Annotated in this window: 219 protein-coding genes, 4 tRNA genes, 15 pseudogenes and 1 riboswitch (2 of these 239 only partly in view); of the genes and pseudogenes, 77 read left to right on the top strand and 161 right to left on the bottom strand. The window is 70.0% G+C overall.

The genetic code is table 11. The annotated features are described in order from the left end of the window. On the top strand, positions 1-21 hold the final stretch of the coding sequence (locus WBG99_RS13120) for an SDR family oxidoreductase (protein ID WP_338896504.1). 753 nt of this gene lie to the left of the window's left edge; only the last 21 of its 774 coding nucleotides appear in the window; the start codon falls outside the window, past its left edge; it ends in the stop codon at positions 19-21. 100 nt (positions 22-121) lie between these two features. Further along, positions 122-829 (top strand): ester cyclase, encoded by a 708-nt coding sequence (locus WBG99_RS13125; protein ID WP_338896505.1) that lies wholly within the window; start codon positions 122-124, stop codon positions 827-829. A gap of 76 nt (positions 830-905) precedes the next feature. Here WBG99_RS13125 and groL read toward each other — a convergent pair whose 3' ends face one another. The 4 genes from groL to WBG99_RS13145 form a co-directional block, all read right to left on the bottom strand. Next, on the bottom strand, positions 906-2,528 hold the full coding sequence (groL, locus tag WBG99_RS13130; RefSeq protein WP_338896506.1) for a chaperonin GroEL: 1,623 nt from the start codon (positions 2,526-2,528) through the stop codon (positions 906-908). 142 nt (positions 2,529-2,670) lie between these two features. Next, the gene (gene groES / locus WBG99_RS13135) at positions 2,671-2,979 is read right to left on the bottom strand and encodes a co-chaperone GroES (protein WP_003998759.1); all 309 of its coding nucleotides are present in this window, start codon (positions 2,977-2,979) and stop codon (positions 2,671-2,673) included. Between the two features lie 217 nt (positions 2,980-3,196). Then, positions 3,197-4,198, bottom strand: coding sequence for a polysaccharide deacetylase family protein (locus tag WBG99_RS13140; protein WP_338896507.1), 1,002 nt, complete (start codon positions 4,196-4,198; stop codon positions 3,197-3,199). A gap of 191 nt (positions 4,199-4,389) precedes the next feature. Next, positions 4,390-5,442: a polysaccharide deacetylase family protein gene (locus tag WBG99_RS13145; RefSeq protein WP_338896508.1), complete on the bottom strand. Its 1,053-nt coding sequence runs from the start codon at positions 5,440-5,442 to the stop codon at positions 4,390-4,392. A gap of 180 nt (positions 5,443-5,622) precedes the next feature. Between WBG99_RS13145 and WBG99_RS13150 the strand changes: the two genes are divergently transcribed. Beyond that, entirely contained in the window at positions 5,623-6,825 is a 1,203-nt protein-coding gene (locus WBG99_RS13150; RefSeq protein WP_338900326.1) for a class I SAM-dependent methyltransferase, read from the top strand. Positions 6,826-6,901: 76 nt separating this feature from the next. Here the strand turns inward: WBG99_RS13150 and WBG99_RS13155 are convergent, their stop codons facing one another. From WBG99_RS13155 to WBG99_RS13175, 5 genes and pseudogenes are all read right to left on the bottom strand, one after another. Then, entirely contained in the window at positions 6,902-8,107 is a 1,206-nt protein-coding gene (locus WBG99_RS13155; protein WP_338900327.1) for a DUF6596 domain-containing protein, read from the bottom strand. Between the two features lie 127 nt (positions 8,108-8,234). Further along, positions 8,235-8,590, bottom strand: a pseudogene (locus tag WBG99_RS13160) (YciI family protein). Positions 8,591-8,820: 230 nt separating this feature from the next. Beyond that, the gene (locus WBG99_RS13165; RefSeq protein WP_338896509.1) at positions 8,821-9,882 is read right to left on the bottom strand and encodes an LCP family protein; all 1,062 of its coding nucleotides are present in this window, start codon (positions 9,880-9,882) and stop codon (positions 8,821-8,823) included. A gap of 96 nt (positions 9,883-9,978) precedes the next feature. Continuing rightward, entirely contained in the window at positions 9,979-11,349 is a 1,371-nt protein-coding gene (locus WBG99_RS13170; RefSeq protein ID WP_338896510.1) for an endo-1,4-beta-xylanase, read from the bottom strand. 82 nt (positions 11,350-11,431) lie between these two features. Continuing rightward, the gene (locus WBG99_RS13175; RefSeq protein WP_338896511.1) at positions 11,432-12,508 is read right to left on the bottom strand and encodes a LacI family DNA-binding transcriptional regulator; all 1,077 of its coding nucleotides are present in this window, start codon (positions 12,506-12,508) and stop codon (positions 11,432-11,434) included. Positions 12,509-12,666: 158 nt separating this feature from the next. Between WBG99_RS13175 and WBG99_RS13180 the strand changes: the two genes are divergently transcribed. The 4 genes from WBG99_RS13180 (at position 12,667) to WBG99_RS13195 (ending at position 18,228) form a co-directional block, all read left to right on the top strand. Beyond that, on the top strand, positions 12,667-14,001 hold the full coding sequence (locus tag WBG99_RS13180; RefSeq protein ID WP_338896512.1) for an extracellular solute-binding protein: 1,335 nt from the start codon (positions 12,667-12,669) through the stop codon (positions 13,999-14,001). Next, positions 13,998-14,903: a sugar ABC transporter permease gene (locus WBG99_RS13185; RefSeq protein WP_338896513.1), complete on the top strand. Its 906-nt coding sequence runs from the start codon at positions 13,998-14,000 to the stop codon at positions 14,901-14,903. Before WBG99_RS13180 ends, WBG99_RS13185 begins: the two co-directional genes overlap by 4 nt. 19 nt (positions 14,904-14,922) lie before the next feature. After that, positions 14,923-15,813, top strand: a complete 891-nt coding sequence (locus WBG99_RS13190) for a carbohydrate ABC transporter permease (RefSeq protein ID WP_338900328.1) — start codon at positions 14,923-14,925, stop codon at positions 15,811-15,813. An 84-nt stretch (positions 15,814-15,897) separates the two neighbouring features. Continuing rightward, complete coding sequence (locus WBG99_RS13195; protein WP_338896514.1) at positions 15,898-18,228, top strand: glycoside hydrolase family 3 N-terminal domain-containing protein; 2,331 nt, start codon at positions 15,898-15,900, stop codon at positions 18,226-18,228. 16 nt (positions 18,229-18,244) lie between these two features. On the opposite strand, the gene WBG99_RS13200 is transcribed toward WBG99_RS13195, so the two are convergent. Genes WBG99_RS13200 through tsaB form a run of 4 tightly spaced genes read right to left on the bottom strand, consistent with a single transcriptional unit; the run spans position 18,245 to position 20,757 of the window. Further along, positions 18,245-18,514, bottom strand: coding sequence for a hypothetical protein (locus WBG99_RS13200; protein WP_338896515.1), 270 nt, complete (start codon positions 18,512-18,514; stop codon positions 18,245-18,247). Then, on the bottom strand, positions 18,511-19,608 hold the full coding sequence (tsaD, locus tag WBG99_RS13205; RefSeq protein ID WP_338896516.1) for a tRNA (adenosine(37)-N6)-threonylcarbamoyltransferase complex transferase subunit TsaD: 1,098 nt from the start codon (positions 19,606-19,608) through the stop codon (positions 18,511-18,513). Before tsaD ends, WBG99_RS13200 begins: the two co-directional genes overlap by 4 nt. Then, positions 19,601-20,107, bottom strand: a complete 507-nt coding sequence (gene rimI / locus WBG99_RS13210) for a ribosomal protein S18-alanine N-acetyltransferase (RefSeq protein ID WP_338896517.1) — start codon at positions 20,105-20,107, stop codon at positions 19,601-19,603. Before rimI ends, tsaD begins: the two co-directional genes overlap by 8 nt. Beyond that, on the bottom strand, positions 20,104-20,757 hold the full coding sequence (gene tsaB, locus WBG99_RS13215; RefSeq protein ID WP_338896518.1) for a tRNA (adenosine(37)-N6)-threonylcarbamoyltransferase complex dimerization subunit type 1 TsaB: 654 nt from the start codon (positions 20,755-20,757) through the stop codon (positions 20,104-20,106). The genes rimI and tsaB overlap by 4 nt, the downstream gene beginning before the upstream one ends. A 124-nt stretch (positions 20,758-20,881) precedes the next feature. Between tsaB and WBG99_RS13220 the strand changes: the two genes are divergently transcribed. After that, positions 20,882-21,442 carry a hypothetical protein gene (locus tag WBG99_RS13220; protein ID WP_338896519.1) on the top strand — a complete coding sequence of 187 codons (561 nt, stop codon included), beginning with the start codon at positions 20,882-20,884 and terminating at the stop codon, positions 21,440-21,442. 413 nt (positions 21,443-21,855) lie between these two features. Here WBG99_RS13220 and tsaE read toward each other — a convergent pair whose 3' ends face one another. From tsaE to alr, 3 genes are all read right to left on the bottom strand, one after another. Beyond that, complete coding sequence (gene tsaE / locus WBG99_RS13225; RefSeq protein ID WP_338896520.1) at positions 21,856-22,380, bottom strand: tRNA (adenosine(37)-N6)-threonylcarbamoyltransferase complex ATPase subunit type 1 TsaE; 525 nt, start codon at positions 22,378-22,380, stop codon at positions 21,856-21,858. Further along, entirely contained in the window at positions 22,346-23,593 is a 1,248-nt protein-coding gene (locus tag WBG99_RS13230; RefSeq protein WP_338896521.1) for an alpha/beta hydrolase, read from the bottom strand. Before WBG99_RS13230 ends, tsaE begins: the two co-directional genes overlap by 35 nt. A gap of 164 nt (positions 23,594-23,757) precedes the next feature. Beyond that, positions 23,758-24,918: an alanine racemase gene (gene alr / locus WBG99_RS13235; protein ID WP_338896522.1), complete on the bottom strand. Its 1,161-nt coding sequence runs from the start codon at positions 24,916-24,918 to the stop codon at positions 23,758-23,760. Positions 24,919-25,421: 503 nt separating this feature from the next. Here alr and glmS point away from each other — a divergent pair. The 3 genes and pseudogenes from glmS (at position 25,422) to WBG99_RS13250 (ending at position 29,380) form a co-directional block, all read left to right on the top strand. Continuing rightward, positions 25,422-27,268, top strand: a pseudogene (glmS, locus tag WBG99_RS13240) (glutamine--fructose-6-phosphate transaminase (isomerizing)). Between the two features lie 67 nt (positions 27,269-27,335). Beyond that, positions 27,336-27,707 (top strand): holo-ACP synthase, encoded by a 372-nt coding sequence (locus WBG99_RS13245; protein WP_338896523.1) that lies wholly within the window; start codon positions 27,336-27,338, stop codon positions 27,705-27,707. Positions 27,708-27,940: 233 nt separating this feature from the next. Beyond that, a complete protein-coding gene (locus WBG99_RS13250; protein ID WP_338896524.1) occupies positions 27,941-29,380 on the top strand; it encodes an NAD(P)H-hydrate dehydratase in 1,440 nt (479 codons plus the stop codon). A 33-nt stretch (positions 29,381-29,413) separates the two neighbouring features. Here the strand turns inward: WBG99_RS13250 and WBG99_RS13255 are convergent, their stop codons facing one another. After that, positions 29,414-29,677, bottom strand: a complete 264-nt coding sequence (locus WBG99_RS13255) for a hypothetical protein (RefSeq protein WP_338896525.1) — start codon at positions 29,675-29,677, stop codon at positions 29,414-29,416. A gap of 198 nt (positions 29,678-29,875) precedes the next feature. On the opposite strand from WBG99_RS13255, the gene coaA reads away from it, so the two are divergent. Continuing rightward, complete coding sequence (gene coaA, locus WBG99_RS13260) at positions 29,876-30,865, top strand: type I pantothenate kinase (RefSeq protein WP_338896526.1); 990 nt, start codon at positions 29,876-29,878, stop codon at positions 30,863-30,865. A gap of 159 nt (positions 30,866-31,024) precedes the next feature. Here coaA and glmM read toward each other — a convergent pair whose 3' ends face one another. The 3 genes from glmM to rplM all read right to left on the bottom strand — a co-directional run bounded on the left by glmM (position 31,025) and on the right by rplM (position 33,654). Next, positions 31,025-32,383 carry a phosphoglucosamine mutase gene (gene glmM / locus WBG99_RS13265; protein ID WP_338896527.1) on the bottom strand — a complete coding sequence of 453 codons (1,359 nt, stop codon included), beginning with the start codon at positions 32,381-32,383 and terminating at the stop codon, positions 31,025-31,027. Between the two features lie 260 nt (positions 32,384-32,643). Further along, positions 32,644-33,165, bottom strand: coding sequence for a 30S ribosomal protein S9 (rpsI, locus tag WBG99_RS13270; protein WP_338896528.1), 522 nt, complete (start codon positions 33,163-33,165; stop codon positions 32,644-32,646). Between the two features lie 45 nt (positions 33,166-33,210). Beyond that, on the bottom strand, positions 33,211-33,654 hold the full coding sequence (gene rplM / locus WBG99_RS13275) for a 50S ribosomal protein L13 (RefSeq protein ID WP_338896529.1): 444 nt from the start codon (positions 33,652-33,654) through the stop codon (positions 33,211-33,213). Positions 33,655-34,029: 375 nt separating this feature from the next. Between rplM and WBG99_RS13280 the strand changes: the two genes are divergently transcribed. Continuing rightward, positions 34,030-34,911 (top strand): hypothetical protein, encoded by an 882-nt coding sequence (locus tag WBG99_RS13280; protein WP_338896530.1) that lies wholly within the window; start codon positions 34,030-34,032, stop codon positions 34,909-34,911. A gap of 220 nt (positions 34,912-35,131) precedes the next feature. On the opposite strand, the gene truA is transcribed toward WBG99_RS13280, so the two are convergent. The 32 genes from truA to WBG99_RS13440 form a co-directional block, all read right to left on the bottom strand. After that, a complete protein-coding gene (gene truA, locus WBG99_RS13285; protein ID WP_338896531.1) occupies positions 35,132-35,995 on the bottom strand; it encodes a tRNA pseudouridine(38-40) synthase TruA in 864 nt (287 codons plus the stop codon). 145 nt (positions 35,996-36,140) lie between these two features. Continuing rightward, entirely contained in the window at positions 36,141-36,668 is a 528-nt protein-coding gene (gene rplQ, locus WBG99_RS13290) for a 50S ribosomal protein L17 (protein ID WP_338896532.1), read from the bottom strand. Positions 36,669-36,785: 117 nt separating this feature from the next. Then, on the bottom strand, positions 36,786-37,808 hold the full coding sequence (locus tag WBG99_RS13295) for a DNA-directed RNA polymerase subunit alpha (protein ID WP_338896533.1): 1,023 nt from the start codon (positions 37,806-37,808) through the stop codon (positions 36,786-36,788). Between the two features lie 239 nt (positions 37,809-38,047). Next, positions 38,048-38,452 carry a 30S ribosomal protein S11 gene (rpsK, locus tag WBG99_RS13300; RefSeq protein ID WP_003956432.1) on the bottom strand — a complete coding sequence of 135 codons (405 nt, stop codon included), beginning with the start codon at positions 38,450-38,452 and terminating at the stop codon, positions 38,048-38,050. A gap of 64 nt (positions 38,453-38,516) precedes the next feature. Continuing rightward, positions 38,517-38,897, bottom strand: a complete 381-nt coding sequence (rpsM, locus tag WBG99_RS13305) for a 30S ribosomal protein S13 (RefSeq protein WP_338896534.1) — start codon at positions 38,895-38,897, stop codon at positions 38,517-38,519. A 190-nt stretch (positions 38,898-39,087) separates the two neighbouring features. Beyond that, entirely contained in the window at positions 39,088-39,201 is a 114-nt protein-coding gene (rpmJ, locus tag WBG99_RS13310) for a 50S ribosomal protein L36 (protein ID WP_003998809.1), read from the bottom strand. Positions 39,202-39,274: 73 nt separating this feature from the next. After that, positions 39,275-39,496: a translation initiation factor IF-1 gene (gene infA / locus WBG99_RS13315; protein WP_003948620.1), complete on the bottom strand. Its 222-nt coding sequence runs from the start codon at positions 39,494-39,496 to the stop codon at positions 39,275-39,277. A 240-nt stretch (positions 39,497-39,736) separates the two neighbouring features. After that, positions 39,737-40,573 (bottom strand): type I methionyl aminopeptidase, encoded by an 837-nt coding sequence (map, locus tag WBG99_RS13320; RefSeq protein ID WP_338896535.1) that lies wholly within the window; start codon positions 40,571-40,573, stop codon positions 39,737-39,739. Between the two features lie 113 nt (positions 40,574-40,686). After that, on the bottom strand, positions 40,687-41,349 hold the full coding sequence (locus tag WBG99_RS13325) for an adenylate kinase (protein ID WP_338896536.1): 663 nt from the start codon (positions 41,347-41,349) through the stop codon (positions 40,687-40,689). Further along, entirely contained in the window at positions 41,349-42,662 is a 1,314-nt protein-coding gene (secY, locus tag WBG99_RS13330) for a preprotein translocase subunit SecY (RefSeq protein WP_338896537.1), read from the bottom strand. Before secY ends, WBG99_RS13325 begins: the two co-directional genes overlap by 1 nt. 242 nt (positions 42,663-42,904) lie before the next feature. After that, positions 42,905-43,360: a 50S ribosomal protein L15 gene (gene rplO, locus WBG99_RS13335; RefSeq protein WP_016645167.1), complete on the bottom strand. Its 456-nt coding sequence runs from the start codon at positions 43,358-43,360 to the stop codon at positions 42,905-42,907. Positions 43,361-43,362: 2 nt separating this feature from the next. Next, positions 43,363-43,545, bottom strand: a complete 183-nt coding sequence (gene rpmD, locus WBG99_RS13340) for a 50S ribosomal protein L30 (protein ID WP_045559458.1) — start codon at positions 43,543-43,545, stop codon at positions 43,363-43,365. Beyond that, the gene (rpsE, locus tag WBG99_RS13345; RefSeq protein ID WP_007384078.1) at positions 43,545-44,153 is read right to left on the bottom strand and encodes a 30S ribosomal protein S5; all 609 of its coding nucleotides are present in this window, start codon (positions 44,151-44,153) and stop codon (positions 43,545-43,547) included. The genes rpmD and rpsE overlap by 1 nt, the downstream gene beginning before the upstream one ends. Before the next feature lie 39 nt (positions 44,154-44,192). Next, positions 44,193-44,576, bottom strand: coding sequence for a 50S ribosomal protein L18 (rplR, locus tag WBG99_RS13350; RefSeq protein WP_338896538.1), 384 nt, complete (start codon positions 44,574-44,576; stop codon positions 44,193-44,195). 3 nt (positions 44,577-44,579) lie between these two features. Next, positions 44,580-45,119, bottom strand: a complete 540-nt coding sequence (gene rplF, locus WBG99_RS13355) for a 50S ribosomal protein L6 (RefSeq protein ID WP_338896539.1) — start codon at positions 45,117-45,119, stop codon at positions 44,580-44,582. Positions 45,120-45,143: 24 nt separating this feature from the next. Next, a complete protein-coding gene (rpsH, locus tag WBG99_RS13360) occupies positions 45,144-45,542 on the bottom strand; it encodes a 30S ribosomal protein S8 (RefSeq protein WP_013001411.1) in 399 nt (132 codons plus the stop codon). Positions 45,543-45,782: 240 nt separating this feature from the next. Continuing rightward, positions 45,783-45,968, bottom strand: a complete 186-nt coding sequence (locus WBG99_RS13365; RefSeq protein ID WP_004571834.1) for a type Z 30S ribosomal protein S14 — start codon at positions 45,966-45,968, stop codon at positions 45,783-45,785. Between the two features lie 5 nt (positions 45,969-45,973). Then, complete coding sequence (gene rplE / locus WBG99_RS13370; protein WP_338896540.1) at positions 45,974-46,531, bottom strand: 50S ribosomal protein L5; 558 nt, start codon at positions 46,529-46,531, stop codon at positions 45,974-45,976. After that, complete coding sequence (gene rplX, locus WBG99_RS13375; RefSeq protein ID WP_338896541.1) at positions 46,531-46,854, bottom strand: 50S ribosomal protein L24; 324 nt, start codon at positions 46,852-46,854, stop codon at positions 46,531-46,533. Before rplX ends, rplE begins: the two co-directional genes overlap by 1 nt. Positions 46,855-46,856: 2 nt before the next feature. After that, the gene (rplN, locus tag WBG99_RS13380) at positions 46,857-47,225 is read right to left on the bottom strand and encodes a 50S ribosomal protein L14 (RefSeq protein WP_003998823.1); all 369 of its coding nucleotides are present in this window, start codon (positions 47,223-47,225) and stop codon (positions 46,857-46,859) included. Positions 47,226-47,396: 171 nt separating this feature from the next. Beyond that, positions 47,397-47,684, bottom strand: a complete 288-nt coding sequence (gene rpsQ, locus WBG99_RS13385; protein ID WP_338896542.1) for a 30S ribosomal protein S17 — start codon at positions 47,682-47,684, stop codon at positions 47,397-47,399. Then, positions 47,684-47,908, bottom strand: coding sequence for a 50S ribosomal protein L29 (gene rpmC / locus WBG99_RS13390; protein ID WP_030831683.1), 225 nt, complete (start codon positions 47,906-47,908; stop codon positions 47,684-47,686). Before rpmC ends, rpsQ begins: the two co-directional genes overlap by 1 nt. Beyond that, positions 47,908-48,327, bottom strand: a complete 420-nt coding sequence (gene rplP, locus WBG99_RS13395) for a 50S ribosomal protein L16 (protein ID WP_004927269.1) — start codon at positions 48,325-48,327, stop codon at positions 47,908-47,910. The genes rpmC and rplP overlap by 1 nt, the downstream gene beginning before the upstream one ends. A 5-nt stretch (positions 48,328-48,332) precedes the next feature. Then, the gene (gene rpsC, locus WBG99_RS13400; RefSeq protein ID WP_338896543.1) at positions 48,333-49,154 is read right to left on the bottom strand and encodes a 30S ribosomal protein S3; all 822 of its coding nucleotides are present in this window, start codon (positions 49,152-49,154) and stop codon (positions 48,333-48,335) included. Then, the gene (gene rplV / locus WBG99_RS13405; protein ID WP_338896544.1) at positions 49,154-49,501 is read right to left on the bottom strand and encodes a 50S ribosomal protein L22; all 348 of its coding nucleotides are present in this window, start codon (positions 49,499-49,501) and stop codon (positions 49,154-49,156) included. The genes rpsC and rplV overlap by 1 nt, the downstream gene beginning before the upstream one ends. Before the next feature lie 41 nt (positions 49,502-49,542). Further along, positions 49,543-49,824, bottom strand: coding sequence for a 30S ribosomal protein S19 (gene rpsS, locus WBG99_RS13410; protein WP_010986346.1), 282 nt, complete (start codon positions 49,822-49,824; stop codon positions 49,543-49,545). Between the two features lie 12 nt (positions 49,825-49,836). After that, entirely contained in the window at positions 49,837-50,673 is an 837-nt protein-coding gene (gene rplB, locus WBG99_RS13415; RefSeq protein WP_338896545.1) for a 50S ribosomal protein L2, read from the bottom strand. A 50-nt stretch (positions 50,674-50,723) separates the two neighbouring features. Then, positions 50,724-51,143 (bottom strand): 50S ribosomal protein L23, encoded by a 420-nt coding sequence (rplW, locus tag WBG99_RS13420; RefSeq protein ID WP_338896546.1) that lies wholly within the window; start codon positions 51,141-51,143, stop codon positions 50,724-50,726. Beyond that, a complete protein-coding gene (rplD, locus tag WBG99_RS13425) occupies positions 51,143-51,802 on the bottom strand; it encodes a 50S ribosomal protein L4 (protein ID WP_338896547.1) in 660 nt (219 codons plus the stop codon). Before rplD ends, rplW begins: the two co-directional genes overlap by 1 nt. A 7-nt stretch (positions 51,803-51,809) precedes the next feature. Further along, positions 51,810-52,454, bottom strand: a complete 645-nt coding sequence (gene rplC / locus WBG99_RS13430) for a 50S ribosomal protein L3 (protein WP_028805738.1) — start codon at positions 52,452-52,454, stop codon at positions 51,810-51,812. 17 nt (positions 52,455-52,471) lie between these two features. Next, the gene (gene rpsJ / locus WBG99_RS13435; protein WP_003948644.1) at positions 52,472-52,780 is read right to left on the bottom strand and encodes a 30S ribosomal protein S10; all 309 of its coding nucleotides are present in this window, start codon (positions 52,778-52,780) and stop codon (positions 52,472-52,474) included. 405 nt (positions 52,781-53,185) lie between these two features. Beyond that, the gene (locus tag WBG99_RS13440) at positions 53,186-53,356 is read right to left on the bottom strand and encodes a hypothetical protein (RefSeq protein ID WP_338900592.1); all 171 of its coding nucleotides are present in this window, start codon (positions 53,354-53,356) and stop codon (positions 53,186-53,188) included. Here WBG99_RS13440 and WBG99_RS13445 point away from each other — a divergent pair. Continuing rightward, a pseudogene (locus tag WBG99_RS13445) lies at positions 53,300-53,660 on the top strand (polynucleotide adenylyltransferase); the annotation flags it as partial. The gene WBG99_RS13440 and the pseudogene WBG99_RS13445 overlap by 57 nt on opposite strands. 132 nt (positions 53,661-53,792) lie before the next feature. On the opposite strand, the gene WBG99_RS13450 reads toward WBG99_RS13445, so the two are convergent. The 3 genes from WBG99_RS13450 to WBG99_RS13460 all read right to left on the bottom strand — a co-directional run bounded on the left by WBG99_RS13450 (position 53,793) and on the right by WBG99_RS13460 (position 56,173). Beyond that, positions 53,793-54,620, bottom strand: coding sequence for a hypothetical protein (locus tag WBG99_RS13450; RefSeq protein WP_338896548.1), 828 nt, complete (start codon positions 54,618-54,620; stop codon positions 53,793-53,795). Positions 54,621-55,091: 471 nt separating this feature from the next. Then, on the bottom strand, positions 55,092-55,301 hold the full coding sequence (locus WBG99_RS13455; RefSeq protein ID WP_338896549.1) for a DUF397 domain-containing protein: 210 nt from the start codon (positions 55,299-55,301) through the stop codon (positions 55,092-55,094). Next, positions 55,298-56,173, bottom strand: a complete 876-nt coding sequence (locus WBG99_RS13460) for a helix-turn-helix transcriptional regulator (protein WP_338896550.1) — start codon at positions 56,171-56,173, stop codon at positions 55,298-55,300. Before WBG99_RS13460 ends, WBG99_RS13455 begins: the two co-directional genes overlap by 4 nt. A gap of 155 nt (positions 56,174-56,328) precedes the next feature. Here WBG99_RS13460 and WBG99_RS13465 point away from each other — a divergent pair, with 155 nt between their 5' ends. Together WBG99_RS13465 and WBG99_RS13470 are read left to right on the top strand one after the other, a co-directional pair. Further along, complete coding sequence (locus WBG99_RS13465; RefSeq protein ID WP_338896551.1) at positions 56,329-56,895, top strand: ATP-binding protein; 567 nt, start codon at positions 56,329-56,331, stop codon at positions 56,893-56,895. A 3-nt stretch (positions 56,896-56,898) separates the two neighbouring features. Further along, positions 56,899-57,288 (top strand): annotated as a pseudogene (locus WBG99_RS13470) (Uma2 family endonuclease); the annotation flags it as partial. Between the two features lie 53 nt (positions 57,289-57,341). On the opposite strand, the gene WBG99_RS13475 reads toward WBG99_RS13470, so the two are convergent. From WBG99_RS13475 to WBG99_RS13545, 15 genes and pseudogenes are all read right to left on the bottom strand, one after another. Further along, positions 57,342-58,559: a hypothetical protein gene (locus tag WBG99_RS13475; protein WP_338896552.1), complete on the bottom strand. Its 1,218-nt coding sequence runs from the start codon at positions 58,557-58,559 to the stop codon at positions 57,342-57,344. 347 nt (positions 58,560-58,906) lie between these two features. Then, positions 58,907-60,100, bottom strand: coding sequence for an elongation factor Tu (gene tuf / locus WBG99_RS13480; RefSeq protein WP_338896553.1), 1,194 nt, complete (start codon positions 60,098-60,100; stop codon positions 58,907-58,909). 155 nt (positions 60,101-60,255) lie between these two features. After that, positions 60,256-62,382 carry an elongation factor G gene (gene fusA / locus WBG99_RS13485; protein ID WP_338896554.1) on the bottom strand — a complete coding sequence of 709 codons (2,127 nt, stop codon included), beginning with the start codon at positions 62,380-62,382 and terminating at the stop codon, positions 60,256-60,258. A gap of 39 nt (positions 62,383-62,421) precedes the next feature. Beyond that, positions 62,422-62,892: a 30S ribosomal protein S7 gene (gene rpsG / locus WBG99_RS13490; RefSeq protein WP_005481264.1), complete on the bottom strand. Its 471-nt coding sequence runs from the start codon at positions 62,890-62,892 to the stop codon at positions 62,422-62,424. A 2-nt stretch (positions 62,893-62,894) separates the two neighbouring features. Beyond that, on the bottom strand, positions 62,895-63,266 hold the full coding sequence (rpsL, locus tag WBG99_RS13495) for a 30S ribosomal protein S12 (RefSeq protein ID WP_003948652.1): 372 nt from the start codon (positions 63,264-63,266) through the stop codon (positions 62,895-62,897). Between the two features lie 289 nt (positions 63,267-63,555). Further along, positions 63,556-64,080, bottom strand: a complete 525-nt coding sequence (locus tag WBG99_RS13500; protein ID WP_338900329.1) for a DUF1707 and DUF4190 domain-containing protein — start codon at positions 64,078-64,080, stop codon at positions 63,556-63,558. A gap of 208 nt (positions 64,081-64,288) precedes the next feature. Further along, the gene (locus tag WBG99_RS13505) at positions 64,289-68,188 is read right to left on the bottom strand and encodes a DNA-directed RNA polymerase subunit beta' (protein WP_338896555.1); all 3,900 of its coding nucleotides are present in this window, start codon (positions 68,186-68,188) and stop codon (positions 64,289-64,291) included. Between the two features lie 94 nt (positions 68,189-68,282). Next, a pseudogene (gene rpoB, locus WBG99_RS13510) lies at positions 68,283-71,767 on the bottom strand (DNA-directed RNA polymerase subunit beta). Between the two features lie 647 nt (positions 71,768-72,414). Further along, a complete protein-coding gene (gene rplL / locus WBG99_RS13515) occupies positions 72,415-72,801 on the bottom strand; it encodes a 50S ribosomal protein L7/L12 (RefSeq protein WP_338896556.1) in 387 nt (128 codons plus the stop codon). A gap of 137 nt (positions 72,802-72,938) precedes the next feature. Continuing rightward, complete coding sequence (gene rplJ / locus WBG99_RS13520) at positions 72,939-73,469, bottom strand: 50S ribosomal protein L10 (protein WP_338896557.1); 531 nt, start codon at positions 73,467-73,469, stop codon at positions 72,939-72,941. A gap of 671 nt (positions 73,470-74,140) precedes the next feature. Further along, positions 74,141-74,866 carry a 50S ribosomal protein L1 gene (gene rplA, locus WBG99_RS13525; RefSeq protein WP_033528317.1) on the bottom strand — a complete coding sequence of 242 codons (726 nt, stop codon included), beginning with the start codon at positions 74,864-74,866 and terminating at the stop codon, positions 74,141-74,143. A gap of 103 nt (positions 74,867-74,969) precedes the next feature. Next, positions 74,970-75,404, bottom strand: a complete 435-nt coding sequence (rplK, locus tag WBG99_RS13530; RefSeq protein WP_033528316.1) for a 50S ribosomal protein L11 — start codon at positions 75,402-75,404, stop codon at positions 74,970-74,972. A gap of 168 nt (positions 75,405-75,572) precedes the next feature. Continuing rightward, positions 75,573-76,406, bottom strand: coding sequence for a transcription termination/antitermination protein NusG (gene nusG, locus WBG99_RS13535; protein ID WP_338896558.1), 834 nt, complete (start codon positions 76,404-76,406; stop codon positions 75,573-75,575). A 77-nt stretch (positions 76,407-76,483) separates the two neighbouring features. Then, on the bottom strand, positions 76,484-76,771 hold the full coding sequence (secE, locus tag WBG99_RS13540) for a preprotein translocase subunit SecE (protein WP_338896559.1): 288 nt from the start codon (positions 76,769-76,771) through the stop codon (positions 76,484-76,486). 115 nt (positions 76,772-76,886) lie between these two features. Next, positions 76,887-76,959, bottom strand: a tRNA-Trp gene (locus WBG99_RS13545). 251 nt (positions 76,960-77,210) lie between these two features. Between WBG99_RS13545 and WBG99_RS13550 the strand changes: the two genes are divergently transcribed. Both WBG99_RS13550 and WBG99_RS13555 read left to right on the top strand, forming a co-directional pair. Further along, a complete protein-coding gene (locus WBG99_RS13550) occupies positions 77,211-78,437 on the top strand; it encodes a pyridoxal phosphate-dependent aminotransferase (RefSeq protein WP_338896560.1) in 1,227 nt (408 codons plus the stop codon). A 125-nt stretch (positions 78,438-78,562) separates the two neighbouring features. After that, the gene (locus WBG99_RS13555; RefSeq protein ID WP_338896561.1) at positions 78,563-79,615 is read left to right on the top strand and encodes an adenosine deaminase; all 1,053 of its coding nucleotides are present in this window, start codon (positions 78,563-78,565) and stop codon (positions 79,613-79,615) included. On the opposite strand, the gene WBG99_RS13560 is transcribed toward WBG99_RS13555, so the two are convergent. From WBG99_RS13560 to WBG99_RS13585, 6 genes are all read right to left on the bottom strand, one after another. Beyond that, positions 79,612-80,667: a UDP-N-acetylmuramate dehydrogenase gene (locus tag WBG99_RS13560; RefSeq protein ID WP_338896562.1), complete on the bottom strand. Its 1,056-nt coding sequence runs from the start codon at positions 80,665-80,667 to the stop codon at positions 79,612-79,614. The two genes, WBG99_RS13555 and WBG99_RS13560, sit on opposite strands and share 4 nt — an antisense overlap. A 65-nt stretch (positions 80,668-80,732) precedes the next feature. Beyond that, positions 80,733-81,161, bottom strand: a complete 429-nt coding sequence (locus WBG99_RS13565; RefSeq protein ID WP_338896563.1) for a MaoC family dehydratase — start codon at positions 81,159-81,161, stop codon at positions 80,733-80,735. A gap of 7 nt (positions 81,162-81,168) precedes the next feature. Then, positions 81,169-81,621, bottom strand: a complete 453-nt coding sequence (locus WBG99_RS13570; RefSeq protein ID WP_338896564.1) for a MaoC family dehydratase N-terminal domain-containing protein — start codon at positions 81,619-81,621, stop codon at positions 81,169-81,171. 102 nt (positions 81,622-81,723) lie between these two features. After that, on the bottom strand, positions 81,724-81,888 hold the full coding sequence (gene rpmG / locus WBG99_RS13575) for a 50S ribosomal protein L33 (protein WP_003948671.1): 165 nt from the start codon (positions 81,886-81,888) through the stop codon (positions 81,724-81,726). 90 nt (positions 81,889-81,978) lie between these two features. Beyond that, positions 81,979-82,051 (bottom strand) — tRNA-Met (locus tag WBG99_RS13580). Between the two features lie 46 nt (positions 82,052-82,097). Then, positions 82,098-82,170 (bottom strand) — tRNA-Thr (locus WBG99_RS13585). Between the two features lie 424 nt (positions 82,171-82,594). Between WBG99_RS13585 and WBG99_RS13590 the strand changes: the two are divergent. Both WBG99_RS13590 and WBG99_RS13595 read left to right on the top strand, forming a co-directional pair. Further along, positions 82,595-83,851, top strand: a pseudogene (locus WBG99_RS13590) (amidohydrolase family protein); the annotation flags it as partial. A 908-nt stretch (positions 83,852-84,759) separates the two neighbouring features. Then, the gene (locus tag WBG99_RS13595) at positions 84,760-85,416 is read left to right on the top strand and encodes an NAD(P)H-binding protein (RefSeq protein WP_338896565.1); all 657 of its coding nucleotides are present in this window, start codon (positions 84,760-84,762) and stop codon (positions 85,414-85,416) included. Between the two features lie 16 nt (positions 85,417-85,432). Here WBG99_RS13595 and WBG99_RS13600 read toward each other — a convergent pair whose 3' ends face one another. Together WBG99_RS13600 and WBG99_RS13605 are read right to left on the bottom strand one after the other, a co-directional pair. Continuing rightward, positions 85,433-85,639, bottom strand: a complete 207-nt coding sequence (locus WBG99_RS13600) for a hypothetical protein (RefSeq protein WP_338896566.1) — start codon at positions 85,637-85,639, stop codon at positions 85,433-85,435. 122 nt (positions 85,640-85,761) lie between these two features. Then, positions 85,762-85,843, bottom strand: a tRNA-Tyr gene (locus WBG99_RS13605). 246 nt (positions 85,844-86,089) lie between these two features. Here WBG99_RS13605 and WBG99_RS13610 point away from each other — a divergent pair. Then, the gene (locus tag WBG99_RS13610) at positions 86,090-86,578 is read left to right on the top strand and encodes a YajQ family cyclic di-GMP-binding protein (RefSeq protein ID WP_338896567.1); all 489 of its coding nucleotides are present in this window, start codon (positions 86,090-86,092) and stop codon (positions 86,576-86,578) included. Between the two features lie 109 nt (positions 86,579-86,687). Here the strand turns inward: WBG99_RS13610 and WBG99_RS13615 are convergent, their stop codons facing one another. Then, entirely contained in the window at positions 86,688-86,954 is a 267-nt protein-coding gene (locus tag WBG99_RS13615) for a GlsB/YeaQ/YmgE family stress response membrane protein (protein WP_338896568.1), read from the bottom strand. 152 nt (positions 86,955-87,106) lie between these two features. On the opposite strand from WBG99_RS13615, the gene WBG99_RS13620 reads away from it, so the two are divergent. Beyond that, positions 87,107-88,363: an APC family permease gene (locus WBG99_RS13620; protein WP_338896569.1), complete on the top strand. Its 1,257-nt coding sequence runs from the start codon at positions 87,107-87,109 to the stop codon at positions 88,361-88,363. 64 nt (positions 88,364-88,427) lie between these two features. On the opposite strand, the gene WBG99_RS13625 is transcribed toward WBG99_RS13620, so the two are convergent. The 12 genes from WBG99_RS13625 to WBG99_RS13680 form a co-directional block, all read right to left on the bottom strand. After that, positions 88,428-88,826: a YccF domain-containing protein gene (locus tag WBG99_RS13625; RefSeq protein ID WP_338896570.1), complete on the bottom strand. Its 399-nt coding sequence runs from the start codon at positions 88,824-88,826 to the stop codon at positions 88,428-88,430. Next, positions 88,823-89,686 (bottom strand): zinc metalloprotease HtpX, encoded by an 864-nt coding sequence (htpX, locus tag WBG99_RS13630; RefSeq protein ID WP_338896571.1) that lies wholly within the window; start codon positions 89,684-89,686, stop codon positions 88,823-88,825. The genes WBG99_RS13625 and htpX overlap by 4 nt, the downstream gene beginning before the upstream one ends. A 163-nt stretch (positions 89,687-89,849) precedes the next feature. Further along, the gene (locus WBG99_RS13635) at positions 89,850-91,403 is read right to left on the bottom strand and encodes an NADH-quinone oxidoreductase subunit N (RefSeq protein ID WP_338896572.1); all 1,554 of its coding nucleotides are present in this window, start codon (positions 91,401-91,403) and stop codon (positions 89,850-89,852) included. Next, positions 91,400-92,974 (bottom strand): NADH-quinone oxidoreductase subunit M, encoded by a 1,575-nt coding sequence (locus WBG99_RS13640; RefSeq protein ID WP_338896573.1) that lies wholly within the window; start codon positions 92,972-92,974, stop codon positions 91,400-91,402. The genes WBG99_RS13635 and WBG99_RS13640 overlap by 4 nt, the downstream gene beginning before the upstream one ends. A gap of 6 nt (positions 92,975-92,980) precedes the next feature. Next, positions 92,981-94,975, bottom strand: coding sequence for an NADH-quinone oxidoreductase subunit L (locus WBG99_RS13645; RefSeq protein ID WP_338896574.1), 1,995 nt, complete (start codon positions 94,973-94,975; stop codon positions 92,981-92,983). After that, positions 94,972-95,379: an NADH-quinone oxidoreductase subunit NuoK gene (nuoK, locus tag WBG99_RS13650; protein WP_338896576.1), complete on the bottom strand. Its 408-nt coding sequence runs from the start codon at positions 95,377-95,379 to the stop codon at positions 94,972-94,974. The genes WBG99_RS13645 and nuoK (WBG99_RS13650) overlap by 4 nt, the downstream gene beginning before the upstream one ends. After that, the gene (locus WBG99_RS13655; protein WP_338896577.1) at positions 95,379-96,038 is read right to left on the bottom strand and encodes an NADH-quinone oxidoreductase subunit J; all 660 of its coding nucleotides are present in this window, start codon (positions 96,036-96,038) and stop codon (positions 95,379-95,381) included. Before WBG99_RS13655 ends, nuoK (WBG99_RS13650) begins: the two co-directional genes overlap by 1 nt. After that, positions 96,035-96,538 carry an NADH-quinone oxidoreductase subunit I gene (locus WBG99_RS13660; RefSeq protein WP_338900330.1) on the bottom strand — a complete coding sequence of 168 codons (504 nt, stop codon included), beginning with the start codon at positions 96,536-96,538 and terminating at the stop codon, positions 96,035-96,037. The genes WBG99_RS13655 and WBG99_RS13660 overlap by 4 nt, the downstream gene beginning before the upstream one ends. A gap of 113 nt (positions 96,539-96,651) precedes the next feature. After that, positions 96,652-97,620 carry a complex I subunit 1 family protein gene (locus WBG99_RS13665; RefSeq protein WP_338896578.1) on the bottom strand — a complete coding sequence of 323 codons (969 nt, stop codon included), beginning with the start codon at positions 97,618-97,620 and terminating at the stop codon, positions 96,652-96,654. Then, positions 97,617-99,158 carry an NADH-quinone oxidoreductase subunit C gene (locus tag WBG99_RS13670; protein WP_338896579.1) on the bottom strand — a complete coding sequence of 514 codons (1,542 nt, stop codon included), beginning with the start codon at positions 99,156-99,158 and terminating at the stop codon, positions 97,617-97,619. The genes WBG99_RS13665 and WBG99_RS13670 overlap by 4 nt, the downstream gene beginning before the upstream one ends. Next, positions 99,155-99,811, bottom strand: a complete 657-nt coding sequence (locus tag WBG99_RS13675) for an NADH-quinone oxidoreductase subunit B family protein (RefSeq protein ID WP_338896580.1) — start codon at positions 99,809-99,811, stop codon at positions 99,155-99,157. Before WBG99_RS13675 ends, WBG99_RS13670 begins: the two co-directional genes overlap by 4 nt. Beyond that, positions 99,802-100,197 (bottom strand): NADH-quinone oxidoreductase subunit A, encoded by a 396-nt coding sequence (locus WBG99_RS13680; protein WP_338896581.1) that lies wholly within the window; start codon positions 100,195-100,197, stop codon positions 99,802-99,804. Before WBG99_RS13680 ends, WBG99_RS13675 begins: the two co-directional genes overlap by 10 nt. Positions 100,198-100,473: 276 nt before the next feature. On the opposite strand from WBG99_RS13680, the gene WBG99_RS13685 reads away from it, so the two are divergent. The 5 genes from WBG99_RS13685 to WBG99_RS13705 all read left to right on the top strand — a co-directional run bounded on the left by WBG99_RS13685 (position 100,474) and on the right by WBG99_RS13705 (position 108,039). Then, positions 100,474-101,694 (top strand): sensor domain-containing protein, encoded by a 1,221-nt coding sequence (locus tag WBG99_RS13685; RefSeq protein ID WP_338896582.1) that lies wholly within the window; start codon positions 100,474-100,476, stop codon positions 101,692-101,694. Positions 101,695-101,934: 240 nt separating this feature from the next. After that, positions 101,935-103,305 (top strand): sensor domain-containing protein, encoded by a 1,371-nt coding sequence (locus WBG99_RS13690; protein ID WP_338896583.1) that lies wholly within the window; start codon positions 101,935-101,937, stop codon positions 103,303-103,305. A gap of 653 nt (positions 103,306-103,958) precedes the next feature. Then, the gene (locus tag WBG99_RS13695; protein WP_338900331.1) at positions 103,959-104,618 is read left to right on the top strand and encodes a response regulator transcription factor; all 660 of its coding nucleotides are present in this window, start codon (positions 103,959-103,961) and stop codon (positions 104,616-104,618) included. 402 nt (positions 104,619-105,020) lie between these two features. Then, positions 105,021-106,958, top strand: a complete 1,938-nt coding sequence (locus tag WBG99_RS13700) for a 2-oxoacid:acceptor oxidoreductase subunit alpha (protein ID WP_338896584.1) — start codon at positions 105,021-105,023, stop codon at positions 106,956-106,958. Beyond that, positions 106,951-108,039 (top strand): 2-oxoacid:ferredoxin oxidoreductase subunit beta, encoded by a 1,089-nt coding sequence (locus tag WBG99_RS13705; protein WP_338896585.1) that lies wholly within the window; start codon positions 106,951-106,953, stop codon positions 108,037-108,039. Before WBG99_RS13700 ends, WBG99_RS13705 begins: the two co-directional genes overlap by 8 nt. Positions 108,040-108,069: 30 nt before the next feature. Here WBG99_RS13705 and WBG99_RS13710 read toward each other — a convergent pair whose 3' ends face one another. After that, positions 108,070-108,438, bottom strand: coding sequence for a helix-turn-helix domain-containing protein (locus tag WBG99_RS13710; RefSeq protein WP_338896586.1), 369 nt, complete (start codon positions 108,436-108,438; stop codon positions 108,070-108,072). 91 nt (positions 108,439-108,529) lie between these two features. On the opposite strand from WBG99_RS13710, the gene WBG99_RS13715 reads away from it, so the two are divergent. The 3 genes from WBG99_RS13715 (at position 108,530) to WBG99_RS13725 (ending at position 110,830) form a co-directional block, all read left to right on the top strand. Then, positions 108,530-109,384 carry an SDR family oxidoreductase gene (locus tag WBG99_RS13715; RefSeq protein ID WP_338896587.1) on the top strand — a complete coding sequence of 285 codons (855 nt, stop codon included), beginning with the start codon at positions 108,530-108,532 and terminating at the stop codon, positions 109,382-109,384. Positions 109,385-109,624: 240 nt separating this feature from the next. Beyond that, on the top strand, positions 109,625-110,674 hold the full coding sequence (gene rarD / locus WBG99_RS13720) for an EamA family transporter RarD (protein ID WP_338896588.1): 1,050 nt from the start codon (positions 109,625-109,627) through the stop codon (positions 110,672-110,674). A 15-nt stretch (positions 110,675-110,689) separates the two neighbouring features. Then, positions 110,690-110,830, top strand: a complete 141-nt coding sequence (locus tag WBG99_RS13725; RefSeq protein WP_338896589.1) for a hypothetical protein — start codon at positions 110,690-110,692, stop codon at positions 110,828-110,830. Positions 110,831-110,903: 73 nt separating this feature from the next. Here WBG99_RS13725 and WBG99_RS13730 read toward each other — a convergent pair whose 3' ends face one another. Together WBG99_RS13730 and WBG99_RS13735 are read right to left on the bottom strand one after the other, a co-directional pair. Continuing rightward, complete coding sequence (locus tag WBG99_RS13730; RefSeq protein WP_338896590.1) at positions 110,904-112,220, bottom strand: tetratricopeptide repeat protein; 1,317 nt, start codon at positions 112,218-112,220, stop codon at positions 110,904-110,906. 114 nt (positions 112,221-112,334) lie between these two features. Further along, complete coding sequence (locus WBG99_RS13735; RefSeq protein ID WP_338896591.1) at positions 112,335-112,460, bottom strand: hypothetical protein; 126 nt, start codon at positions 112,458-112,460, stop codon at positions 112,335-112,337. Between the two features lie 409 nt (positions 112,461-112,869). Between WBG99_RS13735 and WBG99_RS13740 the strand changes: the two genes are divergently transcribed. Together WBG99_RS13740 and WBG99_RS13745 are read left to right on the top strand one after the other, a co-directional pair. Then, entirely contained in the window at positions 112,870-114,060 is a 1,191-nt protein-coding gene (locus WBG99_RS13740) for an amidase (protein WP_338900332.1), read from the top strand. Next, a pseudogene (locus WBG99_RS13745) lies at positions 114,060-114,207 on the top strand (flavodoxin); the annotation flags it as partial. The gene WBG99_RS13740 and the pseudogene WBG99_RS13745, both read left to right, overlap by 1 nt. A 60-nt stretch (positions 114,208-114,267) precedes the next feature. Here the strand turns inward: WBG99_RS13745 and WBG99_RS13750 are convergent. From WBG99_RS13750 to WBG99_RS13765, 4 genes are all read right to left on the bottom strand, one after another. Next, positions 114,268-115,176: an ABC transporter permease gene (locus WBG99_RS13750; protein ID WP_338896592.1), complete on the bottom strand. Its 909-nt coding sequence runs from the start codon at positions 115,174-115,176 to the stop codon at positions 114,268-114,270. Then, a complete protein-coding gene (locus WBG99_RS13755) occupies positions 115,163-116,170 on the bottom strand; it encodes an ABC transporter ATP-binding protein (RefSeq protein WP_338896593.1) in 1,008 nt (335 codons plus the stop codon). The genes WBG99_RS13750 and WBG99_RS13755 overlap by 14 nt, the downstream gene beginning before the upstream one ends. A gap of 44 nt (positions 116,171-116,214) precedes the next feature. After that, positions 116,215-117,531 (bottom strand): DUF2092 domain-containing protein, encoded by a 1,317-nt coding sequence (locus WBG99_RS13760; protein WP_338896594.1) that lies wholly within the window; start codon positions 117,529-117,531, stop codon positions 116,215-116,217. 306 nt (positions 117,532-117,837) lie between these two features. Next, on the bottom strand, positions 117,838-118,848 hold the full coding sequence (locus tag WBG99_RS13765) for a polyprenyl synthetase family protein (protein ID WP_338896595.1): 1,011 nt from the start codon (positions 118,846-118,848) through the stop codon (positions 117,838-117,840). A 644-nt stretch (positions 118,849-119,492) separates the two neighbouring features. Then, positions 119,493-119,695, top strand: a riboswitch (cyclic di-AMP (ydaO/yuaA leader). Between the two features lies 1 nt (position 119,696). On the opposite strand from WBG99_RS13765, the gene WBG99_RS13770 reads away from it, so the two are divergent. Further along, positions 119,697-120,455, top strand: a complete 759-nt coding sequence (locus tag WBG99_RS13770) for a LysM peptidoglycan-binding domain-containing protein (protein ID WP_338896596.1) — start codon at positions 119,697-119,699, stop codon at positions 120,453-120,455. A 121-nt stretch (positions 120,456-120,576) separates the two neighbouring features. Here the strand turns inward: WBG99_RS13770 and WBG99_RS13775 are convergent, their stop codons facing one another. From WBG99_RS13775 to WBG99_RS13785, 3 genes are all read right to left on the bottom strand, one after another. Continuing rightward, on the bottom strand, positions 120,577-121,383 hold the full coding sequence (locus WBG99_RS13775) for an HAD family hydrolase (RefSeq protein WP_338896597.1): 807 nt from the start codon (positions 121,381-121,383) through the stop codon (positions 120,577-120,579). 186 nt (positions 121,384-121,569) lie between these two features. Beyond that, entirely contained in the window at positions 121,570-122,772 is a 1,203-nt protein-coding gene (locus WBG99_RS13780) for an FAD-dependent oxidoreductase (protein WP_338896598.1), read from the bottom strand. 70 nt (positions 122,773-122,842) lie between these two features. Continuing rightward, complete coding sequence (locus tag WBG99_RS13785) at positions 122,843-124,126, bottom strand: ATP-grasp domain-containing protein (RefSeq protein WP_338896599.1); 1,284 nt, start codon at positions 124,124-124,126, stop codon at positions 122,843-122,845. 204 nt (positions 124,127-124,330) lie between these two features. On the opposite strand from WBG99_RS13785, the gene fahA reads away from it, so the two are divergent. Further along, entirely contained in the window at positions 124,331-125,593 is a 1,263-nt protein-coding gene (gene fahA / locus WBG99_RS13790; RefSeq protein ID WP_338896600.1) for a fumarylacetoacetase, read from the top strand. 22 nt (positions 125,594-125,615) lie between these two features. On the opposite strand, the gene WBG99_RS13795 is transcribed toward fahA, so the two are convergent. Beyond that, positions 125,616-126,044 carry a VOC family protein gene (locus WBG99_RS13795; protein ID WP_338896601.1) on the bottom strand — a complete coding sequence of 143 codons (429 nt, stop codon included), beginning with the start codon at positions 126,042-126,044 and terminating at the stop codon, positions 125,616-125,618. A gap of 451 nt (positions 126,045-126,495) precedes the next feature. Beyond that, entirely contained in the window at positions 126,496-128,583 is a 2,088-nt protein-coding gene (gene recQ, locus WBG99_RS13800; RefSeq protein ID WP_338896602.1) for a DNA helicase RecQ, read from the bottom strand. Between the two features lie 122 nt (positions 128,584-128,705). Between recQ and WBG99_RS13805 the strand changes: the two genes are divergently transcribed. Next, on the top strand, positions 128,706-128,864 hold the full coding sequence (locus WBG99_RS13805) for a hypothetical protein (RefSeq protein ID WP_338896603.1): 159 nt from the start codon (positions 128,706-128,708) through the stop codon (positions 128,862-128,864). A gap of 92 nt (positions 128,865-128,956) precedes the next feature. On the opposite strand, the gene nuoN is transcribed toward WBG99_RS13805, so the two are convergent. From nuoN to WBG99_RS13875, 14 genes and pseudogenes are all read right to left on the bottom strand, one after another. Continuing rightward, entirely contained in the window at positions 128,957-130,606 is a 1,650-nt protein-coding gene (nuoN, locus tag WBG99_RS13810; RefSeq protein WP_338896604.1) for an NADH-quinone oxidoreductase subunit NuoN, read from the bottom strand. Continuing rightward, positions 130,603-132,174: an NADH-quinone oxidoreductase subunit M gene (locus tag WBG99_RS13815; RefSeq protein ID WP_338896605.1), complete on the bottom strand. Its 1,572-nt coding sequence runs from the start codon at positions 132,172-132,174 to the stop codon at positions 130,603-130,605. The genes nuoN and WBG99_RS13815 overlap by 4 nt, the downstream gene beginning before the upstream one ends. 5 nt (positions 132,175-132,179) lie before the next feature. Beyond that, positions 132,180-134,126 (bottom strand): NADH-quinone oxidoreductase subunit L, encoded by a 1,947-nt coding sequence (gene nuoL, locus WBG99_RS13820; protein ID WP_338896606.1) that lies wholly within the window; start codon positions 134,124-134,126, stop codon positions 132,180-132,182. Positions 134,127-134,141: 15 nt separating this feature from the next. After that, on the bottom strand, positions 134,142-134,441 hold the full coding sequence (gene nuoK / locus WBG99_RS13825; RefSeq protein WP_005481399.1) for an NADH-quinone oxidoreductase subunit NuoK: 300 nt from the start codon (positions 134,439-134,441) through the stop codon (positions 134,142-134,144). Further along, positions 134,438-135,265, bottom strand: coding sequence for an NADH-quinone oxidoreductase subunit J (locus tag WBG99_RS13830; RefSeq protein WP_338896607.1), 828 nt, complete (start codon positions 135,263-135,265; stop codon positions 134,438-134,440). Before WBG99_RS13830 ends, nuoK (WBG99_RS13825) begins: the two co-directional genes overlap by 4 nt. Further along, the gene (gene nuoI, locus WBG99_RS13835) at positions 135,262-135,903 is read right to left on the bottom strand and encodes an NADH-quinone oxidoreductase subunit NuoI (protein ID WP_338896608.1); all 642 of its coding nucleotides are present in this window, start codon (positions 135,901-135,903) and stop codon (positions 135,262-135,264) included. The genes WBG99_RS13830 and nuoI overlap by 4 nt, the downstream gene beginning before the upstream one ends. Beyond that, positions 135,896-137,257 (bottom strand): NADH-quinone oxidoreductase subunit NuoH, encoded by a 1,362-nt coding sequence (nuoH, locus tag WBG99_RS13840; protein WP_338896609.1) that lies wholly within the window; start codon positions 137,255-137,257, stop codon positions 135,896-135,898. The genes nuoI and nuoH overlap by 8 nt, the downstream gene beginning before the upstream one ends. Then, entirely contained in the window at positions 137,254-139,782 is a 2,529-nt protein-coding gene (locus WBG99_RS13845) for an NADH-quinone oxidoreductase subunit G (RefSeq protein ID WP_338896610.1), read from the bottom strand. Before WBG99_RS13845 ends, nuoH begins: the two co-directional genes overlap by 4 nt. After that, positions 139,779-141,136 (bottom strand): annotated as a pseudogene (gene nuoF, locus WBG99_RS13850) (NADH-quinone oxidoreductase subunit NuoF). Before nuoF ends, WBG99_RS13845 begins: the two are co-directional and overlap by 4 nt. Further along, positions 141,133-141,996 (bottom strand): NADH-quinone oxidoreductase subunit NuoE, encoded by an 864-nt coding sequence (nuoE, locus tag WBG99_RS13855; RefSeq protein WP_338896611.1) that lies wholly within the window; start codon positions 141,994-141,996, stop codon positions 141,133-141,135. Before nuoE ends, nuoF begins: the two are co-directional and overlap by 4 nt. Continuing rightward, the gene (locus tag WBG99_RS13860; protein ID WP_338896612.1) at positions 141,993-143,309 is read right to left on the bottom strand and encodes an NADH-quinone oxidoreductase subunit D; all 1,317 of its coding nucleotides are present in this window, start codon (positions 143,307-143,309) and stop codon (positions 141,993-141,995) included. The genes nuoE and WBG99_RS13860 overlap by 4 nt, the downstream gene beginning before the upstream one ends. Before the next feature lie 55 nt (positions 143,310-143,364). Further along, on the bottom strand, positions 143,365-144,126 hold the full coding sequence (locus tag WBG99_RS13865) for an NADH-quinone oxidoreductase subunit C (RefSeq protein ID WP_338896613.1): 762 nt from the start codon (positions 144,124-144,126) through the stop codon (positions 143,365-143,367). Then, complete coding sequence (locus tag WBG99_RS13870; protein ID WP_043227783.1) at positions 144,123-144,677, bottom strand: NADH-quinone oxidoreductase subunit B; 555 nt, start codon at positions 144,675-144,677, stop codon at positions 144,123-144,125. Before WBG99_RS13870 ends, WBG99_RS13865 begins: the two co-directional genes overlap by 4 nt. 13 nt (positions 144,678-144,690) lie before the next feature. Continuing rightward, a complete protein-coding gene (locus WBG99_RS13875; RefSeq protein WP_338896614.1) occupies positions 144,691-145,050 on the bottom strand; it encodes an NADH-quinone oxidoreductase subunit A in 360 nt (119 codons plus the stop codon). A gap of 715 nt (positions 145,051-145,765) precedes the next feature. Between WBG99_RS13875 and WBG99_RS13880 the strand changes: the two genes are divergently transcribed. Next, positions 145,766-146,596, top strand: coding sequence for a C40 family peptidase (locus WBG99_RS13880; RefSeq protein WP_338896615.1), 831 nt, complete (start codon positions 145,766-145,768; stop codon positions 146,594-146,596). Positions 146,597-146,816: 220 nt separating this feature from the next. On the opposite strand, the gene WBG99_RS13885 is transcribed toward WBG99_RS13880, so the two are convergent. Beyond that, positions 146,817-148,109 carry a geranylgeranyl reductase family protein gene (locus WBG99_RS13885; RefSeq protein ID WP_338896616.1) on the bottom strand — a complete coding sequence of 431 codons (1,293 nt, stop codon included), beginning with the start codon at positions 148,107-148,109 and terminating at the stop codon, positions 146,817-146,819. A 193-nt stretch (positions 148,110-148,302) separates the two neighbouring features. Between WBG99_RS13885 and WBG99_RS13890 the strand changes: the two genes are divergently transcribed. Then, on the top strand, positions 148,303-148,809 hold the full coding sequence (locus tag WBG99_RS13890) for a GNAT family N-acetyltransferase (protein ID WP_338896617.1): 507 nt from the start codon (positions 148,303-148,305) through the stop codon (positions 148,807-148,809). 54 nt (positions 148,810-148,863) lie between these two features. Here the strand turns inward: WBG99_RS13890 and WBG99_RS13895 are convergent, their stop codons facing one another. Beyond that, positions 148,864-149,562, bottom strand: coding sequence for a demethylmenaquinone methyltransferase (locus tag WBG99_RS13895; protein ID WP_338896618.1), 699 nt, complete (start codon positions 149,560-149,562; stop codon positions 148,864-148,866). 7 nt (positions 149,563-149,569) lie between these two features. On the opposite strand from WBG99_RS13895, the gene WBG99_RS13900 reads away from it, so the two are divergent. After that, positions 149,570-149,734, top strand: coding sequence for a hypothetical protein (locus tag WBG99_RS13900; protein ID WP_338896619.1), 165 nt, complete (start codon positions 149,570-149,572; stop codon positions 149,732-149,734). A 95-nt stretch (positions 149,735-149,829) separates the two neighbouring features. Here the strand turns inward: WBG99_RS13900 and WBG99_RS13905 are convergent, their stop codons facing one another. The 5 genes from WBG99_RS13905 to WBG99_RS13925 all read right to left on the bottom strand — a co-directional run bounded on the left by WBG99_RS13905 (position 149,830) and on the right by WBG99_RS13925 (position 155,518). Then, on the bottom strand, positions 149,830-150,279 hold the full coding sequence (locus WBG99_RS13905; protein WP_338896620.1) for a hypothetical protein: 450 nt from the start codon (positions 150,277-150,279) through the stop codon (positions 149,830-149,832). A 6-nt stretch (positions 150,280-150,285) separates the two neighbouring features. Further along, positions 150,286-151,485 carry a cyclic dehypoxanthinyl futalosine synthase gene (mqnC, locus tag WBG99_RS13910; RefSeq protein WP_338896621.1) on the bottom strand — a complete coding sequence of 400 codons (1,200 nt, stop codon included), beginning with the start codon at positions 151,483-151,485 and terminating at the stop codon, positions 150,286-150,288. Positions 151,486-151,599: 114 nt separating this feature from the next. Then, a complete protein-coding gene (locus tag WBG99_RS13915; RefSeq protein ID WP_338896622.1) occupies positions 151,600-152,370 on the bottom strand; it encodes an A24 family peptidase in 771 nt (256 codons plus the stop codon). A gap of 189 nt (positions 152,371-152,559) precedes the next feature. Beyond that, positions 152,560-154,461: a serine/threonine-protein kinase gene (locus WBG99_RS13920; protein ID WP_338896623.1), complete on the bottom strand. Its 1,902-nt coding sequence runs from the start codon at positions 154,459-154,461 to the stop codon at positions 152,560-152,562. 211 nt (positions 154,462-154,672) lie between these two features. After that, positions 154,673-155,518: a menaquinone biosynthesis protein gene (locus WBG99_RS13925; RefSeq protein WP_338896624.1), complete on the bottom strand. Its 846-nt coding sequence runs from the start codon at positions 155,516-155,518 to the stop codon at positions 154,673-154,675. A gap of 380 nt (positions 155,519-155,898) precedes the next feature. On the opposite strand from WBG99_RS13925, the gene WBG99_RS13930 reads away from it, so the two are divergent. Continuing rightward, positions 155,899-156,102: a cold-shock protein gene (locus tag WBG99_RS13930; protein WP_007490911.1), complete on the top strand. Its 204-nt coding sequence runs from the start codon at positions 155,899-155,901 to the stop codon at positions 156,100-156,102. A gap of 300 nt (positions 156,103-156,402) precedes the next feature. Continuing rightward, positions 156,403-156,927: a GNAT family N-acetyltransferase gene (locus WBG99_RS13935; protein ID WP_338896625.1), complete on the top strand. Its 525-nt coding sequence runs from the start codon at positions 156,403-156,405 to the stop codon at positions 156,925-156,927. Between the two features lie 2 nt (positions 156,928-156,929). Here WBG99_RS13935 and WBG99_RS13940 read toward each other — a convergent pair whose 3' ends face one another. Continuing rightward, positions 156,930-158,840, bottom strand: coding sequence for an AMP-dependent synthetase/ligase (locus WBG99_RS13940; protein ID WP_338896626.1), 1,911 nt, complete (start codon positions 158,838-158,840; stop codon positions 156,930-156,932). Positions 158,841-159,108: 268 nt separating this feature from the next. On the opposite strand from WBG99_RS13940, the gene WBG99_RS13945 reads away from it, so the two are divergent. After that, positions 159,109-160,182 carry a MaoC/PaaZ C-terminal domain-containing protein gene (locus tag WBG99_RS13945; RefSeq protein WP_338896627.1) on the top strand — a complete coding sequence of 358 codons (1,074 nt, stop codon included), beginning with the start codon at positions 159,109-159,111 and terminating at the stop codon, positions 160,180-160,182. Between the two features lie 49 nt (positions 160,183-160,231). Here WBG99_RS13945 and WBG99_RS13950 read toward each other — a convergent pair whose 3' ends face one another. The 6 genes and pseudogenes from WBG99_RS13950 to WBG99_RS13975 form a co-directional block, all read right to left on the bottom strand. Further along, positions 160,232-160,921 carry a TetR/AcrR family transcriptional regulator gene (locus tag WBG99_RS13950; protein ID WP_338896628.1) on the bottom strand — a complete coding sequence of 230 codons (690 nt, stop codon included), beginning with the start codon at positions 160,919-160,921 and terminating at the stop codon, positions 160,232-160,234. A 217-nt stretch (positions 160,922-161,138) separates the two neighbouring features. Beyond that, a pseudogene (locus tag WBG99_RS13955) lies at positions 161,139-161,426 on the bottom strand (DUF4229 domain-containing protein); the annotation flags it as partial. A 126-nt stretch (positions 161,427-161,552) separates the two neighbouring features. Next, the gene (locus WBG99_RS13960) at positions 161,553-162,077 is read right to left on the bottom strand and encodes a GNAT family N-acetyltransferase (RefSeq protein ID WP_338896629.1); all 525 of its coding nucleotides are present in this window, start codon (positions 162,075-162,077) and stop codon (positions 161,553-161,555) included. Positions 162,078-162,159: 82 nt separating this feature from the next. Next, a complete protein-coding gene (gene mqnE / locus WBG99_RS13965) occupies positions 162,160-163,323 on the bottom strand; it encodes an aminofutalosine synthase MqnE (protein ID WP_338896630.1) in 1,164 nt (387 codons plus the stop codon). Positions 163,324-163,369: 46 nt separating this feature from the next. Beyond that, entirely contained in the window at positions 163,370-163,825 is a 456-nt protein-coding gene (locus tag WBG99_RS13970; RefSeq protein WP_338896631.1) for an Lrp/AsnC family transcriptional regulator, read from the bottom strand. 91 nt (positions 163,826-163,916) lie between these two features. Continuing rightward, on the bottom strand, positions 163,917-164,609 hold the full coding sequence (locus tag WBG99_RS13975) for a UbiX family flavin prenyltransferase (protein ID WP_338896632.1): 693 nt from the start codon (positions 164,607-164,609) through the stop codon (positions 163,917-163,919). A gap of 91 nt (positions 164,610-164,700) precedes the next feature. Here WBG99_RS13975 and WBG99_RS13980 point away from each other — a divergent pair, with 91 nt between their 5' ends. Continuing rightward, positions 164,701-165,327: a rhomboid family intramembrane serine protease gene (locus tag WBG99_RS13980; protein ID WP_338896633.1), complete on the top strand. Its 627-nt coding sequence runs from the start codon at positions 164,701-164,703 to the stop codon at positions 165,325-165,327. A 9-nt stretch (positions 165,328-165,336) separates the two neighbouring features. Here WBG99_RS13980 and WBG99_RS13985 read toward each other — a convergent pair whose 3' ends face one another. Genes WBG99_RS13985 through WBG99_RS13995 form a run of 3 tightly spaced genes read right to left on the bottom strand, consistent with a single transcriptional unit; the run spans position 165,337 to position 168,313 of the window. Next, positions 165,337-165,909 (bottom strand): Uma2 family endonuclease, encoded by a 573-nt coding sequence (locus WBG99_RS13985; RefSeq protein ID WP_338896634.1) that lies wholly within the window; start codon positions 165,907-165,909, stop codon positions 165,337-165,339. Positions 165,910-165,956: 47 nt separating this feature from the next. Next, positions 165,957-166,859: a menaquinone biosynthesis prenyltransferase MqnP gene (gene mqnP / locus WBG99_RS13990; protein WP_338896635.1), complete on the bottom strand. Its 903-nt coding sequence runs from the start codon at positions 166,857-166,859 to the stop codon at positions 165,957-165,959. Continuing rightward, positions 166,856-168,313 carry a menaquinone biosynthesis decarboxylase gene (locus WBG99_RS13995; RefSeq protein WP_338896636.1) on the bottom strand — a complete coding sequence of 486 codons (1,458 nt, stop codon included), beginning with the start codon at positions 168,311-168,313 and terminating at the stop codon, positions 166,856-166,858. The genes mqnP and WBG99_RS13995 overlap by 4 nt, the downstream gene beginning before the upstream one ends. A gap of 148 nt (positions 168,314-168,461) precedes the next feature. On the opposite strand from WBG99_RS13995, the gene WBG99_RS14000 reads away from it, so the two are divergent. The 5 genes from WBG99_RS14000 (at position 168,462) to WBG99_RS14020 (ending at position 171,938) form a co-directional block, all read left to right on the top strand. Further along, a complete protein-coding gene (locus WBG99_RS14000; RefSeq protein ID WP_338896637.1) occupies positions 168,462-168,884 on the top strand; it encodes a PLD nuclease N-terminal domain-containing protein in 423 nt (140 codons plus the stop codon). Positions 168,885-169,144: 260 nt separating this feature from the next. Continuing rightward, complete coding sequence (locus WBG99_RS14005) at positions 169,145-169,594, top strand: nucleoside deaminase (protein ID WP_338896638.1); 450 nt, start codon at positions 169,145-169,147, stop codon at positions 169,592-169,594. A 61-nt stretch (positions 169,595-169,655) separates the two neighbouring features. Continuing rightward, complete coding sequence (locus WBG99_RS14010; RefSeq protein ID WP_338900333.1) at positions 169,656-170,606, top strand: 2-oxoglutarate and iron-dependent oxygenase domain-containing protein; 951 nt, start codon at positions 169,656-169,658, stop codon at positions 170,604-170,606. A gap of 101 nt (positions 170,607-170,707) precedes the next feature. Then, entirely contained in the window at positions 170,708-171,502 is a 795-nt protein-coding gene (locus tag WBG99_RS14015; protein ID WP_338896639.1) for a hypothetical protein, read from the top strand. Beyond that, entirely contained in the window at positions 171,495-171,938 is a 444-nt protein-coding gene (locus tag WBG99_RS14020) for a GntR family transcriptional regulator (protein ID WP_338896640.1), read from the top strand. Before WBG99_RS14015 ends, WBG99_RS14020 begins: the two co-directional genes overlap by 8 nt. On the opposite strand, the gene WBG99_RS14025 is transcribed toward WBG99_RS14020, so the two are convergent. Both WBG99_RS14025 and WBG99_RS14030 read right to left on the bottom strand, forming a co-directional pair. After that, the gene (locus tag WBG99_RS14025; protein ID WP_338896641.1) at positions 171,899-172,123 is read right to left on the bottom strand and encodes a hypothetical protein; all 225 of its coding nucleotides are present in this window, start codon (positions 172,121-172,123) and stop codon (positions 171,899-171,901) included. The genes WBG99_RS14020 and WBG99_RS14025 overlap by 40 nt on opposite strands. A 202-nt stretch (positions 172,124-172,325) precedes the next feature. Further along, positions 172,326-172,541 (bottom strand): hypothetical protein, encoded by a 216-nt coding sequence (locus WBG99_RS14030; protein WP_338896642.1) that lies wholly within the window; start codon positions 172,539-172,541, stop codon positions 172,326-172,328. A 114-nt stretch (positions 172,542-172,655) separates the two neighbouring features. On the opposite strand from WBG99_RS14030, the gene WBG99_RS14035 reads away from it, so the two are divergent. The 3 genes from WBG99_RS14035 to WBG99_RS14045 are packed head-to-tail and all read left to right on the top strand — an operon-like array spanning position 172,656 to position 174,002. Next, positions 172,656-173,597 carry a helix-turn-helix transcriptional regulator gene (locus tag WBG99_RS14035; protein ID WP_338896643.1) on the top strand — a complete coding sequence of 314 codons (942 nt, stop codon included), beginning with the start codon at positions 172,656-172,658 and terminating at the stop codon, positions 173,595-173,597. Beyond that, positions 173,560-173,682, top strand: coding sequence for a hypothetical protein (locus WBG99_RS14040; RefSeq protein ID WP_338900334.1), 123 nt, complete (start codon positions 173,560-173,562; stop codon positions 173,680-173,682). Before WBG99_RS14035 ends, WBG99_RS14040 begins: the two co-directional genes overlap by 38 nt. Continuing rightward, positions 173,673-174,002 carry a hypothetical protein gene (locus WBG99_RS14045; protein ID WP_338896644.1) on the top strand — a complete coding sequence of 110 codons (330 nt, stop codon included), beginning with the start codon at positions 173,673-173,675 and terminating at the stop codon, positions 174,000-174,002. The genes WBG99_RS14040 and WBG99_RS14045 overlap by 10 nt, the downstream gene beginning before the upstream one ends. Positions 174,003-174,333: 331 nt before the next feature. On the opposite strand, the gene WBG99_RS14050 is transcribed toward WBG99_RS14045, so the two are convergent. Next, positions 174,334-175,086: a TetR/AcrR family transcriptional regulator gene (locus tag WBG99_RS14050; protein WP_338896645.1), complete on the bottom strand. Its 753-nt coding sequence runs from the start codon at positions 175,084-175,086 to the stop codon at positions 174,334-174,336. A gap of 137 nt (positions 175,087-175,223) precedes the next feature. Here WBG99_RS14050 and WBG99_RS14055 point away from each other — a divergent pair, with 137 nt between their 5' ends. Further along, entirely contained in the window at positions 175,224-176,195 is a 972-nt protein-coding gene (locus tag WBG99_RS14055) for an ATP-binding cassette domain-containing protein (RefSeq protein WP_338896646.1), read from the top strand. Beyond that, a complete protein-coding gene (locus tag WBG99_RS14060) occupies positions 176,188-176,931 on the top strand; it encodes an ABC transporter permease (protein ID WP_338896647.1) in 744 nt (247 codons plus the stop codon). Before WBG99_RS14055 ends, WBG99_RS14060 begins: the two co-directional genes overlap by 8 nt. Before the next feature lie 215 nt (positions 176,932-177,146). Here WBG99_RS14060 and ccsB read toward each other — a convergent pair whose 3' ends face one another. The 7 genes and pseudogenes from ccsB to hemL form a co-directional block, all read right to left on the bottom strand. Continuing rightward, the gene (gene ccsB / locus WBG99_RS14065; RefSeq protein ID WP_338896648.1) at positions 177,147-178,247 is read right to left on the bottom strand and encodes a c-type cytochrome biogenesis protein CcsB; all 1,101 of its coding nucleotides are present in this window, start codon (positions 178,245-178,247) and stop codon (positions 177,147-177,149) included. Next, a complete protein-coding gene (locus tag WBG99_RS14070) occupies positions 178,244-180,016 on the bottom strand; it encodes a cytochrome c biogenesis protein ResB (RefSeq protein WP_338896649.1) in 1,773 nt (590 codons plus the stop codon). Before WBG99_RS14070 ends, ccsB begins: the two co-directional genes overlap by 4 nt. Before the next feature lie 4 nt (positions 180,017-180,020). Beyond that, entirely contained in the window at positions 180,021-180,782 is a 762-nt protein-coding gene (locus WBG99_RS14075) for a cytochrome c biogenesis protein CcdA (RefSeq protein WP_338900335.1), read from the bottom strand. A 34-nt stretch (positions 180,783-180,816) separates the two neighbouring features. Next, the gene (locus WBG99_RS14080) at positions 180,817-181,419 is read right to left on the bottom strand and encodes a TlpA disulfide reductase family protein (RefSeq protein WP_338896650.1); all 603 of its coding nucleotides are present in this window, start codon (positions 181,417-181,419) and stop codon (positions 180,817-180,819) included. A gap of 88 nt (positions 181,420-181,507) precedes the next feature. After that, positions 181,508-182,785, bottom strand: coding sequence for a hypothetical protein (locus tag WBG99_RS14085; protein WP_338896651.1), 1,278 nt, complete (start codon positions 182,783-182,785; stop codon positions 181,508-181,510). A 222-nt stretch (positions 182,786-183,007) separates the two neighbouring features. Next, complete coding sequence (locus tag WBG99_RS14090; RefSeq protein ID WP_338896652.1) at positions 183,008-183,682, bottom strand: histidine phosphatase family protein; 675 nt, start codon at positions 183,680-183,682, stop codon at positions 183,008-183,010. Continuing rightward, positions 183,679-184,997: pseudogene (hemL, locus tag WBG99_RS14095) on the bottom strand (glutamate-1-semialdehyde 2,1-aminomutase). The gene WBG99_RS14090 and the pseudogene hemL overlap by 4 nt, the downstream one beginning before the upstream one ends. An 856-nt stretch (positions 184,998-185,853) precedes the next feature. Between hemL and WBG99_RS14100 the strand changes: the two are divergent. Further along, positions 185,854-186,333 (top strand): hypothetical protein, encoded by a 480-nt coding sequence (locus WBG99_RS14100; protein WP_338900337.1) that lies wholly within the window; start codon positions 185,854-185,856, stop codon positions 186,331-186,333. A gap of 67 nt (positions 186,334-186,400) precedes the next feature. Here WBG99_RS14100 and WBG99_RS14105 read toward each other — a convergent pair whose 3' ends face one another. Both WBG99_RS14105 and WBG99_RS14110 read right to left on the bottom strand, forming a co-directional pair. Next, positions 186,401-187,732 (bottom strand): tyrosine-type recombinase/integrase, encoded by a 1,332-nt coding sequence (locus WBG99_RS14105; RefSeq protein WP_338900338.1) that lies wholly within the window; start codon positions 187,730-187,732, stop codon positions 186,401-186,403. A 174-nt stretch (positions 187,733-187,906) separates the two neighbouring features. Continuing rightward, positions 187,907-189,136 carry an ISAs1 family transposase gene (locus tag WBG99_RS14110; protein ID WP_338895116.1) on the bottom strand — a complete coding sequence of 410 codons (1,230 nt, stop codon included), beginning with the start codon at positions 189,134-189,136 and terminating at the stop codon, positions 187,907-187,909. Positions 189,137-189,771: 635 nt separating this feature from the next. Between WBG99_RS14110 and WBG99_RS14115 the strand changes: the two genes are divergently transcribed. The 4 genes and pseudogenes from WBG99_RS14115 to WBG99_RS14130 all read left to right on the top strand — a co-directional run. After that, entirely contained in the window at positions 189,772-190,005 is a 234-nt protein-coding gene (locus tag WBG99_RS14115; protein ID WP_319134823.1) for a helix-turn-helix domain-containing protein, read from the top strand. A gap of 553 nt (positions 190,006-190,558) precedes the next feature. Continuing rightward, positions 190,559-191,866, top strand: coding sequence for a DUF3631 domain-containing protein (locus WBG99_RS14120; RefSeq protein WP_338896653.1), 1,308 nt, complete (start codon positions 190,559-190,561; stop codon positions 191,864-191,866). A 389-nt stretch (positions 191,867-192,255) separates the two neighbouring features. Further along, positions 192,256-192,657: a MobC family plasmid mobilization relaxosome protein gene (locus tag WBG99_RS14125; protein ID WP_338896654.1), complete on the top strand. Its 402-nt coding sequence runs from the start codon at positions 192,256-192,258 to the stop codon at positions 192,655-192,657. Positions 192,658-192,661: 4 nt separating this feature from the next. Further along, positions 192,662-194,212: pseudogene (locus WBG99_RS14130) on the top strand (mobilization protein); the annotation flags it as partial. Positions 194,213-194,338: 126 nt separating this feature from the next. Here the strand turns inward: WBG99_RS14130 and WBG99_RS14135 are convergent. The 4 genes and pseudogenes from WBG99_RS14135 to WBG99_RS14150 form a co-directional block, all read right to left on the bottom strand. Then, positions 194,339-194,893: a flavoprotein gene (locus WBG99_RS14135; protein WP_338896655.1), complete on the bottom strand. Its 555-nt coding sequence runs from the start codon at positions 194,891-194,893 to the stop codon at positions 194,339-194,341. Positions 194,894-195,101: 208 nt separating this feature from the next. Continuing rightward, positions 195,102-195,671 (bottom strand): annotated as a pseudogene (locus WBG99_RS14140) (WbqC family protein); the annotation flags it as partial. Continuing rightward, a complete protein-coding gene (locus WBG99_RS14145; protein WP_338896656.1) occupies positions 195,644-196,333 on the bottom strand; it encodes a YdcF family protein in 690 nt (229 codons plus the stop codon). The pseudogene WBG99_RS14140 and the gene WBG99_RS14145, both read right to left, overlap by 28 nt. Further along, a complete protein-coding gene (locus tag WBG99_RS14150) occupies positions 196,330-197,373 on the bottom strand; it encodes a hypothetical protein (RefSeq protein ID WP_338896657.1) in 1,044 nt (347 codons plus the stop codon). Before WBG99_RS14150 ends, WBG99_RS14145 begins: the two co-directional genes overlap by 4 nt. 119 nt (positions 197,374-197,492) lie before the next feature. On the opposite strand from WBG99_RS14150, the gene WBG99_RS14155 reads away from it, so the two are divergent. The 9 genes from WBG99_RS14155 to WBG99_RS14195 all read left to right on the top strand — a co-directional run bounded on the left by WBG99_RS14155 (position 197,493) and on the right by WBG99_RS14195 (position 203,778). Further along, a complete protein-coding gene (locus tag WBG99_RS14155) occupies positions 197,493-197,909 on the top strand; it encodes a hypothetical protein (protein WP_338896658.1) in 417 nt (138 codons plus the stop codon). Continuing rightward, the gene (locus WBG99_RS14160) at positions 197,909-198,322 is read left to right on the top strand and encodes a hypothetical protein (protein WP_338896659.1); all 414 of its coding nucleotides are present in this window, start codon (positions 197,909-197,911) and stop codon (positions 198,320-198,322) included. The genes WBG99_RS14155 and WBG99_RS14160 overlap by 1 nt, the downstream gene beginning before the upstream one ends. Then, positions 198,319-198,555, top strand: a complete 237-nt coding sequence (locus WBG99_RS14165) for a hypothetical protein (protein ID WP_338677384.1) — start codon at positions 198,319-198,321, stop codon at positions 198,553-198,555. Before WBG99_RS14160 ends, WBG99_RS14165 begins: the two co-directional genes overlap by 4 nt. After that, the gene (locus tag WBG99_RS14170) at positions 198,543-198,683 is read left to right on the top strand and encodes a hypothetical protein (RefSeq protein WP_338677385.1); all 141 of its coding nucleotides are present in this window, start codon (positions 198,543-198,545) and stop codon (positions 198,681-198,683) included. Before WBG99_RS14165 ends, WBG99_RS14170 begins: the two co-directional genes overlap by 13 nt. A gap of 103 nt (positions 198,684-198,786) precedes the next feature. Further along, positions 198,787-200,142, top strand: coding sequence for a radical SAM protein (locus WBG99_RS14175; protein WP_338896660.1), 1,356 nt, complete (start codon positions 198,787-198,789; stop codon positions 200,140-200,142). Between the two features lie 134 nt (positions 200,143-200,276). Then, positions 200,277-201,077 (top strand): aminoglycoside phosphotransferase, encoded by an 801-nt coding sequence (locus tag WBG99_RS14180; RefSeq protein WP_338900339.1) that lies wholly within the window; start codon positions 200,277-200,279, stop codon positions 201,075-201,077. Between the two features lie 660 nt (positions 201,078-201,737). After that, the gene (locus tag WBG99_RS14185; protein ID WP_338896661.1) at positions 201,738-202,280 is read left to right on the top strand and encodes a sigma-70 family RNA polymerase sigma factor; all 543 of its coding nucleotides are present in this window, start codon (positions 201,738-201,740) and stop codon (positions 202,278-202,280) included. After that, positions 202,277-203,353 (top strand): hypothetical protein, encoded by a 1,077-nt coding sequence (locus WBG99_RS14190; protein ID WP_338896662.1) that lies wholly within the window; start codon positions 202,277-202,279, stop codon positions 203,351-203,353. The genes WBG99_RS14185 and WBG99_RS14190 overlap by 4 nt, the downstream gene beginning before the upstream one ends. A gap of 98 nt (positions 203,354-203,451) precedes the next feature. Next, on the top strand, positions 203,452-203,778 hold the full coding sequence (locus WBG99_RS14195; RefSeq protein WP_338896663.1) for a hypothetical protein: 327 nt from the start codon (positions 203,452-203,454) through the stop codon (positions 203,776-203,778). 103 nt (positions 203,779-203,881) lie between these two features. Here WBG99_RS14195 and WBG99_RS14200 read toward each other — a convergent pair whose 3' ends face one another. The 4 genes and pseudogenes from WBG99_RS14200 to WBG99_RS14215 all read right to left on the bottom strand — a co-directional run bounded on the left by WBG99_RS14200 (position 203,882) and on the right by WBG99_RS14215 (position 206,582). Then, a complete protein-coding gene (locus WBG99_RS14200) occupies positions 203,882-204,589 on the bottom strand; it encodes a hypothetical protein (protein ID WP_338896665.1) in 708 nt (235 codons plus the stop codon). A gap of 256 nt (positions 204,590-204,845) precedes the next feature. Then, on the bottom strand, positions 204,846-205,106 hold the full coding sequence (locus WBG99_RS14205) for a hypothetical protein (RefSeq protein WP_338900594.1): 261 nt from the start codon (positions 205,104-205,106) through the stop codon (positions 204,846-204,848). Next, positions 205,091-205,768, bottom strand: a pseudogene (locus tag WBG99_RS14210) (hypothetical protein); the annotation flags it as partial. The pseudogene WBG99_RS14210 and the gene WBG99_RS14205, both read right to left, overlap by 16 nt. A gap of 241 nt (positions 205,769-206,009) precedes the next feature. Continuing rightward, positions 206,010-206,582, bottom strand: a complete 573-nt coding sequence (locus WBG99_RS14215; RefSeq protein WP_338896666.1) for a hypothetical protein — start codon at positions 206,580-206,582, stop codon at positions 206,010-206,012. Positions 206,583-207,001: 419 nt separating this feature from the next. Here WBG99_RS14215 and WBG99_RS14220 point away from each other — a divergent pair, with 419 nt between their 5' ends. Beyond that, positions 207,002-207,757 carry a phage Gp37/Gp68 family protein gene (locus tag WBG99_RS14220; RefSeq protein WP_338896667.1) on the top strand — a complete coding sequence of 252 codons (756 nt, stop codon included), beginning with the start codon at positions 207,002-207,004 and terminating at the stop codon, positions 207,755-207,757. Between the two features lie 99 nt (positions 207,758-207,856). Then, on the top strand, positions 207,857-208,984 hold the full coding sequence (locus tag WBG99_RS14225) for a three-Cys-motif partner protein TcmP (protein WP_338896668.1): 1,128 nt from the start codon (positions 207,857-207,859) through the stop codon (positions 208,982-208,984). A 304-nt stretch (positions 208,985-209,288) separates the two neighbouring features. Here the strand turns inward: WBG99_RS14225 and WBG99_RS14230 are convergent, their stop codons facing one another. From WBG99_RS14230 to WBG99_RS14240, 3 genes and pseudogenes are all read right to left on the bottom strand, one after another. Next, the gene (locus WBG99_RS14230) at positions 209,289-209,663 is read right to left on the bottom strand and encodes a CrcB family protein (protein WP_338896669.1); all 375 of its coding nucleotides are present in this window, start codon (positions 209,661-209,663) and stop codon (positions 209,289-209,291) included. Continuing rightward, on the bottom strand, positions 209,660-210,217 hold the full coding sequence (gene crcB / locus WBG99_RS14235) for a fluoride efflux transporter CrcB (protein WP_338896670.1): 558 nt from the start codon (positions 210,215-210,217) through the stop codon (positions 209,660-209,662). Before crcB ends, WBG99_RS14230 begins: the two co-directional genes overlap by 4 nt. Before the next feature lie 199 nt (positions 210,218-210,416). Then, positions 210,417-210,629, bottom strand: a pseudogene (locus WBG99_RS14240) (flavoprotein); the annotation flags it as partial. 97 nt (positions 210,630-210,726) lie between these two features. On the opposite strand from WBG99_RS14240, the gene WBG99_RS14245 reads away from it, so the two are divergent. The 6 genes from WBG99_RS14245 (at position 210,727) to WBG99_RS14270 (ending at position 215,762) form a co-directional block, all read left to right on the top strand. Then, positions 210,727-211,929, top strand: a complete 1,203-nt coding sequence (locus tag WBG99_RS14245; RefSeq protein ID WP_338896671.1) for a pyridoxal phosphate-dependent aminotransferase — start codon at positions 210,727-210,729, stop codon at positions 211,927-211,929. A 13-nt stretch (positions 211,930-211,942) separates the two neighbouring features. Continuing rightward, entirely contained in the window at positions 211,943-212,182 is a 240-nt protein-coding gene (locus WBG99_RS14250; RefSeq protein WP_338896672.1) for a hypothetical protein, read from the top strand. Positions 212,183-212,351: 169 nt separating this feature from the next. Then, a complete protein-coding gene (locus WBG99_RS14255; protein WP_338896673.1) occupies positions 212,352-212,747 on the top strand; it encodes a helix-turn-helix transcriptional regulator in 396 nt (131 codons plus the stop codon). A gap of 164 nt (positions 212,748-212,911) precedes the next feature. Next, on the top strand, positions 212,912-213,700 hold the full coding sequence (modA, locus tag WBG99_RS14260; RefSeq protein WP_338896674.1) for a molybdate ABC transporter substrate-binding protein: 789 nt from the start codon (positions 212,912-212,914) through the stop codon (positions 213,698-213,700). 107 nt (positions 213,701-213,807) lie between these two features. Then, entirely contained in the window at positions 213,808-214,590 is a 783-nt protein-coding gene (gene modB / locus WBG99_RS14265; protein WP_338900340.1) for a molybdate ABC transporter permease subunit, read from the top strand. Further along, positions 214,587-215,762: an ABC transporter ATP-binding protein gene (locus WBG99_RS14270; protein WP_338896675.1), complete on the top strand. Its 1,176-nt coding sequence runs from the start codon at positions 214,587-214,589 to the stop codon at positions 215,760-215,762. Before modB ends, WBG99_RS14270 begins: the two co-directional genes overlap by 4 nt. A 154-nt stretch (positions 215,763-215,916) precedes the next feature. On the opposite strand, the gene WBG99_RS14275 is transcribed toward WBG99_RS14270, so the two are convergent. After that, positions 215,917-216,423: an ATP-binding protein gene (locus WBG99_RS14275; RefSeq protein WP_338896676.1), complete on the bottom strand. Its 507-nt coding sequence runs from the start codon at positions 216,421-216,423 to the stop codon at positions 215,917-215,919. Between the two features lie 471 nt (positions 216,424-216,894). Here WBG99_RS14275 and WBG99_RS14280 point away from each other — a divergent pair, with 471 nt between their 5' ends. Beyond that, complete coding sequence (locus WBG99_RS14280) at positions 216,895-217,701, top strand: transglutaminase domain-containing protein (RefSeq protein WP_338896677.1); 807 nt, start codon at positions 216,895-216,897, stop codon at positions 217,699-217,701. Positions 217,702-217,923: 222 nt separating this feature from the next. On the opposite strand, the gene WBG99_RS14285 is transcribed toward WBG99_RS14280, so the two are convergent. Continuing rightward, the gene (locus WBG99_RS14285; protein ID WP_338900341.1) at positions 217,924-219,402 is read right to left on the bottom strand and encodes a HAMP domain-containing sensor histidine kinase; all 1,479 of its coding nucleotides are present in this window, start codon (positions 219,400-219,402) and stop codon (positions 217,924-217,926) included. A 75-nt stretch (positions 219,403-219,477) separates the two neighbouring features. Continuing rightward, the gene (locus tag WBG99_RS14290; protein WP_338896678.1) at positions 219,478-220,230 is read right to left on the bottom strand and encodes a response regulator transcription factor; all 753 of its coding nucleotides are present in this window, start codon (positions 220,228-220,230) and stop codon (positions 219,478-219,480) included. Between the two features lie 304 nt (positions 220,231-220,534). On the opposite strand from WBG99_RS14290, the gene WBG99_RS14295 reads away from it, so the two are divergent. Then, positions 220,535-221,815, top strand: coding sequence for a glycosyltransferase family 4 protein (locus tag WBG99_RS14295; protein ID WP_338896679.1), 1,281 nt, complete (start codon positions 220,535-220,537; stop codon positions 221,813-221,815). Positions 221,816-222,066: 251 nt separating this feature from the next. Here the strand turns inward: WBG99_RS14295 and WBG99_RS14300 are convergent, their stop codons facing one another. Continuing rightward, positions 222,067-223,164: an LLM class flavin-dependent oxidoreductase gene (locus tag WBG99_RS14300; protein WP_338900342.1), complete on the bottom strand. Its 1,098-nt coding sequence runs from the start codon at positions 223,162-223,164 to the stop codon at positions 222,067-222,069. 154 nt (positions 223,165-223,318) lie between these two features. On the opposite strand from WBG99_RS14300, the pseudogene WBG99_RS14305 reads away from it, so the two are divergent. Further along, positions 223,319-223,485: pseudogene (locus tag WBG99_RS14305) on the top strand (DUF6597 domain-containing transcriptional factor); its annotated part runs 120 nt beyond the window's last position; the annotation flags it as partial.

A 223,485-nucleotide genomic window follows, 5' to 3' on the forward strand; every position in this document is an offset into this window, starting at 1 on the left:
CGGAAGTACGGGCCCCAGTAGGCGCCTGGCGTCAGGACAGACATCAGGAGAGGTGACGCCGCATCCCCGGTGGGAAGATGGGCGTGACAACCGGAACCCAGGGGGGCTGGGAGGCGGCGTCATGACATTCGTACAGCTCATCGACTGCAAGACCAGCCGGTTCGACGAGATGAATCAGCTGATGGACACCTGGGTGGAACAGACCAGGGGCAAGCGGACCGCGACGCACAACCTCATCGGCAAGGACCGGTCCGACGCGTCGCACTTCGTCGAGATCGTGGAGTTCCCGTCGTACGAGGAGGCGATGCGGAACTCGAACCTTCCGGAGACCGACCGGATCTTCCGGGAGATGGTGGCGCTCTGCGACGAGACACCGACGTTCACGGACCTGGACATCGTGCGGGACGAGCAGCTGTACGCCGCCAACGCGCGCAAGATCTTCGAAGCGATCGGCGCCAAGGGGGAACTGTCGCCGCTGAACGACCTGATCGCGGAGAACTACCACGACCACGACCCGGCCAACGAACAGGACACCCTCGGGCTGGACAACATCCGGCGCGAGATGGAGATGTGGCGCAAGGGCTTCGACTTCACGTTCACCGTCGAGGACCAGATCGCCGAGGGCGACCGGGTGTGCACGCGGTGGTCCTGGAACGGAACCCACAAGGATGAGTTCCTGGGGATCGCGGCGACCGGGAGGAAGGTCTCCATGACCGGCACGACCATCTTCCGGTTCACTCCGGACGGAAAGATCGTCGAGGGCTGGTGGCAGCTCGACCGGCTGGGGCTGATGTCGCAGCTCGGTGCGCTCGACGCGTTGGAGACCTAGGACGAGCAGCCCGGACAGCACTGAGGTCCGCTACCCCGAGGGGTACCGGACCTCAGTGCTGTCTTACCGGCGTACGTCAGTGGGCGTGGCCGTGGCCGTGGCCCGCGTCGGCCGGCTCCTCTTCCTTCTTCTCGACGACCAGGGTCTCGGTCGTGAGGAGGAGGGAGGCGATGGAGGCGGCGTTCTCCAGGGCGGAACGGGTGACCTTGACCGGGTCGATGACGCCGGCCTTGACCAGGTCGCCGTACTCGCCGGTGGCGGCGTTGAAGCCCTGGCCCTTGTCCAGCTCGGCGACCTTGGAGGTGATGACGTAGCCCTCCAGGCCGGCGTTCTCGGCGATCCAGCGCAGCGGCTCGGCGGCGGCCTTGCGGACGACCGCGACACCGGTGGCCTCGTCGCCGGTCTTGCCGAGGTTGCCCTCCAGGACCTTGACGGCGTGGACGAGCGCGGAGCCACCACCGGAGACGATGCCCTCCTCGACCGCGGCGCGGGTCGCGGAGATGGCGTCCTCCAGACGGTGCTTCTTCTCCTTCAGCTCCACCTCGGTGGCGGCGCCGACCTTGATCACGCACACGCCGCCGGCCAGCTTCGCGAGGCGCTCCTGGAGCTTCTCGCGGTCCCAGTCGGAGTCCGTGTTCTCGATCTCGGACTTGATCTGGGCGATGCGGCCCTGGACGGCCTCGGAGTTGCCGGCGCCGTCGACGACCGTGGTGTCGTCCTTGGTGACGGTGACGCGGCGGGCGGAGCCGAGCACGTCGAGACCGACCTGGTCGAGCTTGAGGCCGACCTCCTCGGAGATGACCTCGGCGCCGGTCAGCGTCGCCATGTCCTGCAGCATCGCCTTGCGACGGTCACCGAAGCCGGGGGCCTTGACGGCGACCGCGTTGAAGGTGCCGCGGATCTTGTTGACGACGAGGGTGGAGAGGGCCTCGCCCTCGACGTCCTCGGCGATGATCAGCAGCGGCTTCGAGGCGTTGGCCTGGATGACCTTCTCCAGCAGCGGCAGCAGGTCGGCGATGGCTCCGATCTTGCCCTGGTGGATGAGGATGTACGGGTCGTCGAGGACGGCCTCCATACGCTCCTGGTCCGTGACGAAGTACGGCGACAGGTAGCCCTTGTCGAAGGCCATACCCTCGGTGAAGTCCAGCTCCAGACCGAAGGTGTTGGACTCCTCGACGGTGATGACACCGTCCTTGCCGACCTTGTCCATCGCCTCGGCGATGAGCTCGCCGACCTGCTGGTCCTGGGCGGACAGACCGGCGACGGCGGCGATGTCGGACTTCTCGTCGATCGGTCGGGCGGTCGCGAGGAGCTCCTCGGACACGGCCTTGACCGCGGCGTCGATGCCCTTCTTCAGGGCGGCCGGGGAGGCACCGGCGGCGACGTTCTTCAGACCCTCGCGCACCAGCGCCTGGGCGAGCACGGTGGCGGTGGTGGTGCCGTCACCCGCGATGTCGTTGGTCTTGGTCGCCACCTCCTTCACCAGCTGGGCGCCGAGGTTCTCGTACGGGTCCTCGACCTCGACCTCGCGGGCGATGGTCACACCGTCGTTGGTGATGGTGGGGGCGCCGAACTTCTTGTCGATGACGACGTTGCGGCCCTTGGGGCCGATCGTCACCTTGACCGTGTCGGCAAGCTTGTTGACGCCGCGCTCAAGGGCGCGACGGGCGTCCTCGTCGAACTTCAGGATCTTCGCCATGGGAGCGTAGCCCTCTCGGAAATCTGGAGATGAACGAACTGCGCCCCGGGCGCCCGGCTGATTAATGGTCGCGGGGGCCAGGGGCGCAGATCAAAAGCAATGTGCTTCGCGAGGCGATGTGCCGCGCGGAGCGTCAGGTGAACTACTTCTCGATGATCGCGAGAACGTCGCGAGCCGAGAGGACGAGGTACTCCTCGCCGTTGTACTTCACTTCGGTGCCGCCGTACTTGCTGTACAGCACGATGTCGCCGGTCTTCACGTCGAGCGGAAGACGCTCGCCGTTCTCGAAGCGGCCCGGGCCCACGGCCAGGACAACGCCCTCCTGGGGCTTCTCCTTGGCAGTGTCCGGGATGACCAGGCCAGAGGCCGTGGTCTGCTCGGCGTCGAGCGGCTGGACCACGATGCGGTCCTCAAGCGGCTTGATGGCAACCTTGGAGCTGGTGGTCGTCACGATCCGACCTCCCCCTTCGGAGATCTCACGGGGTTAACTGTCTGAGGTGGCGACCAGGTCGATCCGTCGTCGCGGGTGCCGGACCTGCCCGTCGCGTAGTTGGCACTCTCCAGTGGGGAGTGCCAGACCTGAGACTATGACCGCGATTAGCACTCGGTCAAGCGGACTGCTAATCGCGTGGCTTGTGGCGGGGCACCGGGTGGGGGTGAGACGGGCGTCAGAGGTAGTCCTCCAGGCGGCCCACCGTCAGTCCCCGCTCCTGGATCCGGCGCAGCAGACTCGTCGTCATCTGGGTGAGCGTCGCGCCCTTCAGCTGGTCCCGGAAGCCGGCGAGGACGATGTCACCGGGACGGAGACGGTCGCCGACGGCGTGGCGGAGGCCTGCGCTCTGCAGGGACGCGCGCCACAGGACGACCGCCGAGATGCCGCAGTCGGCGGCGGCGCGCAGCGTGGTGGTGTCGTAGACGCCGTACGGCGGGCGGAAGAGGGTCGGCCGGATGCCGAAGCGCTGCTTGAGCTTGCCCTGCTGGCCGCAGATCTCCGCGCGCTGTCCGGCGTACGGCAGACCGCGCAGGGCCGTGTGGTCGAGCGTGTGGTTCTGGACGGTCGCGCCGACCGCGCGCAGCCGCGCGAAGTGGCCGTATCCCGGGCCCACGACACTGTCCGTCAGGAACATGCTCACCGGCAGCCGCAGCTCACGCACCATGTCGACGAACCGGGGATCCTTCTCGGCCCCGTCGTCGTACGTCAGGAAGACGACCTTGTCCCGGGTCGGGACGCGGTCGACGACCGGCGGCAGCCCGGGGCCGGCCGCGCGGGGCGGGGGCGGCCGGTCGGGGGTCCTGGGCGCGGGGGCGAGGGGGGCGGCCAGGCCCCAGCGGCGGTACGGGGGTGCGTGGGGGTGACGGGGGGCGGTGGAGCCGGGGGCGGCTGCGCCGGGGCCACGGGGCTGTGCGCCCGGAGGCGTCGCCGAGGTCGGTGCCGGTGTCGAGGGTGCCGAGGCCGGTGTCCGTGGCGCCGGTGTCGGTGACGGCCTCGGTCGTTGCGCCGGGCGCCGGCCCTCCGACGTCGCTCCGTCCCCCGGCCCCTCCGCGCGGCCGACCCGGTCGACGCCGGCGGCCGGATCGGCCGCGCACCCGGCGAGAGACAGGACGGCGAGGGCCGCGAGAGCGGAAAGGGCGGCCAGGGCGCGCGCCGCCGACGTACGGGCCGTCAGCACGCGCGGCCCACGGCGTGCACCACGACGCGCCGCGCGCCCTCCCCGCCACGCAGGCGCCCCGCGCGCCCCACGTCCTCCCCGCGCCGCGGGTCCCGCCCTCACTCCGCGCCTGTCCGCCACCGCACGCCCCGCGTGCGGCCCGTGGCGTTCTCCCCACCCCGGGCGGCCGTCCCCGAGCCCGCCAGGGCCCCTCACAGGTAGTCCTCCAGGCGGGCCACGGCGTACCCCTCGGCGGTGACCCGGTTCAGGAATCGGCGGATCATGTCGGGCATGGTGCCCTTCCAGTCCTCCTCGCCTCGGAAGTGGCTGAGGACGATGTCGCCGGGGCGGAGGTCGCGGTCGGCTTCGCGGTGGTCCCAGCGGTCGACGTGGACCTCCTCGTTCCAGAGGGGAACGGCCTTGATGCCGCAGGCCTTGGCGGCGCGGAGGGTGTCCCGGTCGTAGTTGCCGTACGGCGGCCGGAACAGGGTGGGCCGCTTGCCGTACCGCTTCTCGATCACGTCCTGCATGCCGCAGATCTCGCGCTTCTGGTCGACATAGGAGAGCGCGGGCATGAAGCGGTGGTTGAGGGTGTGGTTGCTGAGGACGACGCCCCGGTCGCGCATCCGCTCGAAGTAGCCGTAGTCCTCCTTGATCAGGTAGTCGCTGAGGAAGGCGGTGTACGGGATCTTCAGGTCGTTCATCATGCGCAGGAACGCGGGGTCCTTCTCGGCGCCGTCGTCGATGGTGAGGAAGACGACCTTGTGGCGGGTCGGGACGGTGGTGAAGACCGGCGGCAGCCGGTCCGCCACCTGCCCGTCGACCTCGAATCCCTTACGGGTCCCGAGCGCCGGCTTCTCCGCCGGGGACGCGGGCGGGACCAGCGGCACCGCGGCCAGCCCCCAGCGCTTCGCCGCGGCGACCCGCAGGGCGTGCGCCCGGCGCAACCTTGCGGCGTAGGCGTCGAGGGCACGCGCGGCGGGCATGACGAGCGCGCCCCGGCCGGACCTCCCGTGGCGTCCCCGACCGCCCGCACGCCCTTGTTCGCCCTGCTGCTCCCGCCGCCCCCGCTCTTCCTGGCGTCCCCGCTGTTCCTGCCGTCCCTCCGGCTCCTGCTGCTTCCGATGCCCTTTCGGCGGCTCTTCGGGCTGCCGGCCGTGGACCGGCCGGGCGGCCTCACCTCTCTCGGAGGAACCCCTCCGCGACGACGCCTCCTCGTCACCGCCCCCAGCGCACGCGGACACGACGAGCGCGGCGGCGAGCACGCCGACACCACCCCGGACACCGCCGCCCCTCCTCCGGGAATCCGATCGCTTCGCACTTTTTACGTCATTTTGTCGTACGAGCCGCATGGCGCCGCATCCTCGCAGCCCGGCCTCTCCTCACCTCCCCCGACACCGCCACCGGGGCCCCACCATCCACCGAGTGGCCCACACCCCCGCCCCCTGACCGACAATGACCCGGTGAACGACCTCGACCCCGCCACCTTCCTCACCCCCCTCCTCACCCCCGAGGGCCGCGCCCTCCTCGACGCGGTGCGCGGCACCGAACCGGCACGGGAGTTGGCCGTGGCGACCCGGCTGCGGCGGGACCACCCGGCTCCACTCGTCTCGGCGGCGATGGCACAGGCACGGCTGCGGCAGCGGGCGGCGGCGAAGTTCGGGGCGGCGGACGCGGAGCGGATGTTCTTCACACCGAACGGGGTCGAGCAGTCGACGAGGACGACGGTGGCGACGTACCGCGCGGAGCGCATGCGCGCGCTGGGCGTGGCCTCCGTCGCCGATCTGTGCTGCGGCATCGGCGGCGACGCGATCGCCCTCGCCCGGGCCGGCATCCGCGTCCTGGCCGTCGACCGCGACCCGCTGACGGCGGCGGTGGCCCGTGCCAACGCCGTCGCGCTCGGCCTCGCGGACCTGGTCGAGGTGCGGGAGGCAGACGTCACGGAGGTGGACGCCTCGCCGTACGACGCGGTCTTCGTGGACCCCGCGAGGCGCGGTGGCCGCGGCCGGATCTTCGACCCGGAGGCCTACTCGCCCCCGCTCTCCTGGGCCGTCGCCACCGCCCTCACCTCCCCCCGGGCCGCCCTGAAGATCGCCCCCGGCATCCCCCACGAGGCGATCCCCGCCGAGGCCGAGGCGGAGTGGATCTCGGACGGCGGCGACGTGAAGGAGGCGGTGCTGTGGTTCGGCACGGGGGCGGCGGGCGCCGTACGGGCGACCCTGCTGCCCGGGCCCCGGACCCTCGTGGGCCGCGACCTGCCCGACCCCGAAGTCCGTACCGTGGGCCGGTACCTGTACGAGCCCGACGGCGCCGTCATCCGGGCCCACCTCGTCGCCGAGGTCGCCGCGGAACTCGACGGCGGCGGCCTCATCGACCCGACCATCGCGTACGTCACCGCCGACGCCCTCCGCCCCCTCCCCTACGCCACCGCGTACGAGATCACCGACCGGCTCCCCTTCAACGTGAAGAAACTGAAGGCTCTGCTGAGGGAGCGCGAGGTCGGCATCCTGACCGTGAAGAAGCGCGGGTCGGCCGTCGAGCCGGAGGAGCTGCGGAAGAAGGTCAAGCCCCAGGGACGCAACTCGGCCACGGTCTTCCTGACCCGGGTCGCGGGAGCGCCGACGATGCTGATCGGCCACCCGGCCTGACCCCCGCCCGGCCTGCCCCACCTTGTCCTCCCCCTCACCCTGTCCGCCCTCACACGGCCCGCCTCGGCCGGCCTCCTCAGTCGTCCCCCTCCGCCCGCGCCAGCAACAACGCCCGCTCCCGCTCGTTCCGCGCCAGCCCCGCCGCCCGTTCGAACTCGGCCCGTGCCGCCTCCGTACGCCCCAGTCGCCGCAGCAGGTCCCCACGCACGCTCGGCAGCAGGTGGTAGTCGCGGAGGGCGGGTTCCCCGGCGAGACGGTCCACGATCTCCAGGGCCGGGCCCGGACCCTCCGCCATCGAGACGGCGACAGCGCGGTTCAGTTCCACCACGGGCGACGGGGACCGGGCGGCCAGCAGGGCGTACAGGGTCGCGATCCGCGTCCAGTCCGTCTCCTCGTACGTGTACGCCTGGGCGTGGCAGGCGGCGATGGCGGCCTGGAGGGCGTACGCGCCCGGGGCACCGCTCGCGGCGGTGGCGCGGCCGAGGGCGGTGAAGCCGCGGGCGACGAGGAGGCGGTTCCAGCGGCGGCGGTCCTGGTCCTTCAGGAGGACGGGTTCGCCGGACGGTCCCGTGCGGGTGGCGGACCGCGACTCCTGGAGCTCCAGCAACGCCACCAAGCCGTGTACTTCGGGCTCCTCGGGCATCAGCTGGGCGAGGACGCGGGCGAGCCGGAGGGCGTCCTCGCACAGGGCGGGGCGCAGCAGGTCGTCGCCGGCGGTGGCCGCGTAGCCCTCGTTGAAAATCAGGTAGATGACCTCCAGCACGGAGTCCAGGCGGGCCTCGCGGTCGGGGCCGTAGGGCACCTCGAAGGCGACGCCCTTGGCGGCGAGGGTCCGTTTGGCGCGGACGATGCGCTGGGCGACCGTCGCCTCGGGTGCCAGGAAGGCGCGGGCGATCTCGGCCGTGGTGAGGCCGCCGAGCAGGCGGAGGGTGAGGGCGATGCGGGCCTCGGCGGAGAGCACGGGGTGGCAGGCCGTGAAGACGAGGCGGAGCAGGTCGTCGTCGATGCCGTCCGGGTCGGACGGCTGATCGAGATAGGGACCCGCCGCCTCCAGGTCCCGGCCCACCTCCGCCAGCTTCCGCGCGTACCGCTCCCGGCGGCGCACGAGGTCGATCGCCCGATGCTTGGCCGTGGCCATCAGCCACGCGCCCGGACTGTCCGGAACCCCGTCCCGCGGCCACCGCTCCAGGGCCGCGACCAGCGCGTCCTGCGCCAGTTCCTCCGCGATACCGACGTCCCGCACGATGCGCGCGACACCGGCGATGAGCCGGGGCGCCTCCATGCGGAAGACGGTTTCGATGGCCCTGTCGGTGTCGGGGTGGGGGTGGGGGTCGGGGCTGGTGTCGGCGGTGGGCTGTGGGTTCACAGCCCACCATCAGACACCCGGCGGGCACCCCGGCCAAACAGGCTCAGCCCTCCTGGATCTCCCGCACCTCGCACGTCACCGTCCAGTGCTCCTCGTGCACCTTCAGGAACCGCTTGGTCCACTCGACCGCCTCGGCCATGTCCTTGCACTGCATCAGCGCGTATCCCCCGACGACCTCCTTGGTCTCGGTGAACGGCCCGTCGGTGACCGACAGTTCGCCGCCCTCCCAACGCACCCTCTTCCCCCTGCGGTCGGCGTCAGCCCGGCGGTGTCGAGCATGACCCCCGCCTTGGTGATCTCCTCCAGCAGATCCCCCATCCGCTGCATCAGCTCGGGGCTCGGCCCCTCGGCGGGCGCGGTCGTCTCGTCGATCCGGACCATCGACAGGTAGCGCGGCATGGTGACTCCCAGTGCATCGGCGGACGGGGCCTCTCCCCGCCTCTCACCCATGCGTCGAACGGGAGGCGCCCGGATCGACACATCCGGCGAAGTTTCCCGAAGATTCTTCGCGGTGCCTGTCCGCGCAGGTCGGCGGGTATGCGTCGGTCGCGGGACGCTCGCAGTCAGTACGGTGGCGGTCGGCCGGCGAAGTGCTCGATCTTCTCGGCCCGCGTGCTGTCAGGGGCGCGTCACTTCAACGACTCCCACAGCTCACCCGCCTCCGGCTCCTCCGCCACCACCCGGTTGCGGTCGTAGGGGGCCGTCGTCACCGGCATCATCACGGTTCTCGTGTCGTCCGGCGACAGGCCCTGCAGGCTCTCGCCGAGGTTCGTCAACTCGCTGAGCGAGTCCAGTCCGGTGTCCGTCGTGAGGCTGCCGGTGATCGCGTCGGCGACCTCGTAGAGGCGGGTGGGGTCGGTCAGGAGGTCCGTGGAGGCGATCTGGTCCAGCAGGGCCTTCACCAGCTTCTGCTGGAGGCCTATGCGGCCGAGGTCGCTGCCGTCGCCTATGCCGTGGCGGGTGCGGGCGAAGGCGAGGGCCTGTTCACCGTCCAGACGGTGGGTGCCGGCCTCCAGGGTCAGGTGGGAATCGTCGTCGTCGATGTCCTCGTCCGTCGTGACCGTGACGCCGCCGAGGGCGTCGACGACCTTCGCGAAGCCGGAGAAGTCGATCTCGATGTAGTGGTCCATGCGGACGTTCGTCATCGACTCGACGGTCTTGACCGCGCAGACCGGGCCGCCGACCGCGTACGCGCTGTTGAACATCGCGTTGTACGCCACCGCCGTCGAACCGCCCGACTCCAGTGGGCAGGGCGGGCGGGTGACCAGGGTGTCGCGGGGGATGCTGACGACCGTCGCCCCGGTGCGGCCCTCGTCGACGTGGACGACCATCGCGGTGTCGGAGCGGGCACCCGCGCCCTCGTCGCCGCCGCCGAGTTCGGCGTTCTCCTCGCCGCTGCGGGAGTCGGAGCCGAGGACGAGGATGTTCAGGGCGCCGCTCGGCGGGGGCGGGGCGGCGGCCGACGCGGAGGGCTCCGAAGAGGACCGGAGCCTCGCGGGACGGTCGTCACCGAGAGCGCCGTCGATGTCGACGCTCCTGATGTTGCCGTTCAGCCGCCAGAACGCCCAGCCCGCTCCGCCCGCACCGAGTACGAGGACACCGACGAGCGTGAGCACGGCGAGCTTCAGCCGGCGCCGCCGTCCGCCCGCACCCCCGGTGCCGTCCCCGCACTCGTTTCCTTCACCAGTCACATACAGGAACGTACGTCCGAATTGTTACGGGCGGGAAGCACCTGCCGCGTTTCCTTCGGAAATTCTCAGACTTCTCATCCGTCACCTCGTCCGTTCTCAGCCCAGCGTCACCGTCGGCACCGGATTGCTCCCACTCCAGGTGCCGTTGAAGCCGAAGGTCACCGAACCGCCGCTCGGCACACCGCCGTTCCAGGAGGCGTTCGCGCAACTGACCGTCGCGGCGGTCTGCGTGCAGATCGCGTTCCAGGCCTGGCCGATGTGCTGGCCCGCCCCGAAGATCCAGTCGACCCGCCAGGAGGACAGAGAGGATCCGGCGGCGCAGCTGATCGTCACGTTGCCGGTGAAGCCGGTGTTCCACTGGTTCGCCACCTTGTACGCCGCCGAGCAGCCCTCCGTGGACGGCGGGGGTGTCGTGCCCGACCCGCCGAGCCCGGTCGCGATGCCGTGGTACGCGGGCTTCGGCGCGTAGTTCTCGTCGTAGGGGGTCGCCGCGCCCTGGCCGGGGAAGGTGTCCGGGATCCAGGAGTCGGAGTCGGTGAAGCCCCAGACCGTGACGCCGGTGCAGCGGGACACGGCCACGCACGCCTTCACCACGGCGTCGTACTCGGTCCGCTGCTGAGCCAGCTTGGCCTCGGTGGCCGGGAGTTGCATCCGGATGTCGAGTTCCGTGATGGCCACGTCGACGCCCAGGTCGGCGAAGCGCTGGATGTTCTGCTGGAGTGTGGACGGCACCTGGCCGAGGATCAGGTGGGCCTGGAGTCCGACGCCGTCGATCGGGACGCCGCGCGCCTTCAGGTCCCGGACCAGGTTGTAGAGGGCCGTGCTCTTGGCGTTGACGCCCTCGACGTTGTAGTCGTTGATGTAGAGCCTGGCGGCCGGGTCGGCGGCGCGGGCGGCGGTCAGGGCCTGGGCGATGTAGTCGGCGCCGAGGCCGTTGTACCAGATGGTCCGGCGGTAGGTGCCGTCCTCGTTGAACGGCTCGTTCACCACGTCCCAGGCTTCCAGGCGGCCCTTGTAGCGGCCGACTTCGAGCGCGATGTGGTCGTTCATCAACTGGCCGAGCTGCGCGGGCGTCCAGGTGCCGTTCGTCAGCCAGCTCGGGTTCTGGCTGTGCCAGACGAGGGTGTGGCCGCGTACGTCCTGGCCGTGGGCCTCGGCGAAGTCGACGATCCGGTCGGCCTCGGTCCAGTCGAAGGTGCCCCGGGTGGGCTCGACGGAACCCCACTTCATGGCGTTGCCGGGGGTGAGCCAGTTGAACTCGCGGCCCGCGATGTCGCCGTACGTACCGGTGAGCTTGGAGCCGGTCACCGCGGTGCCGATGGCCTTGCCCTTGGCCGCCGCGAGGTCACGCAGGGGCGGGTCGGCGGCGTGGGCGGCGGGGGCCGCGACGAGCAGGGCGGCTGCCGCCGCCGCGGCCGTCAGCCCCGCGAGGAAGGTACTCAGGGAGGTGCTGAGAGCGGATCTCATTGCGGGTTCCTCCGAAAGTTTCGGTCGTACAACCGATTGACTTCGGAGCAGTGTGAAGGGCCGCACCACACTCGTCAATACATCAGCACCACCCCCGCTGACCCGTCGGCGGCACCCCCGTACTGCTCCGCACCACCAGGCTCGTCGCCAGCTCCACCCTCGTCGCCGCCGAGGATCCCTCCTGCCGCCCGAGGTCCAGCACCAGGCGGGCCGCCGCCTCGGCCATCTCCATCAGCGGCTGCCGTACGGTCGTCAGCGGCGGCCCCACCCAGCGGGCCACCGGCAGATCGTCGAACCCGACCACGCTCAGGTCCTCCGGGACGCGCAGGCCGAGTTCGCGGGCGGCCTCGTAGCAGCCGAGCGCCTGGAGGTCGTTGCCGGCGAAGACGGCCGTCGGGCGGTCGGGGCGGCGCAGCATCTCCAGGCCCAGCCGGTAGCCGGTCTCGTGGTGGAAGTCGCCGGCCTTGATCAGGTCGGGGTCGACCGGCAGTCCGGCGGTCTCCAGCGCGGCCCGGTAGCCGTCCACCCGGGCGCGGCTGCACATCATCCGCGAGGGTCCGCTGAGGGCGCCGATGCGCCGGTGGCCGAGTTCGACCAGGTGACGGGTGGCGGCGAGGCCGCCCTGCCAGTTGGTGGCGCCGATCGAGGGCACGTCGTCGCCCGGGTCGCCCGCCGGGTCCATCACCACGAACGGGATGGACCTGCTGGTCAGGAGCGCGCGCTGGGACTCGTCGAGCCCGGACAGCACGAGGACGACGCCGTGCGGGCGGCGGGCGGCGACCTGGTCGGCCCAGGTGCGGCCGGGGGTGAGCCGGCCCGCGCTCTCGGAGAGGACCACGCTCAGGCCCTCCTCCCGCGCGATGTTCTCCACGCCGCGGATGACCTCCATCGCCCAGGCGCTCTCCAGCTCGTGGAAGACCAGGTCGATCAGGGGGGACCTGGTCGCCTCGGCACGCCGCCGGCGGTAGCCGTACTCGCGCAGCAGCTCCTCGACCCGCGTGCGGGTCGAGGGCGCGACGTCCGCTCGGCCGTTGAGCACCTTCGAAACAGTCGGAGCCGAGACGCCGGCCTGACGGGCGATCTCGGCGAGCGTCGCGGTCTGCGTGGACGGCGACACACGCGCTCTTGTCTGGGTTTCCTCGGGCTTCGCGGGCTTCATGGGCGGGATCGTATCCCTGCACGCCCTCTTGACGAACCTTTTCGACGGCCTTACGTTCCCGGAACATTCGAAGCTTAACCCGAAACATTCGCACAGCTCGCACCATCGCGCAGCCCGCACGGCCGACACATCCGAAACGTTCGGGAGAGGTGCTGTCCATGGAGTCGAACAGAGGGCGGTCGTTCAACAGGCGCTGGTTCCTCGGCGCCGGTTCCGCCTCGTTGCTCACCGCGGGACTCGGTACCGGACTCACCGCCTGCGGCTCCGGCGGCGGCGCGGGCGGCGACGGCAAGACGATCACCGCGTTCGTGTACGGCGACGACGCGGTGAAGGTCCAGCAGGCGGGCGTCGACCGGTACAACGAGTCGGCCGCCGCGAAGAAGGCCGGCGGCACGGTCAAGCTGCAGAAGGTCCCCGGCTCCGACTACTCCCCCAAGCTCCGCACGGCCATGGGCTCCCCCAGCGCCCCGGACGTCTTCTTCAACTGGGGCGGCGGCTCCATCAAGCCGTACGAGGAGGCCGGCAAACTCGTCGACCTCACCGACATCATCGAGGGCGACCCGGTCCTCAAGGACGGTTTCCTGCCCTCGGTCCTCGCCTCCGGCGACCTGGAGGGCCGCCACTACGGCATCCCGATGCGCGGTATGCAGCCGGTCATCCTCTTCTACAACAAGGCCGTCTTCGCCGAGCACAAGCTCCAGCCGCCCACCACCTGGGACCAGTTGCTCGACAACAACGCCAAGCTGAAGAAGGCGAAGATCACCCCCTTCGCCCTCGGCGGTACCGACGTCTGGCCCGACCTGATGTGGCTGGAGTACCTGGTCGACCGCATCGGCGGCCCCGAGGTCTTCCGGCGCATCCAGGACGGCGACGCCGAGGGCTGGGGCGACCCCGCCGTCCTCAAGGCCGCCGAACTGGCCAAGGAGCTCATCGACGACGGCGCCTTCGGCTCCAAGTTCACCTCCGTGTCGTACGTCAACGGCGGCGCCCCCGCGGTCTTCGCGCGCGGCAAGGCGGCCATGCATCTGATGGGCTCCTGGGAGTACTCCACGCAGCTCGGCAAGTTCCCCGACTTCGCCAGGAAGAACCTGGGCTGGGCCGCCTTCCCGACCGTCGAGGGCGGCACCGGCGACGTCCGCAACGTCGTCGGCAACCCCACCAACTACTGGTCCGTCAACGCCCGTACGCAGAACAGGGACCTGGCGATCGGCCTCCTCAGGGACTGCGCGTCCCAGGCGTACGCGCAGGACCTCATCGACAACGGCGACGTCCCGACCACCTCGAACGCGGCCGAGCTGCTGTCCTCCTCGCCCAACCCCGAGTACGCGAGGTTCCAGTACGACATGGTCCAGCGGGCCCCGGCCTTCACGCTCTCCTGGGACCAGGCGCTCGGCGACGGGCTCGGCACCCGCATGCACACGGAGATAGGCAAGCTGTTCGCGGGGCAGTCCTCGCCGAGCGAGTTCGTCACGGCCTGCAAGGGGCTCAAGTGACCGTCACGGTCGAGAAGGCCACGTCGGCGGAGCGGGGGCCGGCCCGCCGCGCGCACCGCGCCGGCCGCCCGCATGCCGCCTGGGCCCTCCCCGGCGTCCTCTTCTTCGCCTTCTTCGCCGTCGTCCCGATGGCCCTCGCCCTCTACCTGTCCTTCACCAGCTGGGACGGCCTCGGCGACCCGAGACCGGTCGGCCTCGACAACTGGAAGAAGCTTCTCGACGACCCCCGGATGACGCAGTCCCTCTGGCTGACCGTCCTCCTGACGGTCGCCAGCTGGGTCTTCCAGACGGTCGTCGCCCTGCTGCTCGGCGTCTGGGCGGCGGGCCGGCAGCGCAACCGCGCGATCCTCTCCGCGGTCTTCTTCGTCCCGTTCCTGCTCTCCTCCACCGCCATCGCGATCCTCTTCCACGCCCTCCTCGACCCGAACTTCGGCATCATCCAGAAGGACACCCTGGGCTCGCAGAGCGGCGCGTTCCTCGCGATCGTCTTCGTCGGCGGCTGGCAGTTCATCCCCTTCCACACCCTGATCTACCAGGGCGGGGCCCGCCAGATCCCCGACGTCCTCTACCAGGCCGCCGCCATCGACGGCGCGGGCCGCTACCGCCGGTTCTTCTCGATCACGCTGCCGCAGCTGCGCCACACGGTCACCACGTCCACGGTCCTGATGGTCGTCGGCTCCCTGACGTACTTCGAGACGGTCCTGATCCTCACCAAGGGCGGCCCCGGCACGGACACCGCGATCCTGCCGTACCTGATGTACGAGGCGGGCTTCAAGACGTACGACTTCGGCTACGCGAGCGCCATCGCGTCCTTCCTGGTCCTCACCGCTACGGGCCTGTCGCTCGTCCTGGTCCGGCTGACCGGCTTCGGCGCCATGCGCAGCACACGCGAAGGGATGTGACGCGGTGTCACACGACACATTGCCGCGCCCCACGAAGACCCGGCAGCCGGCGGGAAGCCCGCCCACGGCGTCCGCCCGCCGTCGGCGTCACTGGACCAGACGCGGCAACCCGGTCGCGGGGCTCGGCGCCTTCCTCTGGCTGGTCATCGTCCTGATCCCCCTCTACGCGATGCTGTCGGCCTCCCTCACGGGCGCGGACAAGGCCCTCACGGGCAACCCGCTGAAGCCCCCCACGGACCCGACCCTCGACAACTACAACACCGTCCTCACCAGCGGCTTCGGCCATCTGCTGACCAACACGGCGATCGTCGCGGTCACGGTCGTGGGCCTCGTCCTGGTCCTGTCCATCCCCCTGGCGTACGTGACCGTCCGCACCCGCGACCGCTGGTCGAACGCCGCCTTCCGCCTGTTCCTGCTGGGCGTGGCGATCCCGGCACAGGCGGTCGTCGTCCCCCTGTACCTCCTGATCGCGAAACTCGATCTCTACGACACCCTCCTGGCCGTCATCCTCCCGACGGCCGCCTTCGCGATGCCGGTCTCCGTCCTGGTCCTGGTCGGCACCCTGCGGGACGTCTCGGAGGACCTGTACGAGGCGATGGCCCTGGACGGCGCCTCACCCCTGCGGACGCTCTTCCAGCTGACGATCCCGCTGGCCAAGGGAGGTATCAGCACGGTCGTGATCTTCTCGGCGCTCCAGGCCTGGAACGGCTTCCTGTTCCCGCTGATCTTCACCCAGTCCGACGGCCCCCGTGTCCTCACCCTCGGCCTCTTCAACTACGTCAGCCAGTTCGGCGTCAACATCCCCGCCCTGCTCGCCTCGGTCGTCCTCTCCGGCATCCCGGTCTTCGCCGTGTACCTGGTGGCGCGGCGGGCGCTGGTGGGCGGGCTGATGGGCGTGGGCGGCAAGTGAGCCCCTCCGCGGCCCCTTCGCATCGTCGCCGCGGAACCCCACCGACTCGTTGCCACTGAAACTCACCGACCCGACAGGAGTTTCATGACCATCCCCTGGCGTGACCGCGCCCTGCCCGCCGCCGACCGGGTCGCAGACCTGCTCACCCGGATGACCCTGGAGGAGAAGACCGCCCAGTTGTACGGCGTGTGGGTGAAGAACGACAGCAACGGCGAGGACATCGCCCCAAACGAGCAGGACATGACGGAGTCGTTCGACTTCGACGAGCTGATCACCCGAGGCCTCGGCCAGCTCACCCGCGCCTTCGGCACAGCCCCCGTGGACCCGGCGCTGGGCGCGCGGGCACTGGCCCGCGCCCAGCGCCACATCATCGCCGCGAACCGTTTCGGCATTCCGGCCGTCGCCCACGAGGAGTGCCTGGCCGGCTTCACCGCCTGGCGCGCGACCGCCTACCCGGTCCCCCTGGCCTGGGGCGCGACCTTCGATCCACCGCTGGTGGAGGAAATGGCCCGGCACATCGGCCAGGACATGACGTCGGTCGGCATCCACCAGGGGCTGTCCCCCGTCCTGGACGTGGTGCGCGACCCGCGCTGGGGCCGGGTCGAGGAGACGATCGGCGAGGACCCGTACCTGGTGGGCACGGTCGGCGCGGCGTACGTACGGGGCCTGGAGTCGACCGGCATCGTGGCCACGCTGAAGCACTTCGCCGGGTACGCCGCGTCCGTCGGCGCCCGCAACCACGCGCCCGTACGGGCCGGTGTACGCGAGTTCGCGGACGTGACCCTGCCCCCGTTCGAGATGGCGTTGCGGGAGGGCGGCGCGCGTTCGGTCATGGCCGCGTACACGGAGACGGACGGCGTCCCGGTCTCGGCGGACCCCCGCCTGCTCACCGAACTCCTCCGCGACGACTGGGGATTCACCGGCACGGTCGTCTCCGACTACTTCGGCGTCGGCTTCCTGGAGACGACCCACCGCGTGGCGGGAAGCCGCGCGGAGGCCGCCGGAGCGGCCCTCGCGGCCGGCGTGGACGTCGAGCTGCCGACCCCGCGCTGCTACGGCGAGGCGCTGGTGGACGCGGTCCGCGCGGGCGAGGTCCCCGAGTCCCTGGTGGACCGGGCCGCCCGCCGGGTCCTGGTCCAGAAGTGCGAGCTGGGGATGCTGGACGAGGGCTGGACGCCGGAGCCCACCGCCGAGCGAATCGACCTGGACGCGACCGCGAACCGCACCCTGGCCCGCCGCCTGGCCGAGGAGTCGGTGGTGCTGCTGGACAACCCGGACGCCGTACTACCGCTGCCCCCCGACGTCCGTATCGCCGTCGTCGGCCCCCGCGCCGACGATCCCCTGGCCATGCTCGGCTGCTACTCCTTCCCCTCCCACGTCCTCCCGGCCCACCCCGGCACTCCCCTCGGCATCGAGATCCCCACGGTCCTGGGATCCCTGCGCACCGAACTCCCCGACGCGAAGATCACGTACGCGGCCGGCACCGAGGTCGACGGCGACGACCCGGGCGGGTTCCCGGAGGCGGTGGCCCGCGCGGCGGAGGCGGACGTCTGCGTGGTGGCGCTGGGTGACCGGGCGGGCCTCTTCGGTCGCGGCACCTCGGGCGAGGGCTGCGATGCCGAAGACCTCCGCCTCCCGGGGGTCCAGGCAGAGCTGCTGGACGCGTTGGCGGCGACGGGCACCCCTGTGGTGCTGGTGCTGCTCACCGGCCGCCCGTACGCGTTGGGCCGCTGGAAAGGGCGACTGGCAGGCATGATCCAGGCGTTCTTCCCAGGAGAGGAAGGCGGCCCGGCGGTGGCGGGAGTGCTGTCGGGCCGCGTCTCCCCCTCCGGCCGCCTGCCGGTGAGCGTCCCGCACCGGCCCGGGGGCCAGCCGTGGACGTATCTGCAGCCGCCGCTGGGCCTGGCGAGCGCGTCCAGCAACCTGGACCCGACCCCGCTGTACCCCTTCGGGCACGGCCTGTCATACACGACGTTCGCATGGGAGGACATCGAGGGGACCGAGGCCGAGATCGCCACGGACGGCACCTACGACGTGTCCGTCACCCTCCGCAACACGGGCGAGCGCGCGGGCGCGGAGGTCGTCCAGCTGTATCTGCACGACCCGGTCGCCTCGGTGACCCGCCCCGATGCCCGCCTGATCGCCTACCGGCGGGTGGAACTGGCCCCGGGCAGGGCCTCACGTGTCACCTTCCGCTTCCACGCGGACCTCTCCTCCTTCACCGGTCGCGACGGCCGCCGCGTGGTCGAACCGGGCGCCCTGGAACTGCGGTTGGCGGCGTCGAGCGCGGATGTCCGCCACACGGCACGGGTGACGCTGACGGGACCCGAGCGGGTGCTGCGCCGCGACCGCCGACTGCACTGCGAGACGGAAGTGACGGAAGTGACGGAAGCGACGGAGGTCCGGGGTGGCTGACGCCGCCGAAGCACGCTCAGCCCTCGCCCAGGGACTCGAACCGCCACCGGTGGACCGCACGGGTCACCAGGTCCCCGTCCGGCTCAGGCAGTTCGGGCAGCTCGGCGTCGTACGCGGCGTCCCACCACGTGATCACCAGCACCCGGTCCCGAGGCGCCCGGAGGGTCTCCCGCCGCACGAGCCTCCCGGCGGCTCCCGAGGGCAGTTCCCGCGCCCGGGCCCAGGCGAGGAGTGCGTCCGCGCGCCCCTCGACGGCCCGGGCCTCCCACATCAGCGCGACGGTCACGAGTACAGGTTGTCCTTCGCGAACTCGTGCACGTGGTCGTGGTCGTGCGTATGCCCCGGCACGTGCGGTTCCGTCACCGGCAGCGAGGAGTCCGCCGACAGGTCCCAGTCCGAGGCGGCGCGGCCCCGCACGACCATCTCGGCGCCCAGCGCGGCCACCATCGCCCCGTTGTCCGTGCACAGCTTCGGCCGCGGCACCCGGAGCCGGATCCCGGCCGCCTCGCACCGCTCCTGCGCCAGCACCCGCAGCCGGGAGTTGGCGGCGACGCCCCCGCCGATCATCAGGTGGTCCACCCCCTGGTCCTTGCAGGCCCGCACGGCCTTCCGGGTGAGCACGTCGACCACGGCCTCCTGGAAGGACGCGGCGACGTCCCGCACCGGTACCTCCTCCCCGGCGGCCCGCTTGGCCTCGATCCAGCGGGCCACGGCGGTCTTGAGCCCCGAGAAGGAGAAGTCGTACACGGGGTCGCGGGGCCCGGTGAGCCCGCGCGGGAAGGCGATGGCGTTCGGGTCGCCCTCCCTCGCGTACCGGTCGATGACCGGGCCGCCCGGGAACCCGAGGTTCAGTACCCGCGCGATCTTGTCGAAGGCCTCCCCCGCCGCGTCGTCGATCGTCGCGCCCATCGGCCGTACGTCCGACGTGATGTCCGTCGACAGCAGCAACGAGGAGTGCCCGCCCGACACGAGCAACGCCATCGTCGGCTCGGGCAGCGCCCCGTGCTCCAGCTGGTCGACGCAGATGTGGGAGGCGAGGTGATTGACGCCGTACAACGGCTTGCCCAGCGCGTACGCGTACGCCTTCGCGGCCGAGACGCCCACCAGCAGCGCACCCGCCAGCCCCGGCCCGGCCGTGACCGCGATGCCGTCGAGGTCCTTCGCGCTCACCCCCGCTTCCCTCAGCGCACGGTCGATCGTCGGGACCATCGCCTCCAGGTGCGCGCGCGAGGCGACCTCGGGCACCACACCACCGAAACGGGCGTGCTCATCGACGCTCGACGCGATCGCGTCCGCCAGCAACGTCGTACCGCGCACGACGCCGACACCGGTCTCGTCGCAGGAGGTCTCGATCCCCAGGACCAGGGGTTCGTCAGCCATTGATCTCGGTTCCTCGTACGGATGTGGAGGGGTCGTTGAGCCGCATGACGAGCGCGTCCACGTTCCCCGGCTGGTAGTAGCCGCGGCGGAAGCCGATCGCCTCGAAGCCGAAGCGTTCGTAGAGCTTCTGCGCACGGACGTTGTCGACCCGGCATTCGAGCATCACCTGGGCGCACTCGAAGGCGGTGGCGGTCCGCAGCAACTCGGTGAGGATCAGCGCGCCGAGACCGGTCCCCCAGTGGCCCCGGGCGACGGCGATGGTCTGGACGTCGCCGACGTCCCCGGCGGATGCGAGCCCCCCGTAGCCGATGATCCGCCCGTCCTCGTCCGGGGACTCCGCCACGAAGTACCGCCGGGTCGCCCCGGGCCCGCGCGCATGGGCGAGGTCCGACCAGAACATGCCCCGGGACCAGGCGTCCTCGGGGAACAGGTCCTTCTCCAGCTGCAGTACGGGCTCGATGTCCCACCAGCGCATCTCGCGCAGCACCGGGGTCGTCACTTGGGGGTGACCACCTTGTAGTTCCTGGGCACCTGCGCGTCGGGGCGGCGCAGATACAGCGGCCGGGGCGCCGCCGATTCGTCCCCCTCGGCCAGCCGCCGCGCCGCCAGGCCCGCGAGGGCGGCGGCGGAGACGTACTCGGGCGCGCGGGCGTCGGGGAAGGTGTCCGGATAGAGCAGCGCACCGGCCCCCACGGCGGGCAGCCCGGCCACCACGTCGGCGATCTCGGCGGGACGGTCGACGGCCGGCTCCGTCACCCGCGTCAGCGCGTCCTCGTACCGCGCCCAGTACACCTCCTTGCGCCGGGCGTCGGTCGCCACCACGAACGGTCCCTCGACCTCGGCCGCGTACGCGAGCCCGTCGAGGGTGCACAGTCCGTGGACCGGGACCCCGAGGGCGAGGCCGAAGGTGTCGGCGGTCATGAGACCGACGCGCAGCCCGGTGTACGGACCGGGCCCGACGCCCACGACGATCGCGGTGACGGCGTCGAGGCGGACGCCCGCCTCGGCGAGCACCCGGTCGACGGCGGGCAGCAGCAGTTCCCCATGCCGGCGCGCGTCCACCTGACTCGACGCGGCGACGACGTCCGTCCCGTCGTGCAGCGCGACGGTGACGGCTGGGGTGGCGGTATCCAGAGCGAGCAAGAGCACGCGAACAGCCTACGGCGCTTCGGCCCGGGGGACGGCCGCCCCGGCGTACGGCCGCGCTGCTGCTACCGTCACAGCACAGACGTACATCAAGGGCGTACGTGAGTACGAGAGGTGGGCACAGAAGGTGGCCAGTAGCAGCTCGGGATTCGTGGCCGGGCTCACGGCGGCGGCCATCGCCGCAGTCGGTTTCCTCACCTACCAGGCGTCGGCGAACGTGCCCGGCGACCTGGGGAAACCGTCCCCCTCGAAGTCCTCGTCGCTCCCGAAGTCCAAGGCGCCCGCCCAGAGCGGGAAGGACACCGGCGAGGTCGTCCCCGACGGCTCGGGCACCGGGGAACGCGTCGTCTACTCCCTCGACGAGGACCGCGTCTGGCTGGTCGGCGCCAACGAGAAGATCACCCGCACCTTCGAGGTCACCCCCAGCACGGTCGACCCCGCCCCGGCCACCTACACCGTCACCTCCCGCTCCGCCGCCGTCACCGGCTCCGACGGCGCCCCCGTCGAACACGTCGTCCGCTTCGCCACGGTCGACGGCGTGGCCGTCGGCTTCAGCGCCGCCGTCGACGGCTCCACCCCCCTGCCCGACCCCACCGCCAAGACCGGCGGCATCCGCGAGTCCCGCAAGGACGGCAAGGCGATGTGGGAGTTCGCGGGCATCGGCACGAAGGTGGTCGTGGTCGAGTAGGGGGCCGCTTCCAGGTACCGCGCACGAGAAGCGCCGGTCCTTTCAGGGGGCGCGGGCAACCGCGCGAACGCCCCCCACCGGTCCGCGGCCCGCGACACACCCCGGGCACTCCTCCCAGGGCGCTACGCGGCCCGAGGGCGCCGTCGTTCCACAGGGCGCCGTTCCTCGGCTCCGGCCGGCGGGGCCGGCGGTGTCGAGAGCACCTTCGCCGCCGCACACGCCGCCAACAGGTCCCGCATCGACACACCGCCCGCCCCGGAGGGCTGTCGCTCTGATGCCGGCATGGACGCCTCCCGGTGCCAACGGCGAACCAGGTTAGGTAGACCTAACCAAGGACTGGTTACCATGTGACCACGCCGAAGGCGCCCGGCGCAACATCTTGCCGACACCTCGTCGGCACGGACGATAGGGCGTTACGCGGACAGCGCCCCCAGCTCCACCGAGGCCCACCGCTCCCCCAGCCCCGTCACCGCCACCTGCCGCACCTCGTCGGTCGTGTCGCCGACGGCCCGGTGGATGACGACGTTCAGCCGGTCGTCGGTCAACTCCTCGACCTTGCCCTCGCCCCACTCCACCACGATCACCGAATCGGGCAGCGAGACATCGAGATCGAGGTCCTCCATCTCGTCCAGCCCGCCACCCAGGCGGTACGCGTCGACGTGGACGAGCGGCGGCCCGTCCACCAGGGACGGATGCACGCGGGCGATGACGAAGGTCGGCGAGGTGACCGCACCCCGCACCCCCAGCCCCTCCCCGAGCCCTCGCGTCAGGGTCGTCTTCCCGGCCCCCAGCTCCCCGTCGAGCATCACGAGATCGCCGGCCCGCAGCAGCTTGGCCATCCTGCGGCCCAGCTCCAGCATCTGGTCGGGGGAACGGACGGTGATCTGAAGAGAGAACCCCGGCTCACCCGGGACGTGCGGTGCTGCTGGCGCTTCCATAACCACTTACGGTAGACCCCGCCGGGACGGCGCCCGCGCGGGTGAGGAGATCGGCGAGCCGGTCCGTCACGACCTCGGGGTGCTCCAGCATCACCAGATGCCCCGCGTCCGGCACCAGCACCAGCTCCGCGTCCGGCAGCAGACCGGCGATGGCCTCACTGTGCTCGCTCGGTGTGACGAGGTCCTTGACCCCGGCCAGCACGAGCACCGGCAGCTCGGCGAACGCCGTCAGCACCTCGGTCTTGTCGTGTTCGGTGAACGCCGGGTAGAACTCGGCGACCACGTCGATCGGCGTGCCCTCGATCATCCGCTCGGCGAACCGCGCGACCGCCGGGTCGACGTCCCGCGACGCGAACGAGTACCGCTTGATGACCCCGGCGAACAGATCGGCGGTCGCCCGCCTCCCCCGCTCCACCAGCGCGGCCTGCTGCCCCAGCGCCCTCAGCACCCCGGGCAGCACCCGCCGTACGGCGTTGACGCCCGCGACCGGCAGCCCGAAGTTGACCTCGCCGAGCCGCCCCGACGACGTACCGACCAGGGCGACGGCGACGACCCGCTCGCGGATCAGCTCGGGGTAGTGCGCGGCCAGCGCCATGATGGTCATGCCGCCCATGGAGTGCCCGACGAGCACGATCGGCCCCTGGGGCGCTGCCGCGTCGATCACCGCCTTCAGATCACGCCCGAGCTGGTCGATGGTGACCGGCGACCCGTCCCGCGCCTGGGCGGCCGTGCGCCCGGAGCGGCCGTGGCTGCGCTGGTCCCAGTGCACGGTCCGTACGACACCGCGCAGCGCGGCCCTCTGGAAGTGCCAGGAGTCCTGGTTGAGGCAGTAGCCGTGGCTGAAGACGACGGTGACCGGGGCCGGGGCCTTGTGGCCGAAGAGCCGGCGTCTGCGGGGCGAGACGTCGGCCTCGGGCTCGACGTCGTCGACCTCGTAGTACAGCTCGGTGCCGTCGTCGGCGTACGCCTTGCCGGGCGTTCCGCGCAGCGCCCCGTACGGGCCGGTGGAGTCGAGCGCGAGGCGGGCCTTCCGGCGCATGCCTCGCCCGACGGTGAGCCGCTCTATGGCGACACCGGCGGCGGCGCCCGCGGCGACCACGCCTATCGCCGCCCCCGCGACGCCGGCCCTGCGCCACGTCCCGCCGCCGGAGGCGGCCGTGGCGGCGGCCGCGCTCGCGACGGCCTCCACGGCCTCCGCGCTGCTCTCGCTCACGTCCCGCTCCTCTTCGCCGGCGTCCGTTCCCGCTACCGCTCCGCACAACCGTACGGAGTCACCGGTCCCGTCCGTCCTTCACTTACTCGTGTTCAGGCACTGACCACTCATGCACGCGTGCTCACGTATCCCGGATCACACCCGTGCGGGCCGAACCCGCTCATTCACTCACCCGTGTCGACGTAGACGCGTGGAACACGGGTTCCGATGCGCGTCACGATCTCGTACGCGATGGTCCCGGCCGCCTTCGCCCAGTCCTCGGCGGTCGGCTCGCCCCCGTCGCCCGGCCCGAACAGCACCACCTCGTCCCCGGCGGCGGGTTCGTCCCCGCCGAGGTCGACGACGAACTGGTCCATGGCGACCCGGCCCGCGACCGTCCGCCACTTGCCGCCGACCAGCACGGGCCCGGTGCCGGAGGCGTGCCGGGGGATGCCGTCCGCGTAGCCGACGGGCACCAGGCCGAGGGTCGTGGCGCCGGAGGTGACGTAGTGGTGGCCGTAGCTGACGCCGTGGCCGCCGGACACATGCTTGACCAGCGCGAGCGAGGCGCTCAGCCGCATCACCGGCCGCAGCCCGAGGTCGGCGGAACTGCCCAGCTCGGGGCTGGGCGAGATGCCGTAGACCGCGATGCCCGTGCGTACGAGATCGAAGTGCGCGTCCGGTCGGGTGAGCGTGGCGGGCGAGTTGGCGATGTGCCGCACCTCCGGGTGGACGCCCTGTTTCTCGGCGTACGTCACCATGTCGCGGAATCGGGTGAGCTGGGCCTCGACGGAGGGGTGGCCCGGCTCGTCGGCGCACGCGAGGTGCGACCAGAGGCCGGTGACGGTGAGGAGCCCCTCGGACTCCGCCCGCAGCGCCTCGGTGACGAGCTCCGGCCAGTCGTCCGGCTGACAGCCGTTGCGCCCGAGCCCGGTGTCGGCCTTGAGCTGCACGCGCGCACGCAGGCCCACGTCACGGGCGGCGACGGTGACCTCCCGCAGCGCCCACATCCCGCTGACGGAGACGTCCAGTTCGGCCTCGACGGCCTCGCGCCAGGGCCCGCCGGGGGCCCACAGCCAGCACATGAGCCGCCCCGACAGCCCCGCCGCCCGCAACGCCAGCGCCTCCTCCGGTGTGGCCGTCCCCAGCCAGGCGGCCCCCGCCTCGACCGCCGCCTCGGCACACCGCACCGCCCCATGGCCGTACGCGTCCGACTTGACCACGGCCATCAGCTCAGCGCCGGGCGCCAGCGCACGCAACGTCCGCACATTGGCCCGCAGGGCGTCCAGATCGATCTCGGCACGGGCCCGCAGGGGCGCGCTCCGCAGAGGTGCTGTCTCACTCATGTCAGCCCCAGTGTCTCAGAGCCCACGCACACCCCTCCCGCGCCCCTTCGGGCGCGCGGGGCTGTGCCGATGCGCGCGTGGGCGCGGCCGGCCACGACGGACGAGCGGCCCGCATCCGGCAGCACCCCCGCCCCGGACCGGTTTCGCCTGCCCGGCCGCTTCCCCCACACGAAAACCCGGTCCTCCTTCCATCAGAACCCCTGACAGCGCACGCGCGTGCGCCAACCGCACGGGGAGGACCGTCACCAGAGCGAGGACCAGGGCGACAGCCCGGAACGTCATTCGTCCGCTCGTCATGCGACCAGCGATACGCGCCGTCCCCGCGCGCGCGGGTGCGCCGCGCGTACGGTCACCCGATATGCGCGCGGGAAAGTCACCCGATCCGAGGGCCCACCGGTTCCACACCGGACGCCACTCCGTCACGTACAGTCACATCCCGCACCGTCACGTACAGTCACAGACTGCACACGGCAGGTCGCGAACGGGACGACACAGGGGTTGGTATGTGCGGAATCGTGGGATATGTGGGCTCGCAGTCCGCGCTCGACGTGGTCCTGGCCGGGCTGAAGCGGCTGGAGTACCGGGGGTACGACTCCGCGGGCGTCGCGGTGCCTGCCGACGGGGGCCTGGCCGCCGCCAAGAAGGCCGGAAAGCTGGTCAATCTGGAGAAGGAGCTGTTCGGCCGCCCGTTGCCGACCGGCTCGTCCGGCATCGGCCACACCCGCTGGGCCACCCACGGCGGCCCGACGGACACCAACGCCCACCCGCACCTCGACAACGCGGGCCGGGTGGCCGTCGTCCACAACGGCATCATCGAGAACTTCGCCGCCCTGCGCGCCGAACTCGCCGGGCGCGGGCACGACCTGGTCTCCGAGACGGACACCGAGGTGGTCGCGCACCTGCTCGCCGAGGAGTTCTCGTCGTGCGACGACCTCGCGGAGGCGATGCGACTGGTGTGCCGCCGCCTGGCGGGCGCGTTCACACTGGTCGCTGTGCACGCGGACGTGCCGGACGTGGTCGTGGGCGCCCGGCGCGACTCGCCCCTCGTGGTCGGCGTCGGAGAGGGCGAGGCCTTCCTCGCCTCGGACGTCGCCGCGTTCATCGCGCACACCCGGTCGGCGATCGAGCTGGGCCAGGACCAGGTGGTCGAACTGCGCCGCGACGGCGTCGCGGTGACGACCTTCGACGGCCGCCCCGCCGACGTCCGCTCCTACCACGTCGACTGGGACGCGTCGGCCGCGGAGAAGGGCGGCTACGACTACTTCATGCTCAAGGAGATCGCCGAGCAGCCCAAGGCGGTCGCGGACACGCTGCTGGGCCGTATCGACGCGGCGGGCTCGCTGGCCCTGGACGAGGTCCGGATCAGCGCCTCGGAGCTGCGCGGGCTGGACAAGGTGGTCATCGTCGCCTGCGGTACGGCCTTCCACGCGGGCCTCATCGCCAAGTACGCCGTCGAGCACTGGACCCGCATCCCCTGCGAGGTGGAGCTGGCGAGCGAGTTCCGCTACCGGGACCCGATCCTCGACGGGCGCACACTGGTCATCGCCGTCTCCCAGTCCGGCGAGACCATGGACACGCTGATGGCGCTGCGGCACGCCCGCGAGCAGGGGGCGAAAGTGCTGGCGATCTGCAACACCAACGGCTCGACGATCCCCCGCGAGTCGGACGCGGTCCTGTACACCCACGCGGGCCCGGAGGTGGCGGTCGCCTCCACGAAGGCCTTCCTGACCCAGCTGGTCGCCTGCTACCTCGTCGCCCTGTATCTCGGCCAGGTACGCGGCACCCAGCGGGGCGACGAGATCCAGGCGGTGATCCGCGACCTCTCCCGCATCTCCCGCGAGGTCGGGCGGGTCCTCGAAACGATGGAGCCGGTACGGGAGTTGGCGCGCACCCTCGCCGCCAAGAACACGGTGCTGTTCCTGGGCCGCCACGTGGGCTATCCGGTGGCCCTGGAGGGCGCCCTCAAGCTCAAGGAACTCGCCTACATGCACGCGGAGGGCTTCGCGGCGGGCGAGCTGAAGCACGGCCCGATCGCCCTGATCGAGGAGGACCTGCCGGTGGTCGTCGTGGTCCCGTCCCCCGCGGGCCGCTCCCTCCTCCACGACAAGATCGTCTCCAACATCCAGGAGATCCGCGCGCGGGGTGCCCGCACGATCGTCATCGCCGAGGAGGGCGACGAGGCGGTCGTCCCGTACGCCGACCACCTGATCCGTGTCCCCGCCACTCCCCCCTCCTCCAGCCCCTCGTCGCCACGGTCCCCCTCCAGGTCTTCGCCTGCGAACTGGCGACGGCCCGGGGGAACGAGGTGGACCAGCCGCGGAACCTGGCGAAGTCGGTGACGGTGGAGTGAGGGGTGGCCGTCGGGGGTCTACGGCGGTGGGGTGAGCGGCGGTTGTCGGCACCGTAGGGTGCGGAACATGCCCATCATCGGAGTCGGCATCGACGTCGCAGAGATCGACCGCTTCCGCGCCTCACTGGAGCGCACCCCCAGCCTGGCCCAACGCCTCTTCCTCCCGAGCGAACTCCTCCTCCCCAGCGGCGAACGCCGGGGCATCGCCTCCCTGGCGGCCCGCTTCGCCGCGAAGGAGGCCCTCGCCAAGGCCCTCGGCGCCCCCGGCGGCCTCCACTGGACCGACGCCGAGGTCTACGTCGAACCCTCCGGCCGGCCCCGCCTCCGGGTGAGCGGCACGGTCGCCGCCCGCGCCGCCGAACTGGGCGTCAGGTCCTGGCACATCTCCCTGAGCCATGACGCGGGGGTGGCTTCGGCGGTGGTGGTGGCCGAGGGCTGAGGGGTGAGGAGCGCGGCACAGGCGTGGTCTTGCAGAGCGGCGGGCAAGCCGTGCCACTGGGACCGACGGGAGCCTCTCCCGGTCGAGCGAAGTCGAGCGTGGGGGAGGGTGGGCGCGGCGGCACCGGGCGGGCGCCGGTGAGCAGAACCACCCCTCCTCCAGCGGCGGCGGAGGGCACCCGGCACCCCGGGTCCAGGTGCATCCGGCCCCTTCGACAAGGCAGACTCGTCCCCATGCGCTCAGCCCACCGCGTAGAAACCGTCCGCTCAGCCGAACGCACCCTCATGGCCCGGCTCCCCGACGGCGCCCTGATGCAACGCGCCGCCGCGGGCCTCGCCGCAGCCTGCGCGACCACCCTGGGCCGGGTCTACGGCAGCCGCGTCGTCCTGCTCACCGGCAGCGGCGACAACGGCGGCGACACCCTCTACGCCGGCGCCCGCCTGGCCGGACGCGGCGCGGGAGTGACAGCCGTCCTCCTCGCTCCCGACCGCACGCACCCCGAGGCCCTGCAGTCCCTCCTCCGCGCGGGCGGCACCACCGCCACCCCCCGCACCACGGCCGCCGCCCTCTCCCGGGCCGACCTCGTCCTCGACGGCATCGTCGGCATCGGCGGCAAGGGCGGCCTGCGCCCGGAAGCCGCCCACCTCGCCGACCTGGTGGCGGCCTCCCCCGCCACGGTCATCGCCGTGGACCTCCCGAGCGGCATCGAACCGGACACCGGCGAGGTGCACGGCGCGGCCGTCCGCGCCGACCTGACCGTCACCTTCGGCACGCACAAACCGGGCCTGCTCATCGACCCGGCCCGCGCGTACGCCGGCTCGGTCCGCCTGGTCGACATCGGCCTGGCGGCCACCCTCCCGGCCATCCCCGCCCTGGAGTCCCTCCAGCACGCCGACGTGGCCGCCCTCCTCCCCCGCCCGTCCCCGGAGAGCGACAAGTACCGCCGGGGAGTCGTGGGCGTCGCCGCCGGCTCGGTCCGCTACCCGGGCGCGGCGGTCCTCGCGGTCGCGGGCGCCCTACGCGGCGGAGCGGGCGCCGTCCGCTACGTGGGTCCCGCCGCCGACGCGGTCCTCGCACGCTTCCCGGAGACCCTGGTCTCGGACAAGGGCCCGAAGAAGGCGGGCAGGGTCCAGGCCTGGGTCGCGGGCCCCGGAGCGGGCGACGACCCGACCCCCGTCGCCGAGGCCCTCTCCAGCGACGTCCCCGTCCTCCTGGACGCCGACGGCCTCCGCCTGGCCGACCGCGAGACGGTCCGCACCCGAGCGGCCCCCACCCTCCTGACCCCGCACGCGGGCGAGGCGGCGGCCCTCCTGGGCGTCTCCCGCGAGGAGGTGGAGGCATCCCGCCTCAGGGCCGCACACGGCCTGGCCCACGCCTACAACGCGACCGTCCTGCTCAAGGGCTCCACCACCCTCATCGCCACCCCGACCCCCGACACCCCGGTCCGCGTCAACCCCACGGGCACCCCCTGGCTGGCCACCGCGGGCAGCGGCGACGTCCTCTCGGGCCTGGCCGGCTCCCTCCTGGCCGCCGGCCTGTCACCGCTGGACGCGGCAAGCGTGGCGGCGTACGTCCATGGGCTGGCGGGCCGGTACGCGGCGGACGGAGCCCCGGCCGGGGCACATGACGTGGCGGAGGCGATTCCGGCCGCCTGGCGGGACATCAGAAACTGACCCACACACCCACGCACGCGCTCGTTCCCCCTCTCACCACACGCGGTCGGCCTTCCCTCCCCCCTCCTCGATCCGCTCGATCGCCTCCCGCACCATCCCCAGATACTCGACCTCCTCGCACCGCGGCTTACTTCCCATCCTGTACATGTCAAGTGCATCGTGGAGATACTCGCCCAGATCCTCCTCCGGCAGATCGGACGCCAGCTCGCTGCACACCCGTCCGGCGAGGTCCGCGTCAGCGCGCGCAGATCCACGTCGAACGGCGTCCCGTAACCGCACACCCATGGCGAAAGCCATCCGAAGCCCCCCAATGCCCCCTGGTCAGCCGTGAGGCGGCTCCCTCCCGACTGCGGGGACGCTAGTGCCGTTCCCCACCGGAGGTCCATACCTCCACCACAGCTCACGCACAGTGAGAGACGTCTCCCCGGCCGGGCCTTGGCCCCGCGTGACGGACCCCGCCCCGCCACCCCGTTCGGACTCCGTTAACAATGGACTGTGATCTCACCGGTCTCCTCGTTGCCGCGGAGCGCCCACCGGCCCAGGCCGGAGGCGACTCCCTACGTCGACCTCACCCGTGCCGAGTGGAGCGCGCTGCGCGAAAAGACGCCGCTGCCGCTGAACGCCGAGGAGGTCGAGAAGCTGCGCGGTCTGGGCGATGTCATCGACCTCGACGAGGTACGGGACATCTATCTGCCGCTCTCCCGCCTCCTCAACCTCTACGTCGGCGCCACCGACGGCCTGCGCGGCGCCCTGAACACCTTCCTGGGCGAACAGGGCTCCCAGTCCGGCACCCCGTTCGTCATAGGCGTCGCCGGCTCCGTGGCCGTCGGCAAGTCCACCGTCGCCCGCCTCCTCCAGGCCCTCCTCGCCCGCTGGCCCGAGCACCCGCGCGTGGAGCTGGTCACCACCGACGGCTTCCTGCTCCCCATGAAGGACCTCCAGGAGCGCGGCCTGGTCTCACGGAAGGGTTTCCCCGAGTCGTACGACCGCCGGGCCCTGACCCGTTTCGTCGCCGACATCAAGGCCGGCAAGGACGAGGTGACGGCCCCGGTCTACTCCCACCTCATCTACGACATCGTCCCCGACCAGCGGCTCACGGTCCGCCGCCCCCACATCCTCATCGTCGAGGGCCTGAACGTCCTCCAGCCCGCCCTCCCCGGCAAGGACGGCCGCACCCGCGTCGGGCTCGCCGACTACTTCGACTTCAGCGTGTACGTCGACGCGAGCGCGGACGACATCGAGCGGTGGTACCTCAGCCGCTTCCGCAAGCTCCGCGAGACCGCCTTCCAGAACCCGTCCTCCTACTTCCGCAAGTACACCCAGGTCTCCGAGGACGACGCCCTCGCCTACGCCCGCACCCTGTGGCGCACCATCAACAAGCCCAACCTGATCGAGAACATCGCCCCCACCCGGGGCCGCGCCACCCTCATCATCCGCAAGGGCCAGGACCACAAGGTGCAGCGCCTCAGCCTCCGCAAGCTGTGACGCGCCCGGCGCGAGGGGGTCTGCCTCACAGCGGCGCCCCCGCAGGGGCACGGGCGGCACCGGCATGCGGCTCCGCCGCGCGGGCGCGAGCAGCCACGACGAATCCGCGGCCCGCGGAGACACGACTCGCCGCCCCCGCGCCCGGAACGGCCCGATCTGCTAACCGAGCGCGGACTTCACCACGTCCGCCAGCCGCCCGGCCACCGACCGCGCCTGCTCGATGTCCGCCGCCTCGACCATCACCCGGACCAACGGCTCGGTCCCCGAAGGCCGCAACAGCACCCGCCCCGTGGAGCCGAGTTCCCGCTCGGCCTCGGCCACGGCCGTCGCCAGCTCCGCCGACGTCCCCACCCGCGTCCGGTCCACATCGGGCACGTTGACGAGCACCTGCGGCAGCCGCTCCATCACCCCGGCCAGCTCCCTGAGCGTACGACCGGTCCGCGCGACCCGAGCGGCGAGCAGCAGCCCGGTCAGCGTGCCGTCCCCGGTCGTCGCGTGGTCGGAGATGATCACGTGCCCGGACTGCTCGCCCCCGAGCGCGTATCCGTGCTCCTTCATCTCCTCCAGCACATACCGGTCCCCGACCGCGGTCTGCACCAGCCGCAGCCCCTCCCGCTCCAGCGCCAGCTTGAAGCCGAGGTTGGACATCACGGTGGCGACGACGGTGTCCGACCGCAGCACCCCCCGCTCCCGCATGTCCAGCGCGAGCACCGCGAGGATCTGGTCCCCGTCGACCTCGTCGCCCTCGTGGTCCACGGCGAGGCACCGGTCCGCGTCCCCGTCGTGCGCGATGCCGAGGTGCGCCCCGTGCTCGACGACGGCGGCGCGCAGTCTGCCGAGGTGTGTGGACCCGCACCCGTCGTTGATGTTGAGCCCGTCCGGCTCGGCCCCGATGGTGACGATCTCGGCGCCGGCCCGCGTGAACGCCTCCGGCGAGGCCCCGGCGGCGGCGCCGTGCGCCTCGTCCAGGACGACCTTGAGCCCGTCGAGCCGGTACGGAAGGACGGAGAGCAGATGCTCGACGTACCGCTCGCAGCCGTCGTCGTACGACCGGACCCGCCCGACACCCGCACCCGTGGGCCGGTCCCAGGGGGCCCCGGTCCGGTGCTCCTCGTACACGCCCTCGATCCTGTCCTCCAGCTCGTCGGCGAGCTTGTGGCCGCCCCGGGCGAAGAACTTGATGCCGTTGTCGGGCATGGCGTTGTGGCTGGCGGAGAGCATCACGCCGAGGTCGGCGCCCAGCTCGCCGGTGAGGAAAGCCACCGCGGGCGTGGGCAGCACGCCGACGCGCAGCACGTCGACGCCCGCGCTGGCGAGGCCGGCCACGACGGCCGCCTCCAGGAACTCCCCGGACGCTCGCGGATCCCGCCCGACCACCGCCACCGGCTTGTGGCCCTCGAACGTGCCCGCCTCGGCGAGTACGTGTGCCGCGGCGACGGAGAGTCCGAGCGCGAGCTCGGCCGTCAGATCCGCGTTGGCGACACCGCGCACGCCGTCCGTGCCGAAGAGTCGTCCCACTGTGGTGTCCTCCGAATTGCTGAGAATATGCGGCTCGTACCAGGTGGTCCCGTACCGGGCGTCCCTCACCGGATGTCCCCGAGTGTCCCGGCACTGCACGGACCAAGTACATCCCCTGGGACTGTCCTCCCCCTTTCGGGGTTGTACCGACAGTCTGCTGGTAAGCCTGCGATGAACCATCAACCCTGCTACGCAAACCGCCCCGGCGGCACGGGTACGTGCCACCGGGGCGATACGCGCGATACGGCGCGAGCGCGGATTTAGCGCTTGCTGTACTGCGGAGCCTTACGGGCCTTCTTCAGACCGGCCTTCTTGCGCTCGACCGCACGGTCGTCGCGCTTGAGGAAGCCGGCCTTCTTGAGGGCGCCGCGGTTGTTGTCGACGTCGGCCTCGTTCAGCGCGCGGGCGACACCGAGACGGAGCGCACCGGCCTGACCGGAGACACCGCCACCCGCGATGCGGGCGACGACGTCGTAACGGCCTTCCAGCTCGAGCACCTTGAAGGGCTCGTTGACCTCCTGCTGGTGCACCTTGTTGGGGAAGTAGTCCTCAAGGGTGCGACCGTTGATCTTCCACTTGCCGGAGCCCGGGACGATCCGGACGCGGGCGATGGCGTTCTTGCGGCGGCCCAGGCCGGCGGCCGGCTGCGGGTCGCCGAAGCGGGAGGCCGTGGACTCGGAGGTGTACTCGCCCTCGACGGGGACGTCCGACTCCGTGGTGTAGCTGTCGATGTCGACAAGCTCGGTCTCTTCGACCGGCTGCTCAACGGTGGTCTCGGCCACGATTCTCCTCAGATTCTTTCTTCGAGCTTGGGGGTGTGGCCGGACTTACTGCGCGACCTGGGTGATCTCGAACGGCACCGGCTGCTGGGCAGCGTGCGGGTGCTGGTCGCCCGAGTAGACCTTCAGCTTGGAGAGCATCTGACGGCCCAGGGAGTTCTTGGGGAGCATGCCCTTGACGGCCTTCTCGACGGCCTTCTCCGGGTTCTTCTCCAGCAGCTCGTCGTAACGGACGGAGCGCAGACCACCCGGGTAGCCGGAGTGGCGGTAGGCCATCTTCTGGGTCCGCTTGTTGCCGGACAGGTGGACCTTGTCCGCGTTGATGATGATGACGAAGTCACCAGCGTCGACGTGGGGGGCGTAGATCGGCTTGTGCTTGCCGCGCAGAAGGGTGGCAGCGGTGGTCGCCAGACGACCCAGGACGATGTCCTGGGCGTCGATGACGTGCCACTGGCGAGTGATGTCGCCGGGCTTGGGGCTGTACGTACGCACGGTTCGTAGCCTTCGCTTCTTCAGTGAGGTTCCTGACAGGTCACCGAAGACGATCACGACAGCCCTTGCCGCACCGCGGTGACGCATACCGCGTGCTGGCTCGCTGGTCATCGGCCCGGTGGACCGGTGTAAGGGCCCCTCACGTGAGAATGAGCAAGCCAATACACATAACGAACACGCAGCTTAGCCGGGCAGGCCCGGACGGGTCAAAACGGGTCCGCCGCCGCCGGTCTCGGCCCTCGCCGGGCCCGTCCGCGTTTTCGCTCGGCCCGACCCTCGTTGCCGCATTTGCCCGGGGCCCGCAGGTCACGCTAGAGGCTCAAGTCACCGTATGGACTGACCGGTGGGCCCCTCGGCCCGTCTAAAATGCGGAGCATGAGCTTTGGGCAGGGGGGGTCCCAGTGGAGCCCCGGGGGTTCCCGTAATCCTTGGGACGATCAGTGGGGTTCCGGCAACAACCAGACCCCGGACTGGGCGGCACTGGCCGAGCAGTCCGCATCACGTCACAAGCGCCGCCGACTCCTGATGATCGTCGGCGGCGCCCTCGCCACGGTCGGGATAGGCGTCGCCGTGGCCGTCGCCGTCGTGAACACCGACGGCGGCGACACCACGGCGCAGCAGCCCGGCGATCTCCCGGCCACGGCGGACATCCCGAGCGCGAGCCCCAAAACGGACCCGTCGTTCGCGCCGACCACGGCCCCGCCACCGCTGGACCCGAAGGACTTCATCTCCAGCTCGGGCAAGGACAAGGCGCCGATCAGCCCGGACATCCTCTTCCCCGGCTCGCAGCTGACGATGGGTGAGAACGTCTACCGCAAGGGCCCCACCGCCTCCACGACCGACTGCGCCTCGGTCGGCCAGGGCGCCCTGGACAAGCTTCTGACCGGCAACGACTGCACCCGCATGATGCGCGTCACGTACTACCGGGGCAAGATCGCGGTCACGGTCGGCGTCGCCCTCTTCGACACCGAGGCCAAGGCGACCAAGGTCAAGGACGGCTGGGACAAGAAGAGCACCATCACCTCGCTCTCCGGCGACGGGGTCCCCGCCTTCTGCCGTACGACGTTCTGCCGTACGACCGCCAACTCCTACGGCCGCTACACCTACTTCACCCTCGCCGGCTTCACCGACGGCAAGGACGTCACGGAGAAGGACGAGTCCGTCTTCGCCGCCGGCGACGACCTCAGCGAGTTCACCTTCCGCCAGATCCGCCGCCGCGGCGAGGCCCAGGCGTCCGCCGCCGCCAACGAGCAGTAGCGGCGGCCTTAGGGTCCTCGCACTATGAGCGCCTGAGGTCGCGTGGTCTGGAGCCGTGCGTCGCAAGGCGCCGGAGAGCCCTCGATGGAGGCCCTCCCGCGCGAGCGAAGCCGAGCGTGGGGGAGAGCCACCAGGACTCTCCGGCAACGTGGCGAGGTGCGGTGCCAGACCGCTCGACCCGGGCGCTCATAGCGCAAGGACCCCTTAGAGCCTGTCGGGGTCAGCAGCAGCCGCCCCCGGGAACCCCCGGCAGGCTCCGCCGGTTCCGCGCCTCCTTGTTCCGCGCGGCCAGCAGCCCGTCCGCCGGGTATCCGACCTCCTCCAGGGTCAGCCCGTGCGGCCGTACGACATGCACGGCGGAGTCCCGCACGCCGGCGGCCAGCACCTTCCCGGGCCACTCGGCCCCCCGGTGCCCGTCCCCGACGAACAGCAGCGCCCCGATCAGCGACCGCACCATGTTGTGGCAGAACGCGTCGGCCCGCACGGTCGCCGTGATGACCCCGTCGTCCCCCCGCACCAGGCTGAGCTCCTGGAGCGTACGGATGGTCGTCGCCCCCTCCCGCCGCTTGCAGTAGGCCGCGAAGTCGTGCTCGCCCAGCAGCCGCCGCGCCGCCTCGTTCATGGCGTCCACCTCCAGCGGCCAGTCGTGCCAGAGCACATGGCCGCGCAGCAGGGGATCGACGCCCCCGGGGTTGTCGGTGACGCGGTACGCGTACCGCCGCCAGACGGCCGAGAACCGGGCGTTGAAGCCCTCCGGGGCCTCCGCGACGGACCAGACCCGCACGTCCCGCGACAGGCGCCCGGCGAGCCGCTTGAGCAGCTTCTCGCGATGCTCCTCCCACAGCGCCACCGGTAGATCCACATGGGCCACCTGCCCGCGCGCGTGGACACCCGCGTCGGTCCGCCCGGCCACGGTCAGCTCGTACGTCTCCCCGGCCCGCGTCACGGTCCGCAGCGCGTCCTCGATCTCCCCCTGCACGGTCCGCCTGCCACCGGCCTGCTTGGCCCACCCGGAGAAGCCGCTCCCGTCGTACGAGAGATCCAACCGCACCCGCACGAACCCGGGCTGTACTTCGTCACTCACTCCTGGATCCTCTCAGGTACGGAAGAGCGGGCCCGCTCCTCAGAGGAACGGGCCCGCTCAAGCGCGCCCCTTCAGGGGCGCGGGGAACCGCGCGAACAACCACGACGACGCCGCGGCCGTCCACGAACCGTCCGCGGCAGAACGCTTACGCGTCCTTCGACTCCTCGGCGGCCTCGGCCGGAGCCTCGGCGGCGTCGTCAGCCTTGGTGGTGTCGACCTTGGTCTCCTCGGCCTTGGTCTCCACCGCGGCGTCGGCGTCCTTGGCGGCACGCTTGGTGGCGGCCTCGGCCTCACCCGTGGCCTCCTGCGCGACCGTCAGCGCCTCGACCAGCTCGATGACGGCCATGGGCGCGTTGTCGCCACGGCGGTTACCGATCTTGGTGATGCGGGTGTAGCCACCCGGACGGTTCTCGTACCGCGGGCCGATCTCGGTGAAGAGCGTGTGCACGACGCTCTTGTCCGTGATGACCGTGAGCACCTGACGGCGGTTGTGAAGGTCGCCCTTCTTCGCCTTGGTGACCAGACGCTCGGCGTACGGCCGCAGACGGCGGGCCTTCGCCTCGGTGGTGGTGATGCGGCCGTGCTCGAAGAGGCTCTTCGCGAGGTTCGCGAGCAGCAGCTTCTCGTGCGCGGCACTGCCGCCCAGACGGGCACCCTTGGCAGGCTTCGGCATGGTGTTTCTCCTAGGTGTCTGCCCCGGCCGTATCAGGTACCGGGGTCAGTATCCGAGCGGGCGGTCGCCCGTCGGAGATCCGGGGTCCGCTGACGCGAACCCCGGAGGTGGAACCGATCAGTACTGCTCGGTCTCGACGAACCCGGCATCCCCGTCGTCGTCCGCGCCGAAGGCGTCCGCCGCGGCGGTCGGGTCGAATCCGGGCGGGCTGTCCTTCAGGGCCAGGCCCATGCCGGCCAGCTTCGCCTTGACCTCGTCGATGGACTTCGCACCGAAGTTGCGGATGTCCAGGAGGTCGGCCTCGGAGCGGGCCACGAGCTCACCCACGCTGTGGATGCCCTCGCGCTTGAGGCAGTTGTACGACCGGACGGTGAGCTCCAGCTCCTCGATCGGCAGCGCCAGATCGGCGGCGAGCGCGGCGTCCGTCGGGGACGGACCCATGTCGATGCCCTCGGCGTCGATGTTGAGCTCACGGGCCAGACCGAACAGCTCGACCAGGGTCTTGCCGGCCGACGCCATGGCGTCACGCGGACGCATGGCCTGCTTGGTCTCGACGTCGACGATCAGCTTGTCGAAGTCGGTGCGCTGCTCGACACGCGTCGCCTCGACCTTGTACGTGACCTTCAGGACCGGCGAGTAGATGGAGTCGACCGGGATACGGCCGATCTCCTGGCCCACCTGCTTGTTCTGCACGGCGGAGACGTAACCGCGGCCACGCTCGACCGTGAGCTCCATCTCCAGCTTGCCCTTGCCGTTGAGCGTGGCGAGGACGAGGTCGGGGTTGTGCACCTCGACACCGGCCGGGGGCGCGATGTCGGCGGCGGTGACCAGACCCGGGCCCTGCTTGCGCAGGTACATCACGACCGGCTCGTCGTGCTCCGAGGAGACGACCAGCTGCTTGATGTTGAGGATCAGGTCGGTGACGTCCTCCTTGACGCCCGGCACGGTGGTGAACTCGTGCAGGACACCGTCGATACGGAGGGACGTGACCGCCGCACCGGGGATCGAGGAGAGGAGCGTACGACGGAGGGAGTTGCCGAGGGTGTAGCCGAAGCCCGGCTCCAGCGGCTCGATCACGAACCGGGAGCGGAACTCGTCGACGACCTCTTCGGTCAACGAGGGACGCTGAGCGATCAGCATGTTGCGATCCTTCTGTCAGGGGCGCCCGCTATTTGACGCCCTGAGGTGTTACAAGGGTACGGGCGGTATGGCCCCGAAGAGCCATACCGCCCGAAAACCTCAGACCAAGCGGCCTGCGTCAGAGACCCGTCGAAGATCAGACGCGGCGGCGCTTGGGCGGACGGCAGCCGTACTGCGACATCGTGGGGGACGACCCCCACACCCCCAGCCGGAAGCCGAGCCGCCCTGAGCCGGTGCGATCAGACGCGGCGGCGCTTGGGCGGACGGCAGCCGTTGTGCGGGGTGGGCGTGACGTCCTGGATGGAGCCCACCTCAAGACCGGTCGCCTGGAGCGAACGGATGGCGGTCTCACGACCCGAGCCCGGGCCCTTGACGAACACGTCGACCTTGCGCATGCCGTGCTCCTGCGCGCGACGGGCGGCCGACTCGGCGGCCATCTGCGCGGCGAACGGCGTGGACTTCCGGGAGCCCTTGAAGCCGACGTGGCCGGCGGAGGCCCAGGAGATCACGTTGCCCGAGGGGTCCGTGATCGAGACGATGGTGTTGTTGAACGTGCTCTTGATGTGCGCGTGGCCGTGAGCGACGTTCTTCTTTTCCTTGCGGCGCACCTTCTTGGCAGCGCCCTGACGACCCTTGGGGGGCATCTATAACTCCTACGGGAGGTGGTCGGTCCTACAGCGAAGACCGCTGGTGAGCGTCCGCTGAGGACTACTTCTTGCCCGGCTTCTTCTTACCGGCGATGGCGCGACGCGGGCCCTTGCGGGTACGAGCGTTCGTGCTGGTGCGCTGACCGCGGACAGGCAGACCACGACGGTGACGGAGACCCTGGTAGCAGCCGATCTCCACCTTGCGGCGGATGTCGGCCTGGACCTCGCGACGGAGGTCACCCTCGGTCTTGATGTTGTTGTCCACGTACTCGCGGATCGCGACGAGCTGCTCCTCGGAGAGGTCGCGGACGCGGGTGTTCGGGTTGACGCCGGTCGCAACCAGCGTCTCCTGTGAGAGGGTCCGGCCGATGCCGAACACGTAGGTCAGGGCGACCTCCACGCGCTTGTCGCGCGGGATGTCAACACCGGAAACGCGTGCCATTCAATGGCTCCTGGTGATCTTCGGAGGTCTTCCACGGAATCGGCTCCCGGCCGCCGTACGAGGTACGAACCGGGTCCCCGGCCTCCGAGCCGGGGGTGTCAGGCACCGGAGCGCCTGGATTCCGCGTATGAACATATTCAGCTTGCGTCGCGCGAATCTCTGCGAATCCGGCAGAGGGATCGGTCGTGCGTCAGCCCTGGCGCTGCTTGTGGCGCGGGTTCTCGCAGATGACCATGACCCGACCGTGACGGCGGATCACCCTGCACTTGTCGCAGATCTTCTTGACGCTCGGCTTGACCTTCATGGGGTGAGGTTCTCCGGGTCAGTGCCACCGCCCGCGTCCCGGGAGACCGGGGCACGGAGTGCGGGGACAAGATCTACTTGTAGCGGTAGACGATCCGGCCACGCGTCAGGTCGTACGGAGACAGCTCCACCACGACCCGGTCGTCAGGGAGGATACGGATGTAGTGCATACGCATCTTGCCGCTGATGTGTGCCAGGACCTGGTGGCCGTTCTGGAGCTCGACCTTGAACATGGCGTTCGGCAGAGACTCGACGACAGTGCCCTCGATCTCGATGGCACCTTGCTTCTTGGCCACGCTTCGCCCTTCGAATCGACTACCTTGATCGACTCCCTGTGACCGAATGAAGACATACGGAAACACCAGAGCCGACGAGTCAGTCTACGTCAGGGGCTCCAGAAACACGAATTCGGGTAAGGATGCCCAACAAGGGAGATCGTTACGCGCTTCCGAGGACGTGCGGCGGCTGTGCCGGTGTACGGCTCGGCCGCGCGGGCGCGAACGACCACGAACTGACCCGCAGCCGGCAACGGGAACTCAGCCCACCGGATCGGGAGCCGCGGTGATCCCGAACTCGGCCAGCTTCGCCTTGCCCCCGTCGGGCGCGGTCAGCACCAACGGCCCCGCCTCGGTCAGCGCCACCGAGTGCTCCCAGTGCGACGACCACGTGCCGTCCGTCGTCACCACGGTCCAGTCGTCCGCCAGCACCTCGGTCTTCGGCGTTCCCAGGGACACCATGGGCTCGATCGCCAGACAGAACCCCGGCACCAGCTTCGGCCCCTTCCCCCGCCGCCGCTCGACGTAGTTCAGCAGATGCGGGTCCATGTGCATCTCCGTGCCGATCCCGTGCCCGCCGTAGTCTTCGACGATCCCGTACTTCCCGCCGCCCGGCTTCGGCTGCCGGCGGATGTACGTCTCGATGGCCCGCGAGACGTCCACGAGGCGGTTGCCCTGCTTCATCGCGGCGATCCCGGCCCACATGGACTCCTCGGTCACCCGGGACAGCTCGATGAGCTCCGGAGCATGACCGGAGCCCACGAACGCGGTGTAGGCCGCGTCGCCGTGCCAGCCGTCGATGATCGCGCCGCAGTCGACGGAGATGATGTCGCCGTCCTTCAGGACGACCTCGTCGCTGGGGATGCCGTGGACCACGACCTCGTTGACCGAGGTGCAGATGGTCGCCGGGAACCCGCCGTACCCGAGGAAGTTCGACTTGGCCCCGTGCTCCGCGAGCACCTTGCGGGCCACCTCGTCGAGGTCCTTCGTGGAGGCGCCCGGCACGGCGGCCTTCCGGGTGGCCGCGTGGATGGCGGCGACGACCAGCCCCGCCTCGCGCATCGTGGCGATCTGCTCGGGGCTCTTGATCTGCACCATGGGGGCCTGCGCTCTCCGTCTTCCGTGACTGTGAACTCTGGGGGTTGCCTGCACAACAGTACGGCCGCGGTGCCCCTCACGGGCACCGCGGCCGACGTACCACTGACGACCTGCTACTTGTCGTCGTCCTCGCGCTTGAGCGCCTCCATGGCGCGCTGGGTGACTTCCTCCACCGGGCCGAGCGCCGAGATCGTCACCACGAGGCCCTGGGCCTTGTAGTAGTCGATGATCGGCTCGGTCTGGGTGTGGTAGACCTCCAGACGCTTGCGGACGGTCTCCTCGGAGTCGTCGTCACGCTGGTACAGCTCGCCGCCGCAGGCGTCGCAGACGCCCTCCTGCTTCGGCTTCTTGTACGTGACGTGGAAGACGTGGGAGGAGTCGTTCCGGCAGATGCGCCGGCCGGCGATCCGCTTGACGACCTCTTCCTCGGGGACCTCCAGGTCCAGCACCGCGTCCAGGTTCATGGACTCGTCCTGAAGCGTCACGTCCAGCGACTCGGCCTGCGAGACGTTGCGCGGGAAGCCGTCGAGCAGGAAGCCGTGCTCGGCGTCCGGCTGCTCCATGCGGTCCTTGGCCATCGCGATGGTGACCTCGTCCGGCACCAGCTCGCCCCTGTCCATGTAGGACTTCGCGAGTTTGCCGAGCTCCGTCTGCTTGCTGATGTTGGCCCGGAACAGGTCGCCCGTGGAGATGTGCGGGATCGACAGGTTGCTGGCGAGGAACGCGGCCTGTGTTCCCTTACCCGCGCCCGGCGGCCCGACGAGGACGATTCGCATCAGCGGAGGAACCCTTCGTAATTGCGCTGCTGGAGCTGGCTCTCGATCTGCTTCACGGTCTCCAGACCCACACCCACGATGATCAGGATGCTGGTACCGCCGAACGGGAAGTTCGCGTTCGCCCCGAAGCCGGCCAACGCCATCGTTGGAACCAGAGCGATCAGACCCAAGTACAGCGAACCCGGCCAGGTGATCCGGTTGAGTACGTAGCTCAGGTACTCGGCGGTCGGTCGGCCAGCCCGGATGCCCGGGATGAAGCCACCATACTTCTTCATGTTGTCCGCGACTTCCTCGGGGTTGAACGAGATGGCCACGTAGAAGAAGGCGAAGAAGACAATCAGGAAGAAGTAGATCACGACGTGCGCCGGGGCGGCCGTGTCGGCCAGGTTGTCTGTGACCCAACTCGCCCAGCCCGCCGTGGAATTCGAGAACTGCACGATCAGTGCCGGGATGTAGAGCAGCGACGAGGCGAAGATCACAGGGATGATGCCCGCCTGGTTGACCTTCAGCGGGATGTAGGTCGACGTGCCGCCGTAGGACCGGCGGCCGATCATGCGCTTCGCGTACTGGACCGGGATACGGCGCTGGGCCTGCTCGACGAAGACCACCAGGCCGATCATGACGAGGCCGACGGCGCACACGGTGCCGAACTCGATCCAGCCGCCCGCCAGGTCGCCCTGCTCCTTGATGGCCCACAGCGCGGCCGGGAAGGTGGCGGCGATCGAGATGAACATCAGGATCGACATGCCGTTGCCGATGCCGCGGTCGGTGATGAGCTCACCGAGCCACATGACGAGGGCCGTACCGGCGGTCATGGTGATGACCATGACCATGGTGGTGTAGATCGAGCGGTCGGGCACGATCGAGCCGGACAGCTGGCAGCCGCTGAACAGCGTGCCGCTGCGGGCGGTGGCGACGAGGCCGGTGCCCTGCAGGACGGCCAGGGCCACCGTGAGATAACGCGTGTACTGTGTGATCTTCGCTGTTCCGGCCTGCCCCTCCTTCTTCAGGGCTTCCAGACGCGGGATCACCACGGTCAGCAGCTGCAGAATGATGCTCGCCGTGATGTACGGCATGATGCCGAGCGCGAAGATCGTGATCTGCAGCAGCGCGCCACCACTGAACATGTTCACAAGACCGAAGAGACCCTGGTTGGTCTGGGCCTGGTCGATACAGAACTGGACGGCGGTGTAGTCGACTCCGGGGATCGGGACATGGGTACCGATCCGGTAGATCCCGATGATGCCGAGCGTGAAGAGCAGCTTCTTGCGCAGGTCGGGCGTCTTGAACGCCCGGGCGAACGCGGTGAGCACGGTGCCTCCTGCGACCCCCGCGCTACTGCGTCAAGGGTGACGGTTTTGAGATTCTGATGAGGACGACTTACGTAACGTTTAACTGCCGCGCCGAGTGCCCGGGTAGGAGCACCCTGTGAAAACGGGCAGCGCAGGTCACCTTACCGGCGAGACTGCTTCCCTTGGAACGACCAACCGGGGATACCCCATTTGTGGGGTATCCCCGGTCGGGATCGCTCAAGTCATCGAGGCACCTGATGTGTTCAGACGAGCTCGGTGACGGTACCGCCGGCGGCGGTGATCTTCTCCTTGGCGGAGCCGGAGACGGCGTCGACCGTCACCTGCAGCGCCACGGTGATCTCGCCCTGGCCGAGGACCTTGACGAGGCTGTTCTTGCGGACGGCACCCTTGGCGACCAGGTCGGCAACGGTGACCTCCCCACCCTCGGGGTAGAGGGCGGCGAGCTTGTCCAGGTTCACCACCTGGAACTCCGTCTTGAAGGGGTTCTTGAAGCCCTTCAGCTTCGGGAGACGCATGTGGAGGGGCATCTGGCCACCCTCGAAGCGCTCCGGAACCTGGTAGCGGGCCTTCGTGCCCTTGGTACCACGACCAGCCGTCTTACCCTTCGACGCCTCACCACGACCCACACGGGTCTTGGCGGTCTTGGCGCCCGGGGCGGGACGGAGGTTGTGGATCTTGAGCGGGTTGTTCTCCGCCATGATCAGTCGACCTCCTCGACCGACACGAGGTGGCGGACGGTGTGCACCATGCCGCGGAACTCGGGGCGGTCCTCCTTGACGACCTGCGTGTTGATGCCCTTGAGACCAAGGGAGCGCAGGGTGTCACGGTGGTTCTGCTTGCTGCCGATGTACGACTTCGTCTGCGTGATCTTGAGCTGAGCCATTACGCAGCACCAGCCCCGGCACGCGCACGCAGCAGAGCCGCGGGAGCGACGTCCTCGAGGGGCAGACCACGGCGAGCCGCGATCTCCTCGGGACGCTGCAGGCCCTTGAGGGCCGCCACGGTCGCGTGCACGATGTTGATCGCGTTGGACGAGCCGAGCGACTTCGACAGGATGTCGTGCACGCCGGCGCACTCGAGCACGGCACGCACCGGGCCACCGGCGATAACGCCGGTACCGGGGGAAGCAGGCTTGAGCAGGACGACGCCCGCGGCCTTCTCGCCCGTGATCGGGTGCGGGATGGTGCCCTGGATACGGGGGACCTTGAAGAAGTGCTTCTTGGCCTCCTCAACACCCTTGGCGATGGCGGCCGGCACCTCCTTGGCCTTGCCGTAACCGACACCCACGGTGCCGTCACCATCGCCCACCACGACCAGCGCGGTGAAGCTGAAGCGACGACCACCCTTCACAACCTTGGCGACGCGGTTGATCGCGACGACGCGCTCAACGTACGCGGTCTTCTCGGCGGCAGCTGCGCCGCCGTCACGGCCCTTCCGGTCCCGCCGCTCGCCGCCACCGGCACCGCCACCGCGGCGCTGGGGTCCAGCCATTGGATTTACCTCTCTCTTTCCGCTAGCTACGCAGCGAGCTCAGAACTTGAGCCCGGCCTCGCGGGCGGCGTCGGCCAGGGCCGCGATGCGACCCGCGTACCGGTTACCACCACGGTCGAACACGACGGACTCGACACCGGCGGCCTTGGCACGCTCGGCGACCAGGGCGCCGACCTTGCCGGCCTGGGCCGACTTGTCTTCCGACCCACCACGGATCGACGAGTCCAGGGTGGACGCCGACGCAAGGGTGTGCCCCTTGAGGTCGTCGATCACCTGGGCCACGATGTGGCGGTTCGAGCGGGTCACGACCAGGCGGGGACGCTCAGCCGTACCGTTGACCTTCTTACGGATCCGGATGTGGCGCCGCTTGATGGCAGCACGCTTGTAAGCGTCGCCCTTAGCGATCTTCGTGCCGTATGCCATGGCTTACTTACCCGCCTTTCCGACCTTGCGGCGGATGACTTCGCCCTCGTACTTGACGCCCTTGGCCTTGTACGGGTCGGGCTTGCGCAGCTTGCGGATGTTGGCCGCAACCTCGCCGACCTTCTGCTTGTCGATGCCCTCGACCGAGAACCGGGTCGGGGCCTCCACCTTGAAGGTGATGCCCTCGGGCGCCTCGACGGTGATCGGGTGGCTGTAGCCGAGCGCGAACTCGAGGTTCGAACCCTTGGCCTGCACTCGGTAACCGACACCGCTGATCTCGAGCTTCTTCACGTAACCCTGGGTCACGCCGGTGATCATGTTCGCCACCAGCGTGCGGGACAGGCCGTGCAGGGCCTTGTTCTGACGCTCGTCGTTGGGGCGGGTGACGTTGAGAACGCCGTCCTCACCCTTGGCGATGTCGATCGGCGAAGCGACGGTGTGGGTCAGCGTGCCCTTGGGGCCCTTGACCGAGACCGTACGGCCGTCGATGGTGACGTCCACGCCGGCGGGAACCGTGATGGGGAGCTTGCCAATGCGCGACATAGCTGTTTCCTCCGTTCCCTTCCGCTACCAGACGTAGGCGAGGACTTCTCCGCCTACGCCCTTCTTGCCGGCCTGCTTGTCGGTGAGGAGCCCGTGGGACGTGGAGATGATCGCCACGCCGAGGCCGCCCAGCACCTTGGGCAGGGAGGTGGACTTCGCGTACACCCGGAGACCGGGCTTGGAGATCCGCTTGATGCCCGCGATGGAGCGCTCACGGTTGGGGCCGAACTTCAGCTCCAGGACGAGGTTCTTGCCGACCTCGGCGTCCTCGACCTTCCAGCCCGTGATGAAGCCCTCCTGCTGGAGGATCTCCGCGATGTGAGACTTGATCTTCGATGCCGGCATCGTCACGGAGTCGTGGTATGCCGAGTTCGCGTTCCGCAGACGCGTAAGCATGTCTGCGATCGGATCAGTCATGGTCATGAATTGGCCTTCGGCCTCTCTCGCCGGGGTTTCCTGTATGCGCCATCCCTCTCCCCACTCGGTGGCGGGACGGGTGCGGTGCGGGGACCTACGGCGTAGTAAGCAAACATTTGCGGGCACGGCCCGCGGGCGTACGGGCGACCGTCAGGCGCCCAACCCCCCAAGCCTAAGCCATGGACGGGTGGGCGCCTGACACGCCCAGTGCTTACCGAGAGCTTCGGGAATCCCCTAAAGCAGGGACTACCAGGAGCTCTTGGTCACGCCCGGCAGCTCGCCACGGTGAGCCATCTCACGGAGGCACACGCGGCACAGGCCGAACTTGCGGTAAACGGAGTGCGGACGGCCACACCGCTGGCAGCGGGTGTACGCGCGCACGGCGAACTTAGGCTTGCGAGCAGCCTTAGCGATCAGAGCCTTCTTCGCCATCTCGCTCACGCCTCCTTGAAGGGGAAGCCGAGGTGACGAAGGAGCGCACGGCCCTCAGCGTCGTTGGTCGCCGTGGTCACCACGGTGATGTCCATACCCCGGACGCGGTCGATCTTGTCCTGGTCGATCTCGTGGAACATGACCTGCTCGGTGAGACCGAAGGTGTAGTTGCCACGGCCGTCGAACTGCTTGGGGGACAGACCACGGAAGTCGCGGATGCGCGGGAGCGCGAGCGACAGGGTGCGGTCCAGGAACTCCCACATGCGGTCGCCACGGAGCGTGACGTGGGCACCGATCGGCTGGCCCTCACGCAGCTTGAACTGCGCGATGGACTTGCGGGCCTTGGTGACGGCCGGCTTCTGACCGGTGATCGTGGTGAGGTCCTTGATGGCACCTTCGATCAGCTTGGAGTCGCGGGCGGCGTCGCCCACACCCATGTTGACCACGATCTTGACGAGGCCCGGGGTCTGCATGACGTTCTCGTAGGAGAACTCTTCCTGCAGCTTGCCCGCGATCTCCTCGCGGTACTTCGTCTTGAGACGCGGAGTCGTGGTGGTAGCCATCAGATGTCCTCACCCGTCCGCTTGGCAACGCGAACCTTGTTGCCCTCGTCGTCGAAGCGGTAACCGACACGCGTGACGACCTTCTTGCCGTCCTTCTCAACGACCAGCTGGACGTTGGAGACGTGGATCGGCGCCTCGGTCGTGACGATGCCACCGGCCTGCGAACCCTTGGTGGTCGGGCCGGCCTTGGTGTGCTTCTTGACCCGGTTGACACCCTCGACCAGGACACGGTCCTCGCGGGGGAAGGCCGCGATGACCTTGCCCTGCTTGCCCTTGTCCTTACCGGTGATGACCTGGACCAGGTCGCCCTTCTTGATCTTCATGCTTACAGCACCTCCGGCGCGAGCGAGATGATCTTCATGAACTTCTTCTCGCGCAGCTCACGGCCGACCGGGCCGAAGATACGGGTGCCGCGGGGGTCGCCGTCGTTCTTCAGAATGACGGCGGCGTTCTCGTCGAAGCGGATGTACGAGCCGTCCGGACGGCGGCGCTCCTTGACGGTGCGAACGATGACCGCCTTGACGACGTCACCCTTCTTCACGTTGCCACCGGGGATCGCGTCCTTGACGGTGGCGACGATGACGTCACCGATGCCCGCGTAGCGGCGACCGGAGCCACCGAGCACACGGATGCAAAGGATCTCCTTCGCACCAGTGTTGTCGGCGACACGCAGTCGCGACTCCTGCTGGATCACGTCTATCTCCTGATTGTCTGCCGGTTCCCTCCGGCGATCGAGCCGGAGAGCCTGGCGGAACCGTCCTGCGGATGTGCTCCGCAGGAATTGACTTGCGCCTCTTCGGGGCGAAACCCGCGCTGGGGGCTCAGAGCCCCCAGCGGAGGGCAGCGGGGGCGGAACCCCCGCTTGTTACTTCGCCTTCTCGAGGATCTCGACGACGCGCCAGTGCTTCGTCGCGGACAGCGGCCGGGTCTCCATGAGGAGGACACGGTCGCCGATGCCGGCGGCGTTCTGCTCGTCGTGCGCCTTGAGCTTGCTCGTGCTGCGGATGACCTTGCCGTACAGGGCGTGCTTCTTGCGGTCCTCGACGGCGACGACGACGGTCTTGTCCATCTTGTCGCTGACGACGATGCCCTCACGGCTCTTGCGGAATCCGCGCGCCTCGGTGTTCGTCTCAGTCACGTTGTTCTCGCTCATCAGGCGTTCTCCACCGTTTCGATGCCCAGCTCACGCTCGCGCATCAGGGTGTAGATCCGCGCGATGTCCTTGCGGACCGCCTTGAGACGGCCGTGGTTCTCGAGCTGTCCGGTCGCCGCCTGGAAGCGGAGGTTGAACAGCTCTTCCTTGGCTTCGCGGAGCTTCGCCAGAAGCTCCTCGTCACCCAGCTCGCGCAGCTCGGACGCCTTGGTACCGGCCGACATCACGCTTCACCTGCCTCGCGCTTGACGATCCGGCACTTCATCGGCAGCTTGTGGGCTGCGCGAGTCAGGGCCTCACGGGCGATCTTCTCGTTGGGGTAGGACAGCTCGAACATCACCCGACCGGGGTGGACGTTCGCGATCCACCACTCCGGCGAACCCTTACCGGAACCCATGCGGGTCTCGGCGGGCTTCTTCGTGAGCGGGCGGTCCGGGTAGATGTTGATCCAGACCTTGCCGCCACGCTTGATGTGGCGGGTCATCGCGATACGGGCCGCCTCGATCTGGCGGTTGGTCACGTACGCCGGCGTGAGGGCCTGAATGCCGTACTCGCCGAACGCGACCGTCGTACCACCCTTGGCCTGACCACGGCGCTTCGGGTGGTGCTGCTTGCGGTGCTTGACCCTACGGGGGATCAGCATGACGGTCAGGCCTCCGTTCCGGTGCTCTCAGCCGGAGCGGCGACGGGAGCCTCGGCCTTGGGGGCCTCGGCGCCGGCAGCCTGCTGCGGCTTGCGACCGCGCCGCTCGCCACCGCGGCCACCACGGGCCGGGCGGTCGGCACCACCGCGGGCCGGGCGGTTACCCGCGCGGGCAGCGGCGTTCTCGGCGCGGACCTCGGCGATGTTCTTGACGTCGCCCTTGTAGATCCAGACCTTCACGCCGATGCGGCCGAAGGTCGTCTTGGCCTCGAAGAAGCCGTAGTCCACGTTCGCGCGGAGGGTGTGCAGGGGCACGCGGCCCTCGCGGTAGAACTCCGAGCGGGACATCTCGGCGCCACCGAGGCGGCCACCGCACTGGATCTTGATGCCCTTGGCGCCGGCCTTCATCGCCGACTGCATGCTCTTACGCATGGCGCGGCGGAAGGAGACGCGGGAGGAGAGCTGCTCGGCGACGGCCTGGGCCACCAGCTGAGCGTCCGTCTCCGGGTTCTTGACCTCGAGGATGTTCAGCTGGACCTGCTTGCCGGTCAGCTTCTCCAGGTCACCGCGGATGCGGTCGGCCTCGGCGCCGCGGCGGCCGATGACGATGCCCGGACGCGCGGTGTGGATGTCCACCCGGACACGGTCACGGGTGCGCTCGATCTCCACCTTCGAGATGCCGGCGCGCTCCATGCCGGACGTCATCATCCGACGGATGGCGACGTCTTCCTTGACGTAGTCCTTGTACAGCTTGTCGGCGTACCAACGCGACTTGAAGTCGGTCGTGACACCGAGCCGGAACCCATGCGGGTTTACCTTCTGGCCCATTACCGGGTTCCTTCCTTGCTGCTGACGACCACGGTGATGTGGCTGGTCCGCTTGCGGATCCGGTAGGCACGGCCCTGGGCACGCGGACGGAACCGCTTCAGGGTCGGGCCCTCGTCGACGTACGCCTCGCTGATGAACAGCGCGGAGGCGTCCGTGTGGTCGTAGTTGTGCGCGGCGTTGGCGATGGCGCTGTCCAGCACCTTGCCGACCGGCACGCTCGCGGCCTGCGGGGCGAAACGCAGGACCGCCTGAGCCTCCGTGGCGTCGAGGCCACGGATGAGGTCCACCACGCGGCGGGCCTTCATGGGCGTGACGCGGATGTACCGCGCCTGGGCCCTGGCTTCCATGGTTGTCCTTCCAGTGTCTGTCATGGTCATTCCACCCCGCGTTAGCGGCGCTTCGACTTCCGGTCGTCCTTGACGTGACCCCGGAAGGTGCGCGTCGGCGAGAACTCGCCGAGCTTGTGGCCGACCATCGACTCGGTGACGAACACCGGAATGTGGGTCTTGCCGTTGTGCACCGCGATCGTGTGGCCGAGCATGGCCGGGATGATCATCGAGCGACGGGACCAGGTCTTGATGACGTTCTTGGAACCGGCTTCGTTCTGGGCGTCCACCTTCTTGATGAGGTGGTCGTCGACGAAGGGCCCCTTCTTGAGACTGCGCGGCATCTGAACCCGCTCCTAGCGCTTCTTGTTCGTCTTGCGGCGGCGGACGATGTACTTGCTCGAGGCCTTCTTCGGCGAACGAGTACGACCCTCCTTCTGACCCCAGGGGCTGACCGGGTGGCGACCACCGGAGGTCTTGCCCTCACCACCACCGTGGGGGTGGTCAACCGGGTTCATCGCCACACCGCGGACGGTCGGGCGCACGCCCAGCCAGCGCTTGCGGCCGGCCTTGCCCCAGTTGATGTTGCTCTGCTCGGCGTTGCCGACCTCGCCGACGGTGGCGCGGCAGCGCACGTCGACCAGGCGGATCTCACCGGACGGCATGCGGAGGTGGGCGTAGGCGCCCTCCTTCGCGAGCAGCTGCACGGAGGCACCGGCGGAGCGGGCGAACTTGGCACCGCCACCGGGACGGAGCTCGATCGCGTGGATCGTGGTACCGACCGGGATGTTGCGGAGGGCCAGGTTGTTGCCCGGCTTGATGTCGGCCCCGGGACCGTTCTCCACGCGGTCACCCTGCTGCAGGTTGCGCGGGGCGAGGATGTAGCGCTTCTCGCCGTCGGCGTAGTGCAGCAGCGCGATGCGCGCGGTGCGGTTGGGGTCGTACTCGATGTGCGCGACCTTCGCCGGCACGCCGTCCTTGTCGTGACGACGGAAGTCGATCACGCGGTAGGCGCGCTTGTGTCCGCCACCCTGGTGGCGAACGGTCACACGACCGGCGTTGTTACGGCCGCCCTTGCTGTGCAGCGGGCGGACCAGCGACTTCTCCGGCGTGGACCGCGTGACCTCGACGAAGTCGGCGACGCTGGAGCCACGGCGGCCCGGCGTAGTCGGCTTGTACTTGCGGATTCCCATTGTCTCTCAGTCCTCGGAAGTTTCCCGATTATCTGGACGCTCCGACCCGCTTACGCGGTCGGACCGCCGAAGATGTCGATACGGTCGCCCTCGGCAAGGGTCACGATCGCGCGCTTGCTGTCGGCACGCTTGCCGAAGCCCGTGCGGGTCCGCTTGCGCTTGCCCTGGCGGTTGATCGTGTTGACCCCGGTGACCTTGACCGAGAAGACCGCCTGGACGGCCTGCTTGATCTCGGTCTTGTTGGCGCCGGGCGCGACGATGAAGGTGTACTTGCCCTCGTCGAGCAGCGCGTAGCTCTTCTCCGACACGACCGGCTTCAGCAGGACGTCACGGGGGTCCGTGAACGCCTTGCTCGGCGCGGTGACGACGGTGTTCTTGCCCTCGGCGGCGTGGCGACGCGCCTTGGCGACGCGCGCGGCCTTGGCGGCCTTGGCAGCCTTGGCGGCGATGCTCGGGTGACGCGTAGCCATCAGGCCTCGCTCCCTTCGGTGTCGTTGGCCTTGTTCGGGCCGGACACGAAGGACTCAAGGGCGGCCTGGGTGAAGACCACGTCGTCCGAGACGATCACGTCGTACGTGTTCAGCTGGCCCGGCTCCAGGATGTGCACCTGGGGCAGGTTGCGGGCGGAGAGCCACGCGGCCTCGTCGGCGCGCTCGACGACCAGGAGCAGGTTCTTGCGCTCCGAGATCTTGCCGAACAGCGACTTGGCGGCCTTGGTGGACGGGTTCTCGCCCTCGATCACGCCGGAGACGACGTGGATGCGGTTGTGGCGGGCCCGGTCGGTGAGGGCGTGGCGCAGGGCCGCGGCCTTCATCTTCTTCGGGGTCCGCTGCGAGTAGTCACGCGGCTGCGGGCCGTGGACGACGCCACCGCCGGCGAACTGCGGCGCGCGGGTCGAGCCCTGGCGGGCGCGGCCGGTGCCCTTCTGGCGGTACGGCTTCTTGCCGCCACCACGGACTTCACCGCGACGCTTGGTCTTGTGCGTGCCCTGGCGGGCAGCGGCGTTCTGCGCGACGACGACCTGGTGGATCAGCGGGATGCTGACCTTCTCCACGCCGAAGATCTCCGCGGGGAGCTCGACGCTTCCGGTCTTCTCGCCGGCAGGCGAAAGGATGTCAACAGTGCTCATCGGTACCTCAGGCCCCCTTGGCCGCGGTGCGGACCAGGACGAGGCCGCCGTTCGGACCGGGAACCGCGCCCTTGATGAGCAGCAGACCCTTCTCCGCGTCAACGGCGTGGACGGTCAGGTTCTGGGTGGTGACCCGCTCGTTGCCCATGCGACCCGCCATGCGGAGGCCCTTGAACACACGGCCCGGGGTGGCGCAGCCACCGATGGAGCCGGGAGAGCGGTGCTTGCGCTGGGTGCCGTGACCGGCGCCGAGGCCCTTGAAGTTGTGACGCTTCATGACACCGGCGAAGCCCTTGCCCTTGCTCTTGCCGGTCACGTCGACCTTCACGCCGGCCTCGAAGACCTCGGCGGAGATCTCCTGGCCCAGCGTGTACTCGGAGGCGTCCGCGGTGCGGATCTCGACGAGGTGGCGGCGGGGGGTGACGTCGGCCTTGGCGAAGTGACCCTTGAGGGGCTTGTTCACCTTGCGCGGGTCGATCTCGCCGAAGGCGATCTGGACCGACTCGTAGCCGTCGGCATCGTTCGTACGGACCTGGGTCACGACGTTGGGGCCGGCCTTGACGACGGTGACCGGAACAACACGGTTGTTCTCGTCCCACACCTGCGTCATGCCGAGCTTCTCGCCCAGGATGCCCTTGATCTGCTTAGCCATTCTCAGCTCACCGACCCTCAGAGCTTGATCTCGATGTCGACACCGGCCGGGAGGTCGAGTCGCATCAGAGAGTCAACGGTCTTGGGGGTGGGGTCGAGGATGTCGATCAGGCGCTTGTGCGTGCGCATCTCGAAGTGCTCGCGCGAGTCCTTGTACTTGTGCGGCGACTTGATGACGCAGTACACGTTCTTCTCAGTGGGCAGCGGCACCGGGCCCGCGACCGACGCACCAGTGCGCGTCACCGTCTCGACGATCTTCTTCGCCGAGGAGTCGATGACCTCGTGGTCGTAGGCCTTGAGCCGGATGCGGATCTTCTGTCCCGCCATGGCTACTCAGTAGTCCTGTTCTCTCTTACGCTCTGGAACCCGGTGTTCCACTGTCCACTCTCCGACCCACGCGGTCGGGCGTGTCGCGCTTCCGCTGACACGGATGTCCCTTGACCGAACATCCCCTGTCTGGGAAACACGGCCCTTCCGGAACCGCGGACCGGGGGCGGAGGCCCACCGGATGCCTGGCCGGCGCTGCACTGACACTTCCCGAAAGATTCCCGTACGTCCGTCCCAGCGCTGCCTTCAGGCAGTTGGGACGACGAGTACTGTGGGACTCGCTTCCGGTCCTCCCGGCGGGAGGCGCGCAGCATCAACACTCGACCGAGCAACCCCGCTAGTCTGCCATACGGCCCAGCGCCTTAGCCAATCGAGCCGGAGAGATTACCCCGAGAGTGACGTAGGTCAAACCCGGGAGCCGCTGCCGCTGTCCGAGGCGTCGCTCGGGGTGCCGTCCGGGGTATCGGGAAACACGAGCCGGACTCCGCCGCTGATCGCTCCCAGGCACCCCGGTGCCAGGTGGCCGACCGGATCGCCCGTCTCGTCGCGGACGCGCTCCCCGACGGCGTCGTGCATGTCGTCGGCTCCCGGTGCATGGGCTGCGCGCTGCCGGCGCGGACCTGGGCCTGGTGGCGGCGCTGCCGGTACACCCGAACTAGCCGCCGTACAGGCGAAGTTGAGCAAAGCGAGGCGCGTCGCGGTCGGCTATGTGCGCGAGGTGGCCGGGGCACGCGTACCCGGCCTGCGGCTGCGCCTCGGCGGGCTGGACGTGGACCTGGCCGTCGTGGCCACCGGATCGACGGACCCGGCGGAGGCTGTGGACCGGCGGGCCGAGTTGGGTGAGGCGGCGGCGATCGCGCTCAGCGCGGTGAGCGACTCGGCCTGGGCCCGACCCCACCGACCGCCGCCGACCTGACCGCCGTGGCGGAACGCCGGCTGCGCGGCCTGGCGGGGGTCACGCTCACGAGGGTCGAGGGCGGCGGCGTACCGACGCTCCGCTGAGCGCCGGAGGTCAGCGCACGTCGACGTAGTCCGCCGCGCTGGTGGCGACGCCGGTCGTCGTGTTGCCGTAGTACTTCCAACGCCAGGAGCCGTCGGTGGAGGCGGTGACCGTGGTCTTCAGGGCACCGGTGCTGCTGGTGGTGGCCTTCTTGACCGTCTTGAAGGTGTCGGTGCCCTTGGCGCGGAACTGGAGGCTGACCGTGCGGCCGCTGTAGGCGCCGTACTTCTTGGTGCTCCAGTTCGCCCGGGTCAGCTTGCCCGTGACGGTCACCGGCTTGCCCTTGGTGACCGGCTCCGGCGCGGCGTTGACGGTCGCCTTGGCCGCGCGCTTGAGCTGGGCGGTCTGGGACCGCGTCTCGTACTCCTCGGCCTTGAGCCCGCCGCTGTCCTTGAACAGGCGGAGCCCCACGGCGACCTTCCACGTGGTGGCGTCACCGTTGGAGTCGACGTGTTTCTGGGACCAGTGCGGATCGATGTAGAGGTTGCCCTCGCAACGGGCCTTCTTGGAGCTGAGCTCGTAGCAGATGTACACGCCCGGCCCGATGTAGTTCTCCCCCGTGTCGGCCGCCGTCTTCGGGCTGCCGCGATAGAGGAAGGGGTACGCGTCGTAGCTGAACGGCTCGTAGGTGCTGTAGCCGGCAGGCAGGGTGACGTGGAAGCTGAGGGGCGGCTCCGCCTCCTTCGACGTGCCGACCACGATCGGCTTGCCCTTGTTGATGACGACCTCCGACACGGTGATACCGGTGTCCGCCGCCTGAGCCGCAGGCGCGTTCAGCACCGAGAACCCCAGCGCCCCCACGAGCGTGGCCACCGCGACGGTTCGTCTGCCTGTCTTCATTCACACCTCTTCGGAGGATGCCGATATGGAGGCGGCAGAGTATCAAGGGTGATCTCACGGCGATTCCACACGTCGAACACCCCGGAGAGGGCGAACTGTGCTCTCGATCAGGGACGTACGCCAGCAACGGGGAGAAGCCCACGTCATGGTGAAGGTGCGGTTGGAGACCAGCCGGGAGCACGTCGCCGAACTGGCCGATGGCGTCCCGCCGGGTGGTGTAGCCGATCAAGGCGCCGGAATCCGCAGGTCAGGGACGGTGGCTCCGCCGGACCAAGGGTTCAACTCGCCTCAGCGGGAGGCCTCGTGGGCTGCCGCCTCTGCGGAGATCGTCAGGGACCTCGTACCGGAACGCACAACGCTTGATCCCCTACACCACGACGCGGGACGCGACCCGGGAACCAGATCCCGGCCCCCTGGCCCGGCTACGTCGCCCGCGGCATGGTCGCCATCTGTCCGCCGGTCGAAGACGGCTCAGCCCCTGGCCGCGTACGATACGAAGTCCGCCCAGGCGGGCGGCGTGAGCGCGAGCCGAGGAAGCCGTATGTCTTTGGAGTCGCGGATGTGGACGGTGCCGGGGGAGGCGGCGACCTCGACGCAGGAATTGCCGTCGTTGCCACCGCTGTAGCTGCTCTTGAACCACGCCAGCTCGGAGGCGTCCCCGGCAGTGGTCTTGCGGATCATGTTTCTCCCAGCAGTTGCTCGACGAAGGCAAGCGACTCCCCTGGAGAGAGCGCCTGAGCCCGGATGGTGCCATACCGCAGTTCAAGGATGCGCAGGTGCTTGGGCTCGGAGATCGGTCGGCCGTTGAAGGCGCCGTCGGAGCGACCCACAGCCGTACCGTCCGCGAATTTCAGCAGTTCGATTCGACCGTCCAGACCGGAGTGGGTGTCACAACTCATCGGCATCACCTGAAGCACGACGTTGTGCAAACGCCCTACCTCCAGCAGACGTTCAAGCTGCTGACGCCACACCATTGTGCCTCCGATGGGTCGTCGCAGTGCACCCTCTTCCAGGACGAAACTGACCGCTGGAGCCGGCGAGCGCTCGAAGACCGACTGCCGGGCCAGCCGAGCAGCCACCATGCGTTCCACGTTGTCCGGCGAGTACGGCGGTTGAGCGGCCCCGATGACAGCGCGCGCGTGATCGGGCGTCTGCAGCAGCCCGGCGATGATGTTGCACTCGTACACGCCGATCTCGACCGCCTGAGCCTCCAGCTTCCCCAGCTCCCGCACCTTCTTCGGGTACCGGACCTTCTTCACGTCCTCCCAGGTCGCCGAGATGAGGCCGTCCGCCTCCAGCGCCTCGTCGGACTTGTCCAGATACTCCTGCCGGGGAATCCGCTTCCCGGCCTCGATCTTGTAGACCAGGTCCTCGCCGTACCCGATCGCCACCGCGAAGTCGGCCACTCGCATCCCCATGGCCTCGCGCCGCAGTTTCAGCTGCCGCCCCACGGTCTCGACGACCGCGACGCCCCAGTCGTCGTCGGGGTCCACCTCCCAACCCGGCTCGTTCGTCTCGCCCTTGAGCCGACCCGCGCCGCCGTCCCCGTGCATCGCGCACCTCTCCGCCGTACCGATGTGACTCAACGCCCCCTACCCGTAGGCCCGTTCCGGACAGGCCCGACAACGCCGGACAAGCCCTGGACAGTAACCGTACGTACCGGCGTAGTCACTGTTCACACTAGGCGCACGCCGCCACGCTGAGTGACGTGAATCCGGAAACCGTCGCTCCCGACAGCGAACTCGTCAGCCCCATCCGCAACTTCAGCGTGCGGCTGTCACCCACGCCTCGTGGAGCCCGTCTCGCCCGCCTCCTCGCCACCGAGCAACTGCGCGAGTGGGGAATGCCGTTGCACCCGGCGGACCACATCGTCGCCGAGCTGGCGGCCAACGCGGCGACGCACGGACGGGTTCGGGGCCGCGACTTCGACCTGACGATGTACGTCATCGGCGCCACCCTTCGTATCGAGGTGACGGACACGCGCGGTGAACGGCTGCCCCGGGCCCAACACCCCTCCCCCGACGCCGAGTCCGAGTCCGAGTCCGGCCGAGGCCTCCTCCTCGTCGAGGAGCTCGCCGACCGCTGGGGCACCGCGCCGGGGAGGCCGCCGCGCAAGACCGTCTGGGCCGAGGTCGCTCTCCGACCGGCACCGAAACCCAGTTCTGCGGGCTTCGGTGCGACGAGCGGTCTTTCCCCAAAGGACCGGGGAGAGAAAGAACCCCACCAAACCCCACCCCTCCTCCCGCCCAGCATGCCGCCTCACCCTCGCGGGTGAACGGTGGCCCACACGGGCACCCCAGATGTGGAGGACGAGCCCGAGGGGGTCATGCGACACCCCGACGTGATGCTCATCGCCGAGGCGGACATGGAAGGAGACGGCTCCTTCGACGCACGTACGCTGATCGCCGCGATCGAGATCGTGTCCCGTTCCAACCCCGACAACGACTGGATCGGCAAGGTCCGCGACTACCCCCTGCTTGGCATCCCCGTCTACGCCGTCTTCGACCCACGCACCGGCACCGGCGCCGTCCTCACCGACATCCACTCCACCCCGGACGGTCCCCGCTATGCCACCCGCAAGGACTTCGTCTACGGCGAGGACGTCACCATCGCCGACTGGACCATCTCCACGGACAACCTGCCTCGCTACCCGTTCAAGTGCACGTAACAGCGGCGGTTACCGGGCGGCGCTCCGGAACGCGGGACGGGCCGGAGCGCCGTTCAGGTGCGGGTGACCTGGCCGCACCCCTCGTGGTTCTGCTCCCGCAGGGACTCACTGCGGTCGTAGGGATCCTTGGCCGCGCCGGTGGCGGGCCCGCCGGTGGGAGTACCTCCGGGGAAGACCGGGTGGAGGTAGCCGTCGTAGACGTCGCACTCGTTGTTGAAGGTGTCGACGGCGTACTCGCGGATCATCAGCTTGCCCCGCGTGACGTTCCATCGCTCCGGGTCGGACAAGGACAGCGTCAGATCGCGGCGAACGATGGTCCGCGCCACGAGGTCTCCGCTGTCGTCGGGCCGCACCAGGGGGTAGACGAAACTGTAGTCCGCGTGGACGAGCACCTCACCCGGCTCTCCGGCGGCGAACGTCAGATGCCCGCGCACCTTGATCACGTCACCGGCCGGCTCCACCTCGTCCGGGTCGAAGCGGCTGAAGAAACCCACGGGGTCATGGCCTTGCGACGGCCGACGCAGCGACCGTCGCACTTCGGGCAACATGTCCGGCTGCTGGGGGTCGAGCAGGGCCAGGGCCTTGGCGGGGTGCCCGCCCCGCAGCACGGCCGGGTCCAGGTTGGAGGCGACCAGGAAGTCCTTGGTGCGGCGCAGCGCGAGCGCCACGTCGTCCTTGCCCAGCCCGGCGACCGCCCGCGCGGCCGGCAGCTCGATGGCGTCCGCGCCGTCGGCCCAGCGACGGGCGGGCGATCCACGGAACGGATGGCCGACCGTGGGCAGCCCGGCCTGGGTGTCGGCGTCCGCCGCGGCGGAGGGCAGGGCCTGCTCGGCGGGCAGCGGCGACGGGGAGGCCTCGGCGCCGGACGCCGAGTCGTGTCCGGGGAGACGGTCCAGCACCAGCGAGGGGCGGATGGCGACCACGAGGACCGCCAGGGCCAGCACCACGCCGAAGGCCGATCCCAGTCTGCGGCGCCGGTCGCGGCTGCCGTCGATCTCCTGCCAGGCGGGGCCGGTGCGCCAGCCGGGCGGGGCCGGGGGCTGTGGGTTCCGCGCCGCCTTCCGCCGCCCCCACCGCCGGCCGCCGCTCGCCCGCCGCGCCGCCTCGTCCTGCTCCGCCAGCCGCCGCGTGACCATGCGGGCGCGCGCCGACGGCTCCTTCGGCAAGGAACCGCCACCGCCCTCCTCCGCCTTCCGCAGGAACGCCTCCCACTCCTCGTCGGATATGGAGGGCTGCTCGTCGGGCTGCTCACTGGGCGGGACGGTACTCACGGTGTCACTCTCGTAGTCGGGGCGTACGCGGCTGCGACACCCCGGCAGGGCCCTCCAGCAGGTCTGTCGACCGGCTGGACACCCCGGCAGGGACTCCCGCGTCCGATCATGCTCGGACGGGGCGCCCACGACTCACAAGCCCCGCACGAGGCGTACGAGGAGTCGTACGGAACACGTGATCCAACCGGTACGGATCCGAGGCACGGGCCCTGATCAGGCACCCGTCGCCAGGCACTCACGCGCACTCTCACCGGGTCCACGCGGAGAACGAAGAGGCCCGTACGACCGAAGTCGTACGGGCCCCTTCGTGGAACTCGCGGTGGAGCTACCAGGTCAGGTCGACAAGCTCACTTGTTGATCTTGGTGACCTGGCCGGCGCCCACGGTCCGGCCACCCTCACGGATGGCGAACTTCAGGCCCTCTTCCATGGCGATGGGCTGAATGAGCTCAACCTTCATCTCCGTGTTGTCGCCCGGCATGACCATCTCGGTGCCCTCGGGGAGGGTCACGACGCCGGTCACGTCCGTCGTACGGAAGTAGAACTGCGGGCGGTAGTTGTTGAAGAACGGCGTGTGGCGGCCACCCTCGGCCTTGTCCAGGATGTACGCCTGCGCCTCGAACTCGGTGTGCGGGGTGACCGAACCCGGCTTGATGATGACCTGGCCGCGCTCGACGTCCTCGCGCTTGATGCCACGAAGCAGCAGACCGACGTTCTCACCGGCCTGGCCCTCGTCGAGCAGCTTGCGGAACATCTCGATGCCGGTGACCGTGGTGGTGGTCTTCTCCGGCTTGATGCCCACGATGTCCACGGTCTCGTTGACCTTGAGGACACCACGCTCGATACGGCCGGTGACGACGGTGCCACGACCGGTGATCGTGAAAACGTCCTCGATCGGCATCAGGAACGGCTTGTCGACGTCACGCTCGGGCTGCGGGATCGACTCGTCGACGGCCTTCATCAGGTCGAGGACGGTCTGGCCCCACTCCTTGTCGCCCTCAAGGGCCTTGAGCGCCGAGACCTTGACGACCGGAAGGTCGTCGCCCGGGAACTCGTACTCGGAGAGCAGCTCACGAACCTCGAGCTCGACGAGCTCCAGGATCTCCTCGTCGTCCACCATGTCGGCCTTGTTCAGGGCGACGACGATGTACGGAACGCCGACCTGGCGGGCCAGGAGCACGTGCTCCTTGGTCTGCGGCATCGGGCCGTCGGTGGCGGCGACCACGAGGATGGCGCCGTCCATCTGCGCCGCACCCGTGATCATGTTCTTGATGTAGTCCGCGTGACCGGGGCAGTCGACGTGGGCGTAGTGACGCGTCTCCGTCTGGTACTCGACGTGCGCGATGGAGATGGTGATACCGCGCTGGCGCTCCTCAGGAGCCTTGTCGATCTGGTCGAAGGCCGAGGCCTCGTTCAGGTCCGGGTACGCGTCGTGCAGCACCTTGGTAATGGCGGCCGTGAGGGTCGTCTTACCGTGGTCGATGTGACCGATGGTGCCGATGTTGACGTGCGGCTTAGTCCGCTCGAACTTCGCCTTCGCCACTGGGGTCCTCCTGTGTGGTTCTGGTACGCCTTACTTCATCGGCGCCAGGTGATCTTTGCTGGATGGCCCGGATCCCCGGGGCATTCCCTCCGTCAGTACGGCGGAATGCCCCGCGAGGCTCCGGAGTCAAGCCTACGGCGTGTGAACGCGGTGCGTTACTCGCCCTTGGCCTTCGCGATGATCTCCTCGGCGACGTTCCGCGGAACCTCGGCGTAGGAGTCGAACTGCATCGAGTAGCTCGCGCGACCCGACGTCTTGCTGCGGAGGTCTCCGACGTAGCCGAACATCTCCGAGAGGGGCACGAGGCCCTTCACGACGCGGGCACCGGCCCGCTCCTCCATGGCCTGGATCTGGCCACGGCGGGAGTTGATGTCGCCGATGACCTCACCCATGTAGTCCTCGGGCGTGGTGACCTCGACGGCCATCATCGGCTCAAGCAGAACAGGGCTGGCCTTGCGCGCGGCCTCCTTGAAGGCCTGCGAACCGGCGATCTTGAATGCCAGCTCGGAGGAGTCGACCTCGTGGTAGGCACCGTCGAGCAGCGTGATGCGGACGCCCGTCATCTCGTACCCGGCGAGGATGCCGAACTGCATGGCCTCCTGCGCACCGGCGTCCACCGAAGGGATGTACTCCTTCGGGATACGGCCACCGGTCACCTTGTTCACGAACTCGTACGAGGCGTCGCCACCCTCGATCGGCTCGATCGCGATCTGCACCTTGGCGAACTGACCGGTACCACCGGTCTGCTTCTTGTGGGTGTAGTCCACGCGCTCGACGGCCTTGCGGATCGTCTCACGATAGGCGACCTGCGGCTTGCCGACGTTGGCCTCGACCTTGAACTCACGGCGCATACGGTCGACCAGCACCTCGAGGTGCAGCTCGCCCATACCACCGATGATGGTCTGACCGGTCTCCTCGTCCGAGTGAACCTGGAAGGAGGGGTCCTCCTCCGCGAGACGCTGGATGGCGACACCCAGCTTCTCCTGGTCACCCTTGGACTTGGGCTCGATGGCGACCTGGATGACCGGCGCCGGGAAGTCCATGGACTCCAGGATCACCGGCTGCTTGTCGTCGCACAGCGTCTCACCGGTCGTGGTCTGCTTCAGACCCATCACGGCGATGATGTCGCCGGCGCCCACCGAGTCGATCTCCTCACGCTTGTTCGCGTGCATGCGGTAGATCTTGCCGATGCGCTCCTTCTTGCCCTTGACGGAGTTCAGCACGGCGGTGCCGGACTCCAGGCGGCCCGAGTAGACCCGGACGAAGGTGAGCTTGCCGAGGTGCGGGTCGCTCATGATCTTGAACGCCAGCGCGGACAGCGGCTCGTCTTCGGACGGCTTGCGCTTGACGACCAGCTCGGGGTCCTTCACGTCGTGGCCCTCGATGGCCTCGACGTCGAGCGGGGTCGGCAGGTAGCGCACGACCGCGTCGAGCAGGGGCTGGACGCCCTTGTTCTTGAACGCGGTGCCGCAGAACACCGGGGTGACCGTGGTGTCCTGGGACTTGCCGGACGCGATGGTGATGCGACGGATCGCGGCGTACAGCTGCTCCTCGGTGGGCTCCTCGCCCTCCAGGTACAGCTCCATGATCTCTTCGTCGTTCTCGGCGACGGCCTCGACGAGCTTGCCGCGGTACTCCTCGGCAGCCTCGGCGTGCGTGGCCGGGATGTCGACGACGTCGTACATCTCGCCCTTGGCGGCCTCGGCGGACCACACGAACGCCTTCATGGTGACGAGGTCGACGACACCCTTGAAGTCGGCCTCGGCACCGATCGGGAGCTGCATGACGAGCGGCTGGGCGCCCAGGCGGTCCGAGATCATGTCCACGCAGCGGTGGAACTCGGCGCCGGTGCGGTCCAGCTTGTTGACGAAGCAGATGCGGGGCACGCCGTAACGGTCGGCCTGACGCCACACCGTCTCGGACTGCGGCTCCACGCCGGCGACGCCGTCGAACACCGTCACGGCACCGTCGAGAACGCGGAGCGAACGCTCCACCTCGACGGTGAAGTCGACGTGGCCCGGGGTGTCGATGATGTTGATGGTGTGGTCGACGCCCTCAAGCGGCCAGTGACAGGTGGTGGCAGCAGAGGTGATCGTGATGCCACGCTCCTGCTCCTGCTCCATCCAGTCCATGGTGGCGGCGCCGTCGTGGACCTCACCGATCTTGTAGGAAACGCCGGTGTAGAACAGGATCCGCTCGGTGGTGGTCGTCTTGCCCGCGTCGATGTGGGCCATGATCCCGATGTTGCGGACCCTGGCCAGGTCAAGCGAAGTGGTAGCCATAAGGCTTCAGTCTTCTCTCGGTCTCGATGGGGTCTGCGACTACCAGCGGTAGTGCGCGAAGGCCTTGTTGGACTCGGCCATCTTGTGCGTGTCCTCGCGCTTCTTCACAGCGGCACCGAGGCCGTTGGAGGCGTCGAGAAGCTCGTTGAGCAGACGCTCGGTCATGGTCTTCTCGCGACGGGCGCGGGAGTAACCGACGAGCCAGCGCAGCGCGAGCGTGTTGGCACGACCGGGCTTGACCTCGATCGGAACCTGGTACGTCGCACCACCGACACGGCGGGACTTGACCTCGAGGGTCGGCTTGATGTTCTCCAGAGCGCGCTTCAGCGTGATGACCGGGTCGTTGCTGGTCTTCTCGCGCAGGCCCTCCATGGCGCCGTACACGATGCGCTCGGCGGTGGAGCGCTTGCCGTTCAGCAGCACCTTGTTGATGAGTGACGTGACAAGAGGAGAACCGTAGACCGGGTCGATGATGACCGGGCGCTTCGGGGCGGGGCCCTTACGAGGCATTCTTACTTCTCCTTCTTGGCGCCGTAGCGGCTGCGGGCCTGCTTGCGGTTCTTGACACCCTGGGTGTCGAGCGAACCACGGATGATCTTGTAGCGAACACCGGGCAGGTCCTTCACACGGCCGCCGCGCACGAGCACGATGGAGTGCTCCTGCAGGTTGTGTCCCTCACCCGGAATGTAAGCGGTGACCTCGATCCCGCTGGTCAGACGCACACGCGCGACCTTACGCAGGGCCGAGTTCGGCTTCTTCGGGGTGGTCGTGAACACACGCGTGCAGACGCCGCGGCGCTGGGGGGAACCCTCCAGTGCGGGCGTCTTGTTCTTCTCGACCTTGTCCTGCCGGCCCTTCCGGACCAGCTGCTGGATCGTAGGCACTACTTCTCCGGTTTCTGTGTGCCGAATGGTGAAGCTAACCTGGAACACTCGCCGACCCACGCGGTCGGGTGTGTCGAATGCTGCGGACTCTCGCCGCGAGGCAGAAAGGGCGCAGATTACGGTGGCCGCTTACGGCTCCCCCTATGCGGTTGAAGGCACGCACGGGAGCCAGGGCACACCCCAGGCACAAGGTCTGAGCGTACCTACCTCATTCGCTATGGTCAAAACAAATGGACGTGCGCGGGTTTGAGGACCGGGCGCGTCCCTCCCCGAGAGGCGCCGCCGGGGCTCACACGCCGCTGTTCGACGCGGTTCCCGCGATCACCATGAGGGCGAGGAAGAGCGCCCAGCCCGCGACGGAGAGCCAGCCCAGGATGATGCCGGCCAGGGCGAAGCCCTCGCCGCCCTCGCCGGTGCGCTTCATCTCGGCGCGGGCGGTGTGGCCGAGCACGACCGCCGGAATCCCGGTGAGCCCCATCGTCATGGTGGTGAGGACTCCGCAGATCATCGAGCCGACGGCCTTGCCGTTGGTGGGCGGGGGCGGCATGGGGGCCGGCATGAACGTTCTCGGGACCGGGGCGCCGCCCATGACGGTCGGCTGCGCCGCCGAGGGGCCCTGGGGCAGGTCGGCGACCAGAAGGGTCAGCTCCCCCACCGTGCGCGCCGTGTAGGCCCTCTCGACGCGCTTCTCGTACTCGTCCTGCTGAAGGCGGCCCTCACTGAAGCCTGCCCGCAGGACATCCACGGCACGCTCACGGTCGGCATGTGCGGCGAGCAGCGAAGGACTACTGCCCTGCGCCTGCTGCCACGGCATCGGCTGCCACTGCGGGTTCGACACGAGAAACACTCCCCCGGACTGGTTGTGCCTCCATGATGCTCCAACGCACGGCCCACGGCATCGGTTCCCCGCCCCACTTCTGTCCCGGTTCTGCCACACCGAACACCCGCACGACGCCGAAGGGCGGCCACCCCGTACGCAACGGAGCGACCGCCCTTCAGATCAGGCAACCACTACTGCTCGCCTACTGGTTGTACGGACCGTAGTCGTAGTCCTCCAGCGGAACGGCCTGGCCGGAGCCCGTGCCGAACGGCGAGTAGTCGATGTCGTCGTAGCCGACGGCCGAGTACATCGCGGCCTTGGCCTCCTCGGTCGGCTCGACCCGGATGTTGCGGTAGCGGGACAGGCCCGTACCGGCCGGGATGAGCTTACCGATGATGACGTTCTCCTTGAGGCCGATCAGGGAGTCGGACTTGGCGTTGATCGCCGCGTCCGTGAGGACCCTGGTCGTCTCCTGGAAGGACGCCGCCGACAGCCACGACTCGGTCGCCAGCGAGGCCTTGGTGATACCCATGAGCTGCGGACGACCCGAGGCCGGGTGACCACCCTCCTGGACCACACGACGGTTCTCGGTCTCGAACTTCGAACGCTCGACCAGCTCGCCGGGCAGCAGCTCGGCGTCGCCGGACTCGATGATCGTCACCCGGCGGAGCATCTGCCGGATGATGATCTCGATGTGCTTGTCGTGGATCGACACACCCTGCGAGTTGTAGACCTTCTGGACCTCGCCGACCAGGTGGACCTGGACGGCACGCTGGCCCAGGATGCGCAGCACGTCGTGCGGGTTGGTGGCACCCACGGTGAGCTTCTGGCCCACCTCGACGTGCTCGCCCTCGCTGACCAGGAGACGGGCACGCTTCGAGATCGGGAACGCCGTCTCGTCGCTGCCGTCGTCCGGCGTGATGACGATCTTCTTGGTCTTCTCGGTCTCCTCGATCCGCACGCGGCCGGAGGCCTCGGAGATCGGGGCGACGCCCTTCGGTGTACGGGCCTCGAAGAGCTCGACGACACGGGGCAGACCCTGGGTGATGTCGTCACCGGCCACACCACCGGTGTGGAAGGTACGCATCGTCAGCTGGGTACCGGGCTCACCGATGGACTGGGCGGCGATGATGCCGACCGCCTCACCGATGTCGACCAGCTTGCCCGTGGCCAGGGAGCGGCCGTAGCACATGGCGCACGTGCCGACCTTGGACTCACAGGTCAGGATCGAGCGGGTCTTGACCTCCCCGACACCGTGGCGCACGAGCTGGTCGATGAGCACGTCGCCCAGGTCCACGTTGGCCGGCGCGATCACCTTGCCGTCGATGACGACGTCCTCGGCGAGCATGCGGGCGTAGACGCTGGTCTCGACGTCCTCGGCCTTGCGCAGGACACCGGTCTCGTCCTTCGAGGCGATCCGCAGCTTCAGACCGCGCTCGGTACCGCAGTCCTCCTCGCGGATGATGACGTCCTGCGAGACGTCCACCAGACGACGGGTCAGGTAACCCGAGTCGGCGGTACGCAGGGCGGTGTCCGCCAGACCCTTACGGGCACCGTGCGTGGAGATGAAGTACTCCAGCACGGACAGGCCCTCACGGAAGGACGCCTTGATCGGACGCGGGATGGTCTCGTTCTTCGCGTTCGACACCAGACCGCGCATACCGGCGATCTGCCGCATCTGCATCATGTTTCCTCGGGCACCCGAGTCGACCATCATGAAGATGGGGTTGGTCTTGGGGAAGTTCGCGTTCATCGCCTCGGCGACCTCGTTGGTCGCCTTGGTCCAGATCGCGATGAGCTCCTGCGTGCGCTCTTCCTTGGTGATCAGACCGCGCTCGTACTGCTTCTGCACCTTCTCGTCCTGCGCCTCGTACCCGCGGACGATCTCCTTCTTCGCCTCGGGAACGACGACGTCGGAGATGGCCACGGTGACACCGGAACGGGTCGCCCAGTAGAAGCCGGCCGCCTTCAGGTTGTCGAGCGTCGCCGCCACGATGACCTTGGGGTAGCGCTCGGCCAGGTCGTTGACGATCTCGGAGAGCTGCTTCTTGCCCACCGAGTAGTCGACGAACGGGTAGTCCTCGGGCAGCAGCTCGTTGAAGAGCGCACGGCCGAGCGTGGTCTTCAGCCGGAAGCTGTCACCCTGCTGCCACTCCGGCTCGCCCTCCTCGCGCTCCGGCGGGGTCCAGCCGCGCGGCGGGATGGTGCCCACCGGGAAGCGGATGTCCACGGAGGACTGCAGCGCGAGCTCGTCGGCGTCGAACGCCATGATCGCCTCGGCCGTGGAGGCGAAGGAACGCCCCTCGCCCTTGGTGTCACGCAGCTCGCCGTCGGTGGTGAGGAAGAACAGACCGAGGACCATGTCCTGGGTCGGCATCGTCACCGGACGGCCGTCGGCGGGCTTGAGGATGTTGTTCGAGGACAGCATGAGGATGCGGGCCTCGGCCTGCGCCTCCGCGGACAGCGGCAGGTGCACGGCCATCTGGTCACCGTCGAAGTCCGCGTTGAACGCGGTGCAGACCAGCGGGTGGATCTGGATGGCCTTGCCCTCGACCAGCTGCGGCTCGAAGGCCTGGATGCCGAGGCGGTGCAGGGTGGGCGCACGGTTCAGCAGCACCGGGTGCTCGGCGATGACCTCTTCGAGGACGTCGTACACGACGGTGCGGCCGCGCTCCACCATGCGCTTGGCGCTCTTGATGTTCTGCGCGTGGTTCAGATCGACCAGGCGCTTCATCACGAACGGCTTGAACAGCTCCAGCGCCATCGCCTTCGGCAGACCGCACTGGTGCAGCTTCAGCTGCGGACCGACGACGATCACGGAACGCGCGGAGTAGTCCACACGCTTGCCGAGCAGGTTCTGACGGAAACGGCCCTGCTTGCCCTTCAGCATGTCGCTGAGGGACTTCAGCGGGCGGTTGCCGGGGCCGGTGACCGGGCGGCCACGACGGCCGTTGTCGAACAGCGCGTCGACGGCCTCCTGGAGCATGCGCTTCTCGTTGTTCACGATGATCTCGGGCGCGCCGAGGTCGAGAAGCCGCTTCAGTCGGTTGTTCCGGTTGATCACACGGCGGTACAGGTCGTTCAGGTCGGAGGTCGCGAAGCGGCCACCGTCCAGCTGCACCATCGGGCGGAGGTCCGGCGGGATGACCGGCACGCAGTCGAGCACCATGCCCTTGGGGCTGTTGCTGGTCTGCAGGAACGCGGAGACGACCTTGAGGCGCTTGAGCGCACGGGTCTTCTTCTGGCCCTTGCCGGTACGGATGATCTCGCGGAGGCGCTCGGCCTCCTCGTCCAGGTCGAAGGACTCCAGGCGCTTCTGCAGCGCCGCGGCACCCATCGAGCCGTCGAAGTACGTGCCGAAGCGGTCACGCAGCTCGCGGTAGAGGAGCTCGTCGCCCTCCAGGTCCTGGACCTTGAGGTTCTTGAACCGGGTCCACACCTCGTCGAGACGGTCGATCTCGCGCTGCGTACGGTCACGCAGCTGCTTCATCTCGCGCTCGGCGCCTTCGCGCACCTTGCGGCGCACGTCGGCCTTGGCGCCCTCGGCCTCCAGCTCGGCCAGGTCGGTCTCGAGCTTCTTGGCGCGGGCCTCCAGGTCGGCGTCCCGGCGGTTCTCGATCTGCTGCCGCTCGACGGAGACGTGCGCCTCCAGGGAGGGCAGGTCACGCGTACGGCGCTCCTCGTCGACGTACGTGATCATGTACGCCGCGAAGTAGATGACCTTCTCCAGGTCCTTCGGGGCGAGGTCGAGCAGGTAGCCCAGCCGCGACGGAACGCCCTTGAAGTACCAGATGTGTGTGACGGGCGCGGCCAGCTCGATGTGGCCCATCCGCTCACGGCGCACCTTGGCGCGCGTGACCTCGACGCCGCAGCGCTCACAGATGATGCCCTTGAAGCGGACGCGCTTGTACTTGCCGCAGTAGCACTCCCAGTCCCGGGTCGGACCGAAGATCTTCTCGCAGAAGAGTCCGTCCTTTTCGGGCTTCAGGGTGCGGTAGTTGATCGTCTCGGGCTTCTTGACCTCGCCGTGGCTCCACTGACGGATGTCGTCAGCGGTGGCCAGACCGATCCGGAGCTCGTCGAAGAAGTTGACGTCGAGCACTATGCGTCAATCCCTCTCAGGGTTGTAAGTCATGGGGTCTGATACGGGGGTCCTGGGGCCGGAGGCCTTCATGGCGAAGGCCTCCGAACTCCCGTCAGACCTCTTCGACGCTGCTCGGCTCACGCCGGGACAGGTCGATGCCAAGCTCCTCCGCAGCGCGGAAGACGTCCTCGTCGGTGTCGCGCATCTCGATGGACATGCCGTCCGAGGACAGCACCTCCACGTTGAGGCACAGGGACTGCATCTCCTTGATGAGCACCTTGAAGGACTCGGGGATGCCGGGCTCAGGGATGTTCTCGCCCTTGACGATGGCCTCGTAGACCTTCACGCGGCCGGTGACGTCGTCGGACTTGATGGTCAGCAGCTCCTGGAGGGCGTACGCGGCGCCGTAAGCCTCCAGCGCCCACACCTCCATCTCACCGAAGCGCTGGCCACCGAACTGGGCCTTACCACCCAGCGGCTGCTGGGTGATCATCGAGTACGGGCCGGTCGACCGGGCGTGCAGCTTGTCGTCGACCAGGTGGTGCAGCTTGAGGATGTACATGTACCCGACCGAGATCGGGTCCGGGAACGGCTCGCCGGAGCGGCCGTCGAACAGTCGCGCCTTGCCGGAGGGGAGCACCATGCGCTCGCCGTCGCGGTTGGGGATGGTGTGCTGGAGCAGACCGGCGAGCTCGTCCTCGCGGGCACCGTCGAAGACCGGGGTCGCGACGTTGGTGCCGGGGGCGACGGAGTCGGCGCCGATGACCTGCAGACGCTGCGCCCACTCGTCGGCGAGCCCGGAGACGTCCCAGCCGCGGCTGGCGAGCCAGCCGAGGTGGATCTCCAGGACCTGTCCCGGGTTCATTCGGGACGGCACACCGAGCGGGTTGAGGATGATGTCGACCGGGGTGCCGTCCTCCAGGAACGGCATGTCCTCGATCGGCAGGATCTTCGAGATGACACCCTTGTTGCCGTGACGGCCGGCGAGCTTGTCACCGTCGGTGATCTTGCGCTTCTGCGCCACGTACACGCGCACCAGCTGGTTCACACCGGGGGAAGCTCGTCGCCCTCCTCGCGGTCGAAGACTCGGACGCCGATGACCTTGCCGATCTCGCCGTGCGGCACCTTCAGCGAGGTGTCACGGACCTCACGGGCCTTCTCTCCGAAGATCGCGCGCAGCAGGCGCTCCTCCGGGGTCAGCTCGGTCTCACCCTTGGGCGTGACCTTGCCGACCAGGATGTCACCGGCGACGACCTCGGCACCGATACGGATGATGCCGCGCTCGTCGAGGTCGGCGAGGACCTCCTCGGAGACGTTCGGGATGTCCCGGGTGATCTCCTCGGGGCCGAGCTTGGTGTCACGGGCGTCGACCTCGTGCTCCTCGATGTGGATCGAGGAGAGGACGTCGTCCTGCACGAGGCGCTGCGACAGGATGATCGCGTCCTCGTAGTTGTGACCCTCCCACGGCATGAACGCCACGAGCAGGTTCTTGCCCAGCGCCATCTCGCCGTTCTCGGTGGCCGGACCGTCGGCCAGGACCTGGCCCTCGATGATCCGGTCGCCCTCGTGGACGATGACCTTCTGGTTGACCGAGGTGCCCTGGTTGGAGCGGGAGAACTTGGCCAGGCGGTACGTGATGTACGTGCCGTCGTCGTTGGCGGTGGTGATGTAGTCCGCGGAGACCTCCTGGACCACACCCGCCTTCTCGGCCTTGACCACGTCGCCGGCGTCGACGGCGGAGCGGTACTCCATGCCGGTGCCGACGAGCGGGGCCTCGGACTTGATCAGGGGAACGGCCTGGCGCATCATGTTCGCGCCCATGAGGGCACGGTTGGCGTCGTCGTGCTCGAGGAACGGGATCATGGCGGTCGCGACCGACACCATCTGGCGCGGTGAGACGTCCATGTAGTCCACGTCGTCACCGGGGACGTAGTCGACCTCGCCGCCACGACGGCGGACCAGGACGCGGTTCTCGGTGAAGCGCATGTCGTCGTTGAGCGTGGCGTTGGCCTGCGCGATGACGAAGCGGTCCTCCTCGTCGGCCGTCAGGTAGTCGACCTCGTCGGTGACGACACCATCGGTGACCCGGCGGTACGGCGTCTCCACGAAACCGAACGCGTTGACGCGGCCGTAGGAGGCGAGCGAACCGATCAGACCGATGTTCGGACCTTCGGGCGTCTCGATCGGGCACATACGGCCGTAGTGGGACGGGTGCACGTCACGGACCTCGAAGCCGGCCCGCTCACGGGAGAGACCGCCGGGACCCAGCGCCGAGAGACGACGCTTGTGCGTCAGACCCGACAGCGGGTTGTTCTGGTCCATGAACTGCGACAGCTGGCTGGTGCCGAAGAACTCCTTGATGGAGGCGACGACCGGCCGGATGTTGATCAGGGTCTGCGGCGTGATCGCCTCGACGTCCTGGGTCGTCATGCGCTCGCGGACGACACGCTCCATACGCGCCAGACCCGTACGGACCTGGTTCCGGATGAGCTCGCCGACGCTGCGCAGACGACGGTTGCCGAAGTGGTCGATGTCGTCGGTCTCGACGACGATCGTCTGGCCGTTGTCGGCGGCCGTCTCGGTCTCGCCCGCGTGCAGCTTCACCAGGTACTTGATCGTCGAGATGACGTCCTCGACGGTCAGGACGCCCGCGTCGAGCGGAGCCTCCGCACCCAGCTTCTTGTTGACCTTGTAGCGACCGACCTTCGCGAGGTCGTAGCGCTTGGGGTTGAAGTACAGGTTCTCCAGAAGCGTCTGCGCGGCCTCACGCGTGGGGGGCTCGCCCGGACGCAGCTTGCGGTAGATGTCGAGCAGCGCGTCGTCCTGCCCCTGGGTGTGGTCCTTCTCCAGGGTGGCGCGCATGGACTCGTACTCGCCGAACTCCTCCAGGATCTGCTCGGTGGTCCATCCGAGTGCCTTGAGGAGGACGGTCACGGACTGCTTGCGCTTGCGGTCGATACGGACACCGACCATGTCGCGCTTGTCGATCTCCATCTCCAGCCAGGCACCCCGGGACGGGATGATCTTGGCGGAGAAGATGTCCTTGTCGGACGTCTTGTCGATGGAGGAGTCGAAGTAGACACCGGGCGAGCGGACCAGCTGCGAGACCACGACACGCTCGGTGCCGTTGATCACGAAGGTGCCCTTGTGGGTCATGAGCGGGAAGTCGCCCATGAAGACCGTCTGGGACTTGATCTCACCGGTCTCGTTGTTGGTGAACTCGGCCGTGACGAAGAGCGGGGCCGCGTACGTGAAGTCGCGGTCCTTGCACTCGTCGATGCTGTTCTTCGGCGGCTCGAAGCGGTGGTCGCGGAAGGTCAGCGACATCGACCCGGAGAAGTCCTCGATCGGGGAGATCTCCTCGAAGATCTCCTCCAGACCGGACTTCGTGGGGACGTCCTGTCCGCTCTCGAGAGCCTCCTCGACCCGACTCTGCCAGGCGGTGTTGCCGAGCAGCCAGTCAAAGCTCTCGGTCTGCAGCGCGAGCAGGTTGGGAACCTCGAGGGGCTCCTTGATCTTTGCAAAGGAGATGCGCAGCGGGGCGGTGCTGGCGCCGTTGTTCGTATTCGCGGTCGAGGCGTTGCGCGAGGCGGCCAAGAGGGGGTCCTTCCGAGGGCTCGGACTCACTACGCGCGTACCGGCCCCTCTCCTGTGCAAAGAGAGCAGGCTGGCCCCGAACTGACTCGATAGGCCAGGTCGGGAATGGTCTGTTCGTCGATGCTCAAGTGAGGGCATGCCCCTGGTGACGGGCAGGGGACAGCTAACAGGCAGCGCAAAGGGTCAGTGTAGCCACTTGGCACACTGATGTCCAATGCGGGTTTCTCGCGACCCTCGTTGTTCTCGACACTTGCGCAAGCCCACGCCCTCAATGCACGTTGATACTGCCCTCTTCGCCGTCGATCCATGCCTCGGAGTTCGGATCGGTGTGACGACGCGTCCTGAGAATTGCGCGCTGCGTGCCGTTCGTCAAGGCCCCTCCCGCCCGATCCTGGTACCGCGGTCGTCACTCGCGGTGCGTCACCCGGGGCGTCGGCGGCACGACGAAGATCACCATACTCGTCGCCACCGACAGTGCAAGGCAGCCGTCGCTCGACGTCCCGGAACGCCGAAGGGCGACCACCCAGTTGGGTGATCGCCCTTCGGTACGTCCGCGTTACAGCCTCGAACGAGTTTTTGACACTCGCCCCGGAACTGTCCCGCTCGGGTCCTCGCGGACCCAGGCGTGCCGGCGGACCGGCGAGGCCTTACTTGACCTCGACGGAGGCGCCGGCGCCCTTGAGGGACTCGGCGGCCTTCTCCGCGGCGTCCTTGGCGACCTTCTCGAGAACGGGCTTCGGGGCGCCGTCCACGAGGTCCTTGGCCTCCTTCAGGCCCAGGGAGGTCAGCTCACGCACGACCTTGATGACCTGGATCTTCTTGTCGCCGGCGGCGGTGAGGACGACGTCGAACTCGTCCTGCTCCTCGACGGCCTCGGCGGCGCCACCAGCGGCACCACCCGCGACGACGACCGGCGCGGCGGCGGCGGCGGTGACGTCGAACTTGTCCTCGAACGCCTTCACGAACTCGGAGAGCTCGATGAGGGTCATCTCCTCGAACTGCGCGAGCAGGTCTTCCTGGCTGAGCTTCGCCATGAGGGGCGATCCTTCCACTAATTCGGCTGGTGCCGGGATGTACATGTCTGGCGGGCGTACGTTCGGCCCGCTACGACCGCTTCCTGAAGGCGGGTCCTGGCGGACGGCCTCAGGCGGCGGTCATTTCGCGAGCCGAATTACTCGGCACCGCCCTGCTCGTCCTGCTTGGCACGAAGAGCGTCCACGGTGCGGACGAGCTTCGACGGCAGCGCCTGGAAGACAGAGGCAGCCTGCGACTGCTTGCCCTTCATCGCACCGGCCAGCTTGGAGAGCAGAACCTCGCGGGACTCAAGGTCCGCAAGCTTCTTGATCTCGTCGGCGGACAGCACCTTGCCGTCAAGGACACCGCCCTTGATGACGAGGTTCGGGTTGTCCTTGGCGAAGTCACGAAGACCCTTCGCCGACTCCACCGGGTCACCGGTGACGAAGGCGACCGCCGTCGGACCGTTGAACAGGTCGTCGAGCGTCGAGATCCCGGCCTCGTTGGCCGCAATCTTGGTCAGTGTGTTCTTCACCACGGCGTACTGGGCGTTCTCACCGAGCGAACGACGCAGCGTCTTGAGCTGCGCCACGGTGAGACCCCGGTACTCGGTCAGCACGGCGGCGCTCGAGCTACGGAACTGCTCCGTGAGCTCGGCCACCGCGGCAGCCTTGTCGGGCCTTGCCATAGAGCGTCGGCCTCCTTCCGGGTGATGAGGACCGCTCGGAAGGGGCTGGGGGAAACGAAACGCCCCGGCGCAGGCGCTCGGGGCGTAGCTCGACCGGACGAATCCCGTACGGGACGGAATGGGCCCAGGAGCACTTCCACAATCACCTGCGCGGGTCGTCCGCAGTTCAGCGGATCCTTCGGCCACCGAGCCCTCTCACGAGCACACGGCAACGACCAGCGGTCTTTGGCTTCCTCGGAAGACTACGGGACCGAATCCCCGTCGGGCAAATCCGCCCTCCCGGGTCAGCGCCCAGGTCCAGAGTCGACGGTCTGGGCAGTCGACGGCTCCTCGGACCTGTCCACGTGGCTTCGGCGCCGCGAACGGATCGCCCCCGCCGCCCTCACCCGAGCCGGAGGACCCGCGCAGGCCGCCACCCCCGTCAGCGCCGCCACCGCCGCGGGCGACAGGACCGTACGGCGGCACCTGGTCATGCCAAGTCATGCGTCCCCCTCGGGGAGAATCCCGTCCTCGGCACACCGGAGCTCAGCACCCTTGCGCGACGCGCGTACGCACACCCGTAGGACCGAGAACGCCCGTATGCCGAAAGGGACGAGCCCCGCACCTCGAAAGGTTGCGGGGCTCGTCCTCGGGCTGTGCGTCCGCGACGCGGCTGCCGGTGAGCGTCAGGCTCAGACGGCGGCCGGGTCCTCCTCGACGAGGAGGTTGCGGGTGCGGTTCGAGTCGATCGGAATGCCGGGGCCGATCGTGGTGCTGATCGCGGCCTTCTTGATGTAGCGACCCTTGGCGGCCGACGGCTTCAGACGGAGGATCTCCTCCAGCGCCGCGGCGTAGTTCTCCACCAGCTTGGTGTCGTCGAACGACGTCTTGCCGATGATGAAGTGCAGGTTCGAGTGCTTGTCGACGCGGAACTCGATCTTGCCGCCCTTGATGTCGTTGACGGCCTTCACGACGTCCGGGGTCACGGTGCCGGTCTTGGGGTTCGGCATGAGACCACGAGGACCGAGCACGCGGCCGAGGCGGCCGACCTTGCCCATGAGGTCCGGGGTGGCGACGACGGCGTCGAAGTCCAGACGGCCCTTCGCCACCTCGTCGATCAGTTCGTCGGAGCCGACGATGTCGGCGCCGGCGGCGGTCGCGGCCTCGGCACGGTCACCGGTCGCGAAGACCAGGACCCGGGCGGTCTTACCGGTGCCGTGCGGGAGGTTCACGGTGCCACGGACCATCTGGTCGGCCTTGCGCGGGTCGACACCCAGACGGAAGGCGACCTCGACGGTGCCGTCGAACTTGGACGTGGAGGTCTCCTTGGCGAGACGGACGGCCTCGAGCGGGGCGTAGAGCTTGTCCCGGTCGACCTTGGCGTCCGCAGCGCGGAGAGCCTTGCTGCGCTTGCTCACAACTGCTCCTGTGTGTTCTGAAAGGAGTCGTGGTACGGGCCGAGCAGGCCCTGCCACGTGCGACCGCTCGTACGTCGGCCGCATGGTTCTACAGATGCGGTGGTCAGCCCTCGACCGTGACGCCCATGGAACGCGCGGTACCGGCGATGATCTTCGCGGCGGCGTCCAGGTCGTTGGCGTTGAGGTCGGGCATCTTCGTCGTGGCGATCTCGCGGACCTGCGCCTCGGTGATCTTGGCGACCTTGGTCTTGTGCGGCTCGCCGGAGCCCTTCTCGATACCCGCGGCCTTGAGGATCATCTTGGCGGCCGGGGGCGTCTTGGTGACGAAGGTGAAGGAGCGGTCCTCGTAGACCGTGATCTCCACCGGGATGACCCAACCGCGCTGCGACTCGGTCGCGGCGTTGTAGGCCTTGCAGAACTCCATGATGTTGACGCCGTGCTGACCCAGCGCCGGGCCGACCGGCGGAGCCGGGTTGGCCGCGCCGGCCTGGATCTGGAGCTTGATGAGCCCCGTGACCTTCTTCTTCTTGGGAGGCATTGCTCTCCGGGTCCTTTCGATTCGGGTCTACCCCCATCCGGGTCGCGTCCCGGATGAAGGCATACCGCGCAACGATAACGGGTATAGTTGCGCGGCCAAAACCGAGCAGGTCAGACAGGCTTTTGACAGCCGGTCTGACCTGGTCGGAAGCGGTACGTCCAGTAAGAACTAGTTCTTCTGGATCTGGTCGAAGGAAAGCTCGACCGGCGTCTCGCGGCCGAAGATCTCCACCAGGCCCTTGACCTTCTTGGAGTCGGCGTTGATCTCGTTGATGGTCGCCTGCAGCGTGGCGAACGGACCGTCCGTGACAGTGACCGAGTCGCCCACCTCGAAGTCCAGCACCTGGACCTCGACCTTGCGCTGCGGCGCCGGCTTGCCCTCGGCCTCGGCCGCCTCGCGGGCCGCCTTCTCCTCGGCCTCCGGCGCGAGCATCTTGACGATCTCGTCCAGGGTCAGCGGGTACGGGTCGTAGGCGTTGCCGACGAAGCCGGTGACACCGGGGGTGTTGCGGACGACGCCCCAGGACTCGTTCGTCAGGTCCATGCGCACCAGGACGTAGCCGGGGAGCTTGTTCTGGCGGATGGTCTTGCGCTCGCCGTTCTTGATCTGCGTGACCTCTTCCTGCGGCACCTCGGCCTGGAAGATGAAGTCCTCGACGTTCAGCGAGACGGCACGCTGTTCGAGGTTGGTCTTCACGCGGTTCTCGTAGCCGGCGTACGTGTGGATGACGTACCACTCGCCGGGCATGGACCGCAGTTCCTCACGCAGGGCCTCGATGGGGTCGACCGGCTCGGTCTCCTCCTCGACGGCCTCTTCGACGGCGTCCTCGTCCTCGTCGCTCGCGCCGTCCTCGACGTGCACGGCCTCTTCCTCGGCCGGCTCCCCCGCCTCGGCTTCGGCAGCCTCGAACTCGTCGACCTCGTCCGCTCCCTCGACGATGTCGAGCTCATCATCCACGGACTTGTCCGGCTCGATGGCGTCGTTCAGGTTCGGGTCAGACACGTGGCTGCTTCTTCCTGGATACATGGGGGTGGAACACGCGAAAGGGGCGCCAGGTTACGGCGCCCTTCGCTTTCGGCTCAGCCGAAGACGTACTTGGCGGCCTTGTCGAGTCCGAAGTCAAACAGAGTAACAAGACCGATCATGACGACGACGAAGACGATGACCACCATGGTGTACGTCGTCAGCTGGGAGCGGGTCGGCCAGACGACCTTACGCAGCTCCGCGACGATCTGGCGGTAGAAGAGCGCGAGGCGCTTCAGCGGGCCCTTCTTGGCGCGCTTGCCGCCCTTGCGGGTCTTCTTCTTGTCATCAGGCGCCTCGTCCTGGGCATCAGGCGTGTCGAGGGAGCCCACGGCGTCCGTCATTCATCCTCACCTGATTCCGGTCCGGGTCGTGGCCGTGCCGCGCCCGGTCTGAGCCGCACGGCGGAACATTGCTGTACGTACAATGCGCACACATCCTGGCGTGAGGAGTGTGTAGCAGGGCCGGAGGGACTTGAACCCCCAACCGCTGGTTTTGGAGACCAGTGCTCTACCAATTGAGCTACGACCCTTTGCGGTTCTCCCCCAACGTACCGCATCCGACCGGGTGCTCGGTGTGCACCTGACGGGTGCGGCCGAAGAAGGCCAACGAGGTGAGAGTGTACGTGGTCCGAGGGCTGCCGTCGAACAGTAAGCGTCCGCAGGGGCGTTGGCCGTCGAAGATCGACCGCTTCCGGGCCCGGATACGGACGGTTGTTCCTGCGCCGTTCACTGGGTGAAACCCGCGTGCCGCGCTGGTTTCCGGTCTGGGACGATGGGCCCCATGAGCCCTGCAACCCCTCCCACCGAGCGCCGGGTCTCCGCCCGAGTCGGCGCGATCTCCGAGTCCGCCACCCTCGCCGTGGACGCCAAGGCCAAGGCCCTCAAGGCCGCCGGGCGTCCGGTGATCGGCTTCGGCGCCGGTGAGCCCGACTTCCCGACCCCGGACTACATCGTCGAGGCCGCCATCGAGGCCTGCAAGAACCCGAAGTTCCACCGCTACACGCCCGCCGGCGGTCTGCCCGAGCTGAAGGCCGCGATCGCCGCGAAGACCCTGCGCGACTCCGGGTACGAGGTCGACCCGTCGCAGATCCTCGTCACCAACGGCGGCAAGCAGGCCATCTACGAGGCGTTCGCCGCGATCCTCGACCCGGGCGACGAGGTCATCGTCCCGGCGCCGTACTGGACGACGTACCCGGAGTCGATCCGCCTGGCCGGCGGTGTCCCGGTGGAGGTCGTCGCCGACGAGACCACCGGTTACCGCGTCTCCGTCGAGCAGTTGGAGGCGGCCCGCACGGAGAAGACGAAGGTCGTCCTGTTCGTCTCCCCGTCCAACCCGACCGGCGCGGTCTACAGCGCGGAGGACGCCGAGGCGATCGGCCGCTGGGCCGTGGAGCACGGCCTGTGGGTGCTGACGGACGAGATCTACGAGCACCTGGTCTACGGGGACGCGAAGTTCACCTCGCTGCCCGCGATCCTGCCCGAACTGCGCGACAAGTGCGTCGTGGTCAACGGCGTCGCCAAGACGTACGCCATGACCGGCTGGCGCGTCGGGTGGATCATCGGCCCGAAGGACGTGGTCAAGGCCGCGACCAACCTCCAGTCGCACGCCACGTCGAACGTGTCGAACGTCGCCCAGGTGGCCGCCCTCGCCGCCGTCTCCGGCGACCTGGACGCCGTGGCGAAGATGCGCGAGGCCTTCGACCGCCGTCGCAAGACCATCGTGCGGATGCTCAACGAGATCGACGGTGTCCTCTGCCCGGAGCCCGAGGGCGCGTTCTACGCCTACCCGTCGGTGAAGGACCTGATCGGCAAGGAGATCCGCGGCAAGCGCCCGCAGGACACGGTCGAGCTGGCCGCGCTGATCCTGGAGGAGGCCGAGGTCGCGGTCGTACCCGGCGAGGCGTTCGGCACCCCCGGCTATCTGCGGCTGTCGTACGCCCTGGGTGACGAGGATCTCGTCGAGGGCGTCTCGCGCGTCCAGAAGCTGCTGGCGGAGGCGACGGACTGAGTGCCGTTCTCCCAGGTGGGCCTCACGTACGACGTTCGTATGTGAGGCCCACTCCCTTGTGCGAGCAAGACCACGTTCGGGGATTCCGCTTTCGGGACGGCACGGACGTACGGCAGGATCCTGCAATGGAGCGCGTACGTGATCTCTCTGAACTGCCGAAGGCCCATCTGCACCTGCACTTCACCGGGTCGATGCGGCCCACGACCGTGCTGGAACTGGCCGACAAGTACGGGGTGCGGCTGCCCGACGCGCTGACGGAGGCGCTGACCAGCGGGGAGCCGCCGAAGCTGCGGGCGACGGACGAGCGCGGGTGGTTCCGGTTCCAGCGCTTGTACGACGCGGCGCGCTCGTGCCTGAGAGAGCCCGAGGACATCCGGCGGCTGGTGCGGGAGGCCGCGGAGGAGGATGTGCGGGACGGCTCGGGCTGGCTGGAGATCCAGGTGGACCCGACGTCGTACGCGCCCCGGCTGGGCGGGCTGATCCCGGCGCTGGAGATCATCCTGGACGCGGTCGACACGACGGCGCGGGAGACCGGGCTCGGGATGCGGGTGCTGGTGGCCGCGAACCGGATGAAGCACCCCCTGGACGCGCGCACGCTGGCCCGGCTGGCGGTGCGGTACGCGGACCGGGGCGTGGTCGGCTTCGGGCTCTCCAACGACGAGCGCCGGGGCATGGCACGGGACTTCGACCGGGCTTTCGCGATCGCGCGCGAGGGCGGTCTGCTGTCGGCGCCGCACGGCGGTGAGCTGGCCGGCCCGTCCTCGGTGCGGGACTGCCTGGACGATCTGGAGGCGCACCGGGTGGGGCACGGGGTTCGCGCGGCGGAGGACCCACGCCTGCTGAAGCGGCTGGCGGACCGGGGCGTGACGTGCGAGGTGTGCCCGGCCTCGAACGTGGCGCTCGGTGTCTACGAGAAACCCCAGGACATCCCGTTGCGCACCCTCTTCGACGCCGGTGTTCCGATGGCTCTGGGCGCCGACGACCCCCTGCTCTTCGGCTCCCGGCTGGCGGCCCAGTACGAGATCGCCCGCCACCACCACGCCTTCACGGACCAGGAGCTGGCGGAGCTGGCCCGGCAGTCGATCCGGGCGTCGGCGGCGCCGGAGCCGACACGGGCGAAGCTGCTGTCGGGGGTGGACGACTGGCTCACCCGTCCGGTCGGCCAGTGCTCCCGTTAGAGGCTGACGCCCACCGTCACCGGCTCGTTGACCAGGGTGATCCCGAAGGCGGCCCGGACTCCGGTCACGACCTCGCGGGCCAGCATGAGCAGGTCCTCGGTGGTGGCCGCACCCCGGTTGGTGAGAGCCAGGGTGTGCTTGGTGGAGATCCGGGCGGGTCCGGTGCCGTACCCCTTGGTGAAGCCCGCCTTGTCGATGAGCCAGGCGGCGGAGGTCTTGGTGCGCCCGTCGCCCGCGGCGTAGGCGGGCGGGGTCACGTCGTCCCCGAGCCGTTCGCGCACGCGCGCGTGGAACGCGGTGAACTCCTCGTCCGTGAGAATCGGGTTGGTGAAGAACGACCCGGCGGACCAGGTGTCGTGGTCCTCGGGGTCGAGCACCATGCCCTTCCCGGCGCGCAGCTTCAGGACGGTCTCGCGGGCGTCGGCGAGGGGCACGCGGTCGCCGGCCTCGACGCCGAGCGCGCGGGCCGTCTCGGCGTACTTGATCGGTCCCGACAGGCCGCCCGCGTCCTGAAGCCCGAACCGGACCCGCAGGACGACATACCGCTCGGGCTCGTCCTTGAAGCGGCTGTGGCGGTACGAGAAAGCACACTCCGCCTGCGGCACGGTGACCGTCTCGCGGGCGAGGCGGTCGTAGGCGACGACCTCGGTGATGGTGGTGGCGACCTCCTGGCCGTACGCGCCCACGTTCTGGATCGGCGTCGCCCCTGCGGACCCGGGGATTCCGGCCAGGCACTCGATCCCCGCGAGCCCGGCCTCTACGGTCCGGGCGACCGCGTCGGTCCACACCTCGCCGGCGGCCAGCTCCAGCCTCGTCCCGTCGAGCGCGAAGCCCTTCGTGGCGATGACCAGCGCGGTTCCGGGGAACCCTTTGTCGCCGATGACCAGGTTGGATCCGCCGCCGATGAGCAGCAGCGGCGTACCCGTGTCGTCCGCCTCACGGACGACGGCGATCACCTCGTCATCGCCGGTCGCGGTGATCAGCCGGTGCGCGGGCCCGCCCAGCCGGAAGGTGGTCAGCGGGGCGAGGGGCGCGTCGTGGAGTTCCTGCACGGGCTCAAGAGTACGAGACCCCCGCGCCGCTGAAGGGCGCGGGGAAGCCGTCGGGCGGTCGGCCGTCAGGCCAGGCGTACGACCGCCCGGGACATGCCCAGCACCTTCTGGCCGGCGCTCATCGCCGTCAGGTCGACGCGGACGGTGTTGTCGTCGAGCTTGGCGCCGACCTTGGCGGTGACCTCGACGGTGGCGCCCTGGCCGTCGTCGGGGACGACGACGGGCTTGGTGAAGCGGACTCCGTACTCGACGACGGAGCCCGGGTCGCCGGTCCAGTCGGTGACGACGCGGATCGCCTCGGCCATGGTGAACATGCCGTGGGCGATGACGTCGGGGAGACCGACCTCCTTGGCGAACCTCTCGTTCCAGTGGATCGGGTTGAAGTCGCCGGAGGCGCCCGCGTACCGCACGAGGGTGGCGCGGGTCACGCCGAAGGTCTGGGCGGGCAGTTCGGTGCCGACCTCGACGTCGTCGTAGGAGATCTTCGCGGTCATCGGGTCCTCACGCCTTCTCGGCCGCGCGGGCCACGAGCTTGGTCCAGGCGGTCACGACGTGCTCGCCGGCCTCGTCGTGAACCTCGCCGCGGATGTCCAGGATGTCGTTGCCCGCCAGGGACTTGATCGCGTCGATGGTCGAGGTGACCGTCAGTCGGTCGCCGGCGCGCACGGGGCGCGTGTAGGCGAACTTCTGGTCGCCGTGCACCACGCGGCCGTAGTCCAGGCCGAGCCGGGGGTCCTGGACGACCTGTCCGGCGGCCTTGAAGGTGATGGAGAACACGAAGGTCGGCGGGGCGATCACATCGGCGTGTCCGAGTGCCTTGGCGGCGTCCGGGTCCGTGTACGCCGGGTTGGCGTCCCCCACGGCCTCGGCGAACTCGCGGATCTTCTCCCGGCCGACCTCATAGGGATCGGTGGGCGGGTAGGTCCGCCCCACGAAGGACTGGTCGAGCGCCATGGGCTCGGCACCTCCTGGTTGCTCTACTGGCCGGTATCGGGTCGTTCAACGACGCGAGGCCGCCCCCGATCACTCGGGGACGGCCTCGTGTACGAGCCTGATTTATCGCGTTTCGCGGTGCGCGGTGTGCGCGTTGCAACGCGGGCAGTGCTTCTTCATCTCAAGACGGTCCGGGTTGTTACGCCGGTTCTTCTTGGTGATGTAGTTCCGCTCCTTGCACTCCACGCAGGCCAGCGTGATCTTCGGGCGGACGTCGGTGGCAGCCACGTGAGTGCTCCTTGACGAACGGATGGGACTGGTTCAACGCAAGAAAGAGTAGCCGATCGAAGGACCGACCCCGCAATCGGCTACTGTCAGTAGCGGTGACCGGACTTGAACCGGTGACACAGCGATTATGAGCCGCTTGCTCTACCGACTGAGCTACACCGCTGTGATGTGATCGGGCCCCGCCTCGCGGCGGAAGCCTTTCACACCAGAGCCCCAATACGGAATCGAACCGTAGACCTTCTCCTTACCATGGAGACGCTCTGCCGACTGAGCTATTGGGGCGAGCGATGAAGACATTACACGCCCCACGGCCGTTCGCCCAAATCCGTTTCCCCGTCCTCACAGGCGGACCTTCCAGCGATCATCCGGTGGCTGTCAGCGAGCCGTCCGGGGTCGTTGTCCGCCCCGTTTCCCGAGGTCCCGGCGGCCTCGTCCGCATCGCCGTTCCCGGCCTTCCCCGACGATCCCGCGCCAGGTGAACCACGCCGGTACGACTATTGCGCTCCTCCGAGACGAGGACGGACGCCCCGCCTAGGCTCGACTCACTCTGTGTGATCTTGTGTCCATTGCCATAGCGTCCACCGCCGTCCCTGTCCACCTTTTGTCCCCGCCCCTGTCCACCGTCCCTGTCCACCGTCCCCGTCTGCCGTCCCTGTCCGCCACCGTGTGCGTCATCGTGCAGCCGTCGTCGAGCCCCGGGAGTGCGATGCCCGACAGTCAGCCGCAGCCGTCCCACTCCTCGTCCGGTCCCCCCTCGGGCCCGGACGAGGCAGGCGCCCTGCTGCTGTGCGGTGCGCGACTGACCGACGGCCGGGTGGTGGACGTACGGCTGGGCGGCGGGCGTATCGAGGCGGTCGGCACGGCGGGCAGCCTGGGCGCGGGCTCCGCCGCGTCCGGAGTGCCCGCCACCCGGGTGGACCTCGGCGGCCATCTGCTCCTGCCGGCCCCTGTCGAACCGCACTCGCACGGCGACACGGCCCTGTCGGCCGATGTCGAGGGGCCGGTCCCGTACGACGGCCAGGACGTCCGGCGGCGGGCCACCGAGGCCGCACTGCTCCAGCTCGGGCACGGCACCACGGCGGTGCGCTCGCACGTCCACGTGGGCGACGTCCAGGGGCTGGGGGCGCTGACGGCGGTGCTCCGGGCGCGGCGGGCGCTGCGCGGGCTCGTCGAGCTGACGGCGGTGGCGATGCCCCGGGTGCTGACCGGGGTGGCCGGGGCGGACGGGCTGGCGATACTGCGGGACGCGGTCAGGATGGGCGCCTCGGTGGTCGGCGGCTGTCCGGACCGGGACCCCGATCCCACCGGGTACGTGGAGGCGGTGCTGGAGATCGCCTCCGAGTACGGCTGCCCGGTCGACCTGCACACCGACGGCGCCGATCCGGCCCGGCTGGCCCGGCTCGCGGCCATGGCGGGCGGTCTGCGGCCCGGCGTCACCCTCGGCCCCTGTGGCGGCCTCGTCCGCCTCCCCTCCCAGGCCGCCGCGCGCGCCGCCGACCAGCTCGCCGCGGCCGGCGTGAACGTCGTCTGTCTGCCCCAGGGCGGCTGCGGCGCCGTGGACCGCCGGGGCACCGCTCCCGTACGGCTGCTGCAGGCGGCCGGCGTACGGGTCGCGGCCGGCAGCGGGGCACTGCGGGACGTGTCGAACCCGGTCGGCCGCGGCGATCCCCTGGAGGCGGCCTACCTGCTGGCCTCCCGGTACGGCCTGCGGCCCGAGGACGCGTACGACACCGTCAGCGGAGCGGCCCGCGCCGCGCTCGGCCTGCCCGAGGTCCGGGTGGAGGCCGGCTTCCCCGCCGAACTCATCGCCGTACGCGGCGACCGTCTCGCGGGAGCGCTGTCCCTGGCCTACAGCCGGATCGTCGTGCACCGGGGGCGCGTGGTGGCACGCACCAGCGCAGTACGCGAGTACTGCGGCTCATCGTCCACGGCGGCGCTCGATCTGCCTCGACAGGGGCGGGGGAGCCGTCGTGAGGGGTGTTCACGGCGGATGCCGGCACGCGTAGAAGGCGTCCGGGGTACGGGAGGGGCGCGTGCGGGTGTGCGGCGCGAGGCGTGGGAGACGCGCGGGGCCGTACGGGAGCGGCGTGAGGGGATGCGTCCGTCGGGCGCATGCGGGAAGGCATGGTCGTCCGCGGGACACGCGGGAAGGTCGGCGTGCGCGGGCGGCGGACGTGCCCGCCGATGTGGGAGCAGCACACGTACGTCGGGATTTCGTGCTCCACGCGTGCGTGCCCGCCGGGCCGGCCCCTGGTGGCCCGCTGAACAAACCGGTGCAGCTGGTCAGATGCTCATCATTCCGCTGCCGAACGGGCCGCCGAAGTCCTCGACCGGGACTTCGGTGGCGCCCTTGGGCGCGTTGATGGCACCGGCCTTGCCGAAGGTGAGGACGAGAGGGGCCTTGGCGCCCTTCGGGTCGTCGGCGAGGACGGCGAGGTCGGTCTCGATGCGGGTCAGGTCGCCGTTCCTGAGGGTGAAGTCGACCGCGACCTTCTTGTCGGGGGCGTCCTTCAGGTCCTTGCCCGTGGGCAGTTCGGCACCTGGCGGCAGGTCGTCCTTCAGGGGCTGGAGCTTGCCGAGGACGCCGGTGAGCAGGTCGCGGAAGTCGGCCTTCGCGGTGATGACCTCGGTGCCGTCCTTGCCCTCTTTGGTCTTGAAGCCGACCTAAGGCACGACGGGCGACGGGCGTCCCGGCGGCGGATGCGCGCGCCAGGGACGTGCGTACGACGGTGTCGCGCGTGACTTCGCGTATGGCGGTGATGTGTCCCCCTGCGGTTTTGGCGCTCGCCGGGACGGCGAACATGGTTGAGACGCCTGGGGCAGCCGGAGGTTGCGCGGCGAACGCGTCCGTTCGGGCGTACGGTCGAAGACATGCGCATTGTCATCGCTGGAGGTCATGGTCAGATCGCGCTGCGCCTGGAGCGGCTGCTCGCCGCGCGCGGGAACGAGGTCGCGGGGCTCATCCGCCGCACCGAACATGCCGACGAGCTGCGCGCGGCCGGTGCCGAACCGGTGCTGTGCGATCTGGAGTCGGCCTCGGTGGAGGAGGTCGCCGCTCATCTGCGGGGCGCGGACGCCGCCGTGTTCGCGGCGGGCGCCGGTCCGGGCAGCGGGGCGGCCCGCAAGGACACGGTCGACCGCGCCGCCGCGGTCCTGTTCGCGGACGCCGCGGTCCGGGCGGGCGTACGACGTCATGTCATCGTCTCGTCCATGGGCGCGGACCCGGAGCACGAGGGCGACGAGGTCTTCGACGTCTACCGGCGGGCGAAGGGCGAGGCCGACGCGTATGTGCGCGGCCTGGAGGCCCTGGACTGGACGATCCTGCGCCCCGGCATGCTCACCGACGACGCCGGCACCGGTCTCGTACGTCTGGAGGTGTCCACGGGGCGCGGCCCCGTCCCCCGCGACGACGTGGCCGCCACCCTCGCCGAACTCCTCGACACCCCGGCGACCGCCGGCCTGACCCTGGAGCTCGTCAGCGGCTCGACGCCGGTGTCGGTGGCCGTGAAGTCGGTGGCGGGCAACTGAACGGCGGAGCCCCGCGTCAGAACAGCGGCAGCTGACCAGGGAAGTCGGGAACGACGAACCCGTCGAGCGCGGGCTGGGCCGCCCCGATCCGGGCCGGCCTGCGCGACCCGGGACACGACACCAGGACCCCGCTCGCCCCCGGCGGATCGTGCCGTGCGAACCGCCCCGCCACGACGGCGATCTCACGACGGCACTCGGGGCAGCTCCTGCGACGCGATGACATGCGGTCAGTGTGCCCCGCGGGCCGTGCGGACTCCCCGCATCCGTCGCGCCCCCGGTCGTACACGCGAACGAAGAAGCCCCTCCCGAACTGCTCTCACAGTCCGGAAGGGGCTTCCATCCACGTGGCGGCGCCAGGATTCGAACCTGGGTAGGCTAAGCCGACGGATTTACAGTCCGCTCCCATTGGCCACTCGGGCACACCGCCTGGGATCTGCCGCCCTTCGGAACCGCTTTTCGGCGGTGCTCCGTGGCGACGACGTAAACGATACCTGATGCCCAGGGGTGCTTCGCCACCTGATTGATCAGTACTCGCAGGGGGCCGGGTGGCTAGGCTTGTCCGGATGCGGTCCGGGACATACGCCGGGCTCGGCGGTCGTCTACCGCGCGCGCCGATACGCACCCGATGGTCCCGACAAGCCCCCCGACACCCCGATACAAGGAGCCACAGGACATGGCCGACTCCAGTTTCGACATCGTCTCGAAGGTCGAGCGGCAGGAGGTCGACAACGCCCTCAACCAGGCCGCCAAGGAGATCTCTCAGCGCTACGACTTCAAGGGCGTCGGCGCCTCGATCTCGTGGTCCGGCGAGAAGATCCTGATGGAGGCGAACTCCGAGGAGCGGGTGAAGGCCGTCCTCGACGTCTTCCAGTCCAAGCTGATCAAGCGCGGGATCTCCCTCAAGGCCCTGGACGCGGGTGAGCCCCAGCTGTCCGGCAAGGAGTACAAGATCTTCGCGTCGATCGAGGAGGGCATCTCCCAGGAGAATGCCAAGAAGGTGGCGAAGATCATTCGCGACGAGGGCCCCAAGGGCGTCAAGGCCCAGGTCCAGGGCGACGAACTCCGCGTCAGCTCCAAGAGCCGCGACGACCTGCAGGCCGTGATCGCCCTCCTCAAGGGCAAGGACTTCGACTTCGCGGTGCAGTTCGTCAACTACCGGTGACCCGCCGGTGGTCGGAGTCGTAAGTGGAAGGGTGGGCATCCGGGTTCGGCCGGGTGCCCACCCTTTTTCGCTGCCGACTGCGGGTTCGGGGTGGTGGGGGCGTAGGTGCTCAGCGGCGGGAGTGACCGAACAGGAGGCGGTAGGCGATCAGCAGGACCAGGGAACCGCCGATCGCCGCCGCCCAGGTGGCGCCGTCGTAGAAGTCCCTGGAGATCGGGTGGTCCAGCCAGCGGGCGGAGATCCAGCCGCCGGTGAAGGCGCCCGCCACGCCGATGAGGGTGGTGCCCAGGAAGCCGCCCGGGTCCCGGCCCGGCAGCAGGAACTTGGCGATGGCGCCGGCCAACAGCCCCAGAATGATCCAGCCGATGATGCTCATGCCGTGAACCTGCCCTTTCGTGCTGTACCTGTGCTGTGTTTCCCCCCACAGAGGCCAGGTGCCGTGGTGTCGCGCCCTGTTGTCGTGCCCCGTTGTCGTGGAGGACGTCTCGTTGACGTCTGCCGGTTGCACCGATCAGTAGGGTGCGGTCCATGACACAGGCTGGATCGGATGCCCGGCTGCGCCGCAGGCTCGGGGTCGGGGACGCCGTTGTCATCGGGCTGGGGTCGATGGTCGGCGCGGGCGTCTTCGTGGCGCCGGGCCCCGCCGCACGCGTTGCCGGGTCCGGGCTGCTGCTCGGGCTCGGGGTGGCCGCCGTGGTCGCGTACTGCAACGCGATGTCGTCGGCGCGGCTGGCGGCCGTGTATCCGGCGTCGGGCGGCACGTATGTGTACGGGCGTGAGCGGCTCGGGGACTTCTGGGGGTATCTGGCCGGCTGGTCGTTCGTCGTCGGCAAGACGGCCTCGTGCGCGGCGATGGCGCTCACCGTGGGCGCGTACGTGTGGCCGGGGCAGGCGCACGCCGTCGCGGTCGCGGCCGTGGTGGCGCTGACGGCCGTGAACTACGGCGGTGTACAGAAGTCGGCCGGGCTGACGCGGGCGATCGTGGCCGTGGTGCTGGCGGTCCTCGCCGCCGTGGTGGTCGTGTGCCTGGGGTCCGGCGCGTCGGATGCCGGGCGGTTGGGCAGCGGGGCGTCGGGGGGTGTGGGCGGGGTGCTGCAGGCGGCCGGGCTGCTGTTCTTCGCGTTCGCCGGGTACGCGCGGATCGCGACCCTGGGCGAGGAGGTACGGGACCCGGCGCGGACCATCCCGCGGGCGATCCCGCTGGCGCTGGGCATCGCGCTGGTCGTGTACGCGGCCGTCGCCGTCGCGGTCCTGTCCGTGCTGGGTTCCGACGGGTTGGGGCGGGCCACGGCTCCGCTGGCCGACGCGGTACGGGCGGCCGGGGCGCCGGGGTTGGTGCCCGTGGTGCGGGTGGGGGCGGCCGTGGCCGCGCTCGGGTCGCTGCTGGCACTCGTCCTGGGCGTCTCGCGCACGACCCTCGCCATGGCCCGGGACCGGCACCTCCCCAGCGCCCTGGCCGCCGTCCATCCCCGCTTCAGGGTGCCGCACCGGGCGGAGCTCGCCGTCGGTGCCGTGGTCGCCCTCCTGGCCGCCACGGTCGACGTGCGGGGCGCCATCGGGTTCTCCTCCTTCGGAGTCCTCGCCTACTACGCCGTCGCCAACGCGTCCGCCTGGACCCTGAGTCCGGCGCCCGTCGCACGGATCGTGCCGGTGGTCGGGCTCGTCGGGTGCGTGGTCCTCGCCTTCGCGCTGCCCGGGGTGTCGGTTGGCTCGGGCCTGGCCGTACTGGGCGTGGGGGCGGTCACGTACGGCGTACGGCGGTGGTGGGCTGGGCGGAGCCGCTGAACGTGTAGGGCAGCGGGACGCCCCTCGGCCGCTGCGGCTGCCCCGCCCTCCCGGGCGCTCCGCTCTACCAGCGCTGCTGGGCGAAGGGCTGGTCGGAGCGGACGATCTCGCGGCCCAGCGGCATCAGCGAGACCGGGACGAGCTTGAAGTTGGCGATGCCGAATGGGATGCCGATGATCGTGATGCAGAGCGCGATACCCGTGAAGATGTGGGTCAGCGCCAGCCACCAGCCCGCCAGGACCAGCCACAGGATGTTGCCGAAGCAGGAGGGCGCGCCCGCGTCTCGGCGCTCGACCGCGGTGTATCCGAAGGGCCACAGGGCGTAGATGCCGATGCGGAACGACGCGATGCCGAACGGGATGCCGATGATCGTGATGCACAGAAGCAAGCCTGCGAACAGGTAGCCGAGGAAGAGCCAGAAGCCGCTGAGGATCAGCCAGATGATGTTGAGAATGGTCTTCACTGGGGGCGACCTGCCATCTTCTCGAGTCGGGCGATGCGTTCCGCCATCGGCGGGTGTGTCGAGAACATTCTGGAGAAGCCCCGGCCCGGCCGGAAGGGGTTCGCGATCATCATGTGGCTCGCGGTCTCGATCCGGGGCTCGGGGGGCAGCGGGAGCTGCTTGGTTCCCGCTTCCAGTTTGCGAAGGGCACTGGCGAGGGCCAGAGGGTCGCCGGTGAGCTGGGCGCCGGAGGCGTCCGCCTCGTACTCCCTGGAGCGGCTGATCGCGAGCTGGATGAGGCTCGCGGCGAGCGGACCCAGGATCATGACCAGCAGCATGCCGAGGAGGCCGGGGCCGTCGTCGTCGTCCGAGCGACCGATGGGGATCAGCCAGGCGAAGTTCACCAGGAACATGATCACGGAGGCGAGGGCGCCGGCGACCGTCGAGATCAGGATGTCGCGGTTGTAGACATGGCTCAGCTCGTGGCCGATGACGCCGCGCAGCTCTCGCTCGTCGAGCAGGCGGAGGATGCCGTCGGTACAGCACACGGCCGCGTTGCGGGGGTTGCGGCCGGTCGCGAACGCGTTCGGGGCATCCGTCGGGGAGATGTACAGGCGGGGCATGGGCTGGCGGGCCTGGGTGGAGAGCTCGCGGACCATGCGGTACAGCGCCGGGGCCTCGAACTCGCTCACCGGGCGGGCACGCATCGCGCGTAGAGCGAGCTTGTCGCTGTTCCAGTACGCGTACGCGTTCGTGCCGAGGGCGATGAGGACCGCGACGAGCAGGCCCGTGCGGCCGAAGAAGCTTCCTATGCCGATGATGAGTGCGGACAGCCCCCCGAGGAGTACGGCGGTCCTGAGCCCGTTGTGCCGGCGGTGCACGGTACGCCCTCCAAGTCGTGCGGCAGGGGAACCCTTTGCCTGCTGTTGCTGTCGACTCCACTTCTCAGTGGACTCTCCCGTACCGGTCAACGCCAGGCGGGGAGTACTAGTTCCCTTGTGCACGCGGCCCGACCGGTGGGCCGGCCGGGTGAAGGCGGGCTCGTCAGAAGAGGCTGGTGTCGGCGAAGCGCAGGACGAGCTGGGGTGCGCCGGAGAGGGCGATGCCGACGATCCCGGTCAGGGCGAGGGCGGCCGTCAGTGGTGCCGGGACGCGATGCGGCAGGGCGCCGGCGCTGTCGCCTTCGGGGGCGCGGAACAGCAGGGCGGTCCACTGGAGGTAGTAGAAGAGGGCGATCACGACGTTGACGGCCATGACGACGGCGAGCCAGCCGAGGCCGGCGTCGACGGCCGCCGAGAAGACGGTGACCTTGGCGAACAGGCCGATGATGCCCGGCGGCAGCCCGGCGAGGCAGAGGAGGAAGAAGGCCAGGAGCAGGGCGGGCAGGGGGCTCGACGCGTACAGGCCCCGGTAGTCGCTGACGCGGTTGAGGGTCTTCGTACGGCCGACGAGGGCGGCGACGGCGAAGGCGCCGAGGTTCACGGCCGCGTACATCAGGGCGTAGGCGACGGTGGAGCCGATGGTCTTCTCGGCGTCGTCGGTGTTCTCGGCGTATGCCGCCGCCGCGATCGGCACCAGGAGGTAGCCGGCCTGGCCGACAGAGGACCAGGCGAGCAGCCGGACCGCGCTGTGGGCGCGCGTGGACTGCTGCCGCAGGGCGCCGACGTTGCCGACGGTCATGGTGAGGGCGGCCAGTGCGGCGAGGGCGGGTCCCCAGACGTCGGCGTACGACGGGAGGGCGACGACGGTGACGAGGATCAGGCCGGAGAAGCCGACCGCCTTGCCGACGACCGAGAGGTAGGCGGCTACCGGCAGGGGGGCGCCCACGTAGGTGTCGGGGACCCAGAAGTGGAACGGTACGGCGGCCGTCTTGAAGGCGAAGCCGATGAGGGTGAGGACGACGCCGGCCTGCGTGAGGGTGTGCAGTTGGCCGTCGACGTCCTGGATCCGCTCGGCGATCTCGGTGAGGTACAGGGTGCCGGTGGTGGCGTAGAGGAAGCTGACGCCCAGCAGGCTGACGGCCGTGGCGGTGACGGACGACAGGAAGAACTTCAGGGCCGCCTCGGAGGACCGCTTGTCGCCGTTCCGGATACCGACGAGGGCGAAGGCCGGCAGGGAGGCGACCTCCAGGGCGACGATGAGGGTCGCGAGGTCGCGGGAGGCGGGCAGGAGGGCGGCACCGGCGGCGGAGGACAGCAGCAGGAACCAGAACTCCCCTTCGGGGAGTTCCTTCTTTTCGTCGTTCAGGGCCGTCATCGACAGCAGGGCGGCGACGAGGGCCCCGCCGAGGACGAGCAACTGGACGACGAGGGTGAAGCGGTCGGCGGTGTAGCTGCAGACGTCCGGGGTGCCGGTCAGGCAGAAGGTGGCGCGGTCGCCGTCCAGAAGGGGTACGAGGGCCAGCAGGGAGACGGCGAGGCCCGCGACGGAGGTCCAGCCGAGGAGGGGCTTCCGCTTGTCGCCCACGAAGAGGTCGGCGACGAGCACGGCGAGGCCGGCGACCGCGGCGATGGTGGGCGGCGCGATCACGAGCCAGTCGACGGACTGGACGACGGACTCGGCCAGGGCCTGGGTCGGCGGCTGGGCCAGGACGCTCAACGGATGCCTCCTGCGAGGAGCTGCTGCACGGCCGGATCGGTCAGACCGAGGAGGGCCGCGGGCCAGAGGCCGGCGAGGACGGTGAGGGCGACGAGCGGGGTCCAGGCCGCGAACTCGTACGTCTGTACGTCGGCGAGCCGCGTCCCTTCCTTGGGGGTGGCGCCCATGCAGACGCGGCGGACCACGATCAGCAGATACGCGGCGGTGAGGAGCGTGCCGAACGCGGCGATCGTCATGAAGGTGAGGAAGGCCGGGCGGCTGAGGCCCTCGGCGGGCCGGAACGCTCCGAACAGCGCCAGCATCTCGCCCCAGAACCCGGCCAGACCGGGCAGGCCGAGGGAGGCGACGGCGGCGAAGGCGAGCAGGCCGCCGAGGCGCGGGGCCCTGCCGTAGAGGGCGGCGCCGGTCTCCTGCGCGAGGGTGTCCAGGTCGGTGGTGCCGGTGCGGTCCTTCAACGCGCCGACCAGGAAGAAAAGCAGGCCGGTGATGAGACCGTGCGCGATGTTCGCGAAGAGCGCGCCGTTGACGCCGGTCGGGGTCATCGTGGCGATACCGAGGAGCACGAAGCCCATGTGGCCGACGGAGGAGTACGCGATGAGGCGCTTGAGGTCGCCCTTCGCGCCCTGCTTGGCGAGGGCGAGGCAGGCCAGCGAACCGTAGATGATGCCGACGACCGCGAGGGCGGCGAGGTACGGCGCGAAGGTACGGAACCCGTCGGGTGTGATCGGCAGCAGGATGCGGACGAAACCGTAGGTGCCCATCTTCAGCAGGACGCCCGCCAGCAGGACCGAGCCGACGGTCGGGGCGGCTGTGTGGGCGTCCGGCAGCCAGCTGTGCAGCGGCCACATCGGGGTCTTCACCGCGAGGCCGATCCCGATCGACAGAACGGCGATGACCTGCACGGATGTGGTCAGCTCAGGGTGATTGTCAGTGGCGAGTGCCACCATGTCGAATGTGCCCGCCCTGAGTCCGATCAGGAGCAGGCCGAGCAGCATGACCACGGAACCGAGCAGGGTGTAGAGGATGAACTTCCAAGCGGCCCGCGTGCGTTCCTCGCCGCCCCAGCGGGCGATGAGGAAGTACATCGGGATGAGCACCATCTCGAACGCGAGGAAGAACAGCAGCAGGTCGAGGACGGCGAAGGTCGCGAGGGTGCCGGATTCGAGGACGAGCAGCAGGGCGACGAATGCCTTCGGGGACGGGCCCGCAGGCATCTTGAAGTAGGAGTAGAGCGCGCAGAGGAAGGTCAGCAGCGCGGTCAGGACCAGGAGGGGGAGGGAGATTCCGTCGATTCCGAGGTGGATGCGCACGTCGAGTGCGGGGATCCAGCTGATGTCCGTGGTGGCCTGCATCTTCGACGGCTGGTCGTGGTCGAAGCCGAGCGCGATGGCGATCGCGGCGATGAGGACCGCGCCGGTCACGGTCATGCCGTGGCGGAGTACGGCCTGCTCGGGTGACTTTCCCTTCAGTCCGGGCGGCGCCGGCAGGAGAGCGGCGGCGGCGCCGATGAGCGGGCCGACGACGACGAACGCCAGAAGGAACTGCATCACGGACTCGTTGATATCGATCACGCCTGCTCACGCTCCCGTGGCGACGACGAGGGCGGCGACCACCAGGACGACGGTGCCGGCGAGCAGCGCGCTCACATAGGTCTGCACATTGCCGGTCTGGGCCCGGCGGACAGCCGCGCCCAGCAGGCGGGGCAGGGCGCCCGCGCCGTGTACGTAGGTGTCGACGACCTCGCGGTCGAGGAACCGGACGAGACTCGCGCCGGCCTGGACCGGGCGGACGAAGAGGGCCGTGTAGACGGCGTCGATGTGGAAGCCGGCGGCGGCGTGGCGGTGCAGCGGGCCGAGCAGGAGGCGGCCCGGGTCCGCCGGGTCGGGTGCCGAGGCCACGTTCCCGTAGGCGGGGGTGTGGCTGGCAATGGCCTCCGCCTCGACCGTGGCGGCGTCCGCCTCGGGGTGGGCCGCGACCGCGCCGAGGGGCGCGCGGGCAGCTGCCGCCGTGGTGTGCCGCCAGGCCGCGTAGGTCACCAGGGCTCCGATCAGGGCGACGCCCGTGCCGAGGACGGACGTGGTGAGGGTGGGGGCCAGATCGTCGCCGTCGAACCAGTCGGGGAGTCTGCCGTAGGCGAGTGCGCCGAGGGCGAGGGACGGGACGGCGAGCACCCACAGCACGACGGTCATGGTGCGCGGCTGGCGACCGTGGTCGGGGGCTTCGGCGCCCTTGCCGTGGAAGGCGAGCAGCCACAGCCGAGTGGCGTACGCGGCGGTGAGCAGGGCGGTGAGGACGCCGGCGACGAGGACGGTCCAGCCGGCGGCGCCGGGGATGTGCTCGGCGTGGCCGGTGGCGGCGTGCTCGGCGGCGCCGAGGACGGACTCCTTGGAGAAGAACCCGCTGAAGGGCGGGATCGCGGCGAGGGCGAGCAGCGCCACGGTCATCGTCCAGAAGGCGTCCGGGACGCGGGCGCGCAGGTGGCTCATGCGGGACATGGCGGCCAGGGAGTTGGTGCCGGCGGCGTGGATGATCACGCCGGCCGCGAGGAACAGCAGCGCCTTGAAGGCGCCGTGGGAGAGGAGGTGGAAGACGGCGGCTCCTCGGTCACCGACGGCGAGGGCCCCGGTCATGTAGCCGAGCTGGCCGATCGTCGAGTAGGCGAGGACGCGCTTGATGTCGTCCTGGGCGAGGGCGGCGAGCGCCGAGCCCGCCATGGTGAGCGCGGCCATGACGGCGAGGACGACCAGGGCCGCCGAGGAGGCGGCGAAGAGCGGGAGGAGGCGCGCGACGAAGTAGACACCGGCGGCGACCATCGTCGCGGCGTGGATCAGCGCGGAGACGGGCGTGGGGCCCGCCATCGCGTCGGGGAGCCAGGTGTGCAGCGGGAACTGGGCGGACTTGCCCGCGACACCGGCCAGGAGCAGCAGGGCGATCAGGGTGGGGTGGTCGACGCCGCCGCCGGCGACCGTGTCGAGGATCCGGGTGATGCGGAAGGAACCGGCGTCCCCTGCGAGGGCGAACAGACCGATCAGGAAGGGGACGTCACCGAGCTTGGTGACCAGGAATGCCTTGAGGGAGGCGGCGCGGGCCTGCGGGGTCTCCCAGTAGTGGCCGACCAGGAAGTACGAGCAGATACCCATGATCTCCCAGCCGACCAGGAGCACCATCAGGTCGCCGGAGTAGACGACGAGGAGCATCGCGGAGGTGAAGAGGGAGACGAGGGCGGCGTAGGAGGGGTAGCGGGGGTCGTCGCGCAGATAGCCCGTCGAGTAGATCTGCACACAGGTCGCGACCAGGCCGACCAGGACGGCGACGAGGGCGGCGAAGCCGTCGATGTGCAGGGCGAGTTCGACGGGGACCGAGCCGGTGGGGGTGAGCTGGGTGGCCGCGTCGACCGGGCTGTCGCCGCCGTGGCGGACGGCGACCAGTGCGGCCAGGGCGAAGGCCGCGAGGGTGGGCAGTACGGCGAGGGGGCGGACGAAGCCGGGGGCGGTGCGGCCGAGGAGCAGGCCGGCGGCGGCGCCGAGGAACGGGAGGAGGGGGACGAGGACGGCGAGGGTGGTCGTGGTCACGCGGTGGCCTCGGCCTTCTCGCTCCGGCCGGACGGGTCGGCCGTGGCGGTGGCCTCGTCGGGGGCGTCGGGATCGTCGGTCTCGCGGCCCTCGGCGGTGTCGCGGAGCTTGTCGATGTCCGCGGTGCCCCGGTTGCGGTGGACGGCGAGGACGATCGCCAGGCCGATGCCGATCTCGGCGGCGGCGATGGTGATGGTGAACAGGGTCAGGGCCTGGCCGGAGTGCAGGGTCTCCTCGGCGGCCTTGCTGAGCCAGACGTCGAAGGCGACGAGGTTGAGGTTGACGGCGTTGAGCATCAGCTCGACCGACATCAGGACGAGGATCGCGTTGCGGCGGGCGAGGACGCCGTACAGGCCCGTGCAGAACAGGAGGGCGGAGAGCACGACGGGATAGGCGAGGTGCATCAGCGGACGCCTCCCTTGGATCCCTCGGATCCCTCGGGTTCCTTGGATTCGTCGAGCCCCTTCGACCCCTTGGTCTCTGTGCCCGGCCTGGGTGCGCCGGATGCCTTGGCCGGGTCGGCGTTCGTCTTGGCCTTGCGGGAGAGGACGATCGCGCCGACCAGGGCGGCGAGGAGGAGGACGGAGAGGGCCTCGAAGGGGAGCACCCAGTTCTGGAAGAGGCTTTCGCCGGTGGTCCTCGTGGAGCCGGCGGCGGGGCCGTCGAGGTCGATCCAGGTGGTGCGGAAGGCGTCGACGACGACCCAGACGAGGGCGGCGGCCGAGGAGACGGCCACGGTGAGGGCGGCCCAGCGGTTGCCGGAGTCGGCGTCCGGGGAGCGGCCGATGGGGGCCTTGGTGAGCATCAGACCGAACAGGAGGAGGACGACGACGGAACCGACGTAGATGAGGACCTGCACCCAGGCGATGAACTCGGCGGTGAGCAGGAGGTACTCGACGGCGAGACCGCCGAGCGCCACCACCAGCCACAGGGCGGCGTGCACCAGCTGCCGGGTGGTGACGGTGACGATCGCCGCGCCCAAGGTGACCAGGCCGACGAGGAGGAAGGCGATCTCGACGCCGGTCGGGGAGAGAAAGCCGTGGGGTGGCTGGGCGAGGATCACGACTCCCCTCCCCGGCTCTCGTTCGGCTCGGCCTGGGCCGCCGCCAGCTTCTCGGCGGATTTGCGGGCTGCGGCAAGTTCCTTGGGTTCTTCGGCCGAGGGGTCCAGGGCGGGTGGGGAGGGGACCGTCCACATCCACTCGCGGAGCTTGTCGCGTTCGTGGGTGAGTTCGTGGATGTCGGTCTCGGCGTACTCGAACTCCGGGGACCAGAAGAGTGCGTCGAAGGGGCAGACCTCGATGCAGATACCGCAGTACATGCAGAGGGAGAAGTCGATGGCGAAGCGGTCGAGGACGTTGCGGCTGCGCTCGCGACCGCCGGGGGCGGCGGGCGGGACCGTCTCCTTGTGGGAGTCGATGTAGATGCACCAGTCCGGGCACTCGCGGGCGCACAGCATGCAGACCGTGCAGTTCTCCTCGAAGAGACCGATGACGCCACGGGTGCGGGGCGGGAGTGCGGGCTGGACGTCCGGGTACTGCTCGGTGACGGTCTTCCTCGTCATCGTGCGGAGGGTGACGGCCAGACCCTTGGCCAGGCCGGAACCGGGGATCGACGGACGGGGCCGCCCGGAGGGCGTCGTCGAGGGGTGCTGGTCGGGCGACGGGCGGGACATGGTTACCGGATCACCACCTTGACGACGCCGGTGAGGGCGATCTGGGCGAGGGAGAGTGGGACGAGGAGGGTCCAGGAGAGCTTCTGGAGCTGGTCCTCGCGCAGGCGGGGGTAGGTGACGCGGAGCCAGATGACGAGGAAGGCGAGGACGGCGGTTTTCAGGAGGGTCCAGACCCAGCCGAGGCCGTCGGCGCCCCAGGGGCCGTGCCAGCCGCCGAGGAAGAGGACGGTGGTCAGGCCGCACAGGAGGACGATTCCGGCGTACTCGGCGAGGAGGAACAGGGCGAAGCGGAGGCCGGTGTACTCGGTGTAGGCGCCGAAGATGATCTCCGAGTCGGCGACGGGCATGTCGAACGGGGGGCGCTGGAGTTCGGCGAGGCCGGCGACGAAGAAGACGATCGCGCCGACGATCTGCCAGGGCAGCCACCACCACTCGAACGCGTCGAGGATGCCGACGAGGGAGACCGTGCCGGCCGCCATCGCCACCGAGGCGGCGGTGAGCAGCATCGGGAGTTCGTACGCGAGGAGTTGGGCGGCGGTGCGGAGGCCGCCGAGGAGGGAGAACTTGTTCGCGGAGGCCCAGCCGGCCATGAGTGAACCGAGGACGCCTACGCCCATCACGGCGAGGACGAAGAAGATGCCCGCGTCGATGACCGTGCCGACGGCGCCCTCGCCCGGACCGATCGGGATGGCGAGGAGGACGAGGAGGTAGGGGAGGAGGGCCACGGCCGGGGCGAGTTGGAAGATGCGACGGTCGGCTCCGGCCGGGACGACGTCTTCCTTCTGTGCGAACTTCACGCCGTCCGCGACGAGTTGGGCCCAGCCGTGGAAGCCGCCGGCGTACATGGGGCCCAGGCGGCCCTGCATGTGGGCCATCACCTTGTGTTCGGTCTGGCCGATGATCAGGGGGAAGGTGAGGAAGACGACGAAGACGAGGAGGAGTCGCAGGGCGACGTCCAGAGCGTCGTTCACTGCCGGCCTCCTGTAGGGGGTTCGAGGTTGGGAGGTTCGGGGTCGGGGGTCTCGTCGGCGGGCGCGTCGGTGTCGTCAGGTGTGCCGCCGTCGGGGCTTTCGCCGGGAGGGGCCTCGTCCGGGGGTGTGCCGGGTGACTTGGGTCGCTGCGGTGGGGTGCCGGGAGCGGGGGTGCGCCCGGCTGAGTCGGCCGCGTCGGAGTCGAGGGCGGAAGCGGGCTCGACGGTCTCGGCCTCGTCCGGGGCTGCCTTGGCGCGGGGTACGGCGTCCGGCTCGTCGAAGGCGGGGCGCGCGTGGTGCCAAGGCGCGTCCGCGCTGCGCGGGGCGGGGCGCGCAGGGCGCGGACGTGCGGTGGGCTCGGCGGGGCCGGAGGACTCTGCGGGGGGCGTGCGTCGGCTCGCCGGGCCTTCGGACGCGCTGCGGGAGCGGCGCGGTGCGGCCGGAGGCGTTGGCTCAGCGGGGGGCGGCTGGTGGCCGGGGGCCGGCTGCTGCTCCGATGCGGCACCCGGCTCCGCGGAGGTGGCCCGGTCTCCGGGAGCGGTGCGCTCCTCGGACGCCGGCTGCTCCCCGGCAGCGGTCCGCGATCCGGCGGCCGGGGGCTCTGCTGGGGAGGGCCCCGCTGCGGTCCGGGACCGTTGCGTGGCTGAGCCCTCGCTCGCGCTGCGCGCGCGGCGCGGGGCCGTAGGGCTGTCGGCACCGTCACGGGCCGTACCCGTCGCGGTCTGGCTCGCGGAGCCCTCGGCCGCCGAACGGGTGCGACGCGGCGACCCCGGAGCAGCCGACCCATCCCGCACCGGACCACCCCCCACCTGGCTCGCCGAACCCTGCGATGCCGAGCGGGTGCGGCGTGGGGTGGTGGCGGGGGCTTCGGGGTCTTCAGTGGAGGGCCGGCCGGCCGAGTCTTCGTTTGCCGAGCGGGCTCGGCGGGCCGGGCGGTCGGCGGGGCCTCGGGCGGGGCGGGCGGGGGCCGGGGGGAGTTGGCCCTTGAGAGGGCCCCATTCGTTGGGGTCGGGGACGCCGGGTGGGAGCATCTGGCGGCGTTTGGGGGCGCCGTGTTCGGACTCGCCCGGTTCCTTGGCACCTGGCCAGGCCTTGGCGACGCGCGCGGCGAGGACGAAGTCCTTGCGGAGGGGGTGGCCCTCGAAGTTCTCGGGGAGGAGAAGGTGGTCCAGGGCGGGATGGCCCTCGAAGCGGACACCGAACATTTCGTGGGTCTCGCGTTCGTGCCAGGCCGCGCCGGCGTAGATGTCCACGGCGGTGGGCAGGACCGGGGACTCGTGCGGGACCGTCGTACGGACGAGGAGACGTCGGACGGGGTCCAGGGCGACCACGTGGGCCGACACGCGCAAGCCCGTGCCCGGTTCGTCGACCGCGCTGAGCCAGTCGAAGTAGGTGCAACCCAGGGTGGAACGGGCCGTGCGCAGGGCCTCCGTCCAGGATGCGGGCGGGACGTCCACGGTGAGGACGGCGTACGACTCCTCGGCCGTGGCCTCGGGGCCGAAGAGTTCCTCGGCGGGGGCGGGCAGCCAACCTGTCACTCGTCACCCTCCCCGGCACCGGTACTCGTCCCGCCGCCGGGCGCGGCCGACGGCGGCTTGACCAAGTCGCTCTGCAGGGCCGCCGGCGACGGGCGGGACCCTGCCGCGGCCCCCGTCCCCGTACCGGGGCCGTTCCCGTAGCGCTCGCTCAGGGACTCTCGGGAGATCTTCTCCTGGAGTTTCAGGATGCCCTGGAGGAGGGCCTCGGGGCGGGGCGGGCAGCCGGGGACGTAGACGTCGACCGGGATGATCTGGTCGACGCCCTTGGTGACGGAGTAGGAGTCCCAGTAGGGGCCGCCGCAGTTGGAGCAGGCGCCGAAGGAGATGACGTACTTGGGCTCCGGCATCTGCTCGTACAGGCGCTTCACGGCCGGGGCCATCTTGTCCGTGACCGTGCCGGAGACGACCATCAGGTCGGCCTGGCGCGGGCCCGGGGCGAAGGGGATGACGCCGAGGCGGATGAAGTCGTGGCGGGCCATGGACGCGGCGATGAACTCGATCGCGCAGCAGGCGAGGCCGAAGTTGAAGACCCAGAGGGAGTACCGGCGGCCCCAGTTGAGGATCACCTTCATCGGCTCGGGGGCGAGGCGGGCTAGGGCGCCCAGCCGCTTCGGCTCCGGGAGGAGAACGGGTTCCGCGGGGTTCACGTCCATGCCAGGACGCCCTTCTTGTACGCGTAGAGCAGGCCCACGGCCAGGAAGCCGAGGAAGACGAACATCTCGACGAGCGTCGTCGCGCCGTAGCCGGGGTCGGCGAAGACCGTCGCCCAGGGGAAGAGGAAGATCGAGTCGATGGCGAAGATGACGTAGAGGAAGGCGTAGACGTAGTAGCGGACCTGGGTGTGGGCCCAGCCCTCGCCGACCGGGTCGACGCCGCACTCGTACGTCAGGAGCTTCTCCCGCGTGGGGACCTCGGGCCGCAGCAGCCGTCCCGCGCCGAAGGCGACGGCGACGAAGAGCACGCCCACGGCGGCGAGCAGTCCGACCACCGAGTAGGACTCGAAGTAGTCCGCCGCTGTGGCGACGGTCGGTTCCGGCATGTCCGTCCCTCGCTCCCTGGCCTGGCGACGTGTACGTACGGCGACACGGACGCTGTACGTGGGTCGCTGTTCGACGATCTGTACGCACGGGAGTCTAGGCCCTGCTAAGGAGACCGTAAGCAGCCCGTCACGGCTCGGCACGCCCCGGGGCGCGGGCCCGGCCGTGCCCGGCCGTTCCGGTTCGGCCGGTCGGCACGGCGTGGTGGGGTTTTCCCCGGGGCTGCGGGGCGGTCCGCCTCATGGCGCGGGCGGGGGCGGGCGGGCAGGCTGGTCGGCATGACCGATGCCCTCGCCTCCTCGACCGGCTCCGGACGGTCGAACAGCCGTCCGGAGCCCGCCAGCCACACGCCTTCCGAGCCGCTGCCGCCCGCGCGGTTCGCGTTCGAGGGGCAGACGTGGCGGGAGATCGCGCATCTGCTGGCGAACCTGCCGTTGGCGCTGTTCGGGTTCGTGTATGTGATGACGGCGCTGTCCACCAGTGTCTTCCTGACGCTGACGGTGATCGGTTTCCCGCTGCTCGCCGCCGCGCTGATGGGCGCCCGGCAGCTGGGCCGACTGGAGCGGGCGCGGGCCCGCACGCTGCTGCGGGTGCGGGTGGACGAGCCGAGCCCGCTGCCGTTCCGTAACCGCCGGGCGGGCGAGGGGTTCGTCACGCAGGTGTGGATGAGCGTGAAGGATCCGGTCGGCTGGCGTTCGATGCTCTACGAGCTGATTCGGATGCCGTGGAGCGTCGCGACGTTCGCCATCACCCTCACGGGGCTGTTCGTGGCGTGGCCGGTGCTGCCGTACATCGTGCGCGGGCTGACGAACGTGGACCGGGCGATGGTGCGCGGCCTGCTGTCGCCCTCCGACGAACTGGAGCGCCGGATCGCCGAACTGGAGTCCGACCGGGGGGTCGTCGTCGACACCGCGGCGGCCGATCTGCGGCGTATCGAGCGGGATCTGCACGACGGGGCGCAGGCGCGGCTGGTGAACCTGGCGATGGGGCTCGGTCTGGCGAAGGAGAAGTTGCTGGAGGACCCCGACGCGGCGGCCTCGATGGTGGCGGAGGCGCACGGCGAGGTGAAGCTGGCGCTTCAGGAGCTGCGGGATCTGGCGCGGGGCATCCATCCGGCCGTCCTGACGGACCGGGGGCTCGACGCGGCGCTGTCGGCGGTCGCCTCGCGGTGCACCGCGCCGGTGAAGGTGACCGTCGATCTCGCCGTCCGGCCCGCCGCCGCCATCGAGGGCATCGCGTACTTCACCGTGTCCGAGTTGCTGCAGAACGTCAGCAAGCACAGTGGGGCGAAGTCGGCCGCCGTGGACGTCTGGCGGTCCGACGACCGGCTGCTGATCCAGGTCTGGGACGACGGCTGCGGCGGGGCCGACCTCAACGGCGGCACGGGCGTCGCCGGCCTCGCGGAACGGCTCGACGCCGTCGACGGGCTCTTCGTCATCGAGTCACCGGTGGGCGGGCCGACGACGATCACGGCGGAGTTGCCGTGGCGGGAGCGTTGACGTCGACATCGATGTCGACCGGGTGGCGGTGAGGGCGGGGTCGGGTGCGTCGCGGGGCGGGGCCGTGCATGGGCGCTGACCGTGCGTCGCGGCCCGGCCGACCGGGGCGGGTGGGGTGGGCGGGGTGGGGAAAACCCCCGTGCCGAGACGCCGATGTGCTCCATGGTCCGGGCGGCTGGGGGCGAGCACTGTGGGAGTACGGCATCCGAAGTGCGGGACGATCAGAGACGGGCGAGGGCGATGGCCACGGAGTACGGACGCGGGTACGAGAGGTGGGGCGGGGAGCGGCGGCATCGGCTGCCGGCCGGGTTGCGGGCGCCGATCGAGGCACGCACCTGGCGGGAGTTCGGATATGTGCTGCTGGGGCTCCCGATCGGGATTCTGCTGTTCACGTACGCCGTGACGATGCTGTCCGTCGGCGCGGGCCTGCTGGTCACCTTCCTCGGGGTGCCGGTGCTGGCGGCGGGGCTGGCCGGGTGCCGGGGGTTCGGCGCGCTGGAGCGGGCGCGGGCGCGGGCGCTGCTCGGGGTGGAGGTGGACCCGCCGGAGCCGTTGCCCATGAAGGGGCGCGGGGCGATGGCGTGGATGGGCGCCGTGCTCCGCAGCGGGTCCTCGTGGCGGCACCTGCTGTACGCGGTCGTGCAGTTCCCGTGGTCCGTGTTCTCGTTCGCGGTGGCGGTGAGCTTCTGGACGTACGGCTGGGCGCTGCTGACGTATCCGCTGTGGTTCTGGGTCTTCCCCGTGTGGGCCGGGCAGGACGGGTTGCAGCTGTACGGGGACGAGACGCACTCCGTGTACCTCGACAACCCGTTCGAGGTGACCGTGACCGCACTGGTGGGGCTGCTCTTCACCGTGGCCACCCCGTGGATCCTGCGGGCGCTGACGATGGTCGACCGGGTGAGCGTGACCGCGTTGCTCGGGCCGTCGCGGCTGGGGGCGCGGGTGGTGGAGCTGGAGTCGGACCGGGGGGTCGTGGTCGACACGGCTGCCGCCGATCTGCGGCGTATCGAGCGGAATCTGCACGATGGCGCGCAGGCTCGACTGGCGGCGCTGGCCATGGAGCTGGGGCTGGCGCAGGAGAAGATGGCGGAGGATCCGCGGGCGGCGGCGGTGATGGTGGACTCGGCGCACGGGGAAGTGAAGACGGCGTTGCGGGAGCTGCGGGAGCTGGCGCGGGGCATCCATCCGGCCGTGCTCACCGACCGGGGGCTCGACGCGGCGCTGTCGGCGGTCGCCTCGCGGTGTGCGGTGCCGGTGGTGGTGGACGTGGATCTGCCGGCGCGGCCGGTGCCGGCGATCGAGGGGATCGCGTACTTCACCGTGTCGGAGCTGCTCCAGAACGTGAGCGGGCACGCGGGGGCTTCGCGCGCGACCGTGGATGTGTGGAAGGTCGAGGACCGGCTGATGCTCCAGGTCATGGACGACGGCATGGGAGGCGCCGACACCGCGTCCGGGTCCGGTCTCGCGGGGCTGGCCGAGCGGATCGGTGCCGTCGACGGAATCCTGATCGTCGACTCACCGGCCGGCGGCCCCACACGCGTGACGGCGGAGCTGCCGTGGCGGGCGGCGCGAGGGAGCGGGGCTGCGAGCGCCGGCTCGGGGAGGGCCTGACGGTGGGCCGAGGTCGGTGCCTTGCGGCGGCCTGGGAAGGGGCGGCCTCATCGTGGCGGCCCGAGAGGAGAACCTGAGGCGGCGACCTGAGAGGTGGCGGCGACCCGAGGGGGCTGAGCGCGGTGCCCGACGGCCGCCTCGTGGCACGGCAGGCGCGCTTGCCCCTCAAGGAGCGGCGTCCGGTGCGTGCTCTCGGCGTGTCGGCCGGAAGGCCTTGTACCGGACGGGTGCATGGGCTTTCGGCCGGTGCGGTGAGAGGGCGTGCCGGGCGTCACGACGGGGCGGACGTTGCCTGTCGCGGCAGACAACCAGGGAGGTGGCCTGACGGCAGCGCGGCCTGGTGGGGCCCTGACCGTGGTGCCAGAAGCGCGTCCAGGGGTTCTCGTCCCTGGGCGCGCCTCCGTGTCTCACCCCGGCGCGTATCCGTGCCCCCCTCCGACGGCGCGGCCCGGGGGCGAGCCCCCTGCCTCGCCGGCACAGGGATGGCAATCGGCCACTTCACAGCCGCTTCCTGCCCCTGTTTTCTCGTCGTCGGAGCGCCTGGGCGGTCCGATGCTGGAATGCTGGTGTCTGCTGTGCGGGCCGGGCCGAGGTCGAGGGTCGGCGGGGGTGGGTGTCGGTTGCCGTGGGGGGAATCAGGCGTGGAGGACAGCGTGCGGGTGGTCATCGCCGAGGATTCGGTGCTGTTGAGGGAGGGGCTGACGCGGCTGTTGACCGACCGGGGGCACGAGGTCGTGGCGGGGGTCGGGGACGGGGAGGCGCTGATCAAGACGATCACGGATCTCGCGGCCCAGGGAGACCTCCCGGACGTGGTCGTGGCGGACGTACGGATGCCGCCGACGCACACGGACGAGGGCGTGCGGGCCGCCGTACAGCTGCGGAAGCAGCACGGGGAGCTGGGGGTGCTCGTACTGTCGCAGTACGTGGAGGAGCGGTACGCCACCGAACTGCTCGCGGGGTCCAGTCGCGGCGTCGGGTATCTGCTGAAGGACCGGGTGGCCGAGGTGCGGGAGTTCGTGGACGCGGTCGTACGGGTGGCGCGGGGCGGTACCGCGCTGGACCCGGAGGTGGTCGCGCAGTTGCTCGGGCGGAGCCGGAAGCAGCACGTGCTCGCGGGGCTCACCCCGCGCGAGCGCGAGGTGCTGGGGCTGATGGCGGAGGGGCGGACGAACTCCGCGATAGCCCGGCAGCTCGTGGTCAGTGACGGTGCCGTCGAGAAGCACGTCAGCAATATCTTTCTCAAGCTCGGGCTGTCCCAGAGCGACGGGGACCATCGGCGTGTTCTGGCGGTGCTCACCTACCTCAATTCATGATCACCTGACACTGTGTCAGTTACATCGGGGCTCGGACCGGTCGGTTCGGCGGGCCGGGCGGCTCGTGATCGATCGACTCGCGGTCCATCGGGACGGTCGGGAGGGTCGGCTCGCGACCCATCGGCGTTCGCCTCCGCCCGGCCTCGCCCAACCCCCGCCCACCCCCGTCCAGCCCGCGCCCACCCCCCGTCCGACGGAGAGCCACCGAACGGCGGTCCGTGGCTCCACGGGAAGCACCACAGGCAGGTAAAGCATGACAATTCAGGGTGCCCGAGAGTCTCGAAACAGCGTCCATCAGGCGAAAGGGCGAGGGAAGGGCACCCTCGCCGACGTAGGGTTGGTCTTGGGAGGGCCGGCGGGACGGCCGTTCCCGGACAGCCGCCTCAAGGGAGGTCCAGTTCAGTGACCAGCCAGGTCAGCAGCCCAGCGGAGCAGGCCGACGAGGCCGCTCTGGGAGAACTGAGGGAACAGCGCAGAACGACGGGGACGAAGGACGTCCGTCGGCTCGATCGGGTGATCATCCGGTTCGCGGGCGACTCCGGTGACGGTATGCAGCTCACCGGTGACCGTTTCACCTCCGAAACGGCCTCCTTCGGCAACGACCTCTCCACCCTGCCGAACTTCCCCGCCGAGATCCGCGCCCCCGCCGGCACCCTCCCGGGTGTGTCCAGCTTCCAGCTGCACTTCGCCGACCACGACATCCTCACCCCCGGTGACGCGCCCGATGTGCTCGTCGCGATGAACCCGGCCGCACTGAAGGCGAACATCGGCGACGTACCACGCGGCGCGGAGATCATCGTCAACACCGACGAGTTCACCAAACGGGCTTTGCAGAAGGTCGGGTACCCGACCAGCCCGCTGGAGGACGGCTCACTCGACGGATACAGCGTCCATCCGGTACCGCTGACCACCCTCACCGTCGAGGCCCTCAAGGAATTCGACCTCACCCGCAAGGAGGCCGAGCGCAGCAAGAACATGTTCGCGCTCGGCCTCCTGTCCTGGATGTACCACCGTCCAACCGAGGGCACCGAGAAGTTCCTGGCCGCCAAGTTCGCCAAGAAGCCCGACATCGCCGCCGCCAACCTCGCCGCCTTCCGCGCCGGGTGGAACTTCGGCGAGACCACCGAGGACTTCGCCGTCCGCTACGAGGTCGCGCCCGCCGCGCAGGCGTTCCCCGCCGGCACCTACCGCAACATCTCCGGGAACCTGGCCCTGTCCTACGGCCTGATCGCCGCCTCCCGGCAGGCGGATCTGCCGCTCTACCTGGGCTCCTACCCGATCACCCCGGCCTCGGACATCCTGCACGAGCTGAGCCGGCACAAGAACTTCGGTGTCCGTACCTTCCAGGCGGAGGACGAGATCGCGGGTATCGGGGCGGCACTGGGGGCCGCGTTCGGGGGTTCCCTGGCGGTCACGACGACCTCCGGCCCGGGTGTGGCGCTCAAGTCGGAGACCATCGGACTCGCCGTCTCGCTCGAACTGCCGCTCCTCGTCATCGACATCCAGCGCGGCGGCCCCTCCACCGGGCTGCCGACCAAGACCGAGCAGGCCGACCTGCTCCAGGCCATGTACGGACGCAACGGCGAGGCCCCGGTCCCGGTCGTCGCGCCGCGCACACCCGCCGACTGCTTCGACGCCGCCATCGAGGCGGCCCGCATCGCACTGACGTACCGCACGCCGGTGTTCCTGCTCTCCGACGGCTACCTGGCCAACGGCAGCGAACCCTGGCGCATCCCCGAGCCCGACGAACTCCCCGACCTCACCGTGCAGTTCGCCCAGGGGCCGAACCACACGCTCGACGACGGCACCGAGACGTTCTGGCCCTACAAGCGCGACCCTCAGACCCTCGCCCGCCCGTGGGCGGTCCCGGGCACGCCGGGGCTCGAACACCGCATCGGCGGCATCGAGAAACAGGACGGCACCGGCAACATCTCCTACGACCCGGCCAACCACGACCTCATGGTGCGGACCCGGCAGGCGAAGACCGACGGGATCGACGTCCCCGACGTCGACGTCGACGACCCGCACGAGGCGCGCACGCTCGTACTGGGCTGGGGGTCGACATACGGGCCGATCACTGCGGCGGTACGGCGGCTGCGGACGGCCGGGGAGTCCATCGCGCAGGCCCATCTGCGGCATCTCAACCCGTTCCCGCGCAATCTCGGGACGGTGCTGAGGCGTTACGACAAGGTGGTGATCCCCGAGATGAACCTCGGGCAGCTCGCCACCCTCGTCCGGGCGAAGTACCTGGTCGACGCCCAGCCGTACAACCAGGTGAACGGCATGCCGTTCAAGGCGGAGCAGCTCGCCACGGCTCTCAAGGAGGCCATCGATGGCTGAGAGGTCCACGGAAGGCACCGCAGGCGCGGGCACGGTCGAGGCCCTGTCGCTGGTGCCGAAGGCCGAGGCCAAGCAGTCCATGAAGGACTTCAAGTCCGACCAGGAAGTGCGCTGGTGCCCCGGTTGCGGCGACTACGCGATCCTTGCCGCCGTACAGGGCTTCATGCCCGAACTCGGCCTGGCGAAGGAGAACATCGTCTTCGTCTCCGGCATCGGCTGCTCCTCCCGCTTCCCGTACTACATGGACACCTACGGGATGCACTCCATCCACGGCCGCGCCCCCGCCATCGCCACCGGCCTCGCCACCTCCCGACGCGATCTGTCCGTCTGGGTCGTCACCGGCGACGGCGACGCCCTCTCCATCGGCGGCAACCACCTCATCCACGCCCTGCGCCGCAACGTCAACCTCAAGATCCTCCTGTTCAACAACCGGATCTACGGCCTCACCAAAGGCCAGTACTCCCCCACCTCCGAAGTCGGCAAGATCACCAAGTCCACGCCGATGGGCTCACTCGACGCCCCCTTCAACCCGGTGTCACTCGCCATCGGCGCGGAGGCGTCCTTCGTCGCGCGGACCGTGGACTCCGACCGCAAGCACCTCACGGAAGTGCTCCGACAGGCCGCCGCCCACCCCGGCACGGCCCTGGTCGAGATCTACCAGAACTGCAACATCTTCAACGACGGCGCCTTCGAGGCCCTGAAGGACCGCCAGCAGGCCGAGGAGGCCGTGATCCGCCTGGAACACGGCAAGCAGATCAGGTTCGGGACGGACCGCGCGCGGGGCGTCGTACGGGACGAGGCCACCGGCGACCTCAAGGTCGTCACCGTCACGCCCGAGAACGAGTCCCGGGTCCTGGTCCACGACGCCCACGCCGCGTCCCCGACCACCGCCTTCGCCCTCTCCCGCCTCGCCGACCCGGACACGCTGCACCACACCCCGATCGGCGTCCTCCGCTCCGTCGAACGGCCCGTCTACGACACCCTGATGGCCGACCAACTCGACACCGCCGTCGAACAGTTCGGCAAGGGTGACCTGTCGGCACTGCTGGCGGGCGGGGACACCTGGACGGTTGTCGGCTGAGTACGGTTCTCCTGGAGGCCCGGGTCCGCTTCAGGCCCGGGCCTCGTCGTATGTCCGGCGGGCCTGCTCCACGTCGTCCATGCGGTCCTCGGTCCAGGCGGCCAGGGCGCGGACCTGTTCGGCGGCCTCCCGGCCGAGGTCGGTGAGGGAGTAGTCGACGCGGGGCGGGATGACGGGCTTGGCGTCGCGATGGACGAGGCCGTCGCGCTCCAGGTTCTGGAGGGTCTGGGTGAGCATCTTCTCGCTGACGCGCCCGATGGCCCGGCGCAGCTCGCTGAAGCGGTAGGGGCGCTCCAGCAGCTCGATCAGGACGAGGACGCCCCAGCGGCTGGTGACGTGTTCCAGGACGAGGCGGTACGGGCACATGCCCTCGGCGTCCCTCTTACCACTTACGACCATGCCAGTACCTTACTTCAAAGTGGGTACTTTCATTCAGTTAGCGCACAACTTAGGGTTAGTGGCGTACCCGCCCCCCTGGAGGAGTCACACCATGAGCATCGTCGTCACCGGAGCAACCGGAAACCTCGGCAAGTTCGTCATCGAAGGGCTGCTGGAGAAGGTCCCGGCCGAGCAGATCACGGCCGTCGTACGCAGCGCGGAGAAGGCCGCCGGGTTCGCGGCGCGCGGCGTGAAGATCGCCGTCGCCGACTACAGCGCCCCCGAGACCTTCGACGGCGTGTTCGCCGCCGGCGACAAGGTGCTGCTGATCTCCGGCAGCGAGGTGGACAAGGGCCGCGTCGCCCAGCACCAGGTCGTGATCGACGCCGCGAAGGCGGCCGGGGTCGCGCTGCTCGCGTACACCAGCGCGCCGGGCAGCCTGACGGCCGCGCTGGCGGACGACCACCGGGGCACCGAGGAGGCACTGCTCGCCTCCGGTCTGCCGTACGTCCTGCTGCGCAACGGCTGGTACAACGAGAACTACACCGAGCAGCTGGCCCCGGTACTGGAGTACAACGCCGTCACCCACGCCGCCGGGGAGGGCCGGGTCTCCTCCGCGGCCCGCGCGGACTACGCCGCCGCCGCGGTCGCCGCGCTGACCGGGCAGGGCCACGAGAACAAGACGTACGAGCTGGGCGGCGACGTCGCGTGGAGCTTCGCCGAGTACGCGGCCGAGCTGAGCCGGCAGACCGGCAAGGAGATCGCGAACAACCCCGTCCCCGTCGACGCCCTCGTCGGCATCCTCACCGGCGCCGGGCTCCCCGAGCCGTTCGCCGCGATCCTCGCGGGCGTCGACGCGTCCATCGAGAAGGGCGAGCTGGTCGTCTCCTCCGGCGACCTCTCCCGCCTGATCGGCCGGCCGACGACGCCGATCGCGGCGTCGATCTCGGCGGCACTGAAGGCGTGACCGGCCCGAGCCGGACATCTGAACCCCCGGGGCCATGAGCCCCGGCCATGAGCCCCGGACTCCCCCTCGGGGCCTCGCCCCCGGCTGTCATGACCGTATCCCGATACGGGCATGACAGCCGGGGGTGCTCGGCGTTACCTTCGTGAGGGCCTGAGGCTGAGGGCCTGAGGCTGAGGGCTTCGGCGCTGTGGCCGAGGGCATGGGGGTCGCGGCGGTGCGGCCGGGCGAGAAGGAGGGGCCGTGGCGGCGCAGTCGAGGAGCGAGCACCGGATAGGGCTGTTGAACGGCTTCGCGGCATACGGGATGTGGGGGCTCGTTCCCCTCTTCTGGCCCCTGCTGAAGCCCACCGGCGCGGTGGAGATACTCGCCCACCGCATGGTCTGGTCCCTCGCGGTCGTCGGCCTCGCCCTGCTGGTGCTGCGGCGCTGGTCCTGGGCCGGTGAGCTGCTGCGCCAGCCACGCAGGCTCGGCCTGATCACGGTCGCGGCATCGGTGATCACCGTCAACTGGGGCGTGTACATCTGGGCCGTGAACACCGAGCAGGTCGTCGAGGCCTCCCTCGGGTACTTCATCAACCCGCTCGTCACCATCGCCATCGGCGTTCTGCTGCTGAAGGAACGGCTGCGGCCCGTCCAGTGGGCGGCGGTCGGTGTCGGCTTCACGGCCGTCCTCGTCCTCGCCCTCGGATACGGGCGACCGCCGTGGATCTCCCTCTGCCTCGCCTTCTCCTTCGCCACGTACGGGCTGGTGAAGAAGAAGCTCAACCTGGGCGGCGTAGAGTCGCTCGCCGCGGAGACCGCGGTCCAGTTCCTGCCCGCACTGGCGTATCTGCTGTGGCTGGGGTCCCAGGGAGACTCCACCTTCGGCACGGAGGGGACGGGGCACGCCCTGCTCCTCGCCGCGACCGGCCTGGTGACCGCCCTGCCGCTGGTCTGCTTCGGGGCCGCCGCGATCCGGGTACCGCTGTCCACGCTGGGGCTGCTGCAGTATCTGGCGCCGGTGTTCCAGTTCCTGCTGGGTGTTCTGTACTTCGGTGAGGCCATGCCGCCCGAGCGGTGGGCGGGCTTCGCGCTGGTCTGGCTGGCGCTGTCCCTCCTGACGTGGGACGCGCTGCGTACGGCGCGGGTGGCGCGGCAGCGGTTGGAGAGGCTGGAGGAGCAGGAGGAACATGTGGGGCCGTCGGAGCAGGGGGAACAGGCGGGACAGAGGGAGATCGGCGTGGTGAAGGCCTGGGAGGCCGTGGAGGCGGTTGCCGATGGCTCTGTCGCGCCGACTCCCCTGGCCAAGTAGCACTCCGCGCTGGCCGTGTCCCGCGCGGACTACCGGCCCACGAAGCATCTGCGGTTCGCGTGGTGGGTGCGGAGGAGCTGGTCCAACATCAACGACACAGCGCTCGACCGGAACGGGGACGCGCTGGCGTACGCGGTGTGGGAGCCGTCGGAGTAAGGGCGCTTCCAGAGCCGTTCTGGGACATCAGAGGCTCGCAGAGGGCACTGTTCCCTTCGGGTTCCGGGATCGGTCAGTGGCGTGGGCCGGGGTCGAGCTCGTGGTCGAGGGCGCGGGCTCGTTCGGTGAGACGGAGCATACGTGTGCGGGCCTTTTCGAGCTGTTCGAGGTCATCGGCGGCTGGGCCGTCATCGGCGGCGAGTTCGGTCCAGACGGCGATCAGGTCGCGGCCCAGGTGCAGGCCCTGGAGCGGGTCGCGGACCGCGCGCCAGGCCGCCGCCGCGCTCTGGATGTTCCCGTACGCGGCGCGGGGATCGTTCAGGAGGTGGCGGAGGGCTGCCAGGTCGAGGGAGAGGTGGAAGGAGCGGACGGCATCACCGGCCAAGTAGGCGATGTACGCGGTGAGTTCGCGGATCCTCAGGACCTCCGGGTGCCGTGGGCCGAGTGCCTCCGTCGCCTGGGCCACGGTCTGCTCGGCCCTCTCGGCGGCCTCATCGATCCGGCCCAGCTTCACGGCCTCGTTGATGCGTGCCGTGGGCGCCGCGAAGGGGGAGGCCTCGCCGCCGCTCGTCTCCTCCGGCTCCAACACGGCTTCAGCGACCGCGTCGAACTCCCGCACCGGGGGTGGTTTGGGGCAGGGGTTCTCTTCCGCGACCTTCCATTCGGGGGCGGAGCAGGGTTCCACCGCGGACTCCTCCGGAGAGGCGAGCGCGGCGGCCGGGGCCGGGGGGGTGGCGAGTACGGGCACCGCGTCGGGGGCCTGGTTGAGGCTCGGTGGCCAGGGCCGGGGCTCCAGCGAGACGGGCTTCGCCTCCAGGGACTGCGAGGTCATGCCGTGCACCGGAGCCGGGACCTGCCCCTGACCCTGGATCGGCGGCCACGGCTGAGGCTCCAACGCGGCCGAGGGCACGGGGCCGGGGGTGAGGGCGGGTTCCGCAGGGCCGAACTCGCCCGTCGGGGGTGCGACGGTGCCGAGGGACACGGCTGCATCCGGAACCTCCGCGGGCTGCTCGGCGACAACCGCGGCGCCTGCCGGTCGTTCGGCGATCGATGCAGCGGCGCCCCCCGGCTCTCCTACCCGCACCGGCTCACCGGCGTACTGGCTGGCCCCGTCCACGCACACCCGCAACGGCACCACGTACCCGATCCGCTCGTCGTGGACCGTGGCATGTACGGGGTGACCGGTGGCAAAGGCGAGGCGGTGGAGGTGGCGAAGCACAGCTACCTGGATCTCCTCGCCCTCGTCGGCGACGACCGGCACACCGCCGATCGACGCAGCGCCCGCACCCGGGCCGACCGGGACGTGGACGTCGACCGGCACCGGCGCCGGGGCGGCCGAGGACGCCCAGCGCTTCTGTTCCCGCTTCTTCTCTCGGCTGAGTCGGCGCATCTGTTCCCTCACTCTGATGTGCCGGAGAACCGGCCACACGCTCAGTACCAAGTCTCTCGGCTCGTTCACGGTCTCACGTCACCGTGGCGTCACAGGCGCGTCCCAGAAGCCCGGCTACGAATCGGACCCGGCGCCTGCGCCTGCGGCCACGCCGTCCGGCACCGCGACCACCTCGGCCCCGTACTCGCCGAACTCCGTTCCCCCACCGGCCCGTTCGCGGGCTGCAAGCAGGGCAGCCATCGGGCGAGGACGGGGCCGGTGGTCGAGGCGTACGACGGCTGACGTCCGAGCGACGCTCGGTGTGAGGTCGTCCGAGGCAACCTCGGCGGGAAGAGTAGCGTCACCATGCCGCCCGGATTCCCGTTCACCCACATCCGGCGCAGGTCACCCAGCGGAAACGAGCCCCGAGGACATGGCGGACCAACAGCGAACCAGCGGTGTCGAGAACCAGGGCCCCCCGCAGGAACGGGCACGCGCGGGACCCGATCGTCGCGGTCGTGCCGAGGTCAGTGCCCTCGTCCACGCGGCGACCGATGACGAGCCCTGGAAAGCAGACCGAGAACCCGTGCGGCCTCACACCTCCCCGCCGTCTCCGCCGCTCCCGGCCGGCTTCCGGCCCGACGACTTCGCGACGCTCTCGGCCGAGCGGATCTCCGCCGGTGTACGCGCGCGCGAGATTCGTGCTGTAGACGTGGTGGCGGCCTCACTCGCCCGCATCGAGCACGCGGAGCCCACGCTGCGCGCGTTCGTCGAGGTGTGGGCCGAGGAGGCGTTGCGGCGGGCGGCTGAGGTGGACGCGCGGGTCGCCGCGGGTGTACGGCTGCCGTTGGCCGGGGTGCCGATCGGGGTGAAGGGGCGGGCCGGGCTGCGTGCGGCACCGGCGCGGGCGCTGGTCGCGGCCGGGTGCGTACCCGTGGGGGCGACCTCCGTGCCGGGCCCCGGTACGCCCTGGCAGACCTGGGGGCTCGGGGCGGGCGGCCGGACCGTCAACCCCTGGCGGGCCGACCGGACACCGGGCGGCTCTTCGGCCGGGTCCGCGGCGGCGGTCGCCGCGGGCCTCGTGCCGATGGCCACCGGCACGGACGGCGCCGGGTCGGTACGCATCCCGGCCGCGTGGTGCGGTGTCGTCGGCCTGAAGACCACGAACGGGCGTCTGCCCTCCGCCGACCGTACGGGCCTCACGGCGGCCGGCGTCCTCACCCGGTACGCGTCGGACGCGGCGGCGTACTGGCGGTGCGTGCGGGGCGGGTCGGACCACGAAGGGCACGAGGAGCCGAAACCGGCCGGGCTGACCAAGAACGTGCACACACCCGTCACCGCCGTCTGGTCTGCGGACCTCGGCTTCGCAGACACCGCCCCCGAGCCCGCCGCGATCGCCCACAGCGCCGCGCTCCGCCTCGCGGACACCGGTCTCGTACGGCCCGTACGGCCCGACGAGACCGTACGCCTGATGGACCCGGGGCCGGTTTGGCTCGCCCTCCGCTCCGCACCGGACACCGACCCGGCGGCCGTGCGCGCCACCCACGAACTCCGCGCCGAGAACGACCGGCGGCTCGCCGCCCTCTTCACCGAGGCCGACCTGATCCTCACACCCACCACGCCCAACGCCCCGCACGGTCATGAGGGCCCCGGTGACCGCTACTCCACGGCCCTCACCTGGGCGTTCAACCTCAGTGGCCACCCCGCCACGAGCATCCCGGCCGGCTTCGACTCCGACGGCTGCCCGGTCGGCCTCCACCTGGTGACCCGGCACGGCGGGGAGGACCTGTTGCTGCGCCTCGCACGCGGCGCCGAAGCCGCCCGGACCCACCCCGACCGACAGCGGGAGAACCCGGCATGAGATGGACCGACCACTGGCCGGGTTGGCTACGCACCCCCGGGCTCGACTTCAAGCAGACGATGGCGGGCCGCACTCTCTGTCGGGTCACCGCGCCCGCCCACTACGAGAAGGAGGCCGCCGAGCCCTCGCGGCACGCTCGACAACTCCGGGGAACCGCCGTTCACGCGCTTCCCGTACGACACGGAGGAGGACGCCTCCTGAGCCGGGTCAGGCGGTGATGTCCTTCGCCGTGAACCGCGCCCACGCCGCCGAGCCGAACACCGCCGCGTACAGGGCCTGGAGGCCGAGGTTGCGTCGCAGGTCGTCCCAGTAGACGGGCTCGCGCATGAGGTCGGCGAAGGAGAACCAGTAGTGGGAGAAGAAGTACGGGTGGAGGGTGTCGAGCTGGGGGATCTGGCCGAGGATCTGGACGGTGACGAGGAGCCCCACCGTGGTGGCCATCGCCGCGATGCCGCTGTTGGTGAGGGTGGAGATGAACAGCCCGAGGGCCGCGATCCCGGTCAGTGACGCGGCCACCGCCAACGCGATCAGCAGCGCCCGCAGCAGCCCCTCGGCGAAGCTGATGCGCGTGCCGGAGATCGTCGTCACGTCTCCCAAGGGGAACAGCAGCGCCCCGACGGTCAGCGCGGAGGCCGCCACCACGAGGGTGGCGACCAGACAGAAGGTCATCGTCGTCGCGTACTTGGTGAGCAGCAGCCGGGTCCGGCCGGCGGGCGAGACCAGCAGATAGCGGAGGGTGCCCGCGTTCGCCTCGCCCGCGATCGCGTCTCCGGCGATCACCCCGACGGCCATCGGCAGGAAGAAGGGGAGCGTCGCGGCCAGCGCCGTGAACACCAGGAACAGCCCGTTGTTGCTGATCTGCGCGATGAACGCCGGGCCGCCACCGCCACCGCCGCCCGTCGAGGACCCGTCACCGGTCTCGATCCGCACCGCGATCCCCACGAGAACCGGCACCGCCGCGAGCACGGCCAGCAGCGCGATCGTCCGCCACCGCCGGAAGGTGGTCACCAACTCGCTGCGAAACAGCCCGAAGGTCCACAGGAGGCCGGGTGTACGGGCGGCCGTGCCGACGGCGGCCGTGCCGGCATCCGTGCCCGTGGTGTCAGCCCGCGACATCGAAACCCTCCCCCGTCAGCGCCACGAACGCGTCCTCCAGCGAGGCCCGTTCGAGGCCGAAGCCGCGGACGCGGACGCCCGCGGTGACCAACGCGGCGTTCAGTTCGGCGAGGTCGCGGTCGGGTGGCGGCGGTTCGGCCGTCACCCGGCTCCCCTCCGGTGCGCCACCCACGGCACCGCCCCCGGGCCCCTCGCCCTCGGTCACCACCACATCCCCGACACCCTGTTCCTTGAGCACCCGCGCCGCGTCCGCCGTGTCGGGCGTGGTGACGACGAGGCGTCCGCGTGCCCCGGCGGCCAGTTCACCGACCGGCCCCTGGGTGATCAGCCGGCCCCGGGCCATGACGGCGGCGTGGGTGCAGACCTGCTCGACCTCGTCGAGGAGGTGGGAGGAGAGGAAGACGGTGGTGCCGTCGGACGCCAACTCCCTTACCAGCGCCCGGATCTCCCGCATGCCCTGCGGGTCGAGGCCGTTGGTCGGCTCGTCGAGGACGAGGAGGCGGCGCGGCTGGAGCAGGGCCGCCGCGAGACCCAGCCGCTGTTTCATGCCCAGCGAGTACGCCTTCGCCTTCTTGCCGGCGTCGGCCGTGAGTCCGACCCGGTCGAGCGCGGCGCCGACCCGCGTACGCCGGGTGCGCGGGTCGGCGGTCGGGTCCGCGGAGTCGTAGCGCAGCAGGTTGTCGCGCCCGGAGAGGAACCCGTACAGCGCGGGTCCCTCGATGAGCGCGCCCACGTGCGGGAGCACGGTCCGGATGGAGCGCGGCATGGGCCGGCCGAGGACCCTGGTCGTGCCCGAGGTCGGCTCGATCAGGCCCATCAGCATGCGGATGGTGGTGGTCTTGCCCGAGCCGTTCGGGCCGAGGAATCCGAAGACACTGCCCGCCGGGACGGTCAGATCGAGGCCGTCCACGGCGAGCTGCCCGCCGCGGTAGCGCTTGGTGAGCGCGCGGGTGGCGATCACTGCGTCCGGGTCCGCGGCGGACAGCTCCTCCATGGACTCCCTCGATTCACGTACGGCGACGAGCTAGGCTCCGACGGCTACTTGGCCGCGTCGGCCGCCTTCACCAGCGCGTCCTTGGTGACGGCGCCCGCGTACACCTTGCCGTCCTCGGTGAACAGGACGTTGATCAGCCGGGTCTTGAAGACCGTACCGGAGCCGAACTCGCCCGTGACCTGGTCGCCGAGGGAGTTCAGGAACCCGTCGACGCGGGCGTCACCACCCGCGTCGGAGCCGCCGCCGGTGGGCATGCCGCCCTCGGTGCCGCTGTCGAACTCGGCGATGGTGCTCCAGCCCTTGCCGATGGTCTTCAGCCCGTCGAGTCCGCTCGCGAACCCCTCCTCGGAGCCGTCGTGGCCCCTGGCGTCCTTGTGCGCCGCGCCCTTGCCTGACTCGTCGGCCTTGTTGTCGTGGTGGCCCGACTCCTCCATCTCGTCGGCCTCGGTGACCTTCGCGCCCTTCGGTGGCTCGAAGTCGAACGTCGACGCGGCGGGCTTGCCGAAGTCGACCTTGGTGAAGCCCGCGTCCACGACGGCCGCGCCGCCGCTCGCCGGGGTGAGCGTGAACTTCAGCGGCAGCCCCGTCTTCGCGTCCACGGCGATCGAGATCGCCCCGACCGTCGAACCGGACTGCTTCGGCTGGATCACCAGCTTGTACGCGTCCCGCCCGGCGACCTGCGCGGTCCCGTCGACGGTCACGGACGTGGTGTCGTCGACGGCCTTCAGGGCCTCCTCGGCGAGCTCCCGGGGTGTGGCGGGCACGTCCTCGGTGGCGCCGGGAGCGCCCTTGTGGGCCTTGTGGTCCTTGCCATCCTCGGCCCCGGTCGCGTGGTACACCTCGTTCGAGGCACTGTCGTACGCCCACAGGTCGTCGCCGTTGTGGATGACGCTGTACTCGGCCGCGTCGTCCAGCAGCGACAGCTTCTGCTTGTCGGGGCCGTCGGCGGCGACCCGCAACGTGTGGGTCCCGGAGGCGAGTTCGAGGAGCTTGGCGGAAGGGTCGGCGGCCGATCCGCCGTCGCCCTCGGAAGGGTCCTGCGCGAGGCCGCCCGCCAGACCGCCCAGATCGGGCAGGCCCAGATCCGTGGTGATCTTCACCGTGCCGGACACCTGCTGCACGTCCGAGGCAGCGATCTTCTCGATGAGTTCCTGTGCGCTGATCTTCGGCAGATCGGGGTCACCGGAGCCGGCGAAGGCCGGGACGAGCCCGATGGTCGCGGCCGCCACGCCCAGCACGGTGACCGGGACGACATAGCGCGCCGCCTTGCGTCGCCGTGCCGAGCGCTTCTCCTCGACCTCGGCCGCGAGCACGGCCGCGTCACCGGCCCGGCCGCTGTCGTCGGTTTCGTACGGTGCCATGTGTGCCTTACCTCCGTCGTCGGCGGCGGCGTCTGCTCAGAGCCGCCATTCTCACCCGAATCGGTGAGGAGTGGTGATACCCATCTGACCAAATCGGCCGCCGGGAATCGTCAGACTCGGGGCTCAACTCCACGTACTGCTACGGGATGACATGACAAGGCAACACCGGTCCGAACCCGTAGGGGTCGTCGGGGTCGCGAAAGGGCACGCGACGGCGCCGCCGAGCGCGGCGGGCCCGGCAACCCCTTCGCGCAGCTCCCAGCTCGTGGAGGGGGCGGGCAGGGGCGGCGAGGGCCGTTCGGGCGCCTAACCCGCCCGGTGCACGACCGCGTCGCACAGCTCCACGAGCGCGGCCTTCGCGTCGCACTCCGGCAGGGGCGTCAGCACGGCGCGCGCCTCCTCGGCGTAGCGGATCGTGTCGCGGCGGGCCTGTTCCAGGGCGGGGTGGACGCGGAGCCGGGTGAGGGCCTCGGCGTGCCGGGCCTCGTCGGTGAGATCGGAGTCGAGCAGCTCGCACAGGGCGATGTCGTCCGGCAGCCCCAGCCGTCCCGCCCGCTCGCGCAGCCGCAGCACCGGCATGGTCGGCACGCCCTCGCGGAGATCCGTCCCCGGTGTCTTGCCGGACTCGTGCGAGTCGGAGGCGATGTCGAGGACGTCGTCCGCGAGCTGGAAGGCGACGCCGAGCCGCTCCCCGTACTGGGTCAGCACGTCGACCACCGTCCCGTCGGCTCCCGCCATCAGCGCGCCGAGCCGTCCGGCGACCGCGACCAGGGAGCCGGTCTTGCCGCCGAGCACATCGAGGTAGTGCTCGATCGGGTCGCGTCCGTCGCGCGGCCCCGCCGTCTCCAGGATCTGCCCGGTGACCAGCCGCTCGAAGGCCTCGGCCTGGATACGGACGGCGTCCGGACCGAGGTCGGCGAGGACATGCGAGGCACGGGCAAAAAGGAAATCGCCGGTCAGAACGGCCAGGGAGTTGTCCCAGCGCGCGTTCGCACTCGGCACGCCCCGGCGCACCTCGGCCTCGTCCATCACGTCGTCGTGGTACAGCGTGGCGAGATGCGTCAGCTCGACCACCACGGCCGAGGGCACGACCCCCGGCGCGTACGGGTCGCCGAACTGCGCCGCGAGCATCACCAGCAGCGGCCGGAACCGCTTGCCGCCCGCGCGCAGCAGGTGCTGGGCGGCCTCCTGGATGAAGGGCACCTCGCTCTTGGTGGCTTCGAGCAGACCCTCCTCGACGGCCGCTATTCCGGCCTGGACATCGGCTTCGAGAGCCTGGTCCCGCGCGCTCAGCCCAAACGGCTCGACGACGGTCACGAGGGTTCTCCTGTCTGCTGACGTCTGCTGACGGTCACACGGTCGGTCTCACGGTCGATGACAAAGTTTGTCGATCTGTCGCTGCCATCACCCGAGTCAGCGTATCCGGTCACCTTTCGATCGCCACGAGCGCCCACGGGTTCGCCCGGGGTGGTATGGGACCGCACTCTCCGTATTGCTGATCAACTGATGCGCGCCGATATCCGCCGACGCACACGCCACGCCCCGGCCCGCACGGCGCACCAGGTACCGGCCCGCACGGCGCCCCCGCACACGGTCGCGTACGGCGCCCCACGCGACGCCCCGTCCCGGGCGCCCGCGCCCCCTTCCCGTCCCGCACACACCCCTGCCACCCTCGGCCCGAGTTGACCGATTTGCGGAGTACCGCCCACTTCACCCGACTCCTCTCGTGAGTTGAGTCACGCGCTCCCCGTGCGACACCTTCGCCCCACCCCGTGGATTCTCCCTTTGCGGTAGGCAAGTTGAGCCGCACCCCGCACCCGCACCAGAACGCCGGAACACGACGAAGTCAAGGTCAACTGGATCAATCCACCCAACCGGGACTTGTTCCTGCCATGTGCTCTCGCATACGTTCACACCTCGTCCGGACGGATCGCCGAATCCTGCCGCCGCCCGGACTCCCCACCCACCACTCATCCACGCACGGCAGGAGCGGGGGACCCAGGCAAGCCGCCGGTCCGTCTTTCCCCATCGGACCGGCTAGGGGTGAAGCCACGCGCAGTACGAGCGGACGCGGCACGCACAGCGACCGCCGGACGACGCGCGCGGCCGGGCATCTCCAGCCCGAACCCGACAGCTCACCTCGCAGGCGCCGGAGAGGAATCCTCATGCCCGCACGAGGCAAGCACCGTCGCCCCAGAACCAACCCGCTGACCCGTGGTGTCGTCGCCGCCGGAACCGGCGGGGCCGCACTCGTCCTCCCGCTCGTGGTCGCCACCACCGCGAACGCCGCCGTACCGGCCCAGGCCGCCACCTCCGTACAGTCAGCCCCGCGGTCCGCGCCGGCCGCGGCGGCCAAGTCCCTTACGTACACCGTGGTCTCCGGTGACACGCTCTCCTCGATCGCGCGCAAGCACGGCACGAGCGGCGGCTGGCAGCGGCTCTACAAGGACAACCGCGCGGCCGTCGGCGACAACCCCGCGCTGATCCACCCGGGCCTGAAGCTGGCAGTGAAGGCGAAGAAGTCGTCCACCGCGCCGAAGGCCTCCGCGTCCGGCATGGCGTCCAAGGCCTCCACGGCCACACAGGCGTCGCTCAAGACGTACACGAACGACCTCGACGGCTGGATCCGCGAGTCGCTGGACATCATGGCGCAAAAGGGAATCCCCGGGACGTACAACGGGATTTACCGCAACATCATGCGGGAGTCGTCGGGCAACCCGCAGGCCATCAACAACTGGGACTCCAACGCCGCCGCGGGCACCCCGTCGAAGGGTCTCCTGCAGGTCATCGACCCGACCTTCGCCGCCTACCACGTGGCCGGCACCCCGTACGACCCCTACGACCCGGTCGCGAACATCACGGCGGCGTGCAACTACGCCGCCGCGCGGTACGGCTCGATCGACAACGTCTTCGGGCCGTACTGAACCGGGCGTGCTGAACCGGCCGTACCGAAGCAGGCGTGCTGACCCTGCCGTGCTGAACCCCTCGCCCAGGGCCTGATCCGCCGACAGGCCCTGGGCACACGGGCACACGGGCACACGGGCGCTACGAGAACAGCCGGTCCAGCACCACAGCGATCCCGTCCTCCTCGTTCGAGAGGGTCACCTCGTCGGCGACGGCCTTGAGTTCGGGGTGGGCGTTGGCCATGGCGACCCCGTGCGCGGCCCAGTCGAACATCGGGATGTCGTTGGGCATGTCACCGAAGGCGATGGTCTCGGCCGGAGTCAGTCCGAGATGGTCGGCGGCCAGGGCGAGGCCCGTCGCCTTGGTGATGCCGCACGGCTGGAGTTCGACGGTGCCGGGCCCCGACATGGTGACCGTCGCCAGCGAACCGACCGCCATGCGCGCCGCCGAGGCCAACTCGTCGTCGGACAGACAGGGATGGCGCAGCAGCACCTTGCTGATGGGCTCGCACCACAGGTCGTCCCGGCGCGGCACGCGTACGGCGGGCAGCGTGGGGTGCGGCATGAGGTAGCCGGGCTCGATCAGGGTGAGGCCGTCGGCCCCGTCCTGGTCGACGGCCGCGTACAGCTGTCCGACCTCGGCCTCGATCTTGCCGAGCGCGGTCTCGGCGAGTTCCCGGTCCAGGGTGACGGACCAGAGCAGCCGGTTCGCGCCGGTGTCGTACAACTGCGCGCCCTGCCCGCACACCGCGAGCCCCCTGCTGCCTAGGTCCTCCAGCAGCGGGCGCGCTCTCGGCGCCGGCCGTCCCGTCACCACGAGGTGCTGAGCACCGGCCTCCGTGGCCCGCGCCAGCGCGGCGAGGGACCGGTCGGAGAGCGTGTCGTCACTGCGCAGGAGCGTTCCGTCCAGGTCAGTTGCGATGAGTGTATACGCGGTGGGAGCGGCCATGATCAGAGAATACGGATGCGGCGCCCCATCGGTTCGACGCGAGCCGGACGACGTCCGGCACCCCGACAGCGGTACCGCACCCCAACGTCAACTCCCTTTTCCCGAAATGTTGTTCAGCGGAGCGTCACGGTCTCGCCCCTGAGGGGGCCGCACTCCACGGACCGGACCCGGCTTCCCGGAACCGCCTCACCCGTGCACCGCCGCGAGATGCCGAGCCAACCGAGGCGAGGCGAACTGCGTCCCGCACACGAACCGCATCACCGGCCCGTACGACGCCGCCGCCGGCAGCCCCGTGAAGTACAGCCCCGGTATCGAGGCCCGGAACCCCGCCCCCAGAACCGGCGCACCCCGGCTGACAGCCAGCTCGGTACGGAGTTCATGCCCCAGGAAGCCCATCGACCCGAGGTCGACGCGGTAGCCGGTCGCCGCGATGACATGGTCGGCGGCCAGTTCCTCGGTCCGGCCCTCATGGCTCCGCAGGGTCAGCCGCGGGCGCCCGTCGATGACGCCGGACCGCACGACCCGCGCCACCTCGCACACCTCGACCCGCCCCTCGAACCGCTCCCGCAGCCACCACGCGCCGAGCGGCCCGAGCACCCGGCGGACCAGGAAGTGCCGGGTGGTGGCGGGCAGGTACCGGTAGGGGTGCGGGTAGTAGCTGAGCGCGTACAGCGACCAGGCCCGGCCGAACGGTGACTCGGGACGCAGCCGGGGCTGGTCCCAGGGGGGCGCGCCGAAGGCCACCGCGCCCCGGCCGCGCGCCACCACACGCACCCGGGCGCCGGCCTCGGCCGCCAGCACCGCCGTCTCCAGGGCGGACTGCCCCGCGCCCACGACGATCAGTTCCCTGCCCTGGAACCGGCTCAGGTCGGGGTGCTGGGAGCTGTGCGAGACGGGCCCGGTGGGGGTGGGTCCGTCGACGGTCGCGCCCGCCAGCCCGGTCGGCAGATGGGCCAGTCCGGACAGCCCGCTCGCCACCACGACGGCCCGTGCCGTGAACAACTCTCCCGAGTCCAGCTTGAGTTCGAAGCCACCACCGTTGCCCCGGTCCACGGACACGACCCGCACCCGCTCCAGCCCGGGCACGAGCCGCTGCTGGAACCACGTCCCGTAGGAGATGAACGTCCCCACCGGGATGATGTCCTCGTCGGTCACCAGCCTCCTGATGCCGGCCGCCTCGCAGTAGTCGGCGAGGGTGTGACCGCCCTGCGGGGCGTCGATGGTGGACGCCACCGGGGTCGACTTGAGCAGCATCCCGGCGGGCATGTTGTCCCGCCAGCTCACCATGGGTTCGCCGAAGACACGGACCGGAACCGACCGCGCCCGCAGATGCGCGGCGGTGGACAGGCCGAACGGCCCGGCACCGATGACTGCTACCGGTTGAATCACGAAGTCCCTCCCCAGGACGCGATGTGCCTACTTCGTGTGGCGCCGTTCGGTCACTGCCCGGGCACCCGCCTCAAGGGCGCACATGGCTGTTGCCGAGGCGGCCGGCCCGGCCGGCCCGATGGGTCCGCCACAGTTGGTGAAGATGCTTCGCACCCGGCCGTACGAAGCGCGCGAGCATCGTGAGGAACGGCAGCGGATCGTCACCCGCGAGCCACGCCAGCTCCGTACCGCTCGCGCGAGCGGGCGCGTGCGGCGTGGTGTACCCGCTGCGCCGGTAGGCGAGCAGGGCCGGCAGATCGATGTTCTCCACGATGTACCGACGTCCGGCGCGTTGTTCCCCCTCCGGCACCGGACGTCTGGTCAGATCGAGATGCATGGCGCGTACGACGTCGATCCCGGCCTCGTTCTCGAAGAGCCGGAACTGCGCGCCCATCCGCGGATTGAAGTCAAGGAGCTTGTACCGCCCGTCGCGCCGGTCGAACCGCAGATCGAGGTCGATGACCCCGCTGAAACCGATCTGCTTGATGAACCGGGCGGCGATGTCCGCGAGTTCGGGGTTGTCGACGACATACGCGTTGGCCGTCATCCCCGCGTGCGGCGGCCACGACCGCACCTTCACCCCGGTGAACATCGCCAGTGGCGTCGAGTCCGCGTCGAAGTACGCGTGCACGATCCAGTCCTCGGCATCCTCCCGGGGCAGATACTCCTGCAGAATCACCCCGGGCCGCTCACCCCATCCACGGGCCAGCCGCAACAGAACCTCCCGGTCCGCGATCCGCGTGGTCCCGTTGACCGCGGGCTGCCGACGCCGCTCGAAAGCCTCCCGGTTCTTGGCCACCACGGGAAACCGGGCCCGTTCCGCGAACCGCTCGACCTCCTCGTACGACCGCGGAAAGGAACTCACCGGGCTGGAGATCCCATGCTCCGCACACAACTCGTGGAGCCCCTGCTTGCTGGCGAGCCGCCGAGGCAACCCGGCGTCCACCCGCGGAAAGAGGAACCGCGCCGCCAGAGCCCGCTGATGCTCGGCGACGAGAACCGCCGCCTCCTCATCGGTCGGAATGAGAACAGCGGGCCGCCCGATCTCCCGCCCGATGCGCAGCAGTCCCTCCACCAGGCACGCGGGCTCCTCCGTCCCGGTGGTCGGCCAGACGAACGCCCGCCGCAGATAGCGCGAGAGGGCGGCCGGTGTGTACCGGTCCTCCGTGATCGCGTACATCGGCACCCCGAGCCGCCCGAGGCTCCGGATGGCCCCGACCCCGCCATGGTGCAGCGGATAGTCACCGAACTTCACGACGAGCCCCGGAACATTCCGGTCCACCTGCACCGGCGCACTCCGAGCGCCCCTGGCCACGGGTCCCCCCACGTGTCCCCCCTACCGGACCCGGACCCACCCCGTCCGCGTCCCCCAAAGGACACTAAGCCGGAAGCTTTCCCTCCGACCCTCGCCTATCAGGACATTGCGAACTCTTTAGACACTCCCCGATCTTCGCACCGCAACGTAACGTGTGCCCCGACCAGAGGTACGACGGAACGCACGAGAGCGAGGCACCACCCGATGCCCCCCTTCGATGTCCCCGAAGGCGACCCCTTCGACGTCCCCGAGGGCCACCCCTTCGGTCCTCACAACCTGCCCTACGGCGTCTTCTCCCCCACCGGCTCCGACGCGCGCGCGGTCGGTGTCCGCCTCGGCGACCACGTCCTGGACGCCGGCGCGGCGGCCCACGCCCTCGGCTCCCCGTACGCCGCCCTCCTCGCCCGCCCCACCCTCAACCCGCTGCTGGCGGCGGGCCGCACCGCGTGGTCGGACATCCGCCGAGCCCTGACCGCCTGGCTGACGGTTGCCTCCCACCGCGAGACGATCACCCCCCACTTCCATCCCCTCTCCTCCGTCACCCTCCACCTCCCCTTCGAGGTGGCGGACTACGTCGACTTCTACGCCTCCGAGAACCACGCCCGGAACGTGGGCCAGATCTTCCGCCCCGACTCCCCGGACCCCCTGCCCCCCAACTGGAAGCACCTGCCCATCGGCTACCACGGCCGATCCGGCACCGTTGTCGTCTCCGGCACCGAGGTGGTACGGCCCTCCGGCCAGCGCAAGACCCCGGCCGACCCGGCCCCCGTCTTCGGTCCCTCCACCCGCCTGGACATCGAGGCGGAGGTCGGCTTCGTCGTCGGCGTCCCCTCTCCGCCGGGCACCCCCGTGGACCTCACGTCCTTCCGCGACCACGTCTTCGGCCTCTGCCTCCTCAACGACTGGTCCGCCCGCGACCTCCAGGCATGGGAGTACGTCCCCCTCGGCCCCTTCCTCGGCAAGTCCTTCGCCACCTCGGTCTCGGCCTGGATCACGCCCCTGGACGCCCTGGACGAGGCCCGCGTCTGCCCACCGGAGCGCACCCACCCCCTGCTGCCCTACCTCGACGACTCCGCCCCGGACGTCGACCCCGGCGGCTACGACCTCCGCCTCACCGTCACCGTCAACGGCCACGTGGTCACCGAGCCCCCCTTCTCCACGATGTACTGGACCGCCGCCCAGCAACTCGCCCACATGACCGTCAACGGCGCCTCCCTGCGCACCGGCGACCTCTACGGCTCCGGCACCGTCAGCGGCCCCTCCCCCACCCAACGCGGCTCCCTCCTCGAACTGACCTGGAACGCCCGCGACCCTCTCGACCTCCCCACCGGCGAGCGGACCTTCCTGGAGGACGGCGACGAGGTGACCATCACGGCCTGGGCCCCCGGCCCGAACGACACGAGGGTGGGCCTCGGAGAGGTGACGGGCAGGGTCGCAGGCCGGGACCGGGACGCGTCACGCGGCTGACGGATCGGCGGCGGGCGGCCCGTCAGGGGCGGGCGTAGGGCCGGGTCATGATCTCCATGTTGTGGCCGTCGGGGTCGTCGAAGTAGGCGCCGCGACCGCCGAAGAGACGGTTGATCCGGCCGGGTTCGGTGTGGCTGGGGTCGGCGTAGTAGGTGACCCCGACCGCCTCCAGTCGGGCGATCATGGTGTCGAACTGCTCGTCGGGCACGAGGAAGGCGTAGTGCTGCGACTGGATCGGCTCGTCACGCTTCTCGTAGTAGTCGAGCGTCACGCCGTTGCCGAGGTCGACGGGCAGGAACGGCCCGAACGGGGCGCCGACCTTCAGTCCCAGGATCTCGGCGAGGAACTCGGCGGACAGCCGCCGGTCGACGGCGTAGACGACGGTGTGGTTCAACTGCACGGCTGTCGGCGTCAGTTCGGAGTCGTGCGAGTGCTGCTGGTCATAGGACATCTGGTGTCTCCGGGTCTTGGGATCCGCTGGAACGGGGCGCCGCGCACGGGCGCCGGGAGCGAAGACGCGGAGAAGGGGGCGGGGCTCTTGCCCGCCTCGCGCTCACGCCGAGGCCGGGAACCCCACTCGTGCATGGCCCATGGCCGACCCGGCAGTCACCCGACCGACCTTAGTGACCCTCACGGACCGGGGCAACACCGTCCCTCACTCGTACCCCGGCCGCAGCCCCCACCCCCCGACCCGCCCTGAGCAGAACACCGCGCCGCCTGACCGAGGAGCCGCGGCCTAGTGCCGCGGCAGGCAATGTTCGCCCGTGAAGGAGCGGCGTCCGGTGCGTGCTCTCGGTGTGCCGGCCGGATGTCCTCGTACTGGGCGTACTCCGGCTTTCGGCCGGTGGGGCGAGAGGGGCGTGCCGGGCGTCGCGACGGGACGAACATTGCCTGTGACGGCACTAGTCCCAGTCGTCGTGCTCGGGGTCCGGCTCAGCGTCGGGCCAGTCGAAGTCGTCCCCCGCGTCACCCGCGTCACCGGCCGAAGCGGACTCCGACTCCGGCGACGCCCCCGGGGCCGCTCCCGGCACCCCTGGCTCCCCGCCGGGAGCCCCGCCCAGTACGGCGAGCACCCCCAGTACGCCCTCCCCGTACGTCGCCAGCTTCTTCTCGCCGATTCCGCTGATGGTGCCGAGTTCGGCGACGGATGTGGGACCCGCCGCCGCGATCTCGCGGAGGGTGGCGTCGTGGAAGATGACGTAGGCGGGGACGCCCTGTTCGCGAGCCTGATCCGCACGCCAGGCGCGCAGGGCCTCGAAGACGGGGAGCAGTTCCTGCGGCAGTTCGACAACGGCGGACTTGGCCTTGCGCTCACCCCGGCCGGAGCCCGAGGAGCCCGATCCGCCCGACGCCGACCGCGAGGTCACCGGCTTCTTCGGCTCCTTGCGCAGCGGAACGTCCCGCTCCCGCCTCAGCACCGCCCCGCTCTCCTCGGTGAGCACGAGCGTGCCGTACTCGCCCTCGACCGCGAGGAGTCCCTGGGCGAGCAACTGCCGCACCACACCCCGCCATTCGCCCTCCGCCAGATCCTCCCCGATACCGAAGACGGAGAGCTGGTCGTGGTCGAACTGGATGACCTTGGCGGTCCGTCGCCCCAGCAGGATGTCGACGATCTGCACGGCGCCGAACTTCTGCCCACGCTCCCGCTGCAACCGCACCACCGTGGAGAGCGCCTTCTGCGCGGCGACGGTGCCGTCCCAGGTCTCCGGCGGCACGAGGCAGGTGTCGCAGTTGCCGCAGCCGTCGGCCTGCGGTTCCTGGCCGAAGTACTCGAGCAGCTGGCCGCGCCGGCACTGGACGGTCTCGCAGAGCGCCAGCATCGCTTCCAGGTGGGCGGCGGCCCGGCGACGGAACGCCTCGTCGCCCTCACCGCTCTGGATCATCTTCCGCTGTTGTATGACGTCGTTCAGTCCGTACGCCATCCATGCCGTGGAGGGCAGCCCGTCGCGGCCGGCGCGGCCGGTCTCCTGGTAGTAGCCCTCCACCGACTTCGGCAGGTCGAGGTGGGCGACGAACCGTACGTCGGGCTTGTCGATGCCCATGCCGAAGGCGATGGTCGCGACGACCACCAGCCCTTCCTCGCGCAGGAACCGCGACTGGTGTGCCGCTCGGGTGCCCGCGTCGAGGCCCGCGTGGTACGGCACCGCCTCGACGCCGTTCTTGCTCAGGAACTCCGCGGTCCGCTCGACGGAGTTGCGGGACAGGCAGTAGACGATGCCCGCGTCTCCGGCGTGCTCCTGGCGCAGGAAGGACAGCAGCTGCTTCTTCGGGTCGGCCTTGGGCACGATGCGGTACTGGATGTTGGGCCGGTCGAAGCTGGCCTCGAAGTGGCGGGCCCGGGGCATGGCCAGCCGCTCGGTGATCTCCCGGTGCGTGGCGCGGGTGGCGGTGGCCGTGAGCGCGATGCGCGGCACGTCCGGCCAGCGCTCGCCCAGCAGCGACAGGGCCAGGTAGTCGGGCCGGAAGTCGTGTCCCCACTGGGAGACGCAGTGCGCTTCGTCGATCGCGAACACCGAGATCTTGCCGCGCCCGAGCAGATCCAGGGTTCCGTCGAGCCGCAGCCGCTCCGGCGCGAGATACAGCAGGTCCAGCTCCCCCGCCAGGAACTCCGCCTCGACCACGCGCCGCTCGTCGAAGTCCTGCGTGGAGTTGATGAACCCGGCGCGCACGCCCAGCGCCCGCAGCGCGTCCACCTGGTCCTGCATCAGCGCGATCAGAGGCGAGACCACAATGCCCGTACCGGGTCTGACCAGGGACGGAATCTGATAACAGAGGGACTTGCCGCCACCGGTCGGCATGAGCACGACGGCGTCACCGCCCGCCACCACATGCTCGATGACCGCGGCTTGTTCTCCCCGGAAGGTCTCGTACCCGAAGACCCGGTGGAGCACGGCCAGGGCCTCGCTCTCCGCCGGGCGCCCCGCGCCCACGGCCCCGCCCGGACCGAGGCCCGTCCCGTTCTCGTCCACCATCACACCCGTCCCGATCATCGCCCGTCCCCCGTGCCGTACGTGTTGTGCCGTACGTCTTGTGCCGTCCGTGGTCCTCCAGCCCCTGCTGCCACCATAGGCGCCCGCACCGACAGCCTCAGAGTTATCCACAGGCTCCGCCCGTGCGGTACGCGCCACGCCCACGCTCGGCCCATTGGACGACTCGTCTGGCACCCCCTTACTCCCTGCACGGCTGGATCTACAAGGAGAACCCCAAGGGCCTCTTCTACTCCTGGAACCCCGAGGTGCAGTGCCCCAAGCCCAGGCCGACCCCCCGCTGAGCCCGGCCCCACCAGCCCCGGCACAGACGACGGGACCCGGCCCCACGAAAGGGAGGTCGGGTCCCGTCACATCGACATGCTCGGGCGGAGCGTCAGCGCACGAACACTCCCGCCTGCCCCGCCAGATCCAGGAAGTACTGCGGCGCGACACCGAGCACCAGCGTGACGGCCACGCCGACCCCGATCGCGGTCATGGTCAGCGGCGACGGCACGGCGACGGTCGGCCCCTCGGGCCGGGGCTCGCTGAAGAACATGAGCACGATGACGCGGACGTAGAAGAACGCGGCGATCGCCGACGAGATCACACCGACCACGACGATCGCACCCGCGCCGCCCTCCGCCGCCGCCTTGAACACGGCGAACTTCCCGGCGAACCCGGAGGTCAGCGGAATGCCCGCGAAGGCCAGCAGGAACACCGCGAACACGGCCGCCACCAGGGGTGATCTGCGCCCGAGCCCGGCCCACTTGGACAGGTGCGTGGCCTCGCCGCCCGCGTCCCGCACGAGGGTCACCACGGCGAACGCGCCGATCGTCACGAACGAGTAGGCGCCCAGATAGAACAGCACGGACGAGACGCCGTCGGGCGAGGCCGCGATGACACCGGCGAGGATGAAGCCCGCGTGCGCGATCGACGAGTAGGCGAGCAGCCGCTTGATGTCGGTCTGGGTGATGGCGACGATCGCGCCGCCCAGCATGGTGACGATGGCGACGGCCCACATGACCGGCCGCCAGTCCCAGCGCAGACCTGGCAGGACGACGTACAGCAGTCGCAGCAGCGCGCCGAACGCCGCGACCTTCGTGGCCGCCGCCATGAAGCCGGTGACGGGGGTCGGCGCGCCCTGGTAGACGTCCGGCGTCCACATGTGGAACGGCACCGCGCCCACCTTGAACAGCAGGCCCATGACGACCATCGCGGCGCCGATGAGGAGCAGCGCGTCGTTGCCCATGGTTTCGGCGAGGGCGGGGTTGAGCTCGCCGACGGTGCCGTCGACGACCTGGGCGATCGTGGCGTACTTCACCGAGCCCGCGTAGCCGTACAGGAGCGCGATGCCGAAGAGGCTGAAGGCGGAGGCGAAGGCGCCGAGCAGGAAGTACTTGACCGCGGCCTCCTGCGACATGAGCCGCTTGCGGCGGGCCACGGCGCACAGCAGGTAGAGGGGAAGGGAGAAGACTTCCAGGGCGACGAACAGGGTCAGCAGGTCGTTGGCCGCCGGGAAGATCAGCATGCCGCCGATCGCGAAGAGCAGCAGCGGGAAGACCTCGGTGGTGGCGAACCCGGCCTTCACGGCTGCCTTCTCGCTGTCGCTGCCCGGCACGGACGCGGCCTGCGCGGCGAAGGAGTCGACCCGGTTGCCGTGCGCGGCCGGGTCGAGGCGGCGTTCGGCGAAGGTGAACACGCCGAGGATGCCGGCCAGGAGAATCGTGCCCTGCAGGAACAGGGCCGGCCCGTCCACGGCGATGGCGCCCATCGCGGCGATACCGGCCTTCGTGGTGGCGTATCCGCCCATCGCGAGGGCGACGACCGCGGCGAAGGCGGCCGTGAGGGCGACGACCGACAGGAACAGCTGGGCGTGGTAACGGTACTTGCGCGGTACGAGGGCCTCTAGCAGCACCCCGATGATCGCCGCTCCGATCACGATCAGAGTGGGCGACAACTGCCCGTATTCGATCTTCGGCGCGTCGATCTTGGTGATCGGCTCGGCCGCGGTTGTCCACAGGCTGTGGACGGCTGATGCGCTCACTTGGCCGCCTCCACCTCGGGCTGGGGGTCCTTCTTCTGGACGTCGGACATGGTGTGCTCGATCGCCGGGTTGACGATGTCGGTGACCGGCTTCGGGTAGACACCCAGGAAGATCAGCAGTACGACCAGCGGGGCGACCACCGCGAGTTCCCGCACCCGCAGGTCGGGCATCCCCTGGACCTCGGCCTTCACCGGGCCCGTCATCGTCCGCTGGTAGAGGACGAGGGTGTAGAGCGCGGCGAGGACGATGCCGAGGGTGGCGATGATCCCGACCACCGGATACCGCGCGAACGTGCCGACCAGGACCAGGAACTCACTGACGAACGGGGCCAGTCCGGGCAGCGACAGGGTCGCGAGACCGCCGATCAGGAACGTGCCGGCCAGCACTGGCGCGACCTTCTGCACACCGCCGTAGTCGGCGATGAGCCGGGACCCGCGCCGCGAGATCAGGAAGCCCGCCACCAGCATCAGGGCGGCCGTCGAGATGCCGTGGTTGACCATGTAGAGCGTCGCGCCCGACTGGCCCTGGCTGGTCATCGCGAAGATGCCCAGGATGATGAAGCCGAAGTGCGAGATCGACGCGTACGCCACCAGTCGCTTGATGTCCCGCTGTCCGACCGCGAGCAGCGCCCCGTAGATGATGCTGATGAGCGCCAGTACGAGGATCGCGGGCGTCGCCCACTTGCTGGCCTCCGGGAACAGCCCGAGGCAGAAGCGGAGCATCGCGAAGGTGCCGACCTTGTCGACGACCGCCGTGATCAGCACGGCGACCGGGGCCGTCGATTCCTGCATGGCGTTCGGCAGCCAGGTGTGCAGCGGCCACAGGGGCGCCTTCACCGCGAAGGCGAAGAAGAACCCGAGGAACAGCCACCGCTCGGTGCTGGTGGCCATCTCCAGCGAGCCGTTGGCACGGGCCTCGGTGATCTCCTGGAGCGAGAAGTTCCCGGCGACCACGTACAGGCCGATCACCGCGGCCAGCATGATCAGACCGCCGGCCAGGTTGTAGAGGAGGAACTTCACGGCCGCGTACGACCGTTGCGTCGACGCCGCCTCCTCACCGTGCTCGTGGGCGCGGTCGCCGAAGCCGCCGATGAGGAAGTACATCGGGATGAGCATGGCTTCGAAGAAGATGTAGAAGAGGAAGACGTCGGTGGCCGCGAAGGAAATGATCACCATCGCCTCGACGGCCAGGATCAGGGCGAAGAAGCCCTGCGTGGGCCGCCACCTCTTGTTCCCGGTCTCCAGCGGGTCGGCGTCGTGCCAGCCCGCGAGGACGATGAACGGGATGAGCAGGGCGGTGAGCGCGATCAGCGCCACCCCGATGCCGTCCACACCCAGTTCGTATCTGACCCCGAAGTCCTTGATCCAGGCGTGGGACTCGGTGAGTTGGTAGCGGTCGCCGCCCGGGTCGAAGCGGACCAGGACGATCGCGGCGAGCACGAGCGTGGCCAGCGAGACGATCAGCGCCAGCCATTTCGCGGCGTTGTGCCGCGCGGCCGGTACGGCGGCCGTGGCGATCGCCCCGAGGGCCGGGAGCGCCGCCGTCGCTGTCAGCAGGGGAAAGGACATCGGTATCAGACCGCCCTCATCAGCAGGGTCGCGGCGATGAGGATCGCAGCGCCGCCGAACATCGAGACCGCGTACGACCGGGCATAGCCGTTCTGGACGCGGCGCAGCCGCCCGGAGAGGCCGCCCATCGAGGCCGCCGTGCCGTTGACGACACCGTCGACCAGGGTGTGGTCGACGTACACCAGGGAGCGTGTGAGGTGCTCTCCGCCGCGTACGAGGACGACGTGGTTGAAGTCGTCCTGGAGGAGGTCGCGCCGGGCGGCCCGGGTGAGAAGCGATCCGCGCGGGGCGACGACGGGGACGGGACGGCGCCCGTACTGGAGCCAGGCGAGGCCGACGCCGATGACCATGACGGCGACCGTGGAGACCGTGACCGTCAGCGCGCTGACCGGCGGGTGCCCGTGCGCGTGGTCGGTGACGGGCTCCAGCCAGTGGATGAACCGGTCGCCGATGCTGAAGAACGCGCCCCCGAAGACCGATCCGACGGCCAGCACGATCATGGGGATCGTCATGACCTTGGGCGACTCGTGCGGGTGCGGCTCCGCGTGCGCGCCGTGGTGCTCGGCGGCGGGCTCCACGTCCGGCTCCGCCGGGGAGGCGGTGGGCCGGTTCCGCCAGCGTTCCTCGCCGAAGAACGTCATCAGCATCACGCGCGTCATGTAGTACGCGGTGATGGCCGCGCCCAGCAGGGCCACGCCGCCGAGGATCCAGCCCTCGGTGCCGCCCTTGGCGAAGGCCGCTTCGATGATCTTGTCCTTGGAGAAGAAGCCGGACAGGCCGGGGAAGCCGATGATGGCGAGGTAGCCGAGGCCGAAGGTGACGAAGGTGACCGGCATGTACTTGCGGAGGCCACCGTACTTGCGCATGTCGACCTCGTCGTTCATGCCGTGCATGACCGAGCCGGCGCCGAGGAACAGGCCGGCCTTGAAGAAGCCGTGCGTCACCAGGTGCATGATCGCGAAGACGTAGCCGATGGGGCCGAGGCCCGCGGCCAGCACCATGTAGCCGATCTGCGACATCGTCGAGCCGGCGAGGGCCTTCTTGATGTCGTCCTTGGCGCAACCGACGATCGCACCGAAGAGGAGCGTGACCGCGCCGACCACGGTGGTGACGAGCTGTGCGTCCGGGGCGGCGTTGAAGATGTCGGCGGAGCGGACGATGAGGTAGACGCCGGCGGTCACCATGGTCGCGGCGTGGATGAGGGCCGAGACCGGGGTCGGGCCCTCCATCGCGTCCCCGAGCCAGGACTGCAGCGGCACCTGGGCGGACTTGCCGCAGGCGGCGAGCAGCAGCATCAGGGCGATGGCGGTGAGCTTGCCCTCGCTCGTCTCACCGGTGGCCTCCAGGACCGGCCCGAAGGCGAAGGTCCCGAAGGTGGTGAACATCAGCATGATGGCGATGGACAGGCCCACGTCGCCGACGCGGTTGACCAGGAATGCCTTCTTCGCGGCGGTGGCGGCACTGGGCTTGTGCTGCCAGAAGCCGATCAGCAGGTACGAGGCGAGGCCGACGCCCTCCCAGCCGACGTACAGCAGCAGGTAGTTGTCGGCGAGGACGAGCAGCAGCATCGCCGCGAGGAACAGGTTCAGATAGCCGAAGAATCGGCGTCGGCGCTCGTCGTGCTCCATGTACCCGATCGAGTACACATGGATGAGCGAGCCGACGCCGGTGATCAGCAGGACGAACGTCATCGACAGCTGGTCGAGCTGGAAGGCGATGTCCGCCTGGAAGCCCTCGACGGGGATCCAGCTGAACAGGTGCTGTCCGATCTCGCGGCGCTCGGCGTCCTTGCCGAGCATGTCGGCGAAGAGGACGACGCCGATGACGAAGGAGGCGGCGGCGAGGGCCGTGCCGATGAGGTGGCCGGCGGCGTCGAGGCGCCGGCCACCGCACAGCAGGACCGCCGCTCCGAGCAGGGGCGCCGCCACCAGCAGCGCAATCAGGTTCTCCACTGTTCTTCCGACCCCTTACAGCTTCATCAGGCTGGCGTCGTCGACCGAGGCCGAGTGGCGGGACCGGAACAGCGACACGATGATCGCGAGTCCGACCACGACCTCCGCGGCGGCGACGACCATCGTGAAGAAGGCGATGATCTGGCCGTCGAGATTGCCGTGCATCCGGGAGAAGGCGACCAGGGTGAGGTTGCAGGCGTTGAGCATCAGCTCGACGCACATGAACACCACGATCGCGTTCCGCCTGATCAGTACGCCGGTGGCACCGATCGTGAACAGCAGGGCGGCGAGATACAGGTAGTTGACGGGATTCACTTCGATGCCTCCCCGCTCTTCCCGCTGTTCGAGCGCTCCAGGCGGTCCTCGGCGCGCTGCTCCAGGGCCTTGAGGTCGTTCAGCGCCTCGGTCGACACGTCACGGATCTGGCCCCGGTCCCGCAGCGTCTTGCTGACGGTCAGCTCGGACGGGGTGCCGTCGGGCAGCAGACCCGCGATGTCGACCGCGTTGTGCCGGGCGTACACACCGGGAGCCGGCAGGGGCGGCAGGTGCTTGCCCTCGCGTACGCGCTGTTCGGCCAGCTCGCGCTGGGTCTTGGCGCGTTCGGTGCGCTCGCGGTGGGTGAGGACCATGGCGCCGACGGCGGCCGTGATGAGGAGGGCGCCGGTGAGCTCGAAGGCGAAGACGTAGTTGGTGAAGATCAGGGCCGCGAGGCCCTCCACGTTGCCGCCCGAGTTGGCCTGGCCCAGGCCGTTGAACTCCGTGATCGCCGCGTTGCCGATGCCCGCGGTGAGCAGGATGCCGAAGCCGAGGCCGCAGAGGAGGGCCAGCCAGCGCTGGCCCTTGATGGTCTCCTTCAGGGAGTCCGCCGCGGTGACGCCGACGAGCATCACCACGAACAGGAACAGCATCATGATCGCGCCGGTGTAGACGACGATCTGCACGATGCCCAGGAAGTAGGCGCCGTTGGCGAGGTAGAACACCGCCAGGATGACCATGGTGCCGGCGAGGCAGAGCGCGCTGTGCACGGCCTTCTTCATGAAGACGGTGCACAGGGCGCCGATCACCGCGATCGTTCCGAGCACCCAGAACTGGAAGGCCTCACCGGTGGAGGTGGTGTAGGCGGCGAGCTGCTGCGTCATCGGCGGATCACCTTCTCCGACGCCGGCTCGCCCTCGCCGAAGGTGGAGGCGGCCTCCTGGGGCGCCTCGCCCTTGGAGAGGGCCACTTGGGGCTCCGTGCCGGGCGCGGCCTCGGTGACCAGGCCCCGGTAGTAGTCCTGCTCGTCGGTGCCCGGGTAGATGGCGTGGGGTGTGTCGACCATGCCCTCCTCCAGGCCTGCGAGCAGCTGCTCCTTGGTGTAGATGAGGTTGGCGCGGCTGGAGTCGGCCAGCTCGAACTCGTTGGTCATCGTCAGCGCGCGCGTGGGGCACGCCTCGATGCACAGGCCGCACAGGATGCAGCGGGCGTAGTTGATCTGGTAGACGCGGCCGTACCGCTCGCCCGGTGAGTAGCGCTCCTCGTCGGTGTTGTCCGCGCCCTCCACGTAGATCGCGTCGGCGGGACACGCCCAGGCGCACAGCTCGCAGCCGACGCACTTCTCCAGGCCGTCCGGATGGCGGTTGAGCTGGTGCCGACCGTGGAACCGCGGGGCCGTGGTCTTCTGCTGCTCCGGATACTGCTCGGTCAGCCGCTTCTTGAACATGGCCTTGAAGGTCACGCCGAAGCCGGCGACGGGGTTCTGGAAACCCTGCTTGTTCTCTTTCGGCTCCTCAGCCATCGGACGCCTCCCTCCCATTCGAAGATCCGTCACTGTCAGTATCGGACCCACCACTGACAATCAGCTCCCGCTCTCGGCGCGGACGCCTGCGCGGCACCGGCGGGAGGGTCTGTCCGGGCAGGGGCGGTACCGGGAATCCGCCGGCCATCGGGTCGAAGGCGGCCGGTTCGGCAAGCTCTTCCGGTGGCTCGCGCCGGTCGCGGAAGAAGTCCGCGACGAACGAGAGCAACAGCAGGGCGAGGACGGCTCCGCCGACGTAGAGCGCGATCTCGGAGAACGCGTAGTTCTCGTTCCGGAGCATGCGCACGGTCGCGACGAGCATCAGCCAGGTCACCGAGACCGGGATGAGAACCTTCCAGCCGAGCTTCATCAGCTGGTCGTAGCGGACCCGTGGGAGCGTGCCGCGCAGCCAGATGAAGAAGAAGACCAGCAGCTGGAGCTTGACGACGAACCAGAGCATCGGCCACCAGCCGTGGTTCGCGCCCTCCCAGAAGGTGCTGATGGGCCAGGGGGCTCGCCAGCCGCCGAGGAACAGCGTCACCGCGATCATCGACACGGTGACCATGTGGATGTACTCGGCGAGCATGAACATCGCGAACTTGATGGAGCTGTACTCGGTGTTGAAGCCGCCGACCAGGTCGCCCTCGGACTCCGGCATGTCGAAGGGGGCCCGGCTGGACTCGCCCACCATCGTCACCATGTAGATCAGGAACGAGACCGGCAGCAGCAGGACGTACCAGCGTTCCTGCTGGGCTCCGACGATCGCCGAGGTCGACATCGACCCGGAGTAGAGGAACACCGAGGCGAAGGCCACGCCCATGGCGATCTCGTACGAGATGATCTGGGCGCACGAGCGGATGCCCCCGAGCAGCGGGTACGTCGACCCGGAGGACCAGCCGCCCAGGACGAACCCGTACACCCCGAGGGAGCCGATGGCGAGGATGTAGAGCATCGCGATCGGCAGGTCGGTGAGCTGCATCGTGGTGCGCTGGCCGAAGATCGAGATCTCGTTGCCGGCCGGGCCGAAGGGGATCACCGCGATGGCCATGAAGGCCGGGATGGCCGCGAGGATCGGCGCGAGGACGTAGACGACCTTGTCCGCGCGTTTGACGATGACGTCTTCCTTGAGCATCAGCTTGACGCCGTCGGCGAGCGACTGGAGCATGCCCCAGGGGCCGTGCCGGTTGGGGCCGATGCGCAACTGCATCCAGGCGACGACCTTGCGTTCCCACACGATGGAGAACAGCACGGTCAGCATCAGGAAGGCGAAGCAGAACACCGCCTTGACGACGACCAGCCACCAGGGGTCGCGGCCGAACATCGAGAGGTCTTCCGCGGCGAGGTACAAGCTCATGCCTCCACCTCCTCGGGGGACTCGGCGGCGAGCGTCGCGGGGCCGATACGGACGAGTGCGCCGGGCAGCGCCCCGGTGTCGGAGGCGACGCCCGAGCCGGTGGAGTTCAGCGGCAGCCAGACGACGCGGTCGGGCATCTCAGTGATCTGCAGCGGGAGCTCGACGACTCCCGCGGGGCCGGTGACGGCGAGGAGATCACCGGTCTTGACCCCCGCCTCGGCGGCCGTGGCGAGTGACACGCGCGCGCGTGCGGCGTGCCGCGTCCCGGCGAGCGCCTCGTCGCCGTCCTGGAGGCGGCCCTGGTCGAGGAGCAGCCGGTGTCCGGCCAGTACGGCCTCCCCGGCGGCCGGCCTCGGCAGCACGGTCCCGGTCTCCAGCGGCTCACCCGCCTTCGGCCCGTCCCACGCCCCGAGCCGGTCCAGCTCCGCGCGCGTGGTACGCAGATCGGGCAGCCCCAGGTGCACGTCCATGGCGTCGGCCAGCATCTGGAGCACCCGCCCGTCGGTGGGTGCCACCCTGCGGGTCATCTGGTCGGGCTTCAGCGCGGCCTCGAACATCCGCACGCGGCCTTCCCAGTTGACGAAGGTGCCGGTCTTCTCGGCGACCGCGGCGACCGGAAGGACGACGTCGGCGCGCTCGGTGACCTCGCTGGGCCGCAGCTCCAGCGACACCAGGAAGCCCACCGCGGACAGTGCCTCACGGGCGCGTGCCGGATCGGGCAGATCGGCGACCTCCACACCCGCCACCACCAGGGCCCCGAGCTCTCCGGTGGCGGCGGCCTCGACGATCTGCCCGGTGTCCCGGCCGTACCTCGTGGGGAGTGCGGCGACGCCCCAGGCGGCGGCGACCTCCTCACGCGCGCGCGGGTCGGTGGCCGGACGCCCGCCCGGCAGCACCGAGGGCAGAGCACCCGCCTCGACGGCGGCGCGCTCCCCGGCCCGGCGCGGGATCCACACCAGCTGCGCGCCGGTCAGGGACGCGGTCCGTACGGCGGCGGTGAACCCGCCCGCCACGGCCGCGAGCCGCTCTCCGACGACGATCACGGCGCCCTCGGCGCGCAGCGCCTCCGAGGCCTTGGTGCCGTCCTCGTCCAGGCCGAATCCGCTGGCGAGGGCGTCCAGCCACTCGGTCTCGGTGCCGGGCGCGGCGGGCAGCAGCGTCCCGCCGGCCTTCTCCAGACCCCTGGTGGCGTGGGTGGCCAGCGAGAACACCTGCTGCTTGTGCTTGCGCCAGGCCTTGCGCAGCCTCAGGAAGACGCCGGGCGCCTCCTCCTCCGCCTCGAACCCGACCAGCAGGACCGCGGGCGCCTTCTCCAGGGAGGCGTTCGTGACGCCCGTACCGTCGAGGTCGCGTCCACGGCCGGCGACCCGGGCGGCCAGGAAGTCGGCCTCCTCGCCGCTGTGCAGGCGCGCGCGGAAGTCGATGTCGTTCGTGTCGAGGGCCACGCGCGCGAACTTGCTGTACGCGTAGGCGTCCTCGACGGTGAGCCGGCCTCCGGTCAGGACACCGGCCCGGCCGCGCGCGGCGAGGAGCCCCTGGGCGGCGGCCTCCAGGGCCTCCGGCCAGGACGCGGGCTCCAGGACGCCCTCCGCGTTGCGGACGAGCGGGGTGGTCAGCCGGTCCGGCCGCTGCGCGTAACGGAACGCGAACCGCCCCTTGTCGCAGATCCACTCCTCGTTGACGTCGGGGTCGTCGGCGGCGAGCCGCCGCATGACCTTGCCGCGCCGGTGGTCGGTACGCGTGGCGCAGCCGCCGGAGCAGTGCTCGCAGACGGACGGCGAGGAGACGAGGTCGAAGGGGCGGGAGCGGAATCGGTACGCCGCCGAGGTCAGCGCACCCACCGGGCAGATCTGGATGGTGTTCCCGGAGAAGTACGACTCGAAGGGGTCGCCCTCGCCGGTGCCGACCTGCTGGAGCGCGCCCCGCTCGATCAGCTCGATCATCGGGTCGCCCGCGACCTGGTTGGAGAACCGGGTGCAGCGGGCGCACAGCACGCACCGCTCGCGGTCGAGCAGCACCTGTGTGGAGATCGGTACGGGCTTCTCGTACGTGCGCTTCCTGCCTTCGAAGCGGGACTCGGAGTGGCCGTGCGACATGGCCTGGTTCTGCAGCGGGCACTCGCCGCCCTTGTCGCAGACCGGGCAGTCCAGCGGGTGGTTGATGAGCAGGAGCTCCATCACACCCTTCTGGGCCTTCTCGGCGACCGGGGAGGTGAGGTGGGTCTTGACCACCATCCCGTCCGTACAGGTGATCGTGCAGGAGGCCATGGGCTTGCGCTGGCCCTCGACCTCGACGATGCACTGGCGGCAGGCGCCGGCCGGGTCGAGCAGGGGGTGGTCGCAGAACCGGGGGATCTCGATGCCGAGTTGCTCGGCGGCCCGGATGACCAGGGTGCCCTTGGGCACGCTGATGTCGACGCCGTCGATCTCGAGCGAGACGAGATCTTCCGGCGGGACCGCCGCCTCCCCGCCCCCGGAGGGGCGCCGGCCCGCGGCGGAGCCGCTGGTGGATGGCAGTACGGTCATGCGTTCACCTCCGCGTGCTTGTCCTTGTCGGCCCAGGCGGTCGACTTGGCCGGGTCGAAGGGGCAGCCCCGGCCCGTGATGTGGTCCTCGTACTCCGCGCGGAAGTACTTGAGGGAGGAGAAGATCGGCGAGGCGGCGCCGTCGCCGAGGGCGCAGAAGGACTTGCCGTTGATGTTGTCGGCGATGTCGTTCAGCTTGTCGAGATCGCTCATGACGCCCTTGCCGGCCTCGATGTCGCGCAACAACTGGACCAGCCAGTAGGTGCCTTCGCGGCACGGTGTGCACTTGCCGCAGGACTCGTGGGCGTAGAACTCGGTCCAGCGGGTCACGGCCCGCACGACGCAGGTGGTCTCGTCGAAGCACTGGAGTGCTTTCGTGCCGAGCATGGAACCCGCGGCGCCCACTCCTTCGTAGTCAAGAGGGACGTCGAGATGCTCGTCGGTGAACATCGGGGTCGAGGAGCCGCCCGGCGTCCAGAACTTGAGGCGGTGTCCCGGGCGCATTCCGCCGCTCATCTCCAGGAGTTGACGGAGTGTGATGCCGAGCGGCGCCTCGTACTGGCCGGGGCTGGCGACATGGCCGCTGAGCGAGTAGAGCGTGAAGCCGGGAGACTTCTCGCTGCCCATCGACCTGAACCATTCCTTGCCCTTGTGCAGGATGGCGGGAACCGACGCGATCGACTCGACGTTATTCACCACAGTCGGACAGGCGTAGAGGCCTTCCACGGCGGGGAAGGGGGACGCAGCCGCGGTTGACCACGGCGGCCTTCGAGCGAGTCGAGCAGTGCGGTCTCCTCACCACAGATGTACGCGCCCGCGCCCGCGTGCACGGTGAGGTCGAGGTCGAGTCCGCTGCCCATGATGTTCTCGCCGAGGTAGCCCGCCGCGTAGGCCTCACGCACGGCCTCGTGCAACCGCCGCAACACGGGGACGACTTCACCACGCAGATAGATGAAGGCATGCGAAGACCTGATGGCATGGCACGCGATGACCATGCCCTCGATGAGGCTGTGCGGGTTCGCGAAGAGGAGCGGAATGTCCTTGCACGTTCCGGGCTCCGACTCGTCGGCGTTGACAACTAGATAGTGTGGTTTTCCATCACCCTGGGGAATGAACTGCCATTTCATGCCGGTGGGGAATCCCGCGCCGCCACGGCCGCGCAGCCCGGACTCCTTGACGTACGCGATGACGTCGTCCGGTGACATGGCCAGCGCCTTGCGCAGCCCCTCGTACCCCTCGTGCCGTCGGTAGACGTCCAGCGACCACGACTTGTCCTCGTCCCAGAAGGCCGACAGCACGGGTGCGAGCAGCTTCTCCGGGCTGGTGCCCTTCATCTCGGGTGCCAACGTCATCACTCCCCCTCCTCGGCAGCAGGCCCTGCCGGGTGGGCCGGGTCCGAGGCCGACGTGTCCTGCGGCGCGTCGTGCGAGCTGAGGTGCTCGGCGGGTGACGGTTCGTGCACCGTGTCGTGCGGCTCGTCGTGCGGGCCGCCGTCCCGCGGATGGACCACGCGCGCGACTCCGGCCTCTCCCCTGGCCAGGCGGAGGCCGACCAGCGAGGCGGGTCCCGCACCGCCGCTGGCCTCGACGGCCCCCGGCCGCTCGTCGGGGAAGCCGGCGAGGATCCGCGCGGTGTCCTTGAAGGTGCACAGCGGCGCCCCGCGCGTCGGCTCGACCTGCGTTCCGGAGCGCAGGTCGTCGACGAGGCGCTTGGCGCTGTCCACGGTCTGGTTGTCGAAGAACTCCCAGTTGACCATCACGACCGGTGCGAAGTCGCAGGCCGCGTTGCACTCGATGTGCTCCAGCGTGACCTTGCCGTCGTCGGTGGTCTCGCCGTTGCCGACACCGAGGTGGTCCTGGAGCGCCTCGAAGATCGCGTCGCCGCCCATCACCGCGCACAGGGTGTTGGTGCAGACGCCCACCTGGTAGTCACCGCTCGGCTTGCGCCGGTACATGCTGTAGAAGGTGGCGACCGCGGTGACCTCGGCCGTGGTCAGGCCGAGCACGTCGGCGCAGAACCGCATGCCGGTGCGGGTGACATGGCCCTCCTCCGACTGCACGAGATGCAGCAACGGCAGCAGGGCGGACCGGGAGTCCGGGTAGCGGGCGACGACCTGGGCCGCGTCCCGCTCCAGCCGTGCTCGAACGTCGTCCGGGTAGTCGGGCGCGGGCAGTTGGGGCATGCCCAGGCTGACGCCATCGGGGGTGGTGGTCACCGGTCGACGCCTCCCATCACGGGGTCGATGGACGCGACGGCGACGATGACGTCGGCGACCTGGCCGCCCTCGCACATCGCCGCCATGGCCTGCAGGTTGGTGAAGGACGGGTCACGGTAGTGGACCCGGAAGGGGCGGGTGCCTCCGTCGGACACGGCGTGCACCCCGAGTTCGCCCTTGGGCGACTCGACCGCCACGTACGTCTGTCCCGGAGGGACGCGGAAGCCCTCGGTCACCAGCTTGAAGTGGTGGATCAGGGCCTCCATGGAGGTGCCCATGATCTTCTTGATGTGGTCCAGGGAGTTGCCGAGCCCGTCCGGCCCCAGGGCGAGCTGCGCGGGCCAGGCGATCTTCTTGTCGCCGACCATGACCGGGCCGGGCTGCAGCCGGTCCAGGCACTGCTCGACGATCCTGAGGGACTGACGCATCTCTTCGAGGCGGATCAGGAAGCGCCCGTAGGAGTCGCAGGTGTCGGCGGTCGGGACGTCGAAGTCGTACGTCTCGTAGCCGCAGTAGGGCTGTGCCTTGCGCAGGTCGTGCGGGAGGCCGGCGGAGCGGAGGATCGGGCCGGTGGCGCCGAGGGCCATGCAGCCGGCCAGATCGAGGTAGCCGATGTCCTGCATACGCGCCTTGAAGATGGGGTTCCCGGTGGCGAGCTTGTCGTACTCGGGAAGGTTCCTGTCCATCTTCTTCACGAGCTCGCGGATCTGGTCCACCGCGCCGGGCGGCAGGTCCTGGGCGAGTCCGCCGGGCCGGATGTACGCGTGGTTCATCCGCAGGCCGGTGATCAGCTCGAAGATGTCGAGAATGAGTTCACGATCACGGAAGCCGTAGATCATGATCGTGGTGGCGCCCAGCTCCATGCCGCCGGTGGCGATGGCGACCAGATGCGAGGAGAGCCGGTTCAGCTCCATCAGGAGCACGCGCATGATCGTGGCGCGGTCCGGGATCTGGTCCTCGATGCCGAGGAGCTTCTCGACGGCGAGGCAGTACGCCGTCTCGTTGAAGAACGGCGTCAGGTAGTCCATGCGCGTCACGAACGTGGTGCCCTGCGTCCACGTCCGGTACTCGAGGTTCTTCTCGATGCCGGTGTGGAGATAGCCGATGCCGCAGCGGGCCTCGGTGACGGTCTCGCCGTCGATCTCCAGGATGAGCCGGAGCACACCGTGCGTGGACGGGTGCTGGGGGCCCATGTTGACGATGATGCGCTCGTCGTCGGTCTTCGCCGCGGTCTCGGCGACCTCGTCCCAGTCGCCGCCGGTGACCGTGTATACGGTGCCCTCGGTGGTCTCGCGCGGAGTTGCGGTAGTCATTGCGGCCTCCCGAAGGGAGTCGTTGAGGGGCGGTGGTCGGGCGACGGGTGGGCGCTCATGAGTACGACCTCCGCTGGTCCGGAGCCGGGATCTGGGCGCCCTTGTACTCAACGGGGATGCCGCCGAGGGGGTAGTCCTTGCGCTGCGGGAAGCCCTGCCAGTCGTCCGGCATCATGATCCGCGTCAGCGCGGGATGGCCGTCGAAGACGATGCCGAAGAAGTCGTACGTCTCGCGCTCGTGCCAGTCGTTGGTCGGGTAGACGGGGACGAGCGACGGGATGTGCGGGTCGGCGTCGGGGGCGGAGACCTCCAGGCGGATCAGCCGGTTGTGGGTGATCGAGCGCAGGTGGTAGACGGCGTGCAGCTCTCGGCCCTTGTCACCGGGGTAGTGGACGCCGGAGACGCCGGTGCACAGTTCGAAGCGCAGGGCCGGGTCGTCGCGGAGGATCCGGGCGACGTGCGGCAGATGTTCGCGTTCGATGTGGAAGGTGATCTCGTCTCGGTCGACGACGGTCTTGTCGATCACGTTCTCCGGGACGAGGCCCTGTTCCTCCAGGGCGCCCTCCAGTTCGTCGGCGACCTCGTCGAACCAGCCGCCATAGGGGCGGCCGGCCGGGCCGGGGAGCCGGATGGAGCGCACCAGACCGCCGTAGCCGGAGGTGTCGCCGCCGTTGGCGGCGCCGAACATGCCGCGCTGGACGCGGATCTCCTCACCGCCCTCGCCGCGCTGGCCGGGGAGGTTGGAGGCGGAGAGGTCCTGCTCGGGGTTCACCCCGTCCGAGCCGCCCGGACCGTTCGTGCCGTTCGCGTCACTCACCGCAGCAGCCCCTTCATCTCGATGGTGGGGAGCGCCTTGAGTGCGGCTTCCTCGGCCTCGCGGGCCGCTTCCTCCGCGTTCACGCCGAGCTTGGACGTCTGGATCTTCTGGTGGAGTTTGAGGATCGCGTCCACCAGCATCTCCGGCCGTGGCGGGCAGCCCGGCAGATAGATGTCGACCGGGACGATGTGGTCGACGCCCTGGACGATCGCGTAGTTGTTGAACATGCCGCCGGACGACGCGCAGACCCCCATGGAGATCACCCACTTGGGGTTCGGCATCTGGTCATAGACCTGCCGCAGCACCGGCGCCATCTTCTGGCTGACCCGGCCGGCCACGATCATCAGATCCGCCTGACGCGGTGATCCGCGGAACACCTCCATACCGAAGCGCGCCAGGTCGTAGCGCCCCGCGCCCGTGGTCATCATCTCGATGGCGCAGCAGGCGAGGCCGAAGGTGGCAGGGAAGACGGACGCCTTGCGTACCCAGCCCGCGGCCTGCTCGACGGTGGTCAGCAGGAAGCCGCTCGGCAGTTTTTCTTCGAGTCCCATGCTTAAAGGCCCCTCAGTCCCATTCCAGGCCGCCACGCCGCCAGACGTACGCGTAGGCGACGAAGACGGTGAGCACGAAGAGCAGCATCTCCACGAGCCCGAAAACACCCAGGGCGTCGAAGGTGACGGCCCAGGGGTAGAGGAAGACGATCTCGATATCGAAGATGATGAAGAGCATCGCCGTCAGGTAGTACTTGATCGGGAAGCGCCCGCCGCCGGCCGGCGTCGGGGTCGGCTCGATCCCGCACTCGTAGGCCTCGAGTTTGGCCCGGTTGTAGCGCTTCGGACCGATCAGCGTGGCCATGATCACGGAGAAGATCGCAAAGCCTGCCCCGAGGGCTCCCAGTACGAGGATGGGCGCATACGCGTTCACCGCTCCTCGCTCCTCTCAGTCGGCACTGACTGCTGGCGGATTGTGTGGTCTTGCTCTCCCGCCCCACCTGCCCCACGAACCCCGCCCGTTCCGACGAAGATCGCGAACATGTGAAGCAGGTCACAAGCTCAACTGCCTTGCATCCTATGCCTGCCGGTCTGTGATCTGCGACACGGGGTGCGGCAGAGAGTTTGTGATCTCCACCACCTGACGAACGATCATGAAGTCGGATGGGCGACGATCTTCACACGTGAAGCGCCAGACCGATCACGAGAAGCGACATCTTCACTCATCACCCCTGGTCACGAGGGGCATCTCCATATCAAGAGAGTTCTGCTGCATGCAAATTGGTGCGGGGCGGCGTCGCTTGGTAGTGCGCCGCGTTCACGCTCGGGAGGGAGGTCGGACGGCCGAGATGGACGCGTGCGCGCGTTCACGAGCGACGGCGACGCGGCATCCCGCGCGAGACGCGGCCGGATCGGTGACCGTTCCGTGACCTGCGCCACACCAAAGAGAGATCGAATCAGCGGGCCTTGGCCACTCGGCGCAATCAATGGTAAGCACAGGGCAATTCAGACATAATCACGAAAGAACATGATCACGGGCTTGTTCGACCGTGCCCGCAATGCCCGCTACGGCACCAATAAAGAGTGACGCACAGGAAATTCGAGGCCTCCGTTGAACAACTGTGGCGCAGCACACGTTTCTTGAAGGTATGGAGGAGTCGCTGGTACCGCTTGTACCCATGTCCCACACCGCTCACATACGCAGCCACCGGAAACCCCGCCGCAACGCGTCCTCGATCGCGATGCGCGCCGGAGTCGCCGGTGGCGTTCTCAGCACCGTGGCAGTGGCCGGCGCATCGACGTCGGCGTTCGCCGCGGAGCCGGTGACGCAGACGCTCGAACTGCCCACCCTCACGGCCGACCTGGCCACGCAGGCCGCGCAGTCCGCGGACGCCACGCAGGCGATGGCGGCCGACTACCAGTTGCAGGCCGAGCGTGACACGGCTGCCGAAGAGGCGGCCAAGCAGGCCGACAAGGACCTCGCCAAGGCCAAGAAGGAGGAGGCCCGCAAGAAGGCCGCCGCCGAGGCCGAGCGCAAGGCCGCCGCCGAGAGGGCCTCGCGGAACACCGAGCGGACCACCCTCACCACGTCCACCGCGTCGACGGTCACGACTCCGCCCACCGGCGGCAGCGTCGACACGGTCGTCGGCTTCCTCAAGGCGCAGCTCGGCGACGCGTACGTCCTGGGCGCCACGGGCCCCAACGCGTGGGACTGCTCCTCGCTCATCCAGGCCGCGTTCAAGCAGGTCGGCGTGGACCTTCCCCGGGTCTCGCAGGACCAGTCGATGCAGGGCACCGAGGTCTCGCTGTCCAACCTGCAGGTCGGCGACATCCTGTACTGGGGCTCGAAGGGCTCCGCGCACCACGTGGGCGTCTACATCGGGAACGGCCAGTACCTCGACGCGGCGAACCCCTCCAAGGGCGTCGTCATCCAGGATCTCTCCGGCTACCCGGCGACGGGAGCCGTGCGCGTGCTCTGACCCACGCGGTCGCACAGCGCCTTTCGGAGGGCCGCTCCCCTGACCGGGGCAGCGGCCCCCGGGCTGCCCGCAGAAGGGCCCACAGATGGCCCTCAGGGCGCTCTCAGCCCTACCCGCGGGCGCCCGGCAGGCCGAGCCGGGCGCCCGCGGCGGCGGACGAGGCGGGTGCCCGGACGGACGGTAACACCCCGGTCACCCACCGCGTCCTCGCGGGGCGCCCTCACGCCTTCGGCGCCACCTTGCTCAGGCCGTTGATGATGCGGTCCATCGCGTCACCGCCCGTGGGGTCGGTGAGGTTGGCCAGCATCTTCAGCGTGAACTTCATCAGGAGCGGGTGGGTGAGACCCCGCTGCGTGGCGAGCTTCATGACCTTGGGGTTGCCGATGAGCTTCACGAAGGCACGGCCCATCGTGTAGTAGCCGCCGTAGGTGTCCTTGAGGACCTGCGGATAGCGCTGGAGGGCGAGTTCGCGCTGGCCGGGGGTGGCGCGGGCATGGGCCTGCACGATGATGTCCGCGGCGATCTGGCCGGACTCCATGGCGTAGGCGATGCCCTCGCCGTTGAAGGGGTTCACCAGACCGCCGGCGTCGCCGACCAGCAGCAGGCCCTTGGTGTAGTGGGGTTGGCGGTTGAAGGCCATCGGGAGGGCGGCGCCGCGAATGGGGCCCGTCATGTTCTCGGGGGTGTAGCCCCATTCCTGGGGCATCGACGCGCACCAGGCCTTCAGGACCTCGCGCCAGTCCAGCTCCTTGAAGGAGGCGGAGGTGTTGAGGACGCCCAGGCCGACGTTGGACGTGCCGTCTCCCATGCCGAAGATCCAGCCGTACCCCGGCAGGAGACGGTCCTCTCCCGGGCCCCGGCGGTCCCAGAGCTCCAGCCAGGACTCCAGGTAGTCGTCGTCGTGGCGCGGGGAGGTGAAGTACGTACGGACCGCGACGCCCATCGGGCGGTCCTCGCGGCGGTGCAGGCCCATCGCGAGGGAGAGGCGCGTGGAGTTGCCGTCGGCCGCCACCACCAGCGGGGCGTGGAAGGTGACTTCCCGCTTCTCGTCGCCGAGCTTGGCGTGGACACCGGTGATACGGCCCGTGCGGTCGTCGATGACCGGCGCGCCGACGTTGCAGAGCTCGTGCAGCCGGGCGCCGGCCTTCTGGGCCTGGCGGGCGAGCTGCTCGTCGAAGTCGTCGCGCTTGCGGACGAGTCCGTAGTCCGGGTACGAGGCGAGTTCCGGCCAGTCGAGCTGGAGACGGACGCCGCCGCCGATGATCCGCAGGCCCTTGTTGCGGAGCCAGCCGGCCTCCTCGGAGATGTCGATGCCCATCGACACGAGCTGCTTGGTGGCACGGGGCGTGAGGCCGTCACCGCAGACCTTCTCCCTGGGGAAGCTGGTCTTCTCCAGGAGCAGTACGTCGAGCCCGGCCTTCGCCAGGTAGTACGCGGTGGTGGAACCGGCTGGCCCGGCCCCGACGACGATCACATCGGCGGTGTGTTCGGTAAGGGGCTGGGGCTCGGTCACGACGGGGTCTCCCCAAGAAGTAGAAGGATCGAAGCAGAGGTTCGCCGGACGACCAGAGAACCGGACGACCAGAGATCTGGAGAACCAGAGGTCTGGGAACCGAAGATCTGAAAGACCGGAAAACATGTGCCGACAGGCATCGGACATGGGCAGTCTATTCAGCGGTACCGATCACCGGCTGAAGGGCTGCCCTGTGAACCGAGCTCTGCCCGACGTACGGCTGCGCGTCCCCACCGACGAGGACGCCTTCGCCTGGCACCGGATCTTCGACGATCCCGATGTCATGGAGTTCCACGGCGGCAAGTCCGCCGAGCTGTCCGTCTACGAGGAGCTCACCGCGCGCCAGCGGCGCCACGACGCCGAGTTCGGGTTCTGTCTGTGGACCATGCTCGACGAGGAGGGCCGGGCCATCGGCTTCACCGGCGCCCAGCCGTGGCCCCGGGAGTGGGGCCCGGCCGGTGAGATCGAGATCGGCTGGCGGCTCGCCCGCGCTCACTGGGGCAAGGGGTATGTGACGGCTGCCGCGCTGCAGGCCCTGGAGCGGGTGCGGGCGACCGGCGTCGGCAACGTCGTCGCCATGGTCGACGCCCGCAACGAGCGGTCCATCGCCGTCACCCGGCGGCTGGGCATGGAGCTGGCGGAGAAGTACACGACGCCGCTCTCGCGGCAGGTGGGGCACTGCTACCGGCTGGCGCTCTGACGGGGTCGAGGACGCGGCAGGCCCGGCGCCGGCCTCACCAGGTGAACCTGAGCCCTACGGCTGGGCCTTGAACCCTCGGTGCAGGGCGACGACCCCACCCGTGAGGTTCCGCCACGCCACCTTGTCCCAGCCGGCCTTCCGGAGGCGCTCGGCCAGACCCGCCTGGCCGGGCCAGGCGCGGATGGACTCGGCGAGGTAGACGTACGCGTCCGGGTTGGAGGACACCGCGCGGGCGACCGACGGCAGGGCGCGCATCAGGTACTCGGTGTAGACGGTCCGGAAGGGCGTCCACGTCGGGTGGGAGAACTCGCAGATCACGACCCGGCCGCCGGGCTTGGTCACCCGGTACAGCTCGCGCAGCGCGGTGTCGGTGTCCTGCACGTTCCGCAGGCCGAAGGAGATGGTCACCGCGTCGAAGGTGTCGTCCTTGAACGGCAGCTTCGTCGCGTCGCCCGCGGTGAACGGCAGCCAGGAGGTGCGCTCCTTGCCGACCCGGAGCATGCCGAGGGAGAAGTCGCACGGGACGACGTACGCGCCGGTCTGCGCGAAGGGCAGCGAGGAGGTGCCCGTGCCGGCGGCCAGGTCCAGGATCTTCTGCGCGGGGCGGGCGTCCACCGCCCGCGCGACCTCCTTGCGCCAGCGCCGGTCCTGCCCGAGGGACAGCACGTCGTTGGTCAGGTCGTACCGTTTCGCCACTCGGTCGAACATCGAGGCGACTTCGTGCGGCTGCTTGTCCAGGGATGCGCGGGTCACCAGCCCATTGTGGCAGTACGGGCCGGGCGTCCACGCGGCGCCCGCGTACCAGGAGCCGGACGCCCTCGCGGTGGGCGAGGCCGAGGAACCCGCCGAGGCGGACGGCGCGGTGCTCGACTCGGCCGACGACAAGGCCGACCGCGGTGACCTCGGACGGGGGTGTCGGGGGTGAGCCGGATCTTGTCGGCGCCGGCGATCGTCAGGCCGGTGCCGAGGCGGCCGTGCACGTCCGGCTCGCATCGACGTGGGTCAGCCGGGCGGTCGCTCTCAGCGGCGGCGGTGCACCAGGCGGCCCGCGCACACCGTCGCGACGCACCTGCCGGAGTCGTCGAAGACGGCGAGGTCGGCGCGGCCGGTGTCGGTGATCGCCGGGGGGCGGGTGCGGGGGAGCACGACCACGTCGTTCCGCTGTGCGGCGGCGCGGAGTTCGGGGGTGTCCGCGTGCCCCGCCAGGACCGCGACCGCGCCCGACTTCAGCACCGCGTGAATGCGCTCACGGGGTGTCGGCGCGTCCGGGAGCGGGCCTTCATGGACGCGGGCGGGCCCGAGAACACCGGGCCACCGCCGCACGCGGGCGTCCGGGAACCGCTGCTGGACCTCCGCCAGCGGTCCCACGGCACACACCCGGCTGCCGTCCACGGCGACGGCACCGTCCTCGACCGGCTCCGGGTCGTCCCACGTGTGCCGCACCTCGTCGGCGGCGTGAATGGTCAGCACGTCGGGCTAGTTGGCGCTCAGCAGCTTCAGTTCGGGGTGGGCGGTGCCGCCCTCGATGGCCGTGGAGGAGATGTGGGACATGACGCGCTCGTCGACGGGATCGTCCGCCGGGTCGTCGTGGACGACGATGTGCTCGTACGTCGTCGTCCGCTGGGCGGGGACGCGGCCCGCCCTGCGGATCAGGTCGATGATCTCCATGCGGTTGGAGCGGTGCTTGGCGCCGGCGGAGGAGACGACGTTCTCCTCCAGCATGATCGAGCCGAGGTCGTCCGCGCCGTAGTGCAGGGAGAGCTGGCCGATCTCCTTGCCGGTGGTGAGCCAGGAGCCCTGGATGTGGGCGATGTTGTCCATGAAGAGCCGGGCGATGGCGATCATGCGCAGGTACTCGAAGAGCGTGGCCTGCGTACGGCCCTTGAGGTGGTTGTTCTCGGGCTGGTAGGTGTACGGGATGAAGGCCCGGAAGCCGCCCGTCCGGTCCTGGACCTCACGGATCATCCGCAGGTGCTCGATGCGCTCGGCATTGGTCTCGCCGGTGCCCATGAGCATGGTGGACGTGGACTCGACGCCCAGGTTGTGGGCGATCTCCATGATCTCCAGCCAGCGCTCGCCGGACTCCTTGAGGGGCGCGATGGCCTTGCGGGGGCGCGCGGGGAGCAACTCCGCGCCGGCGCCCGCGAAGGAGTCGAGACCGGCCGCGTGGATACGCGTGATCGCCTCCTCCACGTCCACCTTCGAGATACGGGCCATGTGCTCGACCTCGGACGCGCCGAGGGAGTGGATGACCAACTGCGGGAACGCCTTCTTGATGGCGGCGAAATGCTCCTCGTAGTACTCCACCCCGTAGTCCGGGTGGTGCCCGCCCTGGAACATGATCTGCGTGCCGCCCAGCTCGACGGTCTCCGCGCAGCGGCGCAGAATGTCGTCGAGGTCACGCGTCCAGCCCTTGTCCTTGGCCTTCGGCGGGGCGTAGAACGCGCAGAACCTGCATGCCGTCACGCAGACGTTCGTGTAGTTGATGTTCCGCTCGATGATGTACGTGGCGATGTGCTCCGTGCCCGCGTACCGCCGTCGGCGCACGGCGTCGGCGGCGGCGCCGAGCGCGTGCAGCGGCGCGTCGCGGTACAGCTCCAGCGCCTCCTCCGGCGTGATCCGCCCACCCTCGGCGGCACGGTCGAGAACGGACTGGAGATCGGCCTTCTCGGTCACCGGGGGCGTCCCTTTCGTAAGGGTTGAACGGACCGGGCCAGCCTACGCCAGGGGCGGGACCGGCCGACGTCAGCCCTTCCGCCTGTGGACAACTCCGGGGGCGGGAGGTCCGCTTCAGGCCGCGTACGCCTCCAGCAGCAGTCCGACGTACGCTCCCGCGATCATGAACGGGCCCAGGGCGACCAGCTGTCCGCGTACGGCGCGGCCCCGGGCCGCCAGGACCAGGGTGTACCCGCTGCCGATGAGCGCGCCGGCGAACGTGCCGAGATACAGGGCGCCCCAGCCGTACCAGCCGAGGGCGGCGCCGAGGCCCAGGGCCAGCTTCACGTCGCCGAAGCCGAGGGCCACGGGTCTGATGAGGAAGAAGAGGAAGTAGAGGCCGCCGAGGGCGAGCGCGCCGTATGCCGCCGTGCGCCACTGTCCCGCGTGCTCGGGCACGAGTGCCGCCACGCCCAGCAGGGTGAGGGCCAGGGCCGCGAACGGCAGGGTCAGGGGGTCCGGGAGCCGTTGTGCCTTCACGTCCACGAGGGTGAGGAGCACGCCGAGCGGCGCGAGGAGCAGCCATACGCCGAGTTCGGGGCGGGGGCCGGTGGCCAGGGCGAGGGTGGCGCAGACGAGGGCGGTCGCGGTGGCGACGGTGCGGGTGCGAGGGCCGTATGCGCAGGTGGGTGAGGTGGCCGGAGGGCCGGGTTTCGTGCAGCGGGCCGGGCCCAGCCAGCCGCTCGCGACGCCGGTGATGCGGTGACCGGCGGGGCACTCCTGCTGCCAGGGGGATTCCTCGTCGACCGTGAGGCGGTAGGCGGGGCGGGGGAGGAGGGTGCCTGTGACCGCGCCCCACAGGGCGGCGGTCGCGGTCAGTGCGATCAGCCAGGGGTCGGGGTCCACGGGGGCAGCCTATGGCTTTCGCCCCTGCCGCCCCTACCCGTCCCCTCCTCCAGGGCTGCACCCTTCGACCCCCCTTGGCGCCTGAGAGCTCGGGGGTTGGAGTGTGTTGGCGGGTGCGGGTTCGCTGCGGTTGATCGCGCGGTTACCCGCGCCCCTGAGAAGCAGGAGCCGCGCTGCTGTGGTTGGCTCCTACTTCACCTTCGCCAGCCGTGCCGTCGGGTCGCCCGCGTCGGCGTTGTCCGACTCGTACTGGAGCTCTTCGCCGACCGGGGTGAGGGTGATGTCGTGGGTGTTCGTGGTACAGGTCTTGGGGTTGTTCTTCGTATCGGCGATGCTCGTGGCGAGGAGGTGGTCCCCGGTGACCTCCTTGAGGACGAGCCTGTCGTCGCAGGCGCCGCCCAGGAGGTCGACGGAGCGGAAGGTGCCCAACGGGTCGCCCACCGCCGCCTGTTCGAGGGTGATCCGGAACGTGCCGGCGGGGAGGTTGCCGTCGAGGGCGTAGGCGTCGCCCTCCCACGTCCCTATGTACTTCCCGGGTACGGCGCCCTTGGACCCGCCCGGCGGCTCCGAGTCCTGGTCTCCGCCGGTCGCGCTACTGCTCGCGGTCGGTGCCGGGCCTGCCGCGTCGTCGTCGCTGTCGTCGTCGGTCCTGAGGATGCCGAACCCGAAGACCGCGCCCACGCTCACCACGGCGATGACACCCGCGACGGCCAGGGCGATCGAACAACTCACCCTCCGGCCGCGCCCGTCCGCCCCGGTCGTGGAAGCCGCCGCCACGCTCAGGGACACCCTGCCCGGCGCCGGCTGTGAAGAGGGCGGCGCCGTGTCCGCCACCGCCGCGTCGCCCCGCTGTCCCGGCACATGAGTGACCGGCGGCCGCGCCGGCATCATCGGTGGCGGACCGAACCCTCCACTCGCGGCGGGGGCTCCGACCGGCGCCCCAGCCACGGCAGCCGGCCCGGCCACGTCGGCAGCCCCTGCCACAGCAGCGGCCCCGCCGGTGCCAGCAACGTCGGCGGCCCCAGGCACACCAGCAGCCCCGCTGGACCCAACAACCCCGGCGGCCCCAAGCACACCACCGGACCCAGCAGCGTCAGCACCGGCGGCCCCAACCGCCCCAGTCGTCTCCGATCCCGTCGGGCTGCCCGACACCGACGGGCTGCTGAATCCCACCGGCCCCGAAGGGACCTCCTCCACCGCCTCCAGGTTGAGCAGCTGCACAGCGCTCCGGCCGACCTGCTCCACCAACGGCCCCGGCAGCCAGCCCGCCGCCACGAGGCGGGCCGCGCCCTCGGGGGCCAGGGTGCGGGCGACCTCGTCGGGGGCGGGGCGGCTGACGGGGTTTTTCGACAGGCAGCGTTCGACCAGGTCCCGCAGGTCACCGTCGAGGCCGTCCAGTCGGGGCTCCTCGTGGACGACCTTGTACAGGAGGGCGGCGGAGGAGTCACCGGGGAAGGGGGACCGGCCGGTGGCGGCGTAGGCGAGGACCGCGCCGAGGGAGAAGATGTCCGCCGCGCCGGTGACACCCCTGCCGAGGATCTGCTCGGGGGACATGTAGCCGGGGGAGCCGATCGAGACGCCGGTCGACGTCAGGGACGCCGTGCCGTCCGTGGCGCGGGCGATGCCGAAGTCGATGAGGAGGGGGCCGTCCACGGTCAGCAGCACGTTCGACGGCTTCACGTCCCGGTGGACCAGGCCCAGCGCGTGCACCGCGGAGAGCGCCTCCGCGAGGCCCGCGCCCAGGCCCCGTACCGAGTGCGGGGGCAGGGCACCGGCGTCCGTGACGGCCGCGGCGAGCGAGGGGCCGGCCGCGTAGCCCGTGGCGACCCAGGGGACCGGGGCTTCCGGGTCCGCGTCGAGGACGGGGGCCGTCCAGGCTCCGCCCACGCGTCCGGCCGCCTCGACCTCGCGCCGGAAGCGGGCGCGGAACTCCTCGTCCAGCGCGAAGTGCGGGTGCACGACCTTGACGGCGACGGTACGGCCGCCCGCGCTGCGCCCCAGATAGACCCGGCCCATCCCGCCGGACCCGAGCCGGCCGAGCAGCCGGTAGGGCCCCACGACCGTGGGCTCGCCGACACCGAGCGGCTGCATGGCGACACCTCCCCCGTACGCGTCCCGTACGCCACCCCGTACGGGCTCTCCACGACTCCCCAGCAGCGTAGTGCCGTACGCCCGAATGGCATTGCGGGTGCGGACGCCGGCCCCACGGAACGCGGAATTCGTCAAATGAATTCCGGGCCGTTCATGGGGAGGGGATTCCTCGGGACTTCCTGGGGCCTACTGGGACTTTCCCGGGGAACGCTCAGGAAAGCAGGTCGACCCGCACGTCCGCCGGAAATCCCGTGGTCGGTCCGACGCGCCGCGCGAACTCGGCGACCGCCGCCAGCTGGGGGCCGCCGAAGCGGAAGTCGAGGGTGGTGAAGTACCGCTCCAGGATCCGCTCGTCGAAGGCCTCCCAGCGGGCCGCCTGCTCGGCGACCTTGTCCACCTCGACCAGGGACAGGTCACGGGAGGCCAGGAACGCCTTGTGGACCTTGCGGGTGACGTCCGGGTTCCGCTCCAGGTAGTCCCGCCGCGCCGCCCAGACCGCGAAGACGAACGGCAGCCCCGTCCACGCCTTCCACATGGCTCCCAGGTCGTGCACGTCGAGCCCGTACCTGGGGCCGTCGATGAGGTTGGCCCGCAGCGCCGCGTCACCGATGAGCACCGCCGCCTCCGCCTCCTGCATCATCAGCGAGAGGTCGGGCGGGCAGGTGTAGTACGACGGCTGAACGCCCACGGCCTCGGCCAGCAGCAACTGCGCGAGGCGTACGGAGGTGCGCGAGGTCGAGCCGAGCGCGACGCGTGCGCCGTCCAGACGGTCGAGGGGCACCTGGGAGACGAGGACGCAGGACATCACCGGCCCGTCGCAGCCGACCGCGATGTCGGGGAAGGCGACCAGGTCGTCAGCGTTGCGGAGGAACTCGACGAGCGTGACGGGCCCGATGTCGAGGTCTCCGCGCACCAGCTGCTCGCTGAGCCTTTCCGGAGTGTCCTTGGTGAGCTCGAAGTCGAGGAGTGTGCCCGTTCTCGCGAGCCCCCAGTACAGGGGCAGGCAGTTCAGGAACTGGATGTGGCCGACGCGCGGCCGGGTGCGAGAATTGTCCACATCGTGAGGCTAGCCCTCATGGGGTACGGTGCGGGCTCCGGGGCCGCGAGAGGCCCGCGCAACCGGATGCGCACCCCGTGTCAACCCTTTCGACGGCGTGTCGTCAGTGAGGCCGATGGGGAAGTGGAGGCGATACGTCAACCCGAGGCCCGAGCGGCTCAAACATCCGGGTGACGTGATCTTGCCCTCTATTGCATTCCCCTGCCCGCATGCTAGGCTCGCCCGCAAGTTGCAGTTTGGTTTCCCTTGCAGTACAGAGCCTGCGGAGCATGTAACCGCGGGCTCTCGTCGTTTTCAGACGTATGCAGTTGTGCGGCATCTTGTTTTCACACTTGCAGGGTTCTGGAGCAGGGCAAACCCTTTGGGCCCAAGGAGGGCTTATGGCTACCGGAACCGTGAAGTGGTTCAACGCCGAAAAGGGCTTTGGCTTCATCGCCCAGGAAGGTGGCGGTCCGGACGTGTTCGTCCACTACTCCGCCATCAACGCGAACGGCTTCCGTTCGCTGGAGGAGAACCAGCAGGTCTCCTTCGATGTGACGCAGGGCCCGAAGGGCCCGCAGGCGGAGAACGTCACCCCCGTCTGATCCGAGGGATGCCCCTCTGAACGACGTCTGAGAGCAGTACCCAAGGAGCCCCTTGCCATCCGGCGCAGGGGCTCCTGCCTTTTTCCGGTGCTGCCGCCGCTCGTGGCGTACGCGGGGGCGGGCACTTCGCCGCGGCGGCCACGGGGCTGCCGCGCAACACCCGCACGGCGACACCGGCCACGGGCGCGCCCCGACGGGGGGCCGGTGACGTCGCCGGGGCCCCACCGGGCCTCACGTCCCCCTCTCCCTCGCCGCCTGGACCGCCTTCCTCGCGGGCCGGGGAGCTCGTACCCTGCCCGCATGATCAGTTTTGGGCTGTTGGACGGCGCGGGGCGACACGTCGCCCTGCACGACGTGGACGACGAGAACTGGCGGGCCGTAGCGGACGTCGCTCCGCGGGACGACCAGCGGCGGTTCGCTCCCGCGCTGGCCGCTCGTTACCTGGTTCTGTCCCTGCGGGAGGGCGTATGGAACTCACTCGCGGTGTGCGCCGACGACACCGTGGTGGGGCATGTCATGTGGGGGCGCGACGAGGACGGTTCGTACTGGATCGGCGGCATGCTGATCGACGCCGCCGAGCAGGGCAAGGGGGTCGGGCGGGCGGTGGCGCGAACCCTGGTGCGATGGCTGGCGGACCGTGCGGACTGTGAGGTCCTGCGCCTGTCGTACCACCCGGAGAACACCGCAGCCGAGCGCCTGTACTCCTCGCTGGGATTCCGGCCGGTGTCCGCCGTCGAGGGGGACGAGGTGGTCGGCGAAGTGCCGGCGAAGGCGGTCGGCGGTGTGGTGGGCCTCGGGGAGGATGGCCCCGCGGCGGGCCGGTAGCGCTACTGCTTGTACAGCGCCTCGATCTCCGCCCCGAACGCACGCTCCACGGCCTCCCGGCGCAGCTTCATCGACGGGGTCAGGTGGCCCGCCTCCTCCGTGAAGCCGCCGGGGACGACGGTGAAGCGGCGGATGGATTCCGGGCGGGAGACCAGGCGGTTCGCCTCGTCGACCGCTCGCTGCAGGACCGCCCTCAAGTCCGGGTCCTCGGCGAGGTGTTCGAGGGGGACGTCCTGCTTGGCGTTCATCTGGGACCAGTGGGTGGTGCCTTCGGGGTCGAGGGTGAGGAGGGCGGTGACGTAGGGGCGACGGTCGCCGATGACCATGGCGTGGGCGATGAGGGGGTGGGAGCGGAGCCAGTTCTCCAGGGGGGCCGGGGCCACGTTCTTGCCGCTGTCGGTGACGAGGATCTCCTTCTTGCGGCCGGTGATCGTGAGGTAGCCCTCGTCGTCGAGGTGGCCCAGGTCGGCCGTGGCGAACCAGCCGTCCGGGCCCGCCGCGACGACGCCTCCGGCCTGGGGGTCCCAGTAGCCACGGAAGATCTGGCCGCCGTGGAGAAGGACCTCGCCGTCCGCGGCGATACGGACCCGGGTGCCGGGGAGGGGCCGGCCGACCGTGCCCAGGCGGGGGCGGTTCGGTGGGGTGACGGTCACGGCGGCGGTCGTCTCCGTCATGCCGTAGCCCTCGAAGACGTCGATGCCCGCGCCCGCGTAGAAGGCCGCCAGGCGGCGGCCGAGGGGGCTGCCGCCGCAGATGACCTGGCGGACTCTCCCGCCCAGCGCGTGGCGGATGCGGCGGTAGACCAAGGGGTCGTAGAAGCCGCGGGCCGCCTTGAGGAAGGTGCTCGGGCCGGGGCCGGTGCCGTGCTGTTCGGCCTCCACGGCCTCGCCGTAGCGGCGGGCCACGGCGGAGGCACGGTCGTACGACGAGGCGCGGCCCATGCGTTCGGCGGAGGCGCGGGCCGTGTTGAAGACCTTCTCCAGGACGTAGGGGATGACCAGCAGGAACGTAGGGCGGAAGGACTTGAGGTCGGCCAGCAGGTCCTCCGTGCGGAAGCTCGGCGAGTGGCCAAGGCGGACCCTCGCCCGCATACAGCCGATCGCCACCATGCGCCCGAAGACATGGGCGAGCGGGAGGAAGAGGAGGGTGGAGGCCTCCTCGTCCGTCTGCGCGCGGAAGATGGGATAGAGGAGGTCGATCGCGTTGTCGACCTCGGCGAAGAAGTTGCCGTGGGTCAGGGCGCAGCCCTTGGGGCGGCCGGTCGTGCCCGAGGTGTAGATGAGGGTCGCCAGGGTGTCCGGGCCCAGCACCCCACGCCGTACGGCCACTTCCTGGTCGGACACGTCCCGGCCCAGCTCGGCGAGCCGGTCCAGATGACCCTTCTCGAAGACCCACATGTGCCGCAGGTCGGGGATGCGGTCGCGTTCGGGGCCGAGGGCGGCGGCCTGGCCGGCCGTCTCCACGGCGAGGGCCACCGCGCCCGAGTCCTGGAGGATCCAGCGGGTCTGGAAGACGGAGGAGGTCGGGTAGACGGGGACCGTCACCAGGCCCGCCGCCCAGGCCGCGAAGTCGAGAAGCGTCCACTCGTACGTCGTCCGCGCCATGATCGCGAGGCGGTCGCCCGGCATCAGGCCCTCGGCGATCAGGCCCTTCGCCAGCGCGAGCACCTCGGCGGCGAACTCGGCGGCCGTCACGTCCCGCCACCGGTCGCCCTCCCCGTCCGCACCACCGTGCTTGCGGCTGAGAACCACCGAGTCGGGGGCGTCGGCCGCGTTGTCGAACGGGATGTCCGCGAGCGATCCGTAGGTCACGGGCGCGGCGAGCGCCGGCACGTACGCCTCTCGCACGGTGCCGTCCAGCCGCTTCAGCTCGGGTGCCACCAGGGCGGGCTGGGTGCGTTCGAGGCTGGACACGGGCGGCTCCTGGGCGTTCGGTGTGCCCGGATCGTACGGGGCCCTTGTGTGAGGTTGGTGTGGGTGTCGCGATGGTCCGGAGATGGAACGGGGCCGGGGGTGTGCAGTGTCGCCGGCCGCCCGGAGGGCGACTCATGCGCAGGTCAAGGGCGTACCAAGTTACCTGAGGATCGTTCATCTATGAGGGGCCGTGACAGCCCGGAAAGGACTTACCTCGGGTAACATTACTTTCGAGTAAGAAGAGCCGCTCCGGAGGGGATACCGTCCGATGCACACCCTCACCCTCGACGCGCCGCCCTCCCTCGCCCCTCTCCTCGCCCGGGGCGCCCTCCTCTCGCCGCGCAAGAGCCGCAGACTCCCCCACGTGGCTGCCCGGCACTGCGGGCCCTCCGGTGCCGCTTCCTTCCCCCGGCTGCTCCTCCCCGGCGTCCGGATCGACCTCGCCCGGCTCGCCGCGTACGAGCGTGTCTGCGGGTTCGCCACCGGGGAGGACGCCGTCCCGCCGACCTATCCCCACGTCCTCGGCTTCCCCCTCGCCATGCGCGTCATGACCGACCGGGCCTTCCCGCTCCCCCTCCTCGGACTCGTCCACACCTCGATCGAGATCACGCGCCGGCGCCGGCTGCCCGCCACCGGGGAGTACGAGCTCGCCGTGTACGTCGACGGGTTCCGGCCCCACCGGCGGGGGACCGAGGTGACGGTGGTGACGGAGGTCCGGGACGGGGGTGGGGGTGAGGGTCGAGGCGGAGGAGGCCGTGGAGGCCGTGGGGCTGGTGCGGCTGGTGCGGCTGGTGCGGCTGGTGCGGCTGGTGGGGACGAGGTCGCCTGGGAGTCGCGGAGTACGTATCTGGCGCGGCACCGGAGGGTCGGCGAGGCCGGGGCCGGTGGGGGTGATCGGTCGCGGGAGGGGGCGAGTGGTCGGCCGGCGGACCATGAACCGTTGCCGGCGGTCGCCGAGTGGCGGTTGGCCGGGGATGTCGGGCGGCGGTACGGGGCCGTGTCCGGAGACCGGAACCCGATCCATCTGCATCCGCTCGGCGCGCGTCTCTTCGGCTTCCCCCGGGCCATCGCACACGGCATGTGGACCGTGGCGCGCTGCCTCGCCGAACACGGCACACCCCTGGCGACCCAGGTTCGCGCGGAGTTCCGGGCACCGGTACCACTGCCGGGCACGGTGACCTACGCGGCGGACGGGCAGTCATGGGGCGGCTTCGAACTCCGGAGCGAGGGCCGGGGCGGCACGGGCGGAGACCTTCCGGGCAGGGCCCTTCCACGCCGCGACCGGGCCGGCGGAACCACCCGGGCCCACGTGGTCGGCCACGTACACCCGCTCGTCGCCTGAGTACGGCTGCCGGACCCATCGACGACGAGGGGCCGGGAAGCAGTCGGGGCTACCCCGCCCGGGCGGTCACTCGCGGCGCGGGGCCGTCGTCATCCGTGCGTTTCGGAGGCGTCCAGGGCCGGCCTTCCATCAGGTCGCCGAGACCCGCCCAGGCGAAGTTCATGAGGGTGGCGGCGGCCTGGCGGGCGGTGATGCCGGGGGTGGCGTTGGCCCAGGCGGCGAGGGCCTCGGCGGCGCCGACGAGGCCCTCGGCGAGACCGGCGACCTCGCGCTCGGGCAGGGAGGGGTCGCGGCGGGCGTCCCGCGCCGCGACCAGGATCAGCCCGGTCACGAACGCGACCATCTCCTCACGCATCGCCGCCACCTCCGCCGCGAAGGGCTCGCCGTGCGTACGGGCCTGGAGGTGCAGTACGGCCCAGGCGTCCGGGTTGCGCGCGGTGTGCGAGAAGAACGCCCGCAGCCCCTCCCAGAGTTGGCGGTCGGCGGGCAGATCGGCGTTCACGCCCGCGCGTACGGCGGTGGTGAGCGCCTTGGCCTCACGCCGGATACAGGCCGTGAACAGGTCTTCCTTGGAGTTCAGGTACAGGTACACCAACGGCTTGGACACGCCCGCCAGTTCGGCGATCTCGTCCATCGACGCGGCCCGGTAGCCGCGCTGCCCGAAGGTCCGCACCGCCGCGTCCAGCATCTGCTGTTCCCGCACCGCGCGGGGCATCCGTTTGCTCTTCACAGCACCCATGCGGGCAAGCGTACGGTTCCGACGCCGCGTACGGACCTGGGCGTCGGGCGGGCGGTCTGTCCTACGCCGCCGCGAACGAACGGTCCTACGAAGCCTGACCCGACGTCGGCTGGGCGGCCTTGGCCTCCTCGACAGTCCCGGAGGTCCCGGAGGTCCCGGAGGTCCCGGAGGTCTTGGAGGTCTTGGTGGTCTCAGCCGACGGGGTCGGCTGGGTCCTCGCCTCGTCGTCGGCCTCGTCCTCCTGGCTGCGGTTGGCCGCGAGGTTGGACTTGACGCGGTCGATGGAGCGGTCGAGGCGGGGAGCGAGCTGGGCGGAGGCCCGGTCGCGCTCCTTGCGGAGGGCGATGAAGCTGATCGGGGCGGAGACCAGCAGGGAGAGGAGGACCATCCACATGCCGTTGGAGGCGCCGAGGCCGCGCGGGGCGACGCCGGAGTAGACGAGGGCCCAGACGACCACGAAGCAGCCCACGAAGATGCCGAGGCGCATCAGTGTGTAGCGGAGCATCTCAATCCACTCTTCCGTTCCGTTTCGGACCTGGCCCACAGTGCCCATATCACCTGGGGCATCGTCCAGTGAAGCACGATCGGCGGGGGATCTTGCAGGGGGGTGTGGGAGGGGCGGGCCGAGCGGTCAGGTCAGGGGCAGGAGCATCGTGATGTCGTCGCGGTGGTCGTCGGGAGCGACGCGGATGGCGCCGGGGACCCGGCCGACCTCCTTGTAGCCGCAGGAGGCGTAGAAGTGCTCCAGGCCGAGGCCGCCGCGGCAGCTGAGGCGGACGGCGCCTATGCCGTCGAAGTCGCGGGCCGCGGTCTCGGCCGCCCTCATGAGGTCGCGGCCGTAGCCCTTGCCCTGGTGGGCGGGGTGGACCATCACCGTGTACAGCCAGACCCAGTGGGTCATCAGGCGGTGGGTGTTGAAGCTGAAGAAGGCTGCGGCGGCGGGGGTGCCGTCGCCGTCCAGGCCGATGAGGAGGCGGTGCCTGCCCTCCGCCATGGCGGTCACGTGCTTCAGCAGCTCCGGGCGTATCGCCTCCGGGGTGACCGGAGGGACGAAGCCGACGGCTCCGCCCGCGTTGGAGACGTCTGCCCAGAGGGTGAGGATGTCGTCGTGGAGGGCGGGGGTGAGGGGCGGATCCAGTGTGAACGTAAGGGCCATACAGCGACAGTAGCCATTACAGTCGCGTGCCCTCAAGCGGGATCCCGCCCCTGCGGCCCCCTGCCGCGAAGAGCCCTCCGCATCAGACCCGCATCGGCTGGGGGGATTCCCTGCGCGACGGGTCCGGGCCGTCGTACTCCCGGATCACCTCGTAGCGGGTGTTGCGTTCCACCGGACGGAAGCCCGCGTCCCGGATCAGATCCAGCAGGTCCTCGCGGGTGAGCTTGTTCGGCGTGCCGTAGTTGTCCGCGTCGTGGGTGATCTTGTACTCCACGACCGAGCCGTCCATGTCGTCGGCGCCGTGCTGGAGCGCCAGCTGAGCGGTCTGGACGCCGTGCATGACCCAGAAGACCTTGACGTGGGGGACGTTGTCGAACAGCAGACGAGACACCGCGAAGGTCTTCAACGCCTCCGCGCCCGTCGCCATCTGCGTCCTCGCCTGGAGGCGGTTGCGTACCTTGCCGTCCCGCACGTCGACGAAGTCGTGCTGGTAGCGCAGGGGGATGAAGACCTGGAAGCCGTTCGTCTCGTCCTGGAGCTCACGCAGGCGCAGGACGTGGTCGACGCGGTGGCGGGGCTCCTCGATGTGGCCGTAGAGCATGGTGCAGGGGGTCTTCAGCCCCTTCTCGTGGGCCAGGCGGTGGATCCGCGACCAGTCCTCCCAGTGGGTGCGGTGGTCGACGATGTGCTGTCGGACCTCCCAGTCGAAGATCTCCGCGCCGCCCCCGGTCAGGGACTCCAGGCCCGCGTCGATCAACTCGTCCAGGATCTCGGACGCCGACAGGCCGCTGATCGTCTCGAAGTGGTGGATCTCCGTTGCCGTGAAGGCCTTCAGGGACACGTTCGGGAGGGCGGCCTTCAGCTCCTTCAGGGAGCGCGGGTAGTAGCGCCACGGGAGGTTCGGGTGCAGGCCGTTGACGATGTGCAGCTCGGTGAGGTTGTCGCCCTCCATCGCCTTGGCGAGCTTCACCGCCTCCTCGATGCGCATCGTGTACGCGTCCTTCTCCCCCGGCTTGCGCTGGAAGGAGCAGTACGCGCAGGACGCGGTGCACACGTTGGTCATGTTGAGGTGGCGGTTGACGTTGAAGTGGACGACGTCGCCGTTCAGCCGGGTCCGCACCTCGTGGGCGAGGCCGCCGAGCCACGCCAGGTCGTCCGACTCGTACAGCGCGATGCCGTCCTCGCGGGTGAGCCGCTCACCGGAGCGGACCTTCTCCTCCAGCTCGCGCTTGAGCCCGACGTCCATGCTCACACCTTTCTCCGAAGACCCTGTAAACCGTACGCCCCGTCTCCTACTCCTCCTCCGGCAGCTCACCCACCCGGTTCTCCCACTTCGTGGAGAGCACGATCGTCGTACGGGTCCGGGAGACGCCCTTCGTGCCGGAGAGCCGGCGGATGGTCTTCTCCAGGCCGTCGACGTCCGGGGCGCGCACCTTGAGCATGTACGAGTCGTCGCCCGCGATGAACCAGCAGTCCTCGATCTCCGCCAGGTCCCGCAGCCGGGTCGCCACGTCCTCGTGGTCGGTGGCGTCGGAGAGCGAGATGCCGATGAGCGCGGTCACGCCGAGGCCGAGGGAGGCCGCGTCGACGGTGGCGCGGTAGCCGGTGATGACGCCGGCCGCCTCCAGCCGGTTGATGCGGTCGGTGACACTGGGTCCCGACAGGCCGACGAGGCGTCCCAGCTCCGCGTAGGAGGCCCGGCCGTTCTCCCTCAGGGCCTGGATGAGCTGCCTGTCCACCGCGTCCATGCGATCGGTTGCCTTCCGCTGAAGAGTTGCGTTGTGGGTGATGGGTGATTCGTGAGGGGTGTTCGGTGAGATGAGAGCGGTGCGGGTGAGGTCACCCGTGGGAAGCGCGCGCCCGGCCGACGTCGCCCTCCCACCGCCGGTACAGGGTGTGCGGGACGCCGGCCGCGTCCAGCGCCCGTCCGGCGACGAAGTCCACCAGGTCCTGGATGTGCGTGGCCCCCGCGTAGAAGGCCGGGGAGGCGGGCAGCACGGTCGCGCCCGCCTCGTCCAGGGTCACCAGGTGCCGCAGGGTCTGTCCGTTCAGAGGGGTCTCGCGTACGGCGACGACCAGGCGCCGTCCCTCCTTGAGGGTCACGCTCGCCGCCCGCTGGAGCAGGTCCTTGCTCAGTCCCAGGGCGACGCCCGCGACGCACGCCGTCGACGCGGGGACGATCAGCATCCCCTTGACGGGGTACGAGCCCGAGGACGGTCCGGCGGCCAGGTCACCGGCGCTCCAGTGCCGTACGCGGTCGCCCTCAAGGTCCACGGCGAACGTGCCGGGCTTGCCGTCGGCCCCGCGGGACAGCCATTCCCGCAGGTCGTCGCGCCAGTGTGCGTCCCGGAAGGAGATTCCCGTCTCGTCCAGCAGGGTCAGCCGCGAGGCCCGGGACACCACGAGGTCGACGCTCTCGCCGGCGGCGAGGAGCGCGCGCAGCACGGCAGCGGCGTATGGGGTGCCGGATGCGCCGGAGACCCCTACGATCCAAGGCGTACGCGGCGTCTCTCCTGGCTTGGCTGGGTTCACGACACCGAGCCTATCCGGCGCCGCTGGGTGGGAACCTGCCAAGGGGGCCCGGCCGTTCCCCGGAGGGGACGAGTTGAGTCGGGGGTTCGACATGGCAGATGGAGTACGTGGGGCGCTGAGCCCGGAGCGGGAGTGGTCGCGCCGGGACCGTGCGAAGGCAGCCGCCAAGCTGATGGTGGGCTGGGTGGCACTGCTGTGGCTGCTCGAAGTGATCGACGTGGCGAGCGGTCACGCGCTGGACGACTTCGGCATCGTTCCGCGCTCGGTCCCCGAGCTGGTCGATGTCGTGCCCGCCGCCTTCGTCCACTTCGGCTTCGGTCATGTCGCCGCGAACAGCGTGCCGTTGCTGGTGCTCGGCTTCCTTTCGGCGCTCAGCGGCCTGCGCCGCTTCGCCGCCGTCTGCGCGCTGATCATCGTCGCGGACGGGCTGGGGGTGTGGCTGATATCCCCGGAGAACACGAACACGGCCGGTGCGTCCGGCGTCGTCTTCGGCCTCTTCGGTTTCCTGCTGGTCACCGGGTTCGTGGAGCGGCGGCTGCTCGGCGTCGCCGTCGGCGTCCTCATCGCCGCCGTCTGGGGCGGGTCGATCCTCGCGGGCATCGCCCCCACCGAGGCGGGCATCAGCTGGCAGGGGCATCTGATCGGGCTCGTGGCGGGGGTGGTGGCGGCGTTCCTGTTCCGGCGGCGCGCGTCCCGGTCCGTGGACGACCGGGTATAGGGCACGCGGTCAGCTGTCCTCGCGCGCCTTGGGATCCACCGGAAGCCGGTCCGTGGCGAGCGTCAGCCTGCCCAGCGGGGAGTCGACGGTGAGATCGACGCCGTACGGAAGCGTGTCACGGCCTCGGTAGCCGTCGGGGCCGGGGTTCCACATCGTGACGACATGGCCCTTGAGCGGGTCGAAGACCAGGTAGTTGGCGATGCCGCGGGAGGCGTACCGACGGGGCTTGTGTTCGTAGTCGCGGCGGATGCTGCCCTGAGAGACGACCTCGACGACGAGTTCGATGAGATCGGGCGAGTACGCGCCCTCGTTCTTCTCGACCTCCACTGCGGGAATGACGGCCAGGTCAGGGCAGAACTCGTTCTCGTCATCGAAGGGGAAGGCGACGTCGCTGGTGAAACCCCATTCCTCGGCCACCTGGTCCCGCAGCGCGTTCCACACCAGTCGGATGGTCTCCCCATGGTGTGGCTTGACCGGTCCCATCATGATGCTGCCCTCGACGATCTCCACGCGATAGCCGGGGAACATGTCCTCGAACCGGCTGAGCTGCGAGTGCAGGCGGTCAATGCCCGAGACGGTCACGCTGGCCTCCCTGGGGTTCCTGCCCTCGATGGTAAGCCGCACGGTATTCACACGGTCAGACCCCGAACCAGCAGATCGAGCAGCGCACACACGAACAGGGCGATGCCGATGAAGCCGTTGACGCTGAAGAACGCCCGGTTCAGGCGGGACAGGTCGTGCGGGCGCACGATGGTGTGCTCGTACACGAACGCGCCCGCGACGATCGCCAGGCCCAGCCAGAGGAAGGCACCCGCCTCCGTCACCACCGCGTACCAGACGAACAGGGCGGTGGTGAGGGCGTGGCAGGCCCGCGCCGCCCGGACCGCCGCCGGGATGCCGAAGCGGGCCGGGACCGACAGGACGCCGGACTCCCGGTCGGAGTCGACGTCCTGGCAGGCGTAGATGAGGTCGAAGCCGCCGATCCAGATGCCGACGGCGAGGCCGAGGATGACGGCGTCCCAGGACCACTGGCCGGTGATGGCGAGCCAGCCGCCCACCGGGCCCATCGCCTGGGCGAGGGCGAGGATGGCCTGGGGGTAGTTCGTGAAGCGTTTGCCGTAGGGGTAGACCACCATCGGGATCACCGCGACGGGGGCGAGGGCGAGGCAGAGGGGGTTCAGCAGGGCCGCCGCGCCCAGGAAGACGACGAGCGCTATCAGGGCGCCCGTCCAGGCGTGCTTCACCGACATCGCGCCGGTCACCAGTTCGCGCTGCGCCGTGCGCGGGTTCCGCGCGTCGATCTCGCGGTCGATGATCCGGTTGACCGCCATGGCGAAGGTCCGCAGGCCGACCATGCAGACGGTGACCAGGAGCAGCCGGGTCCAGTGGATGTTCCCGTCCAGCTGGAACATGGCGGTCAGGGACGCGATGTACGCGAAGGGCAGCGCGAAGACCGAGTGCTCGATCATCACCAGGCGGAGAAAGGCCTTGGTACGCCCCGGCTGGGGAATGGCGGCGGAGGCGCTGCTCACAGGCCGTACTCCTTCCAGCGGCGGTCCACCAGGGCCGCCGTGTCCGGGTCCGACTCCACCATGTCCGGCCAGCCCCCGTCGCGGGTGTAGCCCTCCTCGATCCACTTCCTCGTGGCGTCGATGCCCGCCTTTCCGCCCCAGAACTGCTGGTACGAGGCGTGGTCCAGATGGTCCACCGGGCCCTCGACGACCGTGAGGTCGCGGGCGTAGTCCGTGTTGCCGAGTGCGCGCCAGGCGACCTCGTGCAGGTCGTGGACGTCGCAGTCGGCGTCCACCACCACGATCAGCTTGGTCAGGGACATCATGTGGGCGCCCCAGATCGCGTGCATGACCTTCTGCGCGTGCTTGGGGTACTTCTTCTCGATCGAGACGATCGCGCAGTTGTGGAAGCCGCCCGCCTCGGGGAGGTGGTAGTCCACGATGTCCGGGACGATGATCTTCAGGAGGGGGAGGAAGAAGCGTTCCGTCGCGCGGCCCAGGGGCCCGTCCTCCGTCGGCGGGCGGCCCACCACGATCGACTGCAGCAACGGCCGCTTCCGCATCGTGACGCAGTCGATCTTCAGGGCGGGGAAGGGTTCCTGCGGGGTGTAGAAGCCGGTGTGGTCGCCGAAGGGGCCCTCGGGGAGCGTCTCGCCGGGCTCCAGCCAGCCCTCGATCACGACCTCCGCCTGCGCCGGCACCTGCAACGGCACCGTCTTGCAGTCGACCATCTCGATCCGCCTGCCCGCGACGAACCCGGCGAACAGGTACTCGTCGATGTCGCCGGGGAGCGGGGCCGTGGAGGCGTACGTCACCGCCGGCGGGCAGCCGAAGGCGATGGCGACCGGGAGCCGCTCGCCGCGCTTGGCGGCGACCTGGTAGTGGTTGCGGCTGTCCTTGTGGATCTGCCAGTGCATGCCGATGGTGCGCTTGTCGTGGCGCTGGAGGCGGTAGAGGCCGAGGTTGCGTACGCCGGTCTCGGGGTGCTTGGTGTGGGTGAGGCCCAGGTTGAAGAAGGAGCCGCCGTCCTTCGGCCAGGTGAAGAGCGCGGGGAGTGCGTCGAGGTCGACGTCGTCGCCCCGGAGGACCACCTCCTGCACGGGGGCGCTGTCCGGCTTCACCTTCTTCGGCGGGACATGGGTCATCGCGCCGAGCTTCCCGAACGCCTCGCGCACGCCCACGAAGCCCTGCGGCAGCTCGGGCTTGAGCAGACCGCCGATCTTCTCGCTGATCTCGCCGTAGGACTTGAGGCCGAGGGCTTTCAGCAGGCGGCGGTCCGTGCCGAACACGTTCATCGCGAGGGGCATCGAGGAGCCCTTCACGTTCTCGAAGAGCAGGGCGGGGCCGCCGGCCTTGTTGACCCGGTCGACGATCTCCCCGACCTCCAGACACGGGTCGACTTCGGCCTTGATGCGCTTGAGATCGCCCTCGCGCTCCAGTGCGCGGAGCAGGGAGCGAAGATCGTCGTAAGCCATGGGGCCAAGTATCCCCGAGGGGCTACCCTGGCCCCGTCACGGGGCCCGGCACACGGTCCCGCCGTCACGGCCGGGCCCCGCACTCGGCCCCGCCGTCCTTCCGGAGGGCCGGTCGCCCGGTCCGCCACCGCTTCCAGGGGGCTGTTCCATGCTCAGGGTGTTGCTGTACCTCGTACCGCTGGCGCTGACGATCTACGCGTTCATCGACTGCCTCAACACCCCCGAGGACGAGGCGAAGCACCTGCCGAAGATCGCCTGGGTGTTCATCATCCTGCTCTTCTGGATCGTCGGCCCGGTCGCCTGGATCTTCGCCGGCAAGGTGCGCGGCGGCGCCACGGGTGGCGGCGGCCCCTCCGAGCGGCCCCGGGGCCGCCGTACGGCCTACGTCGCCCCCGACGACAACCCCGAGTTCCTGAAGTCCCTCTCCGACGGCAACAAGCCCGCCGGCTCCGCCAGGGACGACGACCCCCTCCTCAAGAGCTGGGAGGCCGATCTGCGCCGCCGCGAGGAGGAGCTGAAGCGGCAGGAGGAGGAGAAGAGGCGGGGCGAGAAGAAGGACAGCGAGGAGTAGCGGCGCGCCGGGGCGTACGGACGTCGAGGACGGGGAGAGCACGCGCCCGCCTTCGCCCCGGGCGGTGCCCGCCCCTCTTCACGGACGAGGTGCGCCCTCGTCAAGCCGGTCCAGGACCGCCCGGCCGACCCGGCCACCGACTGGCACTGGGAGCCGAAGGGGTCGTTCCGCGCGCTGGCGCGGGCGTACGGCCGCGCCAGCGCGCTGAGGAGCGGATCTCCGGGCACGTGGTCCCTGCCTTTCGCGGGCAGAGTGAGGTCATGGACCATGCACAGGCACGCGTATGGCTGGCCCCCGCCGTCGAGGAGGCGCGGGCCGGGCTCGCCGAGGGCGGCATCCCGGTCGGGGCGGCGCTCTACGGGCCCGACGGCACCCTCCTCGGGCGGGGGCGGAATCGGCGGGTCCAGGACGGCGACCCCTCGACGCACGCCGAGACGGCCGCGTTCCGTGCGGCGGGGCGGCAGCGGACGTATCGCGGTACGACGATGGTGACGACGCTGTCGCCGTGCTGGTACTGCTCCGGCCTGGTACGGCAGTTCGGGATCTCCCGGGTGGTGGTGGGGGAGGCGGTCACCTTCCACGGCGGGCACGACTGGCTCGCCGAGCACGGCGTGGGGATCGTGGTGTTGGACGACCCGGAGTGCGTGTCCCTGATGCGCGACTTCATCAAGAACAACCCGGCACTGTGGAATGAGGACATCGGTGAGTGAGCCCCCGAAGCCCACGGCCCCCGGCAACCCTGGCGGCCCCGCCGGTCCCACCGGCCCCCGCATCCCCACCATCGACCTTCGCCCCTGGCTCCACGGCGGCCCCGAAGCCCGCGCCGCCCTCGCCCGTACCGTCGACGAGGCCCTGCGGACCGCCGGCTTCCTCCTCGTCACGGGCCACGGCGTCGACCCGACACTGCGCACCCGCGTCCGGGAGGCGGCCCGTGCCTTCTTCGCCCTCCCCGTCGAGGCCAAGCAGGCGTACGAGGTGAAGGTCGGCGGGCGCGGGTGGCTCGGGCCGGGGGCCGAGGCGAACGGGTACGCGGAGGGTACGCGGACCCCGCCGGACCTCAAGGAGTCGCTGACGTTCGCGACGCACGAGCCGTTCGACGACCCGGTGGTGAACGCGGAGTGGTACCAGCCGAACGTCTGGCCGGCAGAGGTGCCGGAGCTGCGCGCGCTCTGCGAGGAGTACCTGGCGCGGATGGGCGAGCTGGAGAACCGGCTCCTCTCCCTCCTCGGCGAGGCCCTGGGCCTGGAGCCCGACTTCTTCTCCCGCCACATGAGCCACCCCACCTACGGCTTCAACATCAACTGGTACCCGGGCAGGGAGGTCGTCGGCGACCCGGTGCCGGGCCAGTTCCGCGTCGGCCCGCACACCGACTTCGGCACGGTCACGATCCTCGACCGGCAGGCCGGGAAGGGCGGGCTCCAGGTGTACACGGACGAGGGCGGCTGGGAGGACGCCCCGTACGACCCGGACGCCTTCACCGTCAACATCGGTGACCTGATGGCCCGTTGGACCGGCGACCGCTGGCGTTCCGGCCGCCACCGCGTTTTGCCACCCCCGGCCGACGAGCCCGCCGAGGAGCTGATGTCGCTGGTCTACTTCGGTGAGTGCACACCGGGCACGGTCGTGGAGTCCGTACCCGCGCCGGTGGGGCGGGTGGCGTACCCGCCGGTGGACTCGCACGTGTACCTGCGGGAGAAGCTGGACGCGATCACCGTGGGCTGAGCCCCGAAGAAGTCGGCTTGTATCGAGCATTTGACACAAGATCGTGATCACGGCATCTTGTACTCGCTGCTTGATACAAGATGATCCGGGGGGATCTCCATATGCTCGGCACCGCCCCACTGCACTACCGGCTCCTCGACCACGCCGACCACTACGCCCGCTGGTCCGGTCTGGCCATCGGCATCGTGATCGCGCAGGCGCTGTCCACGCTGGGGGACGTCGAGTTCGAGCAGCGCGTCGTGTTCGCCATCACGGCCTTCGGCCTGTGCGCGGTGGCCGGTGTCCTGCTCGCCGACGCCCTGACCCTGCGCCCCCAGGAGGCGGTGCGCACCGCGAGTCTCGCCCCGCGCCTGGTCAGAGACCACGTACCACCGCACATGGGCCCCCTGATCGCCCTCCAGGGGGTCTCCCTCGCCGCCCTGCTGGTGATCACGGCCGCCACGGCCTCCGTCGACCCCGACCGCGCATTCAGCACCGGGAAGGTCCTCACCATCACCTGCAACGGGATGCGCGCGACCGCCGGCCCCTGGCCAGGCCTGTACTACAGCCTCCCGATGTTCGGCGCGCTCGCCATAGCCACCCCCACCTGCGTCTGGGCCCTGCGCCGCATCGCCCACGGTCCGGGCGAGGAGCAGCAGCGCCGCGACCGCGCGTGGGCGGTCACCGGGGCCTGGGGCCTGCTGGTGTCGAGCCAGCAGCTGTACGCCGTGCTGATGGTCTCCGTCTCGCTGACGGAGACGGGCTGCGCCGGCGTGCTGGGCGCGCTCACCTTCTGGGTGTTCTACCCCCTGGCCCTGCTGAACCTGTTCACCGTCGTCTGGTCCCTGGTCACCGTGGTGGCACCGCGGGCCGTCGACGACGAGGCAGTGGCAGAGGGGTCCTTCGACGATGAGTGAGGCCGCCGTCCGCGTCGACACCACCAGCCAGGTACCGCCGTACGAGCAGATCCGGGCGCAGCTCGCCGCGCTGATCGTCACCGGCCGGCTGACCGAGGGCGAACGGCTGCCGACGGTACGCCAACTGGCCACAGACCTCGGTCTGGCGCCGGGCACGGCGGCCCGCGCCTACCGTGAGCTGGAGGCCGCCGGGCTGATCCGCACCCGTCGCGGCGCGGGCACCCGGGTCGCGGCGCCCCCGACCGGCCCGGCCCGCCCCCACCCCGTCCAACTAGCGACGCTCGCCCGCGATTTCACCTCGTCCGCCCGCGCCCTGGGCGCCGACACCGAGGCCATCCTGAACGCCGTCCGCGACGCCCTGACCCGGACCCTCCCCGAGCGGCCCCCGTCCGCCCCTCAAAGGGGAACGTCCTCCAGCGGCTCCAGCACCGAGTAGTCGCCGAAGCTCCGGCGGTAGCGCAGATGCCGTGTCTCCTGCGTGTGCTTGCGCTGCCACTCCTCCACCGCCGCCGGATCACTCCGCACGCCCGACTCCGCGCCGCACTCCGTCTCGTCGCCCGACACGCACCGCGCCTCGTACTCCGGCTCCGCCGTCGTGTCCTGCGCGATGACGTACGGCACGTACCGGAAGACCAGCCTGGCGCGGGCGACTCCGCCGTGGCCGCGGCGCCGGTGGTGCCGCAGCAGGACGTTCGCGTCGGTCTCCGCGCTGCGGTCGTACCGGGCCCGCGCCTCCTCCCGCCGTACGGCTCGTCACAGGCCGCGCAGCCGGACACCGGAACGGGCGGACGGCCGAGCTCGACCTCGTCTCGTCGGCGCACGGTCACATCCTCCTCTTCGTCCGCTGGTTGGCCGCCTTCACCTGGGCCCCGATCCGCTCCGCCGTGGTCGCCGGCAGCAGCGTCGCCGGGTCCGCCTCCCACTCCCGGCCGCCACCCACCGGGCGCAGCATCGCGTACGGCCCGACCCTGTCCCGGTACTCCCCCACGCACCGCGTCCGCGGATCGCAGACAAGCTGCCCCTCTGGTTCCACGCGCACTCCACAACCCTGTCGTCACTCTGGGTGTACACGGCATCGCCGACGGGAACGGTCGCTATCAATGCGGTACGTGTGGCACTGGACCTCTGCCACGGACAGCACGAGGGGGACGTCATGACGCGGCGGACCGCGGAGGGGGGCGGCGGGGCCGGGAGTTCGGTGCTGTTCGGCGAGGTGCTGCGGCACTTCCGCGAGGCGGCGCTGTTGACGCAGGAGGCACTGGCGAAGGAGATCCCGTGCGACCGGTCGCAGGTGGCGAAGATCGAGGTGGGCACGCGGGTCCCGAGCGAGCAGTTCGCGAAGCGGTGTGACGAAGTGCTGGACACGGGTGGGGTGTTGGCTCGCATCTGGGCCAAGGTGGACTGGTATCCGGAGGTCCAGCATCCCGACTGGTTCGAGCGCCGGGTGGAGATGGACGCGGTGGCCGTCGGGCCACGGGAGTACCAAGAGCAGCTTATCCCGGGCCTGTTGCAGACTCCGGCCTACACACACGCGCTGTTCTCCCAGGTCTTGACCGGTGACGAGGCGGACGAACGCGTCCGCGCCAGGATGAGCCGCCAGCCACGCCTCCTGGCCGACGGTGGTCCGCTGTATGTCGCGGTCCTGGACGAGAGCTGCCCGCGCAACGCGGTCGGGAGCCCGGAGGCCATGCGTGACCAGTGCGCGCATCTTCTCAGCGTCGGACGACGGCCCAACATCCGCGTCCAGGTGGTCCCGGCGGATCTCTACGGACTCATCCGCCCCAAGGTCTCGATGTCGCTGATCGACCTGCCCGGCGAGCGGTGGGTCTACTCGGAGTCGCAGCACAGCGGCCACTCCACCAACGATCCGACGGTCTACGCCCGCGACGGCCAGACCTATGATGTGCTCAGAGCGGACATCCCGTCAGCCCGCGAGTCCGCCGCTCTGATCAGCGACGTGATGGAGGGGTACGCGCGTCATGGACAGGTACGACCTGAGCGCGGCGATCTGGATCAAGAGCAGCCACAGCGGCGACAACGGCGGCAACTGCGTCGAAATCGCCCCCGCTATCCCCGACGTCGTCCCCGTCCCTGACAGCAGGAACCCTGACGGTCCGGGCCACGACGGCGAGCAGCCCGCACGCCGCGTACGTGTCGGGCCGGGCGGCCGGTGGTCCTGATCGACAACGTGCAGGAGGCGGCCGGGCGGCGGCTGATGGAGTCGGTGCTGCGGAACCCGGCCGACGGCAGGGCCGACCAGGTGCCGTTCTTCGCCGGACTGCGGGGGCAGGGGCACCCGGCGCTGCGGAACGCGGCCCGCCGCACACTGCCGGAAATGGCACGCACCTGCGGCTGGACGCCGGGCGCCACCCCCTCGTCCCGAGCCCTGCTGATCCCACTCCCACCGCTCTCCCCCGAGGGCACGCTCCGCACCATCGGCGCGTCCTGCCCGAGCGTGCCGCCCCCCTCCCCCAACTGCCTGACACCACACACCGGTTGACCGCCTCCAGCCCGCTCGGCAGAACCCTGATCGCCGAGTCGGCCCGCCAGACCTGCCCCGAGGGGCACCACCCTCGCCGAGCTGCTGTCGGCCGACATGGCCGTGCACGACGACGACCACGACGGACACCCGCCCTGCCCACGACGTACTCCTGTGGCGGGCTTCCAGGAACTGGCCGGACGACGCGGTCGCGGGCCGCCCGCCGCGCGTGGGATGACCAGTGGTCTCGCCCCCGCCGCCCCTACCCGCCCCTCCCCCACTCTCGGCTACGGGTGGGTGGGGGCTGGTCCCGAGGTTCCCCGCGCCCCTGAAAGCAAAGAGGGGACCGACATCAGCGGCGCGACTCGACCAGGACCTCGATCCCGTCGAGCACCCGGTCGAGCCCGAAGTCGAACTCGATGTCGCCCTCGTCCCCGTGCTCGAACACGCCCGAGCGGAGGAGCCGCGCGATGGCGGGGTGCCGCTCGGCGTCGGCGAGCGCCCCGAGCGCCGCCGCGTAGCGCCGCAGTGACTCGTCGGGCCCGACCCCGCTCGCTCGCATCCCGGCCTCCAGGTCGGACGTCAGCACGGATTCGTTCCGTACGTAGCCGCCCACCAGCATCAGCACGGAGAGCTTCTCCTCCTCGCGCAACCCGGTGCCGTCCAGCCCCGCGAGCGCCGCCTCCATCCAGGCCAGGGAGTTGGGGCCGATGGGCGGTCCCGACGTCGGGATGCGCAGCACCCACAGGTTCCGACGGAAGACCGCCCGCTGTGCCCGCGCCCACCACGCGAGGCACTCGCGCCACCCCGTACCGGACGGCGGCCCCTCGGGCGGCGCGCCTACGGCCGCCTCCACCATCAGCACATAGAGCTCGCCCTTGGCGCCGACGTAGCGGTAGAGCGACATGGTCGAGACGCCGAGTTCCTTGGCGACCCGCCCCATGGACACCGCGCCGAGCCCCTCGGTGGCCGCGATCCACACGGCCGTGTCCACGATCCGGTCCAGGCTCAGCCCGGGCCGCGGCCCCTTCGCCGGACGTTCCCGCAGACCCCAGGCCACTTCGAGGCTCGCGGGCAGCCCCGTCCCGCTCTCCGTGTCCGCCATGTACGCCTCCCTCGTCGTCCCGGTCGCCATCCGGTCTTCGACTCCGGCTTGACGCACATCCTATTTCTGCGTAACCCTTACACAGTAACGCGTAAGGGTTACGCAGTTGAAGTGGACAGAGACAGAGATGAGGGGCGATGCCAAAGCACCCGTCCGACCCGCGCCCGGCCGATCCGCACCCGGCCATCGAGGCGACCGGCCTGACCAAGTCCTACGGTGACCTTCAGGTCCTGCGCGGTGTGGACCTCACCGTCCCGCGTGGCGCCGTACACGCACTGCTCGGCCCCAACGGGGCGGGCAAGACCACCGCCGTACGTATCCTGGCCACGCTCTCGACCGCCGACGCGGGCACGGCCCGGGTGGCCGGCCACGACATCCGCACCGCGCGCTCCCGGGTCCGCCGGGCGATCAGCCTGACCGGTCAGTTCGCGGCGGTCGACGAGATGCAGACGGGCACCGAGAACCTGCGCATGATGACCCGCCTGGCAGGCCACGGCCGGCCGGCCGCGCGCACCAGGGCGGCGGAACTCCTCGACCGCTTCGACCTCACCGACGCGGCCGACCGCCTGGTGAAGACGTACTCCGGGGGCATGCGCCGCCGCCTGGACCTGGCCGCTTCCCTGGTCGGCGACCCCGAGGTGATCTTCCTCGACGAGCCGACCACGGGCCTGGACCCACGCAGCCGCGCCGCCCTCTGGGACGTCGTACGAGAACTGTCCGCCCAAGGCACCACGGTCTTCCTGACCACCCAGTACCTGGAAGAGGCCGACCGGTTGGCGGACCGCATCGCCGTACTCGACAAGGGCGTCCTGACTGCCGAAGGCAGCTCGGCCGAGTTGAAGCGACGGGTCGCGGGCCACCGCCTCGACCTGGTCCTCGCCGACTCGGCGAGCTATCTGCGCATGGTCCCCAGGGCGACGTACACCGACCCCGACACCCGCACCCTGGGCATCCCCACCGACGGCTCGGCCGCCCACATCCGCGCCCTGCTGGACGAGTTGGACCCCACCCGCACCACCATCGCGAGCTTCTCGGTCCACACGGCGACCCTCGACGACGTCTTCCTCGCACTCACCCGATCCCCCGCCGCGGAGCCCGCCCATGTCTGACGCCCTGATCATGACCGGCCGCTCACTGCGCCTGAGCCGCCGCAACCTCGACGCCCTCATCACCTCGATGGCCCTGCCGGTGATGCTCCTGCTGGTCTTCGTCTACTTCTTCGGCGGCGCGATCGACACCGGCACGCGGTACGTCACCTACGTCGTCCCCGGTGTCCTCCTCCTCTGCGCTGGCTTCGGCGCGGCCAACACGGCGATGGCGGTGACGGAGGACCTCAAGAGCGGCATCATCGACCGCTTCCGCTCGCTGGACATCGGCGGCACCCCGATCCTCACCGGCCACGTACTGGCATCGGCGGTCCGCAACCTGGTGGCCACCACCCTGGTCCTCTGCCTGGCCCTCGCCATCGGCTTCCGGCCCGTGGCCACCCTCTCGGGCTGGCTGGCGGCGACGGCCGTCCTCCTGATCTACATCCTCGCCCTCTCCTGGTTCTCGGCCGCGATCGGTCTCTTCGTCAAGTCCTCCGAAGCGGCAGGCGGCTTCACCTTCCTCGTCAGCTTCCTCCCCTACCCCAGCAGTGCCTTCGTCCGGACCGACACGATGCCCGGCTGGCTCCAGGGCTTCGCGGCCCATCAGCCGGTGACCCAGGTGATCGAGACACTTCGGGGGCTGCTGCTCGGGCAGCCGGTGGGAACCACTCCGTGGGTGGCGCTGGCCTGGTGTGCGGGAATTCTGGCGGTCTCGGTGGGCGCTTCGGGGCTTCTGTTCAGGAGGCGGACGGCGTGAGACGCGACGCCCACGCCGCCGCGGCCCCTTCTGCGCGGGACCGGATAGCGGCGGGGCTCTACGGCCGTTGTCCGGCCCCGTCCGAACCCCCCACGGGTCAGCCGGGATCCGCGACGGCCCGGTACAGCGCGAGGCCGGTTCCCGTGACCTGCGTCACAAAAGAACCGGCCTTCGGTGTACGGCGGTTGTACGGGACGGGAGGGGGCGGGCCTTGGTCAGCCGACGTCCGCGTAGGAGTGCTTGCCGCTGACGAAGATGTTGACCCCGTAGTAGTTGAACAGCCAGCAGGCGAAGGCGGCGAGCGCGATGTACGCGGCCTTGCGGCCTTTCCAGCCGGCCGTGGCGCGGGCGTGCAGGTAGGCGGCGTAGCACACCCAGGTGATGAAGGACCAGGTCTCCTTGGGGTCCCAGCCCCAGTAGCGGCCCCACGCGTCACCGGCCCAGATGGCGCCCGCGATGATCGTGAACGTCCACAGGGGGAAGACGGCGGCGTTGACGCGGTACGAGAACTTGTCGAGGGACGCCGAGGCGGGCAGCCGCTCCATGACGGACGTCGCGAAGTGGCCGGGCCTGCCGCCGCTCGCCAGCTTGCTCTCGTAGGAGTCCTTGAAGAGGTACAGGACCGTGCCGACCGCGCCCACGTAGAAGACGGCGCCGCAGAAGATCGCGGTGGAGACGTGGATGTACAGCCAGTACGAGTGGAGGGCGGGTACCAACTGGTCGCTGGCGGTGTACAGGACGGTGACGGCGAGACCGAGATCGAGGAGGACCGACGTGATCAGCGGGAGGCCGAGCCAGCGGACGTTCTTCTTCAGCGCGAGCAGCGAGAGGTACACGCCGACGGCCACGGTGGAGAAGGTGATGTTGAACTCGTACATGTTGCCCCACGGCGCCCGCTGCACCGACAGGGCCCGCGTGAGCACACCGCAGAACTCGACGGCGAAGGCGAGCACGGTGAGGGACACGGCGATGCGGCCGTAGAGGTCGCCCTGCTCGTCCCCGCCGTGGGCGCCGGGCCCGTCCGGCACGTCCCGCGCGCCGGCGGCGGCCCGCACGATCACCTGGGGCCGCTCCAGCACGCCGGTCCCACCGGCCTTCCTCACCGTGACGGCGGGCGCGTCCGCCGTCTTCGCCGCCTTGCCGGCGTCGGCGTCGGCGGTCAGCGCAGCGGCCGTCCGGCCGACCTTGCTGCGGCTGCCGAAGAGCCATTCGGCGATGTACGCGAAGAAGGCCAGGGTGTACACGGCCATCGCGGAGTAGATCAGCGTGTTGCTGATGTTCGCGAGGTTCTCGTTCGTCGCGGCGGCGAGAGTCACTTCTCAGACCCTTCGGAAGGTACGACTGGAGGTTCGGGGGCGGGGTTCTCGGGGTCGGGCTCGGGCTCGGCGGCCGTCGGGGCCTCGGCGTGCACGGCGGCGGCCAGGTCCCCCAGCTCCTCCGCCACCTTCGCGGACTCGCTGCGGCCGAGGCCCGCCATCTCCACCACGGTGGTGCCGTCCGGGCCGGCGGTCGCGCGGACCCAGACGCGGCGGCGCTGGATGAAGAGGGAACCGGCGAGGCCGGCGATGGCGGCGAGGGCGCCGGCCAGGGCCCAGCCGCTGCCGGGCTGCTGGGTGACCTGGAAGCCCGCCCACTCCTTGACGCCGTCGAAGGTGATCGTGCCGTTGCCGCCGGGCAGCGCCATGGACTCCCCGGGCTCCAGGTTCTCCCGCACCTGCTCGCCCTTGGCGTCCTTGTACGCCGTCATGTTCCGCTTCTCCATCTGGTACACGCTCTGCGGCACCCCCGCGTTGACCCCGAGGTCACCGTGGTACGGCTGCAGGTTCAGCCGGGGATTGAGCAGCGCGGGGAACTGCGAGACCACAGCGGTGTCCGGCCCGCCGTAGGTCGGCAGGAAGAACGCCTGGATGCCGAGCTGCTCCCCCTTCCCCTTCGCGTTGTGGTAGCCGTCCAGCACCTTGATCACCCCGGAGGAGGTGACGTTGGAGTCCAGCGGCAGCAGCGGCACCGCGTCACTGAAGACGACCTCGCCCTTGCCGTCCCGGACGGTGATGACCGGGGCGTACCCGTGGCTGACGAGGTAGACCTTCGAGTCGCCGATCTCCAGCGGCTTGTTGACCTCGATCCTGGTCGGCTTCTCCTCGCCGTCGGCGCCGACGGCGTAGTCCACGGAGGCCTCGAAGATCCGCGGGGTGCCCCTGTTGGGCCCGCTGGGCTCGTAGGTGCCCCGGAAGTTCTTGAGGCCGAAGCTGAACGGGTTGAGGTCGTCGGCGCTGAAGAGGTTGCCCGACTTGAAGTCGTCGTACTGCGTGAGGGTGTTGGCGAAGCCGTCGCCCTCGACGATCAGCTTGTTGCCCTCGGACCGGTAGAGCTGGCCCCAGGCGAAGGCGACGAGCATCACGATCAGGGCGATGTGGAAGGCGAGGTTGCCCGCCTCCCGCAGATAGCCCTTCTCGGCGGCGACCGCGTCCCCGGCCACGTGCGCGCGGAACCGGCGCCGCTTCAGCGCCTTCAGCGCGACCTCGCGCACCTGCTCAGGCTCCGCCTCCGTACGCCAGGTCGCGTACGCGGGCAGCCGGGTCAGCCGCTTGGGCGCGCCCGGCGGCCGGCCGCGCAGCTGGCCGACGAACTGCCAGGTGCGGGGCACGATGCAGCCGATGAGCGAGACGAACAGCAGGATGTAGATCGCCGAGAACCACACCGAGCTGTAGACATGGAACAGTCCGAGCTTCTCGTAGACCGGCCCCAGCGTGTCGTGCCGCTCCATGAAGTCGGCGACCCGGGTCGCGTCCTGCCCCGACTGCGGGATCAGCGAGCCGGGGATCGCCGCGAGCGACAGCATGAACAGCAGCAGCAGCGCGACCCGCATGGAGGTCAGCTGCCGCCAGAACCAGCGGGCCCAGCCGATCACTCCCAGGGAGGGCAGGTGGGGCGCGTCCTCCCGTGGCGCGGTGGACAGCCTCGAGCCGACGGTGTCGAGGTCGCCGTCGTCGGTGGCCCGGCCGGGAGCGGCGGTCTCACGTCCGTCGCCCGTCTCGCGCCGGCCGGCGTTCTTCTCACGGTTGCCGGAGTCGGTCGTCGTCATTGGCTCAGATCCCAGGGGTGAAGCCGGTGGACCAGACCTGCATCTCCTGAATGATGCGGTCCCAGGCGCCGGTCAGCATCAGCAGTCCGATCGTGATCATCATGCCGCCGCCGACGCGCAGCACCCACGCGTAGTGCCGCTTGACCCAGGCGAAGGCGCCGAGCGCCTTGCGGAAGGCCACCGCGGCGAGCACGAAGGGCAGGCCCAGCCCCAGACAGTACGCCACCATCAGCAGGGCCCCGCGCCCGGCGCTGGCCTGGTCGAGAGCGAGGAAGTTGACCGTGGCGAGGGTCGGGCCGATGCAGGGCACCCAGCCGATGCCGAAGAGCGCGCCGAGTATCGGGGCACCCACGAGACCGGTGGCCGGCCTGGTGTGGAAGCGGTACTCCCGCTGGGTCAGCCAGGGCATCAGCCCCATGAAGAAGAGGCCCATGACGATCATGAGCACGCCGAGCACCTTGGTGAGTACGTCCTGGTGCTCCAGCAGGGTCCGGCCGAAGTACCCGAAGAGCGCGCCGCTGGAGACGAACACCACGGTGAACCCGAGCACGAACAGTCCGGCCCCGGCCGCCATCCGCCCCTTGCGGGCGTCGGCCAGGTCGGTGCCGCCGACTCCGGTGACGTACGACAGGTAGCCGGGCACGAGCGGCAGTACGCAGGGCGAGAAGAAGGAGACGAGTCCGCCGAGGACGGCGATCGGCAGGGCGAGCAGCAAAGCCCCGCCGGTGAGGGTCGACGTGACGTCGGCGGCGGTCGTGGTCAGCACGGTGGTCGTGGTCGGCGCGGACGTCCCGGGCACGTCACTTCTCCGCGAGGATCGGCTTGAGCATCTTGCGCAGCTTCTCCTCGCTGAGCGCCTGCTGGGTGCGCGCCGCGAGCTTCCCGTCCCGGTCGATGACGAGCGTGGAGGGGATCAGCTGCGGGTTGAGCGAGCCCTTCTCGAAGCGCAGCAGCAGCTTGCCGGTGGGGTCGTACAGGCTCGGGTAGTCGACCTTGAACTGCTTCTCGAAGGCGACCGCCGGCCGGGTGCTGGTGTCCCGCGTGTTGATGCCGACGAACTGCACGCCCTGGTCGGCGAGATCCGCGGACACCTTCACCAGGTTGGGCGCCTCGGCGCGGCACGGCGCGCACCAGGAGCCCCACACGTTCAGCACGATGATCTTGCCTCTGTAGGCGGACGACACATCGAGCCGGTCGCCGTCGATGGTCTTCCCGGAGAGGTCGGGAGCGTCGTCCCGCTCGCCCTTCTCCACCGTCGCGATCCCGTCGGTGCCGGTGATGAACCCGGTCCCACCGCCGCCGCCCTCGATGCCCCCGCCCGAGCAGGCGGAGAGCGCCAGCACCAGGGCCGTGGCCCCGGCGGAGAGCAAAGCGGCACGACTGCGGCTCGTACGGACACTCATGTGAAAAGTTTCGCATGCCCGTTTCGTGGTCTTGCGGCGGGGTCCGGAGCGGTCGCGCGGCACCCCGGAGAGCGGGCATACGGCGAGGTCAGACAGCCGAACCGACCTTCAGGAACTCCTTCCAGCCGGCCGGCGGACGCTGCCCGACCCCGAGGGCCTGGAGCTGGGCGAGGACCTCCGGCGGCTGGACGTCCATCCAGTCCACGAACTGGCGGAAGGAGACGATCCGTATGTCCCCGTCCGTGGCCTTCTCCCTGGCCCGTGCGATGTGCTTCAGGGACTCCTCGACGGCGTCCATGTAGACCCCGCCGTTCCACTCCTCGAAGTGGTTGCCTATGAACAGCGGTGCCCGGTTCGTCTCGTACGCGCGCTGGAACCCGGCCACGTACGCGCCGGTCGCCTGGGTGCGGTAGGCCGGGTGGTTGGCGGGCGGGGCCTGGGTGGAGTTCTGGGACTGGTTGTACATGATGTTGTAGTCCATCGAGAGCACCTCGAAACCGCGCCCCGGGAAGGGTATGGACTGCAACGGCAGATCCCACACGCCCTGCTTCCTGCGGGGCCAGACCTGGAGGCCGCCGGGCGAGGAGGAGTCGTAGCGCCAGCCGAGCTCGCGCGCGGTGGGCAGCAGGTTCTCCTGCCCCAGCAGACACGGTGTCCGGCCGCCGATCAGCTCCATCTCGTAGTCGAAGGGCAGCGGTTCGACGTCGGTCCAGCCGCTGTTGGTCCTCCACTCCTTGACGAACGCCTTCGCCTGGTCGATCTCGCTGCGCCACTGCTTCGGTGTCCACCTGCCGACCGAGCCGAAGCCGTCGCCGCAGAAGTGGCCGTTGAAGTGGGTGCCTATCTCGTGGCCGTCGAGCCAGGCCGTCCGCAGGTGGCCCAGCGTCGACTTGATGTGCTCGTCGGTCAGATAGCCGATGTCGGAGGCGCCGGGCGCGTTGTTCGGCGGGAGGTACTTGCGCTTCTTCGACTCGGGGAGGACATAGATCCCGGAGAGGAAGAACGTCATGTGGGCGCCGTGGTCCCGCCCCGCCTTCAGGAACCGCTCGAAGAGGCCGTTCCCGACGTCCCCGGCACCGTCCCAGGAGAAGACCACGAACTGCGGGGGCTTCTCCCCCGCCGCCAGCGGCCTCGGCTTGTCCGGCTGGTTCGGCTGCCTGCCCGTGTCGGCGGTCGACCCGTCCCCGAGCGGCTTCACCGGGTTCTCCGGCTTCCCCTTCCCCTTCCCGGGGTTCTTGCCGCCGTCCCCGGATGCGCCGCCCTCGCCGGGCCCGCTCCCGAGCCCCGTACCGCACCCGGCCAGCCCCAGCGTGGTGGCGGCGCCGACACCGAGCCCGAGCATCCCTCTCCGCGATATTTCACCCATTGCGTCCCCTTTGCTTGTTTCACGTCCCTGTTCAGCGCGAAGCACACCCTTTAAGAGGGTCTGGGGAGCTCAGGGGTTCCGCTCATCTAGCACATGTTCAAGCCACTTTGGCTTAATACGCTCGGCGCGTCACACAAGATACGGGGCCGCACGCCTGTGAAGACAGACCTACGGCCCCGTGGGTTCCGGTTGATCTCTGACCAGGCGCGGGTCCGCCTGGGCCTACGCTCCGAACGCCTTGCTCCGGCCCTTGACCGGCTTGGCCCCGGCCAGGAGATGCGCCGGCACCAGGTCCCGCGCCGGCTCGCTGTAGCCCACCGACACGATCCTGTCGCCCTGGTACGTGAACGTGGTCAGGGAGGCCAGCGTGCACTGCCTCCGGCGCGGATCGTGCCACAGCCGCCGCCGCTCGACGTACGACCGCGCGATCCAGATCGGCAGCTGATGGCTGACCAGCACGGCCTCATGCCCCCGCGCCGCGTCCTTCGCGGCGTCCAGCGCGCCCATCATCCGCACGACCTGGTCGACGTACGGCTCCCCCCACGACGGCCTGAAGGGGTTCACCAGGTGCTTCCAGTTCTCGGGCCGCTTCAGCGCGCCGTCACCGACACCGAAGGTCTTGCCCTGGAAGACGTTGCCCGCCTCGATGAGCCGCGCGTCGGTCGCGAGGTCGAGACCGTGCGTCTTGGCGATCGGCGTGGCCGTCTCCTGCGCCCGCTCCAGCGGCGAGGCGACGACATGCGTGATGTCCCGGGGCGCCAGATGCTCGGCGACCCGGTCGGCCATGCGCCGCCCGAGGTCGGAGAGGTGGTAGCCGGTGAGGCGCCCGTACAGGATCCCGTCCGGGTTGGCGACCTCGCCGTGCCGCATCAGGTGGACGACGGTGATGTCACTCATGACTCTCTGGCCTCCGCTGCTGCCCGTGCCGCCGCCGGGAGAGCGTCGGCGATCCGCTGAACCGCCCGCTCGTCGTGCGCGGTCGACACGAACCACGACTCGAACGACGACGGCGGCAGATAAACACCCTGCGACAGCATCGAGTGGAAGAAGGCGTTGAAGCGGTACGACTCCTGCGCCTTGGCCTCCTCGTAGTTCCGCACGGGCGTGTCCGTGAAGAACACGGAGAACATGTTGGAGGCGCTCTGCAGCGTGTGCGCGACGCCTTCCTTGGTGAGCGCGTCCGTGACGAGCCCCTGGATCCGGAGGGACACGGCGGCGACGACGTCGTACGCCGCGTGGTCCAGCAGCCGCAGCTGCGCCAGCCCGGCGGCGGTCGCGACCGGGTTCCCCGACAGCGTGCCGGCCTGGTACACGGGCCCGGCGGGCGCGAGGTACGCCATCACGTCGGCGCGCCCCCGAAGGCGGCGGCGGGGAAGCCGCCGCCCATGACCTTGCCGAAGGTCATGAGATCCGGGACGACCCCGTCGATCCCGAACCAACCGGCCCTGCTGGTCCGGAACCCCGTCATCACCTCGTCGGAGACGAACAGCGCGCCGTTCTCGGCGCAGACGTCCTTGAGGCCCTGGTTGAAGCCCGGCAGCGGCGGTACGACGCCCATGTTGCCCGGGGATGCCTCGGTGATGACGCAGGCGATCTCGCCGGGGTGGGCGGCGAAGGCGGCGCGTACGGCGTCGAGGTCGTTGTAGGGCAGCACGATGGTGTCGCCGGCCTGGGCGCCGGTGACGCCGGGGGTGTCGGGCAGGGCGAAGGTGGCGACTCCCGACCCGGCGGCGGCGAGCAGCGAGTCGACGTGCCCGTGGTAACACCCGGCGAACTTCACCACCTTGGTGCGGCCGGTGAAGCCGCGGGCGAGCCGGATCGCGGACATGGTGGCCTCGGTCCCGCTGGACACGAGCCGCACCTGCTCCAGGGGCCCGACCCGGTCCACCATCTCCTCGGCGAGCGCGACCTCGCCCTCACCGGGGGTACCGAACGAGGTACCTCGCGACACGGCCTCCTGGACGGCGGCGATGACCTCGGGCCGGGAGTGCCCGAGGATCATGGGCCCCCAGGAGCACACAAGATCGACATACTCGCGACCGTCGGCGTCGGTCAGATAAGGACCGGTACCGGACACCATGAACCGGGGCGTACCACCCACGGCGCGGAAGGCGCGCACGGGAGAGTTCACGCCGCCGGGCGTGACGGCCGCCGCGCGCTCGAAAAGAGTCTGCGAAACTGGGGCTTCGTACTGATAGCTCACACAGGCCATGGTGTCAGAGGCTCCGAAGATCCTGCCGACTGGTGTTTCGACGCACGTTTCGGCGGGCGGTCGCGGGGGAGGTCACTGACACGATCATCGGGTTGCGCGGCGGGGGCCACGCGTCCCAGAAATGCGTTCGGGTGGAGATATGCATCGCGGTGGCGGACTGGGCGACGGGACCGGTGACCTCGGTCCTCGTCGTGCCCGGCGGGGCAGGCACCGGCGCGAAGCGGAGGAGACGGCGGAGACACGACAGGACCGGAGCGCACCGGGCGAGCTGAGCGGACCGGCGGGACCGGGACCGCAGGGTGCCGTACCGCCGCCGCCGGGTCCACCGGCACCACCCGTGCCACCGGTTCCGCCGGTTCCGCCGGTCCCCCCGCCACCGTTGGGGTCGCCGGGGTCACAGCCCCCGTACGTCCCGGAGGGCCGGCCGGGCGTGTACGGTCCGCACAGTGCACACAGCACGCACGGGCCGCAGGAGGACGAGCAGCAGGAGGGCTCGTCCCGCTCGCGCCGCCGGCGCCGCGCGCAGGCCGATACCGACCGGACGCAGGCCGGTTCCGACCGGGCCGAGGGCGGTTCCGACCGGGTCCAGCCCAACAGTCCGGACCGGATCCAGAGCGGCGGACCTGAGCGGATCGGGCGGCGCAGCCGTATGGACGGTATGGACCGTATGGATCGCGCCGATCATGTGGATCGTGTCAATCGTGTGGACGGAATGGATCAGACGGACCGGATGGACCGGCCTGACCCGGTGGATCGCAGGACTCGCGCGGAACGCAGGAGCCGCGCGGACCGCAAGGACCGTACGGACCGCGTCGAGAGTGCGGACCGCGCGGACCAGGTGGACGGCCTGGGCCACATGGTCAACCGGCTCCGGGCGGGGAGCAGGAGTGGTGGTCGGGTGGGGGTGACGTACAAGTACTTCGGCGCGCCCGACGGCGCGACCGCGGCCCGCGTCCCGATCTCCATGCGCCCCGAGGAACTCGGCGGCGACGAGCTCGGCATGAACGGCATGTTCACCAAGATCAAGCCGGAGACGATGGCCGCGATGGTGCTGACCGGCATCGAAGGTGTCCCCCTCCACAAGGTTCCCCCGCTCGAACTGGTCGTCCTCCACCCCGACTACGCGGTCGTCAAGCTCCCCATGACCGTCGTCGACCCCCTGCGCGGCATCGGCGAGGAGGCGGTCGGCGCCGCGGCCTTCATCTGGTCGACGGTCCCCGACCGCGGCGGCCCCCGCGACGCCTTCAACGTCTACCAACTGCTGCACGAGTGGCAGGACTTCAGCCATCGGCTGCACGAGGCGGGGCATCAGCCTTACTGCCTTGTTTGGCCGTGACCTGGGGCTTCTTGCGGATCGGGCGGGGTCTTCGGGCCTCGCCCTTTTTGGTGCCGGAGGGGGGCCGTCAGGCGGCCAGGGCACATTGAGGGCACATTGGTTTCGCTGGGGGCGCTGGTGTGCCCTGGGCAGCGGGCGGCTCGCCGTCGTCCTCCGCCTCGTCTTCCGTGAAGGCGTCGTCGATGGCCTTGCGGGTACGGGTCTCACTGGACGGCAGCAGGTGCGTGTACGTCCGCAGCGTGAAGCCCGGGTCCGAGTGGCCGAGGTATTCGGAGAGCGCCTTGATGCTCTCCCCTGCATCCAGGAGCACGGAGGCGTAGGCGTGACGTAGAGCGTGCATGCCGTCTTCCGGGGCCGCTTGGAGGTAGCGCGCGCCGCGCTCGCGGGGAGGGATCACGCCGGCGGCGGCCAGGGCGCGCTTCCAGTCGCCCATGTTGAAGACGCTCCGGTTGTACGCCCGCTTCTTCGCGTCGACGAAGAGGAGGCGGAAGGTCTTCGGCTCGCCGTCCGGTTTGGCCCAGGGCAGGGTGACGGCGGTCGGCGGGAACTCCTTCATGTGAGCCTTGATGGCTGCGGCGAGCTGGGCCGACAGGGGCACTGACCGGATCTTGTTGCCCTTGGGCAGGGCGAAGACGGGCTTCGTACCGACGAGCCGTACCTGACGGTTGACGTGTATCCAGCCGCCCTTGAAGTCGATGTCCTCGACGGCGAAGCCGAACACCTCGCCCTGGCGAAGGCCGCAGCCGAAGGCGAGCTTGCCGCCAGCCTGGAAGCGCTTCGGGAGTCCGGCTATCACGGCGGGTACGCGCTCCAGCGGCCAAGGGATGATCCTCTTCTTGGTCGCGGTCGGCAGCTTGACCGACTTCGCCTTGCAGGGGTTCTTCGGCAGCAGCCCGTCCTCCACGGCCATGCCGAGGATGCTGGAGAGGATGTCGAAGATGCCCTCGATCGTCGACACTTCCAGTTCGGCGTCCTGCAGCGTGCGAATCCAACCCTGAATGATCGAGGGCTGGTTGAGGGACCGCAGCTCGCGTCGGCCGAGGTGCTCGACGATGTGGTTGCGGACCGTCGCCTCGTAGCGGAGCGCGGTAGTCGGGCCGACGGAGTTCGCGTCGAGCCACTTCTGCGCGTAGGCGCCGAGCGTCTGCTTCGTCTCGGCCGGGACGACGTAGGAGCCGCGCCGGATCTCGACGTCGACCTCGGCGGCGCGGTTGTCCGCCTCGGCCTTCGTGTTGAAGTTCTCCTTGCGCTGATGGCCATCAAGGTCGCGGTAACGGACCTGCCAGCGCTTGCCGATGCCGTGGTCGGCGGTGGGGACCATCCGCTTCGTACGGCTCTTGTGTTCGCCGCACTCGGCCTCGGCGGGCTTGGGGTGGGACTTGTGCCAGCGGTCGTACACGTCAGCCAAGAAGGGCCTCCTGGAAGGGGGTGAGGGGCTGGGCGGGGGCGTGGGACACGGGGGCGTGCGTCGGCCACGGGAGCAGCAGGGCTGCGGGAGGGGTCGCGAGCTGGGGCAGGCTGCGCACGAGGCGTAGGTGCTCGATGGTGCGGGCGGTGTGGAGGCAGGGCGGCTTCAAGTTCCCGGTAGGAGCGGGCTGTCGGTGATGCCCCAGATCCAGATGGCGTGTTCGGGTGCGTCCCGGATCGCTCGGGTGGTCTTGGCGATGTTGTCCGCTCCCAGCAGCCGCAGCCTGCCGATGGCCAGGTTCCGCAGAGCGGCCATCGCCCGCGGCGCGCTGCCGGTGTGGACGGTGGAGGCGTCCTCGGCGAACACCACATCTCTGACATGGTGGCTGGAATTTTCGATTCCCCAGTGGCCGCGCACGTATCCGCCCAGGTCAGCAGGGCTGGCCTGGTGGGTATCGAGGCTGGTGACGGCGTAGACCGTCTCCCGGGTCTGCCGCTTGCCGCTCTCCTGGCGGCGCCGGTGGATGCGCAGAGCCAGCCGTGCTTCCGGGAAGGCGATCCCGCCCAGGTTCGCCGCGATGGCCATGGTCTTGACCGAGCGGGACTCCCGCCGCCCGTGCCCGGTCCCCGAGACGGTGTGAGCTACGGGCACCTGCTCCCATGGCAGGGCCTTGAGCTGGGCAGACGCGGTCGGCTGGTTTCCCTTGATCACCGCGATGTAGTGGGCTTTCTTCTCCCGCACCAGCCAGCGCACCTGGTCCTTGACGCTGTGCAGGGCGTCGAAGGTGACCACGGTGCCGGTCAGGTCGAGTGGTTCCAGCAGCGGACGGAAGGCGGCCGTCTCGTTGGTCTTGGCACCCACTTCCCGCTGGGCCAGGGTGACGGTGGGGGCGTGAGTGACGGCGGACAGCAGGTGCCGGTGGCGCTGCTGCCGGTGCGCGGAGCCGGACAGTGCCTTGCCGTCCACCGCGATCGCCGGCCGTGGCGCAGAGCCGGTGCCGCGGCCGGCGTTCGCGGTGTGGTCGCGTTCGGCCAGGTAGGCGCCGATCGCGCTGTCCAGGGCATCGCCGTCGAGGGCGGCAAGGAGCCGGGTGAGGGTGGCATGGGACGGGGCACGGCGACGTCCGGGCAAGTGCCTGCGGATTCCGAGTCGTTCCAGCACCGTGGTGGTGGCACGCTGTCCCCACTCGGTGATCTCGGTGACGGTCCGGGCGCCGGAGACGACTGCGCAGGCGCAGATCAGCAGCAAGCCGACCAGGGGATACCACCGCCCGCGACGCGAACGCGGGTCGGGTACGCGCTGGAGGTGGGCACGCAGGCAGCCGGTGCCGTGCTGGTGCAGGGGGCCCAGTTTCGCCAGGGCGGCAGGGATCGGGGAGGATGGAGCGGCAGGCACGGGACCTCGATGTGATCAGCTGGCGTAGACACCCTGATGATCACCGGTCTCGTGCCTGTGCTGTTGCCACGTCAACTCCCACTGGCCGCGCACGATCTACGCGATCCCGGAACTTGCAACCGCCCTGGTGTGGAGGCCGGCGGGGCCTATTTCGACAGGTCGGGTGGGCATGACAGATAGCTGTAACTTGCAGCCGACCGTTATGGCAAGAGTTAGCTCTTAAACTCTCCAAAAGTCGTTCGGGGGCGAAGTGGTGTTCGTCTCGTCGAATTCCAGTACATCACGAGCCGTTTCAGCGGGGAGGTTGTGCTACCTTCCCTCCGCGTCAAAGAGGTGGGCGATTTGAGCACCTATCGGATGCGGTGTCCGGCGGGCTGGCCGCATCGCTCCTGACTACTGAACGCCGCCCCTGAGCTGCTGAGGTACCGGATTTCGACACCTCAGCCAGTTGCTTCGCCGCAGAAAATTTCGGCGTCCGTGGGAGCGATTTCGGCAACCGGCGATCCACCCTTACTGTTTTGGTCTTCCCCGGCGACGCCTAGGGAAGTAGCCGGGAGTTCCAGAATTCACTCTGGACGCTTCCCAGGTGGTGTGGCTGTGTCGCCATGCCTGTCATCCAAAACCCTGATCCCGATATGGAGACCTCATTGCCGAACCACTCCCCGCGCCTTGCCGGAGCCGAGCGTGACCAGCTCGCCACTCCCGCCGACGTGGCCGCGCACCTCGGGGTACCGGTGAAGACCCTCTACCAGTGGAAGTACCGGGGCATCGGTCCGAGCGTTCACAAGGTCGGCCGTCACCTGCGCTACCGCTGGCGGGAGGTGGACGCGTGGCTGGATGCGCAGACGTCGTACGACCTCACGGCCTGACCTCGCGTCTGGCGCGGACAACGAAGCGGCCCCCGGCGCGCCAACGCCGAGGGCCGAAGACTTCCCAACTGATCGCCCATCCCTGAACGCATGAGCTGGTGAGGGGCGGGACCTTGCCCGTCCTGCCTCTCACCGGAGAGGAACGCCTATGGAGGACTCTACGTCCCCCAGCTCCACGAACACCTCCCCGACCGGCTGGCCCACTCCCGCGGTCCCCGGCGAGGGCGTCCCCTGGCGCCGCAGGGATCAGGCGGAAACACGGTCCCCGGCGTCGGGGACCGTCGAGCACTCGGCGGATGTGGAAGCACGCGGGGACCGTCCCCAGCCGTCTGATGATGCCGCTGTTGGGGACCGTCCCCGCGAAGTGTCCGCTGTTCGGTCCCCGCACGTCCCGGTCCCCGTATCGACATCCGGCGTATCGACATCCGGCGCAAACCTACAGGTCAGCGGCGCCAAAATGGGGACCGGTCCCCAAGATGCTGCAGATGCACCGGTGGACGGTATGGGGGACCGTGATCACGGTCCCCGCCAGTCGCAGGGGACCGACAACCCCGTGGCGGTTACCGCCCAGCAGAAGGGGACCGGTCCCGTCGACGCACGGGGACCGGATCACGGGACCGGCTCCCGGCCTCCTCGGGGACCGGCAGACCCCGGGGAACAGGGTTCCGGTAGGGGCGCGGAACTGCTGGATGATCTGCGGGCGGCGATCGGCAAGTACGTCGTACTGCCCAGTGACGAGGCGCTGACAGCGGTCACGCTGTGGGTGGCGGCCACGCACATCCAGACCGTTCTGCAGCACGCGCCGCGTCTGGCGGTCGTCGGCCCGACGAAGGGCTGCGGCAAGTCCCGGGTTCTTGACGTGCTCCACGAGACCGTCCACCAGCCGATCATGACGGTGAACATGTCCACGGCGGTGCTCTTCCGCGTCATCGGCAAGAACCCGCGCACGATCCTCGTGGACGAGGCCGACACCATCTTCAGCAAGGCCGGCGAGAACGAGGAACTGCGCGGCCTGCTGAACGCCGGACACCAGCGAAACCGGCCCGCCTGGCGCATCTCCGGTCCGGAGCACAAGCCAACCCCGTATCCGACTTTCGCCATGGCCGCACTGGCCTCGATCGGCGACCTCCCCGACACGATCACGGACCGGGCGGTCGTGCTCCGCATGCAAAAGCGCAAGCCGAGCGAGAAGGTGACCCCGTTCCGCTCCCGCTACGCCACACCGGAGCTGAACGCACTGCGGGACAAGCTGGCCGCCTGGCTGGGCCCGCTACGCGGCACGGCCGCCCCTATGGCGCCGACCATGCCGGTGGAGGACCGGGCGGCGGACACCTGGGAACCGCTGGTCATCATCGCCGACCTGGCCGGCGGCCACTGGCCCGCCAGTGCCCGTGCAGCCTGTGTGGCGATGACCCGGTTCGAGGCCGTCCAGGACGAGCAGACCAACCTGAAGACGAGGCTGCTGCGCGACATCCACCGCGTCTTCGAGGCACATGGCAACCCCGAGGCCCTGTCCTCCCTGGATCTGGTCACCGCCCTGCTCCAGGACCCCGACGCCCCCTGGGCAGAGCACGGCACCAACGGGCTCAACGCCTACCACCTGGGCAGAATGCTGCGGGACTTCGACATCCGCCCGGCCAACTACCGCTTCGACAAGGGCAGGCAGGCTAAGGGGTACACCCGTAACCGGTTCCTCGACAGCTGGGCCCGGCACTGCCCCGAGCTCACCGAGACGGCGCCCGCCCCCACGCACGACGCCACAACCGCGCGCCAGGTTCAGGGCAAGCCGCCCGCCGCCCCGGCGGGTCAGCTGCCCATCGGCCCACCCGGCGGACCCGCCGGCCCCAAACGCGCCCGCTAACCCGCCTCCCGCTGGGTCCGTATCACTGCGTCGCATCCGTCCCCGCGCAGGTCAGCGCGGGGACGGATGTCCTCACCGGGACGGACTTCTCCGTACCTGCCCGAGTGTCCGTACCTACCCTGACCAGGCATGGGACGGATGCGACGCCCGTGACACACCTTCCGCCCCCTCACTACCGGAGCACTCCGATGCACGAACAGCACCACGAACACCCCATGCCCCAGGAACAGATGGCCACCACCCCCGTCACACGCACAGCAAGTTGTCGGGTAAGGAGTCCTTACCCGACCCCCGCCCCAGAGGAGGCGGAGGCATCCGGCGCAGGGGCACAGGGGTCGACCGGCCCGGGGGAGCCGACCGGGACTGGGGGCAGCGAGCCGTCGTCAAGCGTGCCGCAGCAGCCGGCGCCGCGTCGCCGTCTGCGTGACAAGCAGCTGCGCGAGCACCGCGTCCACCCCCGCTACAACGACGACGAATTCGCCCTCGTCCAGAACGCCGCCGCCCTGAGCCGCATGAAGCCCGGCGGCTACGTCGCCGAGTGCGCGCTCGCCGCCGCCCGCGCCGACGACCCCACCGCAGCCGTCGCCGACTACCGCGCCATGGTCAAGGCGCTGTTGGCCGCCAACCGGCAGCTCGGCGGTATCGGCAACAACCTCAACCAGCTCACATGGCACCTCAACAGGGACGGCTCCTGGCCCCACCCCGACACCGTCCAACGGCTCCTGGAGCGCGTCGAGGCATCCATCGCCGAGGTGGACACCGCCGTTGCCCAGATCACCGAGGGGCGGTGAGCCATTGATACCGAAGATCATCCTCGGCAAGGGGCCCCACGCCACACGCCGCACGATCGGCTACCTCTTCGGCAAAGGCCGGGCCAGCGAACACATCGACCCGCACCTGGTGGCCTCCTGGAACGACTTCGCCCCCGACCCTGGCCGCAGCCCCCACCGCGACCCCAAGGACGTGGAGGCCCAGCTCGCCGCACAACTCGACCAGCCCGTGAAGATGCTCGGCGACAAAGCACCCAAGCACACCGTGTGGCACTGCCCCGTCCGTGCCGCCCCCGAAGACCCGATCCTCACCGACACCCAGTGGGGGGATATCGCCCGCCGGATCGTGGCCGCCGCCGGCATCGCCCCCGAAGGCGACGAGGAAGCCTGCCGCTGGGTGGCCGTCCGCCACGCCGACGACCACATCCACATCGCCGCCACCCTCGTACGCCAGGATGGTCGCCGCCCCCAGCGCGACTTTGACCAGCGGGCCGTCCAGCGCGAAGCCCGCCAGATCGAAGTCGACTACGGACTGAGGCGACTGAGGCCGGGCGACGGCACCGCCGCCAAACGCCCCACCAGCAAGGAGCACTTCAAGGCCAAACGCCTGGGCCAGGAAGCGGCCACCCGCGAGATCCTGCGCCTGCGCGTCCGCCGCGCCGTCGCCGCCGCGGCCGACGAGGCCCAGCTCTTCGCCCTGTTGGAGGCCACCGGCGTGACCGTGCGCCTCAAGCACGGCCCGTCCGGCGACGCCCTCGGCTGCAACTTCGCCCTGTCCGGCGACACCAACGACAAGGGCGAGCCGGTCTTCTACTCCGGCTCCACCCTCGCCCCCGACCTCTCCCTCCCCAACATCCGCCAACGCCTCGTTACCACCAGCCCCGAACCTGTCACCGTCCGCCCGGGCAACCTGTGGCACCAGGCCACCGCCGCCACCGAACGCATCCCCTACCACCTCACCCACAGCGACGACCCCACGGCTCAAGGACAGCTGGTCGCGCTCGGCGCCGCACTGGACCTCCTGCCGGCCACCGGACCGGCGGTGCTCAAGGCCGAACTCGAACAGGCCGCGGCCGCCTTCGAGCGCGCCACCCGCTCCCGCATCGCCGCCGACCTCGACAGCACACGCGTCCTGCGGCGCAGCGTCCAGGCGATCTGGCGCGACCGCCCCCAGGACAGGGACGGGGCCGGATTCGCGATGCTTCTGGATGCCGCACTCACCGCGGTGGCGTTCGCGATTCACTGGCACCGCATCCGTCAGCACGCACAGCAGGAGGCGGCAGCCGAGCAGGCCCTCCTCCACTTGCAGGTGGCGTACGCGCAGGTCGCCGAGCCGGTCCTGGTCGGCCTCGCCAGCCGGACGCCCAGCCCGCAGACCAAACGCCGCTTCGCCCACCACCTCCAGCAGGCGGTACCGGAACACTCCGAGCGCATCCTGGCCGACTCCGCCTGGGAAGCACTCGCCACCGTGCTCGCCGAGGCCGAAGCAGCAGGACACAACTCAGCCACCGTCCTCGACCAGGCGCTCGGACAGCGCACCCTGGATGACGCCCACAGCCCCGCCCGCGCACTGACCTGACGCATCCGCCGCCTCGGCGAACGCCATCCGCCCAGTCCACGAGCCGAGGCAGCCCGTACTCCGCCCGTCCAGCCTGCGGCAGCGGCTCCTCCCTCACAGCCTCAGTCGGCACGGCGGCGCTGATCACGGCCGCGCGGACGCCTTGGGAGTGAGCAGCTCCAGCGCTTCCTCCCAGCGGTAGCGGTCTGCCCCGCCGCCGGCCTTTGGCCTGTGCGGCTCGTACGAACCGATCAGGACGCCCATCTCGCGCAACCGCTCCAGACTCTGCCGGTACGCGGGATGGGCGGCCTGGGCTGAGTTCACGTACGGCAGGACGGCAGTGGGGATGCCCATGCCGTACGCCTCGCACAGGATGCCCAGGGCCAGAGTGTCGGATATCCCTGCCGCCCACTTATTGACGGTATTGAAGGTGGCCGGGGCCACCGCGATGGCGTCGGCGGGTGGCAGCGGGCGAGGATCGTCGGGTGAGCGCCAGGCCGATCGGATCGGGTAGCCGGTCTGGGCCTCGACCGCCTCCGTGTCGATGAAACCCAGCCCCTGCGGGGTGGCCACCACGCCGACGTCCCAGTTCGCCTCTTGAGCAGCCGTGATCAGCTTGCCGACGTCGCCGGCGACACCGGCCGCGCAGACGACGACGTACAGGAACGGCTTTTTGCCCGGCGCCTGCGGTTCGGTCACGTGAAGCCCCCAGAAGCAGTTGGTCTCGTTGGGCCGCCAGCTTGGCGGCCAGGACTTCCGGTCCGATCTGGCTCAGCGCCCACAGACTGCTGATCCCTCGGGACCACCGCCAGAGTGGGTCTTCCGTCTCCACAGGAGTGTGGAAAGCCAGCACCGGGATGCCGTGGGCATCGAACGGAGCCGGGTCGAGGTAGCGCCAGCCACCCGTGCCGCAGAGATAGTGGGTACTGCTCGTGGCCACGGCCAGTTCTGCGAGCCGTTCTGATCGGCCTTCCCGAGTCGGGATCGTGCTGCTGTCCAGTACTTCGCCGCTCCAGCCAAGTGCGGTGAGCAGCGTGATCGTCGACGCCCTGGCGATGCCGGAGACGCGGTCGGTGGTCTCGAACTGATCGAGAACCGCGTCCAGGACCCCACGCACCGCTGGCCAGTGGCGGCTGCGGCCGTAGTACTGGCGAATCAGCAGGCTGACGGTGCGGCGGGAGCGGCTGGGGTCGGCGAGCCGCGCCCGGCTGATCAGTGTCGTGCGCCCATCGGGCAGGTGCGTGGGGAGCGTGAGCCACTGCTGCCTGGCGGGGCTGTCCAGGGCCGCGAGCCGAGCCCGGTGCTGATAGTCGCGCCGGGCGAACTGGACGTCGTCGAGGACGATCCACCGGGCCGGCGGCGTACAGCTTCGCCAGAGTGGACAGCCGCGGGAACAGGTTCGGTTGGTGGATCGCGCACACCCCGCCCGGCGAACCAGCGTGGGACAGGTCAGGTGCCGATGAGGCGGCTGTCGAATCCGTCGCGCAGAAGGCGCTCGTAAGCGTCATACACATCCCCCGGTACGTCCTGCTCGACGGCGAAGCCGAGCTTCGGGTACTCGATCACCCGTTGCAGGTCGCCGACGAGCATGTCGACGACCAGCTTCTCGTCGCCGATGGACTTGATGTAGTCGTCCAACTCCAGCGGCTCGGAAGCGCACACGACCTCAGCCTCGGGCCACAGCTTGCGGGAGGTCGCATACGAGCGGCGTTCCATGTACGGCTTGGAGATGAGCAGCAGCGACTCGACCGCGATGCCGGCCTCGGCCAGCATCTCGCGGGAGAAGGTGACGTTCTGGCCAGTGTTGGCCGCCTTGGGCTCGACCAGGATCGCCTCGTCCGGCACCCCGAGGCTCAGGGCGTGCTCGCGGTAATGGACGGCCTCACCGCGTGGGAAGCGGGCCCGGGTGGTGGGGCTGTTGCCCCCGCTGAACACCACGACCGGGAAGAGGCCGGCGCGGTAGAGGCCTGCGGCCGTGGTGGCCACCCCAAGGTCGTGGCTGCCCAGGCCGATCGCCGCCGAGCAGGGACGCTGCTCGTGGCCCATCTGGTGGTAGTTCCAGATCAGCGTCGCGTCGTGGAACTGCTCGTCGGTGATCTGGCGTTGCTCGTGCTCCGGCACTGGCACTCCCTGGCTCATCCCTGCTGGCCCTTTCGGATGCCCTCGATACTGTGCAGCTGGTGGCTCAACCCGTACTGGCGGGCCACCTGTGCCGCCTGATCGAGGACGGACAGCCCATCATTCCGGGTCGCCGCATCCGACAGAAGGATGTGCCCGTATGCGGTGTCCAACCGCACCCGCTGCATCGGGGAGTCGACCGTGCCGGTGGTGCGCGCGATGTCGATGTAGTGCAGGGCCTGCTTCAGGTCGCCGACGCCTCGGTGGGCCAGGGCCAGCTTCTGGTGGGCAACAGACCAGTCCTCCGGCTCGCCCAGGTCCTCGAAGGAGCGAGTGGCCTCCACCATGACGCCGGTGGCGTACCCGTTGTTGCCCTCCTTGCTCAGTGCCGTACCGACCCAGAGCCGGGCCCTGGCACGGTCGCGAGGGCTCAAGCGCTCGTCCGCTGCAAGGAGTTCGTACTGCCGGGCAGAGGATTCGAGCTGGCCGGACATTTCCTGAACGACGGCGAGGGAGAGCTCGATCTGAGCCACTCGACGCGGGATATCGAGTTCGGTGAACATGCCGCGGGCGGTCATGTAGGAGTGCCGGGCGGAGAGCGGGCCGAGGATCGCGCCCTGGTCACGTTGGAGATCGCCGAGCAGCACGAGGGAACGGCCGTAGAGGTAAAGGCCCTTGTCATCCAGGTGATGGGGGTCGTGCCGGGTCAGCCAGCGGTTCAACAGTGAGGTGGCGAAGGGGAAGTTCTGGCGGCTGACGCAGATCACAGCACGCTCGATGTCCTCGGTCCAGGTCTCGTAGTCCGCCGGCCGCGCGCTCTTCCTGCCAGGGAAGATCAGCACCTCGAACCTGGCCTGAGCAGCGGAGCCCGCGCGGGCCAGTGCCGTGTCGAGGATGGCCTGGGTATCCGGGCGGGGCTGGGTGGCGGTACCGAGGCTCTCCCACTTGGCGACCGTGCGCAGTGCGACACCGAGGTGCTCTGCGAATGCGCGCGTGCTCATACGCAGCGCGGCGCGCAGGGCGCTCGCCTCCCGGCCTGTCCATTGCTGCACACTGACCACGGATGACCTCCCTCCGTCATGTATGGAAGCACTCTCGGTGACGACGTAGGGCGGGAAGTGCAACGGAAGTACAACAGCAGGTCATTTCGAGGCCGTTCACGACGGCCGACGCTGTGGGCATGGACGACGACCTCATCACCGAACGCCGCTCCGTCGCCTGCCCCCAGGTCTTCGGCTACCTGCGCCATGTCACAGGCGGCCCGGCCCGCCACGCGGCGCTCGTCGGCTGCCTCACCGAGTACTGCCGGCAGCACGAGCTGACCTTGTGCGGCGTGTTCACCGACCGCGAGGCGACGGTTGCCGTCCGCTCGCCCGCCTTCGTCGGCCTCCTGGACGCACTCGAATTGCCCGACACGTATGGCGCCGTGGTCCCTTCCCTCAGCCACCTCGGCCCAAGGCGCGTCGTATCCGAGCGGCAGCGGCAGATAACAGCAACAGACACCCGTCTGATCGTGGTTCGCCCCATCAGGCCGCCGACGGAACGTGCGCCTCTGTTCGGCGTGAGCTCGGGCCTCCAGCACCAAGGGGATACGTGATGTCCGTCCGTGAAGCGCTGCGCAGCGCACCCATGGTCAACGACGTGCCCGGACTCCGCCTCCTCCGAGTCGGCGAAGGCTGGGACCTCGTACGCACCCCCGCAGCGGTCGGTTTCCTGGCCCTGGCCCACCTGCGGGCCACAGGCACGGCAATCGGCCCGGTGCTCTACGACGGGCCCAACGAACGCCTCTACTACGCCATCGACACCGGCACCGCAGGGAGTTGGGGCGACCTGCCGGTCCGGCATCTCACCACCAACTCGTGGCTCGTCGCGCCCAGCCTGCCGTTGATCGACGACTGGTTCGGCGGCTGGTGCGAACTGCCCGACGACGAGACCCTCACCAACGCGCACGCCCTGCGTACCGCACTCCAGCACCCGTACGTCGCCACGGCTCTGGAGACGGTTCGATGACCAGCCGCGCGATTATCTGCCACAAGAAGTGGACACTCCAGCCCGACCGGGAACCCGACGCCGAGCCCACCACGTACGCGATGCAGTGCGCGGTCTGCGGCGAAACCTCACCGCCGGGCACCGACTTCGCCGAACCGCAGAGCTGGGTGTTCACGCATGGTGGCCGCAATCCCTCACACCATACGTACCGGGAGATCATCACCCGGCCATGGAGGGCCTGGTGGAAGCCGTGAACCACCGTGTCACCGCCCAGGTCACCCGGGCCGCCCGCTACGCCGGACCACTGCTGATCGTGCTCGTGTCCGCCTCGTGCGGCTTCGTGATCGGCGTGGCCGCCTTGACCGCACGGATCACGCCCTGACCCGCGCTTGGAGAAGGGATCCACCGGCCGAGCGGGCAGCCAACCTGATCGCCGCCCACCACCAGGCCGGACCAACCCCTCGCACCCACCTCGTGGAGGTCCCATGATCGAGACGAACACCAGCGCCAAGAGGCCGAGGCGGAAAGCAGCTCCGCAGCTCGTGGCCAGCCCGTTTCTCGCCCAGTACCTCCTCGTCCAGCCCGGCCGGGCGGCCGGCGTGCGCATCCCGGAGGTCCGCTACGAGGAGCTGTGGGCCGCGGGCGCGGAAGGCCGATCCGTCCCGGACTGGCTGGCCGACGCGGCGCGGGAAGCGTGGGGGACCGAGTTGCCCGCGTCGCCGGTCGGCGATGTCGTCCTCGTCCGCGAGCGGTCCCGGTACGGGTACGGCAAGGCATCATGGGAGATCAACCTCGGCTGTGACTACGACTGCGAGTTCTGCTATCTCGGGGAGAAGCGGTTCGAGGGCCTGGACTGGGCCGGTAAGCAGGCGCTGCTGCAGACGCTGAGGGACGCCGGTGTCTTGTGGTTGCAGATCACCGGCGGTGAGGCGCTGATCGACCGCGAGTTCGGCGCGGCGTACGAGTACGCCCACCAGCTCGGGATGATGGTCCAGGTCTCGTCCAACGGCTCCTCGCTGCGGAAGCAGCCGATCCGGGACCTGTTCGCCCGCCACCGGCCGTACCGACTGACCCTGAGCGTCTACGGAGCCACCGCCGAGACGTACGACAAGGTGACGCGGAACCGCGGGGCGTTCGGCCGGTTCCTGATGGGCCTGGACGCCGCCCGCGAGGACAGGTTGCCGGTCCGCCTGAACGTGATCGTCTCGGACGGCAACGCGCACGAGACAGACGCGATGGTGTGCCTCGCGAAGTCGTACGGCTTCCCGCATCAGGTCTTCACGAACATGTCGCCCACGATCGACGGCGAGGCGAACCCCCTGGCGACGCAGGCACTGGGGCATCTCAAGGCCCGGAGCATCTTCACCGGCTGCAACGCCGGCCACACGTTCTTCCACGTCAACCCGCACGGCATCGCGTCGATCTGCAAGGTCGGCCGCGACCCAAGTGTGAACCTCATCACTGAGGGCGTCGAAGCCCTCCCCGACTCGGCGCGGTCGCCGAGTCCCTACAGCTCCGCACCGGTGGATGCTCCAGCTGCACGAAGGTCGGCACGTGCCGCACGTGCCGACCGCTGGCCAGGCTCTACCAGGAGGCGGGGGACCGACGAGAGCTCTACTGCCAACATGGAGGTTACGGATCATGACTCCGCCCACCGCACTCCTGACCCCGCCTCGCGAACCGGTCATGCTCACCATCGGCCGACGTCCGGCGGACAACCCGACCAGCGCCCTGCCGGTGCCGCTGATCGCCGCGTCGATCAAGGACGACGAGTTCCAGATCATCGCCGACCTGGACGAGGCTGCCGAGGGCGCCGAGTGCAGCTGCTCTGCTGGGGATGACCAGCCGTACTAGATCCATCACGGGCGGCGCCCGTGCCGCCCGCTCGTTCCACCCCCTCAGTGCCGCCCCGGCCTTACCCTGGCCGGGGCGGCATTCCCCGTACCCGAGCACCCTTGAGGAACCGCGCGTGTCCATGTCCCGCATCCCCTTCGAACAGCTACCCGCCGACGTCCGCCGAGCCATCGCCGACAAGAGCGGCGCCGTCCATCAGGCAGCCACCGCGCCGGCCGGCATGAACTCCGGCGTCGCCTCCGTCCTAGAGACCGAAAGCGGCAGGGTCTTCGTGAAGGGCATCCCGACCGACCACCCCCAGGTCGGTGCGCAGCGCCGCGAGGCGGCGATTTCCCCGCATCTTCCGGCGTCCTGCCCACGCCTGTACTGGCATCTGGAGCTCGATGGCTGGAGCCTTCTTGGCTACGAGGTGGTCGACGGCCGCCACGCCGACTACGCGCCCGGCTCACCCGACCTGCCGCTCGTGGAAGCCGCCCTCACCGAACTACAAGCCGTCACGGCCCCGGCCGACATCGAAATCAAGGACGCTGTCGACCGGTGGGCGGACTACGCCCCGCCGGGGACGTTGCAGTACTTCAGCGGTGACATCCTCCTGCACACCGACTTCGCCAGGGATAACGTACTGATCGTCGGCAAACAGGCCCGGCTCGTCGATTGGGCGTGGCCGACGCGAGGTGCAGCATGGATCGACCCAGGCGCCCTGACACTGAGACTCATGGACTCCGGCCACCCGGTGGCGGAGGCGGTCGCCTTCGCGGGCCGCTTCCCGTCATGGCGGGACGCCGAACCGGAAGCCCTCGCGGCGTTCGGCGCGGCCACCGCGGCACTGTGGCAAGAGATCGCCGAGGAAGACGAGATCCCGTGGAAGCGGCGGATGGCAGAGCGGGCGGCGACACTCGCGTATGTCCTTGCCAAGGGGTAGGTAGCACAGCACCGCCCGGAAGGTGTCCAGCTGTCGCCCGAGGCCGGGTAGGACTACGCCTCCACGACTACCGGCTCCAGCCTGTGGTGGCCAATCAGCCCAAGCCGCCTTGTCGTCCTCAGTTCGGACCTTCAAGGCGTCAAGGTCGTTGGGTGCGGCTCCTTTGGCGGGACACCATGACCTGGGAGTTCGTCAGTTTGATCACTCGCGCCGTCATCGGCTGCCGAGGCGTCCTCGCAGGTGACCGGGATCATGGGCGCGGAGATCACGACTGGGAGAGCCGCAGGTCGGATCGTGCGGCTCCCAGAAGCCCGGAACGATCAGCTAGCAATTGTGAAGCAGCAGGTACGGAAGGGTGTGTTGGTCCCTCCAGAGGAGCCGCACCCGAGCCAGTTTGATACCTCCTGGTGGCGGAACTGGTACGCCGTGCCGGAGATCCGCAGCAGGTCGGCCCCGTAGGCCCAGTGGAGAAAGGTGCCGAGCCGCCAGGGCAGTCGGCCAAGGGAACAGCAGAGGAAGACCGACCTGGCGACGGATCTGGTCCGGAACAGCGGGAGAAGCACGGCGAACGAGCGAACGAGACTGTAATGCGCGGGCGCTACCGGACACAGACGAGGTGGAGGACGCTTGTGGCCGGTAGAGGGTGGGGTGGGTGGGAGCGTGGACGAAGGCGAATGGGACACCTTCGAAGTGGTCTACCGGGCCGCCTACAGACCCGTGCTGCGGTTCCTCAGACGGAGGCTGCCCTCAGGCGACGCCGAGGATGCTGCTGCCGAGGTGTTCACCGTGGCCTGGCGCCGCTGGGGAGACAGGCATGGGCCACCGTTGCCATGGCTCTACGGAATCGCCCGAAAGGTCGCTGCGAACCACCGACGTGCCATCGGTCGGTTCGAGGCGCTGGGGAAACGTCTGGAGATTTCGACGACCGAAGGTACGGAGGCATCGGCCGAGGACGCCGCCCTCGATCGCCTCGGCGCGGCGAGCGCTCTGGCCAGGTTGTCGGCGACCGACCGTGAGGTTCTGCTGTTGGTGTCGTGGGACGGTCTTGATGTGGGTGACGCCGCCAAGGTCATGGGGCGCAGCCGTGCGACGTTCGCCGTCCAACTGCACCGTGCCCGAGTGCGTTTGGAGCGTGTGCTGGCCCACGCGGGCCCGGCGTCGGTGCGGAAGCAGCCTTTGACATCGGAGGGGAGAAGCAGATGAGCCGAGACGTGGAGGCAGTGAGGGCGCTGCTGCCTCGAGACGACGACCCCGCCAGCGACCAAGCGGACGGTGCGGGCCTGACCGAGAGGGCGGAGCGGGAACTCGCCCTGCTCCGAAGCTCAGCCGCCCGGCAGCGCTCCGTACGGGCACGGCGCGGCCCGGGACGCAGGAGTGTGCTGGGCGCCGCGGCGGTCCTGGCAGGCGCATCGGTTGTCGTACTGAACGGTGGGCTGCCGTGGCCGGGGGAAGGGGGCGGAGCGTCGGCGGTGGCGGTCACACCTCCGGTGCTCTTCTTGTCGCCCGTGCCGGAGACTCCCGAGAAGTATCTCCGGGACATGGCCAAGCGGGTGGAGGTTCTGCCCGAAGAGCACTCCGGCGGAAGCTATCAGTACTCCAAGACATGGGGCTGGTGGCTGAATACGGCAGGTGATGTACCAGGTGGGGTCGCCAATGCGGCGGTGCCGACCGTGACCGAGTCCTGGGTCGACAGGCAAGGCGGCGGACGGAAGCTCAGCACATACGGGGATCCGATCTTCCCCAACCCGGACCAGGAGAGAGAGGCGCGGGAAGCCGGGCTCGTATCGGGGAAGAAGATCGACGACGCCGAATACGGGCCTGGCCAGTTCCCTGGTGGATCCCCCTGGCAGGAGATCGAGCCCTTCGCGCAGAACCCTGATGGGTTGTCGCGGCAGCTTGAGACGGTGAACTGGGAAGGAGGGCTGATCATTTCCGGAGTATCGGACATGCTCACCTACGCGTCGCGATCCGGCCCCATAGCTCCGGGGCTTCGGGCAGCGGCCCTGAGAGTACTGGCGGACGCTCCGGGCCTGCGGGTCTCGACCACCACCACCTGGAAAGGAAGCAAGGTGGTGGCGGTGACTCAGGAAGAGGTCTGGAAGGGCAGCACCATGCGGACTTCCGTTTTCTTCGATCCCACAACCGGTTACCCGATGGGAAGCGAGGAGGCCCTTTTCGGTAGTCCGCTCAGCCTGAACGTCCGGGTGCCGGCCACACTGGCAGTGACCGAGACATTGAAGCGCCGGACAGTATCCACCACGGACGAAAGGTCCTGAGAATGCCCGAGAGGAAACGCGCTCGTCCATCCGTCTTGGACACCCTCTCCCTTCCGGGACCTCATCCGGCCGATCAAGAGCACCCTGCGGAACGGCTGATGGGAGACGTCAGGCGCGGCGTCGAACAGCGCCGGTATCTGCGCGGGATGATCTTTCCGGAAATCGCCGTCGTGGAGAGGTTGTACGGTCTGTCGGAGAACGAGGTTCGGGCGGCAATCAGGCGACTCAGAGACGAGGAATTGCTGCAACTGCACGACGACTACCAGGAGACCTACTTCATCGATGTCGGTCATGGAACCCCGAGTCGGGAATCGACGGACGCCGGACTCGCCGCCCAGGTGGCCGATTTGACCGCGAGACTGCAGGAGCTCAGCAGCCGTGTTCAAACTCTGGAGTCCATGGTTCTGGGCCGTGACGACGGGTGATCACCGGCGTGTGCGAGCCGACTGGCACCGCACACGCCGGGGAGGAGCTTCAGCAAGCGACGTGGAGCGCTTGCCCCCCATGGCTCGGCTGTCAGGCCGCGCCCTACCTGCGGCAGGCCGTGAAGCTGCTGAACTTGTTGTCGTGGAATGAGTCCAGCTGTGAGATCTTGGTGTACGGAGGCACTCGGAGTGCATTGCCTGTGAACCAGTCGTGGTACAAGGTTAGATTCATTCCCCAGAAGTCGATGTTTTTCGTCGTGTTGACGACTCCTGTGGTCTTGTTGTTGAACCCGTAATCCGCGAAGTTGATGCCGGAAGAGCAATGGGCGTGGTTCCACTGAACTCGACGGCCTTCGAATCCCGCGTACTGGTAGAAGCAATACCAGCGGTTGTCGTTCGCGCCGGCTGGGCACCCGTTCCAGTTTGCCGCCTCTGCCTGCACATCTTCCACTTCGGCCTCGGATACGCCGTCGAGTGCGAGAGCAGCCTCGGTGGGCGCCGGGGCGGCTGCTTCTCCAGGGAGAGGCAGCGCCATGATCACTTCGCCGTCGTTCCAGGAGATTTCATTCGCACTGACCTGCGCCGCCCCATTGTTGGTCTCGGCGATGGTTGCGTCGATTTCTGCTTGGAGAGTCAGGCGCTCGTCGGTCGTCAGGCTCTGGACTTCGCCGCGGCTGTCTTCTGCTGCGACGGCCGGCAGTGACGGTATGCCTTCGGCGGCGGCTGTCGGAGCGCCCATGGCCAGTGACGAGGCGACCAAAGCTGCCCCACCAGCGAAAGATGCCGCCGAAAAGCGGATGGATCTACCCACCGTTCCGTTCCCTTCCGGTCGTTGACAGACGCACCGTACGGGTACGTGAGTGACTTCTGGGAGATTCTGTGCAGAATCCTTGAAAAGTGAGAAAGGGGACTCCGCCGGTAGGTGTTATTCCACTTCGGCAGCGGCCCCTTCGGCTGCCGGTCGACGAAGAGCGCCACTCGGGGTCGTCGAGATCGGCGTGGAGCACCGGGACCCAGTTCATGAACCCGAGGGTGGCATCAAGGCGTTGCAGGATGCCGACCGTCCGTTACTCCAGCGGGCCGGGGTGGGCGAGGGTCTCCGTTCGGACGGGAAGCCGTAGCGAGACGGGGAGTTCCTGCTGCATGGCTGGGCGCGCGCCGGACGGGAAGACCGTGCGGAGCATGGGGTGCCGGGCCATGAGGACGTCGACGGCCCGTTGGAACAGGCCCGGGTCCAGGCCGCCGTGGATACGGAAGCGGGCCAGCGTCGAAGAACCGCCCCCGCGGCCCCACCTCGGGACACGGGCACGTCCAGCACCCGCGCCCACACCGCCCGCACGGCCTCGCGGGCCTCCCGCAGTGAACGGGGAACGCGCCACCGTCTCCCGCCCTCGGCCTTGCCCCCGTCCTCCGCAGCGGGGTCGACCGCAGCCGACGTGCCGACCACCCCCGACATGCCGGCCGCCTCCCCCGTGCCGGTGGTGGATCAACGCCCCTCCACCGCCGCGCACTTCCCGGCCTCGAACCTCTCCCGCAGCACCCCCCGCCGCAGCTTCCCGCTGGTCGTCCGCGTGAACGTCCCCGGCGGCAACGGCAGCACCCGTACGTCGTCGTGCCCGAGGACCTCCCGCCGCCGGCCGGCGGCGGCGCGGAGCACCGGCGCCGCGGCGGACCGTTCGGGCCGGGCCCACCGCACGAACGCGACGACCCGCTCGCCCTCGCCGTCCGGATCGGTGGACCCCACGACGGCCACGGCGCCCGGCGGCAGCCCCGGCGTCACGGCGACCGTCTCCTCCAGGTCGGACGCGTGGAACGTACGGCCGTTGACGAACACGACGTCCTTGTGGCGCCCGGTGACGCACAACCGCCCGCCCCGCAGGAACCCCAGGTCGCCCGTGCGCAGCCAGCCGTCGGCCCCGAACGCCGCCGCGCTCGCCTCGGGCGCCCGGTGGTACCCGCGCCCCAGCTGCGGCCCCCGCACCTCCACATGCTGGTCGGGGGTCTCCCGCGCCGCGACGAGCAACACGTCCAGCAGAGTCGAGTCCGCCCCGCCGTCCACACCTTCATTCGATCTCTCCACCGTGCGGACCCTGCAAGCCGCTTCCGTCCGGTGGCAGGCGGAGGAAGTGGTGGCGGAGCCGGTGGTGGCAGACCACGAATCGCCGGCCTCCCGCACCCGGAGGTGCGGGAGGCCGTGGCGGCCGTACGGGAGGGGGTGGTGCCCCCGCCGCCTACGTCCAGCTGTGGGCCACGTCCACCACGAGCCGGTCGGAGAGCTGAAGCACCCGGAACGGCAGCCGGGCGCGGACGCCGACGCCGATCTGGGTCTCGCCCTCGAAGCTGCCGGCGAAGCGGGTGTCACGGAAGGTGCGGTAGCCGGTGAGGTTCACACCGGGCAGCGGTCCGGCCACGTCGCCCGGGTAGACAACCCCGCCCGTCTCGGGGTCGTAGCTCGGCGCGGCGACCCGTATCTCCAGGACGGCCCCGCCCTTCACGGGTATGGGGTCGCCGGAGCCGACCTGGTGGAGCCGGTCGACGTACTGGACGTAGTAGCCGACGTGGGCGCCGCCGTCTGGCACGTCGAACACGATGCGGTCGAAGCAGTCGTGCCGTCCCGTCCTGATGTCCGACAGGGGCGCGGCTCCGCTGTCGGGGCTTCCCTTGACGAGGCTGCCCCAGCCCGTCGGGCAGGCCGCCGCGGTACGCGCGGCACCGCCGGGCGCGGCACTCGCGGTGGCCGCCGCCGTCCCGATCGCGGTGCCCGCGAGCGCGAGCGTCAGAACCACTGCTCCGATTCGTCGCATGCCGTCCCCCTTGTTCCCACAACGCTGCGGTAGCGCTGATATCGGGTGAGACGACCGGCTATGGCGGAAGGTTGTACTCCCCCCCCCACGGAAGCGTCCCGGTATCGGAACAGCAGGGAAAGGGAGCAGGGAAGGGGGAAGATGGGCACCGTCGACGAGCGCCTGAGCCAGCTACACCTACGAGGCGTGCAGTCGCTACCGAGGCTTCCGATCCGGGTAGCGAGCACAATCGCAGGCCGACGTTGGAACGGCACCCATCGGCTTGCGATCCCAACACCCCCTTCACAGAACACCTGTTCGACGTGAAGGATGGGGGCGATCGCGTGTCAGTTCGGCACGTCGCTCGTTAGGCAGCGCAGTCGAAGCGCCGGGTGGGAAAGCGCTGATGACCAGTGTCCACCCACTACGGGAGGGGACCCATGGGCGATCGCAGCACAATCGAGTGGACCGAGGCGACCTGGAATCCCACCACAGGATGCGACCGGATCTCCCCCGGGTGTGACAACTGCTACGCCTTGACGTTATCCAGGCGTCTCAAGGCCATGGGCGTTGCCAAGTACCAGGCTGACGGGGATCCCAGGACATCCGGCCCGGGCTTCGGCCTCACCCCTCACCCTGACGCACTGGCCATTCCCCGCCAGTGGAGGGCCCCACGGATGGTCTTCGTCAACTCCATGAGCGACCTCTTCCACGCCAAGGTCCCCCTGGACTTCGTCCGGCAGGTCTTCCAGGTGATCGCCGAGACTCCCCAGCACACCTACCAGCTACTGACCAAGAGAGCCCGCAGGCTGCGACGTGTGGCCGGCGAACTCGACTGGCCCTCCAACCTGTGGATGGGCGTCTCCGTCGAAGATGCAGAGCACCTGGATCGTGTCGACGACCTTCGACAAGTTCCCGCAGCCGTGCGCTTCCTGTCCTGCGAGCCGCTGCTCGGTCCACTTACCGGTCTGCACCTGGGCGGCATCGGCTGGGTTATTGCCGGCGGGGAGTCCGGGCCCCACCATCGGCCCGTGGAGGAGGAGTGGCTGGTGGACATCCGCGACGCCTGCAACGACGCCGGAGTGCCCTTCTTCTTCAAGCAATGGGGTGGCCGCAGCCCGAAGTCAGGGGGCCGCGAACTCGATGGAGCGACCTGGGATGAGATGCCACCCAGACTGCCTGTCGCAGCCCATTAACGGCCAAAGCCCAACAGACGCCGTACGCACTCTGGTGACATATGGCAACGGTGTGTGACCCTCTCCCCAGCGGGACCGACGGGAGCAGGGGGACCGATCGTGGCCGTACCGAAGGATGCCGTGTGGGAACGCGATCCGCATACGGCGGCCAAACATGACTTATTGAAGCGGTATTTGGAAGCCTGGGCGCCGATTCTGCTGTCACGGCTCGACGTGATCAGTTACGCCGAAGGCTTCGCGGGTGCCGGCGTCTACAAGCAGGGCGAGCCCGGCTCCCCGGTCATCGCTTACGAAGTCTTCGCCGAGGCTCTGAACAGGTTCCCGAAACGTATGCGCGTGATCCTCATGGAGGAGGACGCCCGGCGCGTCAAAGAGTTACAGCACCAGATAGAGCTCGCCCGCTCCCGGCAAACGGACGACATCACCAGACGAATAGCGGTCGACATACGTCACGGAGATTTCCACCCGGCTCTCCTGCAGAGGCTGCGGAGCATCGGCGCATTGGGGAAGCCTCTCTTCGTCCTGTTGGACAGCTTCGGCGGACCCGACATCCCCTTCTCGCTCCTCCAGGAGCTGGGGCGCCATCCCAGCACCGAAGTGATGGTGACCTTCGAACCCAGCTTCCTCACCCGGTTTGCCGAGAAGCACGACGGCCACCGCCAGCTCGGCGACGAAGCCTTCGGCAGCCAGGAGTGGCAAGGCGTCTTCCAGCAGTCTCCCTCACGCAAGTTCACCTTCCTGCGCGAGCAGTACCGGAACACGCTGCGCCAGGCAGGCTTCACGCACACGCTGTACTTCGAGATGGTCGACGAGGGCGGCAGGATGCTCTACCTGATTTTCGGCACCCAGCACGAACTGGGGCTGGAGAAGATGAAGGACGCCATGTGGAAGGTGGACCCTTCGTATGGCGTCCGCTACCGCGACCCCAGGGACACCCAACAGCAGATGCTTGATCTCGTATTCGAACCGGATACGGCTCCGCTGCGACGGATCCTGCACGACTTCATCTCCGAAACGCCCGGCGGGCGAACCATCCCCGAGCTCAAGCGATACGCCCTCTTGGAAACCGTCTACCGGCCCGCCCAAGTGATCGAGGCCATCCGGCAGCTGCGTGAGGCGGGCGCCGTGACGACGGAACCTCGTGCCATCAACGCCAAGACGCGAGTGAGCCTGGCGACGACACCGCCCACTACCCGTCCGTCAGCCGAGCAAGGCGCCCTCTGGTGAGAGGCCGCGAGGGCACATCCAGGGCACATGAGCCTGGGAAACGGCGTTGACCCGTGAGAACTACCGAGAGGAGTTTTCCCAGGTCAACGCACATCTCCCTGCGAAACCGCAGGTCAGCCCCCTCCCGTCACCAATCGCTGCACGAGTGGCAGGACTTCAGCCATCGGCTGCACGAGGCGGGGCATCAGCCGTACTGCTTGGTGTGGCCGTGACCCGGGGCGTGGTCTGAGTCTCACACGGATCGGGCGGGGTCTTCGGGCCCCGCCTTCGTCGTGTGAACGCGGGGTCAGGGGTAGCGGTTCGTTCAGGTGAGCGTCGCGTGGGCCAGGGCGGTGCCGAGGAAGGCGGCGGTCAGGCCGGCGACGACGCTCGCGATCGCGTTGGTGGCGGCGAGGAGTCCGGCGCCGGTCTCGGTCAGGCGCATTGTCTCGAAGGAGAAGGTCGAGTAGGTACTGAGCGTCGCGCACAGACCGAGGCCGATGAGGTGCTGGACGGCCGCGGGCACGGTCGTCGCGGTGGTGGCGCCCGTGAGGAAGCCGAGCAGGACGCAGGCGGCGACGTTCACGGTGAAGGTGCCCCAGGGGAAGACGGTGTAGTGGCGGGCCTGGACGGCCCGGTCGGTCAGGTAGCGCAGCGGGGCGCCGACGAGGGCGCCGGCGATGACCATCAGCCAGTTCACGCGCGGCCTCCGTCGCGGGCGGGGCGGGGCGGGGCCACCAGCCGGGTGAGCGCGGCCGTGGCCCAGACCGCGAGGAGGGCGGCGGCCAGGGTGGCGGCTAGGTACAGCAGCGCGGTGCCGGCCTGTCCGTCGTCGATCAGGTGCTGGGCGTCGACGGCGTACGTGGAGAAGGTGGTGTAGCCGCCGAGGAGGCCGGTGCTGAGGAAGGGCCGCACGAGGGGGTGGGCGGTGGTCCGTTCGGTGATCAGCACCATGAGGAGGCCCATGGCGGCGCAGCCGGTGACATTGATCCAGAACGTGGTCCACGGGAACGTGCCGGGCGCGGTGGGCCACAGGAGGGTGGCGCCGTAGCGGGCGCAGGCGCCGATCACCCCGCCCGCCGCGATGGCCCCGAGGATCTCGGCCTGGCGGCGGCGTGGGCCGGGATCTCGCTGTGGGGGCCACGGGTCGACGGCGGTGTCCGGGTCGACCGGTTCGGCCTGGCGGCCGGTGGGCGGGTCGGCGGGCTCCGAGCGGTGTGCCGGGTGGTGGTCGGGCTGGTCATCGAAGTGCACGGCGTTCAGGCTCCTACCTGAGCGGTTCGGACCGCGTGCGGGCGCGCGCGGGGAAGGTCAGGTAGGGACCGTTGGCGACCGTCGGACGGTCACGGTTGGGTACGGGCAGGCCCCACTGCCGTACAGCCGTGCGAAGACGGCTGTACGGCCAAGGTTACTCGCAGCGGCGGCGGGCTCAGCAGCCGCCGGGGGCGGTCGGGGCGGCGGTCTCCTCGCCGAGGGCGGGCAGGCCGTCGGCGCCCATGGGGCTCGGGGCGGACCAGGTGCCGGAGGCGTCGATGACCGCGCGGGCGGTGAGCCGCTCCTCGCGGCCGTCGGCGGACCGGACGTGCACGGTGAAGGGCTGCCCGTCGCGGCCGGAGTCGACGATGCGGTCGCGCCCGGCGCGGGCGACACCGGTGACGGTGGCGCCGACCACCAGCCCGACCTGGGCCTCGCCCTTACCCTCCGCACGTCAGAACGCCGGCCCCACTGGCCCCGGCCCCCCTCAGGGCCGCAGCATGAGCGGCATGAGCAATGTGAGCAAGGCGAGCGCCGCACGGATCTCGCGGCGTGCCCAGGATGTCGCCCCCTTCTACGCCATGGAGTTCGCCAAGCAGGCCGCCGCGCTGGCCGCCCAGGGGCATGACGTCGTCAAACTCAGCCTCGGCGAACCGGATTTCGGCGCACCTCCGGCCGTGCGGGACGCGATGCGGGAGGCCATGGACGGGCGGCCGATGACGTACACGGCGGCGCTCGGGCTGCCGGCCCTGCGGGAGGAGATCGCCCGGTTCTACGGCGAACGGCACGGCGTCGAGGTCGACCCGGCCCGGGTCGTCGTCACGGCCGGCGCCTCGGCCGCGCTGGTGCTGGCCACCGCCGCCCTCGTGGACCCCGGCGACGAAGTCCTCATCGCCGACCCCTCCTACCCCTGCAACCGGCAGATCGTCGAGAGCTTCGGCGCCGACGTCACCCTCGTCCCCACCACCGCCGCGAGCCGCTTCCAACTGGACGCGGCGTCGGTGCGCTCGCACTGGACGGACCGGACGCGCGGTGTCATGGTCGCCACCCCCTCCAACCCGACCGGCACCTCGGTACCGGCCGACGAACTCGCCGCCCTCTGCGACCTCGCCCGTGAACGCGGCGCATGGCGCCTCGTCGACGAGATCTACCTCGACCTCGGCGACCACGACGAGCGGGGCCGGCCGCCGGCGAGCGCGCTGTCGTACGACCCGGACGCCGTCGTCATCAACAGCTTCTCGAAGTACTTCGGCATGACCGGCTGGCGACTCGGCTGGTGCGTCGTCCCCGAACCCCTCGTGCCGGCCGTCGAACGCCTCGCCCAGAACTACTTCCTCTGCGCCTCCACCCCAGCCCAGCACGCCGCCCTGGCCTGCTTCACTCCCGAGTCCCTGGCGGTCTGCGAGGCCCGCCGCGTCGAGTTCGGCGAGCGGCGGGCGCTGGTGCTCGACGGGCTGGCCCGGATCGGGCTGCCGGTCCCCGTGCCGCCCGACGGGGCCTTCTACGTCTACTTCGACGTCCGCGGGACCGGCCTCACCTCGTGGCAGTTCTGCGAACGGGCCCTGCGGGAGGCACACGTCGCCCTCACCCCCGGCCGGGACTTCGGCACACACACCGCCGAGACCCACGTCCGGCTCTCCTACGCGGCCTCGGCGGACGATCTGCGCGAGGGGATCGCCCGGCTGGGGAAGTTCATGGCCACGCTGCGGTGAGACGGTTGGGCCGGTGCGGCGAGGGCGGAGGGCTGGAAGACATACCCGCCGCCCGCAGACGCCGGGCGGCGGCTGGTACGCGGTGCTGCCCGACTGCGACGCGGCGCGGGCGGCGGCCGTGCCGGGCGCGACGGCGACGCGGATCGTGGGGCAGCGCTTCCGGGCGGCCGTGGCTCGTCGGGCGGCGGGCCGACGACGAGGTGGCCGTGACGACGACCGGCTGCGACCGATGGCGACCGGCGGTGACCGGTAGCGGCCGGTGACGGCCGGTGACGACCGTGGGGTTCTCCCCGCTGACCGCGTCCCCGCCTCACCGCGCTCGTCCGGGAGGGCGACGCCCTCGGGCTCGCTCGACCGGGCCTGCCGCCCACCCGGGCACTCCGTGACCGCCGTCTCACCCGGCGGCGCCTATCTTGGCGTTCATGCAGTCCTACACGATCGGTCAGGCCGCGCGGCTGCTCGGGGTCAGCCCCGACACCGCGCGACGATGGGCGGACGCGGGCCGGGTGGCGACCCGGCGCGACGAGAGCGGGCGCCGGCTCGTGGACGGGAGGGACCTCGCGGCCTTCTCCGTGGAGCTGGCCACGGACGTCGGCGGCGAGGACGACGTGCCGTACACGTCGGCCCGCAACGCCTTCCCCGGCATCGTCACCGCCGTGAAACTCGGTGACGTGGCCGCCCAGGTCGAGATCCAGGCGGGCCCGCACCGCCTGGTCTCGCTGCTCACCCGGGAGGCCGTGGAGGAACTGGGACTGGAGGTCGGCATGGAGGCCACGGCCCGCGTGAAGTCCACGAACGTGCACATCGACCGGACGTGACGGGCAGGGCAGGCGTGTCGGGCCCCACGGGCACGTTCACGAGACGCACATGCGGCCTCTGCTGAGTTTTTTCATGGCTCATGCAATGTGCCAGGAGACTTTTCGCTTGCACATGCGTCAAGATGATGGGTATCCGTGTCGCCCCCGCGGAGGAGGAGTAGGCCGTGCTGAACCGTCCCGCGCTACGGACCGCAGCCACCAGTGCCACCGCGCTGCTGACCCTCAGCGCCTGCTCCTCCTCCGACGACACCTCCGCCCGCTCCGGCTCGCCGAAGCTCTCCGGCACGGTCACCGTGTTCGCCGCCGCCTCACTCCAGGAGAGCTTCACGGCGCTGGGGAAGCGGTTCGAGAAGGACCATCCCGGCACGAAGGTGACGTTCAGCTTCGGCGGCAGCGACTCCCTCGCCGCCGGCATCACCGGCGGCGCCCCGGCGGACGTGTTCGCCTCCGCCAGCCCCAGGACGATGGAGATCGTGACGGACGCGGGCGACGCCTCCGGAGCGCCCGCCACCTTCGTACGCAACCGGCTGGAGATCGCGATCCTGCCGGGCAACCCCGACAGGATCGGCTCCCTGAAGGACCTCGCCCGGTCGGGGCTGAAGGTCGTGCTGTGCGACGAGGACGTGCCGTGCGGTGCCGCGGCGCGGAAGGCCCTGGACGCCGGTGGCCTCCGGCTCACCCCCGTCTCGTACGAGCAGGACGTCAAAGCGGCCCTGACGAAGGTCGGGCTGAAGGAGGCGGACGCCGCGGTCGTCTACCGGACCGATGTGCGGGCCGCCGGTGACAAGGTGGAGGGCGTGGAGTTCCCCGAGTCGGCCGGCGCCCTCAACGACTACCCGATCGCCCTCCTCAAGAACGCGCCCAACGCGTCCGCCGCCGAGGCGTTCGTCGAGCTGGTGCGTTCCGCCGAAGGTCAGCGGGTCCTGACCGGTGCCGGGTTCCTGAAGCCGTGAGCGAGGACCCCGGCGGCCAGGGCGACACCGTGACGGACGGGGCCACGAGGCCACGGCAGGAGCGGAAGCGGCGACAGGCACGGGAAGGGCGACAGGCACGGCGACGACTGCGCGGTCCCGTGCCCGTCCCCCTGCTGCTGCCCGCGCTGCTCGGGCTGGCCTTCCTCGTCCTGCCGCTGATCGCGCTGCTCCTGCGGACGCCGTGGTCGAGCCTGCCGGAGCAGCTGACCAGCCCCGAGGTGTGGGAGGCGCTGCGGCTGTCGCTGCTGTGCGCGACACTGGCCACGGCCGTGAGCCTGGTGCTCGGGGTGCCGTTGGCGTGGCTGCTGGCCCGGGTCGAGTTTCCGGGCCGTGGTCTCGTACGGGCCCTCGTCACCCTCCCCCTCGTCCTGCCCCCGGTGGTCGGGGGCGTCGCGCTGCTGATGGCGCTCGGCCGCAACGGCGTGGTGGGGCGCCTGCTGGACGACTGGTTCGGGGTCACGCTTCCCTTCACCACCACCGGGGTCGTGATCGCCGAGGCGTTCGTGGCGATGCCGTTCCTCGTCATCAGCGTCGAGGGCACGCTCCGGGCCGCCGACCCGCGCTACGAGGAGGCCGCGACCACGCTGGGGGCGTCCCGGTTCACCGCGTTCCGCCGGGTGACCCTGCCGCTGATCGCCCCCGGGGTCGCCGCCGGCGCGGTGCTCGCCTGGGCACGGGCGTTGGGCGAGTTCGGCGCGACGATCACCTTCGCCGGCAACTTCCCCGGCCGCACCCAGACCATGCCCCTGGCCGTCTACCTCGCCCTCCAGACGGACCCGGCCGCCGCGATCTCCCTCAGCCTGGTGCTGCTCGCGGTGTCGGTGGCGGTGCTGGCGGGGTTGCGGGACCGTTGGATGAGCGCGTCATGAGTGGCGCCGAAGGGCTGGACGCCCGCCTCGTCGTCCGGCGCGGGGACTTCCGGCTGGACGTCTCCCTGACCGCCGCCCCCGGTGACGTGGTCGCCCTCCTCGGCCCCAACGGCGCCGGCAAGACCACCGCGTTGCGCGCGCTGGCCGGCCTGACCCCGCTGACCGATGGTTATCTACGGCTGGACGGGGCGGCGTTGGAGCGTACGGCACCCGAGTCGCGCCCGGTCGGCGTGGTCTTCCAGGACTACCTCCTCTTCCCGCACCTCACCGCCCTCGACAACATCGCCTTCGGCCCCCGCTGCCAAGGCGCGAGCAAGGGGGCGGCCCGGACCCGGGCCGCCGAGTGGCTGGAGCGGATGGGCCTCGCCGAGTACGCCGGAACCAAGCCGCGCCGGCTCTCCGGCGGCCAGGCCCAGCGCGTCGCCCTCGCCCGCGCCCTCGCCACCCGCCCCCGCCTGCTCCTCCTCGACGAACCCCTCGCCGCCCTGGACGCCCGCACCCGCCTCGACGTGCGGGCCCAGCTCCGGCGCCACCTCGCCGACTTCGAGGCCGTCGCCGTACTCGTCACCCACGACCCGCTGGACGCCATGGTCCTGGCCGACCGACTCGTCGTCGTCGAAGACGGCCGGGTGGTCCAGGAGGGCACCCCCGGCGACATCGCCCGCCACCCCCGCACGGACTACATCGCCCACCTCGTCGGCCTGAACCTGTACCGGGGGCAGGCTGAGGGGCATGTCGTACGGCTCGACGCGGAGGGCACGAGGGACGGCAAGGGTGCGGGCGTGGACGGCAGAGGTGCCGACGGGGGCGGCAAGGGTACGGACGGGGACGGCGACGGCGCCGAAACGGACGGCAACGGCACGGACGCAGGAGCCACGGGCCCGGTGATCACGACCACCGAGGATCTCACCGGCCCCGTCTTCGTCGCCTTCCCGCCGAGCGCCGTCACCCTTCACCGCGACCGCCCCACCGGCTCCAGCGCCCGCAACCTCTGGCGGTGCGAGGTGGCCGGCCTGGAGGTCCACGGCGACCAGATCCGCGCCGACCTCAAGGGCGGACTCCCCCTCACCGCCGACCTCACGACGGTGGCCGCCGCCGAACTCGGGCTGCACCCGGGCACCCCGGTCTGGGCGACGGTGAAGGCGACTCAGACCCACGCGTACCCGGCGTGAGAGGCCGAAGGCGACCGCCGCCCGCTCACCACTCGGCGGCCGGTGCCTCCGTCAACCGGAACACGGCCGCCGGATCCGGCAGCCTCCGCAACGCGCCGACGACCTGCTCGCCCGCGAACTCCCTCTGCTCGGCGGTCACGAAGGTGCCGGACCGTCATCTCGCCATCGACGCGCTCGGCGCCGCCAGATCGAACCACACCGCCTTGCCGTCGGGGTGGACCAGGCCGCCGCCGTCGGGGAGGGCGGCGGCGGTTCCCCAGTGTCCCTCGGTGAGGGCGTCCACGAGGTAGAGGCCACGGCCGCCCTCCTCCCAGCCGTCGGAGGTCAACTCCCTTATGACGGGCGGGTTCTCGTCACCGTCGTAGACGATCACCCTGACCCGCCAGGCCTCCACCGCCAGCCACAGAACCGATCCTCCCCCCTTGGCGTGCACACAGGCGTTCGTGACCAGCTCGGAGGTGCACAGGGCCGCCGCGTCGACGAGGGCGTCGTGGCCGAGGGCGCGCAGGACGGTGGCGACGAAGTCGCGGGCGATGCACGGGGAGGTGTCGAGCGGCGGGCAGAAGAGGGTGTACGTCGTCGCCGCGGGCGAGAGCCAGGGGGTGGGGTTCGGCACCGGGGCGGAGGTTGGGACGGCGAAGTCATGGGCAGTTTCGGTCATGGATGATCAACTCCATTGCGACGAGAAGGGATTGCTCATTCCCTACCGCGTCGGTGGCTCCTCCTCGGGTGTCGACGGCCCGGGGTGTGCTTTCAACTGGCGGTACGCAGGGGTGGATGACGAACGACTGCGAACGACTACGGAGGACTGCGGACGGCGTACGGAACGGACTGCGGACGAACTGCCGGGCGAAGTACAGGCGAGATGCGCATGAGTAATCAGTTGAGCACTCTCCGTGAGCGCAGGAATGACCGTAGTCGGCGTGTTCGCGCCGCCGCAATGGGGTCGGTGGAAGTACTACGAAAGCGCGTCGTCGGACGCCCGACACCCTCGGCCCCGCCCTCACGCTGCGTGGCCCCTGGCCCGTCCACCACACCGTGTGATGATGGGCTGCGAACGCCCCCGGGGATGAGCTGGGCTCGCACGGGGATCGGGAACCAGCAGGGGTACGGGTACGGGACGGGGACTGTCATGACCAGTCGGTTGCTCATGTCGTACGGCGCGCGGCCCGGACGGGCCGCCGCACCGGTCCGGGAACCGGCCCACGTGGCCGGGTCCACGCGGGCCACGGCGATCCTGGACCATGACGACCCGCTGGTCCGGGCGCTCGCGTCCCGGGTGCTGGGCGAGGCGACGCCGCGTGAGGCACTGCGAAGCGCGCACCGGATCATCGCGCGGGACGTACGGCCGGTGTACTCGGTCGAGGACCGCCGGCGCGTGTCGCGGACCCTGTGGCTCGGGCGCGGCTCGTGCAGCCAGCGGATGGCGGCGCTGGAGGCGGTCGCCCGAGCCGTACGCGTACGGACGCGAGTGCGCGGGCTGCTCGTGGACGGGACCTTCTGGTATCCGCGCTTCCCCCGGCTGAAGCCGCTCGTGCCGGAGCAGGTGCTGCTGGCGTGGCCGGAGTTCAGGCTCAGCGGCGCGTGGGTGCCGATCGGCGAACTCTTCGGCACCCCCGCCACCCCAACGACCACCGCTTCCGCCACCACCGGCTTCGCCAACCAGGGCGGCGAGACCCTCTTCGAGGCGGTCGCCCGCACCGGTGTCCGTTGGGACACGTGCGGCGCGGCACGCGGCACGGCCTGCGACCTCTCCGCCCGGATCGTCGCCGACCTCGGTCACTTCGACGACCGCGACGCCCTCTTCGCACGCCACGGCCAGACCCTGTGCTGGACGGCCCGCACCCTGGCCGAGCCGGTACTCGGCCGCTGGAGCGCGGGGGCGACCACGAGCGCCGCCACCGCTGTGCCTGGGTCATCCGACGGTACGGCGGACTGACACGGTCCGAGTCCTGGCGGCGACGCCGGACTCCCACCCCCTGCGAACCCCGCGACGAGCCGTATCGCGGCCCGGTCTTCCACGACGAGGCATGGCACTGGGTGATGCTCGCGATCGATCCAGTCACGTCCTACGCGGCGGAGCACCCGGAACCGGCGGGCCCCCGGACGCGTGGACGGCCCTCGGCCGACCCCCCCGCCGCCCACGGCGAGGCCCTCTCCCTCACCCCTCGGTCCCCCGCACCGTGAACCCGGTGACCAGACCTCCGCCTTCGCGCCGGAACGCGAACGGCGCCCCGCCGTGGGCCGCCGCCACCGCCCGTACGATCGACAGCCCCAGCCCGGAGCCGGGCAGACTGCGGGCGTCCGGGGCCCGGTAGAAGCGGTCGAAGATGCGTTCCAGGTCGCAGTCGGGGACGCCGGGGCCCCGGTCGAGCACCTCCACGCGGACGATGTCCGGGGTGTCGTCGCCCGGTTCGTCGAGGCCGCGGGGTTCGCCGATGTCACCGGGACCGCCCGGCTCCCCCAGGTCGCCCAGATCGCCGGTGCGGCCCGCCGAGCCCCGTGCGACCACGACCTCGATCGGCTCGGTGCCGTCGCGGTCGAACTTCGCCGCGTTCTCGACGAGGTTGGAGATCGCCCGCTGGAGGGCCCCGGGCCGCCCCCGCACGGTCGTGTCACCGGCGACCCGTACGACGACCTCGCGCCCGGTGCGCCGGCGGACGGTCGCCGTGACGTCCTCCGCGAGGTCGGCGAGCTCCACGCGCCGGACAGGCTCGGTGCTCGACTGACCGGCGGCGAGGTCGACCAACTCGTTGACGAGGTCGGTCAGTTCGAGGGCCTCCTGGGCGAGGTCGTCGACGAGTTCCTCGCGCATACGGGGCGGGAGTTCGTCGATGCGCCGGAGCAGCGAGATGTTCGTACGCAGGGATGTGAGAGGCGTGCGCAGTTCGTGCCCGGCGTCCTGGACGAGCCGCCGCTGGTCCTCCTCCGACTGGGCCAGGCGGACCAGCATGCGGTCGAAGGAGCGCCCGAGCCGCCCCACCTCGTCCCGGCCCGCGACGGGCACCTGGATGCCCAGATGCCCGGTCCGGGCCACGTCCTCCGCCGCCCCCGCCAACTGCACGAGCCGCCGGGTGTGCCGCCACGCCAGCCACCACCCGACCAGCCCGGCCGAGATGACGACGCCCGACACGAACAGCAGGGTCCTCTGCTGTAGTTCCCGCAGCAGATCCTCGGTGTCGCTGAACTCCTGCGCGACCTGCACGGCACCCCGGCCGCCGCCGAGCGCGACCGTCACCACCCGGTAGCGGTCGTCGCCGACCTCGACCTCACCGTGCTCGACCAGCACACCGGCCGGGGCCGCGTCGGCCGTACGCCGGTCCGCGTCGCGTACGGGCAGGCCGGGGGCGCCCTCGTCGAGGATCTCCCCGTGCGGGCCGAGCACCTGGACGTCCGTACGGCCGGAGCGGATCAGGTCGTCGCGCGGGCCGCCGCTGTCGCTCGGGGCGAAGTCCTCCGGGGTCAGCGGGTCCTGCTCGACCAGTTCCCGCAGGTCACGCACGACCTCCGCGAACACCGTCTGCTCGTCGACCCGCACCAGCCGTGCCGCCGCGCTGTAGCTGAGGATCCCGACGAGGACGGTGACGACGCACGCCACCGCCACGAACGACACGGTGAAGGTCGCCCGCAGCGAGGGCATCGGCCGCAGCCGGGCGAGCAGTCGGGGCAGCGTCCGGACGGACCTGACGGAACGGGACGGCACCGCGCGCCGCCCTCAGTCTTCCCGCAACGCGTACCCCACACCCCGCACGGTGTGGATCAGCGCCGCCGCTCCGGGCTCGTCGAGCTTGCGGCGCAGGTAACCGACGTAGACGGCGAGGTTCTTGGAGCCGGGGCCGAAGTCGTAGCCCCAGATCCGGTCGTAGATGGTGGCGTGGTCGAGGACGATGCCGACGTTGCGGACGAGCAGTTCGAGGAGGTCGAACTCGGTCCGGGTCAGCTCCAGTTCCCGCGCCCCGCGCCAGGCCCGACGCGCCTGTACGTCCATCCGCAGTCCGGCGGCCGTGAGCAGGCCACCGGCGTCCGGCGACGAGGCGGAGGCGGGAGAGGACGCCGTCGACGGCCGGGCCGGCGCCCCGAGCCCCCCGAACGCGTCCGGGTTGCCCGTCCGCCGCAGCAGCGCGCGCAGCCGCGCGAACACCTCCTCCACGTCGAACGGCTTGACGACGTAGTCGTCCGCGCCGGCGTCGAGGCCGGCGATCCGGTCGGCGGTCTCCACGAGCGCGGTGAGCATCAGGATCGGCGTCCGGTCGCCCTCCGCGCGCAGCACCCGGCAGACCTGGAGGCCGTCTATGCCGGGCATCATCACGTCGAGCACGAGCACGTCGGGCCGGTTGCGGTGGGCCTGGGCGAGCGCCTCGACGCCGTCGGCGACCGCCGTGACCTCGTACCCCTCCAGGGTCAGCGCGCGTTCCAGGGCATGGCGGATGGCGCGGTCGTCCTCGGCGAGCAGCACGTTCTGGGGCACCCCACCAGTCTGCCAAGGCCGGGGGCGCTCACCACCTCGTCAGAAGCTCCGGGGCGCCCTTCTTACCGGCCTCTCACCACGACCCGGCGGTCGGCTTACCCCTCACGCGCACCGTGTCCGTGTGACACCCGCCCGCAAGGGAACCCGGGCGGAGCGAGCCGATGGAGTACAAAGAGTCCGAACTGGTCACATACACACCATTAAAGGCATAACACCACAAGCACATCACCACGCATCACATCGGCACATCACCACACAACTGCATCGCTCACGCCGTCGGGAAGGTAATGCATTGAGCCGCCGCATGAAGATCGTGTTCCTGTTGCACAACGCGTACGCCATCGGCGGCACCGTCCGTACGACACTGAACCTGGCGTCGGCGCTGGCGGACCATCACGACGTGGAGATCGCCTCCATGTCCCGCCACCTGGACGAACCACGCTTCGCCGTCGACCCGAGAGTCACGCTCGTCCCCTTGGTGGACATCCGCCCGTACAGCCCCGACCTGCGCGATCCGGCCCAGGCGCAGCCCGCCGCGGACTTCCCGGCCGAGGACAAGCGCCACCACCAGTACAGCGGCCTCACCGACCGGCGGGTCCGCGCCTATCTGGCCGGCTGTGACGCGGACGTCGTCATCGGCACCCGCCCCGGCATCAACGTCTACGTCTCCCTCTTCGCACCCCGCCGCGCCCTGCGCGTCGGCCAGGAGCACCTGCGCCACGACGCCCACACCAAGCAGCTCCGCAAGGTCCTCGCCCGCCACTACCGCACCCTGGACGCTGTCGTCACGACCACGGCGGCGGACGCGGCGGTGTACCGCGCGCGGATGAGGCTGCCGGGCGTACGGGTGATGCCGGTGCCCAACATCGTCCCGGCGGCCGGGGTCACCCCGTCGGACGGGACGGCCCCCGTCATCGCCGCCGCCGGCCGCCTCGCCCGCGGCAAACGCTTCGACCTCCTGCTGGAGGCGTTCTCGAAGGTCGCCGCGAAGGAACCCGACTGGGAGCTGCGCATCTACGGCGGCGGCAGGCAGAAGGACCGTCTGGAAACCCTCATCGAGGACCTCGGCCTCACCGGCCGGGCCCGTCTGATGGGCCCGCACACCCCCATCGAGGCGGAGTTCGCGCGCGCCTCGATCGTCGTCAGCGCCTCCGAGGCCGAGTCCTTCGGCATGACCCTCGTGGAGGCCATGCGCTGCGGTGTCCCCGTCGTCAGCACCGACTGCCCGCTCGGCCCCGCCGAGATCATCACCGACGGCACCGACGGCCGCCTCGTCCCCGTCGACGATCCCCACGCCCTCGCCGACGCCCTCCTCGACCTCACCGCCGACGCCGGCCTCCGCCGCGCCATGGGCGAGGCCGCCCTCCGCAGCGCCCACCGCTACGACCCGGCCCCGATCGTCACCAGGTACGAGACCCTGTTCGCCGACCTGCGCGCGACCAGGCTCCAGCGCACCTGGCAACGAGAGTCGACGCGGGCGCAGGGCTGGCTGCGCCGCCGACTCCATGCGTGGAAAAGGGCGACCCCGACTTACCTGCGAACCCCGGCGAACTACCCGACCAACCGCAAACAACACACAGCCTGACACAGCCCCCCACTTGCGCCGGAGCTCGGGAAACGGGGTCGCCGGGCAGGCACGGGCAGGAGAAAAGCACGGGCGCGGCCCCCGTTTCTCAGAGCCACGGGGAACCGCGCGACCGGCCCCCGCCCACCCGCAGCCGGACACCCCACCCCTCGGGGCCAAGGGGGCAGCGCCCCTGGGGGTGGGACGGGCAGGGGTGGCGGGGGCGAGAAAAACGACCCGCACACCCCGACGCCGCGGCCGACCACCGCCAGCTACCGCGTGGACGACGGCCCACCGAGTTCCGCCGCGGCCACCAGCGCCCCGTGCGTGGGCGCGTCCGGCACATCGGCCGGCCGTCCCTTCGCGAACTCCTCACGCAACACCGGCACGACCTCCTCGCCCAGCATGTCGATCTGCTCCAGGACGGTCTTCAGGGGCAGCCCCGCGTGGTCGACGAGGAACAACTGCCGCTGGTAGTCACCGGCGTAGTCGCGGAACGCCAGCGTCTTCTCGATCACCTGCTGCGGCGAACCCACCGTCAGCGGCGTCTGCTCGGCGAAGTCCTCGAGCGACGGCCCGTTGCCGTACACCGGCGCGACATCGAAGTACGGCCGGAACTCCCGCACCGCGTCCTGCGCGTTCTTCCGCATGAACACATGCCCGCCGAGCCCCACGATCGCCTGCCCGGGGGTGCCGTGCCCGTAGTGCGCGTACCGTTGCCGGTACAGCTCGACCATCCGCTTGGTGTGGTCGGCCGGCCAGAAGATGTTGTTGTGGAAGAAGCCGTCGCCGTAGTACGCGGCCTGCTCGGCGATCTCGGGCGAGCGGATGGACCCGTGCCAGACGAACGGCGGTACGCCGTCCAGCGGGCGGGGCGTGGAGGTGAAGCCCTGGAGGGGCGTACGGAACTCGCCCTCCCAGTTGACGACGTCCTCGCGCCACAGCCGGTGCAGCAGGGCGTAGTTCTCGATGGCGAGGTTGATGCCCTGCCGGATGTCCTGCCCGAACCACGGGTACACCGGCCCGGTGTTGCCACGCCCCAACATCAGATCCACCCGCCCGTCGGCCAGGTGCTGGAGCATCGCGAAGTCCTCGGCGATCTTCACCGGGTCGTTGGTGGTGATGAGGGTGGTGGCGGTGGAGAGGATCAGCTTCTCCGTGCGCGCGGCGACATGGCCGAGCATCGTCGTGGGCGACGACGGCACGAACGGCGGGTTGTGGTGCTCGCCCGTGGCGAAGACGTCGAGCCCGACCTCCTCGGCCTTCAGCGCGATCGCGACCATCGCCTTGATGCGCTCGCGCTCGGTCGGCGTCCGGCCCGTCGTGGGGTCCGGCGTCACATCGCCGACGCTGAAGATCCCGAACTGCATCATCGTTGCCACCCTCCCAAATTGTTTACGGTTCAACCATACCCGTGGACGAGGGCACCGTTCCCCCTGTTCCTCCAGTGTCGGCGCCGGCGCCGGCCGAGTCGTGCGGGCGGTACGAGAGGGCGATGTCAGTGGCGGTCCCTACGATCGCCCCATGGCCGCCCCACGCCGTGACACCCGAGGCATCGTGGACGCCCCGGAGCTCTTCGCCCGCGTCCGCTTCCGCCGCCGCACACACCCGCCGAGCCCCTGCGCCCGTACCTGGAGCACTACTGGCTGATCGACTGGGACCTGCCGGAGCCGTACGTCACCCGGGTCGTC

The sequence above is a fragment of the Streptomyces sp. TG1A-60 genome (genome assembly GCF_037201975.1).
In the GTDB taxonomy this organism is placed as follows: domain Bacteria; phylum Actinomycetota; class Actinomycetes; order Streptomycetales; family Streptomycetaceae; genus Streptomyces.

Excerpts from the sequence above, each read along its gene's own strand:
- WBG99_RS14215 (WP_338896666.1), bottom strand. The coding sequence starts at position 206,582 with ATGCGACGAATCGGAGCAGTGGTTCTGACGCTCGCGCTCGCGGGCACC.
- WBG99_RS14085 (WP_338896651.1), bottom strand. The coding sequence starts at position 182,785 with ATGGGTGAAATATCGCGGAGAGGGATGCTCGGGCTCGGTGTCGGCGCC.
- WBG99_RS13935 (WP_338896625.1), top strand. The coding sequence starts at position 156,403 with ATGATCAGTTTTGGGCTGTTGGACGGCGCGGGGCGACACGTCGCCCTG.
- WBG99_RS14035 (WP_338896643.1), top strand. The coding sequence starts at position 172,656 with ATGACGCGGCGGACCGCGGAGGGGGGCGGCGGGGCCGGGAGTTCGGTG.
- rplW (WP_338896546.1), bottom strand. The coding sequence starts at position 51,143 with ATGGCTACGCGTCACCCGAGCATCGCCGCCAAGGCTGCCAAGGCCGCC.
- rplX (WP_338896541.1), bottom strand. The coding sequence starts at position 46,854 with ATGAAGATCAAGAAGGGCGACCTGGTCCAGGTCATCACCGGTAAGGAC.
- WBG99_RS13920 (WP_338896623.1), bottom strand. The coding sequence starts at position 154,461 with ATGCAGCCGCTCGGTGTCGGCGAGCCCACGGTCGTGGGGCCCTACCGG.
- WBG99_RS13995 (WP_338896636.1), bottom strand. The coding sequence starts at position 168,313 with ATGGCTTACGACGATCTTCGCTCCCTGCTCCGCGCACTGGAGCGCGAG.
- rplE (WP_338896540.1), bottom strand. The coding sequence starts at position 46,531 with ATGGCTACCACCACGACTCCGCGTCTCAAGACGAAGTACCGCGAGGAG.
- rpsJ (WP_003948644.1), bottom strand. The coding sequence starts at position 52,780 with ATGGCGGGACAGAAGATCCGCATCCGGCTCAAGGCCTACGACCACGAG.
- rpmD (WP_045559458.1), bottom strand. The coding sequence starts at position 43,545 with ATGGCTCAGCTCAAGATCACGCAGACGAAGTCGTACATCGGCAGCAAG.
- WBG99_RS14245 (WP_338896671.1), top strand. The coding sequence starts at position 210,727 with ATGAGCAATGTGAGCAAGGCGAGCGCCGCACGGATCTCGCGGCGTGCC.
- WBG99_RS14115 (WP_319134823.1), top strand. The coding sequence starts at position 189,772 with ATGGAGACCTCATTGCCGAACCACTCCCCGCGCCTTGCCGGAGCCGAG.
- WBG99_RS14145 (WP_338896656.1), bottom strand. The coding sequence starts at position 196,333 with ATGAGCCAGGGAGTGCCAGTGCCGGAGCACGAGCAACGCCAGATCACC.
- WBG99_RS13860 (WP_338896612.1), bottom strand. The coding sequence starts at position 143,309 with ATGACTACCGCAACTCCGCGCGAGACCACCGAGGGCACCGTATACACG.
- WBG99_RS14190 (WP_338896662.1), top strand. The coding sequence starts at position 202,277 with ATGAGCCGAGACGTGGAGGCAGTGAGGGCGCTGCTGCCTCGAGACGAC.
- rplJ (WP_338896557.1), bottom strand. The coding sequence starts at position 73,469 with ATGGCAAGGCCCGACAAGGCTGCCGCGGTGGCCGAGCTCACGGAGCAG.
- WBG99_RS13245 (WP_338896523.1), top strand. The coding sequence starts at position 27,336 with ATGCCCATCATCGGAGTCGGCATCGACGTCGCAGAGATCGACCGCTTC.
- WBG99_RS13815 (WP_338896605.1), bottom strand. The coding sequence starts at position 132,174 with ATGTCCTTTCCCCTGCTGACAGCGACGGCGGCGCTCCCGGCCCTCGGG.
- WBG99_RS14060 (WP_338896647.1), top strand. The coding sequence starts at position 176,188 with ATGTCTGACGCCCTGATCATGACCGGCCGCTCACTGCGCCTGAGCCGC.
- rpsH (WP_013001411.1), bottom strand. The coding sequence starts at position 45,542 with ATGACCATGACTGATCCGATCGCAGACATGCTTACGCGTCTGCGGAAC.
- rplP (WP_004927269.1), bottom strand. The coding sequence starts at position 48,327 with ATGCTGATCCCCCGTAGGGTCAAGCACCGCAAGCAGCACCACCCGAAG.
- rpsM (WP_338896534.1), bottom strand. The coding sequence starts at position 38,897 with ATGGCACGCGTTTCCGGTGTTGACATCCCGCGCGACAAGCGCGTGGAG.
- WBG99_RS13705 (WP_338896585.1), top strand. The coding sequence starts at position 106,951 with ATGGCTGAGAGGTCCACGGAAGGCACCGCAGGCGCGGGCACGGTCGAG.
- WBG99_RS13760 (WP_338896594.1), bottom strand. The coding sequence starts at position 117,531 with ATGGCACCGTACGAAACCGACGACAGCGGCCGGGCCGGTGACGCGGCC.
- rpsK (WP_003956432.1), bottom strand. The coding sequence starts at position 38,452 with ATGCCCCCCAAGGGTCGTCAGGGCGCTGCCAAGAAGGTGCGCCGCAAG.
- nuoI (WP_338896608.1), bottom strand. The coding sequence starts at position 135,903 with ATGGCTGAGGAGCCGAAAGAGAACAAGCAGGGTTTCCAGAACCCCGTC.
- rpsS (WP_010986346.1), bottom strand. The coding sequence starts at position 49,824 with ATGCCGCGCAGTCTCAAGAAGGGGCCCTTCGTCGACGACCACCTCATC.
- WBG99_RS13980 (WP_338896633.1), top strand. The coding sequence starts at position 164,701 with ATGGCAGATGGAGTACGTGGGGCGCTGAGCCCGGAGCGGGAGTGGTCG.
- WBG99_RS13715 (WP_338896587.1), top strand. The coding sequence starts at position 108,530 with ATGAGCATCGTCGTCACCGGAGCAACCGGAAACCTCGGCAAGTTCGTC.
- rplK (WP_033528316.1), bottom strand. The coding sequence starts at position 75,404 with ATGCCTCCCAAGAAGAAGAAGGTCACGGGGCTCATCAAGCTCCAGATC.
- rplR (WP_338896538.1), bottom strand. The coding sequence starts at position 44,576 with ATGGCATACGGCACGAAGATCGCTAAGGGCGACGCTTACAAGCGTGCT.
- WBG99_RS13500 (WP_338900329.1), bottom strand. The coding sequence starts at position 64,080 with ATGCCGTGGCAGCAGGCGCAGGGCAGTAGTCCTTCGCTGCTCGCCGCA.
- WBG99_RS13460 (WP_338896550.1), bottom strand. The coding sequence starts at position 56,173 with ATGCACGGGGACGGCGGCGCGGGTCGGCTCAAGGGCGAGACGAACGAG.
- WBG99_RS13730 (WP_338896590.1), bottom strand. The coding sequence starts at position 112,220 with ATGCGCCGACTCAGCCGAGAGAAGAAGCGGGAACAGAAGCGCTGGGCG.
- WBG99_RS14055 (WP_338896646.1), top strand. The coding sequence starts at position 175,224 with ATGCCAAAGCACCCGTCCGACCCGCGCCCGGCCGATCCGCACCCGGCC.
- WBG99_RS13450 (WP_338896548.1), bottom strand. The coding sequence starts at position 54,620 with ATGAAGACAGGCAGACGAACCGTCGCGGTGGCCACGCTCGTGGGGGCG.
- WBG99_RS13735 (WP_338896591.1), bottom strand. The coding sequence starts at position 112,460 with ATGGCTGCCCTGCTTGCAGCCCGCGAACGGGCCGGTGGGGGAACGGAG.
- WBG99_RS13770 (WP_338896596.1), top strand. The coding sequence starts at position 119,697 with ATGCCCGCACGAGGCAAGCACCGTCGCCCCAGAACCAACCCGCTGACC.
- WBG99_RS13610 (WP_338896567.1), top strand. The coding sequence starts at position 86,090 with ATGGCCGACTCCAGTTTCGACATCGTCTCGAAGGTCGAGCGGCAGGAG.
- WBG99_RS13870 (WP_043227783.1), bottom strand. The coding sequence starts at position 144,677 with ATGGGACTCGAAGAAAAACTGCCGAGCGGCTTCCTGCTGACCACCGTC.
- WBG99_RS13255 (WP_338896525.1), bottom strand. The coding sequence starts at position 29,677 with ATGGCTTTCGCCATGGGTGTGCGGTTACGGGACGCCGTTCGACGTGGA.
- WBG99_RS14020 (WP_338896640.1), top strand. The coding sequence starts at position 171,495 with ATGAGTGAGGCCGCCGTCCGCGTCGACACCACCAGCCAGGTACCGCCG.
- WBG99_RS13750 (WP_338896592.1), bottom strand. The coding sequence starts at position 115,176 with ATGTCGCGGGCTGACACCACGGGCACGGATGCCGGCACGGCCGCCGTC.
- rplO (WP_016645167.1), bottom strand. The coding sequence starts at position 43,360 with ATGGCGGAGAACAACCCGCTCAAGATCCACAACCTCCGTCCCGCCCCG.
- tsaE (WP_338896520.1), bottom strand. The coding sequence starts at position 22,380 with ATGGAAGCGCCAGCAGCACCGCACGTCCCGGGTGAGCCGGGGTTCTCT.
- alr (WP_338896522.1), bottom strand. The coding sequence starts at position 24,918 with ATGAGTGAGACAGCACCTCTGCGGAGCGCGCCCCTGCGGGCCCGTGCC.
- rpmC (WP_030831683.1), bottom strand. The coding sequence starts at position 47,908 with ATGTCGGCCGGTACCAAGGCGTCCGAGCTGCGCGAGCTGGGTGACGAG.
- WBG99_RS14195 (WP_338896663.1), top strand. The coding sequence starts at position 203,452 with ATGGGAGACGTCAGGCGCGGCGTCGAACAGCGCCGGTATCTGCGCGGG.
- WBG99_RS13125 (WP_338896505.1), top strand. The coding sequence starts at position 122 with ATGACATTCGTACAGCTCATCGACTGCAAGACCAGCCGGTTCGACGAG.
- WBG99_RS13690 (WP_338896583.1), top strand. The coding sequence starts at position 101,935 with ATGGCCACGGAGTACGGACGCGGGTACGAGAGGTGGGGCGGGGAGCGG.
- WBG99_RS13945 (WP_338896627.1), top strand. The coding sequence starts at position 159,109 with ATGCACACCCTCACCCTCGACGCGCCGCCCTCCCTCGCCCCTCTCCTC.
- WBG99_RS13930 (WP_007490911.1), top strand. The coding sequence starts at position 155,899 with ATGGCTACCGGAACCGTGAAGTGGTTCAACGCCGAAAAGGGCTTTGGC.
- WBG99_RS14160 (WP_338896659.1), top strand. The coding sequence starts at position 197,909 with ATGTCCGTCCGTGAAGCGCTGCGCAGCGCACCCATGGTCAACGACGTG.
- WBG99_RS14090 (WP_338896652.1), bottom strand. The coding sequence starts at position 183,682 with ATGAGTGACATCACCGTCGTCCACCTGATGCGGCACGGCGAGGTCGCC.
- WBG99_RS13675 (WP_338896580.1), bottom strand. The coding sequence starts at position 99,811 with ATGGACGTGAACCCCGCGGAACCCGTTCTCCTCCCGGAGCCGAAGCGG.
- WBG99_RS13455 (WP_338896549.1), bottom strand. The coding sequence starts at position 55,301 with ATGATCCGCAAGACCACTGCCGGGGACGCCTCCGAGCTGGCGTGGTTC.
- WBG99_RS14285 (WP_338900341.1), bottom strand. The coding sequence starts at position 219,402 with ATGCCCTCGCTGCGGGCGACCTTCACCGTGTCGTTCGTGGCGGTGGCG.
- WBG99_RS13600 (WP_338896566.1), bottom strand. The coding sequence starts at position 85,639 with ATGTCATCGCGTCGCAGGAGCTGCCCCGAGTGCCGTCGTGAGATCGCC.
- WBG99_RS13970 (WP_338896631.1), bottom strand. The coding sequence starts at position 163,825 with ATGGACGCGGTGGACAGGCAGCTCATCCAGGCCCTGAGGGAGAACGGC.
- WBG99_RS14165 (WP_338677384.1), top strand. The coding sequence starts at position 198,319 with ATGACCAGCCGCGCGATTATCTGCCACAAGAAGTGGACACTCCAGCCC.
- WBG99_RS14220 (WP_338896667.1), top strand. The coding sequence starts at position 207,002 with ATGGGCGATCGCAGCACAATCGAGTGGACCGAGGCGACCTGGAATCCC.
- tsaD (WP_338896516.1), bottom strand. The coding sequence starts at position 19,608 with ATGGCTGACGAACCCCTGGTCCTGGGGATCGAGACCTCCTGCGACGAG.
- WBG99_RS14175 (WP_338896660.1), top strand. The coding sequence starts at position 198,787 with ATGATCGAGACGAACACCAGCGCCAAGAGGCCGAGGCGGAAAGCAGCT.
- WBG99_RS13440 (WP_338900592.1), bottom strand. The coding sequence starts at position 53,356 with ATGCACGACGCCGTCGGGGAGCGCGTCCGCGACGAGACGGGCGATCCG.
- WBG99_RS14005 (WP_338896638.1), top strand. The coding sequence starts at position 169,145 with ATGGACCATGCACAGGCACGCGTATGGCTGGCCCCCGCCGTCGAGGAG.
- WBG99_RS13180 (WP_338896512.1), top strand. The coding sequence starts at position 12,667 with ATGGAGTCGAACAGAGGGCGGTCGTTCAACAGGCGCTGGTTCCTCGGC.
- WBG99_RS13550 (WP_338896560.1), top strand. The coding sequence starts at position 77,211 with ATGAGCCCTGCAACCCCTCCCACCGAGCGCCGGGTCTCCGCCCGAGTC.
- rplB (WP_338896545.1), bottom strand. The coding sequence starts at position 50,673 with ATGGGAATCCGCAAGTACAAGCCGACTACGCCGGGCCGCCGTGGCTCC.
- rplQ (WP_338896532.1), bottom strand. The coding sequence starts at position 36,668 with ATGCCGAAGCCTGCCAAGGGTGCCCGTCTGGGCGGCAGTGCCGCGCAC.
- WBG99_RS14255 (WP_338896673.1), top strand. The coding sequence starts at position 212,352 with ATGCAGTCCTACACGATCGGTCAGGCCGCGCGGCTGCTCGGGGTCAGC.
- WBG99_RS13325 (WP_338896536.1), bottom strand. The coding sequence starts at position 41,349 with ATGCGAATCGTCCTCGTCGGGCCGCCGGGCGCGGGTAAGGGAACACAG.
- WBG99_RS13950 (WP_338896628.1), bottom strand. The coding sequence starts at position 160,921 with ATGGGTGCTGTGAAGAGCAAACGGATGCCCCGCGCGGTGCGGGAACAG.
- rplF (WP_338896539.1), bottom strand. The coding sequence starts at position 45,119 with ATGTCGCGCATTGGCAAGCTCCCCATCACGGTTCCCGCCGGCGTGGAC.
- WBG99_RS13710 (WP_338896586.1), bottom strand. The coding sequence starts at position 108,438 with ATGGTCGTAAGTGGTAAGAGGGACGCCGAGGGCATGTGCCCGTACCGC.
- WBG99_RS14275 (WP_338896676.1), bottom strand. The coding sequence starts at position 216,423 with ATGACCGAAACTGCCCATGACTTCGCCGTCCCAACCTCCGCCCCGGTG.
- rpsQ (WP_338896542.1), bottom strand. The coding sequence starts at position 47,684 with ATGAGCGAGAACAACGTGACTGAGACGAACACCGAGGCGCGCGGATTC.
- rplL (WP_338896556.1), bottom strand. The coding sequence starts at position 72,801 with ATGGCGAAGCTCAGCCAGGAAGACCTGCTCGCGCAGTTCGAGGAGATG.
- WBG99_RS13775 (WP_338896597.1), bottom strand. The coding sequence starts at position 121,383 with ATGGCCGCTCCCACCGCGTATACACTCATCGCAACTGACCTGGACGGA.
- WBG99_RS13295 (WP_338896533.1), bottom strand. The coding sequence starts at position 37,808 with ATGCTGATCGCTCAGCGTCCCTCGTTGACCGAAGAGGTCGTCGACGAG.
- nuoH (WP_338896609.1), bottom strand. The coding sequence starts at position 137,257 with ATGAGCTTGTACCTCGCCGCGGAAGACCTCTCGATGTTCGGCCGCGAC.
- rplD (WP_338896547.1), bottom strand. The coding sequence starts at position 51,802 with ATGAGCACTGTTGACATCCTTTCGCCTGCCGGCGAGAAGACCGGAAGC.
- WBG99_RS13195 (WP_338896514.1), top strand. The coding sequence starts at position 15,898 with ATGACCATCCCCTGGCGTGACCGCGCCCTGCCCGCCGCCGACCGGGTC.
- WBG99_RS14280 (WP_338896677.1), top strand. The coding sequence starts at position 216,895 with ATGACCAGTCGGTTGCTCATGTCGTACGGCGCGCGGCCCGGACGGGCC.
- WBG99_RS14070 (WP_338896649.1), bottom strand. The coding sequence starts at position 180,016 with ATGACGACGACCGACTCCGGCAACCGTGAGAAGAACGCCGGCCGGCGC.
- mqnE (WP_338896630.1), bottom strand. The coding sequence starts at position 163,323 with ATGGACGTCGGGCTCAAGCGCGAGCTGGAGGAGAAGGTCCGCTCCGGT.
- WBG99_RS13660 (WP_338900330.1), bottom strand. The coding sequence starts at position 96,538 with ATGACGAGGAAGACCGTCACCGAGCAGTACCCGGACGTCCAGCCCGCA.
- WBG99_RS13845 (WP_338896610.1), bottom strand. The coding sequence starts at position 139,782 with ATGACCGTACTGCCATCCACCAGCGGCTCCGCCGCGGGCCGGCGCCCC.
- WBG99_RS13365 (WP_004571834.1), bottom strand. The coding sequence starts at position 45,968 with ATGGCGAAGAAGGCTCTGATCGCTAAGGCTGCTCGCAAGCCTAAGTTC.
- WBG99_RS13880 (WP_338896615.1), top strand. The coding sequence starts at position 145,766 with ATGGAGGAGTCGCTGGTACCGCTTGTACCCATGTCCCACACCGCTCAC.
- rpmJ (WP_003998809.1), bottom strand. The coding sequence starts at position 39,201 with ATGAAGGTCAAGCCGAGCGTCAAGAAGATCTGCGACAAGTGCAGGGTG.
- secE (WP_338896559.1), bottom strand. The coding sequence starts at position 76,771 with ATGACGGACGCCGTGGGCTCCCTCGACACGCCTGATGCCCAGGACGAG.
- WBG99_RS14100 (WP_338900337.1), top strand. The coding sequence starts at position 185,854 with ATGGTCAACCGGCTCCGGGCGGGGAGCAGGAGTGGTGGTCGGGTGGGG.
- WBG99_RS14015 (WP_338896639.1), top strand. The coding sequence starts at position 170,708 with ATGCTCGGCACCGCCCCACTGCACTACCGGCTCCTCGACCACGCCGAC.
- WBG99_RS13595 (WP_338896565.1), top strand. The coding sequence starts at position 84,760 with ATGCGCATTGTCATCGCTGGAGGTCATGGTCAGATCGCGCTGCGCCTG.
- nuoK (WP_338896576.1), bottom strand. The coding sequence starts at position 95,379 with ATGCACCTCGCCTATCCCGTCGTGCTCTCCGCCCTCCTGTTCTGCACG.
- WBG99_RS13615 (WP_338896568.1), bottom strand. The coding sequence starts at position 86,954 with ATGAGCATCATCGGCTGGATCATTCTGGGGCTGTTGGCCGGCGCCATC.
- WBG99_RS13555 (WP_338896561.1), top strand. The coding sequence starts at position 78,563 with ATGGAGCGCGTACGTGATCTCTCTGAACTGCCGAAGGCCCATCTGCAC.
- WBG99_RS13175 (WP_338896511.1), bottom strand. The coding sequence starts at position 12,508 with ATGAAGCCCGCGAAGCCCGAGGAAACCCAGACAAGAGCGCGTGTGTCG.
- WBG99_RS13620 (WP_338896569.1), top strand. The coding sequence starts at position 87,107 with ATGACACAGGCTGGATCGGATGCCCGGCTGCGCCGCAGGCTCGGGGTC.
- fusA (WP_338896554.1), bottom strand. The coding sequence starts at position 62,382 with ATGGCTACCACTTCGCTTGACCTGGCCAGGGTCCGCAACATCGGGATC.
- rpsG (WP_005481264.1), bottom strand. The coding sequence starts at position 62,892 with ATGCCTCGTAAGGGCCCCGCCCCGAAGCGCCCGGTCATCATCGACCCG.
- WBG99_RS14155 (WP_338896658.1), top strand. The coding sequence starts at position 197,493 with ATGGACGACGACCTCATCACCGAACGCCGCTCCGTCGCCTGCCCCCAG.
- WBG99_RS14080 (WP_338896650.1), bottom strand. The coding sequence starts at position 181,419 with ATGAGTGTCCGTACGAGCCGCAGTCGTGCCGCTTTGCTCTCCGCCGGG.
- WBG99_RS13170 (WP_338896510.1), bottom strand. The coding sequence starts at position 11,349 with ATGAGATCCGCTCTCAGCACCTCCCTGAGTACCTTCCTCGCGGGGCTG.
- WBG99_RS13155 (WP_338900327.1), bottom strand. The coding sequence starts at position 8,107 with ATGGAGGCGCCCCGGCTCATCGCCGGTGTCGCGCGCATCGTGCGGGAC.
- WBG99_RS13685 (WP_338896582.1), top strand. The coding sequence starts at position 100,474 with ATGACCGATGCCCTCGCCTCCTCGACCGGCTCCGGACGGTCGAACAGC.
- WBG99_RS14180 (WP_338900339.1), top strand. The coding sequence starts at position 200,277 with ATGTCCCGCATCCCCTTCGAACAGCTACCCGCCGACGTCCGCCGAGCC.
- rpsC (WP_338896543.1), bottom strand. The coding sequence starts at position 49,154 with ATGGGCCAGAAGGTAAACCCGCATGGGTTCCGGCTCGGTGTCACGACC.
- WBG99_RS13960 (WP_338896629.1), bottom strand. The coding sequence starts at position 162,077 with ATGGCCCTTACGTTCACACTGGATCCGCCCCTCACCCCCGCCCTCCAC.
- rplC (WP_028805738.1), bottom strand. The coding sequence starts at position 52,454 with ATGGCTAAGCAGATCAAGGGCATCCTGGGCGAGAAGCTCGGCATGACG.
- rplV (WP_338896544.1), bottom strand. The coding sequence starts at position 49,501 with ATGGAAGCCAGGGCCCAGGCGCGGTACATCCGCGTCACGCCCATGAAG.
- WBG99_RS13680 (WP_338896581.1), bottom strand. The coding sequence starts at position 100,197 with ATGCCGGAACCGACCGTCGCCACAGCGGCGGACTACTTCGAGTCCTAC.
- WBG99_RS14000 (WP_338896637.1), top strand. The coding sequence starts at position 168,462 with ATGCTCAGGGTGTTGCTGTACCTCGTACCGCTGGCGCTGACGATCTAC.
- WBG99_RS13280 (WP_338896530.1), top strand. The coding sequence starts at position 34,030 with ATGAGCTTTGGGCAGGGGGGGTCCCAGTGGAGCCCCGGGGGTTCCCGT.
- map (WP_338896535.1), bottom strand. The coding sequence starts at position 40,573 with ATGGTGCAGATCAAGAGCCCCGAGCAGATCGCCACGATGCGCGAGGCG.
- rpsE (WP_007384078.1), bottom strand. The coding sequence starts at position 44,153 with ATGGCTGGACCCCAGCGCCGCGGTGGCGGTGCCGGTGGCGGCGAGCGG.
- WBG99_RS13755 (WP_338896593.1), bottom strand. The coding sequence starts at position 116,170 with ATGGAGGAGCTGTCCGCCGCGGACCCGGACGCAGTGATCGCCACCCGC.
- WBG99_RS14295 (WP_338896679.1), top strand. The coding sequence starts at position 220,535 with ATGAAGATCGTGTTCCTGTTGCACAACGCGTACGCCATCGGCGGCACC.
- WBG99_RS14300 (WP_338900342.1), bottom strand. The coding sequence starts at position 223,164 with ATGCAGTTCGGGATCTTCAGCGTCGGCGATGTGACGCCGGACCCCACG.
- WBG99_RS13795 (WP_338896601.1), bottom strand. The coding sequence starts at position 126,044 with ATGTCCTATGACCAGCAGCACTCGCACGACTCCGAACTGACGCCGACA.
- WBG99_RS13830 (WP_338896607.1), bottom strand. The coding sequence starts at position 135,265 with ATGACGCAGCAGCTCGCCGCCTACACCACCTCCACCGGTGAGGCCTTC.
- WBG99_RS13570 (WP_338896564.1), bottom strand. The coding sequence starts at position 81,621 with ATGGCGCTCGACCAGTCCTTCGTGGGGCGGACCTACCCGCCCACCGAT.
- WBG99_RS13565 (WP_338896563.1), bottom strand. The coding sequence starts at position 81,161 with ATGACCGCGAAGATCTCCTACGACGACGTCGAGGTCGGCACCGAACTG.
- groL (WP_338896506.1), bottom strand. The coding sequence starts at position 2,528 with ATGGCGAAGATCCTGAAGTTCGACGAGGACGCCCGTCGCGCCCTTGAG.
- recQ (WP_338896602.1), bottom strand. The coding sequence starts at position 128,583 with ATGATCGGGACGGGTGTGATGGTGGACGAGAACGGGACGGGCCTCGGT.
- fahA (WP_338896600.1), top strand. The coding sequence starts at position 124,331 with ATGCCCCCCTTCGATGTCCCCGAAGGCGACCCCTTCGACGTCCCCGAG.
- WBG99_RS14050 (WP_338896645.1), bottom strand. The coding sequence starts at position 175,086 with ATGGCGGACACGGAGAGCGGGACGGGGCTGCCCGCGAGCCTCGAAGTG.
- WBG99_RS13250 (WP_338896524.1), top strand. The coding sequence starts at position 27,941 with ATGCGCTCAGCCCACCGCGTAGAAACCGTCCGCTCAGCCGAACGCACC.
- WBG99_RS14270 (WP_338896675.1), top strand. The coding sequence starts at position 214,587 with ATGAGTGGCGCCGAAGGGCTGGACGCCCGCCTCGTCGTCCGGCGCGGG.